This is a genomic window from Cobetia sp. MB87 (assembly GCF_011319755.1).
GTDB lineage: Bacteria > Pseudomonadota > Gammaproteobacteria > Pseudomonadales > Halomonadaceae > Cobetia.
In genome coordinates, this window is record NZ_VFBC01000005.1 from 1 (window position 1) to 230,686 (window position 230,686).

Here is a 230,686-nt window from a genome sequence, read left to right on the forward strand (position 1 = left end):
CGCGGCGCTGCTCATCTTCTTCGGCTTTCTGCTCGATCACCTCATTGATGACCTCGGAGAGCTTGTGCAGTTGTTCCATGGACAGCTGACGCGCTGCTGCACGAGCAACATTCTTGTTACGAGCGATCTTTTCGAGAGAATCGGCTGTCATTTCGCTACCTCCACCATATGCACTGAGCTGGAATCCCTGCGAGTCATCGCATTGGATGTGATAATGCAGCAAAGTATAAGCGCTAAATATGAACTAACAAGCCTTGTCAAAAGCAAGGCAGTGTTTCCATAGGATAGACCAACAAAAACCCCGCTTGATAGCGGGGTTCTTGTGAGCGCCTGTGAGTTATCCAGGATGGCTCGATCACCATGAGCGCCCTGACTGATGACGAAAAAGGACTCAGCCTCCCGTCATGTTCATGAAGCGAACGATCTGGACATCGCCATCCGTCGTGAAGTGATGACGTTCGGGCTTGAGGTGCATGGCATCGATGATCGCGGCCTTGAGTGGCTCGATGTCACCCGGGTGACGACGCATGATGTCACGCAGATCTAGCGAGTGCTCATTGCCAAGACACAGCAACAGCCGCCCTTCCACCGTGACGCGAACACGGTTGCAGGTCGAGCAGAAGTTATGACTGTGCGGTGAGATGAATCCCACCCGTGATTCGCTGTCCGCCATGCGGAAATAGCGCGCCGGCCCCAGGCTGTCTTCCAGCGTCGGAATCAGCGGATAACGCGTCTCGATGCGCGCCTGGACATCATCACTGGAGCAGAAGGTCTCCTCACGACCGTGATCCGAGACCTGACCCAGCGGCATCTCTTCGATGAAGCTGATGTCCAGCCCTTCCTCGCGCGCAAATTCGACCAGCGACACCACTTCGTGATCATTGCGCCCTTTCAGCACTACCGCATTGAGCTTGATGCGGAAACCTTCCTCGCGCGCAGCACGGATGCCGGCGATCACCTTGTCCAGGTCGCCGGTACGCGTCAGCGCCTTGAAGCGCTCCGGGTCCAGAGAATCAAGGCTGATATTCAGCCGTGACATGCCGGCGGCCTTCAGCTGCGCGGCGTGCTTGGCAAGCCCAGCGCCGTTGGTGGTCATCGAGAAGTCCTTGAGCCCCTCGAGCGCGCCGATTTCATCGACCAGCTTGCCGATATCACGCCGCACCAGCGGCTCCCCGCCGGTCAGGCGAATCTTCTCGACTCCCAATTCCACGAAGGCACGCGCCAGCAACGCGATCTCTTCGAGGCTCAAGACCTCGTCACGCGGCAGAAAGGTCATCTCTTCGCTCATGCAATAGACGCAGCGAAAGTCACAGCGGTCCGTCACTGACAGGCGAACATAGCGGATGCGACGACCGAAGTCATCGACCAGGGTTTCCATCATGACTCTCCCGAAAACTTGGGTGTTGCCAGCGCTGATTGTCGCTCTTCGCGGCTGGCCTCGGCCAATGAGTCATCAGCCTTCTGTTGCTCAGCAAAGGGGGTTACCGATCCACCCTCTGCCATCACCGCAGACTCTGGATGCCAGCGCTCGAGTGCCTCGCGATCGCTCGAGCGTTCCCGTACCCAATAATCTCCTGTGGCGGTGTGCTCCTTTTTCCAGAAAGGCGCCCGCGACTTGAGATGGTCCATCAGGAAGTCACAGCCGGCAAAGGCTGCCTGACGATGCGCACTGGCGACCAGTACCAGCACGATATTGTCGCCGGGCTCGAGCCGTCCGACACGGTGAATGATGCGCACCCCGGTGAGCGGGAAGCGCTCGCGCGCCTCTGTGATCAGACGTTCGAGGCTACGCTCCGTCATGCCGGGATAGTGTTCCAGCGTCAGCGCGACGACATCCGGTCGCTGGTTGAAATCACGCACCAGCCCCGTGAAGGACACCACGGCACCGATATCGCCGCGCCCACGCGTCAGGACGTCCTGCTCGACACGCAGATCAAAATCGCTGGCCTGAATGCTGACCGAAAAGGCCTGCGCGGCTTCGTTTGCGACCTGGGTCATGTCAGCCCCCCGTCACCGGTGGGAAGAAGGCGACTTCATCACCGGCATTCAGTGGGTGGTCATCGCGCACCATGTCCTGATTGACGGCGCAAAGCACGCGAGTGTCATTGAGCGCTTCAAGCTGCGGATCACGCAGCGCCAAGGTGCGCTTCAGGCCCCCGACCGTCGCTTGGGACAGCGTCGTCAGGTTCAGCGCCAGGCTATCGAGGTCCAGACGTTCCCGCAGTTCCGCCAGGAAGAGAACCCGCACGGTGGCATCGCCGCGTGCCGCCGGAGCGGCCTGTCCCGCTGTCGCTTCGATAGGCTCAGCTGTTGCAGCACGGCTTGGTTCGGCCCAGCTTGATTCAGTCCGGCTTGGCTCAACCGGCGTCTGCTCGACAGCGGCGGCCTCCTCCGGGCGCTGCCAGTCACCACTCTTGCCGCCGGTCTTGGTCTCGAGCTGGATATCGCCGATCACGATACCCTTGTCGACCGCCTTGCACATGTCATAGAGCGTCAAGGCCGCCACCGAGGCCGCCGTCAGCGCCTCCATCTCGACACCGGTACGCCCATTGAGGCGACACAGCACCTGAATTTCCACGCAGCTGTTGGCGCTGTCCAGCGTGAAGTCGACCGTCACCTTGGAGAGCATCAAGGCATGACAGAGCGGAATCAGCTCATGAGTGCGCTTGGCCGCCTGGATACCGGCAATACGCGCCGTCGCCAGCACATCCCCTTTGGGCAGGCCACCTTCGGCGAGCAGTGCGAGCGTGGCAGGCAGCATGCTGACGCGTGCGCTGGCTCGCGCCTCGCGGCGGGTTTCCTGCTTGTCCGCAACATCCACCATATGGGCTTCGCCGCGTGCGTTGAGATGAGTAAGGCTCATGAGCTGTCTCGTATCCGTATCGGGTGCGCCTGACTGGCGGCAATCTCAGAAATACCAAAGCCTGAAGAAACAGGCAGGCAAGCCCTGATGGACAGGACTGGCCAATAAATTAGCAGACTATCTTTTCATGAATCAGCTGGCGTGACCACTGTGCGGGCATCGCCTAGACGATGCCTCGACTGCCCAGCCACTGCACCATGACCGGCTCGCCGGCGTGAAGCGTAGCGCAGCCGGCGGGAATCTCGATCAGGCATTCGGCCAGCAACATCGAGGTCAGAATACCCGAGCCCTGCCGCCCCGTGGTCATCACCACCTGCCGCCCCTGATCATCCAGCACGATCTGCCCGCGATGATAATCGACACGCTCGGCACGTGAGCGCAGCGTCTCGCCGGCGATCAGCTGCAGGCGCGGGGCTTGCCACTGCGCCAGCGTCGTCGCGGAGGCGTTCGCCTCACCCTTCGCCAACCGCTGCTGGCCCGACAACAGGCGCAGCGCGGGCAGCACGAACTGCAGGAAGGTGACCATGGTCGCCACCGGATTGCCCGGCAAGCCGAAGAACGGCACCTGGCCAGATGACGACTCGGTGCCGGCGGGAGTGGCACGCAACATGCCGAACGCCAGCGGGCGCCCCGGACGCATGGCGATGCGCCACAGCGCGAGTTCACCACAGGCAGCGAGGGCACTGCGCACATGATCGGCCTCGCCCACCGACACGCCGCCGGAGGTGATGACCATGTCGGCACGCGTCGCGGCATCATGCAGGGCAGCACTCACGCTCGCCTCGTCATCGCTCAGGATGCCAAGATCCAGCACCTCGATGCCCTGATCGCGCAGCAGCGCCACGAGGCTGAAGCGATTGGCGTCATAGATGCCGCCAGCCGGCAGTGTCTCGCCGGGGGCAGTGACCTCGTCACCGGTGGAGAAGACCGCCACCGTCAGTGACCGATAGACGGCGACCTCGGCGAGTCCGAGCGACGCCAGCACACCCACGGCGGCAGGCGTCAGCCACTGGCCCAGCGCCATCACCTGGCTGCCGCGCGCGATATCCTCTCCGGCCTGACGCACATTCTGGCCACGGCGAATGCTGGTCACGCCCTCGATCACCACCCGCTCGCCTGCTTCGCTCTCAATCAAGCCCTCGCCCTGCCCTTCGTCCCTTCCCTCGCTCTGCGCGGAGTGATACTCGAGCTGCTCCTGCATGACGACGGTGTCGGCGCCTGTGGGCAGAGCCGCGCCAGTCGTGATGCGCATGGCCTCCCCCGCGGCAAGCGCTCGGCCCGCCCAGGGATGGCCCGCCAGCGAGCTGCCGATCACGCTCAATTCGCCACGATCGCTCAGAGGCTCGCCGCTCGCCGCATCTGGCAATGAAGCCCGCGCCAGCGCGATGCCGTCCATCGCCGCGTTGGTCTGTGCCGGGACATCCAGCGGCGAGATGACCGTCTCGGCGAGCACACGTCCGGGCGCCTGCGCCAGGGGGACACGTTCGCTGCGTGGCGTGCGCATCACGCCCGCCAGGCTCTCTCCCAGCACGCTCAAGGCTTCATCGACACTCAGCATGCGCTCGCCGAAACGTGGATCGAAACACGACAGGCTCATGCGCCCACCTCGCCACGCGGCTTGCCGCCTTCCAGACGCCAGTGCACCGGCCAGGCGGCGATCCAGGCGGCCAGCGCCTGAGGATCGTCAAGATCCAGCCGCTTGAGGTCCTGCGGCACATCCTCACGAGTCGGCAGCTGCGCCGCCGGTGTCGCCAGCGCATGAATCCAGGGGTCCTCCGGGGCTCTCAGCGGCTTGCCTACGGCCTCGCGGTACAGTTCAAGCTTGGGCAGCGGCCACTGCTTGAAGCCCTCGACCAGAATCAGGTCCACCTCCAGCCCCTCGAGCTGCGCCACCAGCTGTTCCAGATCGGCCTCCGCCTGGTCCGGCGTCTCCATCATCAGCGCAAAGCGCCTGGCGGACGCCACCAGCATCGGCACGGCACCCGCCGTTCGCAGGCGATGACTGTCCTTGCCCGGCGTATCGACATCGAAGGCATGATGCGCATGCTTGATCACGGCGACGCGGAGGCCGCGCGCGCTCAACTCGGGCAGCAGCTGTTCGAGCAGCGTGGTCTTGCCGGTGCCGCTCCAGGCTGCAATGCCCAGCAGCGGACACGCTGACGCCGCCAGACGTGCCTGCCAGGCGGGCGACATCCCGACCTCATGAGAAATATCACCACGCGACGTGGGAGCATCACTGCGGGGGGAGGAATGTTCAGCACTGACAGCGGTATCAGCACGCTGGTCAGTCGTGGAGGAAGACTCAGGCATGAAGGTTCTCTTGGTGATTCCGGCGTATGGCGGCCTGTCGACGGGTTCACCGCAGCGCTCCCGCGCCCGCAAGGGAAAAGATGACGATGACTGCTGCGGGCTGAGCGGATGCCATGAAGGTGAACACGCATGGCGCTCATTTCAATGGGGAACGGCTCGACATGAACAAGGGTTCAATGGGGGCAACGACGCTGAGTGGCAAGATACCCGCCAGAACCGCCAGACACGACACGTGAAAGGTGCAACCCCGAGGCCATCAAATCCTGACAGGCAAAGACAATAAGCCGCCAGACTCCTGAAGAGACGCTTCCGGCGATGACTACTTGCATCACAATGACACACCCTGGGCGTGCAAGCGGGAACGGATGACACGCTAGGAACGTCAGGAATGAAGCGCGCTCAGCGCAAGCCGGCTTCCATCTCACGGCATTCTTCAAGGGTATTGAGGTTGGCGAAGTCCTGCTCGCTGCCCGCCTGCACCTTGAGCCAGACATGCTGATCGAACCAGCGGTCGATCTTGCGCTCGCCAGCGGCCAGCGCCGCCTGCAGAGACGGCAGCAGGCCACGATGCATGAGACAGATCACCGGATGGTAACGAAACTCGTCTGCCGCCACGGCCAGCAGCGCGGGCCCGGCATCGACCGCGTGACCGCCCTCGACACTGAAGCCTTCCAGCTGATCGCCGTTGGCCTGGTCGATCAACGCCACGCTCAGCGTTTCGACCAGTTCATTGGGCAGATGCGGCACATCGCAGGCTACCATCATCACCCAGGGCGTCCGCGCTGCCGCCAGCGCACTGGCCATGCCCATCAGGGGACCGTGGTAGCCCTGCTCGCTGTCTTCGACCAGTGGATGCCCATAGGCGGCATACTCGGAGTGCGAGCGGTTGGCATTGATCAGCAGCTCGCCCACCTGAGGGGTCAGCCGCGCCAGTACATGCGCCACCAGCGGCACCTCATTGAGCGTGACCAGCCCCTTGTCGACGCCACCCATGCGCCGCGCCTGGCCGCCGGCCAGCACCACCCCGGTGATATTGGCAGGCGTGAGCGAGGCCTTGAGCTGCTCGGCATCGCTCGGCAGTGGCATGGCGTCAGAGGTGTGATTGGAGCTCGGCATGAAGGCGTATCCCGGTCGAGTGCGCAAAGGCGCAGGTAATATCATGCAGCAGGGCCGCTGGCAGGGCATCCAGTGCAAGCGGCTGATGAACAGGGCTTTCTCAGCTCTGAAGCTTGAGGCGCCTAGCCGAAGGCTCAGCTATTGAAGGCAACTCAGCCCGCTGAGGGCTCAGTGTGCAGGCTGGCAGCGCTCAGCGTCCAGCGCTCACTCGAGCCCTGACTCAAGGCATTGTCCTGATGTGAGGAGAGGATCACCGCACACCCCTGCTGGCACATCTGCTCCAGTCGCAGCGCCAACTGCTCGACAGCGGCCTGGTCCAGATTGGCGGCAGGCTCATCCAGCAACAGCACCGGCGGACGCGACAACCAGGCGCGCGCCAATGCCAGTCGCGCTCGCTCGCCACCCGACAGGGAGCGGGCCGGCTGACGGGCCTGATCGCTCAGCCCGCTCCAGCGCAGCATCTCCTCGACCTGATCACGCTGCTGCCCGGCAGAGCCGCTGTCGGGTTGCCAGCGAGCCGCCAGCACCAGATTGCCGGCCACACTGGTGTCGAACAGATACGGCTGCTGATGCAGGTAGCGCACCGGATGAGCGTCACGGGTCTGCCATTCAAGCTTGCCGCCGGTCGCTGACTGCATGCCTGCCAGCACGCGCAGCAGCGTGGTCTTGCCGCTACCGTTGTCACCCTTGAGGTGCACCCAGCCGGACGCTGGGGTCGGTGCCCAATCCAGCGCCGCCACATGCCATAACAGGCGCCCTTGCGCCTCGACGCCCTCGCCGGAGACTTGCGCCGCAGACGGCAAGCGATATTCGAGGCCACGCACGCGCAACAGGGGAGCAACGCTTGCGTCGGCAGCGAGTGCCCGGGCAACAGACGGCGAGGCTTGCGCGAAGCCAGTCCCCGTCACCGGGCTGGAGGGGTCGCCCGGGGGAACAGACGAGGACGAAGAACTAGGGGGGAACATCATGACTCCATACGACGATTCAGCCTGACGCGATCAGTGCTGGCGTGTGCTTGTCTCAACGGGTTGGCAGGCGGCTTTCAGACTGGGGGAGCAGAACGTGACTGGCGGCGGGGCATAGGGTCAGGCCTGCACCGCCAGCTGACCGCGACCGCGCAACACCCCCAGCATCAGATTGAGCGCCAGTGCCAGCACCAGCAATACCATGCCCAGGGCGACCCCCTGGGCGTACTCGCCCTTGAGGGTTTCCAGCGCGATGGCCGTGGTGATATTGCGCGTGAAACCGGCAATGTTACCACCCACCATCATGGCGCAACCCACTTCAGCGATGATTCTACCAAATGCGGCCACCAACGCCGCCATCACGCCGAAACGGGCCTCCATCACCAGCCGCCAGAGCGCCGCCCGGCGCGACGCCCCCAGCTGCAAGGCTGTCTCCCAGGCACGTTTGTCGACGCCCGCCAGCGCGGCATGCAGCATCACCACCAGAATCGGCAGGGCGAGCAGAATCTGCCCGATCACCATCGCCGGTTGGGTGAACAGCAGATGCCAATCACCCAGCGGTCCAGCGCGCGACAACAGGATGAACAGCAGCAGCCCCACCACCACGGTGGGGACGGCCATCAGGGTATTGATCAGCGAGATCAGCAGCCAGCGCCCCGGGAAGGCGCAGCGAACCAGCACGAAGGCGATCAACAGTGCCGGTGGCACCGCGATCAGCATCGCCGTCAGCGAGACACGAAACGACACGCCGATGATCTCCCACAGCGCGCCATCCATGCTCAGCAGGAGGCTCAAGGCCTCCTGCGTGGTTTGCCACAAGCTCACGAACGCGGCTCAGCCTGTACGTCCTGCGCCTTCACCGGCGTGCGCTCAGAGGCGCGGTCCGCTGTCTGGCGAGCATCGAAGCCGGTCTCGCCGTGGCTGGCATGGAACAGCGCCTTGCCCTTGAGACGGTAATCATCGATTGCCTGCTGCCCTTCGCTGGAGATCAGCCATTCGGCCAGCTCACGCGCACCACGGGTATTGAGTCCGTCATGATTGGCCGGATTGACCAGAATCACCTGATAGGGGTTGAAGAGGCGCGCATCGCCCTCGACCAGAATCTCAAGCTCGAGCTTGTCTTCCATCGCAAGCCAGGTGCCACGGTCACTCAAAGTGTAATCCTGCAGTTCACTGGCCATGCTCAGCACCTTGCCCATGCCCTGGCCGACGGCCTTGTAGCCGGAGAAGTCAGGGGTGACATCGGCACTCTGCCACAAGGCCAATTCCTTCTTGTGGGTGCCGGAATCATCGCCGCGCGAGATGAAGCCGGCATTGGCGCCGGCGATCTTGCCCAGTGCCGCGTCCACATCCTGCATGCCGTCAATGGCCGCCGGGTCCGACTCGGGGCCGAGCAGCACGAAGTCGTTGTACATCACGCCATGCGGCTCGATGCCGTAGCCGGCATCGACGAACTTGCGCTCGGCACCCGGGGCGTGGGTCATCACCAGATCCACATCGCCATCCTGCCCCATGCGCAACGCCTTGCCGGTACCGACCGCGATGACCTGAATGGTGACATCGTGGGCCTGTTCATACTCCGGCAGCAGGTGATCGAGCAGGCCTGAGTTGTAGGTGCTGGTCGTGGTGGCCAGACGAATGATGTCGTCGGCCGCCTGGGCCGGCAGAATGCTCAGCGCACCGAATGACAGGCCTGCGAGAGTGGCCAGCAGGCGACGAGAAGACAATGTATGGCGTTGCAGCATGGGGATGCTCCCTGAATATTTTTTATGGCGTGACGGTATTGATGACATCAACGTGAATGCTGACTGTGCAAACGACATGCCGAAAGCGCTCTCGTGACAAGACCTGCCATCCATCAGAGGCTTTCAGAGCTTTGGCATCGGGCTGATACATGGGCTGGCACGCAAGACAGCCGGCGATGATACCGGAAACATCTCCAGCAGGCTGGCTCCCTGTCACCCCTGTCGCCCTGCTGACGTCGCTATCCTTGTCGCTAACCCTGGCGGGGCGGATGGCGATGCTGGGATAGCACTGCCGGAAGGGCAGGAAAAATACTGACAATAACTCCAGTCACGACCACCGCTGACCCATGACGACCCGATTGACGCGTCATCGCCGAGCCTTGCGTAGCGCAACGGGACAGCCAGGCAATCCTGCCTGCCAGCGCCGCATGCTGACAAGGCTGCAAGGCTTCGCCTGTGGCAAGCGCAAGCAGAAAGAGGCAGCAATGTGCCATCCAGCGCTAGATTACCAGTGAGCAGCACGCCACAATGCCCGCATGATAGAGATGATCTCCCCTGCGACCATTATTACTGCCCTGTTGACCCGAGGAACGCCATGACTGCCCACGCCCCCTCCACACCCCGTGAGACCCGGCGTAGCGGCAGCGACCCCCTCCCCACCGCCTCGGTACTGATCGTCGATGACGAGCCAGGCATGCGCCGCTATCTGGAGAAGGCACTGTCCTCGCGCTTCGCGCTGATCGAATGCGCCGAGAGTGTCGAGCAGGCCGAAGCCCTGCGCTCGCGTCTGCACTTCGACCTCATCCTGCTCGACATTCGCCTGCCGGGGCGTGATGGCCTGGATTGGGATGAAGCCCTTGCGCCCTCATCGGTCAGCGATGTCATCTTCATGACGGCCTATGCCGATCTCGAGACCGCTGTGCGCGCACTGCGGGCCGGGGCCTGTGACTTCATCATCAAGCCGTTTCGTCTCGAACAGCTGCAGGCCGCGCTGGACCGCTGCCTCGAGCGCCGCCAGCTGACACGGGAAAACTTCCTGCTCCGTCGCGACAATGCCCGCCATCAGCAGGAAGAGGCCAGCCTCAAGGGCGAGAGCCCTGCCATGCAGGAGCTGGCGCATATCATCGCACGCGTTGCCCCTGCGCCCTCACCGGTGCTGATCCTGGGGGAATCCGGCACCGGCAAGGAGCTGGCGGCGCGTGATCTGCATCGCCTGTCCGGTCGGCGCGGTGCCTTCGTGCCGGTCAACTGCGGCGCCATCAGCCCGGAGCTGTTGGAGAGCGAACTGTTCGGCCACCTCAAGGGGGCCTTCACCGGCGCGCATCGAGGCCGAGATGGCCTGTTCAGCTTCGCCGATGGCGGCACGCTGTTCCTGGATGAAATCGGCGAGATGCCCCTGGCGATGCAGGCCAAGCTGCTGCGGGTGCTGGAAACGCGCCGCGTGCGCCCCGTCGGCGGCGAGCAGGAACAGGCAGTCGATGTGCGTATCGTGGCCGCCACCCACCGCACACTGGAAACGGAGGTGGCCGCGGGCCGCTTCCGCGAAGACCTCTACTATCGCCTCAACGTGTTGAGCCTGACGCTGCCGGCCCTGCGCGAGCGCCCGGAGGACATCCCCGCGCTGGCCCAGCATTTCTCGCGCCAGCTGTCGCGCGAACTCAATCTCCCCGCCGTGCCCTGGCAGCACTCTGATCTCACTCGCCTGTGCCACTATTCCTGGCCCGGCAATGTGCGGGAACTCAAGAACGTCATCGAGCGCGCCTTGCTGCTCGGCCGCCTGCCCGGCGATACCCTGCCGGCCGACGCGCAGGCCGAACCGGCATCAGGCCACCTGGCATGGGGCGACAGCGGAGACGCGTGCACCTCCGCCGAGGAAGAGGCCACCAGCAGCGGTTATCCGCTCGAGTGGTCATTGGATGCGGTGGAAAAGGCCCATCTGTGCGCAGTGCTGGAGCGACATGCCAACAACAAGTCAGCCGCCGCCCGCCAACTGGGCATCTCGCGCAAGACACTGGATCGCAAGCTGACCACCTGGCGCGCCGAGCAGCAAATCAGTGAGGACAGCGGCGCTGAGAATGGCACTGAGAGTGATGCTGGGAGCGGTACTGAGAGCGATCAACCCGCCACCTCCACTGCGTCTGCCACTCCCTACGGAGCCGACGGCAGCGCATGATCAAGCGCCTGCGCCATTACTTCGCCGGCTCGCTGCGGCGCAGGCTGCTGCTGCTGACACTGGCGCCGCTGCTGGCGCTGATGCTGGCGCTGGTCGGCCTGACCGCCTACTGGACCACAGCCTATACCGACCGCCAGCTGTACATGAACGTGCGCAGCGATCTCGATGTCGCCAGCCGCACGCTGCAGAGCCAGCATCAGCGTCTGCGTGATGGCCTGGAAGCGATGCGTCGCAACCTGCGCCAGCTGGTGGCACCCGATGAGCAGACCGCGCAGCTGTTGCCACGCCTGGTGCCGCGCCTGGTTACCATGCGGGACACCCTCAATGCCGACTGGCTGCGCTGGTTGCCCACCGAGCAGTTGCGCCAGACACCCGGCGTCGCCGCGCTGATTCCGCAACTGGCGCGCGGCGAAAGCCTGGATGGCCTCGACATGCTGTCCAGCGATTCACTGGCGACGCTGGATCCTGCGCTTGCCGAGCGCGCGCGCCTTGCGCTGCGCCAGACGCCCTACGCACAACCCAGTGCCCGTCGCGAGGAAAACCGCGGCATGCTGCTGCGGGCGCTGGTGCCCATCCTCGATGGCGAGGGCAAGCTGCTGGGCGCGCTGGATGCGGGCCGCCTGCTCAATCGCGACCCGCGTCTGGTCGATGAAATCCGCGATCTACTCTATGGCCCCGGCACCCTGCCGGAAGATGGCACCGGCACCATCACCCTGTTTCTCGATGATGTCCGTATCGCCACCAATGTCACCGATGCCAGCGGCGAGCGTGCACTGGGCACACGCGCATCGCTGGAGGTGAAGCGTCAGGTGATCGGCAATGGCGAGCGCTATATCAATCGTGCCTTCGTGGTTCGTGACTGGTTCGTGGCCGCCTATGCCCCGCTGGATTCTCTGGATGGTCAGCGGATCGGCATGATCTACGCAGGCTATCCGCAGGCGCCCTACGCGCGGCTCTATCGCGAGACGCTGACGCATATCAGCCTGGTGCTGATCGCGGTCAGTCTGTTGGGGGTACTGCTGGTATGGAGCAGCATCGAGCGCCTGATGCAGCCGATCCGACAGATTCGCCGTGTAGTGCATGCCGTGCGTGATACCCCCTCACAGGAAGGCTTGCGCATAGGCCCGCTGTCCTCGCTGGGGCCGGCGCAACGGCACGGTGATGAGCTGGATGAACTGGCCGAGGAATTCGACGCCATGCTGGCGCGACTGGAAGCGCACCGCCACGAGATACAGCTCGCGGCCCAGACGCTGGAAGCCCAGGTGGAGGATCGCACCCGCGATCTGAGCGCCCAGACCGCCACGCTGCGAGAACGCAGTCAGGCACTGGAGGAACACGTCCGCCTGCTGCGTGAAGCGCGTGCGCGCCTGCTGACCCGCGAGAAACTGGCAGCGCTGGGCGAACTGACGGCGGGTATCGGCCACGAGATCAACAACCCCGCTGCCGTGATTCTCGGTCATGTCGAGTTGATCGAGGTGATTCTCGGTGAACAGGCCGAGCCGGTGCGCGAGGAAATCGCCACCATCATCCATCAGGTCGAGCGCATTCGCGCGCTGGTCGACAACCTGCGTCAGTACGCGCGCGACCCGCTCGCCTCCAACGACATTGGCGACGGCAACTCATTGACGCCGTCACTCGGCGCGCCTCACCTCAGCCAGATTCATCCCGATGAGGCGATCCACAGTGTCGAGGTGCTGGTCAGGCACGCGCTGGATCATCATGGCCATCAATTGCAGCATGAGCTGGCGGCGACTCGCCTGATCGAGGCCGATCGCGCCCAACTGACCCAGGTGCTGGTCAACCTGCTGATCAACGCCATCGAGATGGCGCCTGCGCCGGATACGCTGTGCATCACCAGCCGTGATCGTGATGCGGCGCTGGCCGAAATGAACGGCGAGCCAGACAGCCGTCCGGATACGTCAGCCTCAGCGACAGTGTCAGCCTCAGTGCAAGCGTCAGGAGCAGAGCTCGCCCCCGTGGCGGGAGTCGAGATACGCGTCATCGACCACGGCGCAGGCGTGCCCGAGCATCTGAAGTCGCGCATCTTCACCCCCTTCTTCACCACGCGTGCCAATGGCTCGGGCATCGGGCTATCCGTCTCATCGGGCTTGATCACCCAGCTGGGGGGCAGGCTATGGCTGGAAGATACGCCCGGTGGCGGTGCCACCTTCTGCCTATGGCTGCCGTGCATCGCACGCCGGCATCATGAGGATGATCAAGGGCGCCATCTGCTCGAGACGCTCAGCGCCGGGGGCAGCAGTCGCTCGCCTTGAGCCACAAGCGGCAGATGAGCACACTTGGCCTTGGCGAGGGGCACTGCCACGGCTCCCGCCCGCGTGCTAGCCTGCGCGCATGCTCACTCAATCAGGCACCACTGATGTCGCACGATAGCTCCCCTACTGCCCCCGAACCTCTCACTGCCGGCAAGGCAGCGCAGCCCACTGACGACGAGAAAATGGCAGACGAGGAAATGGCAGCGCTTCGCACGCTGGGCAAGCGGCTGCGCGAACTGCGCACGCGTCATGGCCTCTCTCAGCGTGAACTGGCCAAGCGTGCTAAGGTGACCAATTCGACCATCTCGCAGGTCGAGCAGGACGCGGTCAGCCCCTCCGTCAGCTCGCTGAACAAGATTCTCGAGGTATTTCCGATCTCGCTGAGCGACTTCTTCAGCGATGAGATACCCGTCGAACCGCCACGCATCCTGCGTGACAGCGAGCATGAACCGATCGCGGGCTGTGGACCGGGCCTCACCCTGCGACGCATTGATCAATCCCGGCAGACAACGCCACAACCCCACGTCGAGCTGGGCAGCCTCGCACCGGAGTGCAGCGCCTATCTGCAGGCCGCGCATGACAGCCTGGTACTGGTCACGCACGGTGCACTGCGCATCGAGTTCCCCGCGACGGCGGCCTGCCAGGAGGCACTTCTCGAATGCGGTGATGCTGCGCGACTGCATGCCGGGGAGCGCTATCAACTGCATTGGCGCAAGCCTGAGGCGTCACAAGCCGCAAGCGATGAACTCGCTAGCGGTGAAGGTATCAATCACGAAGCCTCGGGCGCTGATGAAGCCCAAAGCTGCCAGTGGTTATGCATCGCACAGAGTCGCTAGGCAGGCATTCGCTCGAGAGCTGCTTGGCCCTACCTGCTCAACCCTGGCCAGCACGACCCTGGCCAGCACGACCTGGCCGACATGACCCTGACCAACAAGACTCAAGCCAGCTCAACCGAGTTGGTGTAACGCGCGTCGCTAGATTCTTGCAGCGCGGGAGTGAGGGCGGTCAACAGCGTCAGATGTCTGCTCGCGCACCTCCTCCCAGGGGTCATTGGTGGCCGGCTCGGCCAGGAAACGCTCCACCATGGTGTGCGGGCAGAAATCTGCCAACCATTCCTCGCGAATCGGATAGCCCTCCTCTGCCAACAATTCGTTCATGCGACGCGCGAGGCCTTCGGCGGAATGCGGCGCGATGGCGTGTTCCAGTTCGCCCTTGAGGATCTCGCGTATCCCGCCACGGCAATCCACCGATACGACCGGTGTGCCGCAGGCCAGCGCCTCCATCAGCACGATACCCATGCCCTCGACACGCGAGCTGAGCACGAACAGCTTGGCGGCACGCATCCAGGCATAGGGGTTGTCACGCTGACCGGCGAAGATCACCCGCTCGGCGATGCCAAGCCTCTCAGCCTGGTTTTCCAGGGCTTCCCGGCATTTGCCCGCCCCCACGATCACCAGCGGCTCCTTCGGATTGGCCAGGGCATAAGCCTCGAGCAACAGGGCATGGTCTTTCTGCGGCACCAGACGCGCCACGTTGAGAATGAAGGGCTCAGCGGGGATATCCGGCTCATCCATGGCGGCCTGCTCGCGTATACGGGAGATCGGGCAGGCATTGACGATCGTCTCGATATGCGCCGGTGTCACCCCATGCTGGCGAGCAATGTCTCGGGCCCCTTGCGCCACATCGTCAGATACCGCCACCAGATGCTTGTCCTCCAGCAGACAGCGGGCAAACATGCGCTGCTTCCACTGCGGACCGGTAAAGTTGACGCGATTTTCCAGCACGTAACGTGCACGGGAATCCTTGAACCCCCACACCTGCTCGAAGGTCCCCAGGCCACGGAAGATGATGCGGTCAACCCTGCCGTGCTCCTGCTCGAATTCCTCGAGCCAAGCAGCGAATTCCTCGCCCCCGGCCTTGCCGACCCACACGAAATTGGAGCGACGGATCACGGGATTGAGCACCAGACGTGAGGCCAGTGTCGTCAGGGCGCCGCCGACTGAGCGCTGGACGCGCTGCTGAATCGGCACGATGTGCTGCTGAACGCTGGTATCCTGCGGTTCAAGCACCTGATCACGACCGCGCCAGATGACCATATGCGTCTCGTGATCATTCGCGGCCAGACTGTCGGCAAGATTGACCGCCACTCGCTCCATGCCACCCATTTTCAGGCTTCTCACTACGACCAGGGTACGCAAGCATCACTCCTTCGAATGTCCGCCAGTACCGCTTTGTGCCGCATGCAAGACATGCGAAAACGATAGCTGGCGTCTGGTGGGAAACGAAAAATGCAACTCCCATGTGCCAGTCGCTCAGCACACGGGAGTTGCATTTATCTGAACCGTCATTCGCGGAAATGTTCCCTGCCACCACTCATCAAATGGTAATCATTCCCCCTCTTTCGCCGGCGGCAGAATCAGGTTGAGCACGATGCCCAGAATGGCGGCCAGGCTCACGCCCTGCAGCGTGAACTGACCACCACCGACCTGCATGCCACCGATCCCGAACACCAGGATCAAGGAGGCGATCACCAGATTGCGCGGCGCGGTCAGTGAATCCCCCGCGCGCACCAGCGTGTTCATGCCGACCACAGCGATCGAGCCGAACAGCAGGCACATGATGCCGCCCATCACCGGCGTGGGAATCGTCTGCAGCACGGCGCCGACCTTGCCGATGAAGGCCAGCGAGATCGCGACACAGGCCGCGACCGTCATCACGCGCGGATTGAAGTTGCGAGTCAGCATCACCGCGCCGGTCACTTCGGAATAGGTGGTATTGGGCGGACCGCCGAACAGTGACGCCGCCGACGTCGCCAGGCCGTCACCGAGCAGCGTGCGATGCAGCCCCGGCTTTTTCAGGTAATCGCGCCGTGTCACCGAGCCGATCGCCACCATGTCGCCGATGTGCTCGACGGCAGGCGCGATGGCGACGGGAATCATGAACAGAATGGCGGAAAATTCGAAGGTCGGTGCAGTGAAGCTGGGCAGCGCCAGCCACTCAGCCGCATGCACCGGCGAGAGATCGATCACTCCCATCAACAGCCCCAGTACATATCCCGTCAGGATACCGCCGAGGATCGGCACCAGGCGCAACATGCCACGCCCGAAGATCGACAGCACCAGCGTCACGCCAAGACTGGCCAATGACAATGTCAGCGCCTGGCCATGCGAGATGTTGTCGCTGAACTCGCCGGTGGCCATCTGCACCGCCGTCGGTGCCAGCGCCAGGCCGATGACCATGATCACCGGACCGACCACCACGGCCGGCAGCAGGCGATGCACGATGCCGACACCCTTGAGGCGAATGCATTGCGCCAGCAATACATAGACCAGTCCTGCGACGAACAAACCACCCATGGTGGCAGGAATGCCGAAGTTCGCGACCGAGCTCTGGATAGGCGCAATGAAGGCAAACGATGAGGCGAGGAAGACCGGCACGCTGGCCTTGGTCACGCACTGGAAGACCAGGGTGCCGACACCGGCCGTGAACAGGGCAACGTTGGGGTCGAGTCCGGTCAGCAGCGGGACCAGTACCAGCGCGCCAAAGGCAACGAACAGCATCTGCGCGCCGGTGATGAGAGTCGTCAGCGAGAACCCTTCCTGTTCCGGCAAGGACACATGGGCAGACGACTCATGGGGAGAGGAGGTTTCAGAGGACGGTGATGAAGACGACATGGAAGCACTTCTTTTCACAAGCGGAGGAATCAACCGTTTGATCCTGACTGCTCAGACAGGTCAGACAGATACAAAAACGCCCCGCGCGGATGCGCAGGGCGTTGTCATCACTGGCGGGCGCTCAGCGCGTGCCGAAGATCTTGTCACCGGCATCGCCGAGACCCGGCACGATGTAACCGTTCTCGTCGAGGCGGTCATCGACGGAGGCGGTGTAGATCTCGATGTCCGGGTAGGATTCCTGCACCTTGGCGATCCCCTCAGGCGCCGCGACCAGCACGATGACCTTGATCTGCTGGCAGCCCTTGGCCTTGAGCATGTCCAGTGTAGCGATCATGGAACCGCCGGTCGCCAGCATCGGGTCGATCACGATGGCCAGACGTTCGTCGAGGTCTGACACGAACTTCTCGAAATACGGCACCGGCTCCAGCGTCTCTTCATCACGGTAGAGGCCCACGACGCTGATGCGTGCCGGGGGGATCAGATCCGTCACGCCATCCAGCATGCCCAGGCCGGCACGCAGGATCGGGACGATGGTCACTTTCTTGCCCTTGATGGTCTGGACATCCAGCTCGTTGCCACTCCAGGCATCAATGGTGGTAGTTTCCAGCTCCAGGTCCTGGGTTGCCTCATAGGTCAACAGCTTGGCGACCTCACTGGCCAGCTCACGGAAGCTCTTGGTGCTGATGCCTGCTGCACGCATCAGGCCGAGCTTGTGCTGGACCAGTGGATGATTGATGGCATGGACGCTCATGGAAATACCTCTTGGGACAGAAGATGGTGCAAACGATACGCAGCACTACCCCCGCCGGCTCGGACGATAGCAGCGGGAAGGCTGGTAAATTGAACGCATTCTAGCGGAAGCAGGCTTACAAGTTAAGGCTCTCGCCTTCAGGTTACAGCAGAGAAAGCGCCGCAAATGAACTGGCGACCTCCCGCCTGCCACTCGTTCAAGGCGTGTAACCGAAGTTGACGAAATCCTGTGCATAGAGAATGGCCAGCTTCTCGCGGGTCGCCGCTGTCATGCCGTCCCCCGCCTCCCCACTCCCCTTGTTGCGATGTGCAATCTCGCCGTTGATGCCCAGCTTGTTGGCAACCTGCTGGAAATCCTTGTCCAGGGTCTCGAAATGCCCCAGAAAATCCACCATCAAGGTCTCGTTTCCATCCATGACAAAAGAGGATTGCGAGAGAAACAGGAGGTGACTACGAAAAGCGCCTTGCCACAAGCCACGTGCGACAAAATCATCAAAATCTGAATATTCTGCCATCTCCTTGGCAATGGCGAGATCCTGCTTGCCTTTATTGCCACCACTTAATATATAGCGATACGCTGACAGGGCACGATCGTAGGGATTTCTGACAAAGGTGAATTTGTAATAACGGGCGAATTTTCTGGAACTGGCCTTCTTGTAAACCTGCCAGGAGACATGATCACGCCCTTTTTCCTTCGTCTTCCCCAAGGCGGCGAGGACTGATGTTCCGGCAGCCTTGGGAATATGAATGAAGATGCACTTGTTACGCGTAAAGTGTTTGCGATAAGGAAAGTCATTGCTTCGCCACATCATATCAATCCTGTTCTTGTGGTTCGTCACCAGCCACTGGTGACAGCCCCCCAATGTACGAAAAATCCATTGTGGCTTCAGCTTACCGGAATAAAGTGCAAGGAAACTTCAGTACGCTCGTCAAAGGGCAATGGCGAGGCAGACAGGCCAGCCATGAAGGTGGCTGACCTGTGGCCGATATCGCCAGCAATGATTACCCAGCCACCACTTCAGCAATGAAGTCGCCGATACCCTGACAGTATTTCTGCTGGCAGAAATCTTTCGCAATGATCGCGCGCGCAGCTGCGCCCATCTCTCTACGCTGCTGCGGGCTTGCTGCCCATTGTTTCAGCACCTGAGCGATTTCACTCGGTTCGAGCACCTGTGCGACCACGATGGCGTCTTGCTCCGGGCTATAGACTCTGTCCGGACCGGAAATGAAATCCTCGCCATAGATAGCCAGCGATTCGCGGGGCCTGCTTGGTGACAGAATTTCACCATTGACTCCCGGGGAGATCTGCTCCGGCAATCCATCCACATTACCGACGATGGCAGGCACACCATGCGCCAGCGCTTCCTGCACCACATTACCGAAAGGTTCACGCCAGGAAGGACACACAAAGGCATCGAGGCAGGGATAGAAATCACTCATGTCATTCAACAGACCACAGAAGTGAACACTCTCCTCGAGCCCCCACTTCACGACCAGTGACTTCAAGGCATCTTCCAATATTCCCTCGCCGGCGATCCAAAGCTCCGCATGGGGGACACTCGCCTTGAGCTCTCGCAACGCCTCGATGGCGATCACCGGCGCCTTGAGTCCGGTCAAACGACCTGCGAAACCGATCCTGAACCGCTCGACCGGATGATCGGAGGCTACCTGCGGCAGTACGATGGAATTGCGCACCACCCGACATGGCAAGGACTCACTGATACCAAGCGACAACTGCAACATGCGACTGGCTGCAAAGGAGTTGCATATGATGCCATCGAGGCGAGAGAGATAGTCCGTGATATCAGAGGTGGGCTCCACGAACCAGGCAGAGCCATGCTCGTAGTGAATGAGACTGATGTGACCGGGGAAATGCAGCGGATGGTTACGCAGCTTGTTCCACACCACGATTGCCTGCACCTCTTCGTCATTCAGCATGCGCGCCTGGCAGGTATCGCGGAGCCAAGGCAACTGCCGAGGAAGCTTGATGCCGCAATAACGCTTTATGTCATGCACCCGACCGGCAAAGTCCGCATATTCAGACTGCAGCATTGGATGAATTTCGGGCGTCTGCAGCAGCACATGATGATCTCGCTCACGTGCGGCCATTCGAAAGAAGTTGGTGAAGGTCCGCTCAGCCCCGCCCAGATTCTTGAGGCTGATGAGATGCCCCGCACGAGGCCCTTGCAATACCATGGACACAGGGACTTTACTCATATTAAGATCAAAATATATTATCCTGAAATGAATAGCGTTGGCAGATCCATCATCGACGGTGTTGGTTCTGACTACTCGTAATTGAAATTATCAAAATCTCTTGAATAAAAATCACGAACAACATTGACAGTACTCTCACCACACTTTATTGAACAGCTTGTCAGCCATCGCTTGTTGTGCGCTCGACCTTGTTTAATGCCAAGGTGACTAAGAACATGACTTAAACTTTCCTCAAAATTCTCAAATCTACCCACATAGTCCATTATCACCCTGTCATTATCATCAACAATGAAATGCGACTGAGGAATAAAAAGCGAATGAGATTTGAATTTTTCTTCAGTCAAGCCATTCAGGACGAACGCATCGAAAGTTGGATATTGTCGTAGCTCTTCAGATAGCACTTTGTGGCTCTGACTATGGTTACCAGAATGCCTTAAATACTGATAAGCCGAAAACAATCTATCCAGTGGGTGACGAACGAAAGCGAACTTAAAATATTGATTAAAAAGAGAGGGATCTATTTTCTGATAAAACCGGTAATCATGATACTCCCTATTCTTAACGTACTCATCCCCCAGAGCCAAGAAGATAGATTCACTTCCTACTCTTGGCACTCCGACAAAGATACACTTATTCTTATTGAAACACCTTCGAAACTCACCACCTGCTTTATTGCGCATTCCCCCTCCTGATATCCGAGAAGATCATTCTCGCCTACGAAAAAGGAGGAATATTGCATAGAGTATGCAAGTACATACACATTACATTTCTAGCGGGATCAGTAAAATATAATTGATCAATACAAGTTTATATTTGATGCAAGGCTTCCTCAAAACTCTTGACTATATCCGACTGCAAGCTGCATATGACATTAGGATCGATTTTATCCGCGTACCTATTGATGTCGGCAGCATTTATCTCATTGAAAGAACTAAGCCTCAGGGTAAAGCTACGGCCAACAGAGGAGAAATAATCATAAAATTTGAACTTACCTCCAGAATGGAGAGGACCATCATAGAACCAGCAATTCGGGATTCCATAGGCATCCGCTATGATCAAGCCATGTAGACTCTGACTTACAATGATTTCGCAGGATTTTATCTGAGTAACAATAGATTCAAGATCATCCGTGCGGAAATCTATTATTATACTGTCACCTACACGAGCACACACATTTTCCCACTCCGGACTATCAATAGTCGAGATATGAGGAATAAATCCTATTCTATAAGTCTTGTCTGGATCTGTATCATAAATCAAAGGGAGCATGAGACCTGGATCACCGACAGAATATTCTTTTTCTCCCAATGAAGTGAGCACCTGCTGAGTCATATACCCACGTACAGAATGAATAACAACAGATTTGCCAAATGTCCTGCCCATTGGCTTCATTCGCTTGAACAAAGAGGCATGTTTGACATATGGAGAAATAAGCCCAGACCCTACAACATGAATCTTTCTATTTCGTGAAGAAATCGCTTTATTGTTGACGAGCTTATTTAAAATACTGCCAACAGAGATCAAATCTGCCTCATCGACATTCGAGATGGAATGAGCGATATGAAACTGTCTATCCAGAATGATAGATGTGATTTCATCACCAAAATTACATCCACCATTCGCCGATCGCCACCAGTATGCTTTCAATTGACCATCTCCTAAAACATTAAAGCCATCGTCCACATAAGGTTCTCCACATATCCCTACGCAACGCTACTTCCTGCTTTCTTGAATTGAGATTCCAGTATTCATCGTCTTTGTAGCTGCCTCCCCCTTTCGTTTCAATTCGATAATCAGCGATATCACTTTTGACATCCGATTCTGGAAGCTGATCGCAAAAAAGAGGATAAACGGCATAAGCCTTATATTCAGTCGCGTAGAAACTATCTACCGCTTTTTTTGAATAAGGCTTATCAATGATCTTCTTCATACCTTTACGAGACAGCATATAGGCATGCCCTCCCGTCAGCTTGGCTCTAACCACGCCCGCAAAAGGAATCAACCACATCCTTCCCAGCATGCCACCAAGGTAAAAAATTTCCGGGTTTCGTATTTTCAAGAAACAATTGATACGTGCTATTACACTTTCAGCCGGCATGGCAAGAGTAGCATCATCTTCAAGGATCAAGACTCGTTGATAACCTCTCTCCATGGCCATTGCTGCGCAGGTACGATGTGACTCGTAACATCCACGCTCAGGATTATCCACATCACGCTCGGCAAGATAAAACTCGATATCCAAGCCTAGCGGTAAAAACTCTTTCTGTAGATGTTCCCGGCGGTCTTCCCGCTCTTTGAGGCTGATACAAAATACCCCATCCACCTCGAGTGTCTGTTGACTCTTGTTCATCCTTGGCGGCTTTCCCTAGAAACTTGTCACAATTGTATATTATAGCTGCCAGTCGATCGGCTCTTCCCCGCATGCTTCCAGCCAGGCGTTGGCTTGCGAGAAGTGGCGAGAGCCGAAGAAACCGCGGTGCGCTGCGAGGGGGGATGGGTGTGGCGCGTGGAGCACCAGGTGCTTCTGGGTGTCTACAGCGCGAGCCTTCTTCTGGGCATGACTGCCCCAGAGCAGGAAGACGACACCCTGGCAGTGCTGGTTGATCACGTCGATAGCGCGGTCGGTGAATTGTTCCCACCCCTGCTTCTGATGCGAGGCGGCCTTGCCCTGCTCGACGGTCAGCACACTGTTGAGCAGCAGGACACCCTGCTTCGCCCAGCCTTCCAGGAAGCCGTGATCGACGGGTTCAAAGCCGACGTCGGTGGCCAGTTCCTTGTAGATGTTCTTCAGCGAAGGCGGGGGGCGTACGCCGGGGCGTACCGAGAAGCACAGTCCGTGCGCCTGGCCCGGACCGTGGTACGGGTCCTGGCCGAGGATCACGACCTTGACGTTGGAAAGCGGCGTCAGCCAGAAGGCACGGAACCAGTCATCGGAATGCGGATAGATGACCTTGCCGGCATCTTTCTCGGCGCGCAGAAAGTCGCGCAGACGCTGCATGTAGTCAGCCTGGAACTCTTGGCCAAGATGCGCCTGCCAATCGGCAGGCAGCACCTCGGAGCGGCCAGTCGCGGCAGTCTCCAACGGCATGTCAGCTATCGCTCTCTTGCTTCTTGAGCTGCTCGGCGATCGGCTCGACGTAGGCGATGCCCATGTCCCACGGGAACTGGATCCAGCAGTTCTGCGGCACTTCGGTGATGAAGCCATCGACCAGCGGACGCCCTTCCGGCTTGGCATAGACGGTCACGAAATGCGCCTTGGGCAGCATGTCGCGCACCGCGCGTGCGGTATTGCCGGTGTCGACCAGGTCATCGACCAGCAGCCAGCCGTCACCGTCGTGGTCGACACCCTTGACCACTTCCAGTCCACCCTGCTCCATGTGGTCGTGATAGCTCTTGATGCATACGGTATCGATGTGACGGATACCCAGCTCGCGAGCGATCAGGCCGGCCGGAATCAGGCCACCGCGGGTGATGGCGATGATGCCCTTGAAATCACGACCGCTGAGGTCGTGACATAGCGCGCGCACATCACGGTGCAGCTGGTCCCAGGAGACGATGAAGTGGTCGTGGTAGCGTTCGGAAGACATGAGGGTCACTCGCAATGACGAAACAGAAGGAAAGCATGGTGGCTGGCGCGCCACCGCACAAGGGGAAGATCCACTCAGCCACGCTAGAGCGCAGACGAGGGTCTGAGATTCGTTGCCCGCAGCAACGACGATGGCCCTGCCAGAAGACAGGGCCATCGCGTCAAGCCGACATTACTCGGATTCGGTGAAGCTGCACGCCGCGAAGACACTGTGGCCTTCTTCACGAATGCGCGCGGAACCGCCGATTTCCGGCAAGTCGATGATCGCTGCCGTCTCGACGACCACACCACCGGTGCGCTCGATCAGCTTGCAGGCCGCCAGCATGGTGCCGCCGGTGGCGATCAGGTCATCCATCACCAGGATGCGATCACCTTCACGGAAGGCATCGGAGTGCAGCTCGACGGTAGACTCACCGTATTCCAGCGTGTAGGTCTCGCTGATGGTCTTGAACGGCAGCTTGCCTTTCTTGCGCACCGGCACGAAGCTGCAACCCAGTTCATAGGCCAGCGGTGCACCGATGATGAACCCGCGCGCATCGATGGCGGCGATGGCGTCGATTTCCATCTCCTGATAGCGATGCACGAAGGAGTCGATCAGCTTGCGGAACGCGGCGGAATTCTGCAGTACCGGCGTGATGTCACGGAAGTTGACACCCGGCTGGGGCCAGTCCGGCACGGTGCGGATGACAGACTTGATGTAGTCGCTGTAGATGCTCATTAGAGGGCTCCGTCGAGGAACAGGTATTTGCAGGCGAACAGGATGGCGAGAATCACCAGCCCCGGGCTCAGATCACGATAACGGCCGGAGAACAGCTTGATCACGGCGTAGCTGATGAAGCCCAGCGCGATCCCGTTGGCAATCGAGTAGGTCAGCGGCATCACCAGGGTGGCGATCACCACCGGTGCCGCTTCAGTAATGTCGTTCCAGTCGATGCGTGCCAGACCGCCCGTCATCAGGCAAGCGACATACAGCAGCGCACCGGCAGTGGCGAAGGCCGGAATGGAGGTCGCCAGCGGCGACAGGAACAGGCTGACGAGGAACAGACCGGCCACGACGACAGCTGTCAGGCCGGTGCGACCGCCGGCGGCCACGCCGGTGGCGGATTCGATGTAGCTGGTCACGTTCGAGGTGCCCATCACAGAGCCGACCATGGTGGCGCTGGAGTCTGCCATCAAGGCCCGTCCGAGACGCGGAAGGTGGCCACGCTCATTGGTCAGGCCAGCCTGCTGGGAGACGGCGATCAGCGTGCCCGAGGTGTCGAACAGGTCGACGAACAGGAAGGCAAAGATGATCGACACCATGCCCAGATTGAAGGCGCCAGCGATATCGAGCTCCGCCAGCGTCGGCAGCATGCTCGGCGGCATCGAGGCAAAGCCATGGAAATCGTTGTTGCCGGTCAGGGTCGCCAGCAGCGTGACGAGCAGTATGCCGATCATCACCGCGCCGATCACCTTGCGGTAGGACAGTGCGACGATCAGGAAGAACGAAAGCAATGCATACATGGCCGCCGGCGAGGACAGGTCCCCCAGCGTGACCAGTGTGCCCGGGGCGTCGACGACGATGCCGCTGCCCTGCAGGGCGATGATCGCCATGAACAGGCCAATGCCTGCGGCGATGCCGGTCTTCAGCGAAGCGGGAATGGCATTGATGATCCATTCGCGAATCTTGAAGGCGGAGAGCAGGAAGAAGCTCACCCCGGACAGGAAGACCGCGCCCAGCGCGACCTGCCAGGGCACGCCCATCTGACCGGCGACCGTATAGGTGAAGAAGGCCGTCAGCCCCATGCCCGGTGCCAGCGCGATCGGGTAATTGGCATAGAGGCCCATGATCAGACAGCCGATGGCTGCCGCCAGACAGGTCGCGACGAACACGGCGCCGTGATCCATGCCGGTGGAGGCCAGCATCGAGGGGGCCACAAAGATGATATAGGCCATCGCGAGGAAGGAGGTAAATCCTGCGATGACTTCGGTACGCACATTGGTACCGTGCTCGGAGAGCTTGAAAAGACGTTCCAGCATTGAGGTAGCCCCTATCCTTGAGCAGTGCCTGTCCGGCAAGGCGCAGTGGTCGGTGATTGTCAGAATCAGCAGATCAAGACGAACTCGCTCGGACAGGTATGCCGCACAGGGCGCTGAATGAAGCTTTCCCTGTTCAGCCTGCCTGAACCACGATGCCCCGCCAGCGGCAGGGCATCGAAAGGCGCAACATGGTACCCAAAGGTCTGCAGCGAATCGAGCATTCCCGGCATATTTCCTGACCAGTCAGACGAGTTCTGGCGTCATGCCAGTGAGTTGATCCGCTGCAGACCTGCAAGCCTCATGCCAGACGGGAGGCCATGACCCGCTCAACGGTCTCGACGATGGCCTGGGTCTGCGGGTCGACTTCAAGGTTGACCTGATCACCGACGGCACGGACTCCCATCAGGGTCCGCTCCAGGGTTTCCGGAATCAGATTGACGCAGAAGCGTGTGCCCTGCACCTCGCCGATCGTCAGGCTGACACCGTCAAGTCCCACGTAGCCCTTGTCGAACAGGAAACGCATCAACTCGGCCGGCGCCTGGAACCAGATGCGACGATTGTCGGCGGTGGCCTCGATGGCATCGATGGTCACCATCGCCATGACATGACCAGACATGGAGTGCCCGCCGATCTCGTCGCCGAAGCGTGCCGCTCGCTCCACGTTCACGACGCTGCCCACCTCGAGCTCCCCCAGATTGGTCAGACGCAGCGTCTCGCGCATCAGGTCAAAACTCGCCAGTTGACCCTCAAGTGCCGTCACGGTCAGACAGCAACCGTTATGGGCCACCGAGGCCCCCAGCTCAAGCCCCGCCTCCAACCCCGCCGGCAATCGGACTTGATGCGTGCGAAAGTCAGTGCGTTCTTCAATGGCCACCACTTCCGCCATGCCTTGTACGATACCCGTGAACATGCGTGATCTTTCCTTGCACTGCTGCTTCTTGCTGTTGAGAAGCCATGAATAAGGGACGGCATGCAGCAGCGAGATAACTGGCATGCCCAGCCGAAATCCTAGCATGGTGGACTTCCCGCCGACATGCTGGCGATGCCGGCCGTTGGGCTGCGTGAACACAGAGCAGCCAGTACGGGCCGCAAGTCTTGCCCGGCTGACCGTCAAGACAGGAAAGCCGTCATTGGTGGTTGGAACCCTCGTCACGACAAGATTCTTGTAAGAAATGGCTTACAGAGCGTATCGCCGAATTGCCATATCGAACGACAGTTCGAATAAACGGCCAGCGCAAGACCAAAGTCGTTGACACCCCCAAGGTGACTGATAGAATGCGCCTCAAATCTGTTTGGCGCCGATTTGTACCCGGATTGCGGGCGCCCACCACGAGAGCTGGTCTCACGGGGTGCAAGTTCTGCTAAAAGGGTGTGTCCAGCGTTGATGGCCACCCGTCTTGGGTGGTCTTTTTTCTCCCCACTGGATCGCTCCCCTCTTCGCTGTCTGCCATGTGCGCAGACGCAGGCAGAACGTTCTGTCCTTTACAGACCTTCGCCCGCAATCCGGATGGTGCCTTAACCACTCGGACCCCCATGATCACACTCAAGAACGTCTCCAAGACTTACGGCAGTGGTGACAAGGCCGTGGTCGCGCTCAAGGATGCCAGCCTCACGGTACCTCAGGGCGCCATTACCGGCGTCATCGGCCTGTCCGGTGCCGGCAAGTCGACCCTGATTCGCTGCGTCAATCTGCTCGAACGCCCCACCGCCGGTAGCGTCGTCGTCGATGGTCAGGAACTGACCGAGCTCGACGAGTCCGCCCTGCGCAGCGCTCGTCATCAGATCGGCATGATCTTCCAGCACTTCAATCTGCTCTCCTCACGCACGGTCTTCGCCAATGTGGCGCTGCCGCTGGAGCTGGCTGGCGTCTCGAAAGACGAAATCAGACAGCGCGTCGAGCCACTGCTGGAGCTGACCGGCTTGAGCGACAAGGCTGGCCAGTATCCTGCCCAGCTGTCCGGCGGTCAGAAACAGCGCGTGGCCATCGCCCGTGCGCTGGCCAGCCGCCCCAAGGTATTGCTGTGCGACGAGGCCACCTCGGCGCTTGACCCGCAGACCACCGCTTCCATCCTTGAGCTGCTCAAGGACATCAATACCAAGCTGGGCCTGACCATCCTGCTGATCACCCACGAGATGGAAGTGGTCAAGAGCATCTGTGATCAGGTCGCCCTGATCAGTGGTGGCGAGCTGGTGGAAGTGGCGCCGGTGGGCGATTTCTTCACCGCGCCGCAGACCCGACTGGGTCGCGAGTTCCTCAATGAATTCCTGGAGCTGGAGCCGCCGCGCGCGCTGGTCGATCGCCTCGAAGCTAGCGCAGGGCCTCACACCCATCCTGTGGTCCGCCTGGCCTTCAGTGGTGATGCCGTGTCCACACCGCTGATTTCGCGACTGGCGCGTGAATGCCAGGTGGATGTCAGCATCCTGCAGGCCAAGGTGGAGTCCATCCAGGACCGCACTCTCGGTCTGATGATCGCCGAACTGATGGGCGACAGCCACCAGACCCGGCAAGCGCTCGATTATCTTGAATCCCACGATCTGAAAGTGGAGGTGCTCGGCCATGTCACCCGCACTGCTTGAACTCGTTCTCACCTCCACCCTCGAGACGCTTTACATGGTCGCGGTGGCAGGCCTGATCTCCGCGGCACTCGGCATTCCGCTGGGCGTGGCACTCTACACCTCGCGCCCGGGCCAGATTCTCGCGCGCCCGGTGCTCAACAGCGTGCTGAGCATCATCACCAACATCGGCCGCTCGGTGCCCTTCATCATCCTGATGGTGGCGATCATCCCGCTGACACGCCTGATCGCCGGCAGCTCGATCGGCACCAATGCCGCCATCGTGCCGCTGACCATCGCCTCGATTCCCTTCGTCGCCCGTCTGATCGAAGGCGCCTTGAATGAAGTCGGCCCGGGGCTGGTCGAGGCCGCACAGGCCATGGGTGCCACGCCGATGCAGATCATCACCAAGGTGCTGCTGCCGGAAGCACGCGGCGGCATCATCAATGGCCTGACCATCACCGTGGTCACCTTGATCAGCTATTCCGCCATGGCCGGCACCGTCGGTGGCGGCGGCCTGGGGGATCTCGGTATCCGTTACGGCTACAACCGCTTCGATCCGATGGTGATGCTGGTGACGGTGGTCATCCTCGTCGTCATGGTGCAGGGCTTCCAGAGCCTGGGCGACCATCTGGTGCGCAAGTCGAACCACAAGTAAGCGTCGATCCATGAGCGGCGACTGACCTAGAAGTGGCGCTCGATCTACAAATCTTACGGCTTTCGGTATCGTGACGGCTCATCACTATGGCCGTCACTCATAACATCCCGCGGACCCCGCCGGTCACGTCGGATCACAAGGAGAACATCGATGCGTAACATGCTGAACACGCTTTCTTCCCCCCTGCGCCTTGCCGGTGCTGCCACTCTGCTCGGCGCCACTCTGCTGGCAGGCTGCGGCAACGACGCGTCCGACGAGAACACCCTCAAGATGGGTACCGTCGCAGGCCCGGAAACCGAAGTGATGAAGGTCGCGGCCGAGATCGCCAAGGAAAAGTATGACCTGAACGTCGAGATCACGGAGTTCACCGACTACGTGTCTCCGAACGCCGCTCTGGCCGATGGCTCGCTGGACGCCAATGCCTACCAGCACCAGCCGTACATGGAATCCATGGTGCGTGAGCGTGGCTACAAGTTCGCCAGCGCCGGCAAGACCTTCGTGTACCCGATCGGTGCCTATTCCGAGAAGTACGAGGACATCAGCGAACTGCCGGACGGCGCGACCATCGCCCTGCCGAACGACCCGTCCAACGAAGGCCGCTCCCTGATCCTGATGCACGACCTGGGCATGATCGAGCTGACCGACAAGAGCAATCTCGAAGCGACCCCGATCGACGTCGCCAAGAACCCGCATGACTACCAGTTCAAGGAAATCGAGGCTGCCCAGCTGCCGCGCATCCTGCCGGACGTTGACCTGGCCTTCATCAACAACACCTTCGCACAGCCGGCTGGCCTCGCGCCGGAAGACGCGCTGATCCGTGAAGGCGCCGAGTCCCCCTACGTCAACCTGATCGTCGTGCGTCAGGGTGATGAAGACAGCGAGAAGGTGCAGAAGCTGGTCAAGGCCTACCAGACGCCGGAAGTCGAAGCCAAGGCCGAAGAGCTGTTCAAGGGCGCGGCGGTGCCGGGCTGGAAGTAAGACTCAGCCCGTGTCATTGACAGACACCTGAACGCAGAGCGCCGACCACTGGTCGGCGCTTTTGCATCTGATTGATGAACCACCCCATCACGTTCAGCTACCGACGCGGCGCAGAAGCACACGCAGGGCGCGCTTGAAACAGGCGACCCGCGACCGCATCCTTGCGCCATCTCGCCACCTTATCCATCCCTCAGGAGCCCTCATGACCACTCGTCCCGACTATTCACTGCTGGCGCGCCAGCTGGACGCCATTCTCGACACTCGAGACTGGCTGACCAATGCCTCTCAGACGGCTGCCTTCATCAACATGACGGTGGAGAACCTCAACTGGGCAGGCTTCTATGTGCAACGTCAGCCGCAGATTCTGCACCTGGGGCCGTTCCAGGGTCAGCCGGCCTGCCACCCGATTCCCTTCACCAAGGGCGTGTGTGGCGCCGCCGCCACCGAGCGCACCACCCAGCGTGTCGCGGACGTACACGCCTTCCCGGGCCATATTGCCTGTGATGCCGCTTCGCGCAGCGAGCTGGTGATTCCGGTGCTCATCGAGCAGGACGGCCAGCAAGTGCTGTGGGGTGTGCTGGATCTGGATAGCCCAAGCCCTGAGCGCTTCGAAGAGGAAGACCAGGCCGGCATCGAGCGCCTGGTCGAGATCTTCATCGCCTCCAGCGATTTCGACAGCGTTCCTGTCTGAATCGGTCAGCCTGTCTGAAGAGGTCGGCCTGCCTGCAGTTTCATGCCCTGCCGCCCGCCGTGCTTACCCGCACCGCGGGCGGTTTGCGTTGTGCCACCCTGCCACTTGCGTAACCCTTGACGAGGTGTAACGTGAAGACTCCTCTGACCTGACAGGAGCAGAACATGCCAGCGACCGCACCTCCTCATGCAGAAGCTTCTCTCCAGAATCACGATGACGCCCATGCCGGGCTTGAGCAGGTCATCAAGCATCTCGAGCGCATCAAGGCGTTCACGGCGCGCACCGGCAATGACCTCGGCGCCAAGCGCACCCTGCTTGAGGCTTACTTCGCCGCCGACGCCAGCATTCTCGACACCGGCGTGACACCGCGCCTCGCGATGGTGCCAGGCGGCGAGGGAGAGCGTGTCTGTGAGGTGTTGCCGGCACCCGATGACGCACCAGCGCGCCCGCGTCACCTGCTGTATGTACATGGTGGCAGCTGGATCGCAGGCTCACCTGCCGGTCACCGCCCGCTGGCCAGCCGTCTGGGCCGTGCGGCACGCGCCGAGACCTACACCCTGGATTATCGTCTCGCGCCAGAGGCCGCCTTCCCGGCCGGCCTGCAGGACGTGTTGGCCGCGTGGCGCTGGCTATGTGACGAATACCCGCAGGACCACCTGCTGCTGGCCGGTGACAGCGCGGGCGGCAACCTCACACTGGCGGCCCTGAATGCACTCAAGAGTGCAGGCGAACGGCTGCCGGATGCAGTGATCGCCTTCTCGCCCGCCACCGACCTCAGCTGGGGCAGCGCCTCGCTGTCGCGCAAGGCCGAGGTGGACCCGATCCTCGACCCCAATCTGCTGCCCTTCGTGAGCATGGCCTATGTGCAGGACGGCACCGACATGAGCGATCCGCGCATCTCGCCGCTGGAGGGAAATCTGTTTGACCTGCCTCCGACGCTGATCCAGTGCGGCGAGGCGGAGATCCTGCTCGATGACAGCCGACGCTATGCCGCGCAGGCCCAGGATTGTGGCTCACCTGTCACGCTCAGCCTGTGGCCGGACATGCCGCATGTGTTCGTCGGTTTCGCCCCACTGCTGAGCGCTGCCAATGCCGCTCTCAAGGAAGCACGCGAATTCCTCGACGCTACGCTTGCCTGAGCGGCGCACACCAGTCCTGCGGCAGACTTTCATGACACGCACACGAAAACGCCCGACTCGATGAGCCGGGCGTTTTCTGGAATCTGGTAGGACCAGGCGGATTTGAACCGCCGACCTCCACGATGTCAACGTGGCGCTCTAACCAACTGAGCTATGGTCCTGAAGTGTGGCAGATGACACAAGAGCACTTGAAACATACCGTGGAACGGCTTGGTAGGACCAGGCGGATTTGAACCGCCGACCTCCACGATGTCAACGTGGCGCTCTAACCAACTGAGCTATGGTCCTGAATCAAGTGGCGTGATGTTGCCATCAGTGCCGATGCTGGTAGGACCAGGCGGATTTGAACCGCCGACCTCCACGATGTCAACGTGGCGCTCTAACCAACTGAGCTATGGTCCTATGTCAGCATGCTGAAAAGCGAAGCAGTGTGATGCGAAGTGCTTTGCCCTGTCAGCGAGGACGTATTCTACGCAACTCCCGTTTTGATGCAACCCCCTGATGATAAAAAATTTTCTCGCCAATCTACCTTGCCAGGATCAGGTAAAAAGCGCGGGTAAAGAGCGGCCATGGTTCGCGGCGCGCAAGGCACGCAAGCGAGGCACGTCATCATGGCCAGGCCTGAAAGGACTCACCCATTTACTTGTCCGGCCCGGCACCGCCAGCCGCTCTTGTCGAACGATACAAGGTTGGCTGGCAGCGCACAGATACGGCAATGACTGGCTGCAGGGCCTGGACTGCTAGAAAAAGACCCGACGCAGCACAGCTGCCAATACAGCCCCCAGCAAGGGGCCAGCGATGGGCACCCAGGCATACTGCCAGCCCGAACTGCCCTTGCCGGCAATCGGCAACACCCAATGCGCGAAGCGCGGCGCCAGATCACGCGCCGGATTCATCGCATTGCCGGTCGGGCCACCCAGTGACAGACCGATGGCCCACACCAGCGCGCCGATGAGATACGGCAATACCCGATCCGTGATCAGCTCACTGTTGACCATGCTGCCGATGGCGAAGATGAGTACCACTGTCGCGATCGCCTCACTGATGACATTGGCCGTCTTGTTGGCCACTGCCGGGTCAGTACAGAAGACCGCGCGTTTGCGCAGCGGGTCTCGGGTCACCTCCCAGTGCGGGTAATAGGCCGCCCACACCAGCACCGCTCCCATGAAGCAGCCGAGCAGCTCCGCCAGCATCATCCTGGCGACCTTGAGCTCATCGGTATGCACGCCCAACAGGTATTTCGCCATCGTCACCGCCGGATTGAGATCGCCATAGGGCGACCCTGTCGAGGTCGAGACCAGCACCCCGACCATCACGGCAAATCCCCAGCCGGCATTGATCATCAGCCAGCTGGAACCCGCTCCCTTGGTGCCCCTGAGCATCGCATTGGCGACCACGCCACCCCCCAGCAGAATCATGAAGGTGGTGCCCAGAAACTCGCCCGTCATGACGTCAGTCCACATCTTGATGACCTCCGCCACTTGCCCCCTGTCAGTCGTCTACCGCCATCTCTCGCCCGCACGAACGCGCCCCATGACGATGGAGTGATGCTATCGCCAAGTGATGGCAAGAAAAGGCGAAGACCCGAAATGACTTCGCCCCGTCGAGGGACGGGGCGAAGACTGGTTACAGTGCCACAGGTGCAGGGAACTTCACCAGCAGATTGCGGCAAGGATTTGTTACAGCAGCAGATGCCACATGGAGGCTGCGATCAAGGCCCCTGCCAGGGGACCGGCGATCGGCACCCAGGCATAGCCCCAGCCGGAGGCGCCCTTGCCGTGGATCGGCAACAAGGAGTGTGCGATGCGCGGCCCCAGGTCACGCGCCGGGTTGATGGCATAGCCGGTCGCGCCACCCAGCGAGAGGCCGATGGCCCACACCAGCATGCCGACCAGATACGGCAGCAGGCCAGCGCTGATGGTGCCTGAACCGACGATGGCACCGATACCGAAGATCAGCACCACGGTACCGATCACTTCGCTGAGCATATTGCCCAGACGACATTCAACTGCCGGATCCGTGCAGAACACTGCCCGTTTGAGGCCAGCATCGCTGGTACGCTTCCAATGCGGCAGATAGGCCAGCCACACCATCACGGCACCGGCGAAACAGCCCAGCATCTGCGCGATGACATGCCGCGCCACATCCATGAGAGTGGCATGCACCCCGAGCAGATACTTGGCCAGGGTCACCGCCGGGTTGAGATCCGCCTGGGGCGAACCGGTCGAGACAGCCACGAACACGCCGATCATCACGGCAAAGCCCCAGCCGGTGGTGATCACGATCCAACCGGAACCATTGCCCTTGGTGTCAGACAACACCACATTTGCGACCACGCCACCGCCGAACAGGATAAGGAACAGACAGCCGAGAAACTCGCCCGTCATGACATCGGTCCACATGCTCAGTGGCCTCCGTCGCTTTTCACTCTTTCCACCGCTTCCAGCCAGCCGGCGTAGAGGCGCTCACGCTGCTCTTCCGCCATTTCCGGCGCGAAGGTACGCTCGCAATGCCACAGCTCGCTGATCTCATCCAGGCTGTCATACCAGCCGATATGAAGGCCGGCCAGATAGGCGACGCCCAGCGCCGTGGTTTCCAGCACGCGCGGACGATCCACCTTCACGCCCAGCATGTCGGAGAGGAACTGCATCACCCAGTTGTTGCTGACCATGCCGCCATCCACGCGCAGATTCGCGCAGTTGATGGCCACGTCATCCAGCATGCACTCCTGCAGGTCACGCGTCTGATAACAGACAGACTGCAGGCCAGCCGCCACGATATCGGTGATGCCTGTGCCACGGGTCAGCCCCAGAATCGCGCCACGCGCCTGCGGGTCCCAGTGCGGTGCCCCCAGGCCGGTGAAGGCCGGCACCATGTAGACGCCGTGGTCGGCCTTGGCCGCCCGCGCCAACGGTTCGGTCTCGGAGGCATCCGAGAACAGCTTCAGACCGTCACGCAGCCACTGCACGGTAGCACCCGCCACGAAGATGCTGCCCTCCATGGCATAGGTCGGCTTGCCATTGAGGCGATAACCCACCGTGGTCAGCAGACGATTGCGCGACAGCTCCATCTTCTCGCCGGTGTTCATGATCATGAAGCAGCCAGTGCCGTAGGTGCTCTTGCTCATGCCGGGCGTGAAGCAGGCCTGACCGACCAGCGCCGCCTGTTGATCGCCGGCCACGCCGCGAATCGGCATCGCCGCACCGAACAGCTGCGGATCGGTGATGCCGAAATCATCACTGGAATCCAGCACTTGCGGCAGCAGGGATTCCGGGATGCCGAACAGCTCCAGCAGCTCACTGTCCCAGCACTGATCGACGATGTTGAACAGGCAAGTACGCGATGCGTTGGTGGCATCGGTGACGTGACGCTTGCCAGCGGTCAGCTTCCAGATCAGGTAGCTGTCGACGGTACCGAAGGCCAGCTCGCCCTTCTCGGCACGCGCGCGAACGCCTTCGACATTCTCGAGAATCCAGCGCAGCTTGGTCGCGGAGAAATAGGGGTCGATCAGCAGGCCGGTCTTCTGCTGGATCATGTCACCATGACCGGCATCGGAAAGCTCACGGCAGTATTCGTGGGTGCGGCGGTCCTGCCAGACGATGGCGTTGTAGACCGGCACGCCGGTCTCGCGGTCCCAGACGATGGTGGTCTCACGCTGATTGGTGATCCCGATGGCGGCCACCTGCTCGGCGCCGATATTGGTATTGATCAGCGACTGACGCACGGTGCGCTTCACCGATCCCCAAATATCATCGACGTTGTGCTCGACCCAGCCGCTGTTCGGAAAGTGTTGCGCAAATTCCTCTTGTGCCAGTCCGGTTACCGCACCTTCACGATCGAAGAGTATGGCGCGCGAGCTGGTGGTTCCCTGGTCAATGGACAGAATGTGGTTGGTCATCGTCAATATCTCCCGGTAGTCCGTTACAAGATGGCCCACCCATGCAACGTTCAGCGGGCCATTTGAATGATCATGTTTCCGCTGGGGATCAGCTGGCGGTGCGTACCGACAAGCGAGTGCTCTCGAATATCGTCAATGACAACAGGACGACCGCCATCACGCACGATCCAATCAACAACATGAAACCACCATCCCATCCATAGGCATCTACCGTATAGCCTACCAAGGCACTGGCAGCGACAGAGCCGCCCAGGTAACCGAACAGGCCGGTGAAGCCAGCCGCGGTCCCTGCCGCCTTCTTGGGTACCAGCTCAAGCGCCTGCAGACCGATCAGCATGACCGGGCCATAGATCAGGAAGCCGATGGCGACCAGACACATCATGTCGATTCCCGGATTACCGGCAGGATTCAACCAATAGACAGTGGTGAAGACGGCGACCAGCGCCATGAAACACACCCCTGTCGCACCGCGATTGCCTCGGAACAGCTTGTCGGACAACCAACCACACAGCAGCGTGCCGGGGATACCGGCCCACTCATACAGGAAATATGCCCAGGAGGACTTGTCGACGCTGAAGCTCTTGGCTTCCTGCAGGTAGGTCGGCGCCCAGTCGAGGACCCCGTAACGCAGCAGATACACGAAGACATTCGCCAGCGCGATGTACCAGAGCATGCGATTCTTCAACACGTACTTGACCAGAATCTCCCGCGTGGAGAATTCCTGCTCGTGGCTTTCATCGTATCCCGGCGGGTAGTCATTCTTGTGCTTCTCGATGGGAGGCAAGCCACAACTCTGCGGCGTGTCTCGCATCGTCAGCAAGGCAAAGATCGCCACGAAGACGGCCAGCGCGGCAGGCACATAGAATGCGGACTGCCAGTCGTTGAACCAGGCCATACCAAGAATGAACAGCGGACCGACAAGACCGCCGCCCACGTTATGGGCCACGTTCCACACCGAAACGATCTGGCCACGCTCACTCTGTGACCACCAATGCACCATGGTGCGACCACAGGGCGGCCATCCCATGCCCTGCACCCACCCATTGAGGAACAGCAGCACGAACATGATGCCGATGCTGGAGGTTGCCCAGTCAGTAAAACCGAACAGGAACATGATGCCGGCAGACATTAGTAGACCAGCAGGGAGGAAATAACGCGGGTTGGAGCGGTCAGAGACAGCGCCCATCACGAATTTGGAGATACCATAGGCGATCGACACGCCGGCAAAGGCCAGACCAAGATCACCACGGGAGTAGCCTTGCTCCACTAGGGAAGGCATGGCCAGAGAGAAGTTCTTGCGTACCAGATAGTAGCCAGCATAGCCTAAAAAGATACCAAGAAAGATTTGCCATCTCAGTCGCTTATAGGTGTCGTCTACCTTGGCGTCGTGAAGCGGTGTGGCGTGCACCGCGGATTTGAATAAACCGTACATACTGCTGCTCGCTCCTGATTTTACGACACCGACCTCTACACGGGCATAGCGACGCCTTGACAGACGCGCTTGGTGTTCGAATGCGAAAGTACAGGCTTCACATCGGTGTCACAATGCGAAAAGCACCGATATTCGCTATACCTTTGTCTACACGATCACGATAACCCTTTCTATTCAATGAGTTATGCAGGATTTCGCATAACTTCAACGGCTTGCGCCCACCAAGTCAATCAGTGCAACCATTGGTGTCACCGCGAGCATGCATTAAAAAAGAACACCAAACGAACATCCTGAATGGCACAGCGCCCCACATCGCCATCACGGGGCACCTGGTCGAGCAGCAGCCGCACTCAGGCTCACGTTGCCTCCGCGACGGTTCAGAGCAGACGTTTTTTTCACCGGACATGAGCAAGAGGACAGGATGATGCAGCCAAAGCGCCATCGCGCCATTGTCGAACTGATCACGCGTCAGGGCTATGCCTCCATCGAGCAGCTGGCCAGTCACTTCGAGGTCACGCCGCAGACCATTCGTCGCGACCTCAATCAGCTCTCCGAGGCCGGTGCGCTTAAGCGCGTGCACGGGGGCGCGGGGCTTGAGTCCAGTACCGTCAGCACCGCTTACAGCACCCGCAAGACATTGAACCTGGGCGCCAAGCGGCGCATGGCGGCGGCCCTGGCCAGGCAGATTCCCGACCACGCCTCGCTGTTCATCAACATCGGCACCAGCAACGAGATGGTGGCCGAGGCGCTGTGTGATCACCACGGGCTTGAAGTCATCACCAACAATCTGAACGTGGCGGCCATCCTCCAGCACAAGGAGGATTTCAACGTCATCGTGGCCGGCGGCATGGTGCGTTCCCGCGATGGCGGCATCATCGGCGAGGCCACCATCGACTTCATTAACCAGTTCAAGGTCGACTTCGGGATCATCGGCATCAGCGGTATCGATGAAGATGGCTCGCTGCTGGAATTCGACTATCAGGAAGTGCGAGTCGCCCAGGCGATCATCCACAACTCACGCCAGGTCTTCCTGATCGCGGATCACTCCAAGTTCCAGCGCAATGCGGTCGTGCGCCAGGGCAACCTGAGCCAACTCGATGCGCTCTTCACCGATATCCAGCCCCCGGAAAGCATCCTGACCCTGATGCGTCAGCACGAAGTCGCGCTGCATGTCGCCGGTGACGAGTCGTCTGACGAGACTGGCGGCGCTTGAGCGCCAGGACGCGTCATCCAGCCGACGAGTCGTCTCGCAACCGACTCATCTCATAATCAGGTCATCGCGCAATCAAGGGGCCAGGCAATACGCCGACGAGCAGTCTGGCCCGGCTCTCGCCCTTCTACTTATTATCCCCCTCCCTGGCCCCCTTGCCCCCTTGCCCCCTCACACCGATACACCCTCGCGGCCCACGAGAGCCGCCCTTCTACGGTCTGCCCGATGCCCAGCTGCCCTGCTTCGTCTCCGCATGAGGTGTCATGACGCTTGATCATTCACTGCGGCATCGTCTGCGCCGCACGCGCGGCAACATGACAACCAAGCGCTTCATGAAAATGTCACGCCATGATCAGAGACTGAGAAAAAACATCGGCAAGACAACAGGTTGAATATCAGGCAATCCTCGGTTGCCTGACACTCGCTCAAATGATCACTTTCGAAAGTCATGAGCGCAGAAGAATCCTCTTGATGTTCGACTTTTGCTAAGCTATGTTCACTTTCGAAAACCCATTATCGCGCACCTTGCCGGTGCAGACTCATTCGCCCCACCCGGTAGCGCCGGGCACGAGCAGGAGCAGCCCATGTCCCGCGACAACGATGCACTTCTTGACCTCTTCATCATCGGCGGCGGCATCAATGGCGCCGGTATCGCCAACGATGCCAGCGGCCGCGGCCTGAGCGTGGCCCTGTGCGAGCAGAACGACCTCGCCAGTGCGACCTCCTCCGCCAGCAGCAAGCTGATCCACGGCGGCCTGCGCTATCTGGAGCACTACGAATTCCGCCTGGTGCGCGAGGCCCTGCAGGAGCGCGAGGTACTGCTCAAGAAGGCGCCGCATATCATCTGGCCGCTGCGCTTCATCCTGCCGCACCAGCCGCATCTACGTCCGGCGTGGATGATTCGTGCGGGCCTGTTCCTGTATGACCACATCGGCAAGCGCGAGACCCTGCCAGCCTCCAAGGGCCTCAAGTTCGGTGAGCAGAGCCCGCTGGTCAGCGAGATCAATCAGGGCTTCGAATACTCGGATTGCTGGGTCGATGATGCCCGTCTGGTCATCACCAATGCGCTGCAGGCACGCGAGCAGGGCGCCGAGATCATGACGCGCACTCGTTGCGTCGGGGCACGCGACGTGAACGGGCATTGGGAGCTGACACTGGAGAACATCGACAGCGGTGAGATCTTCACCCGTCACGCCCGCACATTGGTGAATGCCGCCGGGCCGTGGGTGGAGTCCTTCATCAAGGGCGCCACCGAACGCACGCCGCGCTACGGCATCCGCATGATTCAGGGCAGCCACCTGATCGTGCCGCGCATCAACACCGATGACCGCGCCTTCATCCTGCAGAACAAGGACAAGCGCATCGTCTTCGTGCTGCCCTATCAGGAAGACTTCAGCCTGATCGGCACCACGGACGTACGCTACAAGGGCGACCCCTCAGAAGTGGCCTGCTCAAGCGATGAGACCGACTACATGCTCGAGGTGGTCAACCATCACTTCAAGCGTAAGCTCGGCCGCGATGACGTGGTCTCGACCTTCTCCGGCGTGCGCCCGCTGTGTGATGACGAATCGGCCGACCCGTCCGCGATGACACGTGATTACACCCTGCACCTGGATGACAGCGGCGCGCCGATGCTGTCCATCTTCGGCGGCAAGATCACCACCTACCGCAAGCTGGCCGAATCGGCACTTGAAGACCTCAAGCCGCTGCTGCCGAGCATGGGCGAGCCGTGGACCCACGAGAAGGCCCTGCCCGGTGGCGATATCGAGAGCCGCGCAGCCTTCACCCGCCAGCTGCAGCGCGACTACCCGTTCCTCGGCGAAGCACGCGCCAGACGCTTCGCCTCAAGCTACGGCAGCCTGTGCCTGCACTTCCTCGACGGCAAGAAGAGCGAGGCGGAGCTGGGCGAGGACTTCGGCGCAGGCCTGAGCGCCGCCGAGATCGACTACCTGGTCGAGCACGAATGGGCGCGTGAGGTGCAGGATGTCGTCTGGCGCCGCACCAAGCTGACGCTGCGCCTGAGCGATGAGCAGAAGACGCGCATCGGCCACTACCTCAAGGAACGCCTGCTGGCGCGCGCCGCCTGATGAAAACTGGCTGAGCCAGCAGCGAAAAAAGCCCGCCCCTCCGGCAAGGAGGGGCGGGCTTTTTGTTTATGGAATACCGACTTACTGGATACCGCCCGCCGTCAGCTTGGCCGGGTCGAGCAGACGCTCCAGCTCCTCGCGAGACAGATCAGTCTCTTCCTCGGCCACATCCAGAATCGGACGCCCGGCCTGATAGGCCACCTTGGCTACTCGCGCCGCCTCGTTGTAACCGATCACCGGATTGAGCGCCGTGACCAGAATCGGGTTCTTGGCCAGCGGTGCCTCGATGTTGTCCTGGCGCACGTTGAAGGTGGCAATAGCCTTGTCCGCCAGCAGGCGGCTGACGTTGGCACTCAAGGTGATCGAGGACAGCAGGTTGTTGGCGATCAGCGGCAGCATGACATTGAGCTGGAAGTTGCCGCTCTGCCCGGCGATGCCGATGGTGGCGTCATTGCCCATCACCTGCGCCGCCACCTGGGCGGCCGCCTCGGGAATCACCGGATTGACCTTGCCCGGCATGATGGAGCTGCCCGGCTGCAGAGCCTCAAGCTCGATCTCGCCCAGCCCTGCCAGCGGGCCGGAATTCATCCAGCGCAGGTCGTTGCTGATCTTCATCATCGCCACGGCGTAGGTACGCAGATGGCCGGAAAGCTCGACTGCCGTGTCCTGAGAGGACAGCGCCGCGAAGAAGCTCTCGGCCGGGCGGAAGGCATGGCCGGTCTGGTGCGAGAGGCGGTCGGCGATGCGCTCGGCGAATTCCGGATGCGCATTGATGCCACTGCCCACGGCAGTGCCGCCTTGGGCGAGGCGCTCGAGGCGCGGCAGTACCTGCTCGATGCGCTCGATGGCCTGCCCGACCTGTGCCTGCCAGGCGCCCAGCTCCTGACTCATGCGAATCGGCATCGCATCCATCAGGTGAGTGCGGCCGGTCTTGACGACGTCGTCTACCTCAGAGGCCTTGCGAGCGATCACGTCATGCAGATGACGCAGTGCCGGCAACAGGGTGTCAGAGACAGCAATGACAGCGGACAGATGAATGGCCGTCGGGATGACATCATTGCTCGACTGCCCCATGTTGACGTGGTCATTGGCGCCGACGGTCACGTCCTTGTCGCCCAGATGCTGGTTGGCAAGCTGCGTCAGCACCTCGTTGACGTTCATGTTGGTCGAGGTGCCGGAACCGGTCTGGAAGACATCGACCGGAAATTGATCGGCATGCTCACCGTCGATGATCTGACGCGCCGCCTTGATGATCGCCTCGGCACGCACGTCATCCAGCAGCTCCAGGTCACGGTTGACCTCGGCGGCGGCCAGCTTGATGCGCGTTACGGCGCGAATGAAGGCAGCAGGCAACGGCTGGCCACTGACGGGGAAGTTGTCGACCGCTCGCTGAGTCTGGGCACCATAGAGTGCGCTGGCCGGCACTTCGAGTTCCCCCATGCTGTCGCGTTCACGGCGGGTCTGGCTGCTCATGCTTGTCTCCCTGTGCTGTTGCATATGACGTCGCACCTGGCTGGCGTCACTGATGGGCGGCTGGCAATAATTGATCAATGACCTGATCGCCAGCTTCAATCCCCTGATGATCACTTGGGGACGCACAGGATACCAATCAAGCCGCTTGATGGTAGTGATTATCAATAACAATTACACATTCATCGCCGGGCTCCGTCATCACCCGCCCTGCAACGGCGAGAGCGCACGCTTGCGAGATGGCCTGTCACCAATCCTCTGTTACGCAAGACGGGGCCTCGGTTACACTACCGAGCGTACGAGGGCCTATGGCTGGCCCTTTCCAGCGGCCCACTACCACCTTAGCGAGGACAGCATGAAAAGCCTGAAAGAGCAGACTGAAGCGAAGGTTGAAGCTGGGCGCCAGGCCAAGCCTGATTTCATGAAGAATGTCGATGAGATCATCGAAAACGCCAAGGCTTTGCAACAGGGTGCGAATGCTCTCCCCGTGGGCGAGAAGGCACCCGGGTTCGCGCTGCCCAACGCCGCAGGCCAGTCAGTGTCTCTCGAGGAATTGCTCGAATCAGGCCCGGTCGTGGTCACCTTCTATCGTGGTGACTGGTGCCCCTACTGCAGCTTGCAACTGAGAGCCCTGAATGAGCGACTCGATGACATTCGCGCTCACGGCGCACAGTTGGTCGCCATCAGCCCACAGGTGCCGGATGACTCTCTCTCCGCCACCGAGATCGATGAGATGCAGTTCCACGTGTTGTCAGACCAGGACGCAGAGGTCGCCTCTCGCTATGGCGTCGCCTGGAAGGTGCCGGACTATCTGATGGAACACATGCGCGTGGACCGTGAACTCGATCTGGATGCCATCAACAACGGTGATGGCAGTGTATTGCCTATCCCGGCGACGTTCGTCATCGCACAAGACAGAACCGTGAGCTGGCGTCACGTCGATGTCGATTACCGGACACGCTCGGAACCCGAAGATATCGTCAATGCCTTGAAAGAGCTCGCCTGACACCCTCACAGGCACTTGAGGCTACCAGACGCCTGCCATCGCCGGCGTCTGGGGTAATATCTGCCGCGTGAGAGGCAGCAGCCTTGAACCACGGCAGTCTTGAATCACCATGGTCCTGCGCCACCGCAGCCTTGAAGCACCTCGAGACTGGATCAGCAGCGCAGTGGAGATACCACGCCTCCACTGCATCTCCATCAATGTCGTCCATCACCTCATCTTCTCCAGCAACGGGACCCTGTCGCTCCAGATGTTCACCTCATTCTCGGTCACGATGACTGACCCCTTTCGCCCTCGGGTAGCCTCTTCCTCATGACAAGCACAGTGAGATACGCCCGATGAAATGGTTCTCGCACAACCCTTACTTCACCTACCTGCACCGCCAGCGCCTGCACATCCTGCGCGTGACCGTCGCCCTGACGCTGTGCTTTTCCATCATCGAGCTGTTCAGCCTGCCGCACAGTTCCTGGGCATTGGTCAGCACCGTGATGGTCATGGGCAACCTGCCTCACGTCGGCGGTGTCATCGATAAGGGCTGGCAACGACTGGTCGGCACTCTGCTTGGCGGCCTGTGGGGTCTGATATTGATTCTGGTTGCCGAGCCGCTGCCGGGCGTGGTGCCCTTCTGGAGCATCGTCGGCATCGCCCTGGCACTGAATGCCACCTTCAGCAACCGCTATGGCTACAGCTCGTTGCTGTTCTGCGTCACCCTGCTGATGGTGATCGGTGATGGCAATCATGATCTCGGCATCGGGCTGTGGCGTGTCTTCAATGTGGTGCTGGGGACCCTGATCAGCATCGTGGTCAGCATGGTGCTGCTGCCCCAGAAGGCGACAGACGTGTTCCGCTTCCTGCTGGCCGACAATCTCGACAAGCTGGCACGCCTCTACCACGGCCATACCAAGGCCGAGCGTGAAGGCGTCAATGAGGGGCTTGCGCTGGTGCGTGCCACCTCGGCACAACTGGTCAAACAGCGCGGGCTGGTCGATGCCGTCGCTCAGGAAGGCCGCATCAATCGTGCCGACATCGAGGAAATCCTGTCCTTCGAGCGCCGCATGATCTCGACCATCGAACTGCTGCAGGAAACCCACTGGAACACCCGTGAAGGACATGAATTCATCGAGGGGCTGGATGGCCTGCGCGATGCTCAGCACCGTCTGGCCCGAGCCCTGGGGACCCTGGCCTTCCAGGTGCGCACCGGCCAGAGCATCGAACTGACGGTGACGCCCTTCGACCTGCAACGCTATGCCGATGTCCGCAATGTCGAGAGCCGCAAAGGCCGCGCGCTGTTCAGCCCGGCAGGCTATCTGTGGCTCAACCGCGAGCTGGCACGCCTGACCGAAGCCCTGGGCGAGCGCCTGGCCTTGCTGGAGCGTCTGCCGAGTCAGCGCCTTCAGCGCCGTCTGCCGGGCCATGGCCTGATCAGTGATGCGCGCCGTCTGTTCCTGCCGGAAGACCCGACACCGGGCGATACGGCAGCTCCCACCAGACGCGAGAACAGTGCTGGCGAGCAACACTCTTCGGTCGGCAGAGCGCCGGCGGGTGATGACAGCATCAGTGACGACAGCAGCCGTGATGAGCCAGACCACCACGACAGGCGCCAGCCGGACTCGACCGGCGATGAGACTGCCAGGAAAGACACATGAACTCAGTATCCGGAGTGACTCCCGCAAGCCGGCACGACGTGCTGATCGTCGGTGGCGGCGCGGCAGGTTTGACCCTGGCACTCAGCCTCGCCAATCGCCTGCCCCCCGGCCCGCGCACCCGCCGCGTCACGCTGTTGCGTCCGGCGCGTGAGGCACAGGGTGCCAGCCGCTGGGCGCAGGGCGGTATCGCGGCGGTACTGGCGCCCGAGGACGATGTGGAGTCCCATGTCGCCGACACCCTGATTGCCGGCGATGGCCTGTGCAACGAGCGTGCGGTGCGCTTCACCGTCGGTCACTCGCGGGAAGCCATCGAATGGTTGATCGCGCTTGGCGTGCCCTTCACCCCGGCCGATGCCAACGCCAGCTACCCCTTCCACCTCACCCGTGAAGGGGGGCATGGTCGCCGCCGCATCATTCACGCCGCCGACGCCACCGGGCGGGCGCTGCTCGATACGCTCAGTGCCCATGTCGAAGCTCACCCGGACATCGAGATTCTCGAGGACCTGTTGGCCGTGGACATCGCCCTCGATGCCGGACACGCCAGTGGCCTGTGGGTGATGGACGGCACGGGCCAGCGTCAGTGGCTGGCGGCCAATGATCTGGTACTGGCCACCGGCGGTGCCAGCGGCCTGTTCGCTCACGCCACCAGCCCGAGCGCCAGCGTCGGTGATGGCATGGCGATGGCGACCCGCGCCGGGGCCAGCCTGATGAACCTGGAGTTCCAGCAGTTTCATCCCACCTGCCTGTATGACCCTGATGGGACGCCCTTCCTGATCTCCGAGGCGGTGCGGGGCGAAGGGGGACTGCTGCTGCGCCCGGATGGGCATCGCTTCATGGCCGATCATGATCCGCGCCTGGAGCTTGCGCCGCGTGATGTCGTGGCACGTGCCATCCTCGCCGAGATGCGCACGCATGACCTCGAGCATGTCTGTCTGGATATCAGCGCACTGGGGGCCGAGGCGATCGAGCATCACTTCCCGACCATCGCCGAGCACTGCCTGGCGCGTGGGATCGATATTCGTCATGCACCGATTCCCGTCGTTCCTGCCGCCCACTACAGCTGCGGCGGCATCGCCACCGGGCTGGATGGTGCCAGCGACCTGCCCGGCCTGTGGGCCATCGGCGAAGTCGCCTGCACGGGCCTGCACGGCGCCAATCGCATGGCCAGCAACTCGCTTCTCGAGTGCCTGGTGCAGGCGCGCGCCTGTGGTGAAGCGCTGGGACAGCCGCGCCGCGCCGACGAGCCACGCCTGATGAGCACGCTCGACTCGCTGATGCCGCAACACGCCGCCCTGCTCACGCAGCTTGCGGACAATGGTCAGGTCTGGCGCTGCGTGATGCGTCTGAGTGCCGATGAGGCGCGCACGCGCCTGCACAGCTTGCGCCAGCTGATGAGTCTGCAGGCGGGCATCGAGCGCAGCCAGCACGGCCTGAGGGAGGCGTTGAAGCAGATAGCACAGTGGATCTCGCTCGAGGCGGGGCAAACGGCGCAGACCATCGAGCCGCACAGGCAAGCTTCAGCGCCGCGTGCAGGACTCGATCATCTAGCGCTCTATCAGGCCTTGACGCTGGCACCGCTGCTGCTGCTCTGCGCCCATCAGCGCCATGAGTCACGTGGCCTGCACTTCATTCGCGACTTCCCGATGCCAGCGCCGCGCGCCCGCGATAGCGTCATTCGCCTCTCGGCCTTTGCGGCCGCGACCTGAGCGGCTAATGCGAAACGCCATGAGAAGAACCATGAGCAGGCTCAGCCTGGGCGGGAGCCCTGGGCAGCGACGCGCCGCAGGGTCTCCAACGACGGCGGCTGACGCGGCAAGCCATGTGGCAAGGGTGGCCACAGCAGCCACAGGCGCAGCTGGTGAAGGTCTTCGCTGGAAGCACTATCCGGCCACAGCCATACCCGCTGCGTTTTCAGGTGCTGCTGGTCCGCGCCCTGCTGTCTCAAGCCCGGTTGCCTCAAACCCTGAGCCCCCATCCCCGGTGGCCCAACACCCCGCGGCGAGATCTCGAGCCCGATCAGGCGCGGTGAGCACCATAGACAGCGCACATTGACGGGCTGCCAGCTGCGTGAGGCACCATCGGCCCACCACCAGCAGAGCTGCATCTCCGGGTGACGATGGCGCGCCTCTGACGCAGGCGCGATGTCGCTGGCTTCGGACTCTGTTTCGGTCTCGGCTTCAGCCTCATTCTCCGGTGGCTGGCCACCGCTGGCAAGCGCCGCATCGGCGCAGAGGCTGCCCCCCAGGGCCAGCCAGACTCGCGCCTCGGGGTCCTTGAGACGCCGCCGAGCCTTGCGCCACCACGACACCAGCTCGCCAGCCTGCAACAGCCAGCCCAGCCCCATCACGCTCAGCAGCGCCATGACGCCATCCGGCAGCTGAGCGAGCCCCTCAAACGCACAATGCCCCGCCTCGAAAGGCAGGGCATTGCGAAGATATTGCCACTGACAGGTCCACCACGTACTGACAACGAACTGGCCAGTCGCCAGCTCGGCAAACCAGACCCACAAGGCGAGACTCGCCACCAACAGCCCGACACGCAGGCTGGCGTGGGTCGCGAACGCCTGTCTAGAGGCCCTTGAACTGATCGCGCTCGCCATTCTCGGCATTGGCGATCACCATGTTGATCAGGCGCTGGTACTCGGCATTGCCGCACGGGTCGCGCTTCATCAGCCACACGAAGAGGTCCTGGTCCTCTTCGGCCAGCAGCTGCACATAGAGCGCCTTGTCGTCTTCACTCAAGGCGTCGAAACGCTGCTCCAGAAACGGCAACAGCAGCAGATCAAGCTCCCACATGCCGCGACGCGAATGCCAATGAAGCCGCTTGCGAATCACATCTTCCATTGCCTGAACCTCAGTCGTCACATCAATGCGCGCAGTATACCCGAGGGGGGCGTCAGCGGCATCCGTTGACCCGTTGCTCGGGCAGGAATTGGCAATCCGTGCCGTGATCGGCAATGATGTCCCTAGTGCGTTGTTTTCTCAGGATTTGCCCATTATGCTGAGGAGATAACAATCACAAGGATGCGTGTGCCTGTCCGGTGACAAGAGGTCGCCCGGCTGCCGCATCACGAACGCCTTTCGCAAGAAAGGCGCAGGCATGGAGAGATCCGATGACCAAGTCCGAGCTGATCGAACAGATAGCCATGCGACAGCCTGAGTTGTCGCTCAAGGATGTAGAGGCCGCGGTTCGCATCATCCTCGATGATGTGACAGACGCCCTGGCCCACGGCGGTCGCGTGGAGATTCGCGGTTTCGGCAGCTTCTCGCTGCACTACCGTGAGCCACGACTGGGGCGCAACCCCAAGACCGGTGAGCCGGTGGATCTGGATGGCAAGTTCGTCCCCCACTTCAAGCCCGGCAAGGAGCTGCGCGAACAGGTCGATGCCAGTCGCGCCCTGGGGTATTGACGATAGGCGACTGACTGACAGTGCTTGAGGCGACAGCACTACAGACGGCGCAGCTGACTGACAGCGCTGCCCGCAGATGAAGACCCGGCGTGACGGGGCCGGCTGGCTCAGCGCCGGCCGACATCTGCCCAAGCCGTCATGCCAGAGACGACAGCCACCCACCTCACGGCGTCGCCGCCAAGACTCGCACGATGGGCAGTGATACACTCGCTCCCAGATGATTCACGACTGCATTTCATGACAAGGAAACCGTTATGCGTTGGCTAAAAGGTCTCGTTCTGGCCGTGATCCTGCTGATCGTCCTGCTGGTCGGTATTCTCTTCGCCGTTCACAACCAGCAAGCCGTGCCCCTCGACCTCATCTGGGTAGAGCTGCCTGCTGCGTCCCTTTCCATGTGGCTGCTGTTCTCGCTGGCCGTCGGCGTCGTGCTTGGCATGGTCGCGATGACAGGCATGTACCTGCGCCTGCGCACGCTGTTGACCCGTGCCCAGCGTCGCAACCAGCAGCAACGCAAGGAACTGGACCAACTGCGCATCCAGGAGATCAAGGAAGTGGCATAAATGCCTGATCTGATATTGCTGGGATTGCTGATGGCGGCCATCGCCATCGGATTCTGGCTGGGGCGGCGTGATCGTCGCCCCGATGAACAAGCACCGGCTCCTGCCACCCTGTCCCGCGACTACTTCGTCGGCCTCAATCATCTGCTCAACGAGCAGCCTGATCGCGCCATCGAAACCTTCGTTCAGGCCTTGGAAGTCAACAGCGACACCGTCGATACCCACATCGCGTTGGGCAATCTCTATCGCAGTCGCGGCGAAGTCGATCGTGCCGTCAAGATTCACCAGAACCTGCTGGCCCGCCCTGCCCTGGATAGCGAACAGGGCGAGCGTGTCCAGCTGGAACTGGCCCGCGACTTCATGCGCAGCGGTGTCTATGACCGCGCCGAGAAGCTGCTGGAAACCCTCCTCAAGCAGGCGCAGCACGACAGCCATCGGCGTGCCGGCCGCCGCCTGTTGATCGACCTACTCGAACGGGAACGCGAATGGGAGGCCGCACTCGAAGTCGCCCACGCCATCCTGCGTCAGGAAGGCGGTATCCGGCGCGCAGCAGCCCATTGGCACTGCGAACTGGCCGCGCTGGATATCGCCGAAGGTAGCCAGGCGATGGCCCGCAAGCGCCTCAAGCAGGCGCTCTCCACCGATGAGAAATGCGTACGCGCCAACTGGATGCTGGCCGAGATCGAATTCGATCATGCCAACTACAAGCAGTGCATCCGCCTGCTGCAACGCATTCCACGTCAGGATACCGGCTTCACCCCCATCATCCTCGAGCCACTGGGCAACGCCTTTCGCATGCTAGATGATGAGAGTGGCCTGGTACGCCTGCTGCATCAGGAAGTCGAGCGCGCACCCTATACCACGACAGTCATCAGCCTTGCGCAATTGATCGAGCGCCGCGAGGGTGTGGAGGCCGCCGCCAGCTTCGCCAGTGAGCAGCTGCATCGCCACCCCAGCCTGCGCGGCGTCGATTACCTGCTCGATCTCTACCTGCTGGATGCTGACGAGCGCGAGACCGAGCGCTTCAATCTGCTCAAGCGCCACACCCAGCAACTGATCCAGGCACGCCCTCGTCATCGTTGTCATCGCTGTGGCTTCGAAGCCTCGATGCTGCTCTGGCAATGCCCGAAGTGCCGCCACTGGGGCACGGTCAAGCCGATCACCGGTCTGGAAGGCGAGTAACGGCGCCAACTGGCACACAGTTACCAGCAGACAGACAGCGCACAGACACCAGAACGAAAAGCCCCCTGCAGCGTGCTGCAGGGGGCTTTTTCATGCCGCCTTGATGACTTCCGGGCGGCGCCATCGAACTGACGCTACCGATCACATCAGCCCTGTTCGGTGGCACGCTCGCGCAGGCGCGGCGAGAGCAGCTCGCCCACGAGACAGGCCACCAGGATGGCGGCCACGAAATACGGCCAGTCGCCGAATGACAGCTTTGCAACACCCAGAGCATCGACGAAGATCGCCAGGATGCAGACCGGGCTGACATAGCGAATCATGAACAGCCACAGACGATAGCCGGCGTCGCTCAGATTCAGCTCATCGCGCAGCATGCTGCTCTTGAAGACGAACCCGGCCAGCAGCGCCATGGCGATGCCACCGATCGGCATCATCCAGCGCGAGGTCAGGTAATCGAGCCAGTCGAAGAAGTGCTTGTCGGCCAGCGTCCAGTCCGCGCCGAGATTGAACGACAACATCGCGAACATCGCCACCAGCCACAGCACGCTGCCGGCCAGCCATGAGGCCTTGGTACGGCTCATGTTGCGGTTCTCGCTCAGCCAGGCGACGGTCGCCTCGATCATCGAGATGGCGGAGGTCAGGGCGGCGATCGAGAGCATGGCGAAGAACAGCACCCCGAACAGCTGCCCGAAGGGCATCTGGTTGAAGGCCACCGGCAGGCTCATGAAGATCAGCCCCGGCCCGGAGGACGGGTCCATGCCATTGGCGAAGATGATCGGGAAGATCGCCAGACCCGCCATCAGCGCCACCAGGGTATCGGCAATCGCCACCGTGAAGGTGGTACGGGCGATGGAAGTGCCCGACGGCAGGTAGGAGCCGTAGGTGAGGATGGCGCCGGAGGCCAGCGACAGGGTAAAGAAGGCATGTCCCAGCGCGGCCAGCACCCCTTCACTGCTCAAGCGGGTGACATCGAAATCGAACAGGAAGTGGAAGCCTTTCGAGAAGTTGCCCGAGGTCAGGGCATAGCCGATCATGATCAGCAGCATGATCACCATGCCCGGCATCATCCAGCGCACGCTCTTCTCGACACCTTCCTGCACCCCGCGCCCGACGATCAGCATCGTCACCACCGTCACCAGCGTGGCCCAGCCACCCAGCGCCCAGGGGTTGGCGTTGCCGGCCTCGAAGATGGCACCCAGCTCCGCGACGCTGTGTCCGGACAGCGCGCCACTGGCCATTTTCCACAGGTAACTGAACGACCACCCCGCCACCACGACATAGAACGACAGGATCATGAAGCCGGCCAGCATCGCGATCCAGCCGAAGACCTTCCACAGGGGACTGGCTCCCGCTTCACGCGCCAGATTGGCAATCGCCTCGATGGGGCTGCCGCGCCCGCGCCGCCCGAAGGCGATCTCGGCCATCATCACGGGCACGCCTACGGCGAGAATGCAGGCCAGATACACCAGCACGAAGGCGCCACCGCCGTACTCACCGGTGATATAGGGAAACTTCCAGATATTGCCCAGCCCTACCGCGGAACCGGTTGCTGCAAGGATGAAGCCCCAGCGACTGATCCAGAGATTCTTGGGTTGCTGTCTTGCCGTCATGGAATACCTTACGAGTTATTGTTGTGAGCCAGTGGTGATCGACGCAACGCCTGGCCGTCTTGGGTGCTCACACAGACCATTTTACTGATATGAAGCATGTACGTCCGCGATTCCCATCGAGAATGACCGCGATTCCTTCACAAATCCTCTGGGGAGACACCATCACCACACGACGGCAGTTACTCTACATTAGATACTTGAAGTTGGTAACATTTGAAACAATACCTGCCTCCCAGCCCTGACATGTCACCTCGCATGAGATGTACGGTGCCGCAAAAGGACCCGACATCACCGCATCACTGGAGTAGGCTCCTTCAAGAGACGCCGACCAGGACGACCCGGCCAACGCATATCTGGTCGAAGAATGTCTGGACAAAGAACGTCTGGCCTCACCCAGCAGCACAGACAAGGAGTCGTCATGCATCGTCAATTCGCGGTTATCGGACTGGGCTATTTCGGCAGCACCGTCGCACGGGAACTCAGGCGCCATGACCATGAAGTGCTCGGCGTGGACGCCGATGAGAAGCGCCTCAATGCCGTGGCAGACCTGCTCAATCAAGCCGTGATCGCGGACCCCACGGATGAACATGCCCTGCAGGAGCTGGGGCTTGAGCAGTACGACGCCGTCTTGATCGATCTGGCCGACTCGATGGAACAGAGCCTGATCTGCGCGCTGCTGGCCAAGGAGCTCGGCGCGAGGGAGCTGTGGGTCAAGGCCACTTCGGACGCGCACCACAAGCTGCTCAGCCGCCTGGGTGTCGATCACATCGTGCATCCGGAGTACGACCTGGGCGTGCGCGTGGCGGAAAGCCTCGCCTACCATGCCATGGTCGACTTCATCCATCTCGGCGATCACCAGTTCGTGGTCGAGCTGGAGGTCAGTGCACGACTGGGCGATGACTGCCAGCAGCTCGATCAGCTGCCCATCGATGACAACATCAGCGTGATCGCGCTGCGCAAGGGCAAGACCCTCGATCGCCAACCTTCCGGCAACACGCGACTGGCCGCCGGCGACCATCTGGTCCTGATCGGCGAGCTGAGCGCGTTGCGCAAACTGGGAGCGCATCTATGAGGCAGCGCTACCGGCGCTATCTCCGCCCCCTGACCCGCAGCCCACGCGGGCCCATCATCCATCTGTCGCCGCCGGAGATTCTGCTGAGCGGCTTTCTGGGCCTCGGCATACTGGGTGCCTGCCTGCTGAAACTGCCTGGCATGCATCAGCAGGGGCTGAGCTGGCTGTCGGCGCTGTTCACCGCCACCTCTGCCGTCACGGTCACCGGCCTCTCCGTCACGCCACTCAGCGACTTCACCCTCGCGGGGCAGGCCGTCGTGCTGATATTGATCCAGCTCGGTGGCCTCGGCTTCATGACCATCGCCGCCCTGTCGCTGGTGATGCTGGGCCAGCGCCTGCCGATGCATCAGACCAGCCTGCTGCGCGAGGCGCTCAATCGCAGCAGCTCACGCGAGATAGGCCGCCTGCTCAAGATCATCACCGCCTTTGCGGTGACGCTCGAGCTGGCAGGCGCCTCCTTGCTGGCGTTGGATTGGGTGCCCGAGTACGGCTGGCAGGAGGGACTCTGGCTCAGCCTCTTCCACTCGGTCTCGGCCTTCAACAATGCCGGCTTCACCCTGTGGCCGGACAGCCTGTTGCGCGAGGCGGCCAATCCCCTGACCAGCGGCGTGATCGGCATCCTGTTCATGACCGGCGGCATCGGCTTTGCCGTCATCGGCGAGCTGCGCGAGCGACGCCGCGAACATGGCTGGCGGGTGCTGCTGCAACCATCGCGCTTCTCGGTGCAGACCCGTCTGGTGATCGAGGCCACCGTGGCGCTCAACCTGCTGAGTCTAGTGGTGATACTGGCGCTCGAGTGGCGCAACCCCGGCACGCTGGGCGCCATGGCCAGTCATGGCGAACGCCTGCTCGCCGCCGCCTTCATGGCCATCACACCGCGCACTGCCGGTTTCAGCGTCATCGATTCCAGCGAGATGACACAAGCCTCGACCCTGTGGACCATGGCGCTGATGTTCATCGGCGGCGGCAGCGGCTCGACGGCCAGCGGCATCAAGCTGACCACCTTCGTGGTGCTGCTGCTGACCACACGCGCCTTCCTGCGCCGTGAGCCCTCCCCCACCCTGCATGGCCGCCGCATCGGGGATGACACCGTCTTCAAGTCGATCGCCGTGGCGCTGGCGGCGATGCTGCTGATCTTCAGCATGCTGTTCGGCCTGACCATCACCGACCCGGACCATGCCTTCCTGTCGCTGGCCTTCGAGACCGTCTCGGCCTTCGGCACTGTCGGCCTGAGTCACGGCCTGACACCCGAGCTCTCGCCCGGCGGACAATTGCTGATCATCGCGACCATGCTGCTGGGCCGCACCGGACCACTCGCCCTCGGCTTTCTGCTGGCGACCCGCAGCCGTCCCGGTATCAGCTATGCGCGCACCGAGCTTTCGATCGGCTGATGACATACGACAAACGGCGCCTCAGAACGACGAAAGCCCCGACGCAGGGCGTCGGGGCTTTCGTGAGCATGGTCACCCGCTCAGGGAGCGGCGGGTGAGATCAGGCAATGACCTCAGTGATCATCATCATGATCATCGTGGTCATCATGCTCTTCAAGACGCTGATGTGCGTGCGTCTCGCCGTCGTACTCATCCACTCGGGCCTTGAGCTTCTGACCTGGGCGGAATGTCACCACGCGACGCGCGGAGATCGGAATCTCCTCGCCTGTCTTGGGATTGCGCCCCGGACGTTCGCGCTTGTCACGCAGATCGAAGTTGCCGAAACCGGACAGCTTCACCTGTTCATTTTCCCGCAGGCAACCGCGAATCTCGTCGAAGAATACCTCTACCATCGACTTGGCTTCGCGCTTGGACATGCCGAGTTCTGCGTGCAGATGCTCGGCAAGTTCCGCCTTGGTCAACGCTCCCATGTCCGCTCCCTCGTTCAAGTGGCGACTCATGCTCTCAGCGCCGCCCCGAAACGTGTGTGGCCATCGGTGACGATCGCATCGACTAACTGATTGATTTCCTCATCATTCAGCGTGCGCGAAGGATGCTGCCAGGTCAAGCCCAGGGCGAGCGACTTGTGACCATCGGCTACCCCCTGGCCCTGATAGACGTCAAACAAGCGCAGGTCCGTCAGCCATTCACCGGCTTGCGAACGGATGGCGTCGAGCAGCGACTGCACGTGCACGCCCTCCTCGACCACGAAGGCCAGATCACGACGTACTTCCGGATACTTGGAGAGCGGTGCAAAGCGCGGCAAACGACCCGCACAGGCAGCGGCCAGCGTGATCTCGAACACGAACACCTCGACCTTCAGGCCAAGCTCGGCGCGCGCCGCCGGGTGCAGGGCGCCCATCCAGCCAGCCGGCTCGCCATCGAAGAACAGCTGAGCGCACTGGCCCGGATGCAGAGCCGGATGCTCGGCGGCTTCGAAGCGCCAGGCACCCAGATTGCCGCCCAGTGCCAGCAGTGCCTCGACATCGCCCTTGAGATCGAAGAAATCGACCTTGTCACGACCGCCATTCCAGCCTTCCGGCAAACGGGCGCCGGTGATCAGACCGCCGATCATCGGTGTCTGCTCGAGGGAGTCCAGCTCACCGCGGAACACCAGACCGGTCTCGAACAGGCGCACGCGCGACTGCTGACGATTGAGGTTGTGGCTCAGCGCCTTGACCAACCCCGGCAGCAACGAGCTGCGCATGACGGCCATGTCGCTGGAAATCGGGTTGGCCAGTGCCGGCGCCACGCCGTGCGGGTCCAGCGTCTTCTGCAGCTCAGGGGCGACGAAGCTGTAGCTGATCGCTTCCTGATAGCCCCGCGCCACCAGCTGACGGCGCAGACTGGTCAGCGGCTGGGTGGTCTCATTGGCCACAGCCGGTGCGAGACGAGCGTTCGGGCGACTGACCGGCAGATTGTTGTAACCGTGAATGCGCGCCAGCTCTTCGATCAGGTCAGCCTCGATGCTGACATCGAAGCGCCAGCTCGGCACCGTCACCTGCCATTGGCTATCGCCATTCGCGGCGACCTGCATGCCTAGACGCTCGAGAATCTCGACGATCTCGGCATCCGGCAGCGCCATGCCCAGCGTGCGCTCGACACTGGCGCCGCTCAGGCTGACGACGGCGGCCTTGGGCAGCGCTGCGTCGCTGGCGACCTCGATGATCGGACCCGGCTTGCCGCCGGTGATCTCGAGCAGCAGGGCTGTCGCGCGCTCGATGGCATCACGCTGCAGCTGCGCGTCCACACCACGCTCGAAACGATGCGAGCTGTCGGTGTGCAGGCCGTAACTGCGCGCCTTGCCAGCGACGCTCAACGGCGCGAAGAAGGCCGCTTCGAAGAAGATGTCGCGTGTCTCGGCGTTCACGCCACTGCCTTCGCCGCCCATCACACCCGCGATGGCCAGCGGGCCCTTCTCGTCGGCGATGACCAGGGTGTCGTCACGCAGCGCGACTTCCTGACCGTCGAGCAGCGTCAGTGGCTCTTCAGCCGCTGCCATGCGCACCTCGATACCACCGTTCAGGCGTGCCAGATCGAAGGCGTGCATCGGCTGGCCGAGCTCGAGCAGCACATAGTTGGTGACATCGACGACAGGGTCGATGCTGCGGATACCACTGCGACGCAGACGCTCTTCAAGCCACAGCGGAGAGGTCGCGGCGACATTGACGTCACGCACGACACGCCCCAGATAGCGCGGGCAGGCCTCTGGCGCGCTGACGGTGACCGGGAAGGTATCGTCGATCTGGGCGGCAACCGGCGCAATGCTCGGCGCCGTGACGGCAAGACGGTTGAGCACGCCGACTTCGCGCGCCAGCCCCTTGACGCTCAGGCAGTCGCCACGGTTCGGGGTCAGATCGACCTCGATGGCGTTGTCGTCAAGATTCAGGAAGTCACGGGCATCGCGGCCCACCGGCGCGTCCGCGGCCAGCACCATGATGCCGTCGGAGGCTTCGGCTTCCAGGCCCAGCTCGGAGGCACCACAGATCATGCCGCGGGATTCGACACCGCGCAGTTTGGCCTTGCGAATCTTGAAGTCGCCCGGAAGCTTCGCGCCGACTTGAGCGAAGAGCACCTTCTGGCCAGCGGCGACATTCGGCGCACCACACACGACCTGCACCAGCGCACCGCTGCCATCATCCACCTGGCAAACATTGAGGCGATCGGCCTCCGGATGCGGTTGCTTGTCCTTGACCTCGGCCACGACCACACCGGTGAACTCACCGGCGACCGGTTCAATACCATCGACTTCCAGACCAGCCATGGTGACCTGATCGGCCAGCTGCTGGGTGCTCAGTTCCGGCGACACCCACTCACGCAGCCACTGTTCGGAAAATTTCATCTTGCTGTCCTGTTCCGTAAGTTCACGCCCTCAAGGCGCGATACGTGAATGAGTGCCTAGCTGAACTGGCGAAGGAAACGCAGGTCGTTCTCGAAGAACAACCGCAGGTCGTTGACGCCGTAACGCAACATCGCCAGACGCTCCGCGCCCATGCCGAAGGCGAAGCCGCGGAAGCGCTCGCTATCGATACCGGAGTGACGGAAGACTTCCGGATGCACCATGCCGCACCCCATCACCTCAAGCCAGCCGGTGTGGGAGCAGACACGACAGCCGTCACCGGCACACATCACGCACTGGATATCGACTTCAGCGGACGGTTCGGTGAACGGGAAGTAGGACGGACGGAAGCGGACTTCCAGATCATCACGCTCGAAGAAGGCATGCAGGAACTCTTCGACGGTGCCCTTGAGATCGGCGAAGCTGACATTCTCGTCGACCAGCAGACCCTCGACCTGATGGAACATCGGGGTGTGGGTCAGATCGGAGTCGCAGCGATAGACGCGACCCGGGCAGACGATGCGCAGCGGCGGTTCACTGGCCTTCATGCTACGCACCTGTACCGGTGAGGTATGGGTACGCAGAAGTCGCGTGGCGTCGAAGTAGAAGGTGTCATGCATCGCGCGCGCCGGGTGGTGCGACGGGATGTTCAGGGCTTCGAAGTTGTGATGGTCATCTTCGATTTCCGGCCCTTCAGCGACACCGTAACCGATGTGCGAGAAGAAGCTTTCGATACGCTCAAGCGTGCGGGTGACCGGGTGCAAGCCGCCTACCGGCTCACCACGGCCCGGCAGGGTCACATCGACGCGCTCGGCGGCAAGACGCGCATTGAGCGCCGCCGTTTCCAGCGTATTGCGACGTGCATCCAACTCGCCACTCAGCAGCTGCTTGGCTTCGTTGATGGTCTCACCGGCCTTGGGACGCTCTTCGGGGGACAGCTTGCCGAGGCCCTTGAGCAGTGCGGTGATCTCGCCCTTCTTGCCGAGAAAACGTACCCGTACCTCGTCGAGGGTCTGGACGTCTTCGGCCGCCTGGATCGCGGTGCGTGCTTCGTCCACCAGGGTGGAAAGATGTTCCATCCGTTCAGCTCCGATCGCTTGAGTCACTGGCGCGGCAATGTCCGCCACCAATGGAAGTCGCGCCGACCCGAGGGTCGGCAGGGAGAGCGCTCCGCCTGCGGTGAGTCACACAGACGATCGCGCCCTTGCCAGAGACCGGCCCACAACGCGGCCAATCCCGTTCATGTCACTGCTGACCCACCGCCGATTCTCTGACGGCAGGCCAAACAAAAACAGGGGAAGAGCGGCTGCTCTTCCCCTGTGACGTAACACGTCATCTCGATACCGCCTGAGTTGCCCAATGCAAGCATTCGACAGTCACGGCCCGATTCGCCGCCTGAGCGGCTCGTCGGGTCTGGGCGATATCTGATCCGGTCACTTACTGAGCAGCCTTGGCCTTCTCGACGATGGCAGCAAAGGCAGCTTTTTCGTGAACCGCGATATCGGCGAGGACCTTGCGGTCGATCTCGATATTGGCCTTCTTCAGGCCAGCGATGAAGCGGCTGTAGGACATGCCATTGATGCGGGCCGCAGCGTTGATACGCGCGATCCACAGGGCACGGAACTGACGCTTGCGGACACGACGGTCACGGTAAGCGTACTGGCCGGCCTTGATGACAGCCTGCTTGGCTACGCGGAAGACGCGTGAACGCGCTCCGTAGTAACCCTTGGCCTGCTTCATGATCTTCTTGTGACGGCGACGTGCGACGACGCCACGCTTGACGCGGGACATAGCGTACTCCTGATATTAAGAAAGTTGGACCGAGGTAAGGACGGCTTACAGGTTCGGCAGCATGCGCTGGATCAGCGCCTTGTCTGCAGCGTGAACCTGCTTCATGCCACGCAGCTGACGCTTACGCTTGGTCGACTTCTTGGTCAGGATGTGGCTACGGAAGGACTGCTTGTGCTTGAAGCCGTTGGCAGTCTTCTTGAAGCGCTTGGCAGCGCCGCGGTTAGTCTTGATCTTCGGCATGAGTATTAACTCCGCTCGGTTTCTTGAGAAAATCCAGGGCCGACAAAAAGAGCCACGCCCGCAGGCGTGACCCTGAAATGTCCGTTTTACTGCCTATGGATCACTTCTTTTTCGGCGCGAGAATCATGATCATCTGACGGCCTTCCATTTTCGGGAAGGACTCGACGGTCACGAGCTCCGAGAGATCGCCGGCGATCCGTTCCATCAGCTTGCGGCCGATGTCCTGGTGCGCCATTTCGCGACCACGGAAGCGCAAGGTAACCTTACCCTTGTCTCCGCCTTCGATGAAGCGAGTCAGGTTGCGCAGCTTGACCTGATAATCGCCCTCATCGGTACCAGGACGGAATTTGACTTCCTTGACCTGGATCTGTTTCTGCTTCTTCTTCTGCAGATTCTTCTGTTTCTTCTCGTCGAAAAGAAACTTGCCGTAATCCATGATCTTGCAGACGATGGGATCGGCATTGGAAATCTGGACGAGGTCGAGCCCTGCCTCTTCGGCCTTGACAAGCGCATCTTTGGTTGACACTACGCCAACCTGCTCGCCATCTGCGTCGATGAGGCGGACTTCGTCCGCACGAATACGGTCATTGATGGGAGCCCGCTTTTCCTGGGGGCGTCCGCGCTGATTATTCCGCTTGATCGTTGCGTCTCCGTTTGGCTGAAATTCGTTACTGTCAGACCTGTTCTTCCTTCAGGCGTTCCATGAACTCTGAAACTTTCATGGTGCCGAGGTCTTCACCGGAACGGGTTCTGACAGCTACTGCATCAGCTTCCACTTCCTTGTCGCCAACGACGATGAGGTAAGGAACCTTCTGCAGAGTATGCTCACGGATTTTAAAGCCGATCTTCTCGTTCCTCAAGTCTGCTTTGACACGGATGTCATGTTTCTCGAGGCGGGAGACCAGATCCTTGGCATATTCTGCCTGGGAATCCGTGATATTCATTACGACAACCTGCTCCGGGGCGAGCCAGAATGGCATCGCGCCTGCGTGGTGCTCGATCAGGATGCCGAGGAAGCGCTCGAAGGAGCCGAGAATCGCGCGGTGCAACATGACCGGCATGCGACGCTCTCCACTTTCATCGACAAACTGGGCACTGAGACGCTCAGGCAGATTGAAGTCGAGCTGTAGAGTACCACACTGCCAGACACGATTCAGACAATCTCGCAGAGAGAATTCAATCTTTGGTCCATAGAAGGCGCCCTCACCCGGCTGCAGCTCCCACGGCAGGCCAGTCGCATCCAGTGCCGCCTGCAGGCCGGCTTCGGCCTTGTCCCACGCTTCCGGCTCACCGATGAAGGATTCCGGACGGGTGGAGAGCTTCAGCTCGACATCTTCGAAGCCGAACTGACGATAGACTTCCAACGTCAGACGGATGAAGTCCTCGGCCTCGGACTCGACCTGATTCTCGGTACAGAAGATGTGGGCGTCATCCTGGGTGAAGCCACGCACACGCATCAGGCCATGCAGAGAACCGGACGGCTCGTTGCGATGGCAGGAGCCGAACTCGGCCAGACGCAGCGGCAGATCACGGTAGCTCTTCAGGCCTTGATTGAAGACCTGGACGTGACATGGGCAGTTCATCGGCTTGACCGCGTATTCGCGCTTCTCGGACTCGGTGGTGAACATCAGCTCGTTGTAATGCCCCCAGTGCCCGGACTTCTTCCACAGCGAAAGATCCACCACCTGCGGCGTCTTGATCTCCTGGTAGCCGTTGGCACGCTGGATACGGCGCATGTACTGCTCGAGCACCTGGTACATGGTCCAGCCATTCGGGTGCCAGAACACCATGCCCGGCGCTTCTTCCTGCATATGGAAGAGATCCAGCTTCTTGGCCAGCTTGCGGTGATCGCGCTTCTCGGCTTCCTCGAGACGCTTGAGATAGGCCTTGAGCTGCTTCTTGTCCGGCCAGGCGGTGCCATAGATACGGGTCAGCATCGGCTTGGTGGAATCACCACGCCAGTAGGCACCGGCCAGCTTGAGCAGCTGGAAGTGCTTGAGGTGGCGGGTATTCGGCACGTGCGGGCCGCGGCACATGTCGGTGTATTCTTCGTGGTGGTAAAGGCGGATGGTGTCACCTTCGCCGATGCCCTCGATGATCTCCTGCTTGTACGGCTCATCGCGCTTATCAAAGGCGGCCATGGCCTGGTCACGCGAGACATACTCACGCACCACATCGTACTCGCTGTCGATCAGCTGCTTCATGCGTTTCTCGATGGTCTCGAGATCTTCCGGGGTGATCGAACGGCCGAAATCGATGTCGTAATAGAAACCGTCATCGATGACCGGGCCGATGGCCATCTTGGCCTCCGGGTAGAGCTGCTTGACGGCATGACCGATCAGGTGCGCGCAGGAGTGACGAATCACGTCCAGGCCTTCCGCATCACGCGCCGTGAGAATGGCGACGTTGGCGTCTTCGGTGATCATGTCAGCGGCATCGACCTCGACGCCATTGATCTTGCCGGCCACACAGGCCTTGGCAAGACCGGGGCCGATGGACTCGGCCAGCTGCATCACGGAAATCGGGGTATCGAAGGTACGCTGGCTGCCGTCAGGCAGAGTAACGATAGGCATGAAGAATTCCTTGCGTTCAGTGGTGGCCCTTACCAAGGGTCACGTGAAGCGAATTTGGCCGAACGCGGGGCGTCGGCTCGAAATGAGGGCAATGACGATCACACCCCTCACGTCATTGACCCCGGCCTACAATGCCTGGGGCGCCGCCCACTGCCCCATGCTGATCGAGCGACCAGGCAGGGTATGGACACATGACGCGGGAACATGAACGAGGCAAGACCTTAGCAGCCCGTTCAAAAGTCGTAAAGATACGCTTGGCCACTGAAGGTCATGCATGACAAGAACGCAGACGGGGCGCCCTGAGGCGCCCCGTCTGATTCAGCTTACCGCGATCGGCTTACTTGACTTCAGCAAGCTCGACACGACGGTTTTCGGCACGGCCTGCAGCGGTATCGTTGCTGGCGACCGGCTGCTCTTCACCGTAACCCACAGTCTGGATACGGTTGGCGCCAACACCTTCGGAAGCCAGGTAGGCCTTCACGGAGTCAGCACGCTTCTGGGACAGCTGCTTGTTGTAGGAGTCAGAACCCACGGAGTCTGTGTGACCTTCGACGCGAACGCGGACGTTCTCGTTGGAGACCAGCTTGGCCGCGACACCGTTCAGCACTTTCTCGGCGTTGGCAGTCAGCTTGGCGGAGTCGAACTCGAAGTTCACGTCACGCAGGACGAGGTCAGCGACGCAGCCCAGGGCATTGACCTTGGCACCGGCCGGGGTGTTCGGGCACTGGTCCTGATAGTCCGGCACGCCGTCACCGTCGGAATCGAGCGGGCAGCCTTTCGCGTCAACAGTGACGCCGGCCGGGGTACCCGGGCACTGGTCCTTGTAGTCAGCAACGCCGTCACCGTCGGTGTCCAGCGGGCAGCCTTTCGCATCAACAGCGACGCCTGCCGGAGTTCCCGGGCATTCGTCACGGTCGTTCGGCACGCCGTCGCCATCGTCGTCCATGGACTTCGGAGCATCATCTGCACACAGCAGTGCGCCAGCGGTCGCGCCGCCGACAGCACCCAGAGAAGCGCCGGTGTCTTCGTCGCTGTCGCCAGAGACGCCGTAACCAATCCCGCCACCGATCAGGCCACCGGCCAGACCGCAGACGAACGGCTGGCTGTACCAGGGCTTCTCAGCAGATGAAGACTGGGAAGCAGAGCTTGCGCAGCCAGACAGGCCAACAACCAATGCAGAACCCAGAACCAGGCCAGTCGTAGATCTTTTCATGTAAGACTCCTTCTTAACACAGCGCAATATGTAACGAGGGTGTTACGTATCGACTCAGTATAAGAGCCGAACTCGTTACGATGAAAGGAATTTTATTCAAATCTTCCTTTAAGAAGAAAGCACATGCAGGTGCGTCCTTCCAGCTCTGATCGGGTCTGTTTCCCTTGAAAACGGTACCGATCCTCAGGCATACGTTGAAGGAAAACAGTGTTTTTTGCAACGTCGAAAAACTTTGACACTAACTGTATCAGAATGGCGACGCTGTAAAACCCCTGTTTTACCCTCTTCCAAGGTGCTGGCGCACCAGCCCCTCGAAGATCTCGACGCCAGGCGTCAACAGCGTATCAGGAAAATCGTAATCGGGGTGGTGAAGCCCCGGCATTTCCTCACCAGCGCCAAATGTGAACATGGCGGCATGGCAGTCTCGTGCCAGCACGCCAAAGTCCTCGGACCAGCGATGCGCCTGAGGAAGTTCCACGCAATCAATACCTTGCTGTCGCGCTACACGGCGAATCATGTCGTTCGCCTCGGGAGAATTCCAGGTCGCATCGAAGGTGTCACACCAGTCCACATCGATGCCCAGACGGTCTTCTTCCGCCTCGCTGCGCGCCAGTGAGACCGCCGCTTCAGCCAGTGCCTTCATCATGTCATCGCTTTCGGTGCGCAGGGTGACCATCACCTCGGCGTCGCCCGGCGAGGTGCCGAACGCGACCTCGCCCAGCCGCGCATGGATCAGGGTCACCATCGCCAGTCCGGTCTCATCGGCAAATTGCAACGGCAGACGTGACAAGCCTTGCATGATGCGACACATGGCCATCGCCGGGCTGCGACCATTTTCCGGGTGAGCTGCATGCGCACAGAGCCCGGAAAGGCGCACGATCATGCCACGTGAAGCACAGGTGAAGGCATGGTCGCGCACACTGACCTCCCCGAGAGGGCGCCCCGGCAAGTTATGGCACGAGTAAAGATAATCCGGCTTGAGTGCGGCAAAGGCCTTGCTGCGCACGACGGCACGCGCACCTTCGCCGGTTTCCTCGGCGGGCTGGAAAAGCAACACTACCTCGCCCCTCGCGACTGGAGACGCCGCCAGGCGCTGCGCCACGCCCAGCATCCAGCTCATATGCCCGTCATGGCCGCACAGATGACCGACATGCGGATGACAGGAGGACCAGTCACCACGCGGTGTCTCATCGATGGGCAGAGCATCCAGCTCACAGCGCAGCATGACGCGCGGGCCTGGCGCAGTACCGCGGAAGATGGCGGCCAGACCATGCCCGCCCAGCCCGCTGACCACTTCAGCACCGGCCTCTCGCATCCAGCCGGCGATGCAGGCCGCCGTGGCGGCTTCCTGTCCGGAGAGTTCCGGTGAGCGGTGCAGCGCGTGACGCAGCTCAGCCAGCGGCGTGTCCAACAAGGAAAGTGTCGTGTTCATGCCTGCCTCTTGAAGACTCATCAGATGGCCTGCCCCAGATCTGCTGGCGAAGCGGGACGCTTGCGCCCCAGGTAATGCTGATGCCAGAACTCCATGTTGCTCAGCACGCGACTCGCCGCCAGCTGCAGTGGCTCCGCCAGGGCTTCCTCGACGGCGATGCGCTCCTTGTCTTCAGCCAGGCGTTCACGCGGCGACAGCTCCTTGCGCGCCGAATGGGTATGCAGGTGTGACACCCGCCCATGCAGGACACCGAAGACCGAGAGCACCTCATCTTCGGCCAGCCTGGTATCGAGAATTTCGATCAGCACCTTGCAGCGAAGACCGCCTTCCACCATATCGACCTGCCCGGCCTTCATGGCGCGTGCGATGGCTTCGAGGCTTTCCAGACAGTTGGCGCGCGCCTGGATGAGCTCTTGCTCGCGGCGCGCCTCACGCACCTTGACCTCGCGGCGCAGCTTGAGGGCATAGAACGCCAATCCCGCGATGATGATGATCGCGATGACGGCCAGAATGATGCTGATAGTCAGGGACATGCCTTTCTCCTGCGGTAAACAAGCCATGAGTATAGGGACTGCACACGCGACACCCAAGGCGGGGCACTGCGACCGATGACCACGAAGCCCGCCCTCACCCACGCCTTGCGTCAACAAGAGGCCCCGCATCAGGGATACGGGGCCAGTCGTGCCAATCACACTTGTACGCTTTGCTCTGTCGCACTCATGCTTCGCCCGATACGCGAGTGGTCGAGCTGTCGGCGCAGATTTTCATCGTCTGGCCATCAGCGCCCCGCCATCAAGGCCTCGAAACTGGCCTTGAGCTTGAGATTCTGTGCCTGATGCGAGTAATTGCGTGCCAGGCTGGCCAGCGCAATGCTCAGCGCTTGCGTGTCGCTCTCGAGCAGATGGCTGCAGCGCTCGGCCCACTGCTGTGGCGTGGACTCTGCCGCCATGACCAGCTCAGGGTAATCATCGAGCAACTCGGCCGAGCCGACCCGCGCATTGAGCAGCACCGGCGCACCACAGGCCATCGCCTCCAGCGCGACACGCCCGAATTCCTCGATATGCGCCGGCATCACGAACAGGTCCAGCGCACCGTAGAGCGTCTCGACCTCCGGGATGGTCGAGCGCCAGATCATGCGCTCGGCGATGCCCGCCTCCCTGGCCTGCTGCTGGTAAGGCGCGGCATCATCCTTGCCTACCACCAGGAAGCGATAGCGGCCCGGTGAGGCCTGCTCCATCAGTGCCGCCATCGCCACGAAGCCTGCGACGTTGCGCTTGGTGAAGTTGCCGGATGACACCAGACCGACCAGCAGCTCATCCTCGGCCACGCCCAATGCCTCACGTTGGGCGGTGCGCCCTGCGCGCGCGCGCTCGACCGTGAATTGCACCGGATCATAGCCCGGGTAACTGATCTCGATCCGCTCAGGCGCGATACCGTAGCGCGCCATCAGATCCTCGCCCATCATGCGCGAATTGACCGCGACCTGACGGAACTTGCCACCCTTGAGCACGTGATCATGAATCGCCGCCACTTCGTGGTCGCCAGGCAACTCACGGCCATGGATGCACTGCGAGGCAAGGTGCACACAATTGTGCAGATAGACGGTATCCGGGCTTTCGCAGTCACCATGACTGATCAGCAGGTCGGGGGCATGACGGCTGGCCCAGGCCTGAACACGGCGATTGAACCAGAAACGTCGATACGCCCCCTTGAAGGGCCACCGCCACAGGCGCACCAGTTCCGCGCCGTGGGAGCGAGCCAGTTCAGGCTTGCCGCGCTCGGCGAGAATCACCACGCGATAGCCCAGCGCGCGCAACGCATCCGCCTGCTCGAAGGCATTGCGGCTGGCACCGGTATTCTTCTCGACCTGACGAATGGCGATCGCGGCCAGCTTGCCTGCACCAGTGCTCACGACGCCTCCTGCACGCGGCGCATGGAATCACCGCGACCGACCGCGTAGTACATCAGGCCGGCGGCCTTCATGGCGGCAGGCTCGAACAGGTTTCGACCATCGACCACCACAGGGAAGCCGAGCTGTGCCTTGAGCCACTCGCCATCCAGGGTGCGGAATTCCTTCCACTCGGTGCACACCACCAGTGCATCGGCGCCCTTGACCGCCTGCTGACGGTCCGCGACCAGCACCAGCTCATCGCGCTCGCCGTAGATGCGGCGGCATTCCTTCATCGCTTCCGGGTCATAGGCCTGCACGGTCGCACCCGCCGCCCACAGCGCTTCCATCAGCGTGCGACTCGGCGCGTCACGCATGTCATCGGTGTTGGGCTTGAAGGCCAGACCCCAGACGGCGATGGTCTTGCCCTTGAGATCACCATCGAAGGCCCGCGACAGCTTGTCGAACAGCGTGACCTTCTGGCGCTTGTTGACGGATTCCACGGCGGTGAGCAGCTCGGCGTCATAGCCGATCTGACTTGCGGTACGCGCCAGCGCCTGGACATCCTTCGGGAAGCAGGAGCCACCATAGCCACAACCCGGATAGATGAAGTGGTAGCCGATGCGCGGGTCACTGCCGATGCCGCGACGCACTTCCTCGATGTCCGCGCCCAGGCGCTCGGCCAGATTGGAGATCTCGTTCATGAAGCTGATCTTGGTCGCCAGCATCGCGTTGGCGGCGTACTTGGTCAGTTCGGCGGCGCGCACATCCATGAACATCAGCTTTTCATGGTTGCGGTTGTAGGGGGCGTAGCATTCGCGCATTCGCTCGCGCACCTTCTCGGAATCGGTGCCGACCACGATGCGCGCGCCACGTGTGAAGTCCTCCAGCGCCGCGCCTTCCTTGAGGAATTCCGGGTTGGAGCAGACATCGAAATCGATACTTTCGCCGCGCTCGGCGAGCACTTCGGCGACTCGCGCCGTGACACGGTCCGCCGTGCCCACCGGCACGGTGGACTTGTCGATGATGACCTTGTAGTCATTCATGTGCTCGCCGATGGTAGTGGCGACGGACAGCACGTACTTGAGGTCGGCGCTGCCATCTTCATCCGGCGGTGTGCCCACGGCGATGAACTGCAGCACGCCGTGCTCGACGGCCTGACGGGCGTCAGTGGTGAAGTTGAGACGACCGGCCTCGACATTGCGCAGCACCATGCTCTCCAGCCCCGGCTCGAAGATGGGGATCTCGCCCTGCTTGAGGCCATCGATCTTGGCCGCATCAACGTCCATGCAGATCACGTCATGGCCGACATCGGCCAGACAGGTGCCAGTCACCAGGCCTACGTAGCCTGTTCCGAAGACAGTGATTTTCATGTCAGTCCTTGAGGGTTTCTGAAGGTAATGAAGCAGGTGACAAGGTGAACGCCGATGAATCCTCCGACGGCGTCACGCGGGAATCCGATTGTGGGACTTGCCCGTCGCGTTTCGCGCCCTGCCCGGACATGAACTCCGGGCGCTCCAGCAGCTCGGTGGTCGCCTCGACCGCTTCCTCGAGCTCTTCGGCACCCGGCGCGAGAGGTCGGGAAAGAAAGTCCGACGGCAGGGCTTCATAGAAGTTCAATCGTCCCAGCTGGTCCAGCACCGGATGACGTTCACGTGGCTGATAGCAGACCGCCCAGGGCGACAGGCACGGCTTGTCACCGGAGAAGCGGATGCCCAGCCAGTCGCTGGCCAGATAGGGCAGGTCAAAACTGGCGAAAGGCTCATCGGCGTGCGAGCGCAGGCGCGTCAGCTCGCGTGCGGGGTTGGGTGACCTTGGCGCCTGCCATAGCCACAGCGGAATGCGGTACGGTGCCTGACTGGGGCGGTCACCGCCATGCACATAGGCGTCGCTGAGCGGATCATGCTCGAGGCCGTGGTCCGACAGATAGAGCACGCCGGCAGGTCGCCCTTCGAGGCGCTGGAAGACCCCTTCGATCACCTGGTCCGTGAAGCGGATGCTGTCATCGTAGGCATCGGTCAGCGGCGAACGGCTGTCCGGGGTCAGGAAATAGCGCAATGAATCCGGGTACTGCAGGCTGGCCGGCGGGTGACTGCCGTAGAGATGCAGCACGATCAGCCGCGGCCCCTCGACCTCGCGCGCCAGCGCCTCATCGAGCGCATCCAGCAAGCCGTCGTCATAGTCGGTCATGATGGTGCGAGCGATATCGGCACGCTGGGCGATGGCCGTGATCCAGGTACGCTCGGAGGTGATATCGAGCCCTTGGCGCGACAGCCACTCGGTATGATAGCCGGCCTGATTGGCCAGCGAGATCAGATTGGCGTCCAGATAGCGCGGCGAGAAGGTCCGCGGGTCGGTCAGACTGGCCAGCATCGGTACCGCCAGCACGGTCTGCGGCGCCGGGGCGATGGCCTGATCGAAGACCACCAGCTCATCGCGGCGCGCATCGAGATTCGGCGTCGTGGCGCGCGAATAACCATACAGCGACAGCTGATCGCGGCGTTGGGATTCGCCGATGATCAGGACGAAGACAGCGTCATCCGGCACCTCGGGGCTGCGCGAGACGCCACCGAAATCATAGTCATCCGCCATCAGCGCCTTGTAGCGCTCCTTCTCCCACCAGGCATGCGAGGTGGTGGCCAGATTCCAGCCCGGCGAGACCGACAGCGTGGTGATCACCAACGGTACGCTGGCCCGCCCCCACTGCCAGCTACCGGCCAGCAGCATCAGCATCCAGAGCACGAAGGCGATTCCGCTGCGCCCACCCAGTCGGGCACGAGCCAGCCCTGTCCCGAAGCGATTGCCCAGTGACAGCGCCAGCAGGAAGAACCCCAGCGGAACGATCAGGGCCAGCGGGAACTTGAACAGCATTGCCATCGATTCGCTGCGACTGGTATCCAGCGAGCTGAGCGCAAAGGCCAGGCCGTAGCGGGAATCGTAATAAACGGCGCTGACCACACTTGCCGAAAGGTTGACGCCCAGCGCCGCCATCAGCCCCAGCGCCGGCCAACGCCAGCGCGGGCGATGGAGCGCCGCCAACAGACACGGCCACAGCAACAGGTTGCCGAACAGGATCAGGCCGCCCTCGAGCAGGCCGTGGTAGATCAACGGCACCAGACTCGCCAGCAGGGACAGCGTGATGGCGGAAATCACCCCGGCCCGCTTGCTCGCCTGATCGCTGCGCGCAAACAGGCGATAGACGAGGCGCTGCAGCAGGCCCTTCATGCGCGTTCTCGCCATGACATGAGCGCTTCAGCCCTTACGCGGGCCAATAGATGCACGAGCCATCGAGCCCCGGCCACCCTCAGACGTCCAGCGCCTGGCGCCAGCGACCATCCGCTTGGCCACAGGCAATGAAGAAGGGGTTCACCAACGTGTCGCGGGCGTTGTAGTCCAGGCGGCGCGGCCGTGCGGGCAATGACTCGGCATCGAAGACCTGGCCGCCGGCCGCTTCCAGCACGGCCTGGGCCGCCGCGGTGTCCCACTCGCTGGTCGGCGCGTAGCGCGGATAGAGATCCGCATTGCCTTCCGCGATGCGACAGAACTTGAGCGAGCTGCCACAGCTGACATTCTCCACCGGCGCCAGGCGCTCGATCAGTGCTGCCGTGCGCGCATCGAGATGCGACTTGCTGGCCACGACTCTCAACACCTCATGCTCCGGGCTGACCGCGATCTCGACACGCCCGGCGGCGTCTTCCCGGAAGGCCCCCACACCGGCAAGCCCGCTCCAGGTTGTCGCCAGTACCGGCGCATCCACCACGCCCAGCACGCTGCGCGAGCCCTGGATCAGGGCCACGTTGACGGTGTATTCACCGCTGCCGGTGACGAATTCACGCGTGCCATCCAGCGGGTCGACCAGCCAGAAGGTCTGCCAGTCACGCCGCGCCGCGATATCGGCCTTGTCGCTCTCCTCCGAGAGCACCGGAATCTGCGGCGTCAGGCGAGCCAGCCCCTCGACCAGCACATGATGCGCTGCCATATCCGCCGCCGTGACAGGGCTGTCATCGGCCTTGACGCGCGTGCCGAGATCTCCCCCACGGGCAACGGCGAGTATCGCCCGCCCCGCTTCACGGCAAAGCTGTTCAATGGCCGTCAGCAGTTCAAGATCGAGGGTGACATCGGACTGGGTCATGGGGGTCTCGCAGAGAATTCGAAGGAGTCGACACGGGCCCTTGGGCCCGCCGTCATCATACGCAAAAGCGGCCGCGGATGCTGCCCGCGACCGCTTCGAGAGGTCTTCACTCAAGCGCCATCAACTCAAGCTCGGTCAACTTCGGCGCACTGACCATGCAGTGTCAGTTTTCAGGCACTGCGATAGCCGTTGGGGTTGCGTGACTGCCAACGCCAGCTGTCGGCCATCATGCGGTCGAGGCCCAGTTCGGCCTTCCACTTGAGCTCGTTGAAGGCCTTGTCCGGCTCTGCCCAGCACTCGGCGATATCACCGGCACGACGCGGTGCGATGCGGTACGGCACCGGACGACCACTGGCCTTCTCGAACGCCTTGACCATATCCAGCACGCTGTAGCCGGTACCGGTACCCAGGTTATAGGTGTGAACGCCATCACGTGCATCACCGGCCAGGTAATCCAGCGCCTTAAGGTGGCCATCGGCCAGGTCGACGACGTGGATGTAATCGCGCACCCCGGTGCCATCCGGCGTCGGGTAGTCATCCCCGAACACGGCCAGTTCCTCGAGGCGGCCCACGGCGACCTGGCTGATGTACGGCACCAGGTTGTTGGGGATGCCGTTGGGGTCTTCACCAATGGTGCCGGACTCGTGGGCACCCACCGGATTGAAGTAGCGCAGCAGCGCGATGCGCCAGCTGTCATCCGCGACAGCCAGATCGCGCAGCACTTCCTCGACCATCAGCTTGGAGCGGCCATAGGGGTTGGTCGCGGAAGTCGGAAAGTCTTCACGGATCGGCGTGGACGCCGGATCGCCATACACGGTGGCCGAGGAAGAGAACACGATACGCTTGACGCCGGCACGCGCCATGGCGTCACACAGCACCAGGGTGCCGTTGACGTTGTTGTCGTAGTAGGCCAGCGGCTTGGCGACGCTCTCGCCCACCGCCTTGAGCCCGGCGAAGTGGACCACGGCCTCGATATCGTGACGCTCGAACAGGCTGTCGAGCAGCGCGCCATTGCGGATATCGCCTTCGACGAACGGCACTTCGCGTCCGGCGAGCGTCGCCACACGCGCAAGAGAGGCTTCACTGGCATTGGACAGGTTGTCCAGCACCAGCACCTGATGGCCGGCCTCCATGAGCGCCAATACCGTATGAGAGCCGATGTAGCCTGCACCACCCGTGACCAGAATCATCAATCATCTTCCTTGTGAAAGTAACGCGACAGTGGGCCGCGCAGTAGTCCTGCGCTGGCCCTGTTCATGGCTGCTAACCCTACCTTCCAGCCCTTGTGCTCACAAGTCCACAGCCAACGACAGCGTCTGTCGCCAGACAGCAACCTGACCCGGGCAAGATGGCGTCACACAAGGCCTGGCCCGGGGTTTGAGCGCCTCGGATCGAGCGTCGCGCTTGCGCGGCGTCAAGGTTTCATTCACGGGAGTTTCAAAACAGGCCATGAAGGCTATTGAGCCGCGCCGCAATGCTGAGACAATGGCCGCGCCTTGCCGCCTGCGCGCCCAGCTGATCGACTCGCGAGCGACTTTCTGACAAGGCAGGCAACATGACACGCCGTGCACGCCACCCCGATCGCAGGGACATGCACGACATGTCATGAATAACACCAACATGACAACTCGCCATCACCTACCATGACCCATACCAACAACACGATGACCACCATGATGAGGAAGCCAGTCGCCGACCGGCTTCTCTGGAGTCGACATGCCTGAGCAATCTCCCGATCACGTCGCTGATCAATCCACTACGCCGCCACAAGCGCCACTCGCGGCGCGCATCGGCCTGATACTCGGCCCCCTCCTGTTGCTGCTGACCTGGCTGACACCGGCACCGGGCGACATGCCGGACAGCGCCTGGCTCTGCGTCGGACTTGCCCTGCTGATGGCCACCTGGTGGGCCACCGAGGCCCTGCCGATTCCGGTGACCTCACTGCTGCCCATCGTGCTGGTGCCGGCACTTGGCATCGATGACATCAAGAGCACCACCGCCGCCTATGCCAACCCGACCATCTACCTGTTCCTCGGTGGCTTCCTGCTCGGGATCGCCATGCAACGCTGGGACCTGCATCGCCGCGTGGCCCTGCATACGCTGAAGCTTGCCGGCCACTCGCCGCGCCGCCAGATCGCCGGCTTCATGATCGCCACCGGCTTCATCAGCATGTGGGTGTCCAACACCGCCACCAGCATCATGATGCTGCCCATCGGCATGTCAGTGGTCAGCCTGATGTCCAGTGGTCAAGACGAGCGCGACAGCAATGACCCGGAACTGAAGCGCTACGCTGCCGCCCTGCTGCTGGGCATCGCCTACTCCGCCAGCCTTGGCGGTATCGCGACCCTGATCGGCACGCCGCCCAATGCCCTGCTGGCAGGCTACCTGTCCAGTGACCAGGGCATCGAGATCGGCTTCGCCCAGTGGATGGTCGTCGGCCTGCCGGTCGCCATCGCGATGTGCACCATCACCTGGTGGTGGCTGACGCGCACGCCCTTCTCCTTCAAGTCCGAGACGGCAGACAGCGGCGAGATGATCAGCCGTGAACTCAAGGCACTGGGCGCCATGAGCAGCGCCGAGAAGCGAGTCGGCATCGCCTTCCTGGTAGCCGCCCTGCTGTGGATGTTCCGCCCGCTCATCAACCAGATGGGCCTTGCCTGGCTGTCAGATACCGGCATCGCCATGGCCATCGGCGTGGGCCTGTTCGCCATCCCCTCCGGCACCTCGCGCGGGCGCCGCCTGCTGGTGTGGGAAGATGCGCGTGACCTGCCCTGGGGCGTGTTGCTGCTGTTCGGGGGGGGCCTGGCGCTGGCGGGCGTGATCAAGAGCTCGGGCCTCGCCGAGTGGATCGCCGGACAGCTGTCGATGTTCAGCGTACTGCCGCTCATCGGGCTCGTGGGCATCGTGGTACTAGTGATCATCTTCCTGACCGAGGTCACCTCCAATACCGCGACGGCCGCCGCCTTCCTGCCGTTGCTGGGCGCGCTTGCGCTGTCCCTGGACATCGACCCGCTGCTGATCACCGTGCCGGCGGCCATCGCGGCCAGCTGTGCCTTCATGATGCCGGTGGCCACGCCACCCAACGCCATCGTGTTCGCCACCGGGCACCTCAAGATCCAGACCATGATGCGCGCCGGCTTCTTCCTGAACCTGGCCGGTACCGTGGTCGTCACCCTGCTGGCCTATGGCCTGATCGTGGCGCTGTGGAGCTGATGCCCTGACAGCGGCGCGCCGCAAGGGGAGCTCCCCGAAACGACAACGCCGGACTCCTATGGAGTCCGGCGTTGTCGTTCATGCCAGGCAGATTCTGCGACATCTCATCATGACACCTGCTGTCATGTTCAGAAGAAGCCGAGGAAGCCCTTGATGATCAGCGAGTTGGCGATATCGATCAGGAAGCCACCCACCACCGGCACGATGATGAAGGCCAGACGCGACGGCCCGTGGTGCTGGGTGACCGCCTGCATGTTGGCGATCGCCGTCGGCGTGGCGCCCATGCCGAAACCACAGTTACCCGCGACCAGGACTGCTGCATCGTAGTTCTTGCCCATCAGGCGGAAGGTGACCTGGGTGGTGTACAGGAACACCAGTGCGACCTGTGCCAGCAGGATGGCCAGAATCGGCAGTGCCAGATTGGCCAGATCCCAGAGCTTGAGCGTCATCAGCGCCAGCGCCAGGAAGATGGACAGGCTGATGTTGCCCAGCACATCCACGGCGTGGGTATTGAGGTGCTTGTCGCCGAAAGCGCGCACCACGTTGCCGATGACGATACAGCTGAACAGCACCCACACGAAGGTCGGCAGCGAGAAGGCGGTGCCCGACGTGAGTGACTGCAGCTGCTGACCACAGACGACCCCGAGCAGCAGCATGAAGAGTGTCTTCAGGGCATTGGCCGTATTCAGCGGGTGCTGGACTTCCGTCTCGTCATATTCGGAATCGCTGACCTGGGCGTTGATGTCCTGCCCTTCGCGCTTCATGCGATTGATCAGGAAACGCGCCGTCGGCCCACCGATCAGGGAACCGAACACCAGCCCGAAGGTGGCACAGGCCATCGCGACTTCCATCGCGCCATTGATGCCGTATTCCTCGGCAAAGACGTTGGCCCATGCCGCGCCGGTACCGTGGCCACCGGACATGGTGATGGAGCCGCCAAGCAGACCCAGTACCGGATCGAGACCGAACAGACTGGCAACACCGACACCCAGCAGGTTCTGCAGGATGAGCAGACCAATGACCAGCGCGAGGAACAGCACCAGCTTGCTGCCGCCGGCACGAATCATGCGAACATCTGCCGACAGGCCAACGGAGCCGAAGAACAGCAACATGAAGGGAGTCTGGAGACCGCCGAAGAACTGGAACTCGTAACCCAGTCCGCGCAGGCCGGTAACGATGATGGTAGCAATGAGGCCGCCGACCACAGGCTCGGGGATATTGAATTCGCGCAGCACGCGCACGCGCTCGACGATCAGATGGCCAACGACGAGGACAAGCGCCGCCAGCAACAGGGTGGTGATAGCATCAAGTTGAATCATGCGATACCGATGAGTAGTTGTGGGTTGTTCTAGCGGACCTCCTGAACGAGAGGTGCACTGGCGATGCCCGATCAGAGCATGGATGGGGTCACATCCATTATCTCTGCAATCAGGAGGTTTGCCTTTGCACCGCTTGGAATTGTTGTGTTCTCGAATCCGGTCTGCCACCAGATCGTTATCATTATGCGGGTGCAGCGATGATACGCAGGGTGGGCACCGGTGCAAGTCCGGATGTTGACTGAGCCGTCAACATCAGACAAAAGTCTATAGCGGCCTGACGAGCATGACACGTATTTTCCACGCAAGCGTTTCCGCGCAAGGCCGGCAACCGCGGGCGTGAGCGTCAGCCGGGCAGCTTCTGCGCTGTCTCGAAACGCCAAGACCCCCGCTCTGATGAGCGAGGGTCTCGAGAGAGGCAAAAATGCCCCGGATCAGTCACGCATGAGGCGTGTTGTCATCACACAGCGACCGGACCGGCTTCCTCGGCACGTTCCGCTTCACTGCGCGCACTGCTTTCCAGACTGCGATTGACCGCCGACAGCACGGCCTTGAGCGACGCGCTCACGGTATCGCCATCTTCAGCCATGCCGCAGACACGCTTGCCATCCAGGTTGAGCATCACGAAGGCCACCGCGACGGCATCGCTGCCTTCACCGAGGGCGTGCTCACCGTAATCCACCACGCTGACGGTGGAGCCGGTGTAACGCTGCCAGGCATCCATGAAGGCGGAGATGGCACCGTTGCCTTCACCGGCCAGCGCGATCTGCTCGCCCTTGTCATCGACCAGCGTCGCGGTGAGCTGCTCGGCCCCTTCGCGATCCAGACGATAGCCCTTGAGACTCAGCGGCGCCTCACGCTTGAAGCTGGCATCGAGAATCGCGCGGATCTGGTCGCTGGACAGCTCACCGCTGACCTGCTCGCTGGCTTTCTGCACGTGCGGCGCAAGCTCGAGGCTCATCCAGCGCGGCAGGCTGATGCCGTGATCGCGCTCGAGCAGGAAGGCCATGCCACCCTTGCCGGACTGACTGTTGACGCGGATCACCGCCTGGAAGTCGCGGCCCAGATCCTGCGGGTCGATGGGCAGATAGGCGACCTGCCACGGCTCGTCGGCCTGCTGCTTCTTGAGGCACTTGCGGATGGCATCCTGGTGGCTGCCGGAGAAGGCGGTGTAGACCAGCTCACCGACCCACGGATGACGCGGGTGAACCGGCAGATTGGTGCACTCGGTGTAGACCTGGATGATCTCGTCCGGGTTGGAGAGATCCAGCTCCGGATCGATGCCCTGGCTGTAGAGGTTCATCGCCAGGGTGATCAGATCCATGTTGCCGGTGCGCTCACCGTTGCCCAGCAGGGTTCCTTCGATGCGGTCGGCGCCGGCCAGCAGGCCAAGTTCGGCAGCAGCGGCGGCTCCACCACGGTCGTTGTGGGTGTGCAGCGAGATGATCGCGCAGTCACGACGGCTCAGGTGCTTGATGAAGTACTCGACCTGATCGGCGAAGTGATTGGCCGGGCCCACTTCCACCGTGGCCGGAAGGTTGAGGATGCAGCGTCTTTCCGGCGTCGGCTGCCAGACATCCATCACCGCCTCACATACCTCGACGGCGTAATCCATCTCGGTGGAGGTGAAGCTCTCCGGCGAGTACTGGAACACCCAGTTGGTATCCGGGTAGCGCTCGGCGTAGTCCTTGACCAGCTGCGCACCCTCGACGGCGATGGCCTTGATGCCGTCACGGTCCATCTCGAACACCCGCTCACGCTGCACGGTAGAGGTGGAGTTGTAGACGTGAACGACGGCATCACGCGCACCGACCAGCGATTCGAAGGTACGCGCGATCAGATGCTCACGCGCCTGCACCAGCACCTGGATGCTGACGCCTTCCGGGACCTGATCCTCCTCGATCAACCAGCGCACGAAGTCGAAATCGAGCTGACTGGCGGAGGGGAAACCGACTTCGATCTCCTTGAGGCCGATCTTGACCAGCAGCTTCCACATCAGCTTCTTCTGCTCGACCGTCATCGGCTCGAGCAGCGCCTGATTGCCATCACGCAGGTCGACACTCGCCCATAGCGGCGCCTGAGTCACGGTACGCGACGGCCACTGGCGGTCGGTCAGTGCAACAGGGGTCACGGGGCGATATTTGGTGTGGTCGAAGGCAGCACTTGGCGTGGATGCAGCAGTCATGGTCGTATCCTTGGCGGTCTGGGTGCGAAAAACCGGCAATCGAGGCCCGATACGGGAGATCGATGGCACCTTTCGCACTCAACAGTGTCCCAATCGGGGCGCCTGAGTAAATGTGAGATGACGAAGGCTTGGAAGCCTTGCATCCGAAAGCTTGCCGTCAGCAGGGCAAGCAAGCAAGTCGGGGGCAGCGTAACGTCACTGCCCGCCGCAAGCTCCGGGACCGGATCACGGTCACCAGCGCGGAGTATAGGACGATGGGATCACCATCAGAGCCCCTTCGGCAGCCTCGCTTCGATCAGAAGCCGACTGCATTCCGCGTTCACCGGTTGCATGAGGCGAGTCGCCAGCGCCGGTGGCTCATCCTGCTCAGGTCTGTCGTTCGCGTCGTGCGTCATGTCATGCGATAGCCACGACTCGAGCGGGCGTCTTCATCGCTGAGCAGTGATTACAGTATATGCCGCATATCAGGGCGGACGATTGCGAAAACCACATGACATCGCCATCTTAAAAGCAGATTATTTCACCATTCACACCTTCATCGCTAATGGATTGCGAAAATGAGCCAGAATATTCCTCTCCCGACACTGGACCGCTTCGACCGTCGCATTCTTGACGAGCTTCAGCACTCGGGTCGCATCAGCAATCAGGAACTCGCGGAGCGCATTGGCCTGTCCCCGTCACCTTGCCTGCGCCGTGTCCGTGCGCTGGAAGAAAGCGGCATGATCACCGGCTACCGCGCCCAGATAGATGCCCGCAAGCTGGGACTCAGTCTGATGGCGTTGCTGCATATCTCGATGGACCGCCACACCCCGGAGCGCTTCACCAACTTCGAGGACACCATCGCCTCGCTGCCCCAGGTGATGGAATGCCTGCTGATCACCGGCCAGGAAGCCGACTACCAGCTCAAGGTGGTGGTCAAGGACATGGATGACTACCACGACCTGCTGCTCAAGCAGATCACGCGCATCGAGGGGGTGACCGGCGTGCATTCGAGCTTCGTGCTGCGTCAGGTGATCGATCACCAGCGCGTCCCGACGACCTCCTGAGCCCGACTGTCTGAACCAGGTCTTGCAACTCGAATTTTCTAGCTCGGCCTACCCAGCACGAAAGCCCCGCCGGCTAACACCGGCGGGGCTTTCGTGCTGCTGAAGCACCATCATGATCACTCGCCGCCGATGATACCGCGGCGTATCTGGTCTTCCTCGATGGATTCGAACAGCGCCTTGAAGTTGCCCTCGCCAAAGCCATCGTTGCCCTTGCGCTGGATGATCTCGAAGAAGATCGGCCCGATCACCGTCTCGGTGAAGATCTGCAACAGAATCCCCTCCCCCGGCGCACCATCGACCAGCAGGTTCAATGCCTTGAGGTCCTCGACATTCTCTTCGTGGTTGGGCACCCGCGCATCGACCTTCTCATAATAGGTGGCCGGCGTGGTCAGGAAGGTGACGCCATTGGCCTTGAGCGCCTTGACGGTGGCATGAATATCATCCGTCGCCATCGCCAGATGCTGGATGCCTTCCCCATTGTATTCGCGGATGAATTCCGCGATCTGAGAGTCATCATCGGCGGACTCGTTGATGGGAATGTGCATCTTGCCGCAGGGCGCCGTCATCGCGCGCGAGAAGAGCCCGGTCATCTTGCCTTCGATATCGAAATAGCGAATCTCGCGGAAGTTGGCGATACGCGCATAGAAGTCTGCCCACTCATCCATCTGGCCACGCCCGACATTGTGGGTCAGGTGATCCAGCGTATGCAGGCCGACACTGTTGGCATTCTCGATTGCGCCGTCGATGGCGACGAAATCGGTATCGTAGATCGAGCGCTCACGGTGATGGTCCACGAAGTACAGCACGGAACCGCCGATGCCCTGCACCGCGGGGATGCCCACCTCGCCCGGCCCGACCGGATGCTCGACGCTGTGCGCACCGTGCGCCAATGCATAGCGATGCGCCTGCTCGGCATCCGCCACACGCCAGGCCATCGCACAGGCACTCGGGCCGTGAATCGCCGCGAATTCCGCCGCCGGGCTGTTCGGCTCGGCGTTGAGCACCACATTGATCCCGTGCTGCTGGAACAGGAACACCTGCTTGGAGCGATGGCGACGGGTCTCGGTAAATCCGAGCTGGTTGAACAACTTGCGCAGGGCATCGATGCCGGCCGCATCCGGGGCCGTGAATTCGACGAACTCGAAGCCGTCCGTGCCGATGGGATTGTGCTGTTCGATACGCGCCGGTGCGTTCATGAGGTGCTCCTGAGTCAGGCTGCCGACAAGGCAGGCAAGGTAGAGAGAAGGCGGGCAACATCCTTCATGACAGGCAAACGCGCCACGCATCACCTGTGATGTCCCGATTCCGTTATCGGGAATCTATGCCTTGCCTGCCGCCCTGCCCATGCACCTTGCGCCCTCATTGGTGCCGTACCCTGCCTCCCCCTACGCCAGACATGTAACGAAACTCTGCCATGGCGTTGACGGCCCTCTCGACACTGTTCACCCGGGGCGCTCTCACTGCCGCGAGCGCCTGACACTGCGTCATGCTTTCTTTACATCTATCGGCGCGTCGCGCCTGCGACTGCCGCATGCCCGCCTTGCGTTGGCCGCTAAAGCCAGGCACCGCTGCCCAGCTGCCAGGCCACCCACAGAAGAATCGTAGCAATGAAGGCCTCGATGACCTGCCAGGCACGAGGGCTGGTCAGGCGTGGCGCCAGCCAGCCGGCACATGCCACCAGGCCGAAGAACCAGCCGATGGAGGCCAGGCTCGCCCCGACGATGAAGCTTTCAGGGGACGGCTGCTGAGCGCCGATCGCGCCCAGCATCACCAGCGTATCCAGATAGACCTGGGGATTGAGCAGCGTGACGGCCAACGTCGCCGCCAGCACCTTGCCGAGACTGGCCTTGAGGGCGTTGCTTGCCGTCAGCTGACCACCAGTGCGCATGCGCCCCAACGCCTTGAGTGCCTGCCAGAGCAGAAACGCCACGCCGCCCCAGCGGGCAATGCTCATCAACAGCGGCGATTGCTGCATGAGCGCGCCAAGCCCGAGCACGCCGGCGATGATCAGCACGCCATCACACAGCGCGCAGAGCCCCGCCACCCACCATTGATGCTCGCGCTTGAGCCCCTGCCCCAACACGAAGGCATTCTGCGCCCCGATGGCGATGATCAAGCCTGCGCCTACCCCTGCCCCATTGAAGAATGACCACCACATGTCGCCTGTCCTTTCGTCGTGTCGTTGCCGTGACTGACGACGCATGCCACGACTGTCAGTGCTGAGGCAGGCAGAGTACGCTAGGATGAATCCATCAAGGAAATTGATTCAAGGAATGGATCATAAGGAATACTGATGCTGGACTATAAACTGCTGGAGGCACTGGCGGCCGTCATCGATCAGGCGGGCTTTGAACGTGGGGCACGAGCTCTGGGGCTGACGCAGTCAGCGGTCTCGCAGCGCATCAAGCTGCTGGAGGCACGGCTGGGGCAGCCAGTACTGGTGCGTACACCGCGCCTGGGGCCGACGCCGCTCGGGCGGCGCCTGCTCAATCATGTCCAGCAGGTGCGCCTGCTGGAGCATGACCTTCTCGACCAGATTCCCGCCCTCGGCGAGAGCGAACAGCGGCTGCGTATCGCCATCAATGCCGATTCACTGGCCACCTGGTGGCCGACCGTCACCGGCAGTTTCTGTCGCGAGCGCGACCTGTTGCTGGACATGCTGGTGGAAGATCAGGAAGTGGCGCTCAGGCGCATGCGCGATGGAGAAGTCGCGGGCTGCATCTGTGCCACACCGCGCCCGGTGCAGGGTGCGCGCTCACACCCGCTGGGCAGCATGCGCTATCGGGCGCTGGCCAGCCCGGACTTCGTGCAACGCCATATCGCGAAGAAGGGCCGCGCCATCCCGCCCATACTGGCGGCCGAGACCCTGCGTCGCATGCCTGCCATCGTCTATGGCCGTGATGACCGCCTGCAACATCGGCTGTTGTCGACCATGGGCTTCGATGAACCCTTCCCCCACCACCTCTGCCCGTCGTCGGAAGGTTTCGTGCGCCTGGCATTGAGCGGCATGGGCTACGGCATGATTCCCGAGCAGCAGGCGGCGCATCTGCTTGCCAGTGGTGAGCTGGTGGATATCGCGCCGAACCATGCCCTCGACGTGCCGCTTTACTGGCATCACTGGCGCCACGGTGGCAGCACGCTGGACAAGCTCACCGACCATCTGTTGCGGGAATGTGCCACGGCATTGCGCCCGATGCCGGAGCAGGAGACGCCCCGCCCCGGCATGTTGTGAGCGCGCACGCTTCAGCCGGGCATCAGGCCCGACAAAAGAGGCTCAGAACAAAGGCTCAACACAGGAGCCTCAACCGCCCTGCTGCTCACGTACCAGCTGGGCCAGGAAACGATCGCAGGCCGCCAGCTGGCTGAGTTCGATGTACTCGTTGGCCTGATGCGCGACCCCGATGGAGCCTGGCCCGCAGACCACCGTCGGCCAGCCTTCGCTCTGGAACTGACCCGCCTCGGTGGTGTACGCCACGGCCTCGCTGGCCCGCTCATCGCCCAGCAGGCGCTGGCAAAGGCGAATGGCCGGATCCCGATCGCCATGCCCGAGTGAAGGCACCGTTTCCACCGTGCGTTCGCTACGGATCGCCACTTCGGGTGCCCGCTCACGATAGGGAGCGACCAGACGCTCGGCGTGGGCATCGATCTCCGCCAGCATCGCCTCGACATCTTCGCCCGGCAGATGACGCAGCTCCCAGTCGAAGATGCACTCCCCGGCGGTGATGTTGACCGCTGTGCCGCCCTCGATACGCCCGACATGCAGACTGGCGTGGGGCACATCGAAGCGCTCGTCCAGATGACCACAGTCGATGCGCGCCTGCATGCGGTCCTCGATGAAGGTCACCATGCGCGCCGCCAGATGGATGGCACTCACCCCCTGATAGACCAGGCTGGAATGCGACGGCTTGCCGGTCACCGTGGTGCGCAGATCGGTAATGCCCTTGTGGGCATCGACGATCGCCATCATGGTCGGCTCGCCCACCAGCACCGCCGCCGGACGCGGCAGGCGGTCACGCAGGCGCGCGATCATGCGCGGCGCCCCCAGACAGCCGATCTCCTCGTCATAGGAGAAGGCAAGAATCACCGGCTTCTTGAGCGTGCCCGCGCGCTGGGCATCCACCAGCGCCGGCACCGCCGCCATGCAGCAGGCGATGAAGCCCTTCATGTCGGCGGAACCGCGCCCGTAAAGGCGACCCTCGGCCTCACGCAGCGTGAAGGGATCACTGTCCCAGGCCTGCCCCTCCACCGGCACCACATCGGTGTGCCCGGAGAGCACCACACCCCCCTCGATTTCCGGCCCGATCACCGCCAGCAGATTGGCCTTGTCGCCACCATCGTTGTGGATGACCTCGGCACTGACGCCGACCACTTCCAGGGCATCGCGCAGGCAATGGATCAACGCCAGATTCGACTCGCGTGACACGGTATTGAAGCTGACCAGGTGCGCCAGCCAGTCGCGGCTGTTGGGCCAGTCGGAAAAATCGGCGTGCTGTGGCATCAGGCTGGCGGTACTGGCGATGGGGGACGCTGAAGCGGACATGGGCATTCCTGTGCAGATACATCAGAGCGGAGAGCACCACACGCAGCGCGCTGGCCTCATATGCTCACCGGTATAGCGCAGCGCTTCTTCGACAACAAGGGCCTGGCTGCAACATCCGCCTGGCAGGCACGCTTCAAAAAAGCCGACGCTGCCACACCCGCTGAAAGGGCATGGCAGCGTCGGCTGTGGCGACAGAACTCCGCTACGGGCGGGATTCAGGCCGTGATGGCATCAAGCAGCACGGCCGTTGCGCACCATGGCGTGAGGGTCGATGACGAATTTCTTGGCAGCGCCGCCATCGAAGTCCGCATAGCCCTGCGGCGCTTCTTCCAGACTGATGACCTGCACATTGACCGCATCGGCGATATTGACGCGCCCGAACAGGATCGCCTGCATCAGCGGGCGGTGATACTTCATCACCGGGCACTGGCCCGTGTGCAGCGAGTGGGACTTGGCCCAGCCCAGCCCGAAGCGCATCGACAGCGCCCCGACCTTGGCGGCCTCATCCTCGGCGCCCGGGTCTTCGGTGACATAGAGGCCGGGGATTCCGATCTGGCCGCCGGCACGCGTCAGCGCCATTGCCGAGTTGAGCACCGTGGCCGGTTGCTCACGGCCATGGTCACACCCACAGCCATGCGCCTCGAAGCCGACGCAGTCGACGAAGCAATCCACTTCGCGCTCGCCGAGAATCACCTCGACCTTGTCCTCCATCGAGCCTTCCTGACGCAGATCGATGGTCTCGCAGCCGAAGCTCTCGGCCTGCTGCAAGCGCTCGGGGATCATGTCACCGACGATGACACAGGCCGCACCCAGCAGCTGAGCGGAGACGGCAGCAGCCAGCCCGACCGGCCCGGCGCCCGCGATATACACTGTGGAGCCCGGTCCTACCCCCGCGGTCACACAGCCGTGGAAACCGGTGGGGAAGATATCGGACAACAGCGTCAGATCACGGATCTTCTCCATCGCCTGGTCGGCATCCGGGAACTTGAGCAGGTTGAAGTCGGCATAGGGCACCATGACGTAATCTGTCTGACCACCAGTCCAGCCGCCCATGTCGACATAGCCGTAGGCCGCGCCGGGACGCGCCGGATTGACGTTCAGACAGATGCCCGTCTTGCCTTCCTTGCAGTTGCGGCAGCGGCCGCAGGCAATGTTGAAGGGGACCGATACGATGTCACCCACCTTGATGAATTCCACATCGCGCCCGGCCTCGACGACCAGACCGGTGATCTCGTGGCCCAGTACCAGGCCCTGCGGCGCCGTGGTGCGGCCTCGCACCATGTGCTGATCACTGCCGCAGATATTGGTCGAGACGACCTTGAGGATGACCCCGTGTTCACACTTGCGATTTCCCAGCGCCAGGGTCGGATAGTCCAGTGATTCGACACTCACCTTCCCCGCTCCCTGGTAGACAACTCCGCGATTGGCATTGGCTGACATGACGTGCTCCTGACTGGCATGGGGGTTTGGCACGTGGCCGGCGTCAGGCAGACAAGCTGGCTTGCGCCGCCCGTCACTTTTCCTGCACCGGCCACCAGCCCGCGGTCGGTGGCGTCCAACCGCAAGGGCTTCTGCAGACTAGGCCAGTTGTCACAGGTAGGCTGTCCAGATGAGGCATCGACATACCTGAATGAGACAGTTCACGACCAAAGTGTCACTTCGGCTATCCCGCAGCCCGCTCGCCAGTGCCTCGCGCCTCTGCTGTTGGCGGCAGGCGACAGTCAGCGTCGATGCATCTCGACACTTGAAGCGCGCGCCCATACCCCCCAGTACTGATGTCAGCGTCATCTTGACGACAGAAATTGCGACCCGAGCCCGTTTTCATGACGGCTCGGGAAGACAGCTCTGAAAGACACTTCAAGGAGAGATCATGACCCTGACATCCAATGCCCTGCGCAATTCCTGCATGACCCTGGCCATCGTCGGTTCCGCCTTCATTGCCGGTTGCGGCAGCACCAGCGTGATAGAGAAGCAGGACACGCGCTACGAAGTCAGCGCCGTCGATGAAGACCGCGATGATGCCATCGCACAGGTCAAGGAGCGCGCACTCGAGGTGTGTGAAGAGCAGGACCGCGACAAGTACGATGTGCTCGACTCGCGCGTCTTCGGCCCGCACGACGCCACCGCCAAGGCTGCCGATGGCAATGACCAGCTGGAAGGCGGTACCGTCAATGAAGACACCGAAATGGCTGCCGCCACCCATGAAGGCGAAGGCTACAAGGTCGTCTGGACCGTACGCTGCCGCTGAGGCGTTCCCCGTCAGGTAGCGTGACCTGACAGCGCGATCGAACGCGAAAGCGAAAGCCGGAACGACGGCGAAATGAATGCGCAGCATCCGTCAGAAAGCCGCCCCCAGGGGCGGCTTTCTTGCGTTCCGGCACCAAGCGATAACCAAGGAAAACCGGCACTGCGACACTTGAGTTCCAAGGCCGCAACCATCGGTTGCCCCAGAAATCAGTCAATTGCACCGCCCCATTAGACGACTCTTGACTATGCTGAGATGAAAGCTGTCCCAGCGCCGCCCCTGATCGACATATGAGATTGGTGAAGAGTGAGTACCCGCCGCCGGACTGGCACACCTGCGGCGACTCGGACACTGAACATGCATGAACCTTGTTGCATGGGGCTCGCGACATGAATCGCGCAGCATGCATCTCACTGAATAAAGCTCGCGCATTGCCATGCGAGACGTTCGACAGCCCTATCGCCCGAGGGCTATCGATCACTGCCATACGCCATGACGAACCCATCAGGACTCTCTGCGCCCGCGCGCCGTCAAGGAGGCTTTTCCATGAGTATCGAACAACGCCTGGCCCCCGTTGCACTCCCCGACACCCGTCATCGACGCACCGTCGAACATCTGCTGGCAGGTTCCGGCGTCAGGCTCAACGGACCTGACCCCTGGGACATTCGCGTCCGCCATCCGGACCTGTTCCGGCGGGTGCTGCAGCAAGGCAGCCTGGGACTGGGCGAGGCTTACATGGAAGGCTGGTGGGACTGCGAGCAGATCGACGAGATGATCTGTCGCCTGCTGCGGCATGGCCTGGGCAGCCGCGCCCACACCACCAGCGAGCGTATCGCCTATCGACTGCAGGCCGGAGTGATCAATCTGCAGAGTCGCCGCCGCGCCGGCGTGGTCGGCAAGGTGCATTATGACTTCGGCAATGACCTCTTCACGCGCATGCTGGATGACACCCTGTGCTACAGCTGCGGCTACTGGAAAGACCTGCCGATCAGCGCGGAGAACCTGGGCAAGGCGCAACAGGCCAAGCTGGATCTGGTGTGTCGCAAGCTGGGGCTAACGCCTGGCATGCGCCTGCTGGATATCGGCTGTGGCTGGGGGAGCCTGGCCGCCTACGCCGCGCGCCATTACGGCGTTGAGGTCGTCGGCATCACCATCTCCGCCGAGCAGGCCGCGCTGGCGCGCGAGCATTGCGCAGGGCTACCGGTGGAAATCCTGCTCAAGGACTATCGCGACCCTGACTTCCGGCGCACGGTGGGCAGCTTTGATGCCATCGCCTCGATTGGCATGTTCGAACACGTCGGCCACAAGAACTACGCCACCTATTTTGCCCATGCCGCGCACCTGCTGCGCCCCGGCGGACGTTTCGTGCTGCATACCATCGGCTCCAACCAGAGTGATATCTCGGCCGACCCCTGGGTCAATCGCTATATCTTCCCCAATGGCGTGCTGCCCAGCGCCAGTCAGCTGGTACGCGCCAGTGAAGCACATCTGGTGATGGAGGACTGGCACAACTTCGGCGCCGACTATGACCCGACATTGATGGCGTGGCGCGCCAATCTCGACCAGCACTGGCATGAGCTGGCCGATACCTACTCACCGCGTGACAAGCGCATGTTCGAATACTATCTCGGTGCCTGCGCGGGCGCCTTCCGCGCCCGCCAGCTGCAGTTGTGGCAGGTGGTATTCACCCATGGCACCGCAGGGCGCTACGACGCGCCACGTTGATCGGATGTCATCCCTGACGACTGCGCTGATATTCGGCCTGGGAGCGCGCGATGCTGGCACTGGCATTGTCTTCGAACTGGAGAAGAGCTCGGGCGAAGGCATTGAGCACTTCGTCATCGAAGCCGACGTACAGCTCGGCCCGTACTCGTTCGATGCGCTCCGTCAACTGGGTCAGGCATTGGCGACCTTGCTCGGTGAACCACAGGCAACGCGCCCGCTTGTCGGTCTCGTGCGGCACGCGTGCGATCAGCTGCTGAGCCTCGAGCTGGTTGAGGGTGCGCGTCAGCGACGGCATCTCGATGCCCAGCTCACTGGCCAGCATCTGTTGGGTACAGCCCTCGCCGAGCTTTTCCAGATGGACCATGACCGTCCAACGCGATTCCGTCATGTCCAGGCTGCGCACCGCGCTGGTAATGGCGGTGCGCCATAGACGATGGACTCGACCGACCTGGCCGCCCAGCGATGGCTTGATCTGCTCGTGAAACGGGATTTCCTGTGTCGGATCCGTCCCCGGAGAATGTGCGTTCATATAGCGTCTCTCGACATGAAAGCTCCCATGACACTCCCCCTCATCAGTACTGAGCGGGAGACCCACGAGAGCCTTGATTGGTACGGTGTCAGGGCGGCGCTTGCCGCCGATATCAGACGCCACCTATATTAGCTTGCTAACAATATAAGAATCATACCCTTTATTAGCGAGCAAAACAATTCACCAGTTCCGATATCCAGACACGCATTCAAGCGCCTCTCCGATCCTGTCTTCTTGCCTGTCTTTTACCCTTCCTTCTCTTTCTCCTTCTCTTTCACCTATTTCCTGCTTTGCTGCTTTCCTCTCGCTCTGTTGTCTGTTCTCTCCCACCATCACCTGCACCGCGGGTCATTCCTGTGCGATGCCGTGACGCTTGAGCTTGTTGGCGATGGTGGTATGCGAGACCCCCAGGCGCTTGGCCAGCAATCGACTGGACGGATACTCGGGGTAGAGATGCGCCAGGATGCGCCGTTCGACCTCGTCATGGATATCACCCAGGCTGCCGGTGAGGTCGATATTGTCGAGACCCTCATCACGCGCCTCGCCGGTCAGACGCAGATGCTGCGCCTCGATCACCTCGCCATCGCACAGCGAGACGGCCTGGAACAGCACGTTCTCCAACTGACGCACGTTGCCCGGCCAGTGATAGCCCTGTAGACGCGCCATGGCCTCGGGCGAGATATCCCGTACGCGAGCGCCGATCTGGCGCACTGCCCGCTCGAGAAAATGCCGTGCCAGCTCCTCGAGTCCATCCAGACACTCCCTGAGTGGCGGAATCTGCACGCACAGCACATTGAGGCGATGGAAGAGGTCATGGCGGAAGCGCCCTTCGCTGCACAGTGCCGGCAGGTCCTGTTGGGTAGCGCAGATCACGCGCACATCGAGGAAGGTCTCCTCATCGCTGCCGACACGGCGGAAACCGCCGTCCTGCAAAAAGCGCAGCAGCTTGACCTGCATGCGCGGACTCATCTCGCCGACCTCATCCAGGAAGATGGTGCCGCCACTGGTCAGCTCCAGCAGGCCCAGCTTGCCCTCCGGCCGCGCGCCCTCGAAGGCGCCCGGGGCATAACCGAACAACTCCGTCTCGGCCATCGACTCTGGCAGCCCCGCGCAATTGAGCGCCATGAAGGGGGCCTGGCCGCGGGGGCTGGCCAGGTGACAGGCCCGCGCCAGCAGCTCCTTGCCGGTGCCGGTCTCGCCTTCGATCAGGAGCGGCGCATCCAGCGGCGCCATGCGGCGAGCCTCCTTGACCACCGCCGACAGCTGACGGCTCGCCTGGAAGATGGCCTCGAAACCGCGCACCTCGGTGCGCTGGATCTGGTAGATACGCGAGCCCAGGCGGTCTGCACGATGCAGGGTGACCACGGCGCCCGCCAGCGAGGCGACATCCTCGTTCTCGGTGTGCAGTGGCGCGATATCGGCGAGGAAGGTCTCTTCTCCCACCCGCAGGCGCAGGCCATTGACGCGGGCATTGTTGCGCCGGATCAGCTCCGGCAGATCGACATCCTGGACATGACGCGTCAGCGCCAGTCCCGGCACCTCATCGATACGCACTCCGAGCAACTTGCCCGCCGCGCGATTGGCCGCCACCACGCGCCCATCCATGTCGATGGACATCACCGGGTCTGACAGCGATGACAACAGCGCATTGAGCTCCAGATGGCGTCGCTCGGTGGGCATCAGGCTGACGCGACTGACCTTGAAGACCCCGGGAATCTCCTCGAGGGTCGGCTTCAGGGTCGAGAGCTGCATGCGCAGCATGTTGGGCACATGCAGATAGATGGAGTTGTTGGCCTCCCCGCCGACCTCCCCGCGCAGCACGTTGAGGCCGTAATCGGCAAAGGGAGCCAGGATGTCGCGCAGAATCCCGATTCGATTCTGGCAGGTCAGTTTGAGGCGCATGGCGTTCTCGGCATTGTCGTTGGAATTCTTGTTGGCATTGTCACTGGAATTGTTGTCGAAATGGTGTCGCCGGCCTGGCGTCGCCACTCGAGTGACGGAGGGCTTGGCGACGGACAGCTGAATGACGTTAACGTAAGCGTTATCAAAAACGTCGTAAAGCATTCCTTACAAAAGACAGTAATGCAGAGGTGCATGAACGCCCGAATGGCACAGGGTGCGCCCGATTACCGCTCCAGTGTCACAATTATGTGACAAGACACGCACCAACGCAGCGTTATCTGCTATGCGAAGCCACGCCTGACCACTGGTCAACGCCACCCGACAGGGCCTAGCGTTGTCATCGACATGCAAGGACTGGCATGTACGCCATAATGACAACACGGCAGCCTGCTCGGCAGCGCCGCCATCTGGTTGGGGAGGTTGCATGAACGCACCGCAGGGTCGTCATTGGCCACAGACATCCCAGGAAGCTCAGCCCGGCTCACAAGCCAAGGGTACCCGCTACGTTGCCCATGAGCCGGATGCCCGAGGCCGGATCCATTACAGCGATCAGGAGAACGCCACCTGGCAGACACTGATGTCGCGCCAGATGGCACTGGTCGAGGGGCGTGTCTGTCGCGAGTATCTACAAGGGCTCGAGCGCCTTGCCCTGCCAGAGGACCGTATCCCCCAGCTTGGCGAGATCGATCGGGTCCTGGAAGCTGCCACCGGCTGGCGAACCGCTCGCGTGCCGGCCTTGATCCCCTTCACGCGCTTCTTCGAGCTGCTCGCCGAGCGGCGCTTCCCGGTCGCCACCTTCATCCGGCGCCCGGAAGAACTCGATTATCTGCAGGAGCCGGACATCTTCCACGAGATCTTCGGTCACTGCCCGATGCTCACTCACCCCGCCTTCGCCGAGTTCACCGCCACCTACGGACGCCTCGGTCTCGCCGCCAGCAAGGAAGAGCGCGTCTATCTGGCCCGCCTCTACTGGATGACGGTGGAATTCGGCATGCTGCGCGAGACTCAACCCGATGGCAGTCGCGCCCTGCGCCTCTACGGCGGCGGCATCATCTCCTCGCCGCGCGAGACCCGCTATGCCCTGGGCGAGCTTGCGGAGAGTCTCGAACATCCCGCACATCTGCCCTTCGATGCCGTCGAGGCACTGCGCACCCCGTATCGCATCGACATCCTGCAGCCGCTCTACTATGTCCTTGAGTCACTGGACGATCTGCATGAACTCGCCAGCCGCGACATCATGGCGCTGGTGCACGAGGCGATGGCACTCGGCCTCAAGACGCCGCGCTTCGCGCCACGCTGATCGCACCGGTGCCCTTGCGCTCCTTATCACCCGCCCCACCCTCTTTCCTCAAGCCGGAGATAGTGACATGACCGAACTCGCCAGACAGTCCTGTGAAGCCTGCAGCTTCGATGCGCCCAAGGTCAGCGATAGCGACATCGAGACGCTCAAGACCGCGATTCCCGAGTGGCAGTTGCTCAATCGCGATGGCATCATGCAACTGGAACGGTGCTTTAAGTTCCGCAACTTCAAGCAGGCACTGGCATTCACCAATCGCGTAGGCGAGATTGCCGAGGAAGTCGGGCACCACCCGGCACTTCTCACCGAGTGGGGCAAGGTCACCGTGACCTGGTGGTCCCACGAGATGAAGGGTCTGCACAAGAACGATTTCATCATGGCCGCCAGAACCGACGAGGTAGCGAAATAAGATGTTCGAGCAGATTGCGCGTGTACCCGGGGATGCCATCCTCGGCCTGATCGAAGCCTTCAACAAGGACACCAACCCGCAGAAGGTCGACCTCGGCGTGGGCGTCTATCGCGATGCCAACGGCAATACGCCGGTCATGCGTGCGGTCAAGCAGGCCGAGAGCCGACTGGTCGAGAATGAAGTCACCAAGACCTACATCGGCTCCCACGGTGACCCGCGCTTTGGCAAGGTCGTGCTGCCGATGGTGCTGGGTGCCGAGTCGCCGGTACTGGCCGCCAATCGCGCCAGCGCCACCCAGGCGCCCGGTGGCACCGGTGCCCTGCGTCTGGCGGCGGACTTCATCGCCAGCAACCTCAAGGGCCGTGATATCTGGCTGTCCACCCCGACCTGGCCGAACCACCTGGGCATTTTCGACGCCGCCGGCATCACGCGTCATAACTACCCGTATGTCGACGAGAACAACCGCCTCGACTTCGACGGCATGCTGGCGACGCTCAAGACGATTCCGGAAGGTGACGTGGTACTGCTGCACGCCTGCTGCCACAATCCGACCGGTTTCGATCTGAGCCGCGAGCAGTGGGACCAGGTACTGGAAGTCGTTCAGGCACGCAAGCTGCTGCCGCTGATCGACTTCGCCTATCAGGGCTTCGGTGACGGTCTGGAAGAAGACGCCTACGGCGTGCGCCTGCTGGCCGAGAATGTCGATGAAGCCATCATCACCAGCTCCTGCTCCAAGAACTTCGGCATCTACTGCGAGCGCACCGGCTGCCTGATCCTGATCGCCAAGGACGAGGAGAGCATGCTGGACGTGCGCACCCAGGCCGCGATCACCGCGCGCGAGAACTACTCCAACCCGCCGGCCCATGGCGGTGCAGTGGTCATCGACATCCTCGAGGACGACACCCTGCGCGGCGAGTGGCAAAGCGAGCTGACCGAGATGCGTGAGCGCATCAACGGCCTGCGTCGTGATTTCGTCGAGGCGCTCAAGCCGTATGGTCTGGATGAGCAGTTCGCCTTCATCGCCGAACAGCGTGGCATGTTCTCCTACACTGGCCTTTCGCCGGAACAGGTCGATCGCCTGCGTGACGAGTTCGGCATCTACATGGTGCGCTCCGGCCGTGCCAACGTGGCAGGCTTCTCCACCGAGAACCTGCCCTATGTGGCCAAGGCCATCGCGACCGTCGTCAAGGGCTGAGCCCGAGCGAGCGCTGTCGTGAAAGACAAGAAAAACCCCGCCAATTGGCGGGGTTTTTCTTGAATGGTCGGTTGTCTGACCTGTTCTCTGATCTGCTCTCCAGTCTGAGGCAAGGCTTCAGCCAGTTACCTGCGCCATCATGCCGATCAGCCTTCCTCGTCCGCCTGCGGCAGACGGGCAAGACTCGCCGCCACCTCCTCCTCGAGCAGGCTGACCAGCAGGGCCTGCACCGCGTACAGCGACTCCCCTTCCTCGGCCGTCGACATCTTCCACTTGAGCTCCAGATAGCGCTCGCTGCGCATCGAGAGCGGCAGGCCGATCAGGTCGCCTCTGGCGTCCTCGAGCACCTGCAGCGCCGACAGCGCATCAATGATGGTGGCGGCACTGCCCGAGCGCGCCAGACGCCCGGCACTGGCCGACGTGGCAACTTCCAGCAGACTCGTCGGCGTCACGCGCTCACGCTTCAGCAGCCCCCGAATCAAGCGTCCCTGACTGCTGGTTTCGGGCAGGTCCACGAAGGGCCGCTCATTGAGGCGCGCAAGGGTCAGCGGCTTGTCCAGCAGCGGCCAGCGCGAGGGCCACAGCAGCATCAAGGGCAGCTTCAGCGCGGGCGGTACCTCGGCTTGCGCCTCGTCACTGGCCTCTTCACTTGTCCCTTTTCGGGAAGCGGCCCCTTCGACATTGTGCGCATCCTCCTCGACGTCAAACGGCAGCTCCGGCGTATCCCCCAGCTCGGGCATGGCGGCCTTGGCGGCAGGCCTTGCCTCGTCGTCATCGCCTTCGATGAGTGTCGTCTCCTCGCGCGCACGCTGCCGCAGGCTGGCCTTGAGCTCGCGAGCGCGTGCCGCCGCTGTCTTGGCACGCTTGCCGCCCTGTGGCTCCGGCGGTGCTTCCAGGCTCACCGCCATCGCGACCCGGCCCTCGCGGATGGCGAGATCATGCTGTGACACCTCGAGCACTTCCAGACTCGGCAGCCACTCACTCAAGGCTTCACTGGCCGCGATGCGCGTCAGCCAACCGGCACTGAAGACCTCCAGACCGGGTGTGACCGCCAGCACGAGACGCGGGCGCTTGCCGCTGCCCGGCCCGAAGGCCAGTCGCCTGAGCTCGGATTGGGCACTGAACATCCGGGCGAGTGAGGGCGTCAGACGCTCGGCTTCCGGGGTCGGCACCAACTTGCCGCCCTCGCGCAGAAACAACGAATAGCCCAGTGTCTGCTCTAGTTGTGCCAAGCCCCGTGAGACTACCGGCACACTGATGCCCAGTTGCGCGGCACCGCCTTTCATCGAGCCACACTCGATTACCGCCCACAGCATTTCCAGCTGACGCAGCCGTATGCCGGGTTCACGGGTGCCTGTATCTGACTGCGCCATGGTGTTGCTCCTTGAAGGGTTCGTCCGCGATGCTCCGAGAGTCAGCGCTGGACGCCGGCTCATTTAGCCTTACGCTAATCATGCTGGCGCCAAATGTCACGCTCAAGCTGCCTACAGGACGTCACGACCCCTGAAACGACACTCCCCCCGCTGATGAATCAGCGAGGGGAGTGAGAAACGAAACATCGATTCGCGCCAATCGTTCATTCAGAGCGGCCACTGGTTCAGACCGTCCGCTCGTTCATACCGACCAAGGACAAGCGATCAGGAGAGTGCCAGTACGCCTTCTGCTTCAAACAGCACGCCCTTGGGCAGCTCCTTGACGCCGACGGCCGCACGCGCCGGATACGGCTGGCTGAAGTACTGCTCCATCAGGGTGTTGACCACGGCGAAGTTGCTGAGATCGGTCAGGAACAGATTGACCTTGACCAGCTGATCCAGGCTGCCACCGGAAGCTTCACACACCGCCTTGAGATTGCGGAACACCTGGTCTGCCTGGGCTTCAAAACCGCCTTCCACCACTTCCATGGTCGCCGGGTCCAGCGGGATCTGGCCGGACAGGAACACCAGATTACCCGTGCGCACCGCCTGGGAATACGGGCCGATGGCAGCCGGTGCGGACTCGGTAGAGATAATCTGCTTGGTCATGCGCAATTCCTTGTTCAATCAGTTGACGGAGAGACACTCGAAAAAGACGACTTCACTGCATTACGCGCTACCTGGCAGCCCCCTGGCGCAACCACTGAACCAGAAACTGTCACGGACAACACTGCGCCGAGCATCAGGCAGCGTAGCGCCCAAGACTGAGACCATTGGGGTCGATCGTGGGCTTGCGACCATCCACCAGGTCCGCCAACAGACTCGCACTGCCGCAGCTCATGGTCCAGCCCAGGGTGCCGTGTCCGGTGTTCAACCACAGATTGTCGTACTTGGTGCCGCCGATGATCGGCGTGGAATCCGGCGTCATCGGTCGCAGGCCGGCCCAGAATTCCGCCTTGGCATAGTCGCCCGCTTCCGGGAAGACATCACGCACCACCATGTTGATGGTCGCACGGCGCTTCTCGAGCAACGACAGATCGAAGGAGGCAAGCTCCGCCGTACCACCCACGCGAATGCGATCGTCGAAGCGTGTCAGCGCGACCTTGAAGGTCTCGTCCATCACGGTGGACTGCGGCGCGGCATCGGCATTGATGATCGGCACGGTCAGGCTGTAGCCCTTGACCGGATAGATCGGCAGATCCAGGTCCAGATCACGCGCCAGGAACGGCGAGTAACTGCCCAGACACATCACGTAGCTGTCTGCGGTCATCTCGCCACGGTCGGTGATGACCTTCTCGATGCGGCTACCGCTGCGCTGGATACGCTGGATGGTGGTATTGAAGACGAAATTGACGCCCAGGGTGTCACGGCAGTAATCCGCCAGCCGGTTGGTGAACAGGTGGCAATCGCCGGTCTGGTCATCCGGCAGGTGCAGGCCGGCGATGAACTTGCCCGGCACGCGGGTCAGTGCCGGCTCCACCGTGGCGCAGGCATCGGCGTCCAGCAGCTGATGGCGTACACCACAGCCCGCCAGCACCTTCATGTCGCTCTGCACGGCATCGACCTGCGCCTGGGTACGAAACAGCTGCAACAGCCCCTTCTGACGGTCTTCGTAGCGCAGCCCGGTCTCTTCGCGCAGGGCATTGATGCAGGCACGGCTGTACTCGGAGACCCGTACCATGCGCTCCTTGTTGACGGCATAACGGTCGGCGTTGCAGTTGGCGAACATCTTGACCATGAACTTGGCCATCTGCGGGTCCATGCGCGGCTGGATCTTGAGAGGCGCATGCTCCTGGAACATCCACTTGACGGCTTTCTGCGGAATGCCAGGCGCCGCCCACGGCGAGGAGAAGCCGAAGGAGACCTGACCGGCGTTGCCGTAGCTGGTTTCCATCGCCGGGCTGGCCTGACGGTCGACGACCGTGACCTCATGCCCCTGACGCGCCAGATAATAGGCACTGGTGACACCGACGACGCCACTACCGAGTACAAGAATCTTCATGTTGGCCTACCCCATGACTGCAAGCCGCGCCCCACGGCAAATGACAGGCGTATTCGCGCACTCGGCAGCGAATAAAGACGATGAAGGCCGGCACCGGTCGACAAGGCGACTCACAGTGGCTTGGCCCGAATGCATCCAGTATAGAGGCGCAAACCACGGTTAATATTCTGTTATGAGGCTGCGTATCAGAAAATAAGCAGGTAAATTTCATATCATGGCAGTGATAAAAAACAAAAAAGCGGCCATTTTTGGAATGGCCGCTTTCGGTGCGTCTCAGCGGACTGCTGACGGGACTTCTGGCAAGGTCTGCTGACAGGACTTCGTGGCAGAATCTTGTGGCAAGCGACTGACGGCAGGCAGCACCGCCCGACATCTCACGCGGGCCGCCGCGATCAGACCTTGGCGTTCAGGCCCTCGCTATCTGCCCCTCATAGGCAGACCGTCATGGACAGACCGTCATACCCGCTTCTCAGCTCCGCTCAGTCAGATCAGGTCGTCGCGATATAGGCATGATCACGCACTGACTTGCCACGGTTGCCCAGGGCCTGACGATAGACACGCCATGCCACCACACCCGCCAGCAGATTGCCGATGGCCGAGCCGATGGCGACACCGCGCAGCCCATCCAGATGTGCCCCCAGCCATACCGCCGGCATGAAGCAGATGAAGAGACGCACGAATGACAGCGCCGTGGCACGCAGCGGCCACCCCAGTGCGTTGGCAGCCGACACGACCAGCATGCAGATGCCGAGGAAGGAGTAACTGGGCAACATCCACGGCAGCAGGACCGCCAGCGCCGCCGATACCTCGTCACTGCCCACCAGCACATAGGCCAGCGGTGTCGCCAATACCGCCGCGATGATGCCCAGCACCAGCTGCCAGATCACCACCACGCGGGCAGCCAGGTTCATCAGGCGACGAATTTCCTGCCAACGACCGGCGCCATAACAGCGCCCCAGCCACGGCGGCAGCGACATGGTCAGGGCCAGCACCACGATCAGCGAGAAGGTTTCCAGGCGTGAGGCGATACCCCAGGCGGCCACCTCCGTCTGACCCAGCCCCGCGACGATGGCAGTGACCAGCATCGCGGAGAGGGCCGGCATCATCTGACACAGGATCGCGGGTATCGCGATCCCCGCCAGCTGACGGCGCGAAGCCTGCCATTCGGCCCACAGGCCGCGATAATCCATCCAGTCGCGGCGCGAGAGCTTGAACGCCGTGATGGCAAGCCCGGCCCCGAAGGAGAGCACGGTCGCCCAGGCAGCCCCCGCCAGACCGAAGCCAGGCAGTGGCCCCGCGCCGAAGATCAGCAGCGGATCCAGCACCAGATTGAAGATACTGGTCAGCAGCATCATCTCGCCCGGCAGGCGTGTGTCGCCATGGGCGCGGAACAGGCTGTAGAGCACATAGGCCATGGCCCCCAGCCAGCTGGCGATCAGTGACGGGCCCCAGTAGACCTCGATCAGCTTCATCTCGGCGGCATTGGCACCCAGCAGCTCGAAGGCCGGCACCCTGATGGCCCACAAGAGCAGCATCAGCAGTGCCATCAACACACCGGATCCCAGCAACACTACACCGCCCAGACGCCGCGCACGCGCCTCATCCTCGGCACCCAGGGTACGCGAGACGATCGCGGCGATCGCGATGCCCATGCCGACCTGTACCCCGATGATCAGAAAGGTCAGCGGGAAGGTGAAGGATTGCGCAGCCAGTGGCGCGGTGCCCAGATGCGAGACGAAGGCAGCATCGACCAGGTTGAAGCCCAGCAGTCCCATGATGCCGAGCGTCATCGGCAAGGTGCTGCGCCACAGGCGTGACATCAGCTCACGCGTCGTCGGACTTCCCGGCGTTGGCGGGGTCGATGTTGCAGAAGCTTCGGTGGACATAGAAGAAGACATGAACTCACTCCCAGCATGTCGAGCATGACTGGTTGGATGAAGGTAAAGGCGCCGGAACACTTGTGTGACGCTGGAGTGACGATTCTAGGGATTTCGTCAGACCCCAGATAGGCTCAGTGAGACATGTCTTTGATGCATTGTCGGCAACAGGAAGAGCGAGAAACGCGTTGATGCGTGGTATTAGAGGAAACAGTGACCGTGATAAACTGACCTTGTCAGGGATTTCCGTCATCCGGATTCGTGATGACGCCCCATGCAATGTCACCGAGTATCGACTGCTATCGAAGATGGACCGTCGCTTTATATGCACTGACTGCCTCATGGATGGCTGGCAGAGTGTTCCCCTCCCCATGGCATCACGAGAGGTCAGACCGTGGATAAAGCATCCCGTTTGTTGCTGTTTCTCGATGTGGTAGAAGCACAGAGTTTTTCCAAGGCGGCTGACCATCGTCAGGTCAACCGCTCGGTGGTCTCCAAGCAGATCAGTCGTCTGGAAGAAGAACTGCAGATTCGCCTGTTCAATCGCTCGACCCGCTCGCTGGCCCTGACGGATGCGGGGCGCGAGATCCATCAGCACGCACTGCGTCTACGTGAAGTGCTGGAAGATACCGATGATGTGGCCGGCGCCTATCAGGATGGCCCGCGTGGCATCCTGAAGATCACCAGCCCGAGCCATTTCGGGCGCACCTATGTCGCCCAGGCCGTGCGCCTGTACATGGAGCGCTACCCGGATACCCAGGTGGAAGTACGCCTGGAAGACCACCTGACCGACCTGATCGGCGGCGGTTATGACCTGGCCATTCGCATGTCGGAGCTGGAAGATTCCAACCTGATCGCGCGTCCGCTGGCTGCACACCGTCACCTGATCTGTGCCTCGCCGGCCTTCATCGAGCGTCACGGCATGCCCCAGACCCCCGCCGATCTGTCTGGCCTGCCGGCGGCGGTATATTCCCGCGATGGCTTCATTCTTGACCGCCTGCGTGTCTGCACCGAAAGCGGTGTCGAGGAAAAGGTGGCGCTGGATTCGCGTCTCAAGGTCAATGATGCCGACGTGCTGATCGGTGCCATCAAGTCGGGTGCCTGCTATGGCATGGTATCCGCGATCAACATCAAGGACGAGATCCTGGATGGTGAACTGGTGCCGCTGTTGACCAACGTGCCGATGAAGCCCTTGCCTTCGATCCACCTGGTCTACCCGCACCGCCAGTACCTGCCGCAGAAGACGCGTCGCTTCAGCGATTGCCTGCAGGAGGTCGTCGGCACGCCGCCCGTCTGGGAGCAGCGCATTCCGGGCTTCGAGAACATGTACGGCTACGGTAACGGTTGCAGCGCATGAGACGTCGCCACGACTCTCGAGTCTGAATGCAAGCCGCCACCTCTCGCGGCCAGTGCCAGACCCGAATGCTCACCATGAAAACGCCCGCCACGCAGAGTCACTGCGTGGCGGGCGTTGTCTTTTCAGGCCCCTTCATTTCAAGCGCCTTTCACTTCCGCCCCCTTCATCAAGCGCTCTCAGAGCGAAACTCTCAGGGGCAGGGATGGATCGACGGCTTGCGCTTGAGCCACTCGACCAGCTCCGGCAGGCGCTTGGGACGTGCATAGCGGAAGCCCTGCACCAGATGACAACCCATCTCGACCAGCAGGCGCTCCTGCTCTGCAGTCTCGACGCCTTCCGCCAGCACCTCCATGCCCAGACTGTCGGCCAGCGAGATCGCGTGGGAGACGATGGCGCGGTCGCGGGCATCATGATCAAGGCTACCGACGAAGCGCTGATCAACCTTGAGGCGGCAAGCACGCAGGTCACGCACGTAGAGCAGTGACGCGAAGCCGGTGCCGAAATCATCGATCGCCAGGCGCACGCCGCGTTCGATCAGGCCGGTCAGTCGCTCCACGACGCGATCAAGATCCGGCACGCGTGAGGATTCGGTGATCTCAAGCTCCAGGCGTTCCGGCGCGAAGTCATGGCGCGCCAGGGCCTCCGAGACACGCTCGGGGAAGCCGGGATCACGAAACTCCTGAGCCGAGACATTGATCGCCACCGACAGCGGCTTGCCGTTCGGCGTCACCAGGTCACGCGTTGCCGAAAGGGCCGTGTCCATCACCCGCGCGCCGACGGTACCGATCAAGCCGTACTGCTCCGCCAGCGGGATGAAGCGCCCCGGCCCGATGGTGCCAAGCTCGGGGTGGTCCCAGCGCACCAGCACCTCGACGCCGACGGCCTGGCCACTGGCGAGGTCGAACTGGGGCTGGAAGGCGAGATCCAGCTCTTCGAGATGCTCGCGCAGGTCACTGGTCAGGCGATAGTCGTTGAGATGCTGCATATGCGCGCCGGGCGAGAACACATGCAAGGGACCACAGACATCGATGTCATCGTATTCGCCGTGCAACATGGCGAGTTCGGCCAGATGCATCAGACGATGGGCACGCCGTGCGTGCTGCGGCGCCAGACTGATGCCGACCCGCGCCGTGACCGGCAGGGCCTTGCCATCCAGTCGCATCAGCATCACCAGCCGTTCGCACAGCTCGTTGGCACGCGCGATCAGGCTGGCCTCATCCCCGACGAAGAACAGCGCGAAGGCATTGCCCAGGGGGCGGCAGACCAGGGCGTCGCGATACTGCAGAGACATGGCTTCTGCCACCCGCTCCAGCAGCGGATCGATGCGTTCGGCACCGTGCGCCGAGTTGATGATCTCCAGGTGGGTCAACGACAGATAGATGATGCCGGCATCGATGCTACCGTCGACGCTTTCTTCCAGCAGCAGTTCATCGATCTGGGCATTGAAGCGATCGCGCGACAGCAGGTTGATGGGCTGCAGGCGGCGCAGGGCGATCAAGACCTTGTCATCCACCCCAGCCGCCCGCGCCTCAGCCAGCCCCGAGAACGGCGCCTTGAGGCGGACTCGCCGCTCGCTGACCGGCTCGAGCCGCGGCCGCTCGGTGCCGAACAGCTCCTGCCAACCACAGGTGTTGGCCACCAGACACTCGGCATCGAAGATCGCCATGCGCCACGGCAGATTGGCCTTCTGCACCAGCAGCCATTCGCCCAGCTCGCCGGTGATGCCCATCAACCAGAAGCCGGGCTGGCCGCTGATGCCACAAGGCTCCGGCTGCTTGGGCAGCGGGGATGGCAGCTCCGGCACCCTGTCTTCCTGGCGAGCGCGCGGCGACGTCCAGGCGAGTTGGCCGAAGCGGTCATGGATCCACAACGGCTCTTCGATGGACGACAGCAATTTGATCAAGATATCGAGAGGCACGCTCACTCCACCTGCAGTCATAAGGAAAATGGCTTGATGCCCCGCAAGGGCCGCCTGTCGCCAGTGATGTTGGCCGCTGGCTGGCGCAACGCGGGTAACACCGCCGGGACATGACACGTCATTCACGCTTCCGGCTGTTCTCGCGCTTATCTGCTTACACCTGCTTTCATTGTCGCCGCTGGCTGCAGCAAGGCCCGGGCCGCATGGCTAATGCGGCAATGTCCGAGCGCCCATGCTACTCCTCCTATGGACATTGCCAGGCGCCAGAGTGCTGCACTTTGTCTCTTCTGATCGCCCTTTTGAGTGCCCTCGTGAACGCTCTTTTGAACGCCAGATACCTCCCCGCTTCGCCTGTCACTTGACGCTGCTCCTGGCGTCATTGCGAGAGCCGCTCCCGGAGTCAGTCGGCAAGCCACTCAACCGGCTCCTCAACCTGCTCCTTAGCCAGTCATCCCGAAGTTAGTACCGTCAGGGGATGCACCAGAGGTTCAAGCGTGCAGCACGCAGTCGACACTCTCTACGCTTCGCTAATACTTCGAGTCTATGCCAGCCTGTGGTGCGGGCACCAAGGCTATTTTCTCGCCGACTCAACGCTTGGCTGCCATCGCCGCTTCGAAACCTGGCAACAGACGACGTATCCGCGGCCCGCGCCAGCGCGCGAGTGGCATCAAGGCGTGCGGAAGAGTAGGATAGGCGCCCGTTTCGCCCGGACCGGATCCCGGGCGCCGAATCCATCGGTCAAAGAAATTCTCCGTCATGACTCTCAATGTCCAGAATTCCGCTGTCTCCGCTTCTGCCTCCTCTGCAGAACGCCCCCGCGCCGTCGTCATCTACTCCGGTGGCATGGACTCCTACACCGTCCTGCACCAGGCGCTGAAGGAAGGCTTCGAGGTACACGCCCTCTCCTTCCATTATGGCCAACGCCACTCGCGTGAGCTCGACGTCGCACGCCAGGTCTGCGAGTCACTGGGCGTCGCCCACGAAGTCGTCGACATCCGCGCCATCCATGGCCTGATCGACAACTCCGCGCTGACCAACAGTGACCAGGCGATGCCCAAGGCCGACTACGACGAGGCCTCCATGACCTCGACCGTGGTGCCCAACCGCAACATGATCCTGCTGTCACTGGCCATCGCCAAGGCCGTCAACATCGAGGCCGAGGTCTGCTTCTATGGTGCCCACGGTGGCGATCACGTGCTCTACCCGGATTGTCGTCCGGAGTTCGTCGACAAGATGAACGCCGTCGCCGCGATCGCCAACTTCTCACCGGTGGAGATTCGCGCGCCCTTCCTGCACGCGAGCAAGGACGAGATTCTGGCCGCCGGCATCGCCATGCAGCTCGATTACGCCCAGACCTGGACCTGCTACGAAGGCCGTGAACTGGCCTGCGGGGAATGCGGCAGCTGTCGTGAGCGACTCGAGGCCTTCGCCGCGCATGGGCTGAGTGATCCGCTCGGTTACGAAACGACCGATTCGGCCAAGGGCGCAGGCACTCTCTGATGTATACCGTAAAGGAAGCGTTCTACACCCTGCAGGGCGAAGGTGCTCGCGCAGGGCGCGCCAGCGTGTTCTGCCGCTTTGCCGGCTGCAATCTGTGGAGTGGCCGCGAGCAGGACCGCGACACCTCGGTCTGCCGCTTCTGCGACACCGATTTCGTCGGCACCAACGGCCAGAATGGCGGCAAGTTCCGCACCGCAAACGCACTGGCGGACTTCCTGGCCAGCCTGTGGCCGGAGCACACCGGCATCGCCACGCCCTATGTGGTCTTCACCGGCGGTGAGCCGCTGTTGCAGCTCGACAGCGAACTGGTAGATGCGATGCACGCTCGCGGCTTCGAGATCGCGGTGGAGACCAACGGCACCGTCGAGCCGCCTGCCGGCATCGACTGGCTGTGCGTCAGTCCCAAGGGCGCAAGCGAGCTGGTCCTCACCGGCGGCGATGAGCTCAAGCTCGTCTACCCGCAGCCGGAGGCCCTGCCGGAGCGCTTCGTCAGCCTGGACTTCGCGCACTTCTATCTACAACCACTGGATACCGCCGCCCTGGATGCCCTGCCCACGCCTGCAGCGGCCCGCGAGCATTACCGCGAGGTGCTGGCGTCCGATACGCCGATGAACCAGTGCGTCAGCTACTGCATGCGCAATCCCCAGTGGCAGCTCTCGCTGCAGACTCACAAGATCAGTGGTATCGATTGATGACCGCAATGACTCCCAAGACCCTCTTCGTCAGGGCCCTCACCGCGGTGGATGCCTCGGTGTGGAGCAATACCCGCGGCCTGTACGGCATCAGCCAGCATCTGGATCTGGAGCTGGACGGCGCCGTCGGCCATGACGGCATGCTGTTCGACTTCGGCGACGTCAAGCCGTGGGCCAAGCGCATGATCGATCAGGACGCCGATCATACCCTGATCGTGCCCAGCCAGGCCGAAGGCGTGAGCATCACGGACTGCCCGGAAGGACTTTGCCTGCGCTTCACCCAGCCCTATGCCATGGAAGTGCGCGGCCCGCGTCAGGCCTTCTGCCTGCTGCCGGTGGCCGAGGTCACCACCGAAGTGCTGGCCAACCACTTCGAGAAGTTGCTGACTCGCCGCCTGCCGCCGCGCGTCGAGGCGCTGCGCGTGCGTCTGAGAGACGAGTCCATCGAGGGCGCTGCCTATACCTACAGCCATGGTCTGCGTCACCACGGCGGCAACTGCCAGCGCATCGCGCATGGCCATCGCTCACCGCTGATCATCGAGCGCAATGGTGAGCGGGATACAGCGTTGGAAGCCGAGTGGGCCGAGAAGCTCAACGACTGCTACCTGGCCGAGGAAGGCGATCTGATCGATCGTCCGGGGCGCGAGCTGGTATTCAGCTATGAGGCACCGCAGGGCAGGTTCCGCATCCGCCTGCCGCGCAAGCAGGTCTGGCTGCTGCCGACACCGACCACCATCGAGTGGATCGCCGACTGGCTGGCGCGCCAGATCGCCCTCGACAGCGGTGACAGCATCCGCGTCGAAGCCTACGAGGGCATCAACAAGGGCGCCATCGCGCGGCATACCCCGCAGACGGCGCGAGAGCCTCTCGTCCTCCCCGAGCACGAAGATACACCCGCCACCTCATGACGCAGACCGCCGCCCTTTCTGCAGATGCCGCCGCCGCCGGCTGTCGTGCCGGTTGTGGCGGCTGCTGCATCGCCCCCTCGATCTCGAGCCCGATCCCCGGCATGCCCCATGGCAAGCCGGCGGGAGTGCGATGCGTGCAGCTGGATGACGACAACCTGTGCAAGCTGTTCGGCACACCGCAGCGCCCGGCGGTGTGCGGTGACTTCGATTTCGATCACGAGCTGTGTGGCGATTCCCGCGAAGAGGCCTTGCGCCTGATCGGCGAGTGGGAACGCCTGACGTAGCAGAGATCTCTTGATAGGCATGGGCTGAAGCGCTCCACGAAGGAGCGCCTCAGCTCACTCGCCAAAGAAGTTGAAAGGTCTGGCGGCCCCTTCGCTGCGGCAGGCCAGCAAGGCCGCATTCAGCTGACGGGAATCCTCAAGCGGCAACGTCGCCACCGTCCCTTCCTGCTCCTGCCCGTCCAGTGGTGCGATCAGCTCAAGGCGTGAATCCTCGCGCCAACTGGACGGCGCAAGCTCGGCACGTCCATTGGCGCGGTTATAGCTGCGCCAACCTTCCCGGGTATGAAAGACGCCCTTCACGCGCCACTCGCGCGGCAGACCATCCAACCACCGGGTCAACTGATCGAGATCGAACACCTCGCTGGCGGCGATTCGCCAGCCCAGACTGGCATGCTCAAGCCCCTCGGCCTGCTCGATCACCGGTGCGCCGGGCAGCGGCATCACGTCTGAGGCGGGCGATTCATCACCCGCGGAGGCCTCAAGTGCCTGACCCGCATTGGCGTATGCGGCACGATGCGCGGCCGGCATCGTCACATTCCCCTGTTCTGCCAACAGCTCATCGACATCTCCGCTCGCGCCCTGTCCTGCCATCAACCAGTCAATGATCCGGGCTTCCTGAACGTTCATGAGTGCCTTGAGTGCATGGGTATCGCCGTCGGCTCTGCCCAGCTCACCGACCCAGCGCTTGCGCGGCCACATCCCCGCCAGAAACTCATGCGCGGCCGCCAGCTGCTCATCAGTCGCCAGGTCCCGCTTGCTGAGCACCACACCGCCCGCCAGCGTCAATTGATCCTGGAAGGTACCGTGTTCACGCGTACGGGCATCGTCCAGTGCACGCGGGTCCAGCAGGGTGATGACTTCCTTGAGCTCAAGCGCCGGAGCCAGCCCTTCACTGCGCAACACATCGATCAGCCCTGCCGGATGGCCCAGTCCCGAAGGTTCGATGATCAGGCGATCAGGGCGCGTCTGATGGATCAGGCTGACCAGCCCCGCCTGCAGCACGAAGGCCAGCTGACAGCACAGACACCCGCCGGGCAGCCCCTTGACGCTGACATCTTCGCGCCCGGCAAACAGCGCCTGATCGATCCCCACCTGCCCGAACTCATTGACCAGGATCGCCCAATGCTCATCCGTCGGCTTGGCCGCGACCAATGCCTGGATGAAACTGCTCTTGCCCGTGCCCAGAAAGCCGGTGATCAGATGCACCGGTATCCGCGTTTGGCGTGCAAGATCCGTCGGGGCGTCGCCGCTCCTGGCGCCGCGTGAAGCCACAGACATGCTGAAATCTCCGCAAGATGAAGGACGTGCAAAAGGTTATAGAGTAACAAAAACCGGCCGGCGACGACGTCTCGTCAAGTGAATCTGGCCTTTTGGCGTGACGCGATCTGGCGGACAGCAAGCTGCAACAAGGGGGAGACAAGGAGGGAGATACGCAAAACCCCTCGCCACCAGGAGTGACGAGGGGTTTGAGGCTGACAATCGAGCCTGACTGACGCGTGCGATCAGGCAGCGCGGGTCAGGATACGACGCGCCACGTCCGGCGTGATATCGCCATGCTCACCGATGGCGGTGAAGCCGTGACGGGTCAGGTTATCGACCAGCTGATCGATGCTGTCGGCACTGATGCCGGCTTCGCTCAACGTCACCGGCGCGCCCATGCGCGTGAAGAACTCACGGGTCTTGTCGATGGCGGCGCGCGCAACGCTCTCCTCGTCGCCTTCCAGTGCCCAGACGCGACGACCATACTGCGCCAGCTTGGCACGCTTGGCCTCGAACAGCTCTTCCCACAGCGCCGGCATCACGATGGTCAGGGTGCGACCATGATCGACACCGTGCAGTGCGGTGATCTCGTGACCGATCATGTGCGTGGCCCAGTCCTGCGGCACACCACGCCCGATCAGACCGTTGAGGCCCAGATTGGCGGCCCACATGATGTTGGCGCGCACGGCCAGATCATCCGGCTGGCTCAGTACCTTGGGGCCTTCCTCGATCAAGGTCAGCAACAGCCCCTCGGAGAAGCGATCCTGGACCGGCGCGTTGACCGGGTAGGTCAAATACTGCTCGCTGACGTGCACGAAGGCATCGACGACGCCATTGACGCTCTGGCGCTCCGGCAGGGTCAGGGTGGTGGCCGGGTCCAGCACCGCGAAACGCGGGTAGGCCAGTTCGCTGAACATCGGCAGCTTGTCGTGGGTCTCATAGTTGGTGACCACGGCGTTGCCATTGGACTCGGAGCCCGTGGCCGGCAGTGTCAGCACCACGCCCAGCGGCAGCGCCGTCTCGGGATGCTTGCCCTCGGCGAGAATTTCCCACGGATCACCGGCGTGACAGGCGGCGAGTGCGAGGAACTTGCTGCCATCAGCGACACTGCCACCTCCGACCGCCAGCAGATAATCGATCTTCTCGCGCTTGATGACTTCCAGGGCTTCGAGCAGGGTGTGATAGCTCGGGTTCGGCTCGATGCCGCCGAAGCTCCACCACTGACGGCCTTCCAGTGCGGCTTCGACCTGGTCCATCACGCCGTTGCGCTTGATAGAGCCACCACCGTAGGTGACCAGTACGCGGGCATCCGCCGGAATCTCGTCACGCACCTTGTCGATCTGGCCGGCACCGAAGTGCACGCGAGTCGGGTTCTGATAGGTAAAGTCCTGCATGATGCTCTCCTCGCGGAGTCAGGGGCGACACGGCAACATGAGATGACAGGGCCGTGGTCAGGCGCCACCTGACACAGAGTGATATGTGGGCAAAATGACAGAAAAGCGCGACGATGACGCCACCTGCCCACGAACGATGGTCTGCATTCTAGAGCAGTGACCAAGACCAAAGTAGAGCGCAGACCGCACGTCTTTGGTTCGTGAGAGTCACCAATCCTCACGACAAGTGATGATTGAGGACCAGTAATGCGTGATGACAGACGCCTGGCCACTCACGCAAAAGGCCCGCCGCAGCGAGCCTTTCGTGACTGCCTGAGCAGCGCGCGTACACGCGGCGTCAGGTGTTCGGGTCTTCAGCCCGGGCTTTCAGTGATGCCGTCGCAAATCTCAGTTCTCAGCACTTAGTTCTCAGCACTTAGTTCTCAGATCACAGACGCACCAGCATCTTGCCCTTGTTGCCACCCGAGAACAGCTTGAGGAAGGCATCCGGCGTCTGCTCGAGCCCTTCTTCCACCGTCTCTTCGTAATCGATATCACCCTTGGCGACCTGCGGTCCTACCTCTTCGAGGAAGCGGCTGTAGTTCTGCCAGTGATCGAAGATGATGAAGCCTTGCATACGCGCGCGACGGATCAGGATCATCGAGATGTTCGAAGGACCAGGCGCCACCTCGGTATCGTTGTAGCTGGAGATCATGCCGCAGACGGCGATGCGTGCGCCGACATTCAGGTTGTTCAGCGCCGCCACCAGGCAATCACCGCCGACATTCTCGTAGTAGACGTCGAAGCCATCCGGGCAGGCGTCCTTGAGCGCCTTCGTCAGCTGCTCGGCATCCTTGCCCTTGTAACTGACCGCCTTGACGCCACGCGCTTCCAGCCAATCCAGCTTTTCCTGACTGCCGGCGATGCCGACGACAGTGCCACCCTTGGCCTTGGCCAGCTGCACGGCGAGCGAGCCGACCGCACCGGAGGCCGCGCTGACCAGCACGTTATCACCCTCTTTCATCTCGGCGATAATGTTGAGGCCGGTCCAAGCGGTCATGCCCGGCATGCCCAGCACGCCCAGGTAGGCCTGCTCCGGCACATCGATGCTCGGCAGCGGCTCGACCTGATCACCAGAGAGCTGCGCGATATCACGCCAGCCGCCCATGTGACGGACCTTGTCGCCGCGCTTGAAGCGAGAGTCACGTGACTCGATCACTTCACCGACGGCTGCGCCCTGCAGCGGCTCATTGAGCTCGAAGGGATCGATATAGGTCTTCACGCCGCTCATGCGGCCACGCATATAGGGATCCACGGACAGCCAGCTGTTGCGAATGCGCACCTCGCCTTCGCCGAGCTCACTCAGCTCCTCTTCACGCAACTGGAACAGGTCGCGTTCCGGGGTACCTTTCGGATAGTCGGTGATCGTGTAATAGCGTGTCTGCATGCAATGCTCCTTGCGAATGATCTGGTCAAACGACGAGTGATCAGAATCGTCATCAGGCCGCTGGCCCGAGGCCTCAACCCTGTGACGTCTGGCCGCCGCAAGCGTTGCTCGGCGACGAAGTATCACCAGATTACGCTCGCTCCCGATATCACACCAATGACAGAAACTGAATCCCGGTATGTATGAGACTGATATCATGTGCGGTTGAAACTGCATACTTTCATCCCAGTGACTGGGTCGCCTCGCTACCGGGAACCGCTTGCCATGCACCTGGCTGAACTTGCTCGCCATGATCTCAATACGCTGGTCGCGCTGCATGCGCTGCTGGAAACCCGCAGCGTGTCGCGGGCCGCTGAGCGCCTCAACCTGAGCCAGCCTGCGGTGTCCCGCACCCTGGGGCGGCTGCGCGAGGCCTTCGATGACCCCCTGTTCGTGCGCGCGCAACGCGGTCTGCGCCCCACCGCACGCGCAGAGGCCCTCAGACAGCCCCTCGCACGCCTGCTGCAGGAGCTAGGCGCCCTGCTGGCACCGCCCGAGTTCTCGCCTGAAGATAGCCAACGTCGCTTCCAGCTGGCCACCACCGATTACGGCATGCACGCCTTCGTGGCGCCCCAGATCGCCCCGCTGCACGCGCAGGCACCCGGCATCCGTCTGGATATCCAGGCCTACGGCGGCAATGTCGAACAGCAACTCGAGGAAGGCGGGCCGGAGCTTGCGATGTGCGTGCCCACCGCCAGGGTGCCGGCCGGCGTGCATGGTCGTGAGATCGGGGATGATCAGTTCGTCTGCGTGATGCGCCAGGACCATCCGCTGGCAGCGAAGGAGACCTTGAGCCTGGAGGACTTCCTCGCCGCCAGTCACCAACTGATCAGCATGGGCGGTGATGAGCGAGGCGCAGTGGACCTCAAGCTGGCGGAACTGGGACTGAGTCGTCAGGTCGTCATGCGCCAGCCTCATTTTCTGGCCGCCTTCAGTGTCAGCTGCCACAGCGACCTGCTGCTGTGCGTGCCGGGCTGTCTGGCCATCAGCATGCTCGATCAGCTGCCGCTGGCCCTGCGTCCGCTGCCCATCACCCTCAACCGCTTCTCCTACTGGCTGGTGTGGCACGAACGCCTGCATCATGACGCTGGCCACCGCTGGCTGCGCCAGACGCTCTCCACGGGCATTCAGGCCCGTCACCGCGAACTCTCCCAGCGCCTGCGTCAGCGGCTGGGCTCGTGACTTGACGCCACACCCGAACACAGCCTCGCGGCCTGAGCTTCGCTACCTGAGCCCGCGATGCTTGAACCCGACGGCCTGAACCAATGATTTGAACCAATGATTTGAACCCAAAAAAAGACCGCCACCCCAGGGGGTGACGGTCTCATTGGCAGGGAAAGCTGCCCACGCCAGTTGCCTGGCTCATTTGCGCTCGATCAGTTGCGCTCGATCTCGGCACGCTCACGCAGAGATTCCTGCAGGCCCGTGACTGCGGCCTGAGCACGCAGACGCGTGGCCAGACGCGAGAGGAACTGATCCATCTCGCCCGGCTCGGCCTCGCCGATCTCGGTGAGAGCGATCAGCGCGATGCCATTACTCAGCGACGCCTTGCCATAGACCGGCTGGCCATCCTGCGGGTGCGCCAGCGTGAAGGCCTGTTTGACCAGACTCTGCGGCAGCTGGGTGCTGGCTTGACGGCTGACATCGTCAGCCTGCTGCCAGTCGATCCCCTCGAGTGATCCGCCCTGGCGCAGTGTCTCCAGACGCTTCTCGGCCAGTGCCTCGAGTGCCTTGGCGGTCTTGTCGGCCTTGGCTTCGCGCTGCACCTGCTGCTTGACCTCATCCAGTGCCAGCGTGGTGGCGGGACGCTGCTCGAGAACGCGCAGCACCAGACGACGGCTGTCATCCAGTTCGATGACGTCACTGTTGTAGCCATCTTCCAGCACTTCGTCACCGAAGGCGGCTGCCATCACACCCGGCTCGGACAGCAGTTCGTCATCGTTTTCCTGTGCGACCCAGTCAGTCTTCTCAAGCGGCAGGTCCAGATCCTCGGCGACGCTGGCCAGATCATCCGCCGCGAAGCTCTCGTCCTTCAGCTGCTGCGCCTTCTCGTTGAAGGTGTCGCGGGAAGCGGCCTGACGGGCTTGCGTCAGCAGCTCGTCGCGCATGTCCTCGAAGGGCGCGATATCCAGACCGGTCACCTTGATCAGGTGCAGGCTGTCGCCGGTATCGACGATATCCGAGACCTGCCCCTCATCCAGCGCGAAGGCCGCGTCATCGAAGTCTTCGCCGAAGATGCCGCGGGTGATCACGCCAAGCTCACCGCCATCCTCGGCCGTGGAGCTGTCTTCCGAGACCTCGGCCGCCACCTTGGCGAAGTCTTCGCCGTTGGCGAGCGCGTCACGTGCGCCCTCGAGCTTGGCACGTGCCGCCGCATCATCGTCACCCTTCTCGACCATGATGTGCGCGATTTCCCGCGGCGCATCGGCACGCTTGGCCGCATATTCGGCCTTGAGCGTGTCTTCGCTGATATCGCCACCGCTGGCCAGCTCGTTCTGGTCCAGCAGCACGTAGGCCAGCTTGACCTGTGCCGGGCGACGGTAGTTGTCCTGGTGGCTGTCATACCAGGCCTTGAGCTCGTCTTCGCTGACCGTCACCGGTGCATCGAGGTCCGCACTGCTCAACGTGGCATAACGGAAGCTACGCGTCTGACGCTGCAACTGGCTGAGCTTCTCTTCTTCGCCCGGCAGCATGAAGGCACTGGCGGCAAAGCCATCGGTCAACTGCTGACGCAGAGTGTCGCTGCTCAGCTGCTGACGGAAGGAGGTGGGAGAATAGCCGGCGCTGGCCAGACGATTGCGGAACAGGTCGGCATCGAAGCGCCCCTTGTCATCCTGGAAGTCCGGAATGCTCACGATCAGTTGATCGAGTTGCGCATCGGACATGTGCAGGCCGCCTTCCTCGGCATATTGATCCAGCAGGCGGGAATCGATCATCTGGTTGATGATCTGATTGCGTGCCTCGCGCTCCTGTTCCGGCGCTACCTGGCCAGAACGGATGGCACGCTGGACTTCGGTTTCCACCGCCTGGCGGCTGATGGTTTCGCCATTGACCGTGGCCACGTCGTCACTGCTGGCAGTGAAGGCGCCAATGATCGACTCAACACCAAAGAAGGCAAAGGTGACGACAATGAAACCAACGATCGTCTTGGCCACCCAGCCATGCGACCGGTCTCGAATTCGTTGCAGCATGCAGGCCTCGAACTACAGGGATTGGAATGGCCACAAGGGCCGCGACTCAGTGACTGATGATTATACGCATGCCGCAGACAGATGCAGGTGACTTTGCACGACTGACTGACTCGCCAGGGTCATCAAACGCTTGCGCCCTGCCGACACGGCCGAGTTCAGCCACAAAAAAAGCGCATCGCCAGGCGATGCGCTTCGATGTTCTGGTGCCGGTTCGGCAGTCATCAGACCACTCCCGAACCGGTACCGCGCCACCGGGTGCCTGCGAAGCAGGCAGACCTCAGTTGACGGCGTCTTTCAGTGCCTTGCCAGCCTTGAAGCTCGGCACCTTGGCAGCACTGATCTCGATCGGAGCGCCAGTCTGCGGGTTACGGCCAGTACGTGCAGCACGTTCCTTGACAATAAAGGTGCCGAACCCGACCAGTGCCACGGTCTCACCCTTCTTCAGGCTATCAGTGACGGTGTCGACCATCGCATCGAGTGCACGGCTAGCTGCTGCTTTCGGAATATCGGCAGATGCAGCAATGGCTTCGATCAGCTCGGATTTATTCACTCTTCACCCCTTGAATTTGCAAAAATTACCAGAAATCAGCGCGAAAATTACGGGTGCTAAACGCGATCGCGACGAAGCGGAGTTTATAGCAACGCCCTCAAACGACTGTCAAGCAACCTCACGCGCAAAACCGCACCACGCCGCCGTTTCGACAGCGGCATGGCCAAAAAAATCCCGTCAATGTGTACTGATCATTGTCTGACGACCACTGGCATCGTCTGAACGAGAATCATCCTTCTCAGCAGTCGACTTTTCTGCTAGAGCCACCTCAAGCACTTCGTCGATCCAGCGCACCGGCCGAATATCGAGTGCATCCTTGATGGTGTCCGGAACCTCCTTGAGGTCACGGCGATTTTCCTCGGGAATCAGCACAAGCTTTATACCACCGCGTCGCGCCGCCAGCAATTTCTCCTTGAGGCCACCGATCGGCATGACTTCGCCGCGCAGGTTGACCTCACCGGTCATTGCCACGTCACAGCGCACGGGGCGTCCACAGTAAGCGGATACCATCGCGGTGACCATGGCAGCGCCCGCACTGGGGCCATCCTTGGGCGTGGCGCCTTCCGGCACGTGAATGTGCAGGTCTTCCTTCTCGAAGCGCTCAGCCTCGATACCGAAGGCCTCGGCACGTGCACGTACCACGGTGTGGGCGGCACTCACCGATTCCTTCATGACGTCGCCCAGTGACCCGGTCTTGCTGACACGGCCCTTGCCGGGCGTGACGACGGACTCGATGGTCAGCAGCTCCCCACCGACGGAAGTCCATGCCAGGCCAGTGACACGGCCGATCTGGTCTTCGGCATCGGCAAGGCCGAAGCTGTACTTGCGGACTCCAGCGTAGTGCTCGACCTGCTCGGCCTCAAGGTGCATGGAAGACAGTGCACCCTCCTTTGCCTCGGCGACCACACGCTCACGCACGATCTTGCGGCAGACCTTGGCGAGCTGACGCTCAAGTTCACGCACACCGGCTTCACGCGAGTAATAACGGATCAGCTCGAGCACGGAGGCTTCGCTGAAGGTCAGCTCGCCCGGCTTCAGGCCATTGGCCTTGAGCTGCTTGGGCGCCAGGTAGCGCATCGCGATGGCCAGCTTCTCGTCTTCGGTGTAACCCGGCAGACGGATGATCTCCATGCGGTCGCGCAGCGGCCCCGGAATGTTCATCGAGTTGGACGTACAGATGAACAGCGTCTCGGACAGATCATAATCAAGCTCGAGGTAGTGATCGGCGAACTTGTCGTTCTGCTCCGGGTCGAGCACCTCAAGCAGCGCCGAGGCCGGATCACCACGGTGGTCCATGCCCAGCTTGTCGATCTCGTCGAGCAGCACCAGCGGGTTCTTCACGCCGGTCTTGGCCATGCGCTGAATGATCTTGCCCGGCAGTGCCCCGATATAGGTGCGACGGTGACCGCGGATCTCGGACTCATCGCGCACGCCGCCCAGCGCCATACGGGTGTACTGACGGTTGGTGGCACGTGCGATGGACTTGCCCAGCGAGGTCTTGCCGACACCCGGCGGGCCGACCAGGCACAGCACCGGCCCCTTGAGCTTCTTGACGCGCTTCTGCACGGCGAGATACTCGAGAATGCGTTCCTTGACCTCATCCAGACCGTAGTGGTCCTCGTCCAGCACCTTGGCGGCATGGTCGATGTCGTGACGCACTCGCGTGCGCTTCTTCCACGGCACGTCGCACAGCCAGTCCAGATAGGTGCGCACCACGGTCGCCTCGGCGGAAGTCGGCCCCATCATCTTGAGCTTGTTGAGCTCCTGAGTGGCCTTCTCCTCTGCCTCCTTCGGCATGCCGGCGTCCTTGATGCGACGCTCGTACTGCTCGACCTCGTTGGGCACGTCATCCAGCTCACCCATTTCCTTCTGGATGGCCTTCATCTGCTCATTGAGGTAGTACTCGCGCTGCGACTTCTCCATCTGCTCCTTGACGCGGGTACGAATGCGCTTCTCGACCTGCAACAGGTCGATCTCCGCTTCGATCAGCGTCATCAGGTGCTCGATGCGGTCACGCACCTTGTCCATCTCGAGCAGCGCCTGCTTGTCGTTGATGCCCAGCGACAGATGCGCGCTGATGGTATCCACCAGACGGCTCGGGTCTTCGATGCCCTGCAGGCTGCCCAGCACTTCGTTGGGCACCTTCTTCGAAAGCTTCACATACTGCTCGAACTGGTTGAGCAGCACGCGCACCAGGGTTTCCTGCTCTCGCTCGGACAGCGGCTGGCTATCACGCAGCGCGACATCGGCGATGCTGTGGCCATCGTCGTGCAGGCGAATCGCCTGGATATCGGCGCGCGAGCTACCCTCGATCAGCACCTTGACGGTGCCATCGGGCAGCTTGAGCAGCTGCATGATGTCGGCAACGGTACCGATGGCGAACAGGTCTTCCGCCGTCGGGTCGTCCTGACTGGCTTCACGCTGCGCCGCAAGCAGGATCTTCTTGTCGCCTTCCATGGCCACTTCGAGGGCCTGGATCGACTTTTCCCGGCCGACGAACAGCGGAATCACCATCTGGGGATAGACCACCACATCCCGCAGCGGCAGCAGCGGAAGTGTCAGGGTCTGATCTTCGTTCTGCTCCATGGCAGACGTTCCTCGGTATTCTGTGGGTGGGCCGCCTCACACGGCACTTTGATACTGAGACCATGGGGGCAAGGTCATGATTTTGCAATGATCCCGACACGCCTGGCGGTAACTCAACGCTGAATGAAGCCGTGCGTGATCCGCGAATGCATCACGATAAAGATGGCTTGCGAGCGCAAACGCAACGGGGGGCCTTGCGGCCCCCCGTTGGTGCGACTCAGGCCCGGACGTTTCAGCCGTCCTTGCCGGCCACCTTGCCCTGACTCTCTTCGTTCTTGGAGTAGATCAGCAGCGGCTTGCTGTCGCCGGCAATCACCGACTCATCCACCACCACCTTGCTGACACTCTCCTCGGACGGGATGTCGTACATGGTGTCGAGCAGCACGGACTCGAGGATCGAGCGCAGGCCACGTGCGCCGGTACGACGCTCGATGGCCTTGCGAGCCACGGCACGCAGCGCATCCTCGCGCAGGTCCAGCTCGACATCTTCCATCTCGAACAGGCGCGAGTACTGCTTGACCAGCGAGTTCTTCGGCTCGGTCAGAATCTGCACCAGGGCATCTTCGTCCAGCTCGGTCAGTGTCGCGATGACCGGCAGGCGGCCAACGAACTCGGGGATGAGACCGAACTTGACCAGATCACCCGGCTCGACGTCTGCCAGCACGCGACCCACGGTCTTCTCGTCCTGCTTGCTCTTGACCTCGGCATTGAAGCCGATGCCGCCCTTCTCGGCGCGTTCGCGGATCACCTTGTCCAGGCCGGCGAAAGCACCACCGACGATGAACAGGATGTTGCCGGTATTCACCTGTAGGAATTCCTGCTGAGGGTGCTTGCGACCGCCCTGCGGCGGCACCGAGGCAGTGGTGCCCTCGATCAGCTTGAGCAGTGCCTGCTGCACGCCTTCACCCGAGACATCACGCGTGATGGAGGGGTTGTCGGACTTGCGCGAGATCTTGTCGATCTCATCGATGTAGACAATGCCACGCTCGGCCTTCTCGACATCGTAATCGCATTTCTGCAGCAGCTTCTGGATGATGTTCTCGACGTCCTCACCGACATAGCCCGCTTCGGTCAGGGTGGTCGCATCCGCGATGGTGAACGGGACGTTCAACAGGCGTGCCAGCGTCTCGGCCAGCAGCGTCTTGCCACTGCCGGTCGGGCCGATGAGCAGAATGTTGGACTTGCCCAGTTCCACTTCATCCGCGGCCTTCTGACCGGCACGCAGACGCTTGTAGTGGTTGTACACCGCTACGGACAGCACACGCTTGGCGCGATCCTGGCCGATCACGTAATCGTCGAGAGTGGAACGAATCTCACGCGGCGCCGGCAGGCGATCATCATCACCTTCGGCGTCGGCTTCGAGGACCTCTTCGCGAATGATGTCATTGCACAGATCGACACATTCGTCGCAGATGTAGACGGAAGGTCCCGCGATCAGCTTGCGCACTTCATTCTGGTTCTTGCCACAGAAGGAGCAGTACAGCAGTTTGCCGTTCTCGTCCTTGCCTTTGCCGTCAGCCATTCGCGTACCTCTCAATGGCGGCGACTCCCCGGGGAGCCGCCGGAAATGCATGTTTGCCGACGTCAGGTCAGCCGTTTACGCGGGATCATTCCACGTCGGGACGGCGTTCCAGCACGGCATCGATCAGGCCGTACTCCATTGCCTGATTGGCCGCCATGAAGTTGTCACGGTCGGTATCATTGGCAATGGTGTCGAAGTCCTGGCCAGTGTGGTGCGCGAGAATGCGATTGAGCTTCTCACGGATGGTCAGGATTTCCTTGGTGTGAATCTCGATATCCGTGGCCTGACCCTGATAGCCGCCCAGCGGCTGGTGGATCATGACGCGGGAATTCGGCAGCGCGTAGCGCTTGCCGGCGGCACCGCCTGCCAGCAGCAAGGCACCCATGCTGGCTGCCTGGCCGATGCACACGGTGGACACGTCGGGCTTGATGAACTGCATGGTGTCGTAGATCGCCATCCCTGCAGTCACGGAGCCACCCGGCGAGTTGATGTACAGATGGATGTCCTTGTCCGGGTTTTCAGACTCGAGGAACAACAGCTGAGCCACGACCAGATTGGCCATGTAATCCTCAACCGGACCCACAAGGAAGATCACCCGTTCCTTCAGCAGGCGGGAATAGATGTCATAGGCCCGTTCGCCGCGAGCATTCTGCTCGACAACCATCGGAACCAGACCGCCAGCATTCTTGATGTCGAAGTCGTTCATGGGGGCTTCCTTCATCCGATGACATTGATATCCATTGAGCATGCCACTTTACCCCGCCCACTGACCAGAGACCCGGCCGTAGCCGGGTCCTGGTCTAGCAAGCACTAGGGGTCAACCAAGCTTCAGGCTTGCTCGCCTTCGGCTTCAGCAGCCTCTTCTTCTGCTTCTTCCTGCTGCTGTGCAGCCTGCAGGGCTTCCTGGTAGGACATGGCAACGTCCTTAACCTGAGCCTGTGCCAGCAGCTTGTCAACGGCCTTCTCTTCAAGCAGCACGGACTTGAGCTGGTTGCGAGCCTGTTCGTTGGAACCATAGTACTCGGTGACCTGAGCCGGGTCCTGGTACTGCTGAGCCATTTCTTCAACGCGAGCATTCAGCTCTTCGTCGCTGACGTCCATCTCGTTGCTGCTGACGACTTCGCTGAGCAGCAGGCCAGTCTTGACGCGCTGGACCGCCTGGTCCTGGAACAGCTCGCCCGGCAGCTGGGAGACGTCGAAGTCTTCGCCCAGACCGAACTGCTGTGCAGCCTGACGCTTCAGACCGTCGATTTCCTGGTCGGCCAGAGCCTGCGGCACGAGGATGTCGTTGGCCTTGGCCAGTTCCGCCAGCACCTGCTGCTTGACGCGATTCTCGATCGCGTTCTTCAGCTCACGCTGCATGTTCTTCTTCACTTCCACCTTGAAGCTTTCGACATCGGCAGCTTCCAGGCCGAACTGGGCGATGAACTCTTCGTTCACTTCCGGCAGTTCCTGAGCCTTGACGGCGTGGACCTTGACCTTGAAGGTCGCTTCCTGACCGGCGAGGTGCTCGGCCTGGTAGTCAGCCGGGAAGGAAACCTTGATTTCCTTGTCGTCGCCGGCAGCAGCGCCGACCAGCTGCTCTTCGAAGCCCGGGATGAAGCTGTTGGAGCCCAGCACCAGCTCGTGACCTTCTGCCTTGCCGCCTTCGAAGGCCTCTTCACCGAGGAAGCCTTCAAAGTCGATCTTGACCTGGTCGCCGTCAGCGGCAGCGCGCTCGACGTCGGTCCAGGAGGCGTTCTGCTTGCGCAGGGTCTCGATCATCTCTTCGACGTCGGCGTCGGTCACTTCCGCCTGCGGACGCTCGATTTCAGCGCCTTCGATCGGCTTCAGTTCGATTTCCGGGTAGATTTCCAGAGTCGCGACGAACTCCAGATCCTTGCCGGCTTCATCGACGGTCGCGTCGATCTTCGGCCAGCCAGCCGGGTTCAGTTCGTTTTCGGTGACGGCGGTCACGTAATGCTGGCGCATGATCTCGCCAACGATTTCGTTGCGCACGTCCTTGCCGTAACGCTGTTGCACCACTGCCATCGGCACGTGGCCCTTGCGGAAGCCGTTCAGACGAACGGTCTTGGCGGTTTCCAGAAGACGGGCGTTGACGGCCTGGTCGACTTCAGAAGCCGGCACCGTGATGGTGACCGTGCGCTCGATCGGAGAAGTCGTTGCGACAGAAGCTTGCATGAAAGTTCCTCTACCCACTGGTGGCGTTCGAATCATAAAGGCGAAGATTGTAGAAACCCCGCCACGCGCTGGCAAGCGCGGATATGACCCTTTCATATGGTGCCTTGGTCCAAGTTATTCAAGGACCCCGGCCATTTTCTGCTCCACCTACCCGCCAGACAGGCACCTGGAGCGCCCGGCAACCCGGAATCGTCATGCATGGAGCAGTGCGAAAAAACCAAAAAAAAGGAGGAGAAAGCCATTGGCCTTCTCCCCCTTTTGCGGCATGCCGCCCGCCCAAGTGGGCCAGGCAGCATCCTGATATTCATCGAGACGTGGGGTGGATGATGGGGTTCGAACCCACGACCACCGGAGTCACAATCCGGGGCTCTACCACTGAGCTACACCCACCACTTCTGGAGGTTGGACAGAAAGCCTGTCGTCTCCATCTCGTTGATACTGCTCAAGCTGACATGCAATGGGGTGGATGATGGGGTTCGAACCCACGACCACCGGAGTCACAATCCGGGGCTCTACCACTGAGCTACACCCACCACTGCATGAACATCTTCACATCGTCTGGTCGCAGTCATCAGGCTCTATGAAGAGCATTCCGACATCCACTTCGATGACAAACGTCATCTCGATGGCACGCCCAGCAGGACTCGAACCTGCAACCTACGGCTTAGAAGGCCGTTGCTCTATCCGGTTGAGCTATAGGCGCAGAAACTGATACTGCGAGTCAACCTCCGGACAAAGCCCTGAATACTGTCTCAAAAGACCGAAGCCTTGCGATACGTTGTATCCAAGTGGTCGGGATAGAGGGATTCGAACCCCCGACATCCTGCTCCCAAAGCAGGCGCGCTACCAGACTGCGCTATATCCCGAAACCGTCTTCAACCGACCGTCGAACCCCGTCGATGCGAGGCGTATTCTACCGAACTTTCGTCTGCGGTCAAGCCCTTACGTGAATTCTTTCCAAGAGAATCGTTTGCCCCTCGCGCTGTCATGCCAATGACCTCTCATGAGCATTCAGCGCTGCAGCCTCCAATATCTCTCCTTGCTGATACATGACGCCATGCCTGTCATCGACTCTGCCACTGACGCAGTGATCACTTGCGACGGCTGAGTACCGCCGGTGGACTGACTATTGTCCTCATGCCTTCTACCTCTCTGCCATCCACTCTCTACCATACGCCCTACCCTTCTCCTTACTCCGCTCTCTGCTTCACCCTTTGCCACTCCCTATCTGTTTCTGCCTCTGCTTGGACCCTTTACCTTTCCTTGCGCCTCTACCGATGAAGACTCAAGACGATAACCGCATGACATGTCCCACTCCCGCCTGTGACTTGGCGCCGTCATCTGACCTGCGGATGCCTGCGAAAGACCTGACACCCATGACAGCTTTCGACCAAGGTCGTCATTCGGCGTTGACTGGAGGGCAAGGCATGCGAAAATTGGCCATCGTTGTCCCTCCTGCATTTATCGCCCACGAGAAGGAATGATCGCTGATGTCAGCACAACTGATAGATGGCAAGGCCATTGCCGAACGCGTACGCCAACAGGTAGGCCGTCAGGTCGATGCGCGTCGTGATGCCGGTGAACGTATTCCGGGGCTTGCCGTCGTGCTGGTCGGTGAAGATGCGGCCTCCGAGGTCTATGTTCGCAACAAGCACCTCGCCTGCGAGAAGGCTGGCATCCTCTCAACCCAGCACCGCCTGTCCGCTGACACCACCCAGCAGGAACTGGAAGCCCTGGTCGACCAGCTCAATGATGACACCAGCATTGATGGCATCCTGGTGCAGCTGCCGCTGCCGGCGCATCTCGATTCACGCCCGATTCTCGAGCGCATCCGCACCGACAAGGACGTGGATGGCTTCCACCCCTACAACCTCGGTCGCCTCGCGCAGCGCCTGCCGGTGATGCGCCCCTGCACACCCAAGGGCATCATGACCCTGCTGTCCGAGAGCGGCCTGCAGGTGCGCGGTATGGACGCCACCATCGTGGGCGCCTCCAACATCGTCGGTCGTCCGATGTCACTGGAGCTGATGCTGGCCGGCTGCACCACTACCGTCTGTCATCGCTTCACCAAGGACCTGGAGAGCAAGGTGCGCCAGGCAGACCTCGTCGTGGTCGGCGTCGGCAAGCCGGGCCTGGTCAAGGGTGAGTGGATCAAGGAAGGCGCCATCGTCATCGATGTGGGCATCAACCGCCTCGACAACGGCTCACTGGTCGGTGACGTGGAGTTCGCCCCCGCGGCGGAGCGCGCAGGCTGGATCACGCCGGTACCGGGCGGCGTCGGCCCGATGACCGTTGCCTCGCTGCTGGAGAACACCCTGTTCGCCGCCGAACTGCACGATGCCCAGCTGGCCGGCAAGTAAGCACGCCCCCCCCCTCTCGCTGACACCTTCTCTAGCCGCGGGGCATCGCATGACAGGATGCCCCGCAGGCCCTGCTACAGGATTTCACCATGTCCCTCAAGACACTTGGCATCATCGGCGCCATGGCCGAGGAAGTCGCCATCCTCGCCGAGCTGTTGGAAGACAGCATCACGACTCAACATGCCGGCTCCACCTTCCACGTCGGCCAGCTGCACGGCCTCAAGATCGTGCTGCTGCAGTCCGGCATCGGCAAGGTCAATGCGGCCGTCGGTGCCTGCCAGCTGATCGAGCGCTACCAGCCGGACGCCATCATCAACACCGGGTCCGCCGGGGGCTTCGCCTCTGATCTGGAGATCGGCGACGTGGTCATCTCCAGCGAAGTGCGTCACCACGACGTCGATGCCGTGGTGTTCGGCTACGAATACGGCCAGGTGCCGCAGATGCCGGCCGCCTACCCGTCAGACCCGGCACTGGTGAAGATCGCGCGTGAGTGCGTCGAAGCCCAGGGCGAGATCAAGGCACGTGAAGGCCTGATCTGCACCGGCGACATCTTCATGGCAGACCCGAAACTGGTCGCGCTGACTCGCTCACGCTTCCCGGACATGCTGGCCGCCGAGATGGAAGCCGCCGCCATCGCCCAGACCTGCTTCGTCTACGACATGCCGTTCGTGGTCATCCGTGCACTGTCGGACATCGCCGGCAAGGACAACAACAGCCAGTCCTTCGAGGAATTCCTGCACGTCGCCGCACGTCAGTCCTCGCGCATGGTCGAGGCCATGGTCAAGCGCCTCGCCAGCTGATCGCAGATGATTCGAAAGCGGTGCTGGTCGACAACGCACAAAAAACCGCCGCCCCTCACGGGACGGCGGTTTTTTTCATACTGACATCGCATCACGCAAGTGACATCAGCCCTCCAGCACCCAGGTCGTTCCCTCACGGGAGTCCTTGAGGATGATGCCCTGAGCGGCCAGCTCGTCACGAATGCGGTCCGCACCCGCGAAATCCTTGGCCTTCTTGGCGGCAGCACGCGCTTCGATCTGCGCCTGGATCTCGTCTTCCGACAACGACAATGCAGCAGTGTCACCCTTGAGGAAGACCGCCGGGTCCTGGCCGAACAGCCCCAGCAGGCCGCCCAGCGCGGTCAGCTCGAAGGCCAGCGCCGGCGCCTGCTGCGGTGACTCCTTCTTGGCACGGTTCAGCTCGCGAGCCAGCTCGAACAGCACCGACAGCGCACCGGCCGTATTGAAGTCGTCATCCATGGCAGCCACGAAGCGAGCCCGCCAGTCGCCTGACACCTCGCCTTGCTCAGGCGTGACATTTTCCAGCGCATTGTAGAAGCGCTCCAGCGAACGACGCGCTTCATCCAGCGAGTTGGCCTCGTAGCTGATCGCGCTGCGGTAGTGGCTGGCCACCAGCAGGTAACGCACCACTTCCGGGTTGTGCTGCTCCAGCACATCACGAATCGTGAAGAAGTTGCCCAGCGACTTGGACATCTTGTCCTGCCCGACACGCACCGCGCCGGCATGCATCCACACATTGGCGTACTGCTGGCCAGTGGCAGCTTCGGACTGGGCGATCTCGTTCTCGTGATGCGGGAAGGTCAGGTCCGGCCCGCCGCCGTGGATATCGAAGGTGTTGCCCAGGCAGCAGGTCGACATCGCGGAGCACTCGATATGCCAACCCGGACGCCCATCGCCCCAGGGAGACGGCCAGCTGGCCTCGCCCGGCTTGGCGGCCTTCCACAGCACGAAGTCGAGCGGGTCTTCCTTGGCCTCTTCCACTTCCACGCGCGCGCCGGACTGCATGTCATCGAGCTGACGGTTGTTGAGCTTGCCGTAGCCCTCGAAACGACGCACACGGTAGTAGACATCACCGTTGCTGGCCGCGTAGGCAAAGCCCTTGTCGATCAGCGTCTCGGTCATCGCGATGATATCGCCGATGTGGGCGGTCGCCCGTGGCTCGCGATCAGGACGCAGGATCCCCAGGCGCCCTTCATCTTCATGCATCGCCTGGATCATGCGCTCGGTCAGCGCCTCGAAGGCTTCGCCATTCTCGTCGGCACGCTTGAGGATCTTGTCGTCGATATCGGTGATGTTGCGCACATAGGTGACGTCATAGCCACGCGCACGCAGGTAACGCGTGATGATGTCGAAGGCCACCATCACACGCGCATGGCCGATGTGACAGAGGTCATAGACCGTCACGCCACAGACGTACATGCGCACCTTGTTGCCTTCCAATGGCACGAAGGGTGCCTTGGTCCGGCTCAGGGTACTGTAGATGGACAGTGTGCTCGCGGCATCTTCGAGTGAAATCATTCAGTCATCGCCCTTGGCTACTTTGCTGACAGCGCTCTGCCAGCCTTGCGAAATGGAGCGGCCCGCAGGCCGGTCATGCAGCTTCGTCATCGAAGGTACAGGATCAGCCTGCGGGCCGTGAAGCGGGTCAAAAGTCATGCCAGCAGGCCTCCCGCGGGAGGCCTGGCTGCCATCAACCCTTCTTCTGGGCCTTGGCCCAGCCGTCCTTCAGGCTGACGGTGCGGTTGAAGACCAGTGCACCATCGACGCAGTCATGGCGGTCGGCGACGAAGTAGCCGATACGCTCGAACTGGTAACGCGTTTCCGGCGCGGCATTGCGCAGGCTCGGCTCACCGAAGCCCTTGACGATGCTCAGCGAGTTCGGATTGAGGTGCTCAAGGAAGTCGACATCCTTGTCACGGTCCGGCTCGGCTTCCAGGAACAGGTTCTCGTACTGACGCACCTCGACCGGCACCGCGTGCTCGGCGCTGACCCAGTGGATGACGCCCTTGACCTTGCGGCCTTCCGGATTCTTGCCGAGGGTATCGAGGTCGACACTGCAACGCAGCTCGACGATCTCGCCGGCCTCATCCTTGATCACTTCATCACAGCGGATGACGTAACCGTTGCGCAGACGCACTTCCTTCTCGGGCGCGAGGCGGAAGAACTTCTTCGGCGCATCCTCCATGAAGTCGTCGGCATCGATCCACAGCTCACGGGTCAGCGGAATCTGGCGCATGCCCATGTCGTCACGTGCCGGATGACCGGGCACCTCGAAGACTTCCTCGTGACCTTCCGGCAGGTTGGTCAGCACCACCTTGAGCGGATTGAGCACGCACATGGCCCGCAGCGCGTTGTCTTCCAGGTCGGAACGGATGGCATGGTGCAACATGCCGATCTCGACCATGCCGCCATCCGCGCGGCTCACGCCGATCATGTCGCAGAACTTGCGAATGGAAGCCGCGGTGTAGCCACGACGGCGCATGCCGGAGATGGTCGGCATGCGCGGATCATCCCAGCCATCGACGACGCCTTCGTCCACCAGCAGCTTCAGCTTGCGCTTGGAAGTGACGGTGTAGTCCAGGTTCAGGCGTGCAAACTCGATCTGACGCGGCGTGACCGGTACCGGCAGATTGGCCAGGAACCACTCATACAGCGGACGATGGTCCTCGAATTCCAGCGTACAGATGGAATGCGTCACGCCTTCCAGCGCATCGGACTGACCATGCGTGAAATCGTAGGACGGGTAGATCTTCCACTTGTCGCCGGTCTGGTGGTGGCTGGCATGGCGGATACGATAGAGGATCGGATCACGCAGATTGATGTTGGGCGCCGCCATGTCGATACGGGCACGCAGCACCTTCTCGCTCTCGCCGAATTCGCCCTTCTTCATGCGCTCGAGCAGATCGAGGTTTTCCTCGGGGCTACGCTCACGGTAAGGGCTCGGGCGACCCGGCTCCTTCAGCGTGCCACGATATTCACGAATCTCGTCCGGCGACAGGTCATCGACATAGGCCTTGCCTTCACGCACCAGGTGCTGGGCCCAGGCATAGAGCTGGTCGAAATAATCGGAAGCGAAGCGCACCTTGCCGGCCCACTCGAAGCCCAACCATTCGACGTCTTCCTTGATGGCGTCGATATAGGCCTGCTCTTCCTTGGCCGGGTTGGTGTCATCGAAGCGCAGGTGACAATCGCCACCGAGCTGCTGCGCCAGACCGAAGTTCAGACAGATCGACTTGGCGTGCCCGATATGCAGGAAGCCATTGGGCTCCGGCGGGAAACGCGTGACAACCTTGTCGGCACGGCCGGCCTCGAGTTCTTCGCGGATCTGGTTAAGCACGAAGTTCGGAGCGCTCTGGGTCTCGGTACTCATGAAGTTTCGCTGCACCTCTGTGTGGTTCCTGGGCGTCGTATTGCGGGTCGTCATGTGGTTGAACGAACGTGCGCAAGGACAACAAGACGGATGATCGGGGCTGCATCCACGCGCCTGCCGCCCGCTCAGGCTTTCGTGTCTGGATGCAAAGCCGCTATTATAGCGCGACGCCCGCAGGCGATGCCATGAAGCCGCGCCTGCCTGACACTTGAGCAAGACAGATGACCGGGAAGCCCGAATGATCGTTCTTCACACCAACTACGGCGATATCACCCTCGAACTCAACCACGAGAAGGCCCCGAAGACCGCGGCCAACTTCGAGCAGTACGTGCGTGAAGGCCACTACAGCAATGTCCTTTTCCACCGCGTCATCCCGGGTTTCATGGTTCAGGGCGGTGGCTTTGACACCGACTTCAACCAGAAGCCGACCAATGGCGTGATCGAGAACGAAGCCGACAATGGCCTCAAGAACGACCGCGGCACCGTGGCCATGGCTCGCACCATGGACCCGCACTCCGCCAGCGCCCAGTTCTTCATCAACGTCAATGACAACGACTTCCTGAACTTTACCAGCAAGACCAGCCAGGGCTGGGGTTACTGCGTGTTCGGCAAGGTCGTCGAAGGCATGGACGTGGTCGAGAAGATCGAAGCGGTCAAGACCACCCGTCGCGACGGCCACGCCGACGTGCCGGCAGAAGACGTGATCATCACCAGCGCTGAAATCACCGAATAAGCGATTTCGCCTGATCACGCCGCAAGGCGTGCCTGCCGCCCGGCCTTGCCTCGTGATCGCGAGTGCCAGGCTGGGCGGTTTGCGTTATGAACTCCCACGGCAGTGCGCCCCTGCGATGCCCTGCTGACCGCCCACCTTCGCGGACCCCGACCATGAACACGACTGCCACCACCCTCTTCATCTCCGACCTGCACCTGCAACCCGACACGCCAGAGATCGCCCGGGGCTTCCTCGACTACCTGGCACGCCTGGCAACCTGCCAACCTGCCGTCGAACGTCTGTTCCTGCTGGGTGACATCTTCGAGGTCTGGGTCGGCGATGACTATCGCAACGACTTCACCGACAGCATGAGCGCTGCGCTCAAGCGCATCGCCGAGCGCGGCAGCGCGATCTTCTTCATGCATGGCAATCGCGACTTCCTGGTCGGTGAGACCTTCGCCGCCGAGGCGGGCGTAACCCTTCTGCCCGACCCGAGCGTTATCGAGCTCGATGGCGAGCGCGTGCTGCTGATGCACGGCGACAGCATGTGCACCCGCGATGAGGCCTACATGAAGTTCCGCGCCATGACCCGCGACCCGCAGTGGCAGGCACAGATTCTGGCCATGCCGCTGGAGCAGCGCCTGGCGCTGGCCCAGTCACTGCGCATGCAGTCCGGCGAGACCAACAGCGAGAAGGACGAGGCGATCATGGACGTCACGCCCGAGGAAGTGGTGCGCGAGATGCGTGAGCACGACGTGCGCACGCTGATCCATGGCCATACGCATCGCCCGGCGGTGCATGAACTCGAGATCGATGGCGAGCGGGCGCGCCGCATCGTGCTCGGCGACTGGCGCCCGACTCAGGCCTTCGACATCATCGCCCGTGGCCAGGGACCGGAGCTGCGTGAATTTGCACTGCCGCTGGTCGATGCGATCACCCACGGCTGATCGCTCCGCGCGCATCAAAAAGCCCCGCTGCCGGTCACGGCAGCGGGGCTTTTTGCTCACACTCTCACAGCGTCAAGCGTTTCGTTCAGGCCGGTGACGACGCCTTGCGGCGCGCACGCCCCTCGGCAATCTCCACCAGCTGATGCCAGCCCAGTACCGCAGGGGCGTCGGCGCTCGGCAGCTCTTCCAGCAACACCTTCAGGCGCTGACACCGCTCGGCATCATGGGCATCGACCAGACGCAGCCAGGTGGCAAGCCCCATGGCTTCATGATGGGTGTTTTCCTGCTCGATGGAGTAGGACAGCCCCTGCTCGATCAGGGAGCGTACCTTCTCCAGCGGCAGTCCCTGAGCACTGCGCAGGCTCGCGACCAGATAGCTGACTTCTGACAGGTAGAAGGAATTGCGCTCCTGGGCGACCAGCAGCACCTTCTCCATGTATTCCTCAGCGGCAGCGTGCTCGCCCAGCGCCATCACGGCGTCCATGTACCAGAGGTTGGGCCGCTGATGACGCTCGCGACCGGTCAGCTCGGCAAACTCGTTCATGCTCGACTGCAGCATGGACAGGCCATCGCGGTCGCCGTTCATCGCCCGCGCCCAGCCCAGCACGCCATGCGCGGCCATGTGCCACAGGTGAAGGTCCGCTGAACGCGTCACTTCCAGGGCCCGTTCGGCGCGCTGGGTCGCCAGATGGGTGTGACCCAGCTGGCGATACAGGGAGGTGGAGAACATCAGCGCCATCGCCAGCGAACCGGGCTGACCGATCTGCTCGGCCATGCGAATCGCCGCCTCGGCCTGCTGCTCGGCCTTCACGTAGTCGCAGCGCAGGCACGATGTCCAGCTCTGCAGACAGGAGGCCGCCACCTGCGGGTGATCGCTGAACGGCAGCCATTCGAGCACCATCGGATGGTTGACCGGATCGATCTCATCCAGGTGCTCGCCCGCCACACGCACGCGACCAGCCCAGAACTCACAGTGGGCACGCGCATAATCGGCCAGGCGACGATAGCGATCATCGGAAAGCTCTTCCGCCAGCTCGCTGAGGCCCGAGGCCAGCGCGAAGGCATCGGCGTGGGCATGACGCTCACTGCAGCCGACCCACAGGCCCCATTTGACGATGAAGGCCTGCTCGAGGTCCGGCTCGTCGTCCTCGACCAGCGCAGGGCTGCTGAGCAGGTTGCGTGCCTGCACGAAGCTCTCGTGGGCAATGCGTGAGCCATGGCCTTCCAGCGCGAAACCGGACTGGCCACGTACCGTCAGCAGGCTGACCTCGCGCTCTTCCTGGCCCTCGACATGCTTGAGGCAGGCCAGACCGTTGTCCGCCATCTTGAGCGCGGTGCGGTTGGCGCTGATCTTGAGCGCCTCACGCGCCGAGAGCTCGAAGTAACGCGCGGCACGGCTGAAGTTCTGCGACTTGCGCAGGTGGACGGCGAAGTAGCCGGGGTGACGACTGATCCAGGCGGGGTACTTGTCCTCGATCAGCGCGACCACCTGATGGTGAATCCGGCGCCGCACATCCCGCGGACACGACAGATAGGCCGCTTCCTGGATCAGCTGATGGGTAAACTGGTAGTCGAATTCACTGTCGCTGCTGCAGGCCTCGATGATCTCCAGGCGCTGCATGTTCTCGATGGCGCGCTTGAGCCGTCCTTCCTCGAACTCACAGCTCTGGCGCACGAAGCTCAGCTTGAAGACACGCCCCAACACCGCGGCGGCGTGAGCGACATCGCGCCCTTCTTCCAGCTGGTCGATGCGACTGGAGAGCAGTCCGATCAGCCCCTTGGGCAATTCGTCGAGCTGCACCGGGCGCCCTTCACGGCGATCCATGTCGAGACGGCGACAGATTTCCTGAAGGTAGAGCGGCACGCCATCGCAGCGCTCGATGAGCTGGCTGCGCATGCGCGGACTCAAGTGCAGGCGATAGCGACGTGACAGGTGCGACAGCAGGCGCGAGACCTGCATCGGATCGAGGCGACCCAGCGCGATGTGCTGGTCCCAGTTGAGCTTGACCGCCAGACTGTCGCGGCCATTATGGCTCGCGGCCAGCATGAAGCCGATGTTGATCGGCAGACGCGCCTGCAGGCCAGCCAGCACCTTGAGCGACGGCTCATCGAGCCACTGCAGGTCATCGATCATCATCACCAGCGGACGCAGGCTGGCTGACTTCTCGATCACCAGATGCAGTACGCGCACGACGCGTTCGACCGTCTCGCTGGACTGGATCAGCACTTCGTCTTCCGCAGTATCTTCCGCCGTGCCGAGCACCGCATGGAAGGAGCGACGCACTTCCTCGCTGATACCCTGCAGCGCTTCGGAGGACTCGAAGAGCTGCTCGACGCTTTCGCGATCGATATTGCCGTCCAGACGCCAGCGGATCAGCGCCGTCACGACACTGTAGGGCTCCAGCTGCGAGAGACGCGTGGTCGGCATCCAGCACAGCCCCACATCCTGACTCTGTTCCAGCTGACGGAAATTGACCATCAGGGCCGACTTGCCCATGCCGGAGTTGCCACTGACCAGCACGCTCTGGCGCAGGCCGATGCTCGCGCGGGCCAGCGCATCGCGCAGACGACGCAGCTCGCCCTCGCGACCGATCAAGGTCGGCAGTGAGGATTCACGGGTGCCGACACTGCTGCCCAACACCAGCGCGCGCAGACGCACGCGACCATCAGCGGCCAACAGGCGCGAGGTCAAGCGGGGTTGCAGGTCCAGTGCCGGCGGCATGTGCTGACTGGCTTCCTGGGAGATCACCAGCTCGCTGCCTTCGGCGGCGGTCATCAACTCGAGGGAATATTGCGTGACCTGACCCAGCGGGTCGGCCAGCTGACGCTCCGGCAGGTAGATGACCTGACCGGAGTGCAGGCCCGCTGACAGCGAGAAGGCCGGCGGCTTGCCTTCGCCGTCCCACAGCTTGGCGATCTCATCGGGGATCGCCTTGCTGCAGTGCTCATAGAGCGCGACCAGCTCGGCGAGCTGATGCGCCGGACCGTGGGTGCCGAAACATGCCAGACCCACGCCCCCCGTGGCGCCCGGCAGCCAGAAGCCGCCCAGGTGATGGCACTGCTGCTCCAGCCAGCGCAACAGCTCGATCTGCAGCGTCAGGCAGGCACGTGCCCAGACGCGGTCACGATGACTGTCCTTGACGCTCAGGCGAATGGCCATGACCGACAGCTGACGGTGATCGATTTCCTCTTCGCGCAGCGGCGCACTGTCCAATGACAAGGTCCGTGAGATGGCGCCCTGCGGCGTCATGGCACTCATGGTCTCGCTCTTGCCATCGGACCAGTAGCGAGCCAGTTGCAGGAAGCCGGGGTCCGGCTGCTGACCGGAGAGCGCCAGCTGCTGCAGGAAGGCATTGAACTGCTCATGGGCCGCGGCCGACTGCCCGCCTTCGGCCAGCTGACGCACGAGGCGCTCATGGAAGGGACCATAACCGGAGAAGCGGCTGACCAGCGTGCGCAACACGTCATCGGGCAGTGGTTCGTCCGTGGCCAGCACCCGCTCGGCGAACTGGATGACGCGCTGACGCCACTCGCCACGCACCTTGATCATCCAGCGCTGGAAGTCCGGGCACTGGGTCAAGGAGAGCTCCTCGACCAGATCGCCGCGATACAGGGTGAGAATCTCTCCCAGAGTGGCGACGGAGGGCGGTGCCAGCAGCAGGCCGTTGAGCTCGTCGAGATCAAGCTCCCAGTGCTCCGGCAGTGACAGCGCGATGGTCTGGCGCGACACCGTCAACAGGTTGTCAGCCTCTTCGCCGAGACTCTGACGCAGACAATGCAAGGCGTGGCGAAGGTTGGTCCGTCCGGAGGACAGCCCCTGATCCGGCCAGAGCAACTCCGCCAACCCGGCACGGGAGACGGCCTGATCATGCAGCAGCAGATGCAGAAGTAGCGCCTTGACCTTGTCGTAGCTGAACTGAGTCAGCGTGTCATCACCCAACGTCAGCTGGAAATGTCCCAGCAGTGCCAGTTGAGCTTGACCAGATGTTTCCTGCGTCATGTGTCATCCATTTCAAAGTCGCGAACGAAACGCCAGCCCTGCCACGGCGCCGGTGATCCCCTGTCCTTGATCCTTGCCTTAGTCTCTCGTGCCTTGATCCATCGCGTCCCGACCCACCCTGGCCGAGGCGCGCGCTGCCCGTCGTGCGCTCGGCTGACCACTGTGGAAGCGGAAGACAGCGTCGGGGGTTTCGATCAGCTCTCGTTCCACTTCACGTAGCACCGCGAGACGGGGTTCCAGTGGTTCATTGGTGTATTGCTCTGCCAACATGAGGTAATCCTCATAGTGACGTCCTTCTGACTTAACCAAAGTGCGATAGAACTTTGCAAGCTCTGGTTCCAGATACGGGATGAGGCGCGCGAAGCGCTCACACGACCTTGCCTCTATCAGGGCGCCGATCAGCAGGATGTCCACCAGGCGTTGCGGGTCTTCATCCCTGACCTGCTGGCGCAGGCCTTCGGCATAGCGCGAGGCCTTGATATGCCGATAGACGATGCCCCGCTTCTCCATCAGCCCGACTACCTGCTCGAAGTGCAGCAGCTCCTCGCGCGCCAGCTGTGACATCTTGGTCAACAACAGCGGCCGGTTCACGTAGCGGTACATCAGACTCATGGCGGTGGAGGCGGCTTTCTTCTCGCACTGCGCATGGTCGATCAGCAACAGCTCCGGATTTTCAAGCGCCGCCTCGACCCAGCTCAGGGGCGTCCTGCAGGGCAGAAAGGCCAGCAGCGACGCCGGCAGCAAGGCATCGGTATCTTCATCGCTTGGCCCCTGCGACGCTGCGATCACGCGCGCCCCAGCCTCATTCTCGCCATACTGCCCAGCATGGGCATCATCATGCTGCCTGCTCTGCTCAGGCGCAATCACATTGCGCTCGGTCACATCGGTCATTGAATTCATCATCACGTCAGTCTTTTGTCTCGCTCGCTTGCGTCTGCTGCTGACTGACAGGAGACACCTCGACGACGGAGTTCATCTCATTATCGGCACGCTTTGCCGCTTCCACCATGATTTCATCGTTTATCTGGGCAAAAAGCCGTTCGGGCTCAAGTTCTCGCGCATGGGCCAGTGGTGCGATGCCATATGCCGACAGGTCCTTGATGCGGGTACGCCCGACGCGCAGCAGCTCAACGGCGCGTGACAGCGCCGACTGATCGGCACGAAAACGGATGCGATGGCGGGTCAGTTGCTCGGCCAGCATGGCGTCATCGGCGACACGCAGCCAGCGGGCGGCGACCTGACTGCGCAGCTCGTCCAGTTCCAGCATGCGCTCGGCGCGCTGGTCACTGTCATAGCCGAACCAGGCGAGGATCTCATGATCATGACGCTGGCAGCCGCGACAGACGCTATCGCCGACCGTAGTGGAACAGACACCTACGCAAGGAGAAAGAATACGGCTCATGTGGCCCTCGGGGGAGGCGGAAAGTGTGATTCGGGGTAACACCATCATACCGTGCGCACCTGAGAGCCGACAGCATCGCGCCGTCAGTGCCGAAAGGACCTCGCGTCAACACCGCGCTGGACGTCATCAGCGCGTCATCAGCGTTGCCGCATAGTGTTTGCTCAGCGTGATTTCCTGACAATCAGATGAAATATCAGAATGTTATGTCGCAATAGGCGACCAAAGTCTCAGCCCCCGCCATTGGGCGCTCCTTAACATTGTCGACAAAGTTGAGTAGACTCGCATTCGCCCCGTAGCGCCTGATTCGCTCGCAATAAGACGCTTGAATTACCCGCAAGAAGCCTCGAGGTGCCCCGCCCTGCGTCTTCAAGACGACTGGCCCGCGCATTTCGACACGATTACAGATGAGGGTCTCCCACGTGCTTGAAGCCTACCGTCAACAGGTTGAAGAACGCGCCCAGCAGGGCATCCCGGCAAAGCCGCTGACTGCCGAGCAGACCGCCGAGCTGGTCGAACTGCTCAAGAATCCGCAGGCCGGTGAAGAAGAGTTCATCCTCGATCTGTTCACCAATCGCATTCCCCCGGGCGTTGATGAAGCCGCTTATGTCAAGGCTGGCTTCCTGACCGCCATCGTGCGTGGCGAAGCCGCTTCTCCGCTGATCGACAAGACACATGCCGTCAAGCTGCTCGGTACCATGCAGGGCGGCTACAACATCGCCACGCTGGTCGAGCTGCTGGACGATGAAAGCCTGGCCAAGGAAGCCGGCGAACAGCTCAAGCACACCCTGCTGATGTTCGACGCCTTCCACGATGTCGCCGACCGCGCCAAGGCCGGCAACGCCGTCGCCCAGGCCGTGCTGCAGTCCTGGGCCGACGCCGAATGGTTCCTGTCCAAGCCGGCGCTGGCCGAGAAGATCTCGCTGGCCGTCTTCAAGGTGCCGGGCGAGACCAACACCGATGACCTGTCCCCGGCGCCTGACGCCTGGTCACGTCCGGACATCCCGCTGCACGCCAACGCGATGCTCAAGAACCCGCGTGAAGGCATCACCCCGCAGGAAGATGGCGTCGTCGGCCCGCTGGCCCAGATCGAGGAAGTGAAGGCAAAGGGCTTCCCGGTCGCCTACGTCGGTGACGTGGTCGGTACCGGTTCTTCCCGCAAGTCCGCCACCAACTCCGTGCTGTGGTTCTTCGGCGACGACATCCCGTTCGTGCCCAACAAGCGCGCTGGCGGCTTCTGCATCGGCAACAAGATCGCACCGATCTTCTTCAACACCATGGAAGATGCCGGTGCCCTGCCCATCGAGATGGACGTCGAGAAGATGGCCATGGGCGATGTCATCGACATCTACCCGTACGAAGGCAAGGTCTGCCGTCACGACACCGACGAAGTCATCTCCACCTTCTCTCTCAAGACTCAGGTCCTGCTGGACGAAGTGCGTGCTGGCGGTCGTATCCCGCTGATCATCGGTCGCGGTCTGACCGACAAGGCGCGTACCGAGCTGGGTCTGGAAGCGTCTGACGTCTTCCGCCTGCCGGAGCAGCCGAAGGACACCGGCAAGGGCTTCACCCTCGCACAGAAGATGGTCGGCAAGGCCTGCAACCTGGAAGGCGTGCGTCCGGGCATGTACTGCGAGCCGAAGATGACCACGGTCGGCTCCCAGGACACCACTGGCCCGATGACCCGCGACGAGCTGAAGGATCTGGCATGTCTGGGCTTCCAGGCCGATCTGGTGATGCAGTCCTTCTGCCACACCGCTGCCTACCCGAAGCCGGTCGACGTCGAGACCCACCACACCCTGCCCGACTTCATCATGAACCGCGGCGGCGTTTCCCTGCGTCCGGGCGACGGCATCATCCACTCGTGGCTGAACCGCATGCTGCTGCCGGACACCGTCGGCACCGGTGGTGATTCCCACACCCGCTTCCCGATGGGCATCTCCTTCCCGGCGGGCTCTGGCCTGGTGGCCTTCGCCGCCGCCACTGGCGTGATGCCGCTGGACATGCCGGAATCCATCCTGGTGCGCTTCAAGGGCGAACGTCGTCCGGGCATCACCCTGCGTGACCTGGTCCACGCCATCCCGCTGTACGCCATCAAGCAGGGCCTGCTGACCGTCGACAAGGCCAACAAGAAGAACGCCTTCTCCGGCCGCATTCTGGAAATCGAAGGTCTGGAAGATCTGACGGCCGAACAGGCATTCGAGCTGTCCGACGCCTCTGCCGAGCGTTCCGCCGCCGGTTGTACCATCACGCTGTCCGACGAGAGCGTGACCGAGTACCTGAAGTCCAACATCACCCTGCTCAAGTGGATGATCGCCAATGGTTACGGCGATGCCCGTACCATCGAGCGTCGTATCGCTGGCATGGAAGACTGGCTGGCCAACCCGAGCCAGATGCGTGCCGACAAGGACGCGGAATACGCCGAGATCATCGAGATCGACCTCGCCGAGATCGATCAGCCGGTGCTGTGCGCGCCGAACGACCCGGATGATGCCCGTCTGCTGTCCGACGTCGCCGGTCAGAAGATCGACGAAGTCTTCATCGGCTCGTGCATGACCAACATCGGTCACTTCCGCGCGGCAGGCAAGCTGCTCGAGAAGCAGCCGGCCGGCAGCCTGAAGACCAAGCTGTGGCTGGCACCGCCGACCAAGATGGACCAGCACCAGCTGACCGAGGAAGGCTACTACGGCATCTACGGCCGTGCCGGCGCGCGCATGGAAATGCCGGGCTGCTCACTGTGCATGGGTAACCAGGCACGTGTGGCTGCCAAGTCCACCGTGGTGTCCACCTCCACGCGCAACTTCCCGAACCGTCTGGGCGACGGCGCCAACGTCTTCCTGGCGTCTGCCGAACTTGCGGCCATCGCGGCCGTCGTCGGTCGTCTGCCGAGCGTCGAGGAATATCAGGGCTACATGGGCGAATTCGATGCCATGGCGGGCGAGATCTATCGCTACCTGAACTTCCATGAGATCGAAGAGTTCCAGAACGCCGCTTCCAACGTGATTCCGGTCACCCAGGAAGCCTGATCAGGCGGGGAGTCATGGGCCACTGCATGACTCCCCTCTGACAGCAGCATTGGCGTCATGCCAACTGGCGTCATGCCAGACAATGAAACGGGCCGCCCCTCAAGGGACGGCCCGTTTTTTCATGCCTGCGACAAGCTCAGTAGGCGCAAGCGCCCTGCCTCAGAACTTGTAGCCGACCGAGGCGGTGAAGGCATCCACCTGATAATCGCTGTCGAAGTCATAGCGCTCGTACTCGGCACGGATCAGGAACGGGTCCAGATTGACCTGTGCACCGGCACCATAGACCGGATCAAAGCCGTCGTTGTCCTTCAGATCGACGCTGGAATTGCCCAGATTGCCATCGACATCGGTTTCCCACTTGGCCATCCCCGCCTTGGCGAACAGCGAGAAGTACTGGCCGATCGGCAGGATACCCACCACGTTGACACCGTAGGCCTTGGACTCGAGATCGGTATTGCTGAAGTCATTGCCCTTGAGCTGGACAGTTCCCAGGTCGGTGTAGAAGGCCTCGGTAGCGAAGTACGGATTGTACTGATAGCCCACGAAGGCCTTGTAGACGTTGTCGTCATCGTCGACATCAAAGTCATCACTGCCTGATTCGATGAAGTCACCGGCCTCATCGGAATCATCATTCTTCAGGCTGGAGAAACCGGTACCGGCACCGATGTAGAGCCCTTCGGCGGTATTGCCTGCCGCCTGAGCGTGGCCACTGAGCGCCAGAGCGAGAGCGGCGAAGGAAACGGTAGCCAACGGGGCGGCCAGAAGACGTGACTTGCTCATGTATTGCTCCTTGATCCAATGGGCGGCACAGGCAGCTGCCGGCCGGACACTGACGGTAAAACGGCGCCTGTCATGGGTTGCAGAAGCATCGTGGTAGATATAGAACAGTGTTTCAAGAGTGGCGTTTTGACTACTTGTCACGTCGCCAGTCAGCAACATGTCCTCGTGACCTTCCCGCTCCCCCGCTTGCGCGCGCCCGAGGCCCGCTTAGCCCTTCGCACAGGTGCAAAGGCCTGGCGTATCGGGCATTCTCGACGTTGTGGCATTGCAGCAATCGCCAGCGCTCCGTTCCCAAGCGCCCCTCACCGGGCCGCCCAGCACAAGGAATCCGACATGACGCATCCCATCTCCACCCCCGACCTCTGCGATGAGTTCCCCGACGTGCAGGTGCTCGAGCCGCTGTTCATCAACTACGGCGGCATCGAGTCCTTTGGCGGCGAAGTCGTGACCATCAAGTGCTTCGAGGACAACTCGCTGGTCAAGGAAGCCGTCGCGGAACCCGGCGCAGGCCGCGTCCTGGTCGTCGATGCCGGCGGCTCGATGCGCTGCGCCATGCTGGGCGACATGCTCGCCGAACAGGCCGCCAAGAGTGGCTGGGCCGGCGTGATCATGTATGGCTGCATCCGCGATGTGGATGAGATCCACGCCACCAACCTCGGCGTGCAGGCACTGGGCTGCTACCCGCGCCCCAGCATCAAGCGCGGCGAAGGCCAGCGCGATATCCCGGTCACCTTCGCCGGCGTCACCATCGTGCCGGGCGACTACCTCTACGCCGACAACAATGGTGTCATCACCGCCAAGGAAGCGCTGATCCGCACCCAGCCGACGCCCTGAATGGTCGTCTCACGCCATTGTGCGAGCCGCAATGAAAACGCCCCCGCAACCGGACAGGTTGCAGGGGCGTTTCGCGTCAGAGTGCGGACTCAGCGAATGCTGGCGGGCTCTGCGCTGGATGAATCGGCCTGTAAACCGGCTTGAGCACTGACCTGCGAGGCCGCAGCCGCATCGTCGGCACGCGCAAAGCGATCCACCACGGCGGCGCAAGCCGCGTCACCAGTGATGTTGAGCGCGGTGCGCGTCATGTCGAAGATACGATCCAGCGCGAACAGCAGAGGCAGGCCTTCGATGGGAATGCCGGCCGCCAGCAGCACGGCAACCACCAGGAACGACGGCCCCGGCACACCGGCCTGACCGATGGCCCCCAGAGTCGCGGTGAACACGATGGCAGCGTAGGCAGAGAAACCGAGATCGACGTTGAAGACCTGGGCGAAGAACATCGCCACCAGCCCGTAATAGATGGCATTGCCGCTCATGTTGATGGTCGCGCCCAGCGGCAGCACGAAGGCAGAGGTGGCGTTCTTGAGGCCCAGCTCCTTCTCGCAGACTTCCATGTTGACCGGCAGGGTCGCCATGGAGGACGCCGTGGACAGCGCGACGGCCTGCGGCTTCTTCATCGCGGACATGAAGCGACCCAACGGCACGTCAGAGCCGAACTTGACCACCAGCGGGTAGAACACGAAGCCGTAGATGAGAATCGCGCCCATGTAGACGAGGAACAGCTTCATCACCAGCGTCAACACATCGAAGCCGAAGGTGCCGACGGCATCCGCCATCAGGCCGAAGACGCCGATCGGCGCGATCAGCATCACAACGTTGATCATCCACACGAAGGCCTCGATCACGGTGTTCAGACCTTCGATCAGTGGCTTGCCACGCTCACCGGTCTTGGACAGACCAATGCCGAGGAACAGGCAGAACACCAGAATCTGCAGGATGTTGGCATCGGTGAGTGCACCGAAGATGTTGGTCGGCACCATGCCCAGAATGGTATCCATCACGCCCGGTACGCTGCCCTTGTCGGCGTAGGCGTTGGAGAACATGCCCTTGGCGCTTTCCAGGTCCACTCCGCTGCCCGGCTGGAAGACATGCCCCATCACCAATGCCAGCATCACGGCCACGGCGGAGGTCAGCATGAAGAAGGCGAAGGTGGAGAGACCGATCTTGCCGGCAGACGGGCTGTCGCCCAGATTGGCGGCTCCCGACACGATGGAGACCGCGATCAGCGGCACGACCAGCATCTTGATCAGGTGAATGAACAGCTCACCCAGTGGCGCGAACATCGAGGCGTCTTCGCCCATGTAAGCGCCTACACCAGCGCCCAGTATCATGGCGATGACTACCTGGACGCCGATGTTCTTCCATAAAGACTGTTTCACGTTACGACTACCTTGGATTGTGTCTGAAAGGTCGGTTGATGCGTGCCACCGCATTGCTGTCTACCGGTGAGGCCTGCCGTCATGGCCACCATGGATATTGTGGTCAGCGGGGTGGCTGGGATTATAAATGACTGCCTTTTCCACACGAGGCAGGATGATCATCATTTAGTCGCGGATTCGGGATCATTTTGTTGCTATTTGTTACGAACTGACATGTATCTGCCGACTTCTACACCATTGGTCTAATGTCTGAACTGACCAATCATTCAAGTTTCAAGCGCGAAACGAAAAGCGCCCACCGCACGTCGAGTGCGATGGGCGCCCTGAGTGACAACCACCCTCTGCGCCTCAGCGCGTCAGGTCACCGTCGTGGAAAGCCTGGGTTACACCAGCTCCTTGTCCGCCAGCATGAACCAGGTTTCCAGCACGGAATCCGGGTTGAGGGAGACGCTGTCGATGCCCTCTTCCATCAACCACTTGGCCAGCTCCGGATGGTCTGACGGGCCCTGGCCACAGATGCCGACGTACTTGCCCTGCGCCTTGCAGGCACGGATCGCCATCGACATCAGCTGCTTGACCGCCGGATTACGCTCATCGAAGAGATGAGCGACGATGCCGGAGTCGCGATCCAGCCCCAGGGTCAGCTGAGTCAGGTCGTTGGAGCCGATGGAGAAACCATCGAAGTGCTCGAGGAACTGATCCGCCAGCAGCGCGTTGGTCGGCAGCTCGCACATCATGATGACGCGCAGGCCGTTCTCGCCACGTACCAGACCATTCTCGCCCAGCAGCTTGATGACCTGCTCCGCCTCGCCGGTGGTACGCACGAAGGGCACCATGATCTCGACGTTGGTCAGCCCCATCTCGTCACGCACGCGCTTGAGGGCACGGCATTCCAGATCGAAGCAGTCGCGGAAGGTGTCGGACACGTAGCGCGAGGCGCCACGGAAGCCCAGCATCGGGTTCTCTTCGCCCGGCTCGTACATCTTGCCGCCGATCAGGTTCTCGTACTCGTTGGACTTGAAGTCCGACATGCGCACGATGACCTTCTGCGGATGGAAGGCAGCCGCCAGGGTGGAGATGCCCTCGACCAGCTTGTCGACGTAGAAGTCGACCGGGCTTGCGTAGCCGGCGGTGCGCGCATCGATGGTCTGCTGCAGATCGATGGGCAGGGTGGCGTAGTCGAGCAGCGCCTTGGGGTGCACGCCGATCATGCGGTTGATGATGAACTCGAGACGCGCCAGACCCACACCGGCATTCGGCAGACGCGAGAAGCTGAAGGCGCGGTCCGGGTTGCCGACGTTCATCATGATCTTGAACGGAATCTCCGGCATCTCGTTGACGCTGGTGACGGTGCGGTCGAAGTTGAGGATGCCGTCATAGACATGACCGGTATCGCCTTCGGCGCAGGAGACCGTCACTTCACGGCCTTCGGCGAGCACCGAGGTCGCGTCGCCACAGCCGACCACGGCCGGAATGCCCAGCTCACGCGCGATGATCGCCGCGTGGCAGGTACGGCCGCCACGGTTGGTGACGATGGCGGAAGCGCGCTTCATGACCGGCTCCCAGTCCGGGTCGGTCATGTCGGTGACCAGCACGTCGCCGACCTGGACCTTGTCCATCTGCTCCGGGTTGTCGATCACGCGTACCGCGCCCTGGCCGATACGCTGGCCGATGGCACGCCCGGTGACCAGAGTGCGGCCCTTCTCACGCAGCTGGAAGCGCTCGAGGTTGCCACCCTCTTCCTGGCTGACGACCGTTTCCGGACGCGCCTGGACGATGTAGAGCTTGCCGTCGTCACCATCACGCGCCCACTCGATGTCCATCGGGCGCTGGTAGTGCTTCTCGATGATCATGGCTTGGCGCGCCAGAGCCTCGACATCGGCATCGCTGATGCAGAAACGATGACGGTCCGGCACCGGCACGTCGACGGTCTCGACGGAGCGCCCGGCGCTGGTGTCGTCGGTGTAGACCATCTTGATCAGCTTGGAGCCCAGGTTGCGACGCAGTACCGCCGGACGGCCGGCAGCCAGCGTGGTCTTGTGGACGTAGAACTCGTCAGGATTGACCGCGCCCTGCACCACGGTCTCGCCCAGACCCCAGGAGCCGGTGACGAAGACGGCGTCGCGGTAGCCGGATTCGGTGTCCAGGGTGAACATCACGCCGGAAGCGGCCGTCTCGGAGCGCACCATCTTCTGCACGCCGGCGGACAGCGCGACCAACGAATGATCGAACCCCTTGTGCACGCGGTAGGAAATGGCGCGGTCGTTGAACAGTGACGCGAACACCTCGTGAACCGCACGCTTGATGTTGTCGAAACCTTCGATGTTGAGGAAGGTTTCCTGCTGACCGGCGAAGGAGGCGTCCGGCAGGTCTTCCGCGGTGGCGGAAGAACGCACGGCAACCTTCAGGTTCGGGTGTCTGGCCTGAAGCTCGGCATAGGCACGTTCCATCTCGGCCTCGAAGGCCGGCGGCAACGGCGTGTCGATGATCCACTGACGAATCTCGGCACCGACGCGCGCCAGTTCGACCACGTCGTCCACATCGAGGGCATCGAGGGCGGCATTGATACGCTTGTCGAGGCCTTCGTGGGCCAGAAACTCGCGATAGGCATAGGAGGTAGTCGCAAAGCCGCCGGGCACGGTGACACCGGCATCGGCCAGATTGGAGATCATCTCACCGAGCGAGGCGTTCTTGCCGCCAACGCGATCAACATCGTTCATGCCGAGCTGATCGAAATCGACGACGTATTCGGATGTGGCTTGCTGTGACAAGGGAACCCCCTGGTACCAATGGATGGAAACGAATGACCGATGGAGGACGATGAACCGCCTTCCGTTCAGCAATGACGCCACCCTAACAAGCTCTCTCTAGTATTAGCCATTGGTCTAACCGGCTAGTCAGTGGAGGAGGACTACAACCCTGAGCCTGTTTCAGACGTTCTGTCGCCATCGTCGGCGAACATGTCGACAAGCCAGAAACGGCCGCTACAGGAATGTAGTCATGAGGCGCATTGGTAGAGAACGGGAACACGGGATTTCTCATATCGCGCCACTGGCCCTGTGCCGGATATTGCAAGCTCGACAGTGAACGCCGACACTTGGGGTCTTCACGGGGCAACAGCCTGAGCGGGCTGGTGTCTTCGATTCGTTCTTCACGAGTGCCCGTCATGACCCGAACCGCCTTCTTCATTTCCGATGGCACCGGCATCACCGCCGAGACACTGGGACGCAGTCTGCTGGCCCAGTTCGAGAACACCGACATCCGCATGGTGACCAAGCCCTACATCGATTCGGCCGAAAAGGCGACAGCACTGGTCAAGGCCATCGAGAGCGCGCATGCCAACGACGGCGAGCGCCCGATCATCATCGACACCATCGTCGACCAGAACATCCGTGACATCATCTCCGAATCCTCCGGCTTCAAGGTCGACATCTTCTCGACCTTCCTCAAGCCGCTGGAAGAAGAGCTGGATACCCACTCGTCCTACAGCGTCGGCAAGACCCACTCCATCGGGCAGGACGACGTCTACATGAATCGCATCGATTCGGTGCATTTCGCCCTCGACAACGATGATGGCGCGCGCACGCATCAATACGACAAGGCCGACGTCATCCTCATCGGCGTCTCACGCTGCGGCAAGACGCCGACCTCGCTGTATCTGGCGCTGCAGTTCGGTATCCGCGCGGCCAACTACCCGCTGACCGAGGATGATCTGGACGAGTCCGGCACCCTCAAGATGCCGGCGTCGCTGGCGCCTTACCGCCACAAGCTGTTCGGGCTGACCATCGACCCGCGCCGCCTGGCCGCCATCCGCACCGAGCGTCGCCCCAACAGTCGCTACTGCTCGATCGATCAGTGTCTGCAGGAAGTCGAGCAGACCGAGGCACTCTTCCGCCGCTCCAAGGTGCCCTACATCGACACCACGCGTTTCTCGATCGAGGAGATCTCGACACGCATGATCGCCGAGACCGGCCTGGCACGCCGCTTCTCACCGCGCTGACCCCGACGTCAGATCATCAAGAGTCGCTCACGGCAACACACGTCGACCACGTCTCGACACATCGACCACAACAACACCGCTACTCACCCAGGAAACCCTCCCATGTTCAACACCAACCACTACTTCGACGGCCAGGTGGCCTCCATCGCCTTCCAGAGCGCTGACCTTCCTGCCACGGTCGGCGTGATGGCCATCGGCGAATTCGTGTTCTCCACCAGCCAACGCGAATACATGACGCTGATCAGCGGCGATATGCAGGTACTGCTGCCGGGCGCGGAAGAGTGGTACCAGCTCGCCGCCGGCGAAAGCTTCATCGTCGAAGCCAACCAGAGCTTCGAGGTGCGCACCACGGTCGAGTCCGCCTATCTGTGCAAGTACGAAGACGCCTAAGGCACTGGGAAAAAACCGCCTAAGGCACTGGGAAACGAAGCCCAAGGCACTGAAAGCCTGACATGAAAAAGCCGCCGTCCCCTCTCGGGCACGGCGGCTTTTTTCATCACGACGACTGCCTCTCGCTACCCGGCTCAGGCGCGTCGCCTGAGTACCGAACGCAGCGCCAGATAGCTGATGCCGCCCATCAACAGGTAGCTTGTCGCCACCCCGGCAAAGATGCCGATCACGCCATACAGGGTACCGCCCAGCCAGGCCAGCGGCACCAGCAAGGCAAACAGACGCACCAGCGAGAGTGTCATCGCGCGGCGCGGCTTGTGCAGCGCATTGAGACTGGAATTGGCGAGAATGATCACGCCCTGGGCCCCGAGGGCGGCGGGTATCAGCCACAGATAGGTGCTGACCAGCCCCGCGACCTCCTCACTCTCGGCGAAACGCGCCGCGATCCACTCACCGCCAAGCCCCAGCCCCAACCAGACAACCAGCTGCCAGACGAGAATGAAGGCCAGCACACCATGGATGGCGCGCCACACGCGCTGCTGCTGCCCGGCACCGTCGTTCTGACTGATGAAGGGCGACAGCGTCATGGACAGCGCCAGCACCAGAATCAGCGCCAGCGACTCGATGCGCGAACCGATACCGTAAGCCGCCACCGCCGCGTGCCCATGCTGACTGACGATACGCGTCACCAGCGCAGTGGCAATCGGCGTCATCACGCTGGTCAGCGCGGCAGGCAGACCGATCGCCCCGACCTCGCGCCATGACGTCACCAGCCGCGTCACGCTCAGGTGACGGAAATCGAGCCGCGCGCGCAGCAGTGGCAATGCCAGCAAGCCCAGCGTCATCGCCAGCCACGACAGCACCGTGGCCAGCGCCGCGCCCGCAACCCCCATGCCCTGCCAGTCACCGATGCCGAAGATCAGCAGCGGGTCGAGCAGCGCATTGAGCACTCCCGCCGCCGCCATCACCAGCGAGGGGACCAGCGTATTGCCCTCGGCGCGCAGCACGCTGCCCAGCACACGTGGCAGCAACACGAAGGGCGCGCCGAAATACCACACCTGCATATAGTCGCGGATATGCGGCATCAAGGTGTCATCGGCCCCCAGCAGCCTGAATAATGGCGCGATGCTGGCAAGCCCCAGCACCAGCATCACCAGCCCCAGCAGCAGCCCCAGCAGACTGGCATCCGTGGTACGTGCCTTGACCGTCTCGAACTCGCCGCGCCCGAGCCTGCGCCCCACCACGGCGGTGGTGCCGATGGACAGGCCGATGGCGATGCTGATGACGGCAAAGGTCACCGGAAAGGTGAAGGTCACCGCCGCCAGCTCCGCAGTGCCCAGCTGGGCAATGAACCAGGCGTCCACCAGATTGAACAGCATCATGGTGACGATGCCGCCGATCACCGGTCCCGTCATGCGGGCAAGCGTCGAGGCAATCGGGTCACGCAGCAGGTCACGCGTACCACGCCGAGACGAGGCACGCTTGGGGGTGGCAGGGGTATCAGGGTCAGACATACAGGCTCCGGACAGAAAACGACCCCGACCGGCGAGACGCCAGCGGGGTCGAACAGTGTAAAGCATCATCGTGTCAGATGAGGGGCAACGCCGGATCGCATCGAGCATTCCCACGCTGCATCAGTTGCCCTGCATGAAGGGCGAGACGACCTCTCCCCCCGACTCACGCCAGGCCGCGAAGCCGCCACCCAGATGGGCGACCGGCCCGAAACCCATGTCCTTGAGCGACTTGGTAGCCAGTGCCGAGCGCAGCCCACCAGCGCAGAACAGCACATAGCGGCCTTCGCGCGCGAAGTCGGCGCGGTGATAGGGTGAGGCCGGGTCGACCCAGAACTCCAGCATACCGCGCGGCGCATGGATGGCACCGGGAATGCGCCCTTCCCGCTCCAGCTCCCGCACATCGCGGATATCCACCAGCGTCAGGGGCGTACCGCCGGCGCGCGCCGCTTCCAGCGCCTCGCGCAGCTCACGGGGCGACAGGGTCTCGATCTCCGCCTCGGCGGCTGCCACCAGCTCACTGACCGGTCGAATCATGGGGTGCTCTCCTTGCAGATGATGTTGTGCTCGGGGGCATGTCAGCGGCTGGCTGAGTGACAGCTCACGCATCGGCCTCGCCGCAGCGATAGAAGCGCTGGATGCTCGAGAAATCGAGGCGTCCTGCGCCCTGGGCGGCATGCTGGACGAACAGATTACGCGCCTGGGAGCCCATTGGCACCGCCGATTTCGAGCCCAGCGCCATCTCCCAGGCAAGGCTAAGATCCTTGGTCATGAGGTCCACCAAGAAGCCGCCCTGATAATCATTGGAGGCCGGTGCGGCTTCCATCACGCCAGGCCAGGGGTTGTAGACGTTGAGCGCCCAGTTGCCGCCGGAGGACTGCTTCATCACCTCGGATAGCACGGCCGGGTCCAGTCCGTTCTTGACCCCCAGCGCCAGCGCCTCGGCGGTGCCACTCATCAGGATGCCCAGCAGCATGTTGTTGCAGATCTTGGCGACCTGACCGCTGCCGGCCGGGCCGGCATGGAACAGATTCTTGCCCATCACTTCCAGCAGCGGCACGGCACGCGCATAGCCTTCATCCGGCCCCCCGACGATGAAGCTCAAGGTTCCCGCACGCGCCCCGCCGACCCCGCCGGACACCGGAGCATCCATGAAGGTGATGCCACGCTCGTCGGCATGGCGTGCGACCAGACGTGCATCATCCGGCGCGATGGTCGAGGCGTCGATCACCAGTACCGAGGCGTCAAGCGAGGCCAGGAGGCCACCCGCACCGTCTTCCTTGTCACCCAGATAGAGCTTTCGCACGTGCTGACCGGCCGGCAGCATGCTGATCAACACCTCGACACCTTCGACGATCTCTCCGGGAGATGCCGCGCGGGTAGCGCCCGCCTCGACCAGCTCGTTCATGGCCGACTCGACCAGATCGAAGACCCTTACCGCATGGCCAGCCTTGACCAGATTGAGCGCCATGGGCCCGCCCATGTTGCCGAGTCCGATGAAACCGATGGATGTCATGGCAATGCTTCCTTGTGTACAGGTTCTTGTTGTCATTGGCGTCCGGCGGCAAGTCTGCGCTTGCCACCGGTGCTGAAAAGCGCGTTCAGAGGTCCATCAGCGGATGCTCATCCTCTTCCCACAGCGGCGCGAAGAAGCCGTCGATGTATTCCTCGGAAACCTGAGCGATCGAGGCATAGGCCCACTGCGGCTGCTTGTCCTTGTCGATCAACAGGGCGCGCACCCCTTCGGCAAGCTCGGTGCCCATGCAGCAGCGTACCGACAAGGTCAGCTCGTCGCGGAAGGCCTCCGCCAGCGAGGAGTGGCGATGGCGGCCCAGCATGCGAAATACCAGATGCGGTGAGCTGGGGCAGCCGGCCAGCAGACGCTCGCGGTTGGCGCTCAGCCACGCATTGCAGTCACTGCGCGCCTGGGGGTCGTCGAGGATCCGCTGGCAGGCCTTCAGCACTTCGCGCCCGGCGACCAGCTGCTGAAGATGATCGAAGAGCGGCAGCACCTGCCCCGGCGGCGCCAGTTCACGACGCTCGAACTCGCTCAGCACCTGGCTCAGATGACGCGACGGGTGACGGCCGAACTCCCCCTCGCACAGCGCCTGCTTGAGCGCCTCGCGCTGCGCATCGGGAATCAGACGTGTCGCCAGCCCAAGATCCAGCGCATCGCGGGCATTCAGCTGCGCGCCGGTCGCGCCGAGATATTCTCCGATGCCACGCGGCAGGCGATTGAGCAGCCAGCTGGCCCCGACATCCGGGTACAGGCCGATGCTGACTTCCGGCATCGCCAATCGTGAGCTTTCGGTGACCACGCGCTCACAACCGCCGGCGAACAGCCCCATGCCGCCGCCCATCACGATGCCGCCGCCCCACACCAGCAGCGGCTTGGGGAAGGTATGCAGCCGGTGATCGAGCCGGTATTCGGCGGTGAAGTAGCGGGTGGCGAAGAAATCATCCAGCGCCTCAAGAGGGTCAGCGCCTTCGCTGGCAGGCGCCGTGGTCATCGCCTGATAGAGCGCCACGATATCGCCACCGGCACACAGTGCACGCTCGCCGGCACCTTCCAGCCACACCATGGCGATGCTGCTGTCCAGCTCCCAGGCATCCAGCTGCGCCTCGATGCGCTCGATCATGGCCAGCGACAGCGCATTCAGCGAACGCGGCGCGTTCAGGCGCACGATTCCCAGCTGCTTGCCGTCACGGGCGCGCCGCGTCTCGAACACCACGGGCGCCTCGACATCGGTCGCGGCCTTGGCGGTGACACCTTCTATCTGGCTCATGAGTGCCCTCCTCCCTTCACCTCTTCCTGGTGCGAGACCCACTGCGGTGCGCGTTTCTCGAGGAAGGCGCTGACGCCCTCCTTCTGGTTGGGGTCATCGAACAGCTCGACGAACAGCTCGCGCTCCATGCGCAGGCCATCGCTCATGCCGCGATGGCGTGACGACATGATCAACGCCTTGCAGCGCGCCACCGCACTCGGACTCTGGTTGGCGACGCTCTCGGCGATCGCCAGTGCGCGCTCGAAGCTCTGGCCGGTCTCGACCACCTCTTCGGCCAGCCCGATACGACCGGCGGTCTCTGCATCCACCTGCTCCCCACACAGGATCATGCGCTTGGCCCAGCCTTCGCCGACCAGCCACGGCAGATGCTGGGTGCCGCCCGCGCACGGCAGCAGTCCCACCTTGGCCTCCGGAAGTGCCAGTTTCGCCTGACGCTCGACGATACGGATGTCGCAGGCCAGCGCGCATTCAAGCCCGCCGCCCATCGCGTAGCCGTTGACGGCGGCGATCGTCACGCCCGGAAAGTTGGCCAGGCGCTCGAAGGCCAGCCCGAAGCGGCGTGCCATGGTCGCGGCGACACCCTTGTCACCATCAGCGAAGGTCTTGAGATCGGCGCCGGCGGAGAAGAACCTGTCGCCCTCACCGGTGATCACCACGGCGCTTATGCTGCCATCGCCCTCCAGCTCATCGAGCAACTGCTCCAGCTCGATCAAGGACGCTTCCGTCCAGGTGTTGGCCGGCGGGTTGTTGATGGTGACACGGGCGATATGACGATCCTTCTCGACAACGAGGCATGGCCCTTGACTGGATGACATCACGTAACTCCCTGAAAGATGGTAACCACTGACGAATTGGAGTGGAGGCGCCGCTACGCCAGCGACTCGATCATGCCCGGCGTCAGAAGACGGCGCGCGATGATCAGACGCATGATCTCGTTGGTGCCTTCCAGAATCTGGTGCACACGGGTGTCGCGCACAAGCCGCTCCAACGGATACTCACGGATATAACCGTAGCCGCCGTGCAGCTGGAGTGCCTGATTGCAGACCTCGAAGCCCATGTCGGTGGCGAAGCGCTTGGCCATCGCACAGTGGGCACTGGCCTCGCCATCCCCCTCATCGAGCTTGAAGGCCGCCAGCCGCACCAGGGTGCGCGCCGCGGTCAGTTCGGTGGCCATGTCGGCCAGCTTGAACTGCAGGGCCTGGAACTGCGCCAGCTCGCGCCCGAACTGCTTGCGCTCGCCGAGATAATCCCGCGACAGCTCCAGCGCCTTCTGGGCCGCACCCAGTGAGCAGGTCGCGATGTTGATGCGTCCGCCATCCAGCGCCTTCATCGCGAAGCGGAAGCCCTCGCCCTCCTCACCCAGACGATAGGCCGCCGGGACCCGCACGCGATCGAAGCTCACCAGCCGGGTCGGCTGGCTGTTCCAGCCCATCTTGTCTTCCTTCTTGCCGTAGCTGATGCCACCGGCATCCGCTGGCACCACGAAGGCCGAGATACCCGCCGCGCCGCTGTCGGGCTCGCCGGTGCGCGCCATCACCACCAGCACGTCCGTGGCGCCGGCACCGGAGATGAACATCTTGGAGCCACTCAGGTAGTAGTCATCGCCCTCACGCTCGGCGCGGGTCCGCAGGCTGGCAGCGTCACTGCCGCTGCCCGGCTCGGTCAGGCAGTAGGAGCCGAGCTTGTCGCCCGTCACCATCGCCGGTACCCACTGCTCGCGGCAGCTGTCCGTGGCGAAACTGGCGATCATCCAGCCCACCATGTTGTGGATGGTGATGTAGGCAGTGGTCGAGATGCAGCCGGTGGCCAGCTGCTCGAGAATGATGGAGCTGTCCAGACGCGGCAGGCCAAGGCCACCGTGCTCCTCGGGGACATAGAGCCCCATGAAACCCGCCTCGCCCGCCTTCTTCAGTGTCTCGACAGGGAAGTGGGCGGTAGCGTCCCACTCGGCGGCATGCGGGGCAAGCTCGGCATCCGCGAAGGCACGCGCCCCCTCCTGGAGGGCACGTTGGTCATCGGTCAGCGAAAAGTTCATGCAGCTGCCTCCTGTTGTCCTTGTCCTTTATCCCCAGGCCGCCGAGCCCTCAGCGGTCTTGTAAAAAGAGCCATCAGCGCATCTGGATAGAAAAGTTGGGCTGATTGCCCTCGGCCGGCGCATCGTCGAACCAGCGCGCCGTCACCGTCTTGGTCTCGGTATAGAAACGCACCGCCTGCTTGCCATAGGCATGCAGATCGCCGAAGAAGCTGCCGCGCCAGCCGGTGAAGGAGAAGAACGGCAGCGGCACCGGAATCGGCACGTTGATGCCGACCTGGCCGACCGCGATCTCGTTCTGGAAGCGCCGCGCCGCGCCGCCGGAGCGCGTGAAGATGGAGGTGCCGTTGCCATAGGGATTGTTGTTGATCAGCTCGATGGCCTCGGACAGATCCGCCGCCTCCATGCAGCACAACACCGGCCCGAAGATCTCCTCGCGATAGAGCACCATCTCCGGCGTCACCTTGGAAAACAGACACGGCCCCAGCCAGTTGCCGTCGGGATAGCCCGCCATCGAGATGCCGCGACCATCCAGCAGCAGCTCGGCGCCTTCCTCGACGCCCTGAGCGATCCAGCCGGTCACGCGCTCCAGCGCCTGCGGCGAGATCAGCGGTCCGTAGCTGGCGCCCTTGTCATCCCAGGCCCCGGGACGCACCTCGGCCAGCGCATCGCGCACCCGCTCGATCAAGGCTTTCGCATCACCGACGAAGACCGCCACCGAGATCGCCATGCAGCGCTGACCCGCCGCGCCGACACTGGCACCGACCAGCGCGTTGACGACCTGGTCCGCAGGAGCATCCGGCATGATCACCATGTGATTCTTGGCACCCGCGAAACACTGGGCGCGCTTGAGGTTGTCGGTGGCGGTGCGATAGATGTGCTGCCCCACCGGCACCGAGCCGACGAAGCTCACGGTGCGCGGAATCTCGTGGGCCAGCAGGTGATTGACCTGATCGCGCCCGCCCTGCACCACGGTCAGGATGCCCTCGGGGGCACCCGCTTCCATGAACAGCTCCGCCAGCCGCAGCGTGGTCAGCGGCACCTGCTCGGACGGTTTGAGCACGAAGGCATTGCCACAGGCGATGGACAGCGGGAACATCCACAGCGGTATCATGGCGGGGAAGTTGAACGGCGTGATGCCCAGACAGACACCCAGCGACTGGGTCACGGAATAGCTGTCGATGCCGGTGGCGACGTTCTCCACCGTCTCACCCATCAGCAGGCTGGGAATGTTGGCGGCGTGTTCGACCACCTCGATGCCGCGCCACACATCGCCCTTGGCGTCCTCGAAGGTCTTGCCCAGCTCGTGGGAGATGATCTCGGCCAGCTCGTCATGATGCTGCTTGAGCAGATGCTGATAGCTGAGCATCAGACGGGCGCGCGTCGGCACCGGCGTGTTGCGCCAGCGCTGGAAGGCCTGCTCGGCGTGGTCCAGCGCTTCATCCAGCTCACTCAGCGGCGACAGGGGCACGCGGGCGATCTCGGCGTTGGTGGCCGGGTTGGTGACGCCCAGGTGCTGATCGGCGCGACTTTCGACAAACTGACCATTGATCAGCTGTGGCAGCACCAGCGGCGCGCTGTCACCGGCGACCACGGCGCGCAGGCGTGACAGCAGATCCAGTGAACCGCCAGAGGGCGCGGCAGTAGAGGGCGTGAGAGACGTCGAAGACATGGCGTGGCATTCCTGTGGCTGTTGTTATTGGGAGGAAGACAGTGTGTCAACAGAGCCGAAGTCATCAGGCAGATCCATTTCGCAGAACCAGACCGTTGGCAGAAAACGGCAAGCCGAGACTGTGATCTGATTCAACCTAGCATCTGCTTGGTTGGCTGCAAATACTATTACCCTTTACGTTAACGTAAACAATGCTAGTCTGTAGAAAATTCACGGCCAGACGCCGCTGGCACCCACTGCGCCAAGGAGCATTCCCCTCTCCTCGGCGCGCACAGCATCCGGAGCGGCAGTGCCCATGACAGATACGATGATGACCCCAAGTCCTGACCCCAAATCCCGGACAACGCCTGATGGCGCAATGAACAACGATGCCGGTGTGGAATCCCTGCTGAGTACCACCAGCACCAGCGACGCCATCCGTCCGACCCAGCGCACCTGGAGCATCGGCGAGCTGGCACGGCATTTCGACGTGACCACGCGCACCATCCGCTTCTACGAGCAGGAAGGTCTGCTGCACCCGGAGCGACGCGGTCAGACGCGCGTCTATCGCGACAAGGACCGCGTGCGTCTCAAGCTGACCCTGCGCGGCAAGCGACTGGGCTTCTCGCTGGCCGAGATTCGTGAAGTGGTCGACCTCTACGACGCCGCCGACGGCGGTGGCGAGAAGCAGCTCACCCGTCTGCTTGGCATCCTGAGCGAAAAGCGTGAGGGCCTTGAGCGACAGCTGCGCGATCTCACCGCCATGCAGCGCGAGCTGGATGACGTCGAGACACGTGCTCGCGAAGCCCTCGCCCGCCTGGCCGACGACAGCGAGAGCTGATTGACGTCAACAACACCAGAACCCGCTCGCGCCAGCAGCAGCTATATAACTGCCGGCTACACAAGTGACAGCGACTAGACTGTCTATAGAAAACTGACCCACGCCTCACGAGTGCGGGCGACAGCAGACTGCCGGAGAGCAGCGCGTCGCCCGCTGATCACGCGACTCACGACAAGACGACAAAAACGAAAAGAACAACACTGCGTCACCGCCTCCCTGAGGCGGCTCCCCCTGACAAGCCTTGCCTCACCAATAACAACCAAGGACACAGGAAAGCACCATGTCACAGGACGCCATCGCCACACGCCAGCCTGCCAGCGAAATGGCACGCGCAAGCCAGTCAGCCAGCTATCTCAGCGCCACCTCCGATACGCCACTGATGGGAGAAACCATCGGGGATTGCCTTGACCGCATCTGCGCGCGCTGGCCCGAGCGCGATGCTCTGATCAGCCGCCATCAGGGACTGCGCTACACCTGGGCCGAACTGCACGCCGAGGTCGAACGCGTGGCGCGCGGCCTGCTGGCAATGGGCATCGAGCGTGGCGACCGCGTCGGCATCTGGGCACCCAATCGTGCCGAATGGACGCTGATCCAGTACGCCACCGCCAAGATCGGCGTAGTGCTGGTCAATCTCAACCCGAGCTATCGCGGCCATGAGCTGGCCTACGCCCTCAAGCAATCCGGCGCGGCGACGCTGATCTTCCAGTCTCGCTTCAAGGCGTCCGACTATGTGGCGATCCTCGAGGAGCTGTTCCCCGAGGCCAAGGAGGCCCGCGGCCGTGATGGCATTCACAATGGCGCGCTGCCGGACCTCAGGCGCCTGATCTGCTTCGAGGCCGAAGATGCCCTGCCCGGCATGCTCAACTGGCAGGATGTGCTCAGCGGTGCCGACAGCGTCTCGCGGGAAACACTCAGCGAGTTGCAGGCCAGCCTGACCTTCGATGACCCGATCAACATCCAGTACACCTCCGGCACGACCGGCGCCCCCAAGGGCGCGACCCTCTCGCACCACAACATCCTCAACAACGGCTTCTTCGTCGCCGAGCGCATGAATCTCACGGAGCAGGACAAGCTGGTGATGCCGGTGCCGCTCTATCACTGCTTCGGCATGGTGATGGGCAATCTGGGCTGCCTGACCCACGGCGCCGCCATCGTCTACCCGGAAGCGGGCTTCGATCCGCTGGCCACCCTGCAGGCGGTCAGCGAGGAAGGCGCCACCGCGATGTTCGGCGTGCCGACGATGTTCATCGCCGAGCTCGAACACCCGCGCTTCGCCGAATTCGACCTCACCAGCCTGCGCACCGGCACCATGGCCGGCTCCATCTGCCCCATCGAGGTGATGCGCCAGGTCATCGAACGCATGCACATGCGCGAGGTCACCATCGCCTACGGCATGACCGAGACCAGCCCGGTCAGCCTGCAGACCACGCGTGAGGCGCCGCTGGACAAGCGTGTCTCCACTGTCGGCACCCTGCACCCGCATCTGGAGATCAAGATCATCGACCCTGACAGCGGGCGCGTGGTGCCAGTCGGCGAGAAGGGCGAGCTGTGCACGCGGGGTTACAGCGTGATGCTGGGCTACTGGAACAATCCGGAGGCCACCGCCAAGGCCATCGATGCCGGCCGCTGGATGCATACCGGCGACCTCGCTACGCTGGATGAAGACGGCTACGTGACGATCGTGGGACGTATCAAGGACATGATCATCCGCGGTGGCGAGAATATCTATCCGCGCGAGATCGAGGACTTCCTCTACACCCACCCTGCGGTGTCGGACGTGCAGGTGATCGGCGTGCCCGATGAGCGGTATGGCGAGGAAGTGATGGCGTGGGTCAAGCTCAAGGAAGGCGAGCAGCTGGATGCCGAAGGCCTCAAGGCTTTCTGCCAGGGACGTATCGCTCACTTCAAGGTGCCGCGCTACATCAAGTTCGTGGAGGAATTCCCGATGACCGTGACCGGCAAGATCCAGAAGTTCAAGATGCGCGAGGCCGCGACACAAGAACTGGGGCTGGCCAGGTGAGCACGTCACGTGAGGAGGAAGATGACGCCCCCGCCACACGCCACCTGAGCAGCGCCCGTCAGCAGGTCGCCCACTATGCGGCGAGCCACCATCATGCGGCGCTCGAGACGCTGATCGATGCCCATCCGGCAGGCGAACTGCCGATCATGGCACTGGCCGGGCTGGACCAACTGCATCTGGGTGGCGTGACGGGCACCCGCGAGCTGCTGGCGCTCGCCAGGCTGGAACCCCAGTCGCGGGGACTTTCGATACTCGAACTCGGCGCCGGCCTTGGCGGGCTGGCGCGCCATATTGCCAGCCAGTCGCGTGACACCGGCGCGAATCACCGCATCACCACGCTGGATCTCTCGAGCAGTCTCTGCGAGCTGGCGATCGCCCTCAACCGGGCCACCGGACTGCGCGAGTCGATTCGCGTGCTGGAGGGCGACGCCTGCTACCCCGAGCTGCATCCGGCCCTGTCGGGCCGCCGTTTTGATCGCCTCTTCAGCCAGCACCTGCTGGTGCATCTGAGCGACAAGGTCAGCACGCTCACGCAGTGGCATGACTGTCTTGAGCAGGATGGCTATCTCCTGCTGCACGAGCCGGTGCTCAGCGTGCAGGCGCAGGCGCTTGGCGAGCGCCCTGCCTTGCCATTGCCATGGGCACTGTCACCGCGCGGCGACCAGCTGGCCAGCTGCGAGGAGCTGCATGAGGCGATGGCCAGCAGTGGCTTCGAGGTCGATGCCCATGTCGAGCTGACCGATCAGGTGCTGAGCTGGCAGGCGCGCCGCATGCGCGAGAGCACCAGCGAGCAACCCAGCGCCTACCGCGATGACGCGCCTGCGCCCTCGCCGGCCATGCTGGCCGCCCGCGGCCTGACGCCGGAACTGGTGTTCGGCCCGGCCTTTTCCCTGATGCAACGCAACCTGATGCTGGCCCTGGAAGCCGGCTGGCTGGAGGTTCACCTGTGGCGCCTGCGCAAGCGCCCTGCCAGGCAGTGAAGGGCGTGATGAATCAGCAGAACTCACCGCAGGGACACGGCGAGGAAAAAATTAGGAAACAGCGCTCGCAAATGACTGGCATCCGCCTGCCTCAACCGTTATTCTTGCCAGTACAGTCCCGTTCGGGGGATAAGCCGTTCGTTACCCGTCAGCATGTGAGGGTAATGTGCCCGACATGATGACCGCATTGCTTCGTGTTTCATCGATACCCACGAGTCAGTGCAACGTTTCCCGATGCTCGCGCAACGTTTCTCCGGGAATCTGTTCATCAAGGGCGTGATCTGATCAATCACTCCCAACAGCATCAAAGATTCCCTCACGGGAAAACCGAAAGGGCCTCCACTTGGAGGCCCTTTTTTTGTCTGCGCACTTAGATCCAGTCACTCAGGTCTGCACGCTCTGATCTGCACTTTCTGGTCTTCACGCTCAGATCTAGACGCTCTGGTCTGCAGGCGTCGAGCGGAAAGCTCCGCTGCGGTGCATCACGACTGCCAACCGGCCAGCACCTCGAGGTGATCACGACGCGCCTGACCCGGTGTCACGGCCGCCAGTCGCACCCAGGTGCCCGGCACACATTGCCCGAGCTGTGCGCAGGCCAATGGCGTCAGCGCGCCAAGGCGCGGGTAGCCGCCGATGGTCTGGCGGTCATTGAGCAAAATGATGGGCTGGCCATCGGCCGGCACCTGCACGGCGCCCAGCGGAATGCCCTCGGACACCATGCCCGCTCCGTCTCGCTCCAGTCGCGGGCCGGTCAGGCGCACCCCCATGCGGTCGGCGCGCCCATCCACCGCCCATTCGCTGTTGAAGGCGCGATAGAGGCTGTCGCCACTGAACTCGGCGATCTGCGCCCCCACGACCAGCGGCAATTCAAGCGCCTCGCCCTCCTTGGGGGTCAGCGACTGCTGCCATGCCTGTGCCGAGGCCGGCAGCTCGCGCAGCGACAGCTCATTGCTGGCAGCCGTCAGCACATCACCGCTGGCCAGGGCTCGCCCTTCACCATCCAGCCCGCCGAGGCCGTCGCGCACCGTGCTGGCGGCGCTGCCCAGCACCGGGACGACATCCAGGCCACCGGGGAAGGCCAGATAGGCGCGCAGCCCGGCGACGGGACGCTCGAACTTGAGCAGCTGTCCACTGGCCACCTCGAAGGCCTGACCCGGCGCGAGCGCCTCGCCGTCGAGGGTCGCGGCCAGATCTGCCCCGCACAGCGCCAGAGTGCCGGCCTGTTCGACCTTGAACAGCAAGCCGCCGCCCATGGTGATCTCGAGCCCCGGTGCATCATGGGCGTTGCCCAGCAGCCAGTTGGCCCAGCCCAGTGACACCCAGTCAGCCGCCCCGCCCTGGGTCACGCCCAGGTGACGCACGCCCAGACGGCCAGCGTCCTGCACCAGCGCCAGGGCACCGCTACGTTCGACGCGCAGCGTCGTCTTCGTCTTCACGTCACTCATGCACGTTCCTCCAGCGGGGTGACATCGCCGCCCAGGCGAACGAATTCCTCTCTGCTCACGGAGACAAAGCGCACGCGATCACCGGGCATGAAACGACTGGACGGTTCACCGGCCTCGTTGCGCCCGAACAGGGTGATGGGCGTGCGGCCCAGAATGTTCCAGCCACCGGGTGAGCGGGACGGGTAGATGGCGGCCTGGCGGTCGGCGATACCGACGCTGCCGGGGGCGATCTTCTGGCGCGGCGTCTTGAGGCGCGGCGTAGTCAGCGCCTCTTCCAGCACGCCCATGAAGGCGAAACCGGGCGCGAAGCCAAGGGCGAACACGCAGTAGTCATGCGCCCCATGACGCTCGATCAGCGCCTCGATGCTGATGCCCAGCCGCGCGGCAATCGGTGCCAGCTCCGGCCCGACACTGTCGTCATACCAGACGGGCACTTCATGCAGCTGGCCCTGCTGGCCACTGGCCGGCGCAAGATCCGCCAGCGCGGCCTGAATGCGGGCACGCGCCTCGCCTTCTTCCAGCGCAGCCACATCGTAGTGCAGCAGCAGCGTGGTGTAGGACGGCACCAGATCGACCAGCGCCGCGCCGAAGGCCTCACGCAGCGCACTGTCGGCGGCCAGCACCCAGGCCATGTTGGATTCCTCGATGCGATCGAACAGCCGAATGATCAGCGAGTCCATGCCGACGGTCTCGAGGCGCAGTTGCGGTGACGTGCCACGGCCGTGGCTGTCAGCCCCCGCCATCAGGCACCCGCCAACGTATCGAAGGCTTCACGAATGGCGCGCACCGCGGCCACGGACTCGGCGTTGTCACCGTGCACGCACAGCGTATCGGCGGACAGCACCAGATCACCGCCGCTGCTATCGGTCAGTGCTTCACCACGCGCCAGCGTCACGGACTGGGCGATGATCACCTCGCTGTCGTGATGCACGGCACCCGGCTCACGACGCGATACCAGATGGCCACGCGAGTCGTAGGCGCGGTCGGCGAAGGCCTCGAACCACAGCGTGATGCCCATCTCGTCGGCCAGCGCCTGCATCGGTGCGGGGTTGGCGGTCGCCATCACCATCAGCGGCAGACTGGCGTCATAACGCACCACGGCCTGCATGACGGCGCGCAGCAGCGTCGGGTCGGCGGCCATGTCGTTGTAGAGCGCACCATGCGGCTTCACATACTGGACGCGAGTGCCCTCGGCGCGACAGATGCCATCGAGCGCGCCGATCTGATAGAGCAGCATGTCCTCGACTTCGGCAGGCGAACACGCCATCGAGCGGCGGCCGAACCCTTGCAGGTCCGGATAGGCCGGGTGTGCGCCGATACGTACGTCATGCTGGACCGCCAGGCGCACGGTGCGGCGCATGATGGTGGGGTCGGAGGCGTGGAAGCCACAGGCGATATTGGCGCAGTCGACGAAGGGCATGACCTCTTCATCCAGACCGATCTTCCAGTTGCCGAAGCTTTCGCCCATATCGCAGTTGAGCAGGGGCAGAGAGGGAGCAGAGCGGGACATAGCGGAACCTCACAGGTCAGATCTTGTGTGTTGTTATGCCTCCACTCTATGTAAGGGGCCGCCTTGGTATCCAATCGTATTTTATGATTCGTCATATCGGTGAAATCTTTCATCATCTTGCGCCATGAAAGCACCGGCCGTGTATCGCTTGCCCGACAGAGCGCGTCATGCTTCTGTCTTGGGCGAGCCGAGCGGTGGCGGCAGGCTCTGTCACCCCGCCCACCGCTTGTCTGAAGTCATTCCTTGCTCAGCCCCCAACAACAACAGGAGTTTCACCATGGCCGTCAGCGACCCGTTTCACCTCGCCATCCAGGTCCGCGATATCGCTGAGGCACGCCGCTTCTACGGCGAGTTTCTGGGCTGCCCCGAGGGCCGCTCGTCCGACAGTTGGGTCGATTTCGACCTCTATGGCCACCAGTTCGTCTGTCACCTGAATCCGGCGCTGGCCGACCCGGCAAGCGCCGTCGCTCAGCACCGCAACCCGGTCGATGGCCATGGCGTGCCGGTGCCGCACTTCGGTGTGGTACTGGAGATGGACGCCTGGCAGGCACTGGCGGACCGCCTCATCGCCGAGGGTGTCACCTTCGAGATCGAGCCCCATATCCGCTTCAAGGGCGAACCCGGCGAACAGGCGACGATGTTCTTCCTCGACCCCACCGGCAATGCGCTGGAATTCAAGGCCTTCAAGGACCGCGAAAGCCAGCTGTTTCGCAAATGACGCAAGCGACCCGCGCCAGCGAGTGAGCCCGCGCCCGGCCTGACGCAGACCATGCCCCGTGATGAAAGCTGACGCCCCGCGCCGCATGCGGCAAGATGGGCGGTATCAACGATTCATCACGGGGCATCTGCCATGTTCGACTTCAAGGAACTCGAGGCCTTCGTCTGGGTGGTCCGGCTTGGCTCGTTCCGCAAGGGCGCCACCAAGCTTCACCTGACCCAGCCCTCCATCTCGGACCGCATCAACCGCCTGGAAGCCACCGTCGGCGAATCCCTGCTGGAACGCGCCACCCGCCCCATCCAGCCCACCTTGCGCGGACGAGAGTTCTTCGCCCACGCCGAGCGTCTGCTCAGTGGTCGCGATGAAGCCATGCGCCTGTTTCAGGATGAAGGTGCCTTCTCCGGCACCCTGCGTCTGGGCGTGATCGAGACCATCGCCAACAGCTGGTTTCCCGCCTTCATGCGCCAGCTGGCCGAACGCTATCCCAAGCTGACGCTGGAAATGACCGTCGATATCTCGCCCTCCCTGCATCAGCGTCTGGCCGACAATGACCTCGACATGCTGTTCGCGATGGACAGCGCCGCCATGGGGCCCTACGCCACCCAGACCCCGCTGTGCACCTTCGAGATGGGCATGTTCGCCTCACCGACCCTCGCCGAGCAGCTGGCCGAGGATGACGAGCGCTTCGCCTCCACACCATTCATCTCCTTCAGCAAGCAGGCGCGCCCCTATACCGAGCTGGTCAGCTATCTATCGGACCAGGGGATCACTCAGCCCAAGGTGCACTGCACCAGCACCCTGATGACCATCCTGCGCATGAGCAGCGAAGGGCTCGGCATCGGCGTACTGCCGGTCGCCACGGTAGAGGATGTCATCAGCCACGGCGAACTGGTGCGCCTGCCACTCACGACCCCGCTGCCCCCGATGATCTATGAAGCCATCTGGCGCAATGCCAACTATCCCGATTTCTGTGCCAGCGTGGCTCGCCTCGGCCGCCAATGTGCCGAGACCTACTCGCAGCAACACGCGCATTCCAATCCCTGATCAGACTAACTGTCATGCGCTGAGTCAGGGTTGATCGCGCGCCGCTCCGCACCAGGCCAGCATCAGACCAAGGTCTAACAATATCGCCAAAGGCTTTCATGCGACGACACGATGAAAGATTTCATCGATACTGCGCATCAGAATTAACGATTGGACGGGATGGCCCGTCGCTTGAAGAATGAAATCGTCTGCCGACAACATTCAATAATAATGAGGAACAAGACATGCGTAAGCCCAACGATTCCCTCACTCGCAAGACCCCGACAGTCAAGTCCTTCGCCTGGCTGGCGACAGTGGGTGCCCTGGCCTTCAGTGGCTCGGCACTCGCGGCACAGTGGAACCTCGCTACTCCGTATGGCGATGCCAGCTTCCACACCAAGAACACCAAGCAGTTCGCCGAGGACGTCACCGAGGCTACCGATGGCGAGCTGACCGTGACCGTGCACAGCGGCGGTTCCCTGATCTCCCACGGCGAGATCAAGCCTTCCGTGCGTCGCGGCACCGTCCAGGCCGGTGAGATCTTCCTGTCGATTCTCTCCAACGAATCGCCGGTCTACGAGCTGGACACCCTGCCGGGCGTCGCCTCCAGCTATGAAGAAGCCTTCGCCCTCTGGCAGGCCTCCAAGCCGGACATCACCGCGCTGTTCGCCAAGGAAGGTCTGATGCCGCTGTACGCGGTCGCCTGGCCGGCCCAGGGTATCTACACCGACTTCGACCTGACCGACGTCTCCCAGCTCAAGGGCCTGCGTATCCGCGCGCCCAACATCAACACCCAGCGTTTCGTCGAGAACGTCGGCGGCAAGCCCACCGAGACCGAAGAAGCCGACATCCCCACCGCCTTCAGCACCGGTCGTGTCGACGCGATGATCACCTCCAGCTCCACCGGCAAGTCCATGTCGGCCTGGGATTACGTCAAGCACTACAATGACGCCAAGCTGTGGCTGCCGAAGAACATCGTCTTCGTCAACAAGCGTGCCTTCGATCGCCTCGACGAGAGCACCCAGCAAGCCGTGCTCGATGCCGCCAAGGCCGCCGAGACCCGCGGCTGGGAAGCCAGCAAGGCCGATGCCGCCGAGAGCGCCAAGGTGCTGACCGAGAATGGCTTCACCATCACGGAGCCTGACGCCAAGCTGGCCGAAGACCTGAAGGCCGCCGGTGACAAGCTGTTCCAGGACTGGAAGTCGCGTGCCGGTGAAGAAGGCCAGCAGCTGCTCGAGCGCTACCGCGCAGACCTGGATGCCTGAGATGAGCTCACAAGCCTGACTGCCCGGCACTGAACGCTGGTCACATGGCCGAGCGCATCGACCGTGCACTGCCTGAGCAACGTCTGAGCATTGCCTGAGCGCTGCAAAGTCCTGACTGACCCCAGCTGCAGCGTTGCTATCCCGCCACGCGATACGCCACTCGAGACTCCGACACCTGCCGTCCGCCGGCAGGTGACCCACGGACAAGCCTGTGCGCAGCATCGCGTGGCCACCCTCACCTTCCCTGTGAGCGCCCGTCATGACCTATTTCTTCGACAGACTCTATCGCCTCGGTGCGTGGGGTGCGGCGGCCTGCATGCTGCTGATCTGCACCCTCGTCAGCCTGCAAGTCTTCCTGCGCCTGATCGACGCCATCATGGTGATGTTCGGTGCCGAGCGTCTCGGCTTCGAGATCTCCGGCGTGTCGGAAATGGCTGCCTTCCTGCTGGTCGGCGCCACCTTCCTGAGCCTCGCCTACACCTTCACGCATCACGCTCATATCCGCGTGACGCTGGTGATCAACCGCCTGCCGGCCGCCGTGCGCGTATGGATCGAAAGCCTCGCGCTGCTGATCGCACTCGGCCTGAGCGTCTTGATCACCCATGAACTGGTACTGCTGGTCGGCGAGAGCCTCGAGTACCACGACATCTCCTCCGGCCTGCTGGCGCTGCCGCTGTGGATTCCGCAGAGCGTGCTGGTCGCCGGTACCGGCCTGCTGTGCCTGGCGATTCTCGAGACCCTGATCGCCACGCTGCGCACCGCCTTCACCGCGCCCTCAAGCTACGTGGCGCCCGAGCCCGAAGACGGAGCCGAATGACATGCTGACACTCATCCTCGTCACTCTACTGGCTCTCGCCTTGCTGCTCGGCAGCGGCGTGTGGGTCGCCTTCTCGCTGATCGGCACCGGCTGGATCGTGCTGACCTTCTTCTCCACCTTCGAGACCGGCCCGATCCTGGCCTCCGACTTCTGGGGTGCCAGCTATGGCTGGGACCTGACCGCCCTGCCGATGTTCGTGTGGATGGGCGAGATCCTGTTCCGCTCCGGACTCGCCGACAACATGTTCCGCGCGCTGGCACCGTGGCTGAATCGCCTGCCGGGCCGTCTGCTGCACTCCAACATCATCGGCAGCGGGCTGTTCGCCGCCGTGTGCGGCTCCTCCGCCGCCACCTGTGCCACCGTCGGCAAGATGACCCTGCCGGAGCTTGAGCGCCGCGGCTACGACAGCAACCTGGCCATCGGTACCCTCGCCAGCGCCTCGACCCTCGGCCTGCTGATTCCGCCGTCGATCATGATGATCGTCTACGGCGTGGTCACCGAGCAGTCCATCTCGCGTCTGTTCATCGCCGGTGTCCTGCCGGGCATGCTGCTGCTGGCCCTGTTCATGGGCTATCTGGCGATCTGGTCGAAGGTCGTCGGTGAGCCGCAGGGCCGCGCCGGCCATGACGAGCCGCACATGGGCTTCATGGCCAAGCTGCGCAACAGCGCCCAGCTGATTCCGCTGCTGGCACTCATCGGCGGCATCCTCGGCAGCATCTACGGTGGCCTGGCGTCACCCACCGAAGCGGCCGCGGTCGGCGTGGTACTGTCGCTGATCATCGCGCGCCTCAACGGCCACATGACCGCCGCCACCTTCAAGGAATCGCTGTTCGCGGCGCTGCGCACCTCGTGCATGATCGCCTTCATCATCGCCGGTGCCTCCTTCCTGTCCTCGGCGATGAGCTTCACCCAGATTCCGATGCAGCTGGCCGAAGGCATCGCCACCCTGGGTCTGTCGCCGACCATGCTGCTGGTGGTGCTGACGCTGTTCCTGCTGATCCTGGGCTGCTTCCTCGACGGCATCTCGCTGATCCTGCTGGTGACCTCCATCATCATGCCGGTCATCGAAGCCGCCGGTTTCGATCTGATCTGGTTCGGTATGTACCTGATCATCGTGGTCGAGATGTCGCAGATCACCCCGCCGGTTGGCTTCAACCTGTTCGTGATCCAGAGCCTGACCGGCAAGGACATCATCACCATCACCAAGGCGACGCTGCCGTTCTTCCTGCTGATGATCTTCTCCATCGTGCTGATGCACGTCTTCCCGGAGATCGTGCTCTATCTGCCGCAGGCCATGAACGGCTGATCATCTGACCCCCGATGCCATGGATGGCAGCTGGTAGCCCTTCCAGACTCAGGAACCGCAGCTGTCGGCACCTCTATCGGTCGCCTCTTGTCTCAAGGGCGCCGAGCGTCACGGCAGACATACGGTGACGTGCTTGCAGACCTCCCCTCGGGGAGGTCTTTTTTATGTCGCCTGCCCAGCGCTCGCCGCTCGCAAAGCACTGCGACTGAAAGCATCGCGACTCAAAGCATCGCGACGGAAAGCACCGTCCTCGCACACACAGCTCAGCTCAGATCGGTACACGGACATGCACACAAAAAAGCCGCCCCTTCCTTGCCGTGAGGCAGAAAGGGGCGGCTTTTTCGTCAACCGACAGGCGAGGCTAGATCAGGACAGATGATCCGCCGGTGCGCTGGCCGGGGTGTCGATCATCGCGTGACCCTTGCCACCACCGCCACCGCCGCCGTGACCACCATGGCCGTGGCCATGACCGAACAGACCACAACCACTCAGGGCCAGAGTCGCCGCGACCAGTGCAATCGGAAACAGATTTTTGATACGCATGAGTCTCTCCTTCAAGGGGGTAGAGGCTGCTGCAAGGCCGAGTCATCCAGGATGGCACGACGCTGTCTGCAAGCCCTTACGTTCCCCTTCACATTACTCTGATCGACGACCAACGTTAAACCTTCGCAGCAGGCTTCCTTTTTTACTGCACGCCTTGTACAGGAGTTGCGACATGATTGTCGTGTAATGTACTACGCCGTTTTTCTCCAGCTCAGCGCGACTTCAGCCCGCGCATATGCGCCGGTATCACCAGGCGCTCGAACAGCTCGAACAGCAGCTCGGCACAGATGGCCAGCAATGCCGCGGGAATCGCCCCGTAGAGCACCAGATCATAGTCATTGAGCGAAAGCCCGGTGACGATCGGCTCGCCCAGCCCACCGGCGCCGATGAAGGCCGCCAGCGTCGCGGTACCGATATTGATGATGGCGGCGGTCTTGATGCCGGTGAGCAGATTGGGCGTCGCCAGCGGCAGGATGACATGACGCAGCTGCTCGCGACGCGTCAGACCCATGCCACGTGCCACCTTGACCAGCAACGGGTCCACCGTCAGCAGCGCGGTGATGGCCGCGCGGATGATCGGCAGCAAGGAGTAGACGAACAGCGCGATCACCGCCGGTACCACCCCGATCCCGAACAGCGGAATCATCAAAGCCAGCAGCGCGATGGAGGGGATGGTCTGCAAAAGGCCAGTGACATAGAGCACCACCCGAGAGACCTTCGGATTGCGATAGACAAGCAAGGACAGCGGCAGGCCGACCAGACACGCCAGCAGCAATGCGGACAGCGTCAACTGCAGGTGCTCGATCAGATTGGTACCCAGCTTGTCCCACTTGGCGCCACTGACTTCACGCTGCTCGGTGGTGATGCCCTGCTCCTGAATGAAGCGACTGGCAACCTGGGCGAAGCTCTGTTCATCGGTGGAGACGCGGGCGTTGAGCGCCTGCATGCTGTCTTCATCGAGACTCCCCGCCAGCTGATTGAGCGCCGCGACGGCATCTTCCGGCAAGGCGGCATTCACGAAGGGCACCGCCAGATACTCGGGGAAGTAGCCCTTGTCATCTTCCAGCAGCACGAAGTCGAAGCGCTTGATGTCGCCCTCGGTGGAGTAGGCATCGGTGGCATCGATCTTGCTCTCGCGCAGCGCCTGATAGGCGATACCGTGCTCGATGCCACGCGGCACCTGGGAAAGCCCGTATTCCGCGGCCAGTCCCGGCCAGCCATCCGGCCGCTTGATGAACTCATGCGACATCGCGACGGAGAGATCCGGGTGATCGGCCATATCGCCGATGGTGCTGATGCCCAGCGATTCGGCCTGATCGCGGCGCATGCTGACGGCATAGGTGTTGTTGAAGCCCAGCGGCTCGAGTACGCGCAGGCCCTGCTCGCGACTCAGCTCATCAAGCTTCTCGAGCGAAGGCACATCATCCAGCTTGAGAATGGCGTGGGCCAGGGTGCCGGTGTATTCGGGATAGACATCCAGCTCGCCTTCCGCCAGCCCCTGATAGGTGATGATGGTCTGCCCCAGTCCCAGACGGCGCTCGACCGTGAAGCCGGCGTCCTCCAGCACCTGCGCGAATATCTCGCCCAGCAGATGGCCTTCGCGGTCCGCCTTCGAGCCGACCACGATCGGCTTGTCCTCGGGCCATGCCGCGGCTTCCTCTTCCGCGCTGACAAGCGGGCTGCTCACCAGTGCTCCCAGACTCGCAAGCGCCAGGCCGGCAACCATCAGCGCGCCAGACAGCCCGCGGCGCGAGCGTTGCAGGACGGGAGTCGTCATCAGCGTCTTCATGCGCGTGCCTCCAGCAGTCGGGCCACGCGCTCATCCGCTGGCGATGTGGTGATGGTGTCGGGGCTGGCGGCCTGCAGTATCACGCCGGGCGCCATCACCACCATGTGATCGGAGAGGCTCAGTGCCTCATTCATGTCATGGGTCACCATCACCACGCTGCGCGGCTCCTCTTTCTGCATGCGCTGGAACTGGGCATGCACCTCGATGCGCGTGATCGGGTCGACGGCCGAGAAGGCCTCATCGAGCAGCAACAACGGTGGCTCCAGCATCATGGCGCGACACAGGCCGACGCGCTGGGCCTGACCGCCGGAAATCTCGTGGGGATAGCGCGTCAGCAGCGCCATGTCGAGATCCATCATCTGGAACAGCCGCGCGATACGCGCCTTGACGCGCTCGTCGCTCCAGCCTTCGCGGTCAGCGAGAATGGCGACGTTGTCGCGCACGCTGAGATGGGGAAAGAGACCGATCTGCTGAACGGCATAGCCGATGCGTCGACGCATGGCTGGCAGGTTGGCGTAATCGACGGCGGCGCCGAATACCTTGACCTCGCCTTCATCCGGGCGGATCAGGCCGTTGATCAGCTGCAGCAGGGTCGATTTGCCACAGCCGCTGGCACCGACCAGGGCGGTGATACGGTCACGCGGCAGTTCAAGATCAATGCCTTCAAACAGGCGCTGACCGGCAAAGCCCTTGTGCAGGCCGCTGAAGCGGACTGCCGGGGCGGTGTCATCACTCATCGAGTAGGTCCTTCTAGGCAGGTGAGCATGAGTCTGGAATGGCGGAAAGCGCTGGCGAGTCAGCGCACTTGCACACTGGAGCGTGCCGGTGACACCAGGCAGGCGAGGGGATGCTCCCCACTGACGCCCTCACGACTTCCTCAATCAACAGTGACTACAGCGTCTCAGCTTATCAAGTCACCCCGGCGATGCCGGAGCAAATTCGTTTGCTGAGTGACTTTCTCTCAATGACCTTCTCGACCTGACTTCTCATAACTCAGCTCCTCTACCTGACACTCCCCTTCTCGAGTCTCCCTGCTGACCTGCTGCCGCAAGCCCTGCGACCTTGGTCAAAGCGGCTCACAATGACCTTTACGTTAACGTCAACTTTGACCTAGAGTAATTTCCATCACATGCCAAGGCGGCCCATGTCGGGCGGACTTGACAAGCCCTTCGCGACAGACCGTTTGCGACAGACCGTTCACCATCAGGTCATCACAGCCCCTGGCGGGCCTTGCTCATCGCGCCTAACCGTCTACAGGATGCCAGATCATGCACAGCCTCTATTCACCGCTGGATTTCGGACTCGACGAGACACACACCCTGCTGCGTGAGCAGGTCAACGCCTTTGCCCGCGACGAGATCGCGCCGCGCGCCGCCGAGATCGATGCCAGCAATGCCTTCCCCGATGACCTGTGGCAGAAGTTCGGCGACATGGGCCTGCTCGGCATCACCGTGCCCGACGAGGACGGCGGCAGCGGCATGGGCTATCTGGCGCACTGCATCGCGATGGAAGAGATCTCGCGTGCCAGCGCCTCGGTGGCGCTCTCCTACGGCGCGCATTCCAACCTGTGCGTGAATCAGATCAAGCTCAACGGCACTGCCGAGCAGAAGGCACGTTATCTGCCGAAACTGATGAGTGGCGAGCATGTCGGCGCGCTGGCGATGTCCGAACCCGGCGCCGGCTCTGATGTGGTCTCGATGCAGCTCAAGGCCGAGCTGCGCGGCGATCACTATGTGCTCAACGGCAACAAGATGTGGATCACCAACGGTCCGGATGCCCATACCCTGGTGGTCTACGCGAAGACCGACCCGGACGCCGGCTCCAAGGGCATCACCGCCTTCATCATCGAGCGTGATTTCCCTGGCTTCTCCACCGCCCAGAAGCTCGACAAGCTCGGCATGCGCGGCTCCAACACATGCGAGCTGGTCTTCCAGGATTGTCAGGTGCCGGTCGAGAACGTGCTGGGCGAGGTCAATCGTGGCGTCAAGGTGCTGATGCGCGGGCTCGATTTCGAGCGCACCGTGCTGGCCGCCGGCCCCATCGGCATCATGCAGGCCTGCATGGATATCGTGGTGCCCTACCTGCATGAGCGCCGCCAGTTCGGCCAGGCCATCGGTGAATTCCAGCTGGTGCAGGGCAAGGTCGCCGACATGTACACCACGCTCAATGCCTGTCGCGCCTATCTATATGCGGTCGCCAACGCCTGTGATCGCGGCCAGACCTCACGCAAGGACGCCGCGGGCGTGATTCTCTACTGCGCCGAGAAGGCCACCCAGATGGCGCTGGATGCCATCCAGCTGCTCGGCGGCAACGGCTACATCAACGAGTACGCCACCGGACGCCTGCTGCGAGACGCCAAGCTTTACGAGATCGGCGCCGGCACCAGCGAGATTCGCCGCATGCTGATCGGGCGTGAACTGTTCAACGAGAGCGCCTGACACCTCTCTTCATCCCCTACTCTTTTCGTATCCCTTCGCCGCTGGAGCTTGCCCGATGGCCATACTGACCTCCCTGATCAATCCGCGCAGTGACCAGTTCCGCGCCAATGAAGCGGCGATGCAGGCCGAGGTCGATCGCCTGCACCAGCTGCTGGAGACCGTCGCGGCCGGTGGCGGTGACAAGGCGCGTGAGCGTCACGAGTCGCGCGGCAAGCTGTTCGTGCGCGAACGCATCGACCACCTGATCGATGAAGGCTCGCCCTTCCTCGAACTCTCTGCGCTGGCGGCCCACGACGTCTACGACAGCCCTGTCCCCGGCGCGGGCCTGGTCACCGGCATCGGCCGCATCAGCGGCGTGGAGTGCGTCATCGTCGCCAACGACGCCACCGTCAAGGGTGGCACCTACTTCCCGATGACGGCCAAGAAGCATCTGCGCGCCCAGGAGATCGCCCGCAAGCATCGCCTGCCGTGTCTCTATCTGGTCGATTCCGGCGGCGCGCACCTGCCCCACCAGGACGAGGTCTTCCCGGACCGCGACCACTTCGGCCGCATCTTCTACAACCAGGCCACGCTGTCTGCCGAGGGTATCCCGCAGATCGCCGTGGTGATGGGCTCGTGCACCGCCGGCGGCGCCTATGTGCCAGCGATGGCGGACGAATCCATCATCGTGCGCGAGCAAGGCACCATCTTCCTGGCGGGGCCGCCGCTGGTGAAGGCCGCCACCGGTGAGGACATCAGCGCCGAAGCGCTGGGCGGTGCCGAGGTGCACTGCAGGATCAGCGGCGTGGCCGACCATCTGGCCGACAACGACGCCCATGCCCTGCAGCTGGCTCGCCGTGCCGTGTCGCGCCTCAACTGGCAACGCAAGGGCCAGCTCGCGCTGCGCGAATCGCGTCCACCACGCCTGGACCCGCAGGAGCTCTACGGCATCGTCGGCACGGATCTCAAGAAGCCCTACGACGTGCGCGAGGTGATCGGCCGTCTGGTGGATGATTCGGACTTCGACGAGTTCAAGCGCGAATACGGTGAGACGCTGGTCACCGGCTTCGCGCACCTGCATGGCCATCCGGTCGGCATCCTCGCCAACAATGGCGTGCTGTTCTCGGAAAGCGCCCTCAAGGGCGCACACTTCATCGAGCTGTGCACCCAGCGCCGGATTCCGCTGATCTTCCTGCAGAACATCACCGGCTTCATGGTCGGCTCGCGTTATGAGCACGAAGGCATCGCCAAGCACGGCGCCAAGCTGGTGGCGGCGGTAGCCTGCGCCAGGGTACCCAAGTTCACGGTACTGATCGGCGGCAGTTTCGGCGCGGGCAACTACGGCATGTGCGGGCGCGCCTATGACCCCAACCTGCTGTTCATGTGGCCCAACTCGCGCATCTCGGTGATGGGCGGCGAGCAGGCCGCCAACGTGCTGGCACAGGTCAAGCGCGACCAGCATGCCCGCGAGGGGCGCGAGTGGCCCGCCGAGGAAGAGGAGGCCTTCAAGGCGCCGATACGCGAGCAGTACGAGCGTCAGGGTCATCCGACCTACGCCAGTGCGCGCCTGTGGGATGACGGTGTGATCGACCCGCTGCAGACCCGCGACATCCTTGGTCTGTCACTGGCCGCGGCCATGAATGCCGAGATCGAGGACAGTCGCTTCGGTGTGCTTCGCATGTAACCCGTCAAGCGCTACAACGATGATTGTGGCCTGCACCGAACACAAGTAGTCATCTTGAAGCTAACAGAATGGAAGAAAGCACGATGAAAGAGCCTCGCCAATCGAGTCGCCTCGAGATAGATCAACACGGCGTCGCCCGCCTCACTCTGCTGCGCCCCGAGGTGCACAACGCCTTCGATGATCTGCTGATTACGGAGCTGAATCAGCACCTGGAGAGCCTGCACGCCAGGGCGAGTCGCGATGAAGTGCGTGTGGTGGTGCTGGCCTCCGAGGGCAAGAGCTTCTCGGCCGGCGCCGACCTCAAGTGGATGCAGCGCATGGTCGAGTATTCGCTGGAGGATAACCTTGCCGACTCACGCGAGCTTGCGCGACTGATGCAGCTGCTCGATGAGCTGCCTTGCCCCAGCATGTGTCGTGTCCAGGGCGCCACCTTCGGCGGTGCCGTCGGCCTGGCGGCCTGCTGCGACATCGTGATTGCCGCCGAGCGCGCACGCTTCTGTCTTTCCGAAGTGCGCATCGGCCTGGCACCGGCCGTCATCAGCCCCTACGTGCAGCGCGCCATCGGCTCACGCCAGATGCGCCGTTATGCGCTCAGCGCCGAGGTGATCGACAGTGTTACCGCGCAGCGCATTGGCCTGGTCCACGAGACCTGCCCCGATGAGCTACTGGAGGCGCGCGTCACGGAGATGGTGCAGACCCTGCTGGCCACCTCGCCTGCCGCCAGTCGCGCCACCAAGGCGCTGCTCAGCGAGGTCGCTCAGGCCCCAGCCAGCGCCGCGACCCGTGAACGCTGCTGCGAGGTGATCAGCCAGCTGCGCGTCAGCGAACAGGGCCAGGCCGGACTGGCCGCCTTCTTCGCCGGCACGCCGGCGCCCTGGGTGCCGAGCGAGAACCAAACACCCCAAACGCCCAAGTCCTCGTGATCACCAAAGGCCTGAAGCCGCTGACGACATGTCGCCAGAGGCACTGGTCATCACTCTCGGCCATCAATCTCGGCCATGCCTGCCGGATTTTTTCTCAAGAGCTTTTCTCTTCCCGATTTCCCTAGCCACCTTCGCCACAGGACGCTTGCCATGAACGCCAACCGCGAGACAGACCAGACCCTCCCCGCCGGTTGCGGCGAGATCCGCAAGCTGCTGGTCGCCAACCGGGGCGAGATCGCCGTACGTGTGATGCGCACCGCTCGCGCGATGGGCATCCAGACAGTGGCGGTCTACTCCGATGCCGACGCCGATGCCCTGCATGTGCGCGAGGCTGATGAGGCCGTGCGCCTCGGCCCCGCCAGTGCAGGTGAAAGTTACCTGGACATCGACAAGGTGATTGCCGCCGCGCGCAAAAGCGGTGCCGATGCCGTGCACCCCGGCTATGGCTTCCTGTCCGAGAACGCCGCCTTCGTCAGTGCGTTGGCCGAGGCCGGCATCATCTTCGTCGGCCCGCCCCAGAGCGCAATCGCCGACATGGGCGACAAGTCGGCCGCCAAGATGCGCATGCAGGCGGCCAATGTGCCGCTGGTGCCCGGCTACCACGGCGATGACCAGCAGGATGCGCTGTTGCAGGCCGAAGCGGACCGCATGGGCTATCCGGTGCTGATCAAGGCCTGCGCCGGCGGTGGCGGCAAGGGCATGCGCGTGGTCGAGAGCGCGCGGGAATTTTCAGCGGCGCTGGCCAGCTGTCGTCGTGAATCCCGCGCCGCCTTCGGTGACGAGCGCATGCTGATCGAGAAATACCTGACCCAGCCACGCCACGTCGAAGTCCAGGTGTTCTGCGACAGCTACGGCAGCGGTGTCTATCTGTTCGAGCGCGATTGCAGTGTCCAGCGTCGCCACCAGAAGGTGCTGGAAGAGGCGCCCGCGCCGGGGCTGACGCCGTCGCTGCGCCGTGAGATGGGCGAGGCCGCCGTGCGGGCAGCGCGCGAGATCGGCTATGTCGGTGCCGGCACCATCGAGTTTCTGCTCGACGCGCCGCAACCGGGCAGCGAAAGTCATGGCGCCTTCTACTTCATGGAGATGAACACCCGCCTGCAGGTCGAGCACCCGGTGACCGAGATGATCACCGGCGAAGACCTCGTCGAATGGCAGCTGCGCATCGCACGCGGTGAGCGCCTGCCGCGTCAGCAGGATGAACTGACCTTGAGCGGCCACAGCTTCGAGGCGCGCCTCTACGCCGAAGACCCGGACAACGATTTCCTGCCCGCCACCGGTGTGCTGGAACGCTTCCGGCTGGATCTGGCGGGTGGCGGACTGAACGCCCAACGGGTACGCTTGGACAGCGGCGTCGCCGAGGGCGATGAAGTCTCGATGCATTACGACCCGATGCTGGCCAAGCTGATCAGCTACGGTCCGACTCGTGAACAGGCCCTCGAGACACTGCTGCGCGCACTGGCGGCGCTGGAAGTGCGCGGCGTCACCACCAACCGTGCCTTCCTGTCCCGCCTGGCCGGTCATGCTGACTTCCGCGCCGCCGAGCTGGATACCCGCTTCATCGAACGCCATCACGACAGCCTGTTCCCCAGCGCGACGCTGGATCACGACAGCCTCGCGGCCAGTGCCTTGCTGGCGCTCTCGCGCCTGAATGAGCAAGCGAGCCACGCAACACATTCGAGCAGCACATCACATTCGCGCCAAGCGCCCTGCGCCAGCCCGTGGGAGCGCCGCGATGGCTGGCGCAATGGCCTGCCATATCAGGTGCGCCTGGCGCTGTGTCTGCCCGCTGACGCCGACGCCGATGAGCGCAGCGACAAGGTGGCGCATATCATCGCGCGCCGCCCGGTAACGCATGCCTCCCTGGCGAATACGCACACCTCAAATACATCATCGATGAGCGATTCGCACGGCGACTGGCAGATTGAAGTGACCACTCACTGCGGAGATAAGAGACAGACCACAAGTCATCTCGGCCGACTCACTCGCCTTGAAGGCAACGCCATCGCCGTGACGCTGGATGGCTATCGTCGTCGCTTCCAGGCAAGCCACGCGCCGGCGCGCGGCGGTGAAGTGCTGGTGCTGTCGTCAGCGCAGCACAGCCAGTCCGGCAGCACTCCACAGAGGGAATCACGCCTGCTGTGGCGGCGCGCCGATGCCGTGGACCACGCGCGCCACGAGACCCAGGCGACCCTGAATGCGCCGATGAATGGCACCGTGGTCGCGCAGCTGGTCGCGCCGGGCAGCCATGTCCCGCAGGGCACGCCCTTGATGGTGATAGAGGCGATGAAGATGGAGCACACTCTCAATGCCCCCGCCGATGGCGAGGTCGCCCAGTTTCACTTCTCGGCCGGTGACAGCGTGGTCCAGGGCGATGTGCTGCTCGAATTCACGGCCGCGCAGGTCGAGACGGACAAGGAGTAGTCAGCATGCACTTTCCCCGCAAGGTACGCATCGTCGAGGTCGGCGCGCGCGACGGACTGCAGAACGAGTCGGTGCCGGTCGCGACTGCCACCAAGCTTGAGTTGATCCGGCGTCTGAGCGACAGCGGTCTTGCGCATGTCGAGGCCGCCAGTTTCGTCTCGCCCAGGTGGGTGCCGCAGATGGCCGATCACCGCGAGATCATGCTGGCGCTGCGCGACGGCCACGCCAATTCAACAACAACCAAGTCAACAACCACCAAGTCAGCGACCACTTACTCCGCTCTCACCCCCAACATGAAGGGTCTTGAGGCGGCGCTGGAGTGTGGTGTGCGCGAGGTGGCCGTGTTCGGCTCGGCCAGCGAGTCCTTCTCGCAGCGCAACATCAACTGCTCGATCGCCGAGTCGCTTGAACGCTTTGCGCCGGTGATGGAACACGCCCTCAAGGCCGGTGTGCGTGTGCGCGGCTATGTCTCCTGCGTGCTCGGCTGCCCCTATGAAGGCGAGATAGCCCCCGTCGAGGTGGCTGCCGTCGCTCGCGAGCTCAAGGCCATGGGCTGCTACGAGGTGTCGCTGGGTGACACCATCGGCGTCGGCACCCCGCTCAAGGCCAAGCACATGCTGGAGCAGGTCAGTCGCGAGGTGCCGATCGCGCAGCTCGCCGCCCACTTTCACGACACCTACGGCCAGGCGCTCGCCAACCTCTACGCCGTGCTGGAAGAAGGCATCGCGGTGATCGACAGCTCCGTGGCGGGCCTGGGCGGCTGCCCCTACGCCAAGGGTGCCTCGGGCAATGTCGCCAGCGAAGACGTGCTCTATCTGCTTGAGGGCATGGGCATCGAGACAGGGGTGGACCTGGCAGCGCTGGCACAGACCGGCGACTGGATCAGCCGTGTGCTGGGGCGACCGAATGGCTCACGCGTCGGTCAGGCGCTGATGGCCAGTGGCTGAAGGCGAGTGGATAGAAGCGAGTGGCTGAGAGCGATCTGCGTGAGACGCTGGCAAGACCAGCACGGCGCGCACCGATTGCGACCAAGGGCCGCACTGGATGGTCGCTGTCACGGAATCGGTGTAGGCTTGCCGCCGTTCGCGCACCGCTTGAGCCCGATGCGCGCCTTCCAACACCCTGTCTCTTCCTGAACCTTGACCCGTGTGCTTGCCGGGAAAAGCGCGAGAGACTGATTTCAGGACACCGTGATGAGCGCCCTTCCGAACTGCCCGGCCTGCAATTCCGAATACACCTACGACGACGGCATGCAGTACGTCTGCCCTGAATGTGCCCATGAGTGGTCCAAGGAAGCCGCCGTCGAGGAAGCCGGTCCGGTATTCCGCGATGCCAACGGCAACGAGCTGATCGATGGCGATACCGTCACCGTCATCAAGGACCTGAAGATCAAGGGCACCTCCTCCGTCGTCAAGGTCGGCACCAAGGTCAAGAACATCCGCCTGGTGGATGGCGATCACGACATCGACTGCAAGATCGATGGCGTCGGTCCGATGAAGCTCAAGTCGATGTTCGTCAAGAAAGCCTGATCGCTCTACTTGCCTGACACGACGATGCCCCGCCTGCGCCATGTGCGCGACGGGGCATCGTCGTTTGCGGACTGTCGTTTGTGGACTGTCGTTTCCAGCCCGCCATTTCCGGCTTGCCGAGGCGCCTTGCCCAGCCCGCTCTGGCCAGCCCTGTCCCGCACCAGCCCACCACCCCAGCAAGTGCTCACTCACTCCTCAGGCGACGTCTTGTCCAGCGGCGTGACCTTGGACAGGCGTATGCGGCGCTGACCGCCGACCTCGAATTCAAAGCGGCCACTTACCTGGACCTCGCGCCCGATATAGGCACCGATGCGCTCCGGGGGCAGCAGTTCCAGGCGCTGCTGTCCTTCGCCTTCCAGCCAGTAGCGGTTGGGCACGTCTTCGCTGCGCACCCTGCCCTGCACGGCCACCTGCTCGCCCTGCCAGGCCTCGGAGTGTTCCAGCAGCGTCGCCACGCTGGTAGGGCGCGGGCCATTGACGCCATCGCATCCCGCCCCGGCCATCAGCATCACCGCCACGGCCACCATCGCCAGCCAGTGTTGCATCCCCTTGTTCATCTTCATTCCTCGCGCGACTGATACTTCATCGGGGGCTACCCGCTCGCTCATCCACTCGCTTGCGGCTTGAGGGGACTCGGGCAACGGCCCGGCAGTCGAGTTCCTCGCCCCTCGCGTCGAATGGCGATATCTCGTGGTCACCCAGACGCACCTGACGCCTGACGTGGACTCATGCACAGTCTGACAGCTGCCACGCGAGGCGATAACTCCCTGACCAATAGAATCAGCCATCAGGATCAGTCCTCAACGCAGGCCGTGAGGCGCCGCGCCACCCTTGAGCCCCATCACGACTCTGAGGCCTGTCATGCTGAGGCATGGTCGCCGCGCGGTGTCTGCATGCACCGCCCTTGTCTCGCGCGCCCGCCGCACCTATATCATTGCCCGCAGGGACACGCTGCGTCATCGACGAGACATGAGTGAAACGCTTCGTCACAACACCCTGCCCACAACGCCCTGCCGGCACCCCATCAGGAGAATGACATGAAGACAGCCAAGGTGGCCTATATCACCGGCGGTGCTCAAGGCATCGGCCGCGGCATCAGCGACTACCTGCTCGCCCAAGGCTGGCGCGTGGCCGTGGCGGATATCGATGCCGAGGCAGGCCAGCAATATCGGGAGATGAAGAAGCGACAGGCGAGCGGGCTTGCACAGGAGCCTGCAGCGCCGCCGGGGGATCTCGCACAACGCTCGGCAGCGCCACTTGGCGAGCTGTCCACAGATGACATCGGTGAACGTCTGCGCGTCTTCACGCTGGATGTGCGTGACGAGAAATCCGTGGCCGCCAGCATCGCGGCTACCTGCGAGGCCTTCGGCCGGCTGGACGCGGTGATCAACAATGCCGCGATCGCCGATCCCTTCCAGGGCCAGCTTGAGGAGCTGTCGCTTGAGCGCTGGCATCAGGTACTCGACACCAGCCTGACCAGCAGTTTTCTGACCGCCAAGCATGCGGCGCGGCATCTGCGCGAGACCGGCGGCAGCATCGTCAATCTGGCCTCCAGCCGCGCCCTGCAGTCCGAACCGCACAGCGAAGCCTACGCCGCCAGCAAGGGCGGCATCGTCGCCCTCACCCATGCCATGGCGATGAGTCTGGGGCCGGAGATTCGCGTCAATGCGGTCAGCCCGGGCTGGATCGATGCAAGCCGTCTGCAGAAGGACGGTGAGGCCGAGCCGCTGAGTGACGAAGACCACGCTCAGCACCCCGTCGGGCGCGTCGGCCATGTCGATGACATCGCCGCGCTGGTGGCCTTCCTGATCTCGGACAAGGCCGGCTTCATCACCGGCCAGAATCATGTCGTCGATGGCGGCATGACGCGCAAGATGGTTTACGTCGACTGATACGACAAGGCCGACTGAGACGACAGGGCCGACTGAGACGACAGGGCCGACCGAGATGACAACGCCTGACGCGATTGCACGTCAGGCGTTGTCAGTTCTTGAGCTGCGTCCGGGTTTCCCTGAACGCTCAACTGCGGACTTCTCTCGCGCGGGCCGGGGTCACACCGCGTGCGGTGCCAGCCACTGCTTGAGCTGACCGGCCTGCATCACGCCGGATTCACGTGCCAGCTCCTTGCCCTGCTTCATCACCAGCAGCGTCGGAATGCTGCGGATGCCGAAGCGACCGGCCAGCGCCTGCTGGGCTTCGGTGTCGATCTTGGCGAAACGCACACGGGTACCCATCTGCGCCGCGACTTCATTGAAGATCGGTCCCATCATCTTGCATGGGCCACACCAGCTGGCCCAGAAGTCGATGACCACGGGCATTTCACTGCGCACCACCAGGGCCTCGAAGTTGTCGCTGGTCAGTTCCAGCGGCTCCTGGGGCAACACGGCGGCGCTGCACTTGCCGCAGCTGGGGGTGTCATCCAGACGCGCAGTGGCCACACGATTGAGAGCGAGACATTGCGGACAGGCCAGCACGAGGGATTCAGACATGATCGGACTCCAGAAGAATGGGGATGCGGCGCGCTGCGCTGACGACTCAGCGCCAGACGCGTACCGATAAGCGCAGATCATACGACTCGTGGGCCGATAAGCAATTGAGCCACCTTATCGCCCTGATTGGCTGGCTATATGAGCCCGCCTGATCTGAACACTCGCCTGACCTGAACGAACTGAACGTCCCCCCTGTCCTCAACCTGAAGAGCCCCGCCAGTCTTGGCAGGGCCCTGGACACTCAGCACACATGGGTGTCCATCAGATGCTGGCCAGCCCGAACTTGATGCACAGCGTCACCAGCACCAGCAGGAAGAGGGTTTCCACCACCATCAGGATCACCGGCTTCCAGCCCACCACCGCCAGCTTCTGGAACGACGTCTTGACGCCCAGCGCGGCAATCGCCGCCACCAGACACCAGCGCGACAGGTCGGTGAAGCCTTCCACGGCGACACTCGGCACCCAGCCGAGGCTGTTGATCAGCACCAGTGCCACGAAGGCGATCAGGAAGGTGGGGAACATCGGCACCTTGCCGCCCTCATCGCCATTGGCCTGGCGCGCACTGCGGAACAGCAGCATGAAGACCATCACCGCCGGCACCAGCATCGCCACGCGCAGCAACTTGACGAAGGTCGAGACGTCCCCGGTGTGCTCGGAAATGATGTAGCCCGCGCCCACCACCTGAGCCACGTCATGGATGGTGCCGCCGAGGAAGATGCCGGCCTCGGCATCATCCAGCCCCAGCAATCTGACGATCAGCGGATAGGTGATCATCGCCACGGTCGAGAGGGTCGTCACCCCGACCACGGTCATGATGGTGTGACGCTCGCTGGTGGCGTTGCGCGGCATCACCGCCGACAGCGCCAGCGCCGCCGAGGCACCGCAGATGGCCACCGAGCCACCGGTCAATAGCCCCATGTCGCGGTCCAGCCCCATCACGCGGGCCAGCAGCGCGCCGAACAGGATGGTCGCCACCACCCCGAGCACCACCGTGATCACCGGGCCGAGACCGAGACTCGCGACCTGCTCCAGCGTGATGCGCACGCCCAGCAGGGCCACGCCGAGGCGCAGTACCGTCCTGGAGGCGAACTCGATGCCCGCCTTGCACGGCCCCTCCTCGGAGAGAAAATGCAGCGACATGCCGAACAGCAGCGCATAGAGCAGCGTCGGGCCGCCGTAATGGTCGGCGATGAAGGTGGTCGCCAGCGCGATGATGATGCAGATCAGAAGGCCCGGCATGATGATGCGCACGCGCCCTTCCAGGGTCCGCCACAGGCTGGTGGGCGGAGCGGGTGTGTCGTGCAGTGATGAACTGTTGTCAATGGCCACGCGAATTCCTCAATCAGACCAGCAAGCGGTGACGGGCAAGCTGCCCCGCCGCGATGTGTCGTACAGGCCCGAAGGCCTGCTAGCTGGCCTGGGCCATGTTCACCTGGGCGGCCTTGATCATGTCGGCGGCCTTCTCGGCGATCATGATGGTCGGCGCATTGGTATTGCCGGACACGATTACCGGCATGATCGAGGCATCCACCACGCGCAAGCCGTGCAGGCCATGGACACGCAGCTCGTCATCCACCACCGCCAGCGCATCCTGGCCCATCTTGCAGGTGCCCGCCGGGTGATAGATGGTCTGGCTGAACTGACGCGCGGCTTCCAGCAGCTGCTCATCGCTCTGGTAGTGCGCGCCCGGCACATACTCCTCGCTGATCACCGAGGCCAACGGCGCTGCCTGGGCGATACGCCGCGCCACCTTGATGGCATCGACCACCACGCGGCGGTCTTCCTCGGCGCTGAGATAGTTGGGCTGGATGGAAGGGTAGATGCTGGCGTCGGCGCTGGTGATGCGCACCTGGCCGCGGCTGTGCGGGCGCAGCTGGCACACCGAGGACGTGAACGCCGAGAACGGATGCACGCCATCGGCGGGCTTGTCGGCACTCAACGGCTGCATGTGGAACTGGATATCAGGGCGCGTCAGCCCCTCGCGCGACTGGGTGAAGGCGCACACCTGACTGGCCGCCAGCGTCAGCGGGCCGGTGCGCGTGAAGAGGTACTGGGTACCGACCGCCAGCTTCTTGAGCGGATGACGCACCTCGTCATTGAGGGTGCGGCACTGGGTCTTGAACACCAGCCGTACCTGCAGATGATCCTGCAGGTTTTCCCCGACACCCGGCAGCGCGTGCAGGCAGTCGACGCCGACACTGGCCAGATGCTCGGGCTCACCGATACCGGAGCACTGCAGAATCTGCGGGCTGCCGATGGCGCCGCTGGACAGCAGCACCTCGCGCTCGGCACGCGCCGTGTGGATCGTGCCCTTCACCTCGTATTCCACTCCCACCGCACGCTTGCCTTCCAGCAACACGCGACGACAGTGCGCATGCTTGACCAGCGTCAGATTGCTGCGTGTAAGCGCCGGGCGCAGGAAAGCCCTGGCCGTGCTGCAGCGCAGGCCCTTGTAGGTGGTCTGCTGGAAATAGCCGACCCCTTCCTGGCGCTCGCCATTGACGTCCTGGTTGAGCGGAATCCCCGCCTCCACCGCCGCCTCGATGAAGCGCTCCGCGATCTCGCGCTTGAGGCGCAGGTCAGAGACATGCAGTGGCCCATCGGTGCCGTGCCACTCATCTGCGCCGCGCGCCTGACACTCCGACTTGCGGAAGTACGGCAGCACTGACTTGAAGTCCCAGCCCTTGTTGCCTGCCGCCGCCCAGTCGTCGTAGTCCTCATGCTGACCACGGATATACAGCAGCCCATTGAGCGAGCTGGAACCGCCCAGCACCTTGCCCCGCGGCCACTGCAGCCGACGACCATTGATGCCCTTGTCAGGGTCGGTGAGATAGCACCAGTCGGTGGCCGGGTTGTGCATCGTCTTGAAGTAGCCCACCGGCACATGAATCCACGGATTCCAGTCCGAGCCGCCGGCTTCCAGCAGCAGGACCTTGATGGAGGGGTCTTCGCTTAGACGATTGGCTAGCACGCAACCGGCTGAACCCGCTCCGATCACGATGTAGTCATAGGCGGCTGATGCGTCTGCATTGGCGTAACGTGTTGTTTTCATTATTTTATATACCATATCGAGACATATTGTCTCATAATAATGGTATCAAAATTGAAATTCGTCAAATACGAAACACAGCGTCTCAATATCTTTGCCAAAGCTGAAAAAGTGCCCTACATTGAGATTTGAAACGCCGGTAACGGTACTTTTCGTCTCGTTATACGACCAACTATGTAAGACGAACTAGCGAGAACGATACAGACCGCCAACATGGGCAATCACCATAGAGGCCAGAAGCAGGGCTCATGGGCGCTGGAGAGGTGCTTGAGGAGAGTTTGAGAAGAGTCTGGAAAGGGCTTGAGGAGACTCTGAAGAGACTTTGGGAGTTTTGGAGAGGCTTTGAAGAAATAGCGGATATGTCTGACAAGCGCTCCGGCATTCTCTTAAGAGACACGCTCTAAACAGGCACTGCGAAAACGCCTGACACATAAAGACGGCCAAATAAAGACGGCCAAATAAAGACGGCCAAATCAGGACAGCAAATAAGGACGGATAAACAAGCACTTGGCTAAAGAAGTGATCAACGAACGGCTTGCCAGACAAGCAGCGGAAGCAAGCCCCGCACCGCAAGACCCATAACAACGCCAACACAGGGCGAGTGATACGACATCACTTCCCGGCCGCCAGGCCTGCATCCCACCACAAAAGCAAACACAATACCGGGAGCACTACCATGCCATCGCCACTCAGCAAGTTGTCACGCCGTGACTTTCTCGACATCTCGGGCCGCTTCGGTCTGACCTCGACCCTGCTGGCCGCCACCGGCCTCGGCGCAGGTCTTACCGCGTCCACGCTGGCGCGTGCCGCCGATCAGGAGCAGCAGAAACGCTACAAGACTGCGCCCAAGTTCCAGCTGCGCTTCGGTGCCTCGGGCTTCAACGAGCGCAATCTCGATATCCAGAAGTCCGGCCAGCTGTTCTTCGCGCGGGATCTGGAAGAACGCACCAACGGCGCCATCCGCGTCGAGTTCATGGGCAGCAACGAGGTCTGCAACCAGCTGGACTGCGTCGGCAAGACCCAGCAGGGCATCGTCGATATCTACTCGGCCTCCACCCAGAATTCCTCGGGCAGCGCGCCGTATCTGAACGTGCTCGATTTCGCCTACCTGTTCCCCACCGTCGCCTCGATGTTCCACTTCTTCTATCACAAGAAGAGTGAGCAGCTGCTGCGCGAACCGCTGCGCCAGCGCCACAACCTCCAGTTCCTGTTCACCCACTGTGACCTGCGCGGCATCATGCTCGGCCTCAAGTGGCAGGACAGACCGCTGGTCACCAGCATCGATGATCTCAAGGGCACCAAGAATCGCGTCACCGGCACCCAGATGGGCCGTATCGCGATGGAACAGCTGGGCCTGAACCCGGTGCCGGTCGCCTGGGAAGAGACCCTCGATGGCCTGCGCCAGGGCCTGCTGGATGGCGCCGAGACATGGATGAGCGCCGTGGCCTACGCCGGCATGGCACCAGTGGTATCCCAGGCGGTCGACCTGCGCTTCTTCGCCGGCACCGAACACACCGGCATGAGCCTGCCCAAGTTCGACAGCCTCGGCGCCGAACTGCAGGACCAGGTGATGGAGTCCGCCTACTGCGCGCAGATCTTCACCCAGGGCATGAACGAGGCCGGGCGCTTCGAGATCGTCGGTGCCACCGAACACCCCGCCGCCGGTACCGTCTTCGCCGAGAACAACGTGCGCGTGGCACCGCTGTCGGATGCCGAGCGCTCACGCGCCGAGCAGATGTGCTCGCCGGAATTCAATCCCGAGCCGTGGGAGCAGTGGCGCGAACGCCTCAACAAGTGGTCCGGCGGTCTCGATATCTATCAGGAAATCCATGATGTCGCGCGCGAGATTCCGCGTGATATCGCCGCCGTCAACGTCAAGCCGCAGCGCTGGTGGAGGGGGTAATGGGCGATACCACCATCTTCAGTCAACCGACCAAGCAATCTGCCCTCAAGAAGGCCGCGCCCTGGGCGCGTCCCTTCCTGTGGCTGGATGCCCATCTGGAACAGGTCGTCATCCTGATCGCCTATTCCGGCATGGCCGGCATCATCTTCGTCGAAGTCATCCGGCGCTTCTTCTTCGGCCTGCAGGCCCCCTGGAGCACCAGCATTCCTGTGCTGCTGTTTCTGTGGCTGACCTGGTTCGGCGCCTCGCTCAACGTCAAGAAGCGCACCCACCTGAGCCTCAACGAGATTCGCATGAAGCTGCCACGCACTGGCCAGTTCGCCTGCCTGATCCTCGATGCCGTGCTGTGGATCAGCTTCGGGCTGATGGTGATCTACTTCACCACCACCCAGGTAACGCTGGCCTACGACAACTACGCCATCGTGCCGGGCACCGACAACGTCATGCAGTGGTGGTTCTACCTCGCCACGCCGCTGGCGTGGGTGATGATCATCTATCGCGTACTGCAGAACCTCTACGCCGACTGGGCGCGCTATCGCCGCGGCGATTCCTTCAACCTGCAACCGTCCATCATGGACTGAGGAGGTCAGCATGACAGACGGTATCTGGATCTCCCTGATCACGGCGGGCGTGACCGCCTTCTTCCTGCTCGGCGTGCCCATCTTTCTCGTCATCGGCCTGTGGGTGGTCGGCACCAGTCTGGTGATCGACTTCACGCTGGCCAATGTCGGCGTCACCCTCTTCCAGGGGCTGAGCTTCTTCGGCCTGCTGGCGTTGCCGCTGTTCATCCTCACGGGGGACCTGATCAACGCGGCGGGCATCGCCAAGCGACTCTCCGACTTCGCCTACTCGACGCTGAGCTGGATGCGCGGCGGGATGGGCATGTCGACCCTCGGCGCCTGCGGGCTGTTCGCGGCGATTTCCGGCTCCAACGCCGGCACCACCGCCACCATCGGTTCGATCATGCAGCCCGAGATGGTCAAGAACGGCTATGACGAGCGCTTCGCGGCCGCGACGGCGGCCTCCGGCGGCACCGTGGGCATCATCATTCCGCCCAGCATCATCTTCATCGTCTACGGCTTCATGATGAATCTGTCGATCAGCGACCTGTTCATCGCCGGCATGGTGCCGGGCGCCCTGATGGTGGTGGCGATGATGGTCGCCTGCTATCTGGTGGCACGCCGGAATGGCTGGGGCCAGCTGCAGCCCTTCAAGGCCGGTGTCAGCGCCAGGCTGGCGCGCAAGGCCTACCTGGGCTTCGCGACCATCGGCGTGGTGGTCTATGGCATCTACTCGGGCAAGTTCTCGCCTACCGAAGCCGCCGCCATCACCGTGGGCTTCACCATGATCGCGGGGCTGTTGATCACCCGCGAGATCAGCCTCAAGAAGCTACCGACCATCATGCTGCGCTCAGGTCAGATCGCCGGCATGCTGGCGCCGCTGATCGCCATCTCGGTGGTCATGCAGCAGCTGCTGTCGGTGCTGGGCGCCGGTCAGGCGCTGAGCGAGATGCTCAGCGGCATCGACAACTACTACCTGACGCTGGGCACCTGCATGCTGATCATCCTGCTGGCGGGCATGATTCTGGAAAGCCTGCCGGTGACGATCATCCTGGCGCCGATTCTCGCGCCCATCGCCCAGCAGGCTGGCGTCGATCCGATCCACTTCTCGGTCATCTTCCTGGTCGGTGCCGCCATCGGCTTCGTCACGCCACCCTTCGGGCTCAACCTGTACGTGGCCAGCAGCATCACCGGCATTTCCTACGTCAGACTGGTCAAGTACGTGATTCCCTACTTCATCGCGCTGATCGCCTGCTGGCTGGCCATCTGCCTGGTGCCTTCCCTTTCCCTGTTCCTGGTAAACCTGTAACACTAGCCTCATCGACAGCCCCGCGAGGGGCTGTCTTCGTCTCATCAGGGCAGCCTTCGCCAAGGGGTCCGTTGCCGTGATGAATCGATGCACTGACGCCTTGCCACCCTGCCCCTGTCGGCCCCGATCACCCTGTGTGACATGCGCCCGACAGCAGGATGAGGACACTAGATGAGCAAAGACACGCCCACGAATTCGACACTCTTTCGCGCACTCGGCCTGCTGGAAGAAATCGTCACCACCCAGCACGCCGTCAGCGCTGCCGATCTCGAGAAGCGCTTCGACATCCCCAAGCCGACCATCCATCGCCTGCTCAAGCAGCTGGAAGAACAGCAGCTGATCAGTCGTGACCTGGATGGCCGTCACCTGCTGCCCGGCCCGCGCTTTCGGCGCATGTCGCTGGGCGCACTGGCCAATGAGGGCCTCAAGGTGCCGCGCCGTGTCCTGCTGGAGCGACTGGCGAAGGAAGTCGGCGAGACCTGCAACCTGACGCTGCTCGATGGCCACGAGGTGATGTATTACGACCGCGTGGAAACCAACTGGCCGGTGCGCATCCAGCTGGCGCCCGGATCACGCCTGCCGCTGCACTGCACCGCGAGTGGCAAGCTGTTTCTGGCGCTGATGCCGCTGCATCGCCGCCGCGCCCTGCTCGCCCATCTGGCGCTGGAGGCGCACACGCCCTGCACCCTGACCTCGCGGGCCACGCTGGAAGAAGCGCTCGACATCGTGGTGCGCAATCAGCTGAGCACCGATGATGAGGAGTTCATCCAGGGCATGGTCGCCATCGCGGTGCCGGTCTTCGATGAGGTCGGCCAGATCCAGGCGACACTGGCGATCCACGCGCCACGCCTGCGCCACTCCATTGACTCCCTGCTGGAATGGGCACCGCTGATGCGCCAGATCGCCACTGAGCTGGAAGGTACGCTCTGAGGCGTGCACCTTGTGCGCACATGACGCATGAGGTGATCCCGTCCAGACTCGGGTGACACCTGAGCCACGCTGGCGATGGGCCATGATCCAAAACGCTCGCCCCCGCAGACAGTGATTGTCTGCGGGGGCGAGCGTTTTTCAGCGAGCTTTTTCATGTGCCAACTTTCTGAGTACCGCTATCCCTCAAGCGTTTCTCTCCTGCGCTCAGGGCGTCGGTACCACCACCACCGGAATGCTGGCGCGCTTGATCACCCCCTTGGTGACCTTGCCCGCATAGGAGGCCACGAAGCCGCGCTTGTTGGTCGCCATGATGATCATGTCGCAGTCATGGCGCGTGGCGTAGCGGATGATCTCCGAGGCCGGATAGCCCTCCACCACATTCAGCCCGGCGATCACCGGGCGCGGGTCGCCGTTGTCATGGGTGCTCCAGAAGTCCTCCAGCATCTTTTCCAGGCTCTCCCTGGCCTGATCGAGCCGCTGCTGCATCAGGCCCTCCAGCGTCGGCTTGTGACGGATGTTGACCTTTAGGGTGTTCATCACGTCATCCGACAATGACTTGACGGTATGCAGCACATGCAGCTCGGCGCCCGTCGCACCCGCCAACCACACCGAGCGCGCCAGTACCCGCTCACAGTCTCCGCGCAGGCCTACACAACACAGAATTCGTTTGACTGCCGGCATCGTCCTTCTCCTCGTTCATTGCAGGGCTAGCGTTCAGATGGCGCTTCAGTACCCCATCACCCTGGGTAGCCACAGCGAGATGTCAGGCACATAGGCGATCAGGAAGATGGCCGCTACCGAGCCCGCCGCGAACGGCAATGCCTTGAGCGAAATCTCCTCGATGGAGGCGCCGCCTATCCCCGAGGCCACGAACAGGTTCTCGCCCAATGGCGGCGTCTGGAAGCCGATGGCCAACGCGCAGACCACCACGATGCCGACGTGCACCGGGTCCATCCCCAGCATGTACATGATCGGCAGCAGCACCGGGGTGAGAATCATGATCGCGGCCAATGTCTCCATGAACATGCCGACGAACAGCAGGAAGAAGATGATCATCGCCCAGATCAGGTAGAGGTTGTCGGTCATCGCCAGCATGCCTTCGGCGATATGCGCCGGCACGCGTTGCTCGACCAGCAGCCGCCCGAAGACCGTCGCCGTGAACAGGATCAGCAGCACGCGACCGGTGATCCAGGTGGTGGTCTCCAGGGTGCGCAGCGTCGGCTTCCACTTGAGTTCCTTGTGCAGAAAGATGCCGACGATCAGGGTGTAGACGATGGCGACGATGGCGGATTCGGTCGGCGTGAAGAGGCCGCTGTAGATACCGCCCAGGATGATGAAGGGCGCCAGCATCGACCAGATGCCTTTCTTCAAGGTGGCGCGGATATGCGGCCACGACCAGCTGTTGGTCAGCCCACGATAGCCACGTTTCTTCGAGATCACGTAGTTGATCATCAGCAGGAAACCGGCGATCACCACGCCGGGCATGACGCCGGCGATGAACAGCTTCGGGATGGACAGTGTCTGGAAGTCACCGTGCATGGCCACAGCTTCAGGTGGTGGCTGCAGCCCCATGCCGGAAATCCCGAAGATCACCATCGGGATCGATGGCGGAATCACCACCCCCAGCCCCCCGGAAGAGGCCGTGATCGCTGAGGCATAGCCACGATCGTAGCCGCGCTTGGCCATCGCCGGAATCATCAGCATGCCGACCGCCGCCGTGGTGGCCGGCCCCGAACCGGAAATCGCACCGAAGAACATGCAGGCAAACACCGTGGCGGCGGCAAGTCCGCCCGTCACCGGCCCGGCGAAGGCCTCGGCGATATCGACCAGCCGTCGCGAGATGCCGGCGGCCTCCATCAGCGCCCCGGCCAGAATGAAGGCCGGCAAGGCCATCAGCGGGAATGAACCCACCGAGGTAAAGGCGATCTGCACGAACGCCATCGGGTTTTCATCGATGCTCAGATAGGTCGCCAGCGCAGCGACTCCCAACGAAACGGTGATTGGTGCGCCCAGTACCAGCAGCAGGAAGAAGACGCCAAACAGGATGTAGATGATGGTGGAATCGATCATGACTTGCCGCCCTCCTGTCTTTCACTGACCTGTCCATCAGTGACCTGTGGATCAGTGCCCTGGCCGTCACCACCCTGCTTCAATTCCTCCATTGCCTGGGAATCCGGGTCCACGATGTCTTCCTTGCGCACGAACTTGAGATAATTGGTCTGGATGATGCGCACCGTCATGGCGGTAAAGGCCAGCGGCAGAATCAGATAGAAGTACTTCATCGGCACACCCAGCGTCTGGGACTTCCAGAACAGGTTCATCTTGTTGAACACGAAGTCGTAGCTGTAATAGGTGAACACCGCATTGAAGGCGATCCAGATGATATCGGTCAGCACACCGCAGAGGGTTTCCACCCAACGCGGCAGGAATCGAAACTGGAAGGTCACGCGGTTATGCGCCGACATGCGTGTGGCGTAGACGGCCCCTAGATAGGCAAACCACACGAAGGCATAGGTCGCCAACTCGTCTCCCCAGGGAATCGAGTAGCTGAAAAGGTTACGCAGCATGATCTGCGCGAAGAGAATGATGACGAACACCACCAGCAGAAACTGGCAGAGATAGTTCTCGAGATTATCCAGAAACTTCAACAATACCCGCATGGAAATACATCCCCCGACATCGCCAGCAATGACCACTTGACGCCACGCTTCCCCTGCCAGAGATCACCTGTCGATGACATGCTCTTGGCATGCTCATGACCGGTGCCGGCAGGCAGGGGAATACGGACAGGCCTGGAGCCTCAGCAGCTCAGCGAATCATCAGGGCGCGGTGGACGGATCACGCCCGAGGGTCTCGAGCACCTCGACCAGCTTGTCGCGGCCGCCGATGCTGTCATAGAAGTCCGGCCAGATGCTGGAGGCCTTGGCGATCCATTCCTGCTCGTCATTGGCGGGCTGGGTGATGGTCATGCCGTGCTCTTCCACCAGCGATTTCTTGATGGAATCCTCGGTGGCCAGCAGGTAGTCATAGCTGTGCGACGTCGCCTCTTCACCGGCCGCCAGCACCAGTTGCTGGTTCTCTTCGCTGAGGCTCTGGAAGGTGCCTTCGCCCATGATCAGCGGTTCCATCGAGAACACGTAACAGCTGTCGGTGACGTGGTTCTGCACCTCATAGAACTTCATGGCATCGATGGTGATGTAGGGATTGTCCTGGCCATCGACGACACCCTGTTGCAGGGCGGTGAAGGTCTCGGACCACGCCAGCGGGTTGGGGTTGACGCCCCAGGACTGGTAGGAGGAGATCATGATCTCGTTCTTGGGAACGCGGATGACCATGCCGGCCAGGTCCTCGGGTGAGGCGACGGCCTGCTTGGAATTGGTCAGACGACGGCAGCCGGAATAGGCCCAGCCCAGAATGCGGATACCGGAATCACGCAGGGTGTTCTCGCGCAGCTCATCGCCGATCTTGCCTTGCGTCAGCGCCTTGGCATCGTCCGGGCCGTGGATGACATACGGCAGGGTCAGCACGCCGACGGTCGGCGAGAAGGGCGTCAGGTTATTGATCGCCACCACTGACAGGTCAACGAGCCCCATGCTGGCATTGTTGACGGTGTCCTGCTCACTGCCCAGCTGGCCGTTGGGGAAGAGGTCGACCTTGATGTCACCGCCGGACTTCTCTTCCACCAGGCTTGCGAAGGTCTTGCCCAGCTCATACTGGGTGCCGCCGGCGGCATCGCCGAGGGCCATCTTCCAGGTCGCGGCATTGGCGCCAGCGGCCATGCCCAGACTCGCGGCAGCCACCGCGATGGCCAGCGAGGACTTGAAGGCGCTGGTGCGAGATACGCCAGTGCGAGTAAGGAGGCGGAAGTCTGAAAGGGTCTGTGTCGAGTCGATCATCTTGTCTGTCCCGTCGTTATTGTTGTTGCGGGCTCCTGACGGCTGCGCGTGATAGCGAGCGGGGTACTGCACCTCATATCGTCAATGACTTCGCGTCTGCACCACTATCTTGCAGCGCCTCATGTCATTCACGATTGCCATCACCTGCTCATCTACAGCCCCAGGAAAGGGAGTGTGAAGTCGCGTCGTGCTTGAACTGTGCTTTCGTTGTACCTGCCAGATCACTTTCTCCCCGTGCGCCATTCCTCGATAGAACCAGTCTGCCGGCATCGATGGGGCCAGTCTTGCAGCACGGTTGCTCTCCCCCTTGAGGTCTGCCTCAATGACGGCATGCCAGCAGAGGAAACCCTGCGGTCAACAGCAGCCAGCACTACCTCAGGATGTGCGAATGACGGGGCAATCGGGTATAAAAAATGCATATAAAACGGGAGCTTCCGTCAAGAAGCCCACGTGACAACACGCTCGCGAAAACAACAGAGAACACGCATGAGCCATCCGCTGTTTCACCTCGATTCCTCGCGCAAGGAAAGCCTGCAATTCCAGATTCGCGAGCAGATTTCCCAGGCGATTCTCGAAGGCCATCTGCCGCGTGATGTCGCGCTGCCCTCCAGTCGCAAGCTGGCCCGCGAGCTGAATGTCGCGCGCAATACCGTGATGCTGGCCTATGACCAGCTGTTGGAAGACGGCTTTCTGATCGCGCGGGAGCGCAGCGGTTACTTCATCAATCCCGAGATTCTCAAGGGTCGTGCCGACACACCGGTGCGCCTCAATGACATCGATGCCGACAGTCTCGACTGGGATGAGCGTCTGGCCATCAAGCCCTCCGGGCAGCGCACCATCGAGAAGCCCGGCGACTGGCACCACTACGACTACCCCTTCCTTTACGGCCAGCTCGACCCGGAATTCTTCCCCACCCAACACTGGCGGGAATGCAGCCGTGACTCGATGAGCGTGCCGTCGATTCGCAGCTGGTCGGTGGACCACCTCAACAATGACGACCCGCTGCTGATCGAGCAGATCCATCAGCGGTTGCTGCCCCGCCGCGGTGTCTGGGCAAGCCCGGAAGAAATCCTGATCACGGTGGGTACGCAGCAGGCGCTGTGGATCAGCTGCATGCTGCTGCTCAAGCAGGGCCAGCGCTTCGCGATGGAGAACCCGGGCTACGTCGACATGTACAACATCGCCAGCACCTTCACTGACGACATCCAGCTGCTGCCCATCGACGACAAGGGCATGCAGCCGGTGGAGTCGCTCGAGGACTGCCGACTGGTCTATGTCTCGCCCAGCCATCAATCGCCGACCACCGTCACCCTGCCGCTGGAGCGTCGCCGCCAGCTGCTGGACATGGCCGAGACCGGCAACTTCCTGATCATCGAGGACGACTACGAGAGCGAGAGCAACTACGCCGACAACCCGACACCGGCGCTCAAGAGCCTGGACCGCCACAAGCGGGTCATCTACGTCGGCAGCCTCTCCAAGACCCTCGCCCCCGGCCTGCGACTGGGGTATATGGTCGCGCACCCCACGCTGATTCGAGAGGCCCGCGCCCTGCGCCGCCTGATGCTGCGCCATCCGCCGACCAACAATCAGCGTGCGGTGGGACTCTTCATCGCGCGTGGCTATCACGACAGCCTGATCAATCAGATGCATCAGGTGATGCAGCGTCGCTTCCTGCTGATGCGTGACGCCATCCAGCGCCATCTGCCGATGATGAGCACGCCTGCTACCTACGGCGGCTCCTGCTTCTGGATGCATGGCCCCGACACGCTCAACGCCCATCGCCTCGCTGCCCTCGCCCGTGAGCAGAGCATTCTGATCGAGGTCGGCGACCTGCATTTCTTCTGCAATCGCAGTGCCCATCGCCATTACCTGCGCCTCGGTTTCTCGGCGATTCCGGAAGCGCGCATCGAGGCCGGCATCATCAAGCTGTCCGCGCTGGTGCCGCTGGCGATGGAGGCACCCGAAAGCGTCATCGACATGAGCGCCTGACTCCCGACAGGAGCTTATGGAAAATGATTACCCTATAGCTAAAAAGAGGCTCCCTGACTGACCAATAACACTTGGCAGTCAGGGAGCCTCTTGTCTTTCAGACAATCGCACTTGCAGACTACTGCGCCTCGTCCTTCATCGCGTACCAGCGATACAGGCACCGCTGGCCGGTGCGGCGGAACGGCGCGAACAGCGGCGACTCCACCTTGTTGAGCACATTGGGATACGGCAGGCGCGACTGGAAGATCGGCAACACCAGATCCGCCGCGTCCCTGGCGATCCACTGGGCGAGACGCTTGCCCGCCTGGGCGGAGTACATCACGCCGTTGCCGCCATAGCCCATGGCGTAATAGACGCTCTGCTTCGGGTCCGGCTGATGGATGCGCGGCATCATGTCGTGGCTGACATCCACCCAGCCCCACCAGGAATAATCGACCTCGATGCCGCTCAGCGCCGGAAACTTGCGATGCATGTCGGCGATCAGCAGCTGCTCGTATTGTGCCTTGGGCGCATCACGCCCCGAGACGGCACTGCGGCTGCCGATCTGCAGGCGGTTGTCCGGCAGCAGACGATAGTAGTGGCGCAGCACGCGGGTGTCGGTGAGCACCTGGTGGGTATGAAAGCGTGTCGCCTCGATTTCCTGCGCCGTCAGCGGGCGCGTCACCAGCGAGTTGGAGAGCACCGGCATCAGGCGCTTGTCGAGCTCCGGATGCAGCTTGCCGGAGGTGTAGCCGCCAGTGGCCATGCCCACCGAACGCGCCTTGACCACGCCACCCGGCGTTCTCAGATAGTGCACGCCATCACGGGTCTCCCAACTCTCCACCGGGCTTGCCGGGTGCACCTTGACGCCCAGACGTCGCGCCTTGCGCAGATAGCCGAAGGCCAGCTTGCCGGGGTGCACGCCGATGCCTTCCGGCTCATGCATCGCACCGCAGGCCTCTTCGTCACCGACCCACTCATTGCGCACCGTGGCGCCATCGATGATGCGGGCATCGTAATGGAAGGTCTCGCGCAACAGGCGCGCTTCCTTCTCCAGCCCCGGCATCATGCGCTCGCGGTGGGCGATATACAGATGACCGCCCGGCTGCGGATCGCAGTCGATGTCCTTGATCAGTTCCTTGAAATTCTCCATGCCCTCGACGCACTCGCGGTGCAGGCCGTGAGCGGCCTCGAGCCCGTAGCGCTCGATCCACTGCGAGCGCTTGAGGCGCCCGGTGGCGCACTGCGCCTGACCACCATTGCGGGTCGAGCAGCCCCAGCTGACCCGATTGGCCTCCAGCACGGTGGCCTTGATGCCGTACTTCTCGGCCAGCACGATGGCGGCGGTGAGTCCGGTGAAACCGGAGCCGACGATCACCACATCGGCATCGATATCGCCCATCACCGGGCCATCGTCTGCCGGCGGCTCACCGGCGGTGGCGACCCAGTAGGTCGGCGCGTAGTCACGCCCTTCGCCGGGGGTGGCGCTCACCAGCGGGTCATAGGCCGGGTCATACGGCCGCGAGGCCTGAGTGGCCGGGCGCTGCTCTGATTCGTTGCCCATGTCCGACGGCCGGGCGCCGTGCTGCACGATAGTTTCCATCTCGAACACCTCCTCTCACCCACGGAGCGCACGCCAGGAACTGACGCCATGACGTGCTGCCCCTGGGGCAAAGACAGCTTCAGAAACCTCTTCCCTGATCGGTGCGCCGCTGGCGCTCAGACGTTGACGGGCGGACGGTTCTTGCGGAAGGCGTTCTTGATCGCGATCTTGCCGTCACGCAGCGTGAAGGCGTCGATCATGCGCGCTTCGCTGCGCGCGCCATCGGCGGTGGTGCCGGTATAGGTGCTGATGACGAAGCCACGCTCGCCGTCGGCGAAGATTTCCGCGTCGATCCACTGGGCATCCGGCGCGTTCTGCCAGGCAGCGGAGAGGCCCGCACGCACGGCGTCCTGACCGGCGAAGGTCTTGCCTTCCAGCTCCGGCCCGGCGATGGCGAGGAATTCGCAGTCATCGGTCATCATCGACAGGCAGTCGTCGATGTCGTGACGGTTTAGGGCATCGCAGAAGGCAGTCAGCAGTTCGATGGTGGCTTGGTGAGTCATGGGTCGGGCTCCGCAGTCTTGTTGTTGGGCTTGTTGTTCGAGCGTGTCGTTTGCGCAAGGGCGACAGCAAGCGCTGCGCCATGACCCGAGACTACGCCGACACTTGCACCGCCCTTTAGCACCAGTTGGCTGCCACCGATTGGGCCAGTTGGCACCAGCGGGGCTGCCCGGGTGCCAACTGGTCCCATCGCGCCGCGCTGATGCTGTACCAAGGCCGCCCAATCGCCGCCCTCGAGCGACTCAACCTGCAAGGGCCGTGGGCGCTGCCACGCCCGGTGGCGTGAAGGCCTCCGCTGACATGAAGCTCTCGCGCCCGAGCAGGATGTCACTGAGCAGGCGCGTGGCGGCGGGTGCCAGCACCAGGCCATTGCGATAGTGACCGGCATTCACGTAGAGGCCATCAAGCCCCGGCACCGCGCCGATGAAGGGTGTGCCATCCGGCGTGCCCGGACGCAGGCCGGCCCAGTGATGCTCAGGCGCCAGCTCACCCAGCGCAGGCAGAATGCTCGCGGCGCTGGCATGCAGTGACTCGCGCGCCTCTGAGGTGGTGGACTTGTCGAAGTCCTGATGCTCCAGGGTCGAGCCGATCAGAATCCGCCCATCGGCGCGCGGAATCACGTAGCGGCCATCGCACAGCACCACCCGCGACAGCAGCGGCGCATCCACACTGCAAAGCCCCGCCGCCACTGGATTGAACACCATCATCTGGCCCTTCACCGGGCGCACCGGCAGCAGTACACCGGCCGCGGCCAGCAGCCTGCCGCTCCAGGCGCCGCCACACACCACGACGTTGTCTGCGCTGACGGTCTCATCAACCAGCCGGACGCCCGTGACACGCGACGGCGTGGCAAGCACCAGCTGCGTGACCTCGCACTCTTCACGCACGCGGATAAGCGGATGCGCCAGCAGACGCGCACGCAGCGCCTGACCGAGGCGCGGATTGCGAATGCTGCCCAGTGTCGGCATCCACAGCGCCTGCTGATAGCCACTGGCCAGATGCGGCTCGCGCGCGTAGAGCGCCTCACGCTCGATCACCTCCAGCGGCTTGTGCTGGGTGCGCGCCCAGTCCAGCGCCAGCGCCTCATCCTCCACCCGCAGGTAGATCAGGCCTTTCTGGCGGTACTCGGGGTCGATGCCGGTGGCCTCCTTCAGCGCCTCGGCAAGCCTCGGGTATTCGCCTTCTGACCAGCGTGACAGTGACGAGATGGCGCTCGAATAGCGCCACGGATACAGCGGCGAGACGATGCCGCCACCGGCCCACGATGCCTCGCGTCCGCACTGGCCGCGCTCCAGCAGCGTGACCGTCTGACCGGCCTCGGCCAGCTGCCACGCCATCATCATGCCCATTACGCCGCCACCAATGATCAGGGTATCGCTCATCTGCCTTGCTCCTGCGGGGAATGAATAATCACAAATCTCATATTTCGATACGATTTGCATTATTTTTAGAAACAAAGCTATATTCAAGCCATTGCCGCTGCCCGGTTTGCCTGACTCCCTGTGACAGGTCTACCGACATCCCCGCGACAGGTCTGCCGGGCAGCCACCAACAAGAATGACGAGGGAGACACCCCGTGAGCGACGCCACCTTGACGCCTTTCAGCAGCGATGAAAGCTCTGCCAATGATGCAAGTCCTGCCAGCGATGCAGGCCCCGCCGCCTCTGCCGAGCAGCCGCTGCCCGCCGGTCAGTTGCAGCCCACTGAGCTGCGCGGCGTGCGCGAGCTGTTCGGCATCGACAGTGATCTCAAGGTGCCGGTCTTTCTGGAGCGCGACGCCCACGTGCCGGAAATCGATGACGCCTATCGCTTCAATCCCGATGTCACCCTCGCCATCCTCGCCGGCTTCACCAACAACCGTCGCGTGATGGTTCAGGGCCTGCATGGCACCGGCAAATCGACCCATATCGAGCAGATCGCCGCGCGCCTCAACTGGCCGTGCCTGCGCGTCAATCTCGATGGTCATGTCAGCCGGCTGGATCTGGTCGGCAAGGACGCCATCGTGATTCGCGACGGCGTGCAGGTCACCGAATTCCAGGAAGGCATCGTGCCCTGGTCACTGACTCGCCCGATCGCGCTGATCTTCGATGAGTACGATGCCGGCCGCCCGGACGTGATGTTCGTCATCCAGCGCATTCTGGAGCGCGACGGCCACTTCACGCTGCTGGATCAGAACCGCGTGATTCGCCCGCATCCGCAGTTCCGGCTGTTCGCCACCGCCAATACCGTCGGGCTTGGCAATCAGGATGGGCTCTATCACGGCACCCAGCTGCTCAACCATGCGCAGATCGACCGCTGGAACATCGTCGCCAAGCTGGATTACCTGCCGCGTGATGAGGAAGTGAAGATCGTGCTGGCCCGCGTGCCCGCCAAGAACAACGAGCGTGGCCAGGCGCTGATTCGCGCGATGGTCGCGGTGGCCGACCTCACCCGCAAGGGCTTCGCCAATGGCGATCTGTCGAGCCTGATGTCGCCGCGTACCGTGATCACCTGGGCGGAGAACTGCGAGATCTTCCGCAACCCGGCGCTGGCCTTCCGCCTCTCCTACCTCAACAAGTGCGATGAGCATGAGCGCCCGCTGGTCGCCGAGTTCTATCAGCGCTGTTTCGCCAGGGAGCTTGAGGAGTCCGCGGCGCTGATGGAGAGCGATCTGATGGATGAACAGGACAGCGACAAGGGAGCCCGGGCATGAGTGCGGCCCAGCAGGTACGCCGTCGTCAGCAGTATCTCGAGGAGCTTGCGGCGGCGAGTCTCGGGGCACTCAGCGGTCAGGCCGGCTGGGCCTATCGGGGACGTCGCCTGAGTCGGCATGCTCAGGCGTTGCCACTGCGCACGCCGCATCTGCGCCTTGAGGAAGACGACTGCACGCTCGACAACTATCGCGCGGTCAGCGATGCCATCGCGCTGCGTCTGCTCCACACCGACGAGGCGCTGCATCTGGCGGCGCGCCCGGCGTTGCCGGAAACCCGTCTGATCTATGACCTGCTGGAGCAGCTGCGCGTCGAGGCGCTGGTCGACCCTGACATGCCCGGCGTGCGCGAGAATCTGGCGCGGCGCTTCACCGACTGGTGCCTGGCCTTCTATCACGCGGGCCTGACCGAGACGAGCAGCGGCATCCTCATCTATAGCGTCATCCAGTCGTGCTGGTCGCGCCTGATGGCCTGCGCGGTGATCCACGAGACGGAGGATTACATCGAGACGACGCGCGCCTCCTTCTATCAGGCGCTGGGCGCTGACATGGTGGGGCTGAGACGCACGCGTTTCGATCAGGCGGCCTACCAGCAGCACGCGCTGAACATCAGCCTGTGGCTGGAGCAGGAACTGGCCGAATCGCTGGAGGAGCAGGACGGCGAGGAAGAGGAGGACTCGGATGCCAGACAACGCTTCGCGCTGTTTCTGGAAAACGAGGATGAGGAAGCGAGTCTGCTCGAGGAGCAGGCGGCATCACCGCTGCCGAGTCATCGGCGTGGCGCGCCGGAGGAATTGCTGCCCTATCAGGTGTTCACCACGGCCTATGACCGCGAGCTGGAACCGGCCAGGCGCATGCGCGCGGCCCTGCTCGATGAGTATCGTCAGGCGCTGGATACGCGTCTGGCGGAGCAGAAGATCAACGTGCGGCGCCTGGCACGTCAGCTGGCGCGCCATTTCAGCACGCCGCAGCGTGAGGGATGGCACTTCGGGGAGGAGGAAGGAATCATCGATGGGCGGCGGCTGAGTCAGGTGATTTCCTCGCCGGCCGAGAGGCGGGTCTTCCAGCGCGAGCGCTGGGTGCCCGAGGCCAGTGCGCAGGTCAGTTTCCTGATCGACTGCTCCGGTTCGATGAAGGTGCATGGCGAGGCAGTGGCGATGCTGATCGAGATACTCACCCGCGCGCTGGACATGGCCGGTGTGCCCACCGAGGTGCTCGGCTTCACCACTGGCGCCTGGAATGGTGGCCGCGCCCTGAAGGACTGGCGGCGTGCCGGCAAGCCCGCGCGACCGGGTCGCCTGAATGAAGTGCAGTATCTGGTCTTCAAGCCCGCCTCACTGGCGTGGCGCCGTGTGCGCCGCAACTTCGGCGCCCTGCTCAAGGCCGATCTCTATCGCGAAGGCGTGGATGGCGAAGCCGTGCAATGGGCCTGCTCACGTCTCGCGGAAAACGCTCCTGCCGGCGAAGGCACGCGCCGTCTACTGGTCGTCATCTCCGATGGCAGCCCCTGTGACAGCGCCACCAACACCGCCAATGACGAGCAATACCTCGACAGCCACCTCAAGCAGGTGGTCGCGCAACAGACCCGCTCCGGCCGCCAGGCCATCCTCGGCCTCGGCGTCGGGCTGGATCTCAGCGCCTACTACCCCAACCAGCTGATCATCGATCTTGAACGCACCCTCGACAACGCCCTCGCCGATGAGATTGTTCATCATATGGCGCTGGCGTGTCGGCATTATCGACTATAAATAATCGCTAATGCAAAAACCACACACCTTAAAAAATTACTCTCTAATTAACGTATAATATCCTTTTGTTGACTTGTCCGTATAATAATTTCCTTCAAGCCTATCAAAATTCTTACTTTTTATCCTCAAAATTGAAGTACCATTGTATGCAGAATCAGACTTACCATTCTTATGCTTAGGTATAACTCGGTACACGTAATACAGCAGCACACCACTAGATTCTAATTCTTTCTTAGGTACCACAAGCAAAGTATCAGAATCGGAACCATCTGAAGATACGGACATACTTATACTGAAAAGGGTTTGCTTTATTTCCGCCCTAGCGCTTACAGTGTCACTATTTCCTTCATAGCTCCAATGTATTTTCATGCTCCAGTTACCATTAAGATCTGGAAACAAAATATTATTAAGTATTGGAAATACTTTCCATAACTTCCTCCAAACCAAGTGAACTAAAATAAGTATTAACAAGTTTAGAAGAAAGGCTGCTTTGAATGACCACAATATATGTTCAAAAACATCATTACCACTACCTAGCAAACTTACAATGATAGCTACTGCAACACTATAGAAAACTGCTACCAAAACAACAACTCTTTGTATAGAGACTAGTCCGATCATTTCACCTCCCTGTAATAAATCTCTACTCCATCTACAAACAATACAACTCGCTTGCTTTCAGTCACAATGCCAGTTAAATAAACATCACTTAAGCATGAGCCAAAAATTGCTGCCATATACCTACCCCCAATACCTAACCTTTCAATCTCTAATTCATTAACTATAGGGGGTGAAAAATAATATGAGATATGTGTTAAAGATAGATTGCTAGAAAGGAAATGAAAGCCATCATGGAATATATTGGTCTTTTTAGAAATACTAAGCAAATAGCTCTCTACATCAGGAGAACTTGCAACTAAGCTATTTTTATGCAGAGGAAAAATAGGGATATTCAATATATCATCATAAACTACTATCCCTAAGCCGGTAAAATCATCCCCAGAATAATTAGCTATATTCAGCAATAGTTTCTTAATATCATCAAGCACTTTAATCTTCCATAATAATAAAAATAATACTTTTAAAATTCAAAAACGATTACCACTACCAATAATTATAGGGTATATTTGATCCGCGAACGAGGGTGTTGCTATATCCATTTTCTTTTAGCAATATTTCTACGGAAGATCGTGCTCGAAGCTGGCTAGGATTTGGTCCTACAATTATTTCTCTAAGCGCCATTTTGTTATTTTTCAGTATATCAAGCACAATATACGGGATCACATATGAAGCACCATCCCTAAAACACAAATTTTTATCAGACTTATTAGCTACAATTCGCCACTCAGATTCTTCATGAAAACTTTCATGCTTAAATCTACATGCTAGCTCTAGCAGGCTATGACTTAAATTTCGAACAACTTCATGCGCTACATCAGATTTATTGCTTAGCACTTCATCACGATAAAAAAGCATATGGTCTAACTGTTCCTTGAAATCTAAAGCGCTAAACTCTTCACTACTTATATTTTGCTTAGGAAAACTCTCAAGGGCTATATTAAACAGTTCAGCTATAGCTAACTCTCTAGCTCTATTACTATACACACACTTCTCAAATCTAAAATTATTATCTATGCAATAATCTTCGATAATTTTACGATCGAATCCCAAACAATATCCACTCCCTTTAGGGCAGTATCCTCTCCATTGGCTTAATAAGTCTGGACATTCACTAAAAGACGACACATAGAAATCTTCTATTAGCAATGAATCCAACTCTTTCCTTACAAACCATGCAAAAGTTTCATAATAATCTTCATTTTCATAAATTTCCCCAGAAACATATCTTGCTTTATCTATTAAGTTCGCAAACTCTGTAGAATCATTCAAAAAATTTGAATTAGTACACCACACAGCGCCAGAACTTAGCATACCAATCAATCCAGCTTGACTTGTATAGTGATATACTTTGTCCATATAGAGACTCCGATCAATTTGCAGACAAATTTAAAGAAGCATATTAGTTCAAAAAACAGTTAATAACAATTACAATATAAGTCAGTAGCTTTTAACAGGCAGACTTTCGCCTGCCTATTCCTCCGAGGACGGCTAACCAAGAGCCAATGAGAAAATCAGTCTTGCGGGGTACGCTGCTGTGCCTGAACGACAGTCACCGCAATGACATTGAGGATGTCGGCGGTGGAGCAGCCGCGCGAGAGGTCGTTGGCGGGTTTGGCGAGGCCCTGGAGTAGCGGGCCGATGGCTTCGGCGCCGCCGATGCGTTCGGCGAGCTTGTAGCCGATATTGCCGGCTTCCAGATTGGGGAACACCAGCACGTTGGAGGTGCCCTTGACGCGCGAGGTGGGCAGCTTGCGCTCGGCGATTTCCGCCACGATGGCGGCGTCGAGCTGCACGTCTTCATCGATGGCGATCTCCGGGCGTTGCTCCCGCACGAGATGCGCGGCCTGCACTACCTTGTCCACCGAGGCGTGATGCGCGCTGCCATTGGTGGAGAACGACAGCATCGCCACCCGTGGGTCTTCCCCGAGCAGAGCCTGAGCGCTGTCGGCGGCGGCCAGCGCGATCTGCGACAGCTCTTCCGCGTCGGGGTCGATCACCAGCCCGCAGTCCGAGAAGATCATGCCGCCCTTCAGGTTGTGGAACGGCTTGCACAGCATCATCAGAAAGAAGCTGGAGACCAGCTTGCTGCCCGGCGCCAGGCCCAGTAACTGGATGGCGCTGCGCACCACATCGGCGGTGGTATTCACCGCCCCCGCCACCGAGCCATCCGCCAACCCTTCGCGCACCAGCATGTTGGCAAACGTCAGCGGATCACGAATCTTCTCGGCGGCCTGCTCTGCCGTCATGCCCTTGGCCGCGCGATGCGCGTGCAGCGCCTCGGCAAGCCTGGCGGTGTGCTCGCAGGTGGCAGGGTCGATCAGCTCACACCTTTCCAGCGAGCCATCCTCGAGCCCGGCTTCTCTGGCGGTGGCGGCGATGACGGTCGGGTCGCCCACCAGCATCACCTGCGCCAGGCCCTGGTCCGCCGCGCTCACCGCCGCCTGCACCACCCGCATGTCCTGCCCTTCGCAGAGCACGATACGGCGCGGGTCGGCCTTGGCCCGCGCCAGAATGTTGTTGAGTGCCTTCATTTCTGTCTCCTCGCTGCCCTTGCAGGCAGCCGACACATCCAAAAAGCCCCGGACATCAGAAATGGCCGGGGCAAGGGAGAGGTTCCGTCTAGCTTGCGTGTTGCGCCATGTTCGCTTGCGCGCCTGTCCACTCAGGCGCGCAAGGGCCGGGCGTTACACGTAATCCTGATACTTCTCGAGCAGACGCACCGGCTTCTTGAGGGCGTCGCGGCGGAACGGGTCGCCCAGTTCGCGGGTACACATCACCTCGATGACGCAGGTCTTGCCTTCGTTCATCTGCATGTCGATGGCCTTCTTGAGGGCCGGGCCCACGTCTTCCAGGCGGTCGACGGTGATGCCTTCGGCCCCCATGGAGCGTGCGATCTCGGCGAAGCTCTGGTTGTCCAGCTCACCGGCGACGAAGCGGCGGTTGTAGAACTCGACCTGGTTCTTCTTCTCGGCGCCCCACTGACGGTTGTGGAAGACGACGGCGGTGACCGGAATGTCGTGACGCACGGCGGTCATGATTTCCATCAGGCTCATGCCCCAGGCGCCGTCACCGGCGTAGGCGATGGCTGGACGTTCCGGCGCGGCAGTCTTGGCCCCCATGATGGTCGGCAGGGCGTAGCCGCAGTTGCCGAAGCTCATCGGGGCGAAGAAGCTGCGCGGCTTGTCGAAGCGCAGGTAGCTGTGGGCCACGGAATTGATGTTGCCGATATCGGTGGAGACCATGACATCTTCCGGCATGGCCTTTTCCAGCTCGCGCAGGACCTGACGCGGGTGCAGGTATTCGCCGCCGGAGAACGGCTTCTCGTCCTTGGCCTCGTCGATGGCGTCGAGGCTGAAGGCGTCCTTCTCGTGGGTCCACTCGTCAAGCTCGGCTTCCCAGGCGGCCTTCTCTTCGCGGATGGTGCTGAGGCGCGAATCCTTGGTGGCATCGCACTCGAGATTGCGACCGGACAGACGCTCGGTCAGGGCGATGGCCGCTTCACGTGCGTCACCGCAGATGCCGACGGAGATCTTCTTCACCAGGCCCAGCATCTTGTGGTCGGCGTCGATCTGGATGATCTTCGCGTCCTTGGGCCAGTAGTCCATGCCGTGCTGCGGCAGGGTACCGAACGGCCCGAGACGCGTGCCCAGCGCGATGACGACATCGGCCTGGGAGATCAGCTTCATGCCCGCCTTGGAGCCCTGATACCCGAGCGGGCCGCACCACAGCGGGTGGCTGGCCGGGAAGGAATCGTTGTGCTGGTAGCTGTTGACCACCGGCGCGCCGAGACGCTCTGCCAGTGCCTTGCACTCCTCGACGCCATCCGCCATCACCACACCGCCACCGGAAACGATGACCGGGAACTTGGCGCTGGCCAGCAGCTCGGCTGCCTCATCCAGGCTCTTGCTGCCACCCGGGCCACGGTCCACGCGTGCCGGCTTGGGAATCTCGCACTCGATCTCGCCGTAGAAGTAGTCACGCGGAATGTTGAGCTGGGTCGGGCCCATCTCGGACATGGCGCGATCGAAGCAGCGGCCGGTGTATTCCGCCATGCGCGACGGGTGGGTGACGTGGCCCTGGTACTTGGTGAATTCCTGGAACATCGGCAGCTGCTTGCATTCCTGGAAGCCGCCCAGGCCGATGCCGGTGGTGCCGGCTTCCGGGGTGACGATGACCACCGGGCTGTGCGCCCAGTAAGCGGCCGCGATGCCGGTGACGCAGTTGGAGATGCCCGGGCCGTTCTGGCCGATGACCATGCCGTGACGGCCGGAGACGCGAGCATAGCCGTCGGCCATGTGGGCGGCGCCCTGCTCATGCACTACCGGGATCAGGCGAATGCCGGCCGGGGCGAAGATGTCCATCGCATCCATGAAGGCGGAGCCCATGATGCCGAACATGTCGGTGACGCCATTGGCGACCATGGTTTCCACGAAGGCCTCGGAAGGGGTCATCTTCTGCTTGCCCTGCACGACCTTGCGATTGTCTGCGCTGTCTTGAGTGCTCATGGCGTCTCCAACTCTAAATTTTATGTTTATTGATACATTTAGTTCCGATTACCGAAACATGTGACCAAAATTAGCCCTCGCCGCACGGTCCGTCAAGTCATATTTCGGAAAATGATCAAAAACACTCCTTTTTTAGAAACTTCTTCCGATGAATGGAGTACTGTTAAAGTAGGCACAGCAACGCAAGGCACTGACGGGCCGAGCGTTTCGGCGCCACACTGCCCCGCGCACGGATTGAAGGAGGGAAAAGCCCATGAACAGTGCCACCCAGCCCCAGGCGAGCCTGCCGCGTGACCGCAAGGACGCAGACAAGGACACCGGCAAGGAAGGCAGCAAGATAGAGGGTGATACACCCGCCCAGCGCCTGCTGGCGCTGCTGGAGGTGATCGCCGCCAAGGACCAGTTCTTCACGCTGCAGGGACTGGTGGAAGAAACCGGCCTGCCCAAGCCGACGCTGCACCGCATGCTGCAGCAGCTGGAAGGCAGCGGCATGCTGCAGCGCGAGGCGGACAACCGCCATTACAGCAAGGGCAGCCGTCTGCGCCGCCTGGCGGAGAACCTGCTGCTCAACGACACCGTGCAGGGTGCACGCCACGGCGTGCTCAGCCGGCTGATGGAAGAGGTGGGCGAAAGCTGCAACATCACCGCGCTGTCAGGCAGCGAAGTGCTGTATCTGGACCGCGTCGAGACCCAGGCTCCGCTGCGCTTCTATCTGCACCCCGGTTCACGAGTGCCGGTGCATTGCTCCGCCAGCGGCAAGCTGTTTCTGGCCCAGATGCCGCCCGCCCAGCGCCGCCGCCTGCTCACCGGCACGCCGCTGAACGCGATGACGCGCAACACCCTGACCGACATCGAGTCCGTCGAGGCCGAGATCGAGCAGGTCCGCCAGCAGGGCTTCGCGCTGGATGACGAGGAATTTCTGCCCGGTCTGGTGTGCATCGCGGTGCTGGCACCCAATCCCGATGGGCCTTCCAACATCGGCGTGGCGATCCAGGCGCCGGTGATGCGCCAGACGCGCGAGGACATGCTCAAGCATCTGCCGGCACTCGAGCGCGCCGCCCGCGATATCGCCGCCATCCAGCGCGGCGCGATACCCTCCGCCTGAGGCCAGCGGGCTGGAGCTGGAGCTGGGGGGGCTGGGAAAGAAGAGCGGCAGGTACAAGGTCGTGCTTCCCGTGACGCGCATGAGGGGCTAGCCTAGCGGACTGCCTTTCACACGCCACGTCGAGAACACCATGTCCGCCAGCGATGCCTTGCGTCTTGTCCTGCTGTCCACCCTGTGGGGCATGTCTTTCATCTTCATGCGCGTGGCCGCGCCGGAATTCGGCCCGACCACGCTGATTCTGCTGCGCATGGGCATCGGCGCGCTGGTGCTGGCCCCGCTGCTGCTGGGCGCGGGCCGTCTGAAGATGCTGTGGGAACACAAGGGCCCGCTTGCGGTGCTGGGGCTGACCAGTCAGGCGCTGCCCTTCTGCCTGCTGGCGCTGGCCACCACCCAGCTGGAGGCCGGTTTCACCTCGCTGATCAATGCCACCACGCCGCTGTTCACCGCGTTGCTGGGCATGGCGCTGTTCGCCACGCCGATCCAGAAGCAGCAGTATCTGGGACTGGCCGTGGCCTTCAGCGGGGTCTATGTGCTGTCGAGTGATCGCCTCGATTTCCAGCTCGGCGGCGATGGCTGGTTCATCCTCGCCGCCCTGGGCGCGACCTTCTGCTACGGCTTCGCCTCCAACTTCTCACGCCAGCGCCTGAGCCACCTGCCCTCACCGGTGCTGGCCGCGGGCAGTTCGCTGATGTCTTCCCTGCTGTTGCTGATTCCGGGCCTGTGGATGTGGCCACAGGCCAGCGTCAGTCTGGAGGCCTGGGGCAGCGCCATCGCGCTGGCGGTACTCAGCACCAGCCTCGCCTTCCTGATCTTCTTCCGCCTGCTGGCCAGCGCCGGCGCCACCGCGACCACTTCCGTCACCTTCCTGGTACCGGTCAGCGCCTTGCTGTGGGGCAACATGCTGCTCGATGAGGTGATCGATGCGCGCATCCTCACCGGCATGGGCATCACCCTGCTGGGCACCGCCATCGCCACCCGACTGATTCGTCTGCCGACTCGCCAGAAAGTCGCCTGACGACTGCTGCGCGATGCAAGAAGGCCCGCCCCCTGAACGTGAGGTTCATGGGGCGGGCCTTCTTGTTCATGGGGCTTCTGGTTTATGAGCTTTGTGGGTCCGGGGAGCCCAGACGCTGATCATTCGGATCAACCGGCTCAGCCGGTCAATCGAATCAGCCCGCCGCTTCCTCGGCGGCATCGGCCAGCGCTTCGAAGACACGCGCCACGGCTTCCGCACCCGGGTCACTGTTGCCGACCAGATGGGAAGAAGGCACGTAGGCGGAGCGTCCGGCCCGTGCCTTGGTCATCTCGGCAGTGGCATCCGCGCCCTGGCGGGCGGCCCGTGCCATCGCGGCCCAATCGACGCGACCACTCGCTGTCGTCTGCAGCGAAGACTGCAGTGCCTCCAGGGCCGGCAACAGCGCATCCAGCAGGCTGCGGTCGCCGCGTGAGGCACCGCCGTAATGCTGCATGCGGGCGACGCCGTGACTCAGGGCGTCGTGCCAGCGCTGGCCCAGCGGGGCCTGGCCATTCGCCTCCGACTGCTCCTTCCAGCGGGTGGCGGCGGCGGTGAACAGCGTCGAGAGCAGCACACCACTGGACCCCCCCATGCCGTGGGCAAGCTGCTTGCCGATGGTGGCCATCAGCTCACCGGAATCGCCACACGCCAGCTCGCAGTCTTCCAGCGCCTCGATCACCGCGCGCGCACCGCTGGCGAAGGTGCTGCCGGTATCGCCGTCGCCGCTGATGGCATCGAGGCGGTCAAGGTCCGCCTCGCTGGCAAGCAGGATTTCCAGCGCCGCGCGCAGGCGTTGCTCGACCTGCGGATCGCCCGGCAGACCAGCACGCGATTTCACGCCGCGGGCGGCACGCGCCTGGCAGTCGGCCTTGGCCTGAGCACGCATGGCATCCGAGGCTTCGTCGCTGAGCGTTCTTGCGGCGTCCTGACTCGGCGTGAAGTGCGTCAGTGGCGTCACCGACTGCACGCCCGGCCAGGCCACCGGCGCGCAGCTGGCGCTCAGCGCTTCTTCCAGCAAGCTATCCAACGGCAGCAGTGTCAGCGAGAAGCCATGCATGTCCAGCGAGGTCATCAGCGGCTGCGGGCCGACCACGGCATGAATGCCCAGCGCCTGCAGCGACGGATGGGTCAGCGCCTCGTTCAGCAGCAGGCTGCGTTCCAGCGCCGAGCAACCGCCCAGATCATTGATCAGCAGCAGATGGCCGCTGGCCGGCAGGTCGCCGCCGGCCTCCTTGCGCGAATGGCCCTGCACCAGCGCCGTGACCACGGTGTCCATGACCGCATGCACGCCGTGGGTATCCGAGGCGCCGCCAAGCTCGAGCGCCATGGCACCCGGCTCGCCGTGAATGCCCAGCCCCAGTTCCGGTGCGCGTTGCTCACGCGGCTTGCCGGGATGGCGGCCGACATTGAAGGCCACGCCCAGGGTCGAGCAGCTGTCGGCGACGCGACGCGCGACGGCGGTGATTTCCTTGAGGCCCGCCCCGCGTGCCGCCAGCGCACCGGTGACCTTGTGCACCAGCAGTGTGCCGGCCAGCCCGCGTGGCTGCGGGTTGTCGGGCAGCGCCACATCGTCGGCGACGATGACCATCTCGACCTTGAAGCCTTCCTGACGCGCCCGCTCGGCGGCCAGCCCGAAGTTGAGGCGATCACCGGTGTAGTTCTTGACGATCAACAAGGCCCCGGCCTCGCCGGTAACTTCGCGGATCGCCGCCAGCACGGCGTCCACCGTCGGCGAGGCAAACAGCTCACCACATACGGCGGCAGTCAGCATGCCCGCGCCGACGAAGCCTGCGTGCGCGGGCTCGTGCCCCGAACCGCCACCGGATATCAGCGCGACCTGATCACGCGCCCAGTCATCACGCACTACCAGGCGCATGCCACTGGCGGGGGCTGACAGCCGCACGCCACTGCCATCCGGGTGGCGCAGTCGTGCGCAGCCTTCCAGCGCCTCTGCGACGACCTGGCGTGGCTGATTGATGAACTGTCGGCCAGACTCGCTGCTACTCATCCTTCTCTCCTTGAGGACACTCGCCCTGCTGATATAGGCGGCGCTTGAGGCCACCGTTCATGCCTGTCCTGTGCCATGACGCTTTCATGACACCAAGGGACCTCGGCTCACCCTGCCTTGCCGTCCCCCCCAGCGTCGTTCGCGACCTTGCCGGTTGCAATAGTCATATCAGAAAATGATGGCATTCGCGCTGCAGCGTTGCGCCACGCCCGTCAATCGAGCGGCCGGAAAGACAAAAGCCCCCCGACGCCTGCGCGTGCGGGGGGCTTTCGATGTCGGGAGCCAGTGAGACTCAGGCTCGTTTGTCATGCGAGTCACCTTTCCTCCTTGGCCCTGGCATCGGCAGACTCGGAATCAGCAGACACGCTATCGCCACGCTCGGTATTAGCTGGCTTGGCACCGACAGGCTTGGCATCGACAGGCTTGGTATCGGCAGATTCGGTACCGGCAGAAGCTGCCTGCTGCCTGGGCGGCGACTGGGAGGCTGGCCTGGGCGCCGGCGCCTGCTGCGATACCGGCGCGGGCTTCGGCGCGGGCTCCGGATGCAGCCAGGAAGGCAGACGACTGCCGGGGGCTGCCAGATTCGAGGCCTGGTATTCGCCGGTCTGGTATTCGCCGGAAGAGTACTTTACCGGCGCGTGCACTCGGAAGCCGTGCTTGCCGTGGTGCTTGACCCGGTACATCGCCTGATCGGCCTGTTCCAGCGCCAGCGCGAAGCGATTGTCGGCATCGCGCCCGAAGCAGATGCCGATGCTCAGGCCGATGCGACCGAGGCCACCACTGATCTCGAGAGGGTGCGTGAAGCGCTCCAGCCAGCGACGGGCGACATGTTCGACACGCGGCAGTGACATGCGGGGCAGCTGAAAGAGGAATTCGTCGCCGCCGAAACGCGCCGAGAGATGATGGTGGATGCCCAGTCGATGCAGCTCATCGTTAAGGCCATGCGCGACCAGCACCAGCACTTCGTCGCCGGCACGATGGCCGAACTGGTCGTTGACCTGCTTGAAGCCGTCGAGGTCGATGAAGATCAAGGCACTGTCATCCGCCAGCGGTCGTTGATGCCAGCTGTTGATGGCCTGGCGATTGGCAAGCCCGGTCAGGGCATCGGTGCTGGCCAGCGCATTGAGGCGCGATTCGTAGTCCTTCTCATGACTGATATCGGTATGCGTGCCCAGCAGGCGCAGGGCATTGCCGTGCTCATCGCGTTCGACCACTCGGCCGCGGTCGGCGACCCAGGTGATGCTGCCGTCACGGGCCAGCATGCGATGCACGACCTGATAGACCTCGGTACGCCCCTCAAGGTGATCATTGAGGTTGGCGAGCACTTCGTCGCGGTCTTCTGGGTGGAGGTGCTCACGCCAGACATCGAAATGGGCGTTCAGCTCGCCGGGCTGATAGCCCAGCATGCGCCCCCAGCGATAGTTGAAGATGGTGAGCTTGCCGCTGGGCACTTCGAGTTGCCAGAGGCGCAGGCCGGTACCGTCGAGCGTCGTCGACAGTTTCTCTTCCAGCCCCGCTAGTCGGCGTTCAAGGCGAGCCTTGTCGCGTTCCATCTGCTGGAGTGCTTGTTCCAGTGATTGTTCACGCAGACTCTTGCGTGCCATGCCAGGCCCCCGGTCGACTCCTTGTCCTGCATCCTGTTCATCCATCGACACCACGGCGGACTCCCCACTCGCTTGCCGATGCATCGCTCACGGTCTTCTGTTCTGTCTTGTTGTTATGCCTTGACGAACTGTCATGCCGTTCTGTGTTGCGGCGCTTTCCAGCGGTTGGGTCTTGCGTCCTTGGCGCTTCGCCGCCCAGCCTCGTGGCTGGGAGGCTGTCGCCCGCCCGAGGTCAATAAGCACTAACTGTAGCTTAAACACCTAAAACAGGACTTATCGATATAAGATCCAGATGTGACAGCCCGAACGCCGAAAGAATCCCGACGAAAGTCTCAATCACATCAATAGCGCAAAAATGCGCAAGCCATATGATGTTTGCACATCGCGCCCGGGCATCAGCACCTCAGAGCGCAAAAGCATCAGCGCGTCAGAGTGCCAGCTCGCCACCCTTGGCCACGGCACGCTGAAAGGCCTCGCGCTGACGGATACGCGCCAGCCATTCCTGGATATTCGGATGATTCTTGAGCCCCTGGCGCGCATCGAGCGCCTGGATCGGGAAGCTCATCTGGATATCGGCACCGGTCAGCGAGTCACCGGCAAGCCACTGACGATGCTCGAGACAGGTATCCATGTAGACGAGATGCGCCTTGATCTCCGGGCTGATGAAGCTGTCGTTGACCCCCTTGGCAAGCTTGCGTGCGATCGGGCGCACCAGCCACGGCACCGGCGGCTTGTCGAGGCGCGAGAATACCAGCCTGAGCATCAGCGGCAGCATCGCGGAGCCTTCGGCGAAATGCAGCCAGAACCGATAGTCACGCTCGGCCTGGCTGCCGGCGGGTGGACGAAGATGGGCAGTGCTGCCGCTGCCCTGGCCGGCGTACAGATCGATCAGGTATTCGATGATGGCGCCGGACTCGGCGACCACCACCGGCTCGGCGTTCTCTCCCGCCAGCGTGGTGTCGGTGATGATCGGCGCCTTGCCCAGCGGGTGAATCTCCTTCAGCGCCTTGGGCGCGCGCATGCTGTTGCCGTCGCGGGCATAGGTCTGCAGACGGTATTCAAGATTCAACTCTTCCAGCAGCCACAGGATGCGCTGCGAGCGCGAGTTTTCCAGATGGTGAACCGTGATCATGGGCGTGCTCCTGAAGGTGGGGGGCAATACGCAGCGGTCAGCTCCGGGGCGATCAGCGCTCGAAGATGCTGTCACCCAGGTCATCGATGGTGCGCTTCGCCTTGAGCAGGGTCAGCTCCACGGCGCCCTCTTCGCCCGGCACGGTGTCGGAGCGCTCGAAACGGTGCTCCAGCATCTCGCCGCCTTCCACCGGCTTGCGAATCACGCCCGACACCCGGTATTGACCATCGTGCTTCTGCGGCATCGCCACGATCAGATAGCCCTTGTATTCAGTGGCTTCCGGTTCCTTGACCGGCGCAGGCTCGCCTGCGGCAAACAGTTTCTTCAGCATACCCAGCATGAGACATCTTCCTTGGCCGGCCGCCATGACGGTCGCCGGCGATCTACGTGCAGAAATGACAATGAAAAGGGGCTTCTGTCAGCATCGCATGCACCCACGGGGGAGAAAAGCGCCCAGCAACGTCCCTGAGCGTCATGCGTGCCCTGGATGATCAGCACCTCATCAGACGAAAGCGCGCCCGGCTCCGGCTGCCGACAGCGCGGCATCCACAGCCTGACAGCGCGACATCGACAGCCTGACAACGTGGCACAGACAGCCGGATAGCACGACGCCGACCCCTATGGCAGCGAATGGCTGCAGCAGGGGCCGGCGTCATGGTGTTCCGAGATCAGGCTATCGGATCAGAGATTACTCGATGCCACGTCCCTTGCTGGCCGCGATACGCAGGCGCAGGGAGTTCAGCTTGATGAAGCCGGCAGCATCTTTCTGGTCGTAGGCGCCCGCATCGTCTTCGAAGGTCGCGATGGAGGCGTCGAACAGCGAGTCTTCGGACTGACGGCCGACAACGATCACGTTGCCCTTGTAGAGCTTGAGACGCACGACACCGTTGACGACCTTCTGGGACTCATCGATGGCCGCCTGCAGCATGCGACGCTCCGGGCTCCACCAGTAGCCGTTGTACACCAGCTCGGCGTACTTCGGCATCATCTCGTCCTTCAGGTGAGCCGCTTCACGGTCCAGAGTGATGGATTCGATGGCACGGTGAGCACGCATCATGATGGTGCCGCCCGGTGTTTCGTAGCAGCCACGCGACTTCATGCCGACGTAACGGTTCTCGACGATGTCGAGACGGCCGATGCCGTTGGCGCCGCCGACCTTGTTCAGGTACTCGAGCACTTCGTGAGCGGCCATTTCCTTGCCGTCGATGGCAGTGATGTCGCCCTTGGTGTAGGTCAGATCGATGTAGGTCGCGTCATTCGGCGCCTGCTCCGGGCTGACGCTCCAGCGCCACATCTCTTCTTCGCACTCGGTCCACGGGTCTTCCAGCACGCCACCTTCATAGGAGATGTGCAGAAGGTTCGCGTCCATGGAGTACGGAGACTTCTTCTTGTTCTTGGCGTAGTCGACTTCGATACCGTGCTGCTCGCAGTATTCCATCAACTTCTCGCGGGAGTTCAGGTCCCACTCACGCCACGGCGCGATGACCTGGATGCCCGGCTTCAGCGCGTAGGCGCCCAGCTCGAAACGCACCTGGTCGTTGCCCTTGCCGGTCGCGCCGTGAGAGATGGCGTCGGCGCCGGTCTCGTTGGCGATCTCGACCAGACGACGCGCGATAAGCGGACGTGCGATGGAGGTGCCCAGCAGGTACTCGCCTTCATAGATGGCGTTGGCACGGAACATCGGGAAGACGTAATCGCGGACGAAGGTCTCGCGCAGGTCTTCGATGTAGATCTCCTTCACGCCGAGGGCTTCTGCCTTGGCACGCGCCGGCTCGACTTCCTCGCCCTGACCGAGGTCAGCTGTGAAAGTCACGACTTCACAGTTGTAGGTTTCCTGCAGCCACTTGACGATGACTGAAGTGTCCAGGCCGCCGGAGTAGGCGAGAACGACCTTTTGCACGTCGGACATGCTTGACTCCTGAGTTGATGCTTGTAGTTCCCGCGTACCACTGATGAACACCGTGGCCGCAGGTGGGGTTGGATCGCCCGGTCCAGACGAGCGAAGGCCGCGCAAGCGCAGCCGCTCATCTACCCGAATCACGATGTGACGCCGATTATAGCGAGGCTGGCACCTCACCGATACTGCCAGGAGGGCCAGAGACACCCCGGCACGCGGCCAGCGCCGCGACGCGCCCTTTTCGCCCTGCTACAATTGGCCACCTTGAGCGTCGGCAATATGCACGGCGCAGCACGAGATGCTATGACGGGATTGGAGATCTTGATGACCCAGGCGAGCGAGCGCACACAGATGGCACAGCGCTTCCGTGGCTTTCTGCCAGTGGTGGTCGACCTCGAGACGGGTGGTTTCAATGCCGCCGGTGATGCACTGCTCGAGATCGCTGCCGTCACGCTGACCATGGACGACGATGGCAACATGGTGCCGGATGCGACCTATGCCTTCCACGTGGCCCCCTTCGAGGGCGCCAACATCGAACAGTCGGCACTGGATTTCACCGGGATCGATCTCGACAACCCGGTGCGCAAGCAGGTCGCGGTGGCCGAGAATCAGGCGCTGGGCGAGATCTTCAGCCCGGTGCGCAAGGCCATCAAGGCGCACGGCTGCACACGTGCGGTGCTGGTCGGCCACAATGCGGCCTTCGATCAGGGCTTCCTGAACGCGGCGGTCGAGCGTTGCGGTATCAAGCGCAATCCGTTCCACCCGTTCTCGTGCTTCGATACCGCTTCGCTTGCGGGGCTGGTCTATGGCCAGACGGTACTGGCGCGCGCCTGCCGCGCTGCCGGCATCGAGTTCGACAACGCCTCCGCCCACTCGGCGCGTTATGACACCGAGCGCACCGCGGAGCTGTTCTGCGCGATGGTCAACCGCTTCAAGGACCTGGGCGGCTGGGACCTGGCGATGAAGGAACAGGGCATGAATGATGAGGTGCCGGCCTCTCTCGATACGCCTGCGCCCTGACTGACGGATTTCTGACTGTCAGACACGAAAACGCCCCCGCAGCCAGGCTGCGGGGGCGTTTTTTCTGAACGGAATTGTTCGGGTCAAATCGACTCCGATCAGAAGATACCGATCACTCGGCAGACGCTTCCTGAGCGGCCTGCTTGATCAGCGGCTCCAGTTCGCCGTTCTGGTACATCTCGACCACGATGTCGCAACCGCCGACCAGCTCGCCGTTGACCCACAGCTGCGGGAAGGTCGGCCAGTTGGCGTATTTCGGCAACTCGGCGCGGATGTCCGGGTTGTCGAGAATGTTGACGAAGGCGAAACGCTCGCCGCAGGACATGACGGCCTGCACGGTCTGCGCAGAGAAACCACACTGCGGCAGCTGCGGAGTGCCCTTCATGTACAGGAGGATCGGGTTCTCGCCAATCTGCTTTTCGATCGATTCGATGGTAGTGCTCATGTGCAATCCTCGGACGGTGGGCGCAAGGCCCGTGAGTGTCATTCCCTCATTCTACTGGGGGTAAGCCATGAATTCAGCCCCCGATAGTGCCCGAGTTGTGGATTGCTGTCTGCAGCAGCGCGCATCGGCCCTGCAGCGCGCGCCATGGCCGCCTTGATCACGGCGTGAGCGTTGCACGCTCGTGCCGAGCTGGCTAGGATGGCTCTTTTGACAGGCAGCGCCATCCGGGCGCCGTGATCGTCGGCGACTTCCTTCCCTCCGACGCATGGCGCCCTTTTCGATGGCGCTGCCCGAGACCCTGACAGGAGCCCGCTCGATGGCCACCCGGCACTTTCTGACCCTGCTTGACCTTTCTCCGGAAGAACTCGACTACCTCATCCAGCGCGCCATCACCATCAAGGATGGGCTGAAGAAGGAAGGTCCGGTCTATACGCCGTTCGCCAACCGCACCCTGGCGATGATCTTCGAGAAGTCCTCCACGCGTACCCGCGTGTCCTTCGAGACGGCGATGGCCCAGTTCGGTGGCCATGCGCTGTTCCTGTCGCCGCGCGACACCCAGTTGGGCCGTGGCGAGCCGATCGGCGACACCGCGCGCGTACTCTCCGAGATGGTCGATGGCGTGATGATCCGCACCTTCGCCCACTCCGACATCGAAGCCTTCGCCGACGCCTCCAGCGTGCCGGTCATCAATGCGCTGACCGATGACTACCATCCGTGCCAGCTGCTGGCCGACGTGATGACCTGGACCGAATGCCGCGGTTCCGTGAAGGGCAAGACAGCGGTCTGGATCGGCGATGGCAACAACATGTGCCATTCCTGGATCAACGCCGCACGTCAGTTCGATTTCACTCTGCGCATCTGCTGCCCGGAAGGCTACGAGCCGGACAGCGAGATCGTCGCGGCGGCTGGCCAGCGCGTCAGCATCCATCGTGATCCGCAGGAAGCGGTGCAAGGCGCGGATCTGGTGACCACCGATGTCTGGGCCTCCATGGGCCAGGAGGAAGAGCAGCTCAAGCGTGAAGCCGACTTTGCCGGCTTCCAGGTCGACGAAGCCATGCTCGACAAGGCCGCCGACGACGTCATCTTCCTGCACTGCCTGCCGGCACACCGCGGCGAAGAGATCAGCATGGGACTGCTGGATGACCCGCGCGCCGTCGTCTGGCAGGAAGCAGGCAACCGCCTGCACGCCCAGAAGGCACTGCTCGAGTTCCTGATGCTGGGTCGTCAGGACTGAGATCGTCCTGCCTGGCGCCGCCTGCATCCACGCAGGCGGCGCACGCGTATGCCCAAGCGAGACGGACACTCCTCTGCTCCGCTGCCTTCATCGCCATCCGGACTGACCTGCCATCATGCAACCGCTCCTTCAGATCGATTCGCTGGAATGTCGCTACGACACCACCGTCGTGACCCGCGACATCAATTTCTCCCTCAACAAGGGTGACATTGCCTGCCTGCTCGGCCCCTCCGGCTGCGGCAAGACCACGCTGCTGCGCGCGATTGCCGGCTTCGAACCGGTGGCGGTGGGCGAGATTCGTCTCGAAGGCGAGGTGCTGTCCAGCGCGACCCATCTGACCGCACCGGAGCAGCGCCATGTCGGCATGGTCTTTCAGGATTACGCGCTGTTTCCCCACCTGAGCGTGGCGGACAACGTGGCCTTCGGCGTGCGTCGCATGAGCCGTGAAGCGCGCAATGACAAGGTGACGGAGCTGCTGACGCTGGTCGGCCTCGCCCATCTCGGCGAGCGCTTCCCGCATGAGCTGTCCGGCGGCCAGCAGCAGCGCGTGGCCCTGGCACGTGCGCTGGCACCGGAGCCGCGCATTCTGTTGCTCGACGAGCCGTTCTCGAATCTGGACGTGGAGCTGCGTCGTCAGCTGAGCCAGGAGGTGCGGCGGATTCTCAAGCACCTCGGCATCAGCGCGGTGCTGGTCACCCATGATCAGAATGAGGCCTTCGCGATGGCCGACAAGATCGGCGTGATCCACGGCGGTCATCTGCAGCAGTGGGACACGCCGTTCAATCTGTATCACGAACCCGCCACGCGCTTCGTCGCCAACTTCATCGGCCAGGGCTATTTCATCCCCGGCACGCTGAAGGACAACGAATGCGTGAGCACGGAGCTGGGCGTGATTCGCGGCAACCGTGCCTATCCGTATGCACCCGGCACGCCGGTGGATGTGCTGCTGCGCCCGGATGACCTGGTATTGGCCGAAGGAGATTCGGAAGCCACCGACCTCAAGGCGCGCGTGCTCAGCGCGACCTTCGCCGGTACCAGCACCCTCTACCGGCTGGCGCTGCCTTCCGGGCGGGAAGTCGAGGCGGCCTTCAACAGCCATCACGACTATCAGCCCGGCGAGCAGGTCATGCTGCGTATCCAGGCCGACCATCTGATCCTCTTCGAGCGTGTCGAGGAGAGTGAAGCGGTGCTCTAGCGCCCCACGCGCAGGATGATCGTCAGCCATGAAAAAACGGCCTCCTTTCGGATGGCCGTTTTTTCATGTCCCGCTCGTGGCGTGTCGCTATTTGAACTGACTCCATTGCTTGGGCGACTGCCCGTACAGACGCTTGAATTCGCGACTGAATTGCGAGGAGCTGACATAACCCACGGCCATGGCCGCCTCGCTGACGGTCTTGCCAGTGGCGATCTGCATGGCGGCAGTATTGAGGCGCATGGACTTCACGAACTGGATCGGCGACATCGTGGTCGCCTGCTTGAACTTGCGGTGGAAGACAGCGCGACTCATGCCGACCCGCCCGGCCATGTCGTCAATGCTGACCGGCTCATCCAGGCGGCTGGAGAGGTAATCGATTACCCGCGCGATCTCATTGCCCACGCCGAAGGCGCGCCGCGCCGACTCCCCCGCCTCGCCCTTCAGGACGGCGTAGTAAAGCTCCCGCAGCCGCCCTTCTCCCAATATCGCCGCATCGCTAGGGCTCTGTGCCACCTGCAGCAGTCGCAACAAGGCATCGCTGAAGGCGGCGTCCCAATGCGCCAGGGCAAGCCCCGGCGGCAGCGGACCCCTGCCCGGCTTGTGCACAAGCCCCGCGGCGCTTTCCATCTCGATGGCAAGCTCCGTCATCACCCGCGTGTCCAGCGAGAGGTAGACGCCCAATAGCGGTGTCTCTGGCGACGCCATGGGGGCGCCCGCCTCGACCGGCATCGAGATGGGACAGCACAGATACTGGCGGCTGTCATAGACATGCCGTTCGCCATCCAGTATCGCCTCCTTGGCACCGCTGACGATCACCACCACGGCGGGCTCATAGATGGCCGGCGCGCAGCGCACGGGCTCCGTCATGCGAAAGAGCTGCACGCCCTTCACTGCGGTCTCTCGAATGCCTTCCTCGTGGGCGAGGCTCTCCACGAGTCGTGTGATCTCTTGTCTGCTCATGTCGCCAATCTAGCGCCAAGCCTGCCTCTCATCAATCCATTGAGATGATCAGGCAATTATTTTCAGACATTCCAGCCAATCAAGAGCCTGGGTGAGATTTCTTGCCCATCTCCCTCAGCATTGGCAGACCCGGGTACTGGCAGCTATATAGGTGAAATTGACAGGGACGAGCGGAAAGCCAAGCACAAAAAAACGGCCACCCCGAAGGATGACCGCTTTTTCAAGAATTCTGGTGGAGCCTAGCGGGATCGAACCGCTGACCTCAACACTGCCAGTGTTGCGCTCTCCCAGCTGAGCTAAGGCCCCGAATCAGACTGTCATTTCGCATGTCACTTGCAGGCAAGAGGCACGTGAAACCGAGACAGGCTTGTCGTGAATCATGGTGGAGCCTAGCGGGATCGAACCGCTGACCTCAACACTGCCAGTGTTGCGCTCTCCCAGCTGAGCTAAGGCCCCGTCTTCACGATGGAGCGCATGTTACAGAGCGACGAATACGTCGTCAACCTCTTATTTTTGCTGCGCTTTGTGGAGCGCATGAAGTCTCAGGATCACATCGCGAGGCACTGTTCTGCGAAGGGACTCGCTGACCGACTCACGGCCAATCACAATGAGCAGGAAACACGCTAGCACTATATCAGTAGTGGTTATCCTGAACGCGACGCACTGGATGACAGGGCATCGACAAGCCCTTGCCCAATGGGTACATTGGATCCCGCATTCATTTCACTGCTTGTTGACATCTTTACTGGAGCCGCCTTGATCAAGGTTCTTGTCGCTGACGACCACCACCTGGTGCGTACCAGCATCGTCCGTACCATTGAGCTAGAGGATGGGCTCAAGGTGATTGCAGAAGCCTCGGATGGCGAAACCGCGATCAAACTCTGCCGTGAGCACAGCCCGGATATCGTGCTCATGGACATTCGCATGCCCGGCGTCGATGGCCTGGAAGCCACGCAGAAGATCGTGCGCAGCCTGCCCGACGTCAGAGTCATCGTGCTGACCGCCTACCTGGAAGAGTCCTTCGCCAAACGCCTGCTGGAAGCGGGAGCCTTCGGCTTCATCTCCAAGGGCACGCCCTTTGACGAGATGATTCGCGCCATCCATCAGGTGGCCGCTGGCGAACGCTATCTGTCCCCGGAAATCGCCCAGCGCCTGGTGTTCTCGGGCATGGACACCCAGCGCAGCAATCCCTTCGATCAGCTATCGAGCCGAGAACTGCAGGTGGCGACGATGATCGTCAACTGCCATCGCGTCAGCGAGATCTCGGACCGCCTGCACCTGAGCCCGAAGACGGTCAACACCTACCGCTACCGCATCTTCGACAAGCTTGGCGTGACCAGCGATGTGGAGATGACGCATCTGGCCATGCGTCACCAACTGCTGGATGACTACGTGCTGGATCGTCCTGACGAGCCCTGAGCAAGCACACGCTGCTGGCACGCCACACACTGCAGGCCCGCGCTACTCGTGACACTCCCGAGCAGCGCCGACAACGCCTCATGCAACGACGCCACCTTCCCCGGGTGGCGTTCTTGTATGAGGCGTTCATGCATGAGGCGTTTCTGTCTGAGACGTTCGTGAATGGCGCGTCCTGACCGGGCCGGTCATGACAGCAGGCATTGCAGCATGGCCCTGTTGCCCCCATGCCTGCGAGCAATCGCCCTTGTTTGATAGACTCGAGGCATCTCTGGACGAGGAACCTCATGGCCAAGCAGCACACTGATCCCACGATGACGGACACCACTTCTCAGTCGCCCGAGAATGAGGAGCCGGCAGACACCGCCAGCCAGCCTGATGCCCAACCTGCGTCCTCAGCGAGTGCGCAGGCTGACAGCCGCGCACGCAGCGACGCCGCGCGTGTCTCCAGTCGCCTGATCACCAGCGACGCGAGCAGTGATCTGCTGCGGGGCAGCGAGGCGACCGGCTTCGATGCCCGCCATTTCCTCAAGCATGTCAGCGACGCGCCCGGTATCTATCGCATGCTGGATAGCGCCGGTGACGTGCTGTACGTGGGCAAGGCCAAGCGCCTCAAGGCGCGCCTCTCCAGCTATTTTCGCAATACCGGCCTGAATGCCAAGACCCAGGCACTGGTCGGGCGCATCGCCGATGTGCAGGTCACCATCACGCGCAGCGAGACCGAGGCCCTGCTGCTGGAGCAGACCCTGATCAAGGAGCTGCGCCCGCCCTACAACATCCTGCTGCGCGACGACAAATCCTACCCTTACGTCTTCATCAGCCAGCATCACGACTATCCGGCGCTGGAGTTCAAGCGCGTGCGCCACAAGCGCAACGATGGACGCTACTTCGGCCCCTACCCGAGCAGCGTCGCGGTGCGCGAATCACTGACCCTGATGCAGAAGATCTTCCGCCTGCGCAATTGCGAGGATTCGGTGTTCGCCCACCGCGAGCGCCCATGCCTGCAATATCAGATCAACCGCTGCACCGCGCCGTGTGTCGACTACATCAGCAAGCAGGATTATCGCCGCGACATGGAACATGCGGTGATGTGCCTGAACGGCCAGAGCGACAAGGTCACCGACGAGCTCAGTCAGGCGATGGAAGACGCGGCCATGCGGCTGGAATTCGAGGAAGCGGCCCGCCTGCGTGATCAGGTCGCCCAGCTGCGCCGCATGCAGGAGAAGCAGTACGTCGATACCGGTACCGGCAACGCGGACATTCTGGCACTGGCCGAGCGCCCCGGCGGGCTCTGCATCAGCGTGGTCTCGGTCCGTCAGGGGCGCATGCTCGGCGCGCGCCACTTCTCGCCCGGCAATGGTCTGGACCTGACCAGCAGCGAGCTGCTGACCGGCTTCGTCAGCCAGTACTACCTCGGCCAGGACAGGGAGATGCCCGATGAGGTGCTGACCTCGCTGGCCCTCGAAGACGCCAATCTGCTGGAAGGCGCCTTGAGCGAGAAGGCCGAACGGCGGGTACGGGTCGCGCATCAGGTGCGTGGCCATCGCGCCCAGTGGCTGACACTGGCGCAGACCAACGCCGAGCAACATCTGGCCACCCAGCTGGCCAGCCGCCAGCAGCTGTCCAACCGCTTCCTGTCGCTGCGCGACGCGCTGGGGCTCGATGAGGTGCCCAAGCGCCTGGAATGCTTCGACATCTCCCACAGTCATGGCGAGGCGACAGTGGCCAGCTGCGTGGTCTTCGATCATGACGGTCCGATCAAGTCGGATTACCGGCGCTTCAATATCGAAGGCGTGACGGCCGGCGATGACTACGCCGCCATGCAACAGGCACTGACGCGGCGCTTCAAGCGCCTGCAGGAAGGCGAAGGCAAACGCCCGGATATCCTGCTGGTCGATGGCGGCAAGGGGCAGCTCAACATGGCGCGCGGGGTGTTCGAGTCCCTCGGGGTGACCGATATCATCCTGCTCGGGGTGGCCAAGGGCACCACGCGCAAGGCAGGGCTCGAGACGCTGTTCATCGAGACGGTGCATGACACCCTGGACCTCGACAGCCACTCACCGGCGCTGCACTTGATCCAGCATGTCCGCGATGAATCGCACCGCTTCGCCATCGCCGGCCACCGCGCCAAGCGTGACAAGGCGCGGCGTACCTCAAGCCTGGAGGGCATCGCGGGAGTCGGCCCCAAACGGCGCCGCGAGCTGCTCAAGTTCTTCGGCGGCCTGCAGGGGGTGAAACAGGCTTCCAAACCAGAACTGGCGCGCGTGCCCGGCATCAGCGAATCGCTCGCCGAGCTGATCCATCAAGCGCTGCATGGCTGACCCCGTGCACGACATGGCTGCCTCTGGCACCATCGACTCAACGCTCAAGGAAGAGTGACAGAGCGTTGGCTTGAATAACCTGCCGTTTGGCATGGCTGAATGCGTCGCCGGCAGGCTAGAATAGACGACTTGTGCGGCGCCGATCGATCGGCTTTCTTCAGGGGCTCGACTCGCCCTCGATTGCGCCCAGCCACCTACGCTTCATGCAAGGACTCGTGCCGTCACGATGAGCATCCCCAATATCCTGACTCTGATCCGCATCCTGTTCATTCCGCTGCTGGTGGTATGTTTCTACCTGCCTTATGCATGGAGCCTGCCGCTGACGGCGCTGCTCTTCGCACTGGCCGCCATCACCGACTGGTTCGATGGCTATCTGGCCCGGCTGTGGAATCAGACCACGCCCTTCGGTGCATTCTTGGACCCCGTCGCCGACAAGCTGATGGTCGCGGTGGCACTGGGCCTGCTGATCGAACGCTACGACAGCCTGTGGATGACCATCCCGAGCCTGGTCATCATCGGTCGCGAGATCGTCATCTCGGCGTTGCGTGAGTGGATGGCCGAGATCGGCAAGCGCGGCAGCGTCGCGGTGTCCTGGGTCGGCAAGCTGAAGACGGCTGCCCAGATGCTGGCCCTGTTCATGCTGCTGTTCTTCGCTCCGGGCAGTGTCGGGGGGGATGCCGGCCTGGCCCTGCTGTATATCTCGGCAGCGCTGACACTGTGGTCGATGATCAGCTACCTGCGCGCCGCCTGGCCGGAACTGGTGCGCTCGGTCTGACCCCGCCATTCAGCCACGAGACGCTGCGAATGCCACAACGCCCACCGTTCCTCTGGCTGGTGGGCGTTTTCGTTTCCAACGACCTGACTCGCGAGACAATTTTTCATTAACTGTTTGACAGCATGGGAATTATCCGTATAATTCGACCTCGAGTTCAGCGGGAATAGCTCAGTGGTAGAGCACAACCTTGCCAAGGTTGGGGTCGCGAGTTCGAATCTCGTTTCCCGCTCCAGTAACACAGGTAGCGCAACTTCACCTGATTTACTGACTCATGTATCTACAGCAGCATCAGTGGATACTCCTCGGATCAGACATCAGTTTCGACTGACATCTCGATCATTGAGGCTGGATGGCAGAGTGGTCATGCAGCGGACTGCAACTCCGTGTACGCCGGTTCGATTCCGACTCCAGCCTCCATTTCAGATACCGAAACATCCCCTGTTTCCTTCTGGAATGGTTATGACACCTACCCCCTCAGGTCGTCAGAACTTCTCTTCTTTATCCTGTTTCACCGTTCGTCATTTCCTGTTTCGATTTTTTCGCTCCTCACCATTTCTCTCTGTCACTTTTACGCTAGCGCTTCATTGCTGACGTCGACATTGCTGCTTGCACGACGATGGCTTCCAAGACGAGGGCTTACATTGCCTGAACGACAGTCCGGGTATTTCGCACCTCATCCCTAGCTGTCCCACCATAGCGATATCACCACAAACCTTTTGCATAACAATCAGTTGAATCATGCGACAAACATCACTTCACGTGCATTAAAGTTGACCTTGATCTGAAATATGATAGATTACCCGCCAGTCTGCGCGGCCATGGTGGAATCGGTAGACACCGGAGACTTAAAATCTCCTGCCTTCGGGCGTGCCGGTTCGAGTCCGGCTGGCCGTACCAGATGCAAGATCACTACTGAATTCAAAAGCGCCGCTCCTCTCACGAGGGGCGGCGCTTTTTCATGTCTGATAAAACGTCGGAGGGACTGATATTCACCAGTACTGACTGCTATTTCTACAGGCCCTCTCTACAAGCCCTCTCTACAAATCATCTCCACAGATCCACTCCACAATCTGTCACCGCTGGCTTTCTTCACATGCGTTGTCCCCGGCCCTGGCTCTGGTCTCGAATCTGGCGACTCTCAAGACACCTTGATTGAATTATCCGCCTTTACCCCAAGGTCTAAGCTTTGCTGAATCAGAACCTGGCATCGTGACCTCGTGTTCTGCTGCTGCTCCCCTGCCATCAAAGACAGGCCACCAGAGACAGATCATCAGAGCCAGACCCTCCGCAGCAGCTCATCCACAGAAGATCATCAAAAGGACTGCCCATGCCCAGTGACTCACCCCGCCCTGCCGCTCAATTCATCGCATCACATGATGTGGCACAGGAAATCTGTCGCGAGGCATGCGAACACATTCACACCCTCTCGGCACCACGGATACTGGTATTGGCGATCCTGGGGGGTGCCTTCATCACCATGGGGGCACTGTTCTCGATCTTGCTTTCCACAGGTGTCGAGACGCATGGCCTGCAATTGCTGCTGCAGGGCGTCGGCTTCTCGGTGGGCTTCTTTCTCGTCATCCTGACCGGTGCCGCCCTGTTCACTGAAGCCAATGTCATCCTGCCGGTAAGTGCGCTCAACTGCTCGCGAAGTGACATGCTGCGTCGCGGTCTCAAGTTCTGGGTGCTGGCCTGGATAGGCAACCTGATCGGCACACTGCTGACCGGATGGGTCATCTCGCTGGCACAGGTCTACTCCCCGGAGCATTACCAGCTGCTGGAAAGCGTGGTGGCCAAGAAGATGCACTATCAGCAGGTGGGTGGCGCCGAAGGCTGGTTCTCATTGGTACTGTCGGGAATGCTGGGCAACTGGATGGTCGGCATGGCAGCGTTTCTGGCCGTGATGGGGCGCACCATCATCGACAAGTTCGTGCCCATCGTGCTGGCCGTCAGCCTGTTCGTGGCGGGCAACTTCCAGCACAGCCCGGCCAACATGGCCTATTTCTCGATGATCATGCCGACAGGGGCAGGTCCCGGCTGGTGGGATGCCATGCGCTGGAACATCATACCCGCCGGCATCGGCAACATGCTGGGTGGCAGCCTGCTGGTCGCCCTGCCGCTATGGTATGGCTTGCGCCCGCAGCGCAATGCCTGACTGGCTGATATCGCAATAGACAGCCACACTGGATTGTAGCGAAGGAGTATCGCCCTCCCTTCATCCATCGCCAGGAGCCCATCATGCTGACATTGCTCAAGAGCCCCGCCGATCATGTTGTGGCATTACATCTGGACGGCGGTATCGACCAGGCAGCACTCACTCCCGTCATCAAGGAATGCGACGAACGCCTGGCACGTCACGATCGCATCTCGCTGCTGGTGGAAATCGAGCGCTTCGGGTTGATCACCCCGGCCGCCCTGCTCAATGACATCGGCTATGCCCTGCGCCACCTGGGAGACTTCGAGCGCGAAGCCATCATCAGCAAGGCAGACTGGCTGCGCCATGTCACCGAGTTCAGCAAGCACCTGGTGCGCTCCATCGAGGTTCGCCACTTTTCGCCCGACGAGCGCGAGGCTGCCTATGCCTGGGTTGCCGAGCCACCGCGCGGTGGCTCTGGTATCGGTGATGGCACTGATAGCCGCCCCACTGGCGGTGACACCCAGCCCCCAGCTGCGAAACGCCAGCAGGTCTGAAGCACCCGCCACCGAGTGAACCGCCAAGGCACCCTGCCCGCGTCTCATGGCAGGGTGCGTGTCAGCACCAATCCCGCCAGCAGCATCGCCCCCATCGCCACCGCCCAGAGCGTCATCGCACGCTCCACTTGCGGACGCTCTGCACAGCGCAGCAACTGGAAGACCGTGATCAAGGGCAGCATGTAGCGCGTCTCGATCAGCTCGCGCGTGCAGATCATCAAGGCGAGCATTACCAGCAGCAAGCCCCCGTGCCCCAGCCGCAGCGGCGCTCTCAGCCACCAGAGCGCCATGCTGGTGGTCAGCAACATGGTGACCCACAGCCCCGCCGGGTGCTCCTTGAGCCATAACAGCCAGATATTGCGGATCGTCCAGCGCTGGAAATTATAGTCATGCGTCACCTCAAAGCTCACCACCAGCATGACCCACACGCCTGCCAGCGTCCCCAGCAGCAGAAAGCCTCGCCACGGCCAGTCGCCCTGGGTGCACAGACGGCGCAGCAGATGCCACTGGCGCGGCAAGTCGGCCAACCACAACGGCAGAAACACCATGCCGATCACGCCCAGGTAATAGCCGAGATTGCCGGTGTGCCAACCGGCCTGATGACGGGTGGTATCGCCCATGGCAATGCCGCCGTTCCAGACGACAAACCCGATGAAGGCGGTCACCGGAATCACGGCCACCCACCACCACCGTACGACCAGGCACCACCAGACCGAGAGCTGGCGCAATGGCGAGCGCAGCGGTGGCGCCATGCCGACAGCCTGCGACTGAACCCCTGATTGCATATGTGTCATGAACAGCAACAGACCACCCCACAGCCCGAGCAGCACGATGCTGTCCTGTCGCAAGCCGAGGCCGACCAGGATCAACACCAGCAACAGCAGACGCCGCTCACGCACCAGCGCGACGAGCTGCAGCGCGACCAGCACGATGATCCATGGGTCGGTATACACCAGCGCCAGATAGGGGAAGATGATCGGCAGCCATAGCCATTGCCAGCTCTGACGATTCGCCTGTTGCTGGGCGTCGCTCTCATCGAGCATGGGGTCCAGGCGCCGATAGACGCTCGGCAGCGCCCGCCAGACGATGAATGCCATGGCACTGAACCCCAGCAGAGACAGACCCCGCACCCAGTTCACCGAGGGCATTTCAGGCCAGCGCCCGGCCAGGGCATCAGCCGCCAGAGGAAGATTGAGCCACTCCCCCAACGTCTGGAGCGCCATCAGCACCACCGCCATGCTGGCGTGATATAGCGTCAGGGTGGTCAGCTTGGGGTGCTGGCTCCAGTCGCCGGCGAGAAACTGGCGAATCTGCGCGAAATGCACTCCCTCATCGATGAAAGGGATCGGCAGGCAAAGGCTCACCAGCCACAGGGAAACGCTCAGGCACGCTCCCAATGCAACCAACGCCAACCCTGCCTTCAAGGGCCAACGATGCCTGGCACGCGCGTATCCCATGCGCTGATCGAGTGACGACATATCCTTGTCTCCTTGTCAGACCTCCCCTGAGAAAGCCGTTCACGGCCCTCTCCAAAGGGAAATCCCGTGTCACCAGTATCGGCAGGCCGGCGCGGATTTTTCCAGTCTGGCCATGCACTTTGCCCCTCCAAGGCTCGCGGCAGTACAATGCGCTCAGTCTGCTTCGTTGATGCGCCTGTAAAAGGCGTGCCGAAGACCTGCCTGTTCATGCTTCGCAACTGCGAAGCGTACCGATCAAAGCGACAAGTCGAGGGATCGCTGAGCCCATGCGTGCCAGTCAACTGCTGATTTCCACTCTCAAGGAAACCCCGTCCGACGCCGAAGTCGTCAGCCACCAGCTGATGCTGCGGGCCGGTTTCATCCGTCGCCTGACCTCCGGCCTCTACACCTGGATGCCACTGGGCCTGCGCACACTGCGCAAGGTCGAGCGCATCGTGCGTGAAGAGATGGACCGCTCCGGTGCCCAGGAGCTGCTGATGCCCGCCGTGCAGCCAGCCGAGCTGTGGCAGGAATCCGGTCGCTGGGAGCAGTACGGCCCCGAGCTGCTGCGCCTCGTTGACCGTCACCAGCGCGACTACTGTGTCGGCCCGACCCACGAGGAAGTCATCACCGACCTCGCGCGTCGTGAGCTGAACAGCTACAAGCAGCTGCCGGCCAACTTCTACCAGGTCCAGACCAAGTTCCGCGACGAGATTCGTCCGCGCTTCGGTGTGATGCGCTCGCGCGAGTTCGTGATGAAGGATGGTTACTCCTTCCACCTGGGCGAAGAATCCCTGAAAGAGACCTATCAGGTGATGTACGACACCTACGTGCGCATCTTCACGCGCCTGGGTCTCGACTTCCGTCCCGTCATCGCCGACAACGGCTCCATCGGTGGCACCGGCTCCCACGAATTCCACGTGCTGGCCGCCTCCGGTGAAGACGCCATCGCCTTCTCCACCGGCTCCGATTTCGCCGCCAACATCGAGAAGTGTGAAGCGCTGCCGGCACCGCTGGGCGAGACGCCTGAGCGCGCGGCACCGACCCAGGAGATGCAGCTGGTCGACACACCGAACGCCAAGACCATCGCCGCACTGGTCGAGCAGCACGGTCTGGACATCAAGAAGACCGTCAAGACGCTGATCGTCAAGGCGGCCGAAGGCGTCGAAGGTGGTCTGATCGCACTGATGGTGCGTGGCGACCACGAGCTGAACGAGATCAAGGCCGAGCACCTGCCCCAGGTCGCCGAGCCGCTGACCATGGCCAGCGACGAGGAAGTGCGTGCCGCCGTCGGTGCCGGCTTCGGCTCCCTCGGCCCGGTCGGCCTCGAGATGCCGATCATCATCGACCGCAGCGTCGCCCTGATGAGTGATTTCGGTGCCGGTGCCAACATCGAAGGCAAGCACCACTTCGGCCTCAACTGGGAGCGCGACCTGCCACTGCCGGAAATCGCCGACATCCGCAACGTCGTCGCCGGTGATCCGTCGCCGGATGGCCTGGGCGTGATCGACATCGCGCGCGGCATCGAGGTGGGTCATATCTTCCAGCTCGGCACCAAGTACTCCGAAGCCATGAACGCCACCGTGCTCGACGAGAACGGCAAGGCACAGCCGCTGTCCATGGGCTGCTACGGCATCGGCGTGACCCGCGTGGTCGCCGCCGCCATCGAGCAGGGCAACGACAAGGGCGGCATCGTGCTGCCGGAAGCCATCGCGCCCTTCCAGGTCGCCATCGTGCCGATGAATGCTCACAAGTCCGTGCGTGTCAGCGAGACGGCCGAGCGTGTCTATCAGGAGCTGACCGCTGCCGGTTACGACGTGCTGCTGGATGATCGTGATCTGCGCCCGGGCAACAAGTTCGCCGACGGCGAGCTGCTGGGCATTCCGCACCGCCTGGTGATCGGTGATCGCGGTCTCGACAATGGCGAGTACGAGTACAAGGGTCGCACTGATGCGGACGCGACCATGATCGCCGTCGACAGCCTGCTGGACTTCCTGGCCGAGCGCAGCGCTAGCTGAACTCAAGCAGCCTGAGCCACTCGCTCACGGCTGACGCCATCGCAGCACCCAGGACAGCCCGCCCCTCTTCTTGAGGGGCGGGCTGTCTCGTTATAGGCCTTCACTTGACACCCCATTACCGTCAACGCCGCGGTAACGGCATAATGGCGCCATGACTGATACGCAGGGACTGCGCATGACCATCTCATCGACTTCCCCTTCAGCGTCGCCCATAGAAGGCGCTGAAGGAGACACCTCACATCGCCGTCTGCGCCCGTGGCTGGCCGCTGTTCTGCTGACGTTCGGCGCCGCGTCTGCCGGACTGACAAGCCCCCCGGTGCAGGCCGCCGCCGCGATCCCCGAGCACGGACTGTCGCCGGGGCTGCGTGACAGCCTGCGTGAAGCCCTGGCCGAGCCCGAGGCCTTCGAGGACCCCATCGATGCCCTGCATTGGGTATTGAGCATGCAGCAGCGTCTGGAACGCTACATGCCGGACCGAGCTGCGCGTATCGACCTGCTGCGCAAGGTACGCCGCGAAGCCACACGCACAGGTCTGGCACCGGAGCTGATCCTGTCCGTCATCCAGGTCGAGAGCGCCTTCAAACCCACCGCGGTCTCCCACGCCGGGGCGCGCGGCCTGATGCAGGTCATGCCGTTCTGGAAGCGTGAGATCGGCGAGCCCGGTGACAATCTGCTCGATCAGGACACCAGCCTGCGTTACGGCGCCACCATCCTTGCCCACTATCTCAAACGCGAGAAAGGCGACATCACCGATGCGCTGGCGCGCTACAACGGCAGCCTCGGCAAGACCTGGTACCCGGAGCGGGTGATGCGTGCCTGGACAACCCGCTGGTGGTATCAGGCGCCGGCGCCCTTCGTCGCCGAACGCTCGCCCGAAGGCCTTGCCGACACCACCGACGAAGACCTTGCCAAAACCGCCAACGAAGGCGCGTCACGCCGCACCGAGACCAGCAACACTGAGCCCGGCCTCGAGCAAAGTGGTGGTGTTGAGCAAGATGAGGATATCGAGCAACATACCGGCGCTGCGCACGGCCAGGAGCCGCTCGCTGCCGAAGATACCTTCGACGGCCCTGCCAACCGCTCGCTGGCCGCCGGTGGCAGTCCCTGACAGCCCCTGACACGCCCGACAGCAGGTGATGACGGCAGCTGTCGACGAGAAAAGCAGCAGACACGAAAAAGCCTCGCCCGGAACACCGGGCGAGGCTTCTTGCTTACCGCTTGCGATCAATCCCGATGATCGTCAGACCAGAGTCGGGCCTGCCGCGATAATCGCCTCATCCACGCCGGCGAACTTCTTGAAGTTCTCGACGAACTTGGCTGACAGATCACGCGCCTTGCTGTCGTAAGCGGCGCGGTCTTCCCAGGTCTCACGCGGGTCGAGCAGGCTGGAGTCGACGCCCGGCACGCGCACCGGCACATCCAGGTTGAGCACGTCGATGTGACGCGTCTCGATGTCCGCCAGAGCACCATTCTGGATCGCGCTGATGATGCCGCGCGTGGTCGGGATGGAGAAGCGTGAGCCGCCCTCACCGTAGGAGCCACCGGTCCAGCCGGTGTTGACCAGGTAGACGCGTGAGCCGAACGCCTCGATGCGCTTGATCAGCAGGTCGGCGTATTCACGTGCCGGACGCGGGAAGAACGGCGCGCCGAAGCAGGTGGAGAAGGTGGCTTCGAGACCGGCGGTGGAGCCCATCTCGGTGGAGCCGACCTTGGCGGTGTAGCCGGACAGGAAGTGGTAGGCAGCAGCCTGCTTGCTGAGCACGGACACCGGCGGCAACACGCCGGACATGTCGCAGGTCAGGAAGACGATGGCATTCGGCTCGCCGGCACGGTTTTCCGGCACGCGCTTCTCGATGTGCTCCAGCGGGTAGGCGGCACGCGAGTTCTGGCTCAGACGGTCATCGCCGTAATCCGCGCCACGACGGTCATCCAGCACCACGTTTTCCAGCACGGCACCGAACTTGATCGCGTTCCAGATCACCGGCTCGTTCTTCTCGGACAGGTCGATGCACTTGGCGTAGCAGCCGCCTTCGATGTTGAAGACGGTGCCTTCGCCCCAGCCATGCTCGTCATCACCGATCAGGTAACGCGCCGGGTCGGCGGACAGGGTGGTCTTGCCGGTGCCGGACAGGCCGAAGAACAGCGTGGTCTCGCCATCGTCACCGACGTTGGCGGAGCAGTGCATCGGCAGCACGTCCTTTTCCGGCAGCAGGAAGTTCTGCACCGAGAACATGGCCTTCTTCATCTCACCGGCATAACGCATGCCCGCCAGCAGGACGCGACGACGTGCGAAGTTGATCAGCACGACGCCGTCGGAGTTGGTGCCATCACGCTCGGGCTCGCAGGTGAAGTGCGGCGCGTTGAGGATGGTCCACTCGCTCTTGTCCTTGGCATTGAAACTGTCCGGACGCACGAACATGGTACGCGCGAACAGGTTGTGCCAAGCCGTCTCGGTGGTCACGCGGATCGGCAGGTAGTGCTCGAGGTCAGCACCAACATGCAGCTCGGAGACGAAGCTGTCTCGCTCGCCGAGATAGTCCTCGACGCGCTCCCACAGGGCGTCGAAACGCTCCGGGCTGAACGGGCGATTGACGCTGCCCCAGTCGATGGCGTCCGAGGTGGACGGCTCGTCGACGATGAAGCGGTCGTTCGGGGAGCGCCCGCTACGCGCTCCCGTCTCCACGACCAGCGCGCCGTTGTCGGCCAGACGTCCTTCGCCGCGAGCCACTGCCAGCTCGATCAGCTCTGCGCTGCTGAGATTGGTGTGAGTGGTCACCGCACTGTCTTGATGCTTGCTCATTCGCGTCTCCGCGGCTCAGGGCCGCCCTCTCTCTTGATGGCTGAAGCCAGATGCCCGAGGTACATGCCACAGGCTTATTTTGTGATCGATCGTTGCTGCCCGATCGCGCATGACGGCATGCCATGACACCGTCGATACCACCAGCACAGGGCATCCGGCCCTGTGCTGGCAAGGCATTATGGCAAAAAGGGTGTCGGGCGGAAACGCCCATTGTTGCAACACTTTGGCGCAGGTGCCGCCGCCTGACGGACGACGATATGTCAGACAATCATCATCCCCGTGGCCAGTCGTCGGCGCGTCGGAAAATGCTCAATGCACGACGGGGCTTTCGGCGTCAGGATCCTCGATGATCGCTTCCACTTCCGCGGCACTGAAGGAATAGCGGGTATGGCAGAAGTGACACTGGGTGGCCAGCTCGCCCTGCTCGGCGACGATCTGACGCAACTCGTCGGCGGCGATGCTGTGCAGGGCGGCGCCCAGACGCTCGCGCGAACAGGTGCAGCCGAAACGCAGCGCCTTGGGCTCATAGATGCGCACGGTTTCTTCGTGATAGAGACGATGCAACACTTCCTGCTGATCCAGCGTCAGCAGTTCCTCGGCCTTGAGGGTCTCGGCCAGGTGCACGACGCGCTCCCAGGCATCCGGGTCCTTGTTGGCGTCATCATTGGGCAGCTGCTGCAGCATCACGCCGCCAGTGCGCTTGCCATCGGCCATCAGCCACAGGCGGGTCGGCAGCTGCTCTGACTGGCTGAAGTAGCTCTCCAGGCAGCCGGCGAGGCTGTCCTGATCGATGGCCACGATGCCCTGATAGCGCTTGCCTTCACGCGGGTCGAGGGTGATCACGATCTGCCCCTGGCCAACCAGCTCCTGCAGGCTGGACTCTTCCGTCGGCAACACCGCTTCATCGCTGAGACGGGCGATGGCGCGCAGCTCGCCGCCGGGGTTCGACTCGGCCATCAGCTGGCGCACGATACCGGTACCGCGCACTTCCAGCGTCATGGTGCCATCGAGCTTGATGGTCTCGGTCAGCAGCGCCACGGCCGCCAGCATCTCGCCCAGTTGGCGCGAGATGGCCTGCGGGTAGGAGTGACGATCGAGCACCTCGGCGTAGGCCTTGTCGAGTGTGACGATCTCGCCACGCACGTTGGTGGCATCGAACAGGAAGCGCTGGATCTGATCGAAGCTCGGCGCGGCCGCATCGTCAGTGGAATGGGAATCTTGCATGTCGTGTTCGCTCATTGAGGGACCTCAAGGCAGGCGTGAAGGGAGAGCGCACAAGCGCCCCCATGTCAGGCCGCCAACAACGATGTGCTGACACACATCGGCATGGAAATTGTACCGGTCGGTGCCAAGGCACCCGGCGGTGACTCGCGCTGGTTCAGCTATCGGCATCCTGGCGCTGGAAGCGATGGATATTGCGACGCTGTTTCTTGTCAGGACGGCCGGGAGGAGGCGTCATACCCTGATTGCCGAGGCGACGCGTCTCGGCCTCACGCTCACGGCGCTCGCGGGACTCCTGCGTCTCCTGATAGAGCTTCTGGGCCTCGGGCGCGCCACGGCGCTGGTCGCTGAGGGCGAGCACCTCGACGACGAGGCGATCCCAGCCCTGCGGCACCTCGATCACGGCGCCGACCTCGACGGTCTTGGAGGTTTTCACCTTGCCGCCGTTGTACTGGATCTTGCCGCCCTCGATGGCCTTCTTGGCCATGCCACGCGTCTTGAAGAAGCGCGCCGCCCACAACCACTTGTCGATACGTACCTGATCACTCATGACGCCTCCTTGCCCTCCCCGTCACTCGAGATTCCGGCATTGGCCACCTCGGGGCCCGCGCCCTCGGTCAGCACTGCAAAGCCGTCCAGGCCGTGCACACGCTCGAAATCACGCGCAGGGCGCTTGGAGTCCGGCTGACGCACGCCCAGCAGATGGGCAATGCCATAGGTGTGGGCACTTTCCAGCACCTGGGGATTGTCATCGATGAACAGGGTACGCGCCGGGTCGAAGGGCTCGATCTCGTTGAGCTTGTGCCAGAAGGCCTGCTCTTCCTTGGCGTGGCCCAGATCCGCGGATGACACCACGGCGTCGAAGTAGTCGCCCATGCCGGTCAGCGCGAACTTGAGATCGATGCCATGACGGTCGGCGTTGGTCGCCAGCACCACGCGTTGCGGCTGATCGCGCAGCCAGGCGAGGAAGTCCTCGGCCTCATGGCGATAGCCGATCAGGTGCTGCACTTCACGCTTCAGGGCGATGACGTCGAGCTCGAGCTCACGGCTCCAGTAATCGAGGCTGTACCAGTTGAGCGTGCCGGATTCGCTGATGATGCGCGCCTTGAGATCGGCCTGCAGCGCCTCATCGAGGCGGTGCAGCTCGCAATAGCGCCTGGGCAGGTGTTCGAGCCAGAAGTGGCTGTCGAAGTGAAGGTCAAGCAGAGTGCCGTCCATGTCCAACAGCACGGTGTCGATAGTGTTCCAGTCAAGCATCGGATTCTGTCAGCCAGAGGGAAATTTGGCCTCATAGTGTAAAGCATGGCCCACGGGCGCGCATGTGCAACGAGGGGTGATGACGGCTTGTGATTGCCCCGCTCGCGGCGGCCTGCCACGATGAGCGACAGTGTTCTCTCTTCTCATACTGCCTCGCGAGGACTTGCGATGGATGATGCGCCAGATACCGTTCACCCGACCATGAATCATGCAGGCGACAGCCACACGCTGACGCCACCGCGGATCGACTCACGCCGCGAGGTCGCCCGCTCGCGCCTGTTCGCCGTCGAAGCGCTGGAGTTGACCTTCTCCAATGGCGCCACCCGCAGCTTCGAACGCCTCAAGAGCGGCGGTCACGGCGCGGTGATGATCGTCGCCATGCCCGACCCCGACCATGTGCTGCTGATCCGCGAATATGCCGCTGGCCCTGAGCAATATGTGCTGACCCTGCCCAAGGGGCTGATCGACCCGGGCGAGGACCCGGTGACCGCCGCCAATCGCGAATTGATGGAAGAATGCGGTTATGGCGCGCACAACATCGAGCCACTGGCCGAACTGAGCCTGGCACCCAACTACATGGATCACCGCATGAACGTGATGCTGGCGCG

Annotated in this window: 190 protein-coding genes, 12 tRNA genes and 2 pseudogenes (1 of these 204 cut by a window edge); 79 read left to right on the forward strand and 125 right to left on the reverse strand. The window is 62.2% G+C overall.

Features of this window, described 5'->3' with window-relative positions:
• Window positions 1-391: 391 nt before the first annotated feature.
• The 9 genes and pseudogenes from moaA to CDPAHKCJ_RS03370 form a co-directional block, all read right to left on the reverse strand.
• Window positions 392-1,381 (reverse strand): GTP 3',8-cyclase MoaA, encoded by a 990-nt coding sequence (moaA, locus tag CDPAHKCJ_RS03330; RefSeq protein ID WP_166018567.1) that lies wholly within the window; start codon window positions 1,379-1,381, stop codon window positions 392-394.
• Window positions 1,382-1,536: 155 nt separating this feature from the next.
• Window positions 1,537-1,998, reverse strand: a pseudogene (locus tag CDPAHKCJ_RS03335) (molybdenum cofactor biosynthesis protein MoaE); the annotation flags it as partial.
• A 1-nt stretch (window position 1,999) separates the two neighbouring features.
• Window positions 2,000-2,863 carry a cyclic pyranopterin monophosphate synthase MoaC gene (gene moaC / locus CDPAHKCJ_RS03340; RefSeq protein WP_166018569.1) on the reverse strand — a complete coding sequence of 288 codons (864 nt, stop codon included), beginning with the start codon at window positions 2,861-2,863 and terminating at the stop codon, window positions 2,000-2,002.
• A gap of 163 nt (window positions 2,864-3,026) precedes the next feature.
• Entirely contained in the window at window positions 3,027-4,460 is a 1,434-nt protein-coding gene (gene glp / locus CDPAHKCJ_RS03345; protein WP_166018570.1) for a gephyrin-like molybdotransferase Glp, read from the reverse strand.
• A complete protein-coding gene (gene mobB, locus CDPAHKCJ_RS03350) occupies window positions 4,457-5,056 on the reverse strand; it encodes a molybdopterin-guanine dinucleotide biosynthesis protein B (protein WP_166018571.1) in 600 nt (199 codons plus the stop codon). Before mobB ends, glp begins: the two co-directional genes overlap by 4 nt.
• Before the next feature lie 516 nt (window positions 5,057-5,572).
• Window positions 5,573-6,289 (reverse strand): molybdenum cofactor guanylyltransferase, encoded by a 717-nt coding sequence (mobA, locus tag CDPAHKCJ_RS03355; protein WP_240916619.1) that lies wholly within the window; start codon window positions 6,287-6,289, stop codon window positions 5,573-5,575.
• Window positions 6,290-6,441: 152 nt separating this feature from the next.
• Window positions 6,442-7,254 carry an ATP-binding cassette domain-containing protein gene (locus tag CDPAHKCJ_RS03360; RefSeq protein WP_166018572.1) on the reverse strand — a complete coding sequence of 271 codons (813 nt, stop codon included), beginning with the start codon at window positions 7,252-7,254 and terminating at the stop codon, window positions 6,442-6,444.
• A gap of 120 nt (window positions 7,255-7,374) precedes the next feature.
• The gene (locus CDPAHKCJ_RS03365; RefSeq protein ID WP_240916620.1) at window positions 7,375-8,049 is read right to left on the reverse strand and encodes an ABC transporter permease; all 675 of its coding nucleotides are present in this window, start codon (window positions 8,047-8,049) and stop codon (window positions 7,375-7,377) included.
• Window positions 8,050-8,075: 26 nt separating this feature from the next.
• On the reverse strand, window positions 8,076-8,999 hold the full coding sequence (locus CDPAHKCJ_RS03370) for a substrate-binding domain-containing protein (RefSeq protein ID WP_166018574.1): 924 nt from the start codon (window positions 8,997-8,999) through the stop codon (window positions 8,076-8,078).
• A 595-nt stretch (window positions 9,000-9,594) separates the two neighbouring features.
• On the opposite strand from CDPAHKCJ_RS03370, the gene CDPAHKCJ_RS03375 reads away from it, so the two are divergent.
• The 3 genes and pseudogenes from CDPAHKCJ_RS03375 to CDPAHKCJ_RS13510 all read left to right on the forward strand — a co-directional run.
• Window positions 9,595-11,172: a sigma-54 dependent transcriptional regulator gene (locus CDPAHKCJ_RS03375; RefSeq protein ID WP_166018575.1), complete on the forward strand. Its 1,578-nt coding sequence runs from the start codon at window positions 9,595-9,597 to the stop codon at window positions 11,170-11,172.
• Window positions 11,169-13,445 (forward strand): cache domain-containing protein, encoded by a 2,277-nt coding sequence (locus CDPAHKCJ_RS03380; protein WP_166018576.1) that lies wholly within the window; start codon window positions 11,169-11,171, stop codon window positions 13,443-13,445. The genes CDPAHKCJ_RS03375 and CDPAHKCJ_RS03380 overlap by 4 nt, the downstream gene beginning before the upstream one ends.
• 197 nt (window positions 13,446-13,642) lie before the next feature.
• Window positions 13,643-13,852 (forward strand): annotated as a pseudogene (locus CDPAHKCJ_RS13510) (helix-turn-helix domain-containing protein); the annotation flags it as partial.
• Between the two features lie 567 nt (window positions 13,853-14,419).
• Here CDPAHKCJ_RS13510 and CDPAHKCJ_RS03390 read toward each other — a convergent pair.
• The 13 genes from CDPAHKCJ_RS03390 to CDPAHKCJ_RS03450 all read right to left on the reverse strand — a co-directional run bounded on the left by CDPAHKCJ_RS03390 (window position 14,420) and on the right by CDPAHKCJ_RS03450 (window position 26,601).
• Entirely contained in the window at window positions 14,420-15,643 is a 1,224-nt protein-coding gene (locus CDPAHKCJ_RS03390) for a glycosyltransferase (protein ID WP_240916621.1), read from the reverse strand.
• Window positions 15,644-15,832: 189 nt separating this feature from the next.
• Window positions 15,833-17,119, reverse strand: coding sequence for a uracil-xanthine permease family protein (locus CDPAHKCJ_RS03395; RefSeq protein WP_166018577.1), 1,287 nt, complete (start codon window positions 17,117-17,119; stop codon window positions 15,833-15,835).
• 121 nt (window positions 17,120-17,240) lie between these two features.
• Entirely contained in the window at window positions 17,241-17,870 is a 630-nt protein-coding gene (gene upp, locus CDPAHKCJ_RS03400; protein WP_043335602.1) for a uracil phosphoribosyltransferase, read from the reverse strand.
• Window positions 17,871-18,066: 196 nt separating this feature from the next.
• Complete coding sequence (locus CDPAHKCJ_RS03405) at window positions 18,067-18,678, reverse strand: sulfotransferase family 2 domain-containing protein (protein ID WP_166018578.1); 612 nt, start codon at window positions 18,676-18,678, stop codon at window positions 18,067-18,069.
• Window positions 18,679-18,871: 193 nt separating this feature from the next.
• The gene (locus CDPAHKCJ_RS03410; protein WP_166018579.1) at window positions 18,872-20,065 is read right to left on the reverse strand and encodes a glycosyltransferase family 4 protein; all 1,194 of its coding nucleotides are present in this window, start codon (window positions 20,063-20,065) and stop codon (window positions 18,872-18,874) included.
• A gap of 92 nt (window positions 20,066-20,157) precedes the next feature.
• Window positions 20,158-20,766 (reverse strand): sulfotransferase family 2 domain-containing protein, encoded by a 609-nt coding sequence (locus CDPAHKCJ_RS03415; protein WP_166018580.1) that lies wholly within the window; start codon window positions 20,764-20,766, stop codon window positions 20,158-20,160.
• Window positions 20,767-20,893: 127 nt separating this feature from the next.
• Window positions 20,894-21,769, reverse strand: coding sequence for a polysaccharide pyruvyl transferase family protein (locus tag CDPAHKCJ_RS03420; RefSeq protein WP_166018581.1), 876 nt, complete (start codon window positions 21,767-21,769; stop codon window positions 20,894-20,896).
• Window positions 21,753-22,436 carry a glycosyltransferase family 25 protein gene (locus tag CDPAHKCJ_RS03425; RefSeq protein WP_166018582.1) on the reverse strand — a complete coding sequence of 228 codons (684 nt, stop codon included), beginning with the start codon at window positions 22,434-22,436 and terminating at the stop codon, window positions 21,753-21,755. Before CDPAHKCJ_RS03425 ends, CDPAHKCJ_RS03420 begins: the two co-directional genes overlap by 17 nt.
• Before the next feature lie 39 nt (window positions 22,437-22,475).
• The gene (gene ung / locus CDPAHKCJ_RS03430; protein WP_205700767.1) at window positions 22,476-23,174 is read right to left on the reverse strand and encodes a uracil-DNA glycosylase; all 699 of its coding nucleotides are present in this window, start codon (window positions 23,172-23,174) and stop codon (window positions 22,476-22,478) included.
• A 1-nt stretch (window position 23,175) separates the two neighbouring features.
• Window positions 23,176-23,673 (reverse strand): xanthine phosphoribosyltransferase, encoded by a 498-nt coding sequence (gpt, locus tag CDPAHKCJ_RS03435; RefSeq protein ID WP_043335607.1) that lies wholly within the window; start codon window positions 23,671-23,673, stop codon window positions 23,176-23,178.
• A 171-nt stretch (window positions 23,674-23,844) separates the two neighbouring features.
• Window positions 23,845-24,390, reverse strand: coding sequence for an adenine phosphoribosyltransferase (locus CDPAHKCJ_RS03440; protein ID WP_166018584.1), 546 nt, complete (start codon window positions 24,388-24,390; stop codon window positions 23,845-23,847).
• Window positions 24,390-25,691: an NCS2 family permease gene (locus CDPAHKCJ_RS03445; protein ID WP_107336316.1), complete on the reverse strand. Its 1,302-nt coding sequence runs from the start codon at window positions 25,689-25,691 to the stop codon at window positions 24,390-24,392. The genes CDPAHKCJ_RS03440 and CDPAHKCJ_RS03445 overlap by 1 nt, the downstream gene beginning before the upstream one ends.
• Window positions 25,692-25,989: 298 nt before the next feature.
• Window positions 25,990-26,601, reverse strand: coding sequence for a riboflavin synthase (locus tag CDPAHKCJ_RS03450; protein ID WP_054557313.1), 612 nt, complete (start codon window positions 26,599-26,601; stop codon window positions 25,990-25,992).
• A 623-nt stretch (window positions 26,602-27,224) separates the two neighbouring features.
• Between CDPAHKCJ_RS03450 and CDPAHKCJ_RS03455 the strand changes: the two genes are divergently transcribed.
• The 5 genes from CDPAHKCJ_RS03455 (at window position 27,225) to CDPAHKCJ_RS03475 (ending at window position 31,710) form a co-directional block, all read left to right on the forward strand.
• Entirely contained in the window at window positions 27,225-28,268 is a 1,044-nt protein-coding gene (locus CDPAHKCJ_RS03455) for a methionine ABC transporter ATP-binding protein (protein WP_166018585.1), read from the forward strand.
• Window positions 28,249-28,902, forward strand: a complete 654-nt coding sequence (locus CDPAHKCJ_RS03460) for a methionine ABC transporter permease (protein WP_166018586.1) — start codon at window positions 28,249-28,251, stop codon at window positions 28,900-28,902. Before CDPAHKCJ_RS03455 ends, CDPAHKCJ_RS03460 begins: the two co-directional genes overlap by 20 nt.
• Window positions 28,903-29,061: 159 nt before the next feature.
• Window positions 29,062-29,880, forward strand: a complete 819-nt coding sequence (locus tag CDPAHKCJ_RS03465) for a MetQ/NlpA family ABC transporter substrate-binding protein (RefSeq protein ID WP_166018609.1) — start codon at window positions 29,062-29,064, stop codon at window positions 29,878-29,880.
• A gap of 202 nt (window positions 29,881-30,082) precedes the next feature.
• Window positions 30,083-30,571, forward strand: a complete 489-nt coding sequence (locus CDPAHKCJ_RS03470) for a GAF domain-containing protein (protein ID WP_166018587.1) — start codon at window positions 30,083-30,085, stop codon at window positions 30,569-30,571.
• Between the two features lie 164 nt (window positions 30,572-30,735).
• Entirely contained in the window at window positions 30,736-31,710 is a 975-nt protein-coding gene (locus CDPAHKCJ_RS03475; RefSeq protein WP_166018588.1) for an alpha/beta hydrolase, read from the forward strand.
• Window positions 31,711-31,794: 84 nt separating this feature from the next.
• Here CDPAHKCJ_RS03475 and CDPAHKCJ_RS03480 read toward each other — a convergent pair.
• The 7 genes from CDPAHKCJ_RS03480 to glpT form a co-directional block, all read right to left on the reverse strand.
• A tRNA-Val gene (locus CDPAHKCJ_RS03480) sits at window positions 31,795-31,871 on the reverse strand.
• A gap of 50 nt (window positions 31,872-31,921) precedes the next feature.
• Window positions 31,922-31,998: transfer RNA gene (locus CDPAHKCJ_RS03485), tRNA-Val, on the reverse strand.
• Window positions 31,999-32,035: 37 nt separating this feature from the next.
• Window positions 32,036-32,112: transfer RNA gene (locus CDPAHKCJ_RS03490), tRNA-Val, on the reverse strand.
• Between the two features lie 338 nt (window positions 32,113-32,450).
• The gene (locus CDPAHKCJ_RS03495; RefSeq protein ID WP_166018589.1) at window positions 32,451-33,173 is read right to left on the reverse strand and encodes an MIP/aquaporin family protein; all 723 of its coding nucleotides are present in this window, start codon (window positions 33,171-33,173) and stop codon (window positions 32,451-32,453) included.
• Between the two features lie 216 nt (window positions 33,174-33,389).
• Entirely contained in the window at window positions 33,390-34,112 is a 723-nt protein-coding gene (locus tag CDPAHKCJ_RS03500; protein ID WP_052384798.1) for an MIP/aquaporin family protein, read from the reverse strand.
• 2 nt (window positions 34,113-34,114) lie between these two features.
• Window positions 34,115-35,608 carry a glycerol kinase GlpK gene (gene glpK / locus CDPAHKCJ_RS03505; RefSeq protein ID WP_166018590.1) on the reverse strand — a complete coding sequence of 498 codons (1,494 nt, stop codon included), beginning with the start codon at window positions 35,606-35,608 and terminating at the stop codon, window positions 34,115-34,117.
• 88 nt (window positions 35,609-35,696) lie between these two features.
• Entirely contained in the window at window positions 35,697-37,040 is a 1,344-nt protein-coding gene (gene glpT, locus CDPAHKCJ_RS03510; RefSeq protein WP_166018591.1) for a glycerol-3-phosphate transporter, read from the reverse strand.
• 421 nt (window positions 37,041-37,461) lie between these two features.
• Here glpT and CDPAHKCJ_RS03515 point away from each other — a divergent pair, with 421 nt between their 5' ends.
• The 3 genes from CDPAHKCJ_RS03515 to glpD all read left to right on the forward strand — a co-directional run bounded on the left by CDPAHKCJ_RS03515 (window position 37,462) and on the right by glpD (window position 40,337).
• Window positions 37,462-38,253 (forward strand): DeoR/GlpR family transcriptional regulator, encoded by a 792-nt coding sequence (locus CDPAHKCJ_RS03515; protein WP_166018592.1) that lies wholly within the window; start codon window positions 37,462-37,464, stop codon window positions 38,251-38,253.
• Between the two features lie 260 nt (window positions 38,254-38,513).
• A complete protein-coding gene (locus CDPAHKCJ_RS13450; protein ID WP_277343433.1) occupies window positions 38,514-38,642 on the forward strand; it encodes a hypothetical protein in 129 nt (42 codons plus the stop codon).
• 192 nt (window positions 38,643-38,834) lie between these two features.
• Window positions 38,835-40,337 carry a glycerol-3-phosphate dehydrogenase gene (gene glpD / locus CDPAHKCJ_RS03520; protein WP_166018703.1) on the forward strand — a complete coding sequence of 501 codons (1,503 nt, stop codon included), beginning with the start codon at window positions 38,835-38,837 and terminating at the stop codon, window positions 40,335-40,337.
• 81 nt (window positions 40,338-40,418) lie between these two features.
• On the opposite strand, the gene CDPAHKCJ_RS03525 is transcribed toward glpD, so the two are convergent.
• Window positions 40,419-41,810 carry a class II fumarate hydratase gene (locus CDPAHKCJ_RS03525; RefSeq protein WP_166018704.1) on the reverse strand — a complete coding sequence of 464 codons (1,392 nt, stop codon included), beginning with the start codon at window positions 41,808-41,810 and terminating at the stop codon, window positions 40,419-40,421.
• Between the two features lie 70 nt (window positions 41,811-41,880).
• Here CDPAHKCJ_RS03525 and CDPAHKCJ_RS03530 point away from each other — a divergent pair, with 70 nt between their 5' ends.
• The 3 genes from CDPAHKCJ_RS03530 to nadB all read left to right on the forward strand — a co-directional run bounded on the left by CDPAHKCJ_RS03530 (window position 41,881) and on the right by nadB (window position 46,162).
• Window positions 41,881-42,813, forward strand: coding sequence for a peroxiredoxin-like family protein (locus CDPAHKCJ_RS03530; RefSeq protein WP_205700778.1), 933 nt, complete (start codon window positions 41,881-41,883; stop codon window positions 42,811-42,813).
• 335 nt (window positions 42,814-43,148) lie between these two features.
• Window positions 43,149-44,456: an FUSC family protein gene (locus CDPAHKCJ_RS03535; RefSeq protein ID WP_166018705.1), complete on the forward strand. Its 1,308-nt coding sequence runs from the start codon at window positions 43,149-43,151 to the stop codon at window positions 44,454-44,456.
• Entirely contained in the window at window positions 44,453-46,162 is a 1,710-nt protein-coding gene (gene nadB, locus CDPAHKCJ_RS03540; RefSeq protein ID WP_166018706.1) for an L-aspartate oxidase, read from the forward strand. Before CDPAHKCJ_RS03535 ends, nadB begins: the two co-directional genes overlap by 4 nt.
• Before the next feature lie 41 nt (window positions 46,163-46,203).
• On the opposite strand, the gene CDPAHKCJ_RS03545 is transcribed toward nadB, so the two are convergent.
• Window positions 46,204-47,064, reverse strand: coding sequence for a hypothetical protein (locus CDPAHKCJ_RS03545; protein WP_166018707.1), 861 nt, complete (start codon window positions 47,062-47,064; stop codon window positions 46,204-46,206).
• On the reverse strand, window positions 47,024-47,299 hold the full coding sequence (locus tag CDPAHKCJ_RS03550; protein WP_043335628.1) for a succinate dehydrogenase assembly factor 2: 276 nt from the start codon (window positions 47,297-47,299) through the stop codon (window positions 47,024-47,026). The genes CDPAHKCJ_RS03545 and CDPAHKCJ_RS03550 overlap by 41 nt, the downstream gene beginning before the upstream one ends.
• 269 nt (window positions 47,300-47,568) lie before the next feature.
• Here CDPAHKCJ_RS03550 and CDPAHKCJ_RS03555 point away from each other — a divergent pair, with 269 nt between their 5' ends.
• The 3 genes from CDPAHKCJ_RS03555 (at window position 47,569) to lapB (ending at window position 49,604) form a co-directional block, all read left to right on the forward strand.
• Window positions 47,569-47,865, forward strand: a complete 297-nt coding sequence (locus tag CDPAHKCJ_RS03555) for an integration host factor subunit beta (RefSeq protein ID WP_043335630.1) — start codon at window positions 47,569-47,571, stop codon at window positions 47,863-47,865.
• Window positions 47,866-48,119: 254 nt separating this feature from the next.
• Window positions 48,120-48,425, forward strand: coding sequence for a LapA family protein (locus CDPAHKCJ_RS03560; protein ID WP_054555462.1), 306 nt, complete (start codon window positions 48,120-48,122; stop codon window positions 48,423-48,425).
• Window positions 48,426-49,604 (forward strand): lipopolysaccharide assembly protein LapB, encoded by a 1,179-nt coding sequence (gene lapB / locus CDPAHKCJ_RS03565; RefSeq protein WP_043335632.1) that lies wholly within the window; start codon window positions 48,426-48,428, stop codon window positions 49,602-49,604. It abuts the gene before it with no gap.
• 146 nt (window positions 49,605-49,750) lie between these two features.
• Here the strand turns inward: lapB and CDPAHKCJ_RS03570 are convergent, their stop codons facing one another.
• Window positions 49,751-51,214 (reverse strand): sodium-dependent transporter, encoded by a 1,464-nt coding sequence (locus tag CDPAHKCJ_RS03570; protein WP_166018708.1) that lies wholly within the window; start codon window positions 51,212-51,214, stop codon window positions 49,751-49,753.
• A 418-nt stretch (window positions 51,215-51,632) separates the two neighbouring features.
• Here CDPAHKCJ_RS03570 and CDPAHKCJ_RS03575 point away from each other — a divergent pair, with 418 nt between their 5' ends.
• Both CDPAHKCJ_RS03575 and CDPAHKCJ_RS03580 read left to right on the forward strand, forming a co-directional pair.
• Entirely contained in the window at window positions 51,633-52,286 is a 654-nt protein-coding gene (locus CDPAHKCJ_RS03575) for a TrkA family potassium uptake protein (protein ID WP_166018709.1), read from the forward strand.
• Window positions 52,283-53,677, forward strand: coding sequence for a potassium transporter TrkG (locus tag CDPAHKCJ_RS03580; RefSeq protein ID WP_166018710.1), 1,395 nt, complete (start codon window positions 52,283-52,285; stop codon window positions 53,675-53,677). The genes CDPAHKCJ_RS03575 and CDPAHKCJ_RS03580 overlap by 4 nt, the downstream gene beginning before the upstream one ends.
• Window positions 53,678-53,790: 113 nt before the next feature.
• On the opposite strand, the gene ihfA is transcribed toward CDPAHKCJ_RS03580, so the two are convergent.
• The 15 genes from ihfA to galE form a co-directional block, all read right to left on the reverse strand.
• Entirely contained in the window at window positions 53,791-54,147 is a 357-nt protein-coding gene (gene ihfA / locus CDPAHKCJ_RS03585; RefSeq protein WP_107336300.1) for an integration host factor subunit alpha, read from the reverse strand.
• A 26-nt stretch (window positions 54,148-54,173) separates the two neighbouring features.
• Window positions 54,174-56,558, reverse strand: coding sequence for a phenylalanine--tRNA ligase subunit beta (pheT, locus tag CDPAHKCJ_RS03590; RefSeq protein ID WP_166018711.1), 2,385 nt, complete (start codon window positions 56,556-56,558; stop codon window positions 54,174-54,176).
• Between the two features lie 56 nt (window positions 56,559-56,614).
• Complete coding sequence (pheS, locus tag CDPAHKCJ_RS03595) at window positions 56,615-57,634, reverse strand: phenylalanine--tRNA ligase subunit alpha (protein ID WP_166018712.1); 1,020 nt, start codon at window positions 57,632-57,634, stop codon at window positions 56,615-56,617.
• A 358-nt stretch (window positions 57,635-57,992) separates the two neighbouring features.
• Complete coding sequence (gene rplT / locus CDPAHKCJ_RS03600) at window positions 57,993-58,346, reverse strand: 50S ribosomal protein L20 (protein WP_043335644.1); 354 nt, start codon at window positions 58,344-58,346, stop codon at window positions 57,993-57,995.
• 45 nt (window positions 58,347-58,391) lie between these two features.
• Window positions 58,392-58,586 carry a 50S ribosomal protein L35 gene (rpmI, locus tag CDPAHKCJ_RS03605; protein ID WP_043335648.1) on the reverse strand — a complete coding sequence of 65 codons (195 nt, stop codon included), beginning with the start codon at window positions 58,584-58,586 and terminating at the stop codon, window positions 58,392-58,394.
• A gap of 100 nt (window positions 58,587-58,686) precedes the next feature.
• Window positions 58,687-59,226, reverse strand: a complete 540-nt coding sequence (gene infC, locus CDPAHKCJ_RS03610; protein ID WP_082388253.1) for a translation initiation factor IF-3 — start codon at window positions 59,224-59,226, stop codon at window positions 58,687-58,689.
• Window positions 59,227-59,260: 34 nt separating this feature from the next.
• Window positions 59,261-61,159, reverse strand: a complete 1,899-nt coding sequence (gene thrS, locus CDPAHKCJ_RS03615) for a threonine--tRNA ligase (protein WP_166018713.1) — start codon at window positions 61,157-61,159, stop codon at window positions 59,261-59,263.
• Window positions 61,160-61,496: 337 nt separating this feature from the next.
• The gene (locus tag CDPAHKCJ_RS03620) at window positions 61,497-62,372 is read right to left on the reverse strand and encodes an OmpA family protein (RefSeq protein ID WP_043335655.1); all 876 of its coding nucleotides are present in this window, start codon (window positions 62,370-62,372) and stop codon (window positions 61,497-61,499) included.
• A 277-nt stretch (window positions 62,373-62,649) separates the two neighbouring features.
• Window positions 62,650-63,804, reverse strand: coding sequence for an amidohydrolase (locus CDPAHKCJ_RS03625; protein ID WP_166018714.1), 1,155 nt, complete (start codon window positions 63,802-63,804; stop codon window positions 62,650-62,652).
• 20 nt (window positions 63,805-63,824) lie between these two features.
• Window positions 63,825-64,337 (reverse strand): DUF2489 domain-containing protein, encoded by a 513-nt coding sequence (locus tag CDPAHKCJ_RS03630; RefSeq protein WP_166018715.1) that lies wholly within the window; start codon window positions 64,335-64,337, stop codon window positions 63,825-63,827.
• Between the two features lie 245 nt (window positions 64,338-64,582).
• A complete protein-coding gene (locus CDPAHKCJ_RS03635; RefSeq protein WP_166018716.1) occupies window positions 64,583-65,716 on the reverse strand; it encodes a glycosyltransferase family 4 protein in 1,134 nt (377 codons plus the stop codon).
• Window positions 65,713-67,065 carry a UDP-glucose/GDP-mannose dehydrogenase family protein gene (locus CDPAHKCJ_RS03640; RefSeq protein WP_166018717.1) on the reverse strand — a complete coding sequence of 451 codons (1,353 nt, stop codon included), beginning with the start codon at window positions 67,063-67,065 and terminating at the stop codon, window positions 65,713-65,715. The genes CDPAHKCJ_RS03635 and CDPAHKCJ_RS03640 overlap by 4 nt, the downstream gene beginning before the upstream one ends.
• Before the next feature lies 1 nt (window position 67,066).
• Window positions 67,067-68,917 (reverse strand): phosphoethanolamine transferase, encoded by a 1,851-nt coding sequence (locus tag CDPAHKCJ_RS03645; protein ID WP_166018718.1) that lies wholly within the window; start codon window positions 68,915-68,917, stop codon window positions 67,067-67,069.
• Between the two features lie 79 nt (window positions 68,918-68,996).
• A complete protein-coding gene (gene cysQ, locus CDPAHKCJ_RS03650) occupies window positions 68,997-69,824 on the reverse strand; it encodes a 3'(2'),5'-bisphosphate nucleotidase CysQ (RefSeq protein ID WP_166018719.1) in 828 nt (275 codons plus the stop codon).
• A gap of 170 nt (window positions 69,825-69,994) precedes the next feature.
• Complete coding sequence (gene galE, locus CDPAHKCJ_RS03655; RefSeq protein ID WP_054555473.1) at window positions 69,995-71,017, reverse strand: UDP-glucose 4-epimerase GalE; 1,023 nt, start codon at window positions 71,015-71,017, stop codon at window positions 69,995-69,997.
• Between the two features lie 523 nt (window positions 71,018-71,540).
• Here galE and CDPAHKCJ_RS03660 point away from each other — a divergent pair.
• A complete protein-coding gene (locus CDPAHKCJ_RS03660; RefSeq protein ID WP_166018720.1) occupies window positions 71,541-73,037 on the forward strand; it encodes an SLC13 family permease in 1,497 nt (498 codons plus the stop codon).
• Window positions 73,038-73,165: 128 nt separating this feature from the next.
• On the opposite strand, the gene gltS is transcribed toward CDPAHKCJ_RS03660, so the two are convergent.
• Window positions 73,166-74,356, reverse strand: a complete 1,191-nt coding sequence (gene gltS / locus CDPAHKCJ_RS03665; RefSeq protein WP_166018721.1) for a sodium/glutamate symporter — start codon at window positions 74,354-74,356, stop codon at window positions 73,166-73,168.
• A 457-nt stretch (window positions 74,357-74,813) separates the two neighbouring features.
• Window positions 74,814-76,538: a 2-isopropylmalate synthase gene (locus CDPAHKCJ_RS03670; protein WP_166018722.1), complete on the reverse strand. Its 1,725-nt coding sequence runs from the start codon at window positions 76,536-76,538 to the stop codon at window positions 74,814-74,816.
• A gap of 557 nt (window positions 76,539-77,095) precedes the next feature.
• Between CDPAHKCJ_RS03670 and CDPAHKCJ_RS03675 the strand changes: the two genes are divergently transcribed.
• Window positions 77,096-77,584, forward strand: coding sequence for an Lrp/AsnC family transcriptional regulator (locus tag CDPAHKCJ_RS03675; RefSeq protein WP_043331273.1), 489 nt, complete (start codon window positions 77,096-77,098; stop codon window positions 77,582-77,584).
• Window positions 77,585-77,700: 116 nt separating this feature from the next.
• Here CDPAHKCJ_RS03675 and hppD read toward each other — a convergent pair whose 3' ends face one another.
• Together hppD and CDPAHKCJ_RS03685 are read right to left on the reverse strand one after the other, a co-directional pair.
• Window positions 77,701-78,780, reverse strand: a complete 1,080-nt coding sequence (gene hppD / locus CDPAHKCJ_RS03680; RefSeq protein WP_166018723.1) for a 4-hydroxyphenylpyruvate dioxygenase — start codon at window positions 78,778-78,780, stop codon at window positions 77,701-77,703.
• Between the two features lie 356 nt (window positions 78,781-79,136).
• Entirely contained in the window at window positions 79,137-79,742 is a 606-nt protein-coding gene (locus CDPAHKCJ_RS03685; protein ID WP_166018724.1) for a LysE/ArgO family amino acid transporter, read from the reverse strand.
• Between the two features lie 135 nt (window positions 79,743-79,877).
• Between CDPAHKCJ_RS03685 and CDPAHKCJ_RS03690 the strand changes: the two genes are divergently transcribed.
• Window positions 79,878-80,816, forward strand: coding sequence for a LysR family transcriptional regulator ArgP (locus tag CDPAHKCJ_RS03690; RefSeq protein WP_166018725.1), 939 nt, complete (start codon window positions 79,878-79,880; stop codon window positions 80,814-80,816).
• 69 nt (window positions 80,817-80,885) lie between these two features.
• Here the strand turns inward: CDPAHKCJ_RS03690 and argE are convergent, their stop codons facing one another.
• Window positions 80,886-82,124 (reverse strand): acetylornithine deacetylase, encoded by a 1,239-nt coding sequence (gene argE, locus CDPAHKCJ_RS03695; protein WP_240916642.1) that lies wholly within the window; start codon window positions 82,122-82,124, stop codon window positions 80,886-80,888.
• Window positions 82,125-82,355: 231 nt separating this feature from the next.
• On the reverse strand, window positions 82,356-83,564 hold the full coding sequence (gene fdhA / locus CDPAHKCJ_RS03700; protein ID WP_054555477.1) for a formaldehyde dehydrogenase, glutathione-independent: 1,209 nt from the start codon (window positions 83,562-83,564) through the stop codon (window positions 82,356-82,358).
• 430 nt (window positions 83,565-83,994) lie between these two features.
• On the opposite strand from fdhA, the gene CDPAHKCJ_RS03705 reads away from it, so the two are divergent.
• Together CDPAHKCJ_RS03705 and cfa are read left to right on the forward strand one after the other, a co-directional pair.
• Window positions 83,995-84,372, forward strand: coding sequence for a hypothetical protein (locus CDPAHKCJ_RS03705; RefSeq protein WP_166018726.1), 378 nt, complete (start codon window positions 83,995-83,997; stop codon window positions 84,370-84,372).
• A gap of 543 nt (window positions 84,373-84,915) precedes the next feature.
• Window positions 84,916-86,094 carry a cyclopropane fatty acyl phospholipid synthase gene (gene cfa / locus CDPAHKCJ_RS03710; RefSeq protein ID WP_166018727.1) on the forward strand — a complete coding sequence of 393 codons (1,179 nt, stop codon included), beginning with the start codon at window positions 84,916-84,918 and terminating at the stop codon, window positions 86,092-86,094.
• Window positions 86,095-86,101: 7 nt separating this feature from the next.
• Here cfa and CDPAHKCJ_RS03715 read toward each other — a convergent pair whose 3' ends face one another.
• Both CDPAHKCJ_RS03715 and CDPAHKCJ_RS03720 read right to left on the reverse strand, forming a co-directional pair.
• Entirely contained in the window at window positions 86,102-86,623 is a 522-nt protein-coding gene (locus CDPAHKCJ_RS03715; RefSeq protein ID WP_166018728.1) for a MarR family transcriptional regulator, read from the reverse strand.
• Between the two features lie 348 nt (window positions 86,624-86,971).
• A complete protein-coding gene (locus CDPAHKCJ_RS03720) occupies window positions 86,972-88,525 on the reverse strand; it encodes a sigma-54-dependent transcriptional regulator (protein WP_043331281.1) in 1,554 nt (517 codons plus the stop codon).
• 424 nt (window positions 88,526-88,949) lie between these two features.
• Between CDPAHKCJ_RS03720 and phhA the strand changes: the two genes are divergently transcribed.
• From phhA to CDPAHKCJ_RS03735, 3 genes are all read left to right on the forward strand, one after another.
• Window positions 88,950-89,825: a phenylalanine 4-monooxygenase gene (gene phhA / locus CDPAHKCJ_RS03725; protein WP_166018729.1), complete on the forward strand. Its 876-nt coding sequence runs from the start codon at window positions 88,950-88,952 to the stop codon at window positions 89,823-89,825.
• Between the two features lie 67 nt (window positions 89,826-89,892).
• Complete coding sequence (locus tag CDPAHKCJ_RS03730) at window positions 89,893-90,231, forward strand: 4a-hydroxytetrahydrobiopterin dehydratase (RefSeq protein WP_166018730.1); 339 nt, start codon at window positions 89,893-89,895, stop codon at window positions 90,229-90,231.
• A 1-nt stretch (window position 90,232) separates the two neighbouring features.
• Complete coding sequence (locus CDPAHKCJ_RS03735; protein WP_166018731.1) at window positions 90,233-91,426, forward strand: amino acid aminotransferase; 1,194 nt, start codon at window positions 90,233-90,235, stop codon at window positions 91,424-91,426.
• A 146-nt stretch (window positions 91,427-91,572) separates the two neighbouring features.
• Here CDPAHKCJ_RS03735 and CDPAHKCJ_RS03740 read toward each other — a convergent pair whose 3' ends face one another.
• The 4 genes from CDPAHKCJ_RS03740 to CDPAHKCJ_RS03755 form a co-directional block, all read right to left on the reverse strand.
• Window positions 91,573-92,799: a LysR family transcriptional regulator gene (locus tag CDPAHKCJ_RS03740; protein WP_166018732.1), complete on the reverse strand. Its 1,227-nt coding sequence runs from the start codon at window positions 92,797-92,799 to the stop codon at window positions 91,573-91,575.
• 264 nt (window positions 92,800-93,063) lie between these two features.
• Window positions 93,064-93,447: a RidA family protein gene (locus CDPAHKCJ_RS03745; RefSeq protein WP_043331285.1), complete on the reverse strand. Its 384-nt coding sequence runs from the start codon at window positions 93,445-93,447 to the stop codon at window positions 93,064-93,066.
• A gap of 133 nt (window positions 93,448-93,580) precedes the next feature.
• On the reverse strand, window positions 93,581-94,840 hold the full coding sequence (locus CDPAHKCJ_RS03750; protein ID WP_166018733.1) for a D-amino acid dehydrogenase: 1,260 nt from the start codon (window positions 94,838-94,840) through the stop codon (window positions 93,581-93,583).
• A gap of 488 nt (window positions 94,841-95,328) precedes the next feature.
• The gene (locus CDPAHKCJ_RS03755) at window positions 95,329-96,660 is read right to left on the reverse strand and encodes an MATE family efflux transporter (protein WP_166018964.1); all 1,332 of its coding nucleotides are present in this window, start codon (window positions 96,658-96,660) and stop codon (window positions 95,329-95,331) included.
• A gap of 451 nt (window positions 96,661-97,111) precedes the next feature.
• Between CDPAHKCJ_RS03755 and CDPAHKCJ_RS03760 the strand changes: the two genes are divergently transcribed.
• The gene (locus CDPAHKCJ_RS03760) at window positions 97,112-98,074 is read left to right on the forward strand and encodes a LysR family transcriptional regulator (RefSeq protein WP_166018734.1); all 963 of its coding nucleotides are present in this window, start codon (window positions 97,112-97,114) and stop codon (window positions 98,072-98,074) included.
• A 190-nt stretch (window positions 98,075-98,264) separates the two neighbouring features.
• Here CDPAHKCJ_RS03760 and CDPAHKCJ_RS03765 read toward each other — a convergent pair whose 3' ends face one another.
• The gene (locus CDPAHKCJ_RS03765; protein ID WP_166018735.1) at window positions 98,265-99,992 is read right to left on the reverse strand and encodes a GGDEF domain-containing phosphodiesterase; all 1,728 of its coding nucleotides are present in this window, start codon (window positions 99,990-99,992) and stop codon (window positions 98,265-98,267) included.
• 756 nt (window positions 99,993-100,748) lie between these two features.
• Here CDPAHKCJ_RS03765 and queC point away from each other — a divergent pair.
• Genes queC through CDPAHKCJ_RS03785 form a run of 4 tightly spaced genes read left to right on the forward strand, consistent with a single transcriptional unit; the run spans window position 100,749 to window position 103,376 of the window.
• Window positions 100,749-101,492 carry a 7-cyano-7-deazaguanine synthase QueC gene (gene queC, locus CDPAHKCJ_RS03770; RefSeq protein ID WP_107336281.1) on the forward strand — a complete coding sequence of 248 codons (744 nt, stop codon included), beginning with the start codon at window positions 100,749-100,751 and terminating at the stop codon, window positions 101,490-101,492.
• Window positions 101,492-102,184, forward strand: coding sequence for a 7-carboxy-7-deazaguanine synthase (queE, locus tag CDPAHKCJ_RS03775; RefSeq protein ID WP_166018736.1), 693 nt, complete (start codon window positions 101,492-101,494; stop codon window positions 102,182-102,184). The genes queC and queE overlap by 1 nt, the downstream gene beginning before the upstream one ends.
• 8 nt (window positions 102,185-102,192) lie before the next feature.
• Window positions 102,193-103,092, forward strand: a complete 900-nt coding sequence (locus CDPAHKCJ_RS03780) for a 6-carboxytetrahydropterin synthase (RefSeq protein ID WP_166018737.1) — start codon at window positions 102,193-102,195, stop codon at window positions 103,090-103,092.
• Window positions 103,089-103,376, forward strand: coding sequence for a YkgJ family cysteine cluster protein (locus tag CDPAHKCJ_RS03785; RefSeq protein WP_166018738.1), 288 nt, complete (start codon window positions 103,089-103,091; stop codon window positions 103,374-103,376). The genes CDPAHKCJ_RS03780 and CDPAHKCJ_RS03785 overlap by 4 nt, the downstream gene beginning before the upstream one ends.
• 54 nt (window positions 103,377-103,430) lie before the next feature.
• On the opposite strand, the gene CDPAHKCJ_RS03790 is transcribed toward CDPAHKCJ_RS03785, so the two are convergent.
• From CDPAHKCJ_RS03790 to CDPAHKCJ_RS03800, 3 genes are all read right to left on the reverse strand, one after another.
• Window positions 103,431-104,654 (reverse strand): CobW family GTP-binding protein, encoded by a 1,224-nt coding sequence (locus CDPAHKCJ_RS03790; protein ID WP_166018739.1) that lies wholly within the window; start codon window positions 104,652-104,654, stop codon window positions 103,431-103,433.
• Between the two features lie 224 nt (window positions 104,655-104,878).
• Complete coding sequence (locus CDPAHKCJ_RS03795; RefSeq protein WP_166018740.1) at window positions 104,879-106,030, reverse strand: iron-containing alcohol dehydrogenase; 1,152 nt, start codon at window positions 106,028-106,030, stop codon at window positions 104,879-104,881.
• 427 nt (window positions 106,031-106,457) lie between these two features.
• Window positions 106,458-107,456, reverse strand: coding sequence for an NADP-dependent oxidoreductase (locus CDPAHKCJ_RS03800; RefSeq protein WP_166018741.1), 999 nt, complete (start codon window positions 107,454-107,456; stop codon window positions 106,458-106,460).
• Window positions 107,457-107,720: 264 nt separating this feature from the next.
• On the opposite strand from CDPAHKCJ_RS03800, the gene CDPAHKCJ_RS03805 reads away from it, so the two are divergent.
• The gene (locus CDPAHKCJ_RS03805; RefSeq protein WP_166018742.1) at window positions 107,721-108,677 is read left to right on the forward strand and encodes a LysR family transcriptional regulator; all 957 of its coding nucleotides are present in this window, start codon (window positions 107,721-107,723) and stop codon (window positions 108,675-108,677) included.
• A gap of 194 nt (window positions 108,678-108,871) precedes the next feature.
• On the opposite strand, the gene CDPAHKCJ_RS03810 is transcribed toward CDPAHKCJ_RS03805, so the two are convergent.
• The 10 genes from CDPAHKCJ_RS03810 to CDPAHKCJ_RS03855 all read right to left on the reverse strand — a co-directional run bounded on the left by CDPAHKCJ_RS03810 (window position 108,872) and on the right by CDPAHKCJ_RS03855 (window position 118,391).
• A complete protein-coding gene (locus CDPAHKCJ_RS03810) occupies window positions 108,872-110,686 on the reverse strand; it encodes a SurA N-terminal domain-containing protein (protein WP_166018743.1) in 1,815 nt (604 codons plus the stop codon).
• Window positions 110,687-110,963: 277 nt separating this feature from the next.
• Complete coding sequence (locus CDPAHKCJ_RS03815) at window positions 110,964-111,236, reverse strand: HU family DNA-binding protein (protein ID WP_043331296.1); 273 nt, start codon at window positions 111,234-111,236, stop codon at window positions 110,964-110,966.
• 177 nt (window positions 111,237-111,413) lie between these two features.
• The gene (gene lon / locus CDPAHKCJ_RS03820; protein WP_107336273.1) at window positions 111,414-113,822 is read right to left on the reverse strand and encodes an endopeptidase La; all 2,409 of its coding nucleotides are present in this window, start codon (window positions 113,820-113,822) and stop codon (window positions 111,414-111,416) included.
• 232 nt (window positions 113,823-114,054) lie between these two features.
• Window positions 114,055-115,344, reverse strand: a complete 1,290-nt coding sequence (gene clpX, locus CDPAHKCJ_RS03825) for an ATP-dependent Clp protease ATP-binding subunit ClpX (protein WP_043331299.1) — start codon at window positions 115,342-115,344, stop codon at window positions 114,055-114,057.
• An 85-nt stretch (window positions 115,345-115,429) separates the two neighbouring features.
• Window positions 115,430-116,050: an ATP-dependent Clp endopeptidase proteolytic subunit ClpP gene (gene clpP, locus CDPAHKCJ_RS03830; RefSeq protein WP_166018744.1), complete on the reverse strand. Its 621-nt coding sequence runs from the start codon at window positions 116,048-116,050 to the stop codon at window positions 115,430-115,432.
• A gap of 122 nt (window positions 116,051-116,172) precedes the next feature.
• Window positions 116,173-117,525: a trigger factor gene (gene tig / locus CDPAHKCJ_RS03835; RefSeq protein WP_131432497.1), complete on the reverse strand. Its 1,353-nt coding sequence runs from the start codon at window positions 117,523-117,525 to the stop codon at window positions 116,173-116,175.
• Between the two features lie 315 nt (window positions 117,526-117,840).
• Window positions 117,841-117,915 (reverse strand) — tRNA-His (locus CDPAHKCJ_RS03840).
• A gap of 68 nt (window positions 117,916-117,983) precedes the next feature.
• Window positions 117,984-118,058, reverse strand: a tRNA-His gene (locus CDPAHKCJ_RS03845).
• 93 nt (window positions 118,059-118,151) lie between these two features.
• A tRNA-Arg gene (locus CDPAHKCJ_RS03850) sits at window positions 118,152-118,228 on the reverse strand.
• 86 nt (window positions 118,229-118,314) lie between these two features.
• Window positions 118,315-118,391: transfer RNA gene (locus tag CDPAHKCJ_RS03855), tRNA-Pro, on the reverse strand.
• 624 nt (window positions 118,392-119,015) lie between these two features.
• Here CDPAHKCJ_RS03855 and folD point away from each other — a divergent pair.
• Window positions 119,016-119,885: a bifunctional methylenetetrahydrofolate dehydrogenase/methenyltetrahydrofolate cyclohydrolase FolD gene (gene folD / locus CDPAHKCJ_RS03860; protein WP_054555494.1), complete on the forward strand. Its 870-nt coding sequence runs from the start codon at window positions 119,016-119,018 to the stop codon at window positions 119,883-119,885.
• An 89-nt stretch (window positions 119,886-119,974) separates the two neighbouring features.
• Entirely contained in the window at window positions 119,975-120,685 is a 711-nt protein-coding gene (mtnN, locus tag CDPAHKCJ_RS03865; RefSeq protein WP_166018745.1) for a 5'-methylthioadenosine/S-adenosylhomocysteine nucleosidase, read from the forward strand.
• Between the two features lie 105 nt (window positions 120,686-120,790).
• On the opposite strand, the gene cysS is transcribed toward mtnN, so the two are convergent.
• Complete coding sequence (gene cysS / locus CDPAHKCJ_RS03870) at window positions 120,791-122,173, reverse strand: cysteine--tRNA ligase (protein ID WP_166018965.1); 1,383 nt, start codon at window positions 122,171-122,173, stop codon at window positions 120,791-120,793.
• Between the two features lie 202 nt (window positions 122,174-122,375).
• Window positions 122,376-124,055, reverse strand: a complete 1,680-nt coding sequence (locus CDPAHKCJ_RS03875) for a glutamine--tRNA ligase/YqeY domain fusion protein (RefSeq protein WP_166018746.1) — start codon at window positions 124,053-124,055, stop codon at window positions 122,376-122,378.
• A 238-nt stretch (window positions 124,056-124,293) separates the two neighbouring features.
• On the opposite strand from CDPAHKCJ_RS03875, the gene CDPAHKCJ_RS03880 reads away from it, so the two are divergent.
• Window positions 124,294-124,788 carry a peptidylprolyl isomerase gene (locus CDPAHKCJ_RS03880; RefSeq protein ID WP_043331309.1) on the forward strand — a complete coding sequence of 165 codons (495 nt, stop codon included), beginning with the start codon at window positions 124,294-124,296 and terminating at the stop codon, window positions 124,786-124,788.
• Between the two features lie 152 nt (window positions 124,789-124,940).
• The gene (locus CDPAHKCJ_RS03885; RefSeq protein WP_166018747.1) at window positions 124,941-125,714 is read left to right on the forward strand and encodes a UDP-2,3-diacylglucosamine diphosphatase; all 774 of its coding nucleotides are present in this window, start codon (window positions 124,941-124,943) and stop codon (window positions 125,712-125,714) included.
• An 85-nt stretch (window positions 125,715-125,799) separates the two neighbouring features.
• Here CDPAHKCJ_RS03885 and CDPAHKCJ_RS03890 read toward each other — a convergent pair whose 3' ends face one another.
• The 3 genes from CDPAHKCJ_RS03890 to CDPAHKCJ_RS03900 all read right to left on the reverse strand — a co-directional run bounded on the left by CDPAHKCJ_RS03890 (window position 125,800) and on the right by CDPAHKCJ_RS03900 (window position 131,116).
• Window positions 125,800-129,714, reverse strand: a complete 3,915-nt coding sequence (locus tag CDPAHKCJ_RS03890) for an AAA family ATPase (RefSeq protein WP_166018748.1) — start codon at window positions 129,712-129,714, stop codon at window positions 125,800-125,802.
• Between the two features lie 78 nt (window positions 129,715-129,792).
• A complete protein-coding gene (locus CDPAHKCJ_RS03895; protein WP_166018749.1) occupies window positions 129,793-130,605 on the reverse strand; it encodes a tRNA-(ms[2]io[6]A)-hydroxylase in 813 nt (270 codons plus the stop codon).
• A gap of 16 nt (window positions 130,606-130,621) precedes the next feature.
• Window positions 130,622-131,116, reverse strand: coding sequence for a DUF1289 domain-containing protein (locus tag CDPAHKCJ_RS03900; protein WP_166018750.1), 495 nt, complete (start codon window positions 131,114-131,116; stop codon window positions 130,622-130,624).
• A 419-nt stretch (window positions 131,117-131,535) separates the two neighbouring features.
• Here CDPAHKCJ_RS03900 and acnB point away from each other — a divergent pair, with 419 nt between their 5' ends.
• Window positions 131,536-134,139: a bifunctional aconitate hydratase 2/2-methylisocitrate dehydratase gene (gene acnB, locus CDPAHKCJ_RS03905; protein WP_166018966.1), complete on the forward strand. Its 2,604-nt coding sequence runs from the start codon at window positions 131,536-131,538 to the stop codon at window positions 134,137-134,139.
• 159 nt (window positions 134,140-134,298) lie between these two features.
• Here the strand turns inward: acnB and CDPAHKCJ_RS03910 are convergent, their stop codons facing one another.
• Window positions 134,299-134,919, reverse strand: a complete 621-nt coding sequence (locus tag CDPAHKCJ_RS03910) for a porin family protein (RefSeq protein ID WP_166018751.1) — start codon at window positions 134,917-134,919, stop codon at window positions 134,299-134,301.
• A gap of 333 nt (window positions 134,920-135,252) precedes the next feature.
• On the opposite strand from CDPAHKCJ_RS03910, the gene rraA reads away from it, so the two are divergent.
• Window positions 135,253-135,753, forward strand: a complete 501-nt coding sequence (gene rraA, locus CDPAHKCJ_RS03915; protein WP_166018752.1) for a ribonuclease E activity regulator RraA — start codon at window positions 135,253-135,255, stop codon at window positions 135,751-135,753.
• 89 nt (window positions 135,754-135,842) lie between these two features.
• Here rraA and CDPAHKCJ_RS03920 read toward each other — a convergent pair whose 3' ends face one another.
• Window positions 135,843-137,135, reverse strand: coding sequence for a dicarboxylate/amino acid:cation symporter (locus CDPAHKCJ_RS03920; RefSeq protein WP_205700780.1), 1,293 nt, complete (start codon window positions 137,133-137,135; stop codon window positions 135,843-135,845).
• 383 nt (window positions 137,136-137,518) lie between these two features.
• Window positions 137,519-139,906 carry a phosphoenolpyruvate synthase gene (gene ppsA, locus CDPAHKCJ_RS03925; RefSeq protein WP_043331316.1) on the reverse strand — a complete coding sequence of 796 codons (2,388 nt, stop codon included), beginning with the start codon at window positions 139,904-139,906 and terminating at the stop codon, window positions 137,519-137,521.
• Between the two features lie 395 nt (window positions 139,907-140,301).
• Here ppsA and CDPAHKCJ_RS03930 point away from each other — a divergent pair, with 395 nt between their 5' ends.
• Window positions 140,302-141,135, forward strand: coding sequence for a pyruvate, water dikinase regulatory protein (locus CDPAHKCJ_RS03930; RefSeq protein ID WP_166018754.1), 834 nt, complete (start codon window positions 140,302-140,304; stop codon window positions 141,133-141,135).
• A gap of 102 nt (window positions 141,136-141,237) precedes the next feature.
• The gene (locus tag CDPAHKCJ_RS03935; protein ID WP_166018755.1) at window positions 141,238-141,525 is read left to right on the forward strand and encodes a pyrimidine/purine nucleoside phosphorylase; all 288 of its coding nucleotides are present in this window, start codon (window positions 141,238-141,240) and stop codon (window positions 141,523-141,525) included.
• Between the two features lie 134 nt (window positions 141,526-141,659).
• Here CDPAHKCJ_RS03935 and CDPAHKCJ_RS03940 read toward each other — a convergent pair whose 3' ends face one another.
• From CDPAHKCJ_RS03940 to CDPAHKCJ_RS03970, 7 genes are all read right to left on the reverse strand, one after another.
• Window positions 141,660-143,039: an MATE family efflux transporter gene (locus CDPAHKCJ_RS03940; protein WP_166018756.1), complete on the reverse strand. Its 1,380-nt coding sequence runs from the start codon at window positions 143,037-143,039 to the stop codon at window positions 141,660-141,662.
• A gap of 120 nt (window positions 143,040-143,159) precedes the next feature.
• On the reverse strand, window positions 143,160-143,573 hold the full coding sequence (locus tag CDPAHKCJ_RS03945; RefSeq protein WP_166018757.1) for a rhodanese-like domain-containing protein: 414 nt from the start codon (window positions 143,571-143,573) through the stop codon (window positions 143,160-143,162).
• 64 nt (window positions 143,574-143,637) lie between these two features.
• Entirely contained in the window at window positions 143,638-144,552 is a 915-nt protein-coding gene (mmsB, locus tag CDPAHKCJ_RS03950; RefSeq protein ID WP_166018758.1) for a 3-hydroxyisobutyrate dehydrogenase, read from the reverse strand.
• An 85-nt stretch (window positions 144,553-144,637) separates the two neighbouring features.
• A complete protein-coding gene (locus CDPAHKCJ_RS03955) occupies window positions 144,638-145,822 on the reverse strand; it encodes an enoyl-CoA hydratase/isomerase family protein (RefSeq protein WP_166018759.1) in 1,185 nt (394 codons plus the stop codon).
• The gene (locus tag CDPAHKCJ_RS03960; RefSeq protein WP_166018760.1) at window positions 145,819-146,637 is read right to left on the reverse strand and encodes an enoyl-CoA hydratase; all 819 of its coding nucleotides are present in this window, start codon (window positions 146,635-146,637) and stop codon (window positions 145,819-145,821) included. The genes CDPAHKCJ_RS03955 and CDPAHKCJ_RS03960 overlap by 4 nt, the downstream gene beginning before the upstream one ends.
• 53 nt (window positions 146,638-146,690) lie before the next feature.
• The gene (locus CDPAHKCJ_RS03965) at window positions 146,691-147,857 is read right to left on the reverse strand and encodes an acyl-CoA dehydrogenase family protein (RefSeq protein ID WP_166018761.1); all 1,167 of its coding nucleotides are present in this window, start codon (window positions 147,855-147,857) and stop codon (window positions 146,691-146,693) included.
• 73 nt (window positions 147,858-147,930) lie between these two features.
• Window positions 147,931-149,526 (reverse strand): CoA-acylating methylmalonate-semialdehyde dehydrogenase, encoded by a 1,596-nt coding sequence (locus tag CDPAHKCJ_RS03970; protein ID WP_166018762.1) that lies wholly within the window; start codon window positions 149,524-149,526, stop codon window positions 147,931-147,933.
• A gap of 358 nt (window positions 149,527-149,884) precedes the next feature.
• Here CDPAHKCJ_RS03970 and CDPAHKCJ_RS03975 point away from each other — a divergent pair, with 358 nt between their 5' ends.
• From CDPAHKCJ_RS03975 to CDPAHKCJ_RS03985, 3 genes are all read left to right on the forward strand, one after another.
• Window positions 149,885-150,346, forward strand: a complete 462-nt coding sequence (locus CDPAHKCJ_RS03975; protein ID WP_166018763.1) for a MerR family DNA-binding transcriptional regulator — start codon at window positions 149,885-149,887, stop codon at window positions 150,344-150,346.
• Between the two features lie 322 nt (window positions 150,347-150,668).
• Window positions 150,669-152,366: an AMP-binding protein gene (locus CDPAHKCJ_RS03980; RefSeq protein WP_166018967.1), complete on the forward strand. Its 1,698-nt coding sequence runs from the start codon at window positions 150,669-150,671 to the stop codon at window positions 152,364-152,366.
• The gene (locus CDPAHKCJ_RS03985) at window positions 152,363-153,346 is read left to right on the forward strand and encodes a methyltransferase domain-containing protein (protein ID WP_166018764.1); all 984 of its coding nucleotides are present in this window, start codon (window positions 152,363-152,365) and stop codon (window positions 153,344-153,346) included. The genes CDPAHKCJ_RS03980 and CDPAHKCJ_RS03985 overlap by 4 nt, the downstream gene beginning before the upstream one ends.
• Before the next feature lie 482 nt (window positions 153,347-153,828).
• On the opposite strand, the gene CDPAHKCJ_RS03990 is transcribed toward CDPAHKCJ_RS03985, so the two are convergent.
• Genes CDPAHKCJ_RS03990 through CDPAHKCJ_RS04000 form a run of 3 tightly spaced genes read right to left on the reverse strand, consistent with a single transcriptional unit; the run spans window position 153,829 to window position 156,301 of the window.
• Window positions 153,829-154,791 (reverse strand): biotin-dependent carboxyltransferase family protein, encoded by a 963-nt coding sequence (locus tag CDPAHKCJ_RS03990; RefSeq protein WP_166018765.1) that lies wholly within the window; start codon window positions 154,789-154,791, stop codon window positions 153,829-153,831.
• Entirely contained in the window at window positions 154,788-155,534 is a 747-nt protein-coding gene (locus CDPAHKCJ_RS03995) for an allophanate hydrolase subunit 1 (protein ID WP_166018766.1), read from the reverse strand. Before CDPAHKCJ_RS03995 ends, CDPAHKCJ_RS03990 begins: the two co-directional genes overlap by 4 nt.
• The gene (locus CDPAHKCJ_RS04000) at window positions 155,534-156,301 is read right to left on the reverse strand and encodes a 5-oxoprolinase subunit PxpA (protein WP_166018767.1); all 768 of its coding nucleotides are present in this window, start codon (window positions 156,299-156,301) and stop codon (window positions 155,534-155,536) included. The genes CDPAHKCJ_RS03995 and CDPAHKCJ_RS04000 overlap by 1 nt, the downstream gene beginning before the upstream one ends.
• Before the next feature lie 277 nt (window positions 156,302-156,578).
• On the opposite strand from CDPAHKCJ_RS04000, the gene CDPAHKCJ_RS04005 reads away from it, so the two are divergent.
• From CDPAHKCJ_RS04005 to CDPAHKCJ_RS04025, 5 genes are all read left to right on the forward strand, one after another.
• On the forward strand, window positions 156,579-157,019 hold the full coding sequence (locus tag CDPAHKCJ_RS04005) for a VOC family protein (RefSeq protein WP_054555510.1): 441 nt from the start codon (window positions 156,579-156,581) through the stop codon (window positions 157,017-157,019).
• 132 nt (window positions 157,020-157,151) lie between these two features.
• Complete coding sequence (locus CDPAHKCJ_RS04010) at window positions 157,152-158,063, forward strand: LysR family transcriptional regulator (protein ID WP_166018768.1); 912 nt, start codon at window positions 157,152-157,154, stop codon at window positions 158,061-158,063.
• Window positions 158,064-158,287: 224 nt separating this feature from the next.
• Window positions 158,288-159,307, forward strand: a complete 1,020-nt coding sequence (locus CDPAHKCJ_RS04015) for a TRAP transporter substrate-binding protein (RefSeq protein ID WP_166018769.1) — start codon at window positions 158,288-158,290, stop codon at window positions 159,305-159,307.
• Window positions 159,308-159,566: 259 nt separating this feature from the next.
• Window positions 159,567-160,124: a TRAP transporter small permease gene (locus tag CDPAHKCJ_RS04020; protein WP_043331335.1), complete on the forward strand. Its 558-nt coding sequence runs from the start codon at window positions 159,567-159,569 to the stop codon at window positions 160,122-160,124.
• A 1-nt stretch (window position 160,125) separates the two neighbouring features.
• Window positions 160,126-161,430 (forward strand): TRAP transporter large permease subunit, encoded by a 1,305-nt coding sequence (locus CDPAHKCJ_RS04025; RefSeq protein WP_166018770.1) that lies wholly within the window; start codon window positions 160,126-160,128, stop codon window positions 161,428-161,430.
• 366 nt (window positions 161,431-161,796) lie between these two features.
• Here the strand turns inward: CDPAHKCJ_RS04025 and CDPAHKCJ_RS04030 are convergent, their stop codons facing one another.
• The 3 genes from CDPAHKCJ_RS04030 to CDPAHKCJ_RS04040 all read right to left on the reverse strand — a co-directional run bounded on the left by CDPAHKCJ_RS04030 (window position 161,797) and on the right by CDPAHKCJ_RS04040 (window position 164,499).
• The gene (locus CDPAHKCJ_RS04030; RefSeq protein ID WP_166018771.1) at window positions 161,797-161,973 is read right to left on the reverse strand and encodes a hypothetical protein; all 177 of its coding nucleotides are present in this window, start codon (window positions 161,971-161,973) and stop codon (window positions 161,797-161,799) included.
• A 211-nt stretch (window positions 161,974-162,184) separates the two neighbouring features.
• The gene (locus CDPAHKCJ_RS04035) at window positions 162,185-163,750 is read right to left on the reverse strand and encodes a glycine betaine ABC transporter substrate-binding protein (RefSeq protein ID WP_205700781.1); all 1,566 of its coding nucleotides are present in this window, start codon (window positions 163,748-163,750) and stop codon (window positions 162,185-162,187) included.
• A gap of 8 nt (window positions 163,751-163,758) precedes the next feature.
• Window positions 163,759-164,499: an ATP-binding cassette domain-containing protein gene (locus CDPAHKCJ_RS04040; protein WP_166018772.1), complete on the reverse strand. Its 741-nt coding sequence runs from the start codon at window positions 164,497-164,499 to the stop codon at window positions 163,759-163,761.
• Window positions 164,500-165,030: 531 nt separating this feature from the next.
• On the opposite strand from CDPAHKCJ_RS04040, the gene CDPAHKCJ_RS04045 reads away from it, so the two are divergent.
• The 6 genes from CDPAHKCJ_RS04045 to CDPAHKCJ_RS04070 all read left to right on the forward strand — a co-directional run bounded on the left by CDPAHKCJ_RS04045 (window position 165,031) and on the right by CDPAHKCJ_RS04070 (window position 172,736).
• Window positions 165,031-166,200: an isovaleryl-CoA dehydrogenase gene (locus tag CDPAHKCJ_RS04045; protein ID WP_043331338.1), complete on the forward strand. Its 1,170-nt coding sequence runs from the start codon at window positions 165,031-165,033 to the stop codon at window positions 166,198-166,200.
• A 55-nt stretch (window positions 166,201-166,255) separates the two neighbouring features.
• Complete coding sequence (locus CDPAHKCJ_RS04050) at window positions 166,256-167,863, forward strand: carboxyl transferase domain-containing protein (protein ID WP_166018773.1); 1,608 nt, start codon at window positions 166,256-166,258, stop codon at window positions 167,861-167,863.
• Between the two features lie 83 nt (window positions 167,864-167,946).
• Window positions 167,947-168,786, forward strand: a complete 840-nt coding sequence (locus CDPAHKCJ_RS04055; RefSeq protein WP_166018774.1) for an enoyl-CoA hydratase-related protein — start codon at window positions 167,947-167,949, stop codon at window positions 168,784-168,786.
• Between the two features lie 150 nt (window positions 168,787-168,936).
• A complete protein-coding gene (locus CDPAHKCJ_RS04060; RefSeq protein ID WP_166018775.1) occupies window positions 168,937-171,207 on the forward strand; it encodes an acetyl/propionyl/methylcrotonyl-CoA carboxylase subunit alpha in 2,271 nt (756 codons plus the stop codon).
• 5 nt (window positions 171,208-171,212) lie between these two features.
• Window positions 171,213-172,154, forward strand: coding sequence for a hydroxymethylglutaryl-CoA lyase (locus tag CDPAHKCJ_RS04065; RefSeq protein WP_166018776.1), 942 nt, complete (start codon window positions 171,213-171,215; stop codon window positions 172,152-172,154).
• A 246-nt stretch (window positions 172,155-172,400) separates the two neighbouring features.
• Window positions 172,401-172,736, forward strand: a complete 336-nt coding sequence (locus tag CDPAHKCJ_RS04070) for a zinc ribbon domain-containing protein YjdM (protein WP_166018777.1) — start codon at window positions 172,401-172,403, stop codon at window positions 172,734-172,736.
• A gap of 188 nt (window positions 172,737-172,924) precedes the next feature.
• Here CDPAHKCJ_RS04070 and CDPAHKCJ_RS04075 read toward each other — a convergent pair whose 3' ends face one another.
• Entirely contained in the window at window positions 172,925-173,293 is a 369-nt protein-coding gene (locus tag CDPAHKCJ_RS04075) for a hypothetical protein (protein WP_166018778.1), read from the reverse strand.
• Window positions 173,294-173,773: 480 nt separating this feature from the next.
• Between CDPAHKCJ_RS04075 and CDPAHKCJ_RS04080 the strand changes: the two genes are divergently transcribed.
• Window positions 173,774-174,628, forward strand: coding sequence for an SDR family oxidoreductase (locus CDPAHKCJ_RS04080; RefSeq protein WP_166018779.1), 855 nt, complete (start codon window positions 173,774-173,776; stop codon window positions 174,626-174,628).
• Window positions 174,629-174,787: 159 nt separating this feature from the next.
• On the opposite strand, the gene trxC is transcribed toward CDPAHKCJ_RS04080, so the two are convergent.
• From trxC to CDPAHKCJ_RS04095, 3 genes are all read right to left on the reverse strand, one after another.
• On the reverse strand, window positions 174,788-175,225 hold the full coding sequence (gene trxC / locus CDPAHKCJ_RS04085; RefSeq protein ID WP_166018780.1) for a thioredoxin TrxC: 438 nt from the start codon (window positions 175,223-175,225) through the stop codon (window positions 174,788-174,790).
• A 261-nt stretch (window positions 175,226-175,486) separates the two neighbouring features.
• Window positions 175,487-176,554: a putative sulfate exporter family transporter gene (locus CDPAHKCJ_RS04090; protein WP_346773890.1), complete on the reverse strand. Its 1,068-nt coding sequence runs from the start codon at window positions 176,552-176,554 to the stop codon at window positions 175,487-175,489.
• 79 nt (window positions 176,555-176,633) lie between these two features.
• On the reverse strand, window positions 176,634-178,277 hold the full coding sequence (locus tag CDPAHKCJ_RS04095) for a choline dehydrogenase (protein ID WP_166018781.1): 1,644 nt from the start codon (window positions 178,275-178,277) through the stop codon (window positions 176,634-176,636).
• A 673-nt stretch (window positions 178,278-178,950) separates the two neighbouring features.
• Here CDPAHKCJ_RS04095 and dctP point away from each other — a divergent pair.
• The 4 genes from dctP to CDPAHKCJ_RS04115 all read left to right on the forward strand — a co-directional run bounded on the left by dctP (window position 178,951) and on the right by CDPAHKCJ_RS04115 (window position 182,976).
• Window positions 178,951-180,177 carry a TRAP transporter substrate-binding protein DctP gene (dctP, locus tag CDPAHKCJ_RS04100; RefSeq protein ID WP_200017382.1) on the forward strand — a complete coding sequence of 409 codons (1,227 nt, stop codon included), beginning with the start codon at window positions 178,951-178,953 and terminating at the stop codon, window positions 180,175-180,177.
• A complete protein-coding gene (locus tag CDPAHKCJ_RS04105; protein ID WP_166018782.1) occupies window positions 180,177-180,758 on the forward strand; it encodes a TRAP transporter small permease in 582 nt (193 codons plus the stop codon). The genes dctP and CDPAHKCJ_RS04105 overlap by 1 nt, the downstream gene beginning before the upstream one ends.
• Window positions 180,759-180,768: 10 nt before the next feature.
• Window positions 180,769-182,046 (forward strand): TRAP transporter large permease, encoded by a 1,278-nt coding sequence (locus CDPAHKCJ_RS04110; protein ID WP_166018783.1) that lies wholly within the window; start codon window positions 180,769-180,771, stop codon window positions 182,044-182,046.
• Window positions 182,047-182,217: 171 nt separating this feature from the next.
• Entirely contained in the window at window positions 182,218-182,976 is a 759-nt protein-coding gene (locus tag CDPAHKCJ_RS04115; RefSeq protein ID WP_166018784.1) for an IclR family transcriptional regulator, read from the forward strand.
• Between the two features lie 204 nt (window positions 182,977-183,180).
• Here CDPAHKCJ_RS04115 and CDPAHKCJ_RS04120 read toward each other — a convergent pair whose 3' ends face one another.
• The 4 genes from CDPAHKCJ_RS04120 to CDPAHKCJ_RS04135 all read right to left on the reverse strand — a co-directional run bounded on the left by CDPAHKCJ_RS04120 (window position 183,181) and on the right by CDPAHKCJ_RS04135 (window position 186,872).
• On the reverse strand, window positions 183,181-183,657 hold the full coding sequence (locus CDPAHKCJ_RS04120) for a universal stress protein (RefSeq protein ID WP_166018785.1): 477 nt from the start codon (window positions 183,655-183,657) through the stop codon (window positions 183,181-183,183).
• A 45-nt stretch (window positions 183,658-183,702) separates the two neighbouring features.
• Window positions 183,703-185,046, reverse strand: a complete 1,344-nt coding sequence (locus CDPAHKCJ_RS04125) for a TRAP transporter large permease (RefSeq protein WP_205700782.1) — start codon at window positions 185,044-185,046, stop codon at window positions 183,703-183,705.
• Complete coding sequence (locus CDPAHKCJ_RS04130; protein ID WP_205700783.1) at window positions 185,043-185,636, reverse strand: TRAP transporter small permease; 594 nt, start codon at window positions 185,634-185,636, stop codon at window positions 185,043-185,045. Before CDPAHKCJ_RS04130 ends, CDPAHKCJ_RS04125 begins: the two co-directional genes overlap by 4 nt.
• Window positions 185,637-185,795: 159 nt before the next feature.
• Complete coding sequence (locus tag CDPAHKCJ_RS04135; protein WP_240916643.1) at window positions 185,796-186,872, reverse strand: TRAP transporter substrate-binding protein; 1,077 nt, start codon at window positions 186,870-186,872, stop codon at window positions 185,796-185,798.
• A 486-nt stretch (window positions 186,873-187,358) separates the two neighbouring features.
• On the opposite strand from CDPAHKCJ_RS04135, the gene CDPAHKCJ_RS04140 reads away from it, so the two are divergent.
• Window positions 187,359-188,861, forward strand: a complete 1,503-nt coding sequence (locus CDPAHKCJ_RS04140; RefSeq protein ID WP_166018786.1) for a PLP-dependent aminotransferase family protein — start codon at window positions 187,359-187,361, stop codon at window positions 188,859-188,861.
• Window positions 188,862-188,979: 118 nt separating this feature from the next.
• Here the strand turns inward: CDPAHKCJ_RS04140 and CDPAHKCJ_RS04145 are convergent, their stop codons facing one another.
• From CDPAHKCJ_RS04145 to thiO, 3 genes are all read right to left on the reverse strand, one after another.
• Window positions 188,980-190,443, reverse strand: coding sequence for an FAD-binding oxidoreductase (locus CDPAHKCJ_RS04145; RefSeq protein WP_240916644.1), 1,464 nt, complete (start codon window positions 190,441-190,443; stop codon window positions 188,980-188,982).
• Between the two features lie 116 nt (window positions 190,444-190,559).
• Complete coding sequence (locus CDPAHKCJ_RS04150) at window positions 190,560-190,946, reverse strand: nuclear transport factor 2 family protein (RefSeq protein ID WP_054555520.1); 387 nt, start codon at window positions 190,944-190,946, stop codon at window positions 190,560-190,562.
• Between the two features lie 240 nt (window positions 190,947-191,186).
• Window positions 191,187-192,326 carry a glycine oxidase ThiO gene (gene thiO, locus CDPAHKCJ_RS04155; protein ID WP_166018787.1) on the reverse strand — a complete coding sequence of 380 codons (1,140 nt, stop codon included), beginning with the start codon at window positions 192,324-192,326 and terminating at the stop codon, window positions 191,187-191,189.
• A 194-nt stretch (window positions 192,327-192,520) separates the two neighbouring features.
• Between thiO and CDPAHKCJ_RS04160 the strand changes: the two genes are divergently transcribed.
• Complete coding sequence (locus CDPAHKCJ_RS04160; RefSeq protein WP_346773891.1) at window positions 192,521-193,636, forward strand: AAA family ATPase; 1,116 nt, start codon at window positions 192,521-192,523, stop codon at window positions 193,634-193,636.
• On the forward strand, window positions 193,633-195,381 hold the full coding sequence (locus tag CDPAHKCJ_RS04165) for a cobalt chelatase (RefSeq protein WP_166018788.1): 1,749 nt from the start codon (window positions 193,633-193,635) through the stop codon (window positions 195,379-195,381). The genes CDPAHKCJ_RS04160 and CDPAHKCJ_RS04165 overlap by 4 nt, the downstream gene beginning before the upstream one ends.
• A gap of 36 nt (window positions 195,382-195,417) precedes the next feature.
• On the opposite strand, the gene CDPAHKCJ_RS04170 is transcribed toward CDPAHKCJ_RS04165, so the two are convergent.
• The 5 genes from CDPAHKCJ_RS04170 to xsc form a co-directional block, all read right to left on the reverse strand.
• Window positions 195,418-196,002: a hypothetical protein gene (locus CDPAHKCJ_RS04170; protein ID WP_166018789.1), complete on the reverse strand. Its 585-nt coding sequence runs from the start codon at window positions 196,000-196,002 to the stop codon at window positions 195,418-195,420.
• Entirely contained in the window at window positions 195,999-196,430 is a 432-nt protein-coding gene (locus CDPAHKCJ_RS04175; RefSeq protein WP_166018790.1) for a hypothetical protein, read from the reverse strand. Before CDPAHKCJ_RS04175 ends, CDPAHKCJ_RS04170 begins: the two co-directional genes overlap by 4 nt.
• Window positions 196,431-196,485: 55 nt before the next feature.
• Window positions 196,486-197,358 carry a DUF2971 domain-containing protein gene (locus tag CDPAHKCJ_RS04180; RefSeq protein ID WP_166018791.1) on the reverse strand — a complete coding sequence of 291 codons (873 nt, stop codon included), beginning with the start codon at window positions 197,356-197,358 and terminating at the stop codon, window positions 196,486-196,488.
• A 155-nt stretch (window positions 197,359-197,513) separates the two neighbouring features.
• Complete coding sequence (gene pta, locus CDPAHKCJ_RS04185) at window positions 197,514-198,533, reverse strand: phosphate acetyltransferase (protein ID WP_166018792.1); 1,020 nt, start codon at window positions 198,531-198,533, stop codon at window positions 197,514-197,516.
• 153 nt (window positions 198,534-198,686) lie between these two features.
• The gene (xsc, locus tag CDPAHKCJ_RS04190; RefSeq protein ID WP_240916645.1) at window positions 198,687-200,507 is read right to left on the reverse strand and encodes a sulfoacetaldehyde acetyltransferase; all 1,821 of its coding nucleotides are present in this window, start codon (window positions 200,505-200,507) and stop codon (window positions 198,687-198,689) included.
• Window positions 200,508-200,760: 253 nt separating this feature from the next.
• On the opposite strand from xsc, the gene CDPAHKCJ_RS04195 reads away from it, so the two are divergent.
• The gene (locus CDPAHKCJ_RS04195; RefSeq protein ID WP_166018793.1) at window positions 200,761-201,612 is read left to right on the forward strand and encodes an IclR family transcriptional regulator; all 852 of its coding nucleotides are present in this window, start codon (window positions 200,761-200,763) and stop codon (window positions 201,610-201,612) included.
• A gap of 130 nt (window positions 201,613-201,742) precedes the next feature.
• The gene (locus CDPAHKCJ_RS04200) at window positions 201,743-202,627 is read left to right on the forward strand and encodes a DMT family transporter (protein ID WP_166018794.1); all 885 of its coding nucleotides are present in this window, start codon (window positions 201,743-201,745) and stop codon (window positions 202,625-202,627) included.
• Between the two features lie 154 nt (window positions 202,628-202,781).
• On the opposite strand, the gene CDPAHKCJ_RS04205 is transcribed toward CDPAHKCJ_RS04200, so the two are convergent.
• The 5 genes from CDPAHKCJ_RS04205 to CDPAHKCJ_RS04225 all read right to left on the reverse strand — a co-directional run bounded on the left by CDPAHKCJ_RS04205 (window position 202,782) and on the right by CDPAHKCJ_RS04225 (window position 209,325).
• A complete protein-coding gene (locus tag CDPAHKCJ_RS04205; RefSeq protein ID WP_166018795.1) occupies window positions 202,782-204,635 on the reverse strand; it encodes a dihydroxyacetone kinase subunit DhaK in 1,854 nt (617 codons plus the stop codon).
• Window positions 204,636-204,949: 314 nt separating this feature from the next.
• Window positions 204,950-206,239: a diguanylate cyclase gene (locus CDPAHKCJ_RS04210; RefSeq protein WP_205700784.1), complete on the reverse strand. Its 1,290-nt coding sequence runs from the start codon at window positions 206,237-206,239 to the stop codon at window positions 204,950-204,952.
• A 427-nt stretch (window positions 206,240-206,666) separates the two neighbouring features.
• Window positions 206,667-207,371, reverse strand: a complete 705-nt coding sequence (locus CDPAHKCJ_RS04215; RefSeq protein WP_166018796.1) for a glutathione S-transferase — start codon at window positions 207,369-207,371, stop codon at window positions 206,667-206,669.
• A 52-nt stretch (window positions 207,372-207,423) separates the two neighbouring features.
• Window positions 207,424-207,711, reverse strand: a complete 288-nt coding sequence (locus CDPAHKCJ_RS04220; protein WP_306424366.1) for an HlyU family transcriptional regulator — start codon at window positions 207,709-207,711, stop codon at window positions 207,424-207,426.
• 348 nt (window positions 207,712-208,059) lie between these two features.
• Window positions 208,060-209,325 carry an argininosuccinate synthase gene (locus tag CDPAHKCJ_RS04225; protein WP_225348161.1) on the reverse strand — a complete coding sequence of 422 codons (1,266 nt, stop codon included), beginning with the start codon at window positions 209,323-209,325 and terminating at the stop codon, window positions 208,060-208,062.
• Window positions 209,326-209,592: 267 nt separating this feature from the next.
• Between CDPAHKCJ_RS04225 and rnt the strand changes: the two genes are divergently transcribed.
• Window positions 209,593-210,288 carry a ribonuclease T gene (rnt, locus tag CDPAHKCJ_RS04230; RefSeq protein WP_166018797.1) on the forward strand — a complete coding sequence of 232 codons (696 nt, stop codon included), beginning with the start codon at window positions 209,593-209,595 and terminating at the stop codon, window positions 210,286-210,288.
• A 112-nt stretch (window positions 210,289-210,400) separates the two neighbouring features.
• Here the strand turns inward: rnt and grxD are convergent, their stop codons facing one another.
• Entirely contained in the window at window positions 210,401-210,733 is a 333-nt protein-coding gene (grxD, locus tag CDPAHKCJ_RS04235) for a Grx4 family monothiol glutaredoxin (RefSeq protein WP_166018798.1), read from the reverse strand.
• A gap of 316 nt (window positions 210,734-211,049) precedes the next feature.
• Here grxD and argF point away from each other — a divergent pair, with 316 nt between their 5' ends.
• Entirely contained in the window at window positions 211,050-211,967 is a 918-nt protein-coding gene (argF, locus tag CDPAHKCJ_RS04240) for an ornithine carbamoyltransferase (protein WP_166018799.1), read from the forward strand.
• 115 nt (window positions 211,968-212,082) lie between these two features.
• Entirely contained in the window at window positions 212,083-213,162 is a 1,080-nt protein-coding gene (locus tag CDPAHKCJ_RS04245) for an ABC transporter ATP-binding protein (protein ID WP_205700785.1), read from the forward strand.
• 87 nt (window positions 213,163-213,249) lie between these two features.
• Here CDPAHKCJ_RS04245 and CDPAHKCJ_RS04250 read toward each other — a convergent pair whose 3' ends face one another.
• The 3 genes from CDPAHKCJ_RS04250 to CDPAHKCJ_RS04260 all read right to left on the reverse strand — a co-directional run bounded on the left by CDPAHKCJ_RS04250 (window position 213,250) and on the right by CDPAHKCJ_RS04260 (window position 214,578).
• Window positions 213,250-214,122 (reverse strand): AraC family transcriptional regulator, encoded by an 873-nt coding sequence (locus CDPAHKCJ_RS04250; RefSeq protein WP_166018800.1) that lies wholly within the window; start codon window positions 214,120-214,122, stop codon window positions 213,250-213,252.
• A gap of 230 nt (window positions 214,123-214,352) precedes the next feature.
• Window positions 214,353-214,428, reverse strand: a tRNA-Ala gene (locus CDPAHKCJ_RS04255).
• Between the two features lie 74 nt (window positions 214,429-214,502).
• Window positions 214,503-214,578, reverse strand: a tRNA-Ala gene (locus CDPAHKCJ_RS04260).
• A gap of 300 nt (window positions 214,579-214,878) precedes the next feature.
• Between CDPAHKCJ_RS04260 and uvrY the strand changes: the two genes are divergently transcribed.
• From uvrY to CDPAHKCJ_RS04300, 8 genes are all read left to right on the forward strand, one after another.
• Window positions 214,879-215,541 carry a UvrY/SirA/GacA family response regulator transcription factor gene (gene uvrY / locus CDPAHKCJ_RS04265; protein ID WP_166018801.1) on the forward strand — a complete coding sequence of 221 codons (663 nt, stop codon included), beginning with the start codon at window positions 214,879-214,881 and terminating at the stop codon, window positions 215,539-215,541.
• Between the two features lie 284 nt (window positions 215,542-215,825).
• Window positions 215,826-217,859 (forward strand): excinuclease ABC subunit UvrC, encoded by a 2,034-nt coding sequence (gene uvrC / locus CDPAHKCJ_RS04270; RefSeq protein WP_277343436.1) that lies wholly within the window; start codon window positions 215,826-215,828, stop codon window positions 217,857-217,859.
• Between the two features lie 226 nt (window positions 217,860-218,085).
• The gene (gene pgsA / locus CDPAHKCJ_RS04275) at window positions 218,086-218,634 is read left to right on the forward strand and encodes a CDP-diacylglycerol--glycerol-3-phosphate 3-phosphatidyltransferase (protein WP_043331361.1); all 549 of its coding nucleotides are present in this window, start codon (window positions 218,086-218,088) and stop codon (window positions 218,632-218,634) included.
• 157 nt (window positions 218,635-218,791) lie between these two features.
• Window positions 218,792-218,866: transfer RNA gene (locus CDPAHKCJ_RS04280), tRNA-Gly, on the forward strand.
• 111 nt (window positions 218,867-218,977) lie between these two features.
• Window positions 218,978-219,051: transfer RNA gene (locus tag CDPAHKCJ_RS04285), tRNA-Cys, on the forward strand.
• Between the two features lie 395 nt (window positions 219,052-219,446).
• Window positions 219,447-219,531 (forward strand) — tRNA-Leu (locus CDPAHKCJ_RS04290).
• 430 nt (window positions 219,532-219,961) lie between these two features.
• A complete protein-coding gene (locus CDPAHKCJ_RS04295; RefSeq protein ID WP_166018802.1) occupies window positions 219,962-220,789 on the forward strand; it encodes a formate/nitrite transporter family protein in 828 nt (275 codons plus the stop codon).
• 83 nt (window positions 220,790-220,872) lie between these two features.
• On the forward strand, window positions 220,873-221,325 hold the full coding sequence (locus CDPAHKCJ_RS04300) for an STAS/SEC14 domain-containing protein (protein WP_166018803.1): 453 nt from the start codon (window positions 220,873-220,875) through the stop codon (window positions 221,323-221,325).
• 44 nt (window positions 221,326-221,369) lie between these two features.
• Here CDPAHKCJ_RS04300 and CDPAHKCJ_RS04305 read toward each other — a convergent pair whose 3' ends face one another.
• Window positions 221,370-222,803, reverse strand: a complete 1,434-nt coding sequence (locus CDPAHKCJ_RS04305; RefSeq protein ID WP_166018804.1) for a hypothetical protein — start codon at window positions 222,801-222,803, stop codon at window positions 221,370-221,372.
• A gap of 266 nt (window positions 222,804-223,069) precedes the next feature.
• Between CDPAHKCJ_RS04305 and CDPAHKCJ_RS04310 the strand changes: the two genes are divergently transcribed.
• Together CDPAHKCJ_RS04310 and CDPAHKCJ_RS13515 are read left to right on the forward strand one after the other, a co-directional pair.
• Window positions 223,070-224,800, forward strand: a complete 1,731-nt coding sequence (locus CDPAHKCJ_RS04310; RefSeq protein ID WP_166018805.1) for a proline--tRNA ligase — start codon at window positions 223,070-223,072, stop codon at window positions 224,798-224,800.
• A 175-nt stretch (window positions 224,801-224,975) separates the two neighbouring features.
• Window positions 224,976-225,908 carry a lytic transglycosylase domain-containing protein gene (locus CDPAHKCJ_RS13515; RefSeq protein ID WP_166018806.1) on the forward strand — a complete coding sequence of 311 codons (933 nt, stop codon included), beginning with the start codon at window positions 224,976-224,978 and terminating at the stop codon, window positions 225,906-225,908.
• Between the two features lie 132 nt (window positions 225,909-226,040).
• Here the strand turns inward: CDPAHKCJ_RS13515 and CDPAHKCJ_RS04320 are convergent, their stop codons facing one another.
• The 4 genes from CDPAHKCJ_RS04320 to yrfG all read right to left on the reverse strand — a co-directional run bounded on the left by CDPAHKCJ_RS04320 (window position 226,041) and on the right by yrfG (window position 230,078).
• Complete coding sequence (locus CDPAHKCJ_RS04320; protein WP_166018807.1) at window positions 226,041-227,600, reverse strand: phosphoenolpyruvate carboxykinase; 1,560 nt, start codon at window positions 227,598-227,600, stop codon at window positions 226,041-226,043.
• Window positions 227,601-227,909: 309 nt separating this feature from the next.
• The gene (hslO, locus tag CDPAHKCJ_RS04325; RefSeq protein WP_052384283.1) at window positions 227,910-228,824 is read right to left on the reverse strand and encodes an Hsp33 family molecular chaperone HslO; all 915 of its coding nucleotides are present in this window, start codon (window positions 228,822-228,824) and stop codon (window positions 227,910-227,912) included.
• A 154-nt stretch (window positions 228,825-228,978) separates the two neighbouring features.
• Window positions 228,979-229,371: a S4 domain-containing protein gene (locus CDPAHKCJ_RS04330; RefSeq protein WP_043331366.1), complete on the reverse strand. Its 393-nt coding sequence runs from the start codon at window positions 229,369-229,371 to the stop codon at window positions 228,979-228,981.
• On the reverse strand, window positions 229,368-230,078 hold the full coding sequence (gene yrfG, locus CDPAHKCJ_RS04335; RefSeq protein ID WP_166018808.1) for a GMP/IMP nucleotidase: 711 nt from the start codon (window positions 230,076-230,078) through the stop codon (window positions 229,368-229,370). Before yrfG ends, CDPAHKCJ_RS04330 begins: the two co-directional genes overlap by 4 nt.
• Before the next feature lie 201 nt (window positions 230,079-230,279).
• Between yrfG and nudE the strand changes: the two genes are divergently transcribed.
• Window positions 230,280-230,686, forward strand: the 5' portion of a protein-coding gene (gene nudE, locus CDPAHKCJ_RS04340) for an ADP compounds hydrolase NudE (protein ID WP_166018980.1). The gene runs 190 nt beyond the window's last position; 407 of the gene's 597 nt are visible here — the first part of the coding sequence; the start codon lies at window positions 230,280-230,282; the stop codon falls past the right edge of the window.

What these genes read in the sequence shown, in the direction of transcription:
- folD (WP_054555494.1), top strand. Translation starts at nt 119,016, where the DNA reads ATGTCAGCACAACTGATAGATGGCAAGGCCATTGCCGAACGCGTACGC.
- CDPAHKCJ_RS03450 (WP_054557313.1), bottom strand. Translation starts at nt 26,601, where the DNA reads ATGTTCACGGGTATCGTACAAGGCATGGCGGAAGTGGTGGCCATTGAA.
- thiO (WP_166018787.1), bottom strand. Translation starts at nt 192,326, where the DNA reads ATGAGCGATACCCTGATCATTGGTGGCGGCGTAATGGGCATGATGATG.
- CDPAHKCJ_RS03445 (WP_107336316.1), bottom strand. Translation starts at nt 25,691, where the DNA reads ATGCTGGAACGTCTTTTCAAGCTCTCCGAGCACGGTACCAATGTGCGT.
- CDPAHKCJ_RS03380 (WP_166018576.1), top strand. Translation starts at nt 11,169, where the DNA reads ATGATCAAGCGCCTGCGCCATTACTTCGCCGGCTCGCTGCGGCGCAGG.
- CDPAHKCJ_RS04145 (WP_240916644.1), bottom strand. Translation starts at nt 190,443, where the DNA reads ATGGAAACTATCGTGCAGCACGGCGCCCGGCCGTCGGACATGGGCAAC.
- CDPAHKCJ_RS04115 (WP_166018784.1), top strand. Translation starts at nt 182,218, where the DNA reads ATGAGCAAAGACACGCCCACGAATTCGACACTCTTTCGCGCACTCGGC.
- CDPAHKCJ_RS03395 (WP_166018577.1), bottom strand. Translation starts at nt 17,119, where the DNA reads ATGTCGTCTTCATCACCGTCCTCTGAAACCTCCTCTCCCCATGAGTCG.
- tig (WP_131432497.1), bottom strand. Translation starts at nt 117,525, where the DNA reads ATGCAAGCTTCTGTCGCAACGACTTCTCCGATCGAGCGCACGGTCACC.
- argF (WP_166018799.1), top strand. Translation starts at nt 211,050, where the DNA reads ATGGCCACCCGGCACTTTCTGACCCTGCTTGACCTTTCTCCGGAAGAA.
- CDPAHKCJ_RS04065 (WP_166018776.1), top strand. Translation starts at nt 171,213, where the DNA reads ATGCACTTTCCCCGCAAGGTACGCATCGTCGAGGTCGGCGCGCGCGAC.
- CDPAHKCJ_RS03660 (WP_166018720.1), top strand. Translation starts at nt 71,541, where the DNA reads ATGCCTGAGCAATCTCCCGATCACGTCGCTGATCAATCCACTACGCCG.
- glp (WP_166018570.1), bottom strand. Translation starts at nt 4,460, where the DNA reads ATGAGCCTGTCGTGTTTCGATCCACGTTTCGGCGAGCGCATGCTGAGT.
- cysQ (WP_166018719.1), bottom strand. Translation starts at nt 69,824, where the DNA reads ATGACCCAGTCCGATGTCACCCTCGATCTTGAACTGCTGACGGCCATT.
- CDPAHKCJ_RS03500 (WP_052384798.1), bottom strand. Translation starts at nt 34,112, where the DNA reads ATGTGGACCGATGTCATGACGGGCGAGTTTCTCGGCTGTCTGTTCCTT.
- CDPAHKCJ_RS04295 (WP_166018802.1), top strand. Translation starts at nt 219,962, where the DNA reads ATGCCCAGTGACTCACCCCGCCCTGCCGCTCAATTCATCGCATCACAT.
- CDPAHKCJ_RS04170 (WP_166018789.1), bottom strand. Translation starts at nt 196,002, where the DNA reads ATGATCGGACTAGTCTCTATACAAAGAGTTGTTGTTTTGGTAGCAGTT.
- CDPAHKCJ_RS04165 (WP_166018788.1), top strand. Translation starts at nt 193,633, where the DNA reads ATGAGTGCGGCCCAGCAGGTACGCCGTCGTCAGCAGTATCTCGAGGAG.
- CDPAHKCJ_RS04140 (WP_166018786.1), top strand. Translation starts at nt 187,359, where the DNA reads ATGAGCCATCCGCTGTTTCACCTCGATTCCTCGCGCAAGGAAAGCCTG.
- CDPAHKCJ_RS03970 (WP_166018762.1), bottom strand. Translation starts at nt 149,526, where the DNA reads ATGTCTTCGACGTCTCTCACGCCCTCTACTGCCGCGCCCTCTGGCGGT.
- CDPAHKCJ_RS03800 (WP_166018741.1), bottom strand. Translation starts at nt 107,456, where the DNA reads ATGCAGACACGCTATTACACGATCACCGACTATCCGAAAGGTACCCCG.
- CDPAHKCJ_RS04110 (WP_166018783.1), top strand. Translation starts at nt 180,769, where the DNA reads ATGACAGACGGTATCTGGATCTCCCTGATCACGGCGGGCGTGACCGCC.
- CDPAHKCJ_RS03625 (WP_166018714.1), bottom strand. Translation starts at nt 63,804, where the DNA reads ATGAACACGACACTTTCCTTGTTGGACACGCCGCTGGCTGAGCTGCGT.
- CDPAHKCJ_RS04205 (WP_166018795.1), bottom strand. Translation starts at nt 204,635, where the DNA reads ATGAGTAGCAGCGAGTCTGGCCGACAGTTCATCAATCAGCCACGCCAG.
- CDPAHKCJ_RS03620 (WP_043335655.1), bottom strand. Translation starts at nt 62,372, where the DNA reads ATGAAAAGATCTACGACTGGCCTGGTTCTGGGTTCTGCATTGGTTGTT.
- CDPAHKCJ_RS03455 (WP_166018585.1), top strand. Translation starts at nt 27,225, where the DNA reads ATGATCACACTCAAGAACGTCTCCAAGACTTACGGCAGTGGTGACAAG.
- glpD (WP_166018703.1), top strand. Translation starts at nt 38,835, where the DNA reads ATGTCCCGCGACAACGATGCACTTCTTGACCTCTTCATCATCGGCGGC.
- CDPAHKCJ_RS03750 (WP_166018733.1), bottom strand. Translation starts at nt 94,840, where the DNA reads ATGAAGATTCTTGTACTCGGTAGTGGCGTCGTCGGTGTCACCAGTGCC.
- CDPAHKCJ_RS03805 (WP_166018742.1), top strand. Translation starts at nt 107,721, where the DNA reads ATGCACCTGGCTGAACTTGCTCGCCATGATCTCAATACGCTGGTCGCG.
- CDPAHKCJ_RS03460 (WP_166018586.1), top strand. Translation starts at nt 28,249, where the DNA reads ATGTCACCCGCACTGCTTGAACTCGTTCTCACCTCCACCCTCGAGACG.
- moaC (WP_166018569.1), bottom strand. Translation starts at nt 2,863, where the DNA reads ATGAGCCTTACTCATCTCAACGCACGCGGCGAAGCCCATATGGTGGAT.
- CDPAHKCJ_RS03560 (WP_054555462.1), top strand. Translation starts at nt 48,120, where the DNA reads ATGCGTTGGCTAAAAGGTCTCGTTCTGGCCGTGATCCTGCTGATCGTC.
- pheS (WP_166018712.1), bottom strand. Translation starts at nt 57,634, where the DNA reads ATGGAACATCTTTCCACCCTGGTGGACGAAGCACGCACCGCGATCCAG.
- CDPAHKCJ_RS03935 (WP_166018755.1), top strand. Translation starts at nt 141,238, where the DNA reads ATGTTCAACACCAACCACTACTTCGACGGCCAGGTGGCCTCCATCGCC.
- CDPAHKCJ_RS04105 (WP_166018782.1), top strand. Translation starts at nt 180,177, where the DNA reads ATGGGCGATACCACCATCTTCAGTCAACCGACCAAGCAATCTGCCCTC.
- CDPAHKCJ_RS03990 (WP_166018765.1), bottom strand. Translation starts at nt 154,791, where the DNA reads ATGAGTGACGTGAAGACGAAGACGACGCTGCGCGTCGAACGTAGCGGT.
- yrfG (WP_166018808.1), bottom strand. Translation starts at nt 230,078, where the DNA reads ATGCTTGACTGGAACACTATCGACACCGTGCTGTTGGACATGGACGGC.
- CDPAHKCJ_RS03955 (WP_166018759.1), bottom strand. Translation starts at nt 145,822, where the DNA reads ATGAGCCAGATAGAAGGTGTCACCGCCAAGGCCGCGACCGATGTCGAG.
- thrS (WP_166018713.1), bottom strand. Translation starts at nt 61,159, where the DNA reads ATGCCTATCGTTACTCTGCCTGACGGCAGCCAGCGTACCTTCGATACC.
- CDPAHKCJ_RS04055 (WP_166018774.1), top strand. Translation starts at nt 167,947, where the DNA reads ATGAAAGAGCCTCGCCAATCGAGTCGCCTCGAGATAGATCAACACGGC.
- dctP (WP_200017382.1), top strand. Translation starts at nt 178,951, where the DNA reads ATGCCATCGCCACTCAGCAAGTTGTCACGCCGTGACTTTCTCGACATC.
- CDPAHKCJ_RS03940 (WP_166018756.1), bottom strand. Translation starts at nt 143,039, where the DNA reads ATGTCTGACCCTGATACCCCTGCCACCCCCAAGCGTGCCTCGTCTCGG.
- grxD (WP_166018798.1), bottom strand. Translation starts at nt 210,733, where the DNA reads ATGAGCACTACCATCGAATCGATCGAAAAGCAGATTGGCGAGAACCCG.
- CDPAHKCJ_RS04220 (WP_306424366.1), bottom strand. Translation starts at nt 207,711, where the DNA reads ATGCTGGGTATGCTGAAGAAACTGTTTGCCGCAGGCGAGCCTGCGCCG.
- CDPAHKCJ_RS04075 (WP_166018778.1), bottom strand. Translation starts at nt 173,293, where the DNA reads ATGAACAAGGGGATGCAACACTGGCTGGCGATGGTGGCCGTGGCGGTG.
- CDPAHKCJ_RS04095 (WP_166018781.1), bottom strand. Translation starts at nt 178,277, where the DNA reads ATGAAAACAACACGTTACGCCAATGCAGACGCATCAGCCGCCTATGAC.
- pgsA (WP_043331361.1), top strand. Translation starts at nt 218,086, where the DNA reads ATGAGCATCCCCAATATCCTGACTCTGATCCGCATCCTGTTCATTCCG.
- uvrC (WP_277343436.1), top strand. Translation starts at nt 215,826, where the DNA reads ATGGCCAAGCAGCACACTGATCCCACGATGACGGACACCACTTCTCAG.
- CDPAHKCJ_RS04330 (WP_043331366.1), bottom strand. Translation starts at nt 229,371, where the DNA reads ATGAGTGATCAGGTACGTATCGACAAGTGGTTGTGGGCGGCGCGCTTC.
- CDPAHKCJ_RS04300 (WP_166018803.1), top strand. Translation starts at nt 220,873, where the DNA reads ATGCTGACATTGCTCAAGAGCCCCGCCGATCATGTTGTGGCATTACAT.
- CDPAHKCJ_RS04060 (WP_166018775.1), top strand. Translation starts at nt 168,937, where the DNA reads ATGAACGCCAACCGCGAGACAGACCAGACCCTCCCCGCCGGTTGCGGC.
- moaA (WP_166018567.1), bottom strand. Translation starts at nt 1,381, where the DNA reads ATGATGGAAACCCTGGTCGATGACTTCGGTCGTCGCATCCGCTATGTT.
- CDPAHKCJ_RS03720 (WP_043331281.1), bottom strand. Translation starts at nt 88,525, where the DNA reads ATGCGCCTCAAACTGACCTGCCAGAATCGAATCGGGATTCTGCGCGAC.
- CDPAHKCJ_RS03675 (WP_043331273.1), top strand. Translation starts at nt 77,096, where the DNA reads ATGAGCCAGAATATTCCTCTCCCGACACTGGACCGCTTCGACCGTCGC.
- CDPAHKCJ_RS03965 (WP_166018761.1), bottom strand. Translation starts at nt 147,857, where the DNA reads ATGAACTTTTCGCTGACCGATGACCAACGTGCCCTCCAGGAGGGGGCG.
- CDPAHKCJ_RS03545 (WP_166018707.1), bottom strand. Translation starts at nt 47,064, where the DNA reads ATGCCGAGAATGGCGAGCGCGATCAGTTCAAGGGCCTCTAGACAGGCG.
- CDPAHKCJ_RS04080 (WP_166018779.1), top strand. Translation starts at nt 173,774, where the DNA reads ATGAAGACAGCCAAGGTGGCCTATATCACCGGCGGTGCTCAAGGCATC.
- CDPAHKCJ_RS03645 (WP_166018718.1), bottom strand. Translation starts at nt 68,917, where the DNA reads ATGAAGGGCCTGCTGCAGCGCCTCGTCTATCGCCTGTTTGCGCGCAGC.
- CDPAHKCJ_RS03980 (WP_166018967.1), top strand. Translation starts at nt 150,669, where the DNA reads ATGGCACGCGCAAGCCAGTCAGCCAGCTATCTCAGCGCCACCTCCGAT.
- CDPAHKCJ_RS04125 (WP_205700782.1), bottom strand. Translation starts at nt 185,046, where the DNA reads ATGATCGATTCCACCATCATCTACATCCTGTTTGGCGTCTTCTTCCTG.
- rplT (WP_043335644.1), bottom strand. Translation starts at nt 58,346, where the DNA reads ATGTCCCGCGTCAAGCGTGGCGTCGTCGCACGTCGCCGTCACAAGAAG.
- CDPAHKCJ_RS03575 (WP_166018709.1), top strand. Translation starts at nt 51,633, where the DNA reads ATGCATCGTCAATTCGCGGTTATCGGACTGGGCTATTTCGGCAGCACC.
- cfa (WP_166018727.1), top strand. Translation starts at nt 84,916, where the DNA reads ATGAGTATCGAACAACGCCTGGCCCCCGTTGCACTCCCCGACACCCGT.
- CDPAHKCJ_RS03995 (WP_166018766.1), bottom strand. Translation starts at nt 155,534, where the DNA reads ATGGCGGGGGCTGACAGCCACGGCCGTGGCACGTCACCGCAACTGCGC.
- gltS (WP_166018721.1), bottom strand. Translation starts at nt 74,356, where the DNA reads ATGATTCAACTTGATGCTATCACCACCCTGTTGCTGGCGGCGCTTGTC.
- CDPAHKCJ_RS13450 (WP_277343433.1), top strand. Translation starts at nt 38,514, where the DNA reads ATGACGCTTGATCATTCACTGCGGCATCGTCTGCGCCGCACGCGCGGC.
- CDPAHKCJ_RS04045 (WP_043331338.1), top strand. Translation starts at nt 165,031, where the DNA reads ATGCACAGCCTCTATTCACCGCTGGATTTCGGACTCGACGAGACACAC.
- CDPAHKCJ_RS03685 (WP_166018724.1), bottom strand. Translation starts at nt 79,742, where the DNA reads ATGTGGTGGTCATTCTTCAATGGGGCAGGGGTAGGCGCAGGCTTGATC.
- CDPAHKCJ_RS04250 (WP_166018800.1), bottom strand. Translation starts at nt 214,122, where the DNA reads ATGAGCAGACAAGAGATCACACGACTCGTGGAGAGCCTCGCCCACGAG.
- CDPAHKCJ_RS04320 (WP_166018807.1), bottom strand. Translation starts at nt 227,600, where the DNA reads ATGAGCAAGCATCAAGACAGTGCGGTGACCACTCACACCAATCTCAGC.
- mobA (WP_240916619.1), bottom strand. Translation starts at nt 6,289, where the DNA reads ATGCCGAGCTCCAATCACACCTCTGACGCCATGCCACTGCCGAGCGAT.
- CDPAHKCJ_RS03630 (WP_166018715.1), bottom strand. Translation starts at nt 64,337, where the DNA reads ATGTCCCTGACTATCAGCATCATTCTGGCCGTCATCGCGATCATCATC.
- ung (WP_205700767.1), bottom strand. Translation starts at nt 23,174, where the DNA reads ATGCCGTTGGAGACTGCCGCGACTGGCCGCTCCGAGGTGCTGCCTGCC.
- CDPAHKCJ_RS03930 (WP_166018754.1), top strand. Translation starts at nt 140,302, where the DNA reads ATGACCCGAACCGCCTTCTTCATTTCCGATGGCACCGGCATCACCGCC.
- CDPAHKCJ_RS04135 (WP_240916643.1), bottom strand. Translation starts at nt 186,872, where the DNA reads ATGATCGACTCGACACAGACCCTTTCAGACTTCCGCCTCCTTACTCGC.
- CDPAHKCJ_RS03790 (WP_166018739.1), bottom strand. Translation starts at nt 104,654, where the DNA reads ATGTCTGTGGCTTCACGCGGCGCCAGGAGCGGCGACGCCCCGACGGAT.
- hppD (WP_166018723.1), bottom strand. Translation starts at nt 78,780, where the DNA reads ATGAACGCACCGGCGCGTATCGAACAGCACAATCCCATCGGCACGGAC.
- trxC (WP_166018780.1), bottom strand. Translation starts at nt 175,225, where the DNA reads ATGTCTGAATCCCTCGTGCTGGCCTGTCCGCAATGTCTCGCTCTCAAT.
- CDPAHKCJ_RS03375 (WP_166018575.1), top strand. Translation starts at nt 9,595, where the DNA reads ATGACTGCCCACGCCCCCTCCACACCCCGTGAGACCCGGCGTAGCGGC.
- CDPAHKCJ_RS03885 (WP_166018747.1), top strand. Translation starts at nt 124,941, where the DNA reads ATGAACACGACTGCCACCACCCTCTTCATCTCCGACCTGCACCTGCAA.
- CDPAHKCJ_RS04000 (WP_166018767.1), bottom strand. Translation starts at nt 156,301, where the DNA reads ATGTCCCGCTCTGCTCCCTCTCTGCCCCTGCTCAACTGCGATATGGGC.
- CDPAHKCJ_RS04035 (WP_205700781.1), bottom strand. Translation starts at nt 163,750, where the DNA reads ATGACGACTCCCGTCCTGCAACGCTCGCGCCGCGGGCTGTCTGGCGCG.
- phhA (WP_166018729.1), top strand. Translation starts at nt 88,950, where the DNA reads ATGAACGCACCGCAGGGTCGTCATTGGCCACAGACATCCCAGGAAGCT.
- CDPAHKCJ_RS03780 (WP_166018737.1), top strand. Translation starts at nt 102,193, where the DNA reads ATGACTCCCAAGACCCTCTTCGTCAGGGCCCTCACCGCGGTGGATGCC.
- upp (WP_043335602.1), bottom strand. Translation starts at nt 17,870, where the DNA reads ATGAGCGTCCATGCCATCAATCATCCACTGGTCCAGCACAAGCTCGGC.
- CDPAHKCJ_RS03670 (WP_166018722.1), bottom strand. Translation starts at nt 76,538, where the DNA reads ATGACTGCTGCATCCACGCCAAGTGCTGCCTTCGACCACACCAAATAT.
- rpmI (WP_043335648.1), bottom strand. Translation starts at nt 58,586, where the DNA reads ATGCCGAAGATCAAGACTAACCGCGGCGCTGCCAAGCGCTTCAAGAAG.
- gpt (WP_043335607.1), bottom strand. Translation starts at nt 23,673, where the DNA reads ATGTCTTCCGAACGCTACCACGACCACTTCATCGTCTCCTGGGACCAG.
- mmsB (WP_166018758.1), bottom strand. Translation starts at nt 144,552, where the DNA reads ATGACATCCATCGGTTTCATCGGACTCGGCAACATGGGCGGGCCCATG.
- CDPAHKCJ_RS03945 (WP_166018757.1), bottom strand. Translation starts at nt 143,573, where the DNA reads ATGATTCGACCGGTCAGTGAGCTGGTGGCAGCCGCCGAGGCGGAGATC.
- hslO (WP_052384283.1), bottom strand. Translation starts at nt 228,824, where the DNA reads ATGCAAGATTCCCATTCCACTGACGATGCGGCCGCGCCGAGCTTCGAT.
- CDPAHKCJ_RS03975 (WP_166018763.1), top strand. Translation starts at nt 149,885, where the DNA reads ATGAACAACGATGCCGGTGTGGAATCCCTGCTGAGTACCACCAGCACC.
- CDPAHKCJ_RS03360 (WP_166018572.1), bottom strand. Translation starts at nt 7,254, where the DNA reads ATGTTCCCCCCTAGTTCTTCGTCCTCGTCTGTTCCCCCGGGCGACCCC.
- pta (WP_166018792.1), bottom strand. Translation starts at nt 198,533, where the DNA reads ATGAAGGCACTCAACAACATTCTGGCGCGGGCCAAGGCCGACCCGCGC.
- CDPAHKCJ_RS04245 (WP_205700785.1), top strand. Translation starts at nt 212,083, where the DNA reads ATGCAACCGCTCCTTCAGATCGATTCGCTGGAATGTCGCTACGACACC.
- CDPAHKCJ_RS04015 (WP_166018769.1), top strand. Translation starts at nt 158,288, where the DNA reads ATGCGTAAGCCCAACGATTCCCTCACTCGCAAGACCCCGACAGTCAAG.
- CDPAHKCJ_RS03740 (WP_166018732.1), bottom strand. Translation starts at nt 92,799, where the DNA reads ATGGCGCAGTCAGATACAGGCACCCGTGAACCCGGCATACGGCTGCGT.
- ihfA (WP_107336300.1), bottom strand. Translation starts at nt 54,147, where the DNA reads ATGGGAGCGTTGACCAAGGCGGAACTTGCCGAGCATCTGCACGCAGAA.
- CDPAHKCJ_RS03525 (WP_166018704.1), bottom strand. Translation starts at nt 41,810, where the DNA reads ATGAGCAGCCAGACCCGCCGTGAACGCGACAGCATGGGGGAACTCGAA.
- CDPAHKCJ_RS03785 (WP_166018738.1), top strand. Translation starts at nt 103,089, where the DNA reads ATGACGCAGACCGCCGCCCTTTCTGCAGATGCCGCCGCCGCCGGCTGT.
- CDPAHKCJ_RS03795 (WP_166018740.1), bottom strand. Translation starts at nt 106,030, where the DNA reads ATGCAGGACTTTACCTATCAGAACCCGACTCGCGTGCACTTCGGTGCC.
- CDPAHKCJ_RS03960 (WP_166018760.1), bottom strand. Translation starts at nt 146,637, where the DNA reads ATGTCATCCAGTCAAGGGCCATGCCTCGTTGTCGAGAAGGATCGTCAT.
- CDPAHKCJ_RS03475 (WP_166018588.1), top strand. Translation starts at nt 30,736, where the DNA reads ATGCCAGCGACCGCACCTCCTCATGCAGAAGCTTCTCTCCAGAATCAC.
- CDPAHKCJ_RS04310 (WP_166018805.1), top strand. Translation starts at nt 223,070, where the DNA reads ATGCGTGCCAGTCAACTGCTGATTTCCACTCTCAAGGAAACCCCGTCC.
- CDPAHKCJ_RS03555 (WP_043335630.1), top strand. Translation starts at nt 47,569, where the DNA reads ATGACCAAGTCCGAGCTGATCGAACAGATAGCCATGCGACAGCCTGAG.
- CDPAHKCJ_RS04070 (WP_166018777.1), top strand. Translation starts at nt 172,401, where the DNA reads ATGAGCGCCCTTCCGAACTGCCCGGCCTGCAATTCCGAATACACCTAC.
- CDPAHKCJ_RS04210 (WP_205700784.1), bottom strand. Translation starts at nt 206,239, where the DNA reads ATGGCACGCAAGAGTCTGCGTGAACAATCACTGGAACAAGCACTCCAG.
- mtnN (WP_166018745.1), top strand. Translation starts at nt 119,975, where the DNA reads ATGTCCCTCAAGACACTTGGCATCATCGGCGCCATGGCCGAGGAAGTC.
- clpP (WP_166018744.1), bottom strand. Translation starts at nt 116,050, where the DNA reads ATGAACGACTTCGACATCAAGAATGCTGGCGGTCTGGTTCCGATGGTT.
- CDPAHKCJ_RS03810 (WP_166018743.1), bottom strand. Translation starts at nt 110,686, where the DNA reads ATGCTGCAACGAATTCGAGACCGGTCGCATGGCTGGGTGGCCAAGACG.
- CDPAHKCJ_RS04010 (WP_166018768.1), top strand. Translation starts at nt 157,152, where the DNA reads ATGTTCGACTTCAAGGAACTCGAGGCCTTCGTCTGGGTGGTCCGGCTT.
- CDPAHKCJ_RS03470 (WP_166018587.1), top strand. Translation starts at nt 30,083, where the DNA reads ATGACCACTCGTCCCGACTATTCACTGCTGGCGCGCCAGCTGGACGCC.
- rraA (WP_166018752.1), top strand. Translation starts at nt 135,253, where the DNA reads ATGACGCATCCCATCTCCACCCCCGACCTCTGCGATGAGTTCCCCGAC.
- CDPAHKCJ_RS04130 (WP_205700783.1), bottom strand. Translation starts at nt 185,636, where the DNA reads ATGCGGGTATTGTTGAAGTTTCTGGATAATCTCGAGAACTATCTCTGC.
- CDPAHKCJ_RS03580 (WP_166018710.1), top strand. Translation starts at nt 52,283, where the DNA reads ATGAGGCAGCGCTACCGGCGCTATCTCCGCCCCCTGACCCGCAGCCCA.
- queC (WP_107336281.1), top strand. Translation starts at nt 100,749, where the DNA reads ATGACTCTCAATGTCCAGAATTCCGCTGTCTCCGCTTCTGCCTCCTCT.
- CDPAHKCJ_RS03415 (WP_166018580.1), bottom strand. Translation starts at nt 20,766, where the DNA reads ATGCGCAATAAAGCAGGTGGTGAGTTTCGAAGGTGTTTCAATAAGAAT.
- fdhA (WP_054555477.1), bottom strand. Translation starts at nt 83,564, where the DNA reads ATGTCAGCCAATGCCAATCGCGGAGTTGTCTACCAGGGAGCGGGGAAG.
- CDPAHKCJ_RS03550 (WP_043335628.1), bottom strand. Translation starts at nt 47,299, where the DNA reads ATGGAAGATGTGATTCGCAAGCGGCTTCATTGGCATTCGCGTCGCGGC.
- CDPAHKCJ_RS04020 (WP_043331335.1), top strand. Translation starts at nt 159,567, where the DNA reads ATGACCTATTTCTTCGACAGACTCTATCGCCTCGGTGCGTGGGGTGCG.
- CDPAHKCJ_RS04305 (WP_166018804.1), bottom strand. Translation starts at nt 222,803, where the DNA reads ATGTCGTCACTCGATCAGCGCATGGGATACGCGCGTGCCAGGCATCGT.
- CDPAHKCJ_RS04050 (WP_166018773.1), top strand. Translation starts at nt 166,256, where the DNA reads ATGGCCATACTGACCTCCCTGATCAATCCGCGCAGTGACCAGTTCCGC.
- CDPAHKCJ_RS03440 (WP_166018584.1), bottom strand. Translation starts at nt 24,390, where the DNA reads ATGAGCATCTACAGCGACTACATCAAGTCTGTCATCCGCACCGTGCCG.
- CDPAHKCJ_RS03880 (WP_043331309.1), top strand. Translation starts at nt 124,294, where the DNA reads ATGATCGTTCTTCACACCAACTACGGCGATATCACCCTCGAACTCAAC.
- queE (WP_166018736.1), top strand. Translation starts at nt 101,492, where the DNA reads ATGTATACCGTAAAGGAAGCGTTCTACACCCTGCAGGGCGAAGGTGCT.
- CDPAHKCJ_RS04120 (WP_166018785.1), bottom strand. Translation starts at nt 183,657, where the DNA reads ATGCCGGCAGTCAAACGAATTCTGTGTTGTGTAGGCCTGCGCGGAGAC.
- CDPAHKCJ_RS03735 (WP_166018731.1), top strand. Translation starts at nt 90,233, where the DNA reads ATGTTCGAGCAGATTGCGCGTGTACCCGGGGATGCCATCCTCGGCCTG.
- CDPAHKCJ_RS03875 (WP_166018746.1), bottom strand. Translation starts at nt 124,055, where the DNA reads ATGAGTACCGAGACCCAGAGCGCTCCGAACTTCGTGCTTAACCAGATC.
- CDPAHKCJ_RS04005 (WP_054555510.1), top strand. Translation starts at nt 156,579, where the DNA reads ATGGCCGTCAGCGACCCGTTTCACCTCGCCATCCAGGTCCGCGATATC.
- CDPAHKCJ_RS03690 (WP_166018725.1), top strand. Translation starts at nt 79,878, where the DNA reads ATGCTGGACTATAAACTGCTGGAGGCACTGGCGGCCGTCATCGATCAG.
- lon (WP_107336273.1), bottom strand. Translation starts at nt 113,822, where the DNA reads ATGGAGCAGAACGAAGATCAGACCCTGACACTTCCGCTGCTGCCGCTG.
- argE (WP_240916642.1), bottom strand. Translation starts at nt 82,124, where the DNA reads ATGTCCGCTTCAGCGTCCCCCATCGCCAGTACCGCCAGCCTGATGCCA.
- CDPAHKCJ_RS04195 (WP_166018793.1), top strand. Translation starts at nt 200,761, where the DNA reads ATGAACAGTGCCACCCAGCCCCAGGCGAGCCTGCCGCGTGACCGCAAG.
- CDPAHKCJ_RS03535 (WP_166018705.1), top strand. Translation starts at nt 43,149, where the DNA reads ATGAAATGGTTCTCGCACAACCCTTACTTCACCTACCTGCACCGCCAG.
- lapB (WP_043335632.1), top strand. Translation starts at nt 48,426, where the DNA reads ATGCCTGATCTGATATTGCTGGGATTGCTGATGGCGGCCATCGCCATC.
- CDPAHKCJ_RS03715 (WP_166018728.1), bottom strand. Translation starts at nt 86,623, where the DNA reads ATGAACGCACATTCTCCGGGGACGGATCCGACACAGGAAATCCCGTTT.
- mobB (WP_166018571.1), bottom strand. Translation starts at nt 5,056, where the DNA reads ATGTCGCCCGCCTGGCAGGCACGTCTGGCGGCGTCAGCGTGTCCGCTG.
- CDPAHKCJ_RS04040 (WP_166018772.1), bottom strand. Translation starts at nt 164,499, where the DNA reads ATGAGTGATGACACCGCCCCGGCAGTCCGCTTCAGCGGCCTGCACAAG.
- CDPAHKCJ_RS04025 (WP_166018770.1), top strand. Translation starts at nt 160,126, where the DNA reads ATGCTGACACTCATCCTCGTCACTCTACTGGCTCTCGCCTTGCTGCTC.
- CDPAHKCJ_RS03705 (WP_166018726.1), top strand. Translation starts at nt 83,995, where the DNA reads ATGACCCTGACATCCAATGCCCTGCGCAATTCCTGCATGACCCTGGCC.
- CDPAHKCJ_RS03755 (WP_166018964.1), bottom strand. Translation starts at nt 96,660, where the DNA reads ATGTCACGCCTGTGGCGCAGCACCTTGCCGATGACGCTCGGCATCATG.
- CDPAHKCJ_RS04200 (WP_166018794.1), top strand. Translation starts at nt 201,743, where the DNA reads ATGTCCGCCAGCGATGCCTTGCGTCTTGTCCTGCTGTCCACCCTGTGG.
- rnt (WP_166018797.1), top strand. Translation starts at nt 209,593, where the DNA reads ATGACCCAGGCGAGCGAGCGCACACAGATGGCACAGCGCTTCCGTGGC.
- CDPAHKCJ_RS03745 (WP_043331285.1), bottom strand. Translation starts at nt 93,447, where the DNA reads ATGACCAAGCAGATTATCTCTACCGAGTCCGCACCGGCTGCCATCGGC.
- clpX (WP_043331299.1), bottom strand. Translation starts at nt 115,344, where the DNA reads ATGGCTGACGGCAAAGGCAAGGACGAGAACGGCAAACTGCTGTACTGC.
- CDPAHKCJ_RS03465 (WP_166018609.1), top strand. Translation starts at nt 29,062, where the DNA reads ATGCTGAACACGCTTTCTTCCCCCCTGCGCCTTGCCGGTGCTGCCACT.
- CDPAHKCJ_RS03895 (WP_166018749.1), bottom strand. Translation starts at nt 130,605, where the DNA reads ATGACCGATGTGACCGAGCGCAATGTGATTGCGCCTGAGCAGAGCAGG.
- CDPAHKCJ_RS03410 (WP_166018579.1), bottom strand. Translation starts at nt 20,065, where the DNA reads ATGGTATTGCAAGGGCCTCGTGCGGGGCATCTCATCAGCCTCAAGAAT.
- CDPAHKCJ_RS03730 (WP_166018730.1), top strand. Translation starts at nt 89,893, where the DNA reads ATGACCGAACTCGCCAGACAGTCCTGTGAAGCCTGCAGCTTCGATGCG.
- CDPAHKCJ_RS03370 (WP_166018574.1), bottom strand. Translation starts at nt 8,999, where the DNA reads ATGCTGCAACGCCATACATTGTCTTCTCGTCGCCTGCTGGCCACTCTC.
- CDPAHKCJ_RS03515 (WP_166018592.1), top strand. Translation starts at nt 37,462, where the DNA reads ATGATGCAGCCAAAGCGCCATCGCGCCATTGTCGAACTGATCACGCGT.
- CDPAHKCJ_RS04180 (WP_166018791.1), bottom strand. Translation starts at nt 197,358, where the DNA reads ATGGACAAAGTATATCACTATACAAGTCAAGCTGGATTGATTGGTATG.
- CDPAHKCJ_RS04150 (WP_054555520.1), bottom strand. Translation starts at nt 190,946, where the DNA reads ATGACTCACCAAGCCACCATCGAACTGCTGACTGCCTTCTGCGATGCC.
- glpK (WP_166018590.1), bottom strand. Translation starts at nt 35,608, where the DNA reads ATGACCAACCACATTCTGTCCATTGACCAGGGAACCACCAGCTCGCGC.
- pheT (WP_166018711.1), bottom strand. Translation starts at nt 56,558, where the DNA reads ATGAAATTTTCCGAACAGTGGCTGCGTGAGTGGGTGTCGCCGGAACTG.
- CDPAHKCJ_RS03910 (WP_166018751.1), bottom strand. Translation starts at nt 134,919, where the DNA reads ATGAGCAAGTCACGTCTTCTGGCCGCCCCGTTGGCTACCGTTTCCTTC.
- CDPAHKCJ_RS03405 (WP_166018578.1), bottom strand. Translation starts at nt 18,678, where the DNA reads ATGTGGCGAAGCAATGACTTTCCTTATCGCAAACACTTTACGCGTAAC.
- CDPAHKCJ_RS03890 (WP_166018748.1), bottom strand. Translation starts at nt 129,714, where the DNA reads ATGACGCAGGAAACATCTGGTCAAGCTCAACTGGCACTGCTGGGACAT.
- xsc (WP_240916645.1), bottom strand. Translation starts at nt 200,507, where the DNA reads ATGAGCACTCAAGACAGCGCAGACAATCGCAAGGTCGTGCAGGGCAAG.
- CDPAHKCJ_RS03425 (WP_166018582.1), bottom strand. Translation starts at nt 22,436, where the DNA reads ATGAACAAGAGTCAACAGACACTCGAGGTGGATGGGGTATTTTGTATC.
- CDPAHKCJ_RS03640 (WP_166018717.1), bottom strand. Translation starts at nt 67,065, where the DNA reads ATGAAAATCACTGTCTTCGGAACAGGCTACGTAGGCCTGGTGACTGGC.
- CDPAHKCJ_RS13515 (WP_166018806.1), top strand. Translation starts at nt 224,976, where the DNA reads ATGACCATCTCATCGACTTCCCCTTCAGCGTCGCCCATAGAAGGCGCT.
- nadB (WP_166018706.1), top strand. Translation starts at nt 44,453, where the DNA reads ATGAACTCAGTATCCGGAGTGACTCCCGCAAGCCGGCACGACGTGCTG.
- CDPAHKCJ_RS03900 (WP_166018750.1), bottom strand. Translation starts at nt 131,116, where the DNA reads ATGAGCCGTATTCTTTCTCCTTGCGTAGGTGTCTGTTCCACTACGGTC.
- CDPAHKCJ_RS04030 (WP_166018771.1), bottom strand. Translation starts at nt 161,973, where the DNA reads ATGCGTATCAAAAATCTGTTTCCGATTGCACTGGTCGCGGCGACTCTG.
- glpT (WP_166018591.1), bottom strand. Translation starts at nt 37,040, where the DNA reads ATGTACGGTTTATTCAAATCCGCGGTGCACGCCACACCGCTTCACGAC.
- CDPAHKCJ_RS03570 (WP_166018708.1), bottom strand. Translation starts at nt 51,214, where the DNA reads ATGACGGCAAGACAGCAACCCAAGAATCTCTGGATCAGTCGCTGGGGC.
- CDPAHKCJ_RS04215 (WP_166018796.1), bottom strand. Translation starts at nt 207,371, where the DNA reads ATGATCACGGTTCACCATCTGGAAAACTCGCGCTCGCAGCGCATCCTG.
- CDPAHKCJ_RS03495 (WP_166018589.1), bottom strand. Translation starts at nt 33,173, where the DNA reads ATGTGGACTGACGTCATGACGGGCGAGTTTCTGGGCACCACCTTCATG.